We start from the raw sequence: 165215 nt of genomic DNA, 5'->3' as shown, positions 1-165215 counted from the left end.
GCAGACGTAGGCTTTTTTTTCCATGATTAATAGAGTTTAAAGATTGTACATGAAATAAAAATAAGCTATTTATCTAAAAATAAGAACGTTAATAGATGAAAAGTCAAAAACTACCGACGTAGGAGGTTTTGTTCAACACTTTTATTGGCGCTACCCAGTTGCGCCTATGTGTCCGAATTTGGTTGCATTGGCGCTACTCGGTTGCGCCTAATGCGCTGGGACTATAGCCCTATCCACAAGTCAAAAAAACTTGCCGGATCGGTTTCTCCCTTCAACAAGGGTAGGCCATACGCTGCAGCTAAAGATAAGCCATTATTATTCCCCAAAAAATACCCTGTTCGGGGTATTTTCTGGGACCGAATGGGCATTTTGGGAAGGTTGGATAAGCCTTTCGAGGGCGGAAAGGTATTTTTGAGACATATAACAATAGGGGGACCGGCGAGTACATCACTCAGGGTGTGTCCACTATCGGTTAACGGCAAAACAAGTATTTGCCATTAGCACCTAGCCAATAGACCGGTGCCGATTCAACAGGTCCATCAGCCGGTCTACCGCTACCTGGGCAAAAGCGGGATCGTTGATTGAACCCGGTACTTGGGTAACAGAAATGCCGGGATCAAGTGCTGCCATCAGTCCCTCCAAGCAGAATTGGTCTGCCTCGCTATCAAAAAACAAGCCGCCGGGGGATCCCACTTGGGAGAAGCCTCCTTTGGGCCAAACGACCGCAACCTGGGCGGCCAACGGATTTATCGTTTCGGCGATGTGCCTTCCCAATCGCTGATTTTCGGCCTTGTTGGTCCGCATGAGCGTCACATCTGGCGCCCAATGGTAAAAAAGACGCCCCTGAAACTGGGAGGGGACCGTTTCTGGCCTGCCAAAATTCACCATATCCAGACAGCCTGGCGCCACCACCATCGGGAGCCCTTGCTGTACGGCGGCTTTCATTCGGTCCGCTCCGGCACTTAGGATGCCACCGCAAAACTCGTCGGCAAGTTCGGTGGTGGTCAGATCCATCACTGCATCAAATACACCCTCCCGTATCAGCGCCTCCATGTTTCGACCTCCCACGCCATTGGCGTGGAACGCCATCACCTCAAAGCCGCGCGCTTCCAATAGCCGTGTGCAGGCGTTTACACAGTCCGTGGTATTTCCAAACATGCTGATCGCCACGAGGGGCTTGGTGTAGGCGACTCGGTCCCACTCCACCTCCACCATCGCCAGCAGTGCAGCGGCTGCTTGGTGGATGATCGGAAGGATGATCCGGTTGATGCCAGCTACATCCACTACCGATGGAATCAACACCACATCTTTCACTCCCACCGAATGGGACACATCTTTGGTAGCCAGGGTAGATATACAGAGTTTTGGTAGGCCCAGAGGCAATACCTGAATGGCTTTTAAAAACAAAAAGGTGCCTCCTCCCCCACCCATGCCGATCACACCCCTGAGTAGGCCTTGTTCCAATAACCCTTTTAGCCAGATTTGACACCCTGCAGCCAACTGCTCCAGCGCAAAACTGCGGTCCTTTCGGGACTTCAGCGCTGATAGGGTATAGCCGGCAAGCCCTGCAATCTCCTCGGATTCCACATCCACGGGAAAGGTACCCGTACTCTCGGAAATGCCCACATTGACCATTTGAATCGACGCAGCACTTGCCGTTAAGGATCGGTACAGCTCTCCATAGATTTCTCCTTTGGTGTCAAAGCACCCAATGACCACCAAAAAACCTTTCTTTGCAAACGTTGCTTCCATAATGGCTCCTTAAAACTATTCCCCTTTTGCAAATTCAAATACGTACAATTCTGCCAATATTCCAAAACCGGTAGGGTATCTGGCAAAAGGCAAGCCAGTAGCGACTACCTCCCCTGATTAGGATGGGAAGACGAAGAAAACCACAACGTATCCAACGGTTGAACAAAACCTCCTACGTCGGTAGTTTTTGACTTTTCATCTATTAACGTTCTTATTTTTAGATAAATAGCTTATTTTTATTTCATGTACAATCTTTAAACTCTATTAATCATGGAAAAAAAAGCCTACGTCTGCAGATGTATCAGGAGATGCAGATCAGAAACTACTCTCCAAGAAGTATCGAAAATTATATTTCCCAGGTAGCGTCAGTTTCCAGCCATTTTGGAAAAAGTCCGGACAAGATCAGCATATCCGAGCTAAAGGAGTATCTATTCCATAAGGTTGAGACGAAAGACCTGTCGGCTTCCAGTGTAAACCAGACCATCAGTGCCTTCAAAATTCTTTTCACGGATGTTCTCGGCAGGGAGTGGGACCCGGTAAAGATCAAACGGCCCAGACGCCCGAAGCCCCTCCCCGTCGTCTTTTCCAAAGAGGAGGTGTCCCATATCCTGGACAGAATCATAAACAGGAAACATTATTGCGTGGTTGCGCTCGCCTATGGCTCCGGACTGAGGCTGGGTGAGTTGGTTGCCCTCAAGTTTGGCGATATCGACGGCGACAGGATGCAGTTGAGAGTCCGTGGGGGCAAGGGAAACAAGGACCGGTATACCCTGCTGTCCGGGGAGCTGCTGGAAAAGCTCCGGGAATATTACAGGTATTACAGGCCCAAAACCTTTCTTTTTGAAGGACGGACAGCCGGTAAGGGCTACAGCAAAAGAACTGTCCAGGAGCTGTTCAAAAAGATTCTTAAGGAAAGCGGGATAAAGAAGGATGCCACTTTCCATACCCTCCGGCATACCTTTGCCACCCACCTTCTGGAACAGGGCACCAACATCAGGGTGATCCAGGAACTGTTGGGGCACAGATCCCTTAGGACGACCTCGGTTTACCTTCATGTGACCAATTTCGATCCCTCGAAAATCAAAAGTCCACTGGATGGCCTGTGATGGAAACGGTCAACAGAAGGAACGGGGGGGCGGAGCTTTCCGATATTCTGGGATCCCAGAAGGAAAGATTTCTGGGCACGGGAAGGCTTTGTCCGGACCAGGTGAAGGCATACAATGACATATTGGAGTGCAGGACCGCAAGTATGGGCAGCCACACGCTCACCTGCGACGGCTGCGGCCACATCAGGGTAAGTTACAACAGCTGCCGTAACCGCCACTGCCCCAAGTGCCAGTATGTAAAACAGCTTGTGTGGGTGGAAAAGCTGAAGTGCAGAATGCTCCCGGTAAGGTATTTTCACGTGGTGTTCACCATACCGGAATTCCTCAAGCCGCTGTTTTACCTCAACCAGCGGGAATGCTACGGGATGCTCTTCGCCGCTTCGGCACTGGCGGTGAAGAAGGCGGCATCGAACCCTGCCTTCCTGGGTGCGGACATCGGCTGCCTCTCGGTACTCCACACATGGGGGCAGGCGCTAAACTACCACCCCCATATCCATATGCTGATACCGGCCGGAGGGCTCGACCCCGACCAAATGGAATGGGTGGCTGCCAACAAGAAGTTTTTTGTACCCGTGAAGGCACTCTCCAAGATATTCAGGGGCGTATTCATGGAAAAGCTTTTCCAAGCTTTGGGGGCAGATCTGCTCAGGATACCTGAAAAACAGAAAGGCATGTACACCGTGCCGGAACTCTTGAAAAAGGAAGCCTATTCGAAGATGTGGCATATCTATATCAAAAAGACGTTCAAGGGGGCCAACCAGGCTGTTGGGTATCTGGGCAGGTACACTCATCGGGTGGCCATCAGCAACAGCCGGATACTGGCCGTCGGGGACGGCACGGTAAAGTTCAGGTGGAAGGATTACCGGGACGGCAAAAGCAAAACCATGGAACTTCCAGGTGCCGAATTTACCCGCAGGTTTATGCAGCATATACTCCCCGGCGGGTTTTACAAGATAAGATACTACGGGATCATGTCTTCGGCGAACAGCAAGACCAAAATGGATGACTGTTTCAGGCTGCTAAACGTGGCAAGGTTCATTTCCTTTTACGAGGGGTTGTCCACCTATGAGATTTTGGAGGAAATACTGGGCAGGGACCTGTTCATGTGTGGAGAATGCGGTACCGGTAGGATGGTTTACGGCCTCGCCGGGGAAAAGGGCAGGGATCCCTGAAGCTGCCCTGTGAAAAAACGTTCTTTGAAAACATGGGAAAAAATGAAAACGGATCAACGTTAATGGGAAAGGACTGCCCTTAGCGAACCGGAAATATCCTAGATCTGGGCGTTTCAGTAGTCTATGCGGATGTTTTGGTCACCCAACCGCAAAAATGACCCAAAAAGGGAAACATAAATGCCCATAGACAGGCCCCCGGTTTCGTCCAACTAAGTTTTAACCGCAATCTAGGAAGCCTTAAATCAGATAGTAATTTTTTTTGGCTAGATTGCGTTTAAAACTCTTTACGTTAAAAAACAAGCACAATCATATGAACTAAAAATAAAAAACAGTATATTGATGGGTAAATTAACCTAAATCAAAACGAATATTTCAGATGTCGGGATCTAGCAAGTTACTCAAGAAGAAAAAGGGGCCACTCAGCGTGGGCTGGGAGTTTACCAGACTGCTTTTTACGTTGATTTTCAACAGCGAAAAGCTCCCTGCACAGATAGACCGACTGGATGACGCACTGACCAACCACTGCACCCGCAAAAACAGGACACGGTGGGTAAACCGGATCAATGCCCTCACCCGTCCGCGTTTTGTCAGACGGCTAATCGAAAAGAAACTCAATAAAAATACGCCACTGCACGAATGCGTCCATCTGACCCTGGATGTGGAGCTTTCGCACGACAAGATTTTTCATAAAGAATCCACTTTTCGCCAAAAATGGGCCAATTGGTATGAAAACCATTGCTCCGAGCCATTGAAGTTTTTTATTCCAGGCAGTGGAACCTTTCCAGAATTTGACCCCAAATGCGACAGCCACCTAGTATATGACTACGATGCGGTATTGGAGGTAATCGGAGAAGTGCTGCAGGCGGAGGAAAGCGGTCGGCAAATCCGTGCCTTGGGCTCGGGCCACGCCCTGACGCCCGTCGCCCAGTCCGACGATTATTTGGTTTGCACCCAATACCTCAATGTCACCAACCGTCCTGCCAAGGAATTTATCAAGGCGGCCTACCGGGATGGTTTTGAGGTAACCGTGAATTTTGGCAACACCACGGCGAAAGAAACCCATTATCTATTCGAAACCAGCGGGGGCACAAAAATACGGCACTTAATCGAGGTACTTGAAGAATACGGCTGGTACCTGATGAACCAAGGGGGATCCAGCATACAATCCATTACAGGAGCACTGTCTACCTCTACCCACGGGTCAGGCATAGGCCTTGGTCCGATTCCCTCCATGGTGCGATCCATCACCTTCGTAGGTACAGGAGGCAAGGCGTACCGCGTTGAAGCCACAGACGGCATCACCGACCCTGTTCTTTACGATGGAAAGATCCCCGGATCAGATAGACACATCGAGCTTATCCAAGACGACGAAACGTTTCATGCTGTGCTGGTAGGTGTGGGATGTATGGGCATCGTGGTTTCCATGATCCTAGAAGTACAGCCTATCTTTCGGCTTTATGAAGAGCGACGATTGAGAAACTGGGAGGATGTAAAAGAAGAAATGATGAATGCGCCCGACTTGTACGCTTACCTCAATGCGCATCGGCACTTTGAGGTGTTGATCAACCCCTACATCGATACGGACGCAGAACTTGATCCAAAAAGAAAGTGCTTGGTGACTACAAGAGATTATGTAAAGGCCAGTGAAAACCACCCCAATGCTAGAAAAGAACGAAACTACCTCTCCAGTTTTATCTCCGGCATCAATATTTCCGGCAAGCTCTCGCCTTGGGTTTTTAACCGAAACCCTGACGCCATCCCAGGTATGATCAATAATTCCCTGCACCGGATCGAAGACTATGCCGAACGGGGAGGTGGTTTCGAGGACATCGCCAGAAAAGTACTGGACCAAGGTCTGGGAGAACTGAAATTCTACGGCTTTGCTACCGAATATGGGGTAGCCCTGAACAGGGTGGCGGATGCCGTGGACCTTATTCTCCAGGTTTGCGAAGAAGCCATTCCCTACCGGCATTACCTGGCCGCTCCTTTTTCCTTGCGTTTTGTTAAGCACTGTCCCGCCCACCTATCCATGATGAATACCGGTGACATCTGCATGATCGAGCTGGTCAGCGTGCGTGGCGTGACGGGTAGTTACACGTTGTTGCGGAAACTGGAAACTGCATTGATTGCCTTTGGAGCCATTCCGCACTGGGGACTTTCGGTACTGCCTTGGGCTCCCGAGATGGTCGAAAAAGCATTTCCAGCATTTCACCTTTGGAAGAACTACCAGCACAAATTTGGTGGCAGAACGTTCCTAAATCCCTTTATGGAAGACATCTTAACGATGCCCCCACAACCTACTTCTCCTTCCTAAACGCGGCCAATTCACGGTAAACAACCCTTCGGGCTAGGTTTATTTCACCTACTGGCTCGTGATCTACCAATCCCATCCAAGGCGAAAACTCCAACGATTCCCCAAACGCGTGCCGTTCAGGCGTATCAAACACTTGCTTTGGCAGTGTCAGCAAGGCAACCGGAATCAAGGTCCCTTTCCATACCTTTGAAGTATCGTTCAGAGGTTGATGACGGGGATTCTGGTGTAGCTGAACATGCAGCGTAAAAGAGTAGTCGGTATCCTTCAAGTCGGTTTTTAGCTGTTCCCTTAAAAAATCGGAAGAGCGGGACGTATTGAGGGAATAGCCCAATTCGGGCTGATTGGACTTCAGTACAAACTTGGCATACTGGCCCGATCCCATACGAAACGCCGCACCTGAAAAATAATCCTCTGCCAAAAGATTGTCGTGTTTGGCTGCATACCGCAACGTCAAAAACAAACTCCGCCAGTGTAGGGGATTCAACGCAAACAGAATTCTGGGTAACAAACCACCTAACACTGCTCCCATGGCTTTCCTGTAAAGCCGAATGGAAGATGCTGAGAGAATTGGGCTGGTGGTCAGCAAGAAATTTTGCGTCGCCATGCGAAGTGGGTCTTCCTCTTCGAGTAATTCCCCAGGTACCTGAAGTACCTTGATAGCCAAACCCCTACCCGATCGACCCCGGTCAGACCCAACCTTTGGTGGGGCGTTCGATAAACGTACCCAAGCCTCGTAGACGCCTACTTCCTTAAATAGCCCTACCCTCAAGGGTTCGGGTAGGTCTGAAAAAACGGAAAGCTTACCCTGAAGGCAACCATGCATCTTGGGATGAAAATTTCTTTTATGGGATACTCCAGCATATTCCTTCGCCAAAAAGGACTTCATTGTCTGAAGGATTTTAGCCAGATCCTGATTTTGCTGGGGCGTTAGTTCAGATTCCATCGTAATTTGCGATAAATTGACAGGCTTTCAATCCGGGAAAGAAGAAATACGCACCTCCCCTAACTTTCACAAAGTTGGGCATATTTTCCAACCTCCTCCTAATTGGGTAGGCAGGTATACTAAACCGATCTGTAATCACTTGATCCTTTTGGTAATGGTTTCCGATAATGGGGTCTGCGTCCTGTTCGGAACCTCCAAACTTGTGGAAGTTTACCCAGTTGTTTTGCACAAACTCAAACTGCCTGCGCAAATCGGTAACCAGACAGATAAAATGTAAACCCCGCTCCTTGCCATCTTCTTGGGCTATCATTAAGTCGCTCACTTCCATGGTTTCTGCTAGGGGTTCTCCATAGGGACGCCCTTTTCGTAGCATCAGGTGTTTGGCCACCATTTCCGCAGAGTCCTTTTGGCTGGTTTCCGTAACCAAATGATCGCGGGGATTGGTTCGTCTAATGTGCGAACCCAACGGACATTTCAGGCCGGATCGGTCTTCCTCCCAATACCCGAAATCATTTTCTTCTGCCAAGGATGGGTCACTGGCAAACGGACAACGAACCAGGGGTGATCCATCCGGCCAGCGCCCGACCATCTTGGAAGCCAATGCAATGGCTTCATCCGTCGTTTGTGCCTGGGATTTCAAATAATCCCAAAAACGTACCACTTCCTGCTGCATTTGGCGGAAGACCAAATAGGTGCCGTTTCGCCCCAAGTCCATGAAGTCCGGATAATCGGGATGCGGTAGCAGCACCTGCGATCCAGGAGAATCCTTTGACACAAGCGGTGAAGGAGCATATTCATCATAGAGGTTCTTATATCCCATAATAAACTCACCCATCGGATAGGTTGGCGCATTGCCCGTATCCTTGCTTTTGACCAACTCGGTGATTAGCGGTCTGGAAATATCGTCCCGAAACCCAAAATGCTCTTTCTGATCGTGTAGCATCCCCGTGGGAAGGGAAATACGCAGTATCACCCCAAACGAAGAAGCTCTAGTCAACTCCGTTGTTACCAACTGTCCCAAGGCCTCGTCATTTGGCGCAAAGAGCATTAATAGCAGATGAATGTCCGAGGGGTCCCCACCCCAAGCCCAATCATTTGGGGCATGCTCGCCGGTATCTCCCAAGATAAACTGTCTGTGAGACTCCGTCATTCCTTCCCTAAATTCCCTGCTGAAACTGCCCAAGGTAAATGCAGGCAGCTGCAAAAAGGCTAGCCCGGAATAGGTAAACGCCACCTGACGGGCTACTTCGGGAGCCTTATCTCCCGCATGCGTCACCAAAGGCATCAGCTCTTTCAGGTACGCTTTCGTCTCCTGCACCCCAGTAAATCGCATCAACACATAGTGTGCATGGGGTAGGTGGCCATGTCCGCGGATGGCCAAGCCTTGCATATCCGTTAGTTCCAATTCCATCTGCTATATCCTAAGTAACCATTCACGAATTTCATCATCCTTCATTTTCTGGAATAATCCCTGACGAAATGCCCGGTTATTTTTCAGGTTTTCTACACTCAGCGCGTCGTTATAGGCATACCAGCACTGGGTAATTTGCTGGTGGGACCTGACGCCCTTCATGTACTCACTGCGGTGATTGTATTGCTTGTGTACCAGCCACCGCGTGGCCGGAAATCCAAATGCGTGGCTAAATATTACGGCCATATTCATCGTCCTGCGCTCGCTGTCTACAAAATCATGCGCATAAGCCTCCGAAATATTGTCAAAGGTGGCAATGAAGACCAGCCGCTTTCCGCGATCTGTCTGCAGCCACCGGGCGGTATGAACAGTGGGTATATAGGAAAAATAACGGATCAAAAATACCAGCCTCAGCGAGACCGCCAAAAAAACCCGCCTAATCCATCCCTTCTTGAGCGGTGCAATTACGGTCATCTCATTGATAACGGGGTTGGTCTCACGGGTTACGATATCTCGAATACGCTCATCGGGTGCAGCCGAACCAGGTATATGGGGATTGCGTTCGTTTAGGCGCAGTAATAACAGCAGTGCCAACATACCCAATACAAATACAGGAAAGAACCAGGCCAATATATCCAGTGCTTTGGAGTCCATAAAAAACCGAAGGATCAACGAAACCAATGAGGACGCCATCAGCAGAGCAAACAAACCCAAGGGTAGCAACATACGCACCTTATCCCAACGCAACCCAGATACGCGCCTGCGAGTCCATTGAAAACCCGGATGTCCCTGCAAAAAGTTTTCAATCAGGTCCTTCATCTCTGCCGGGCTTTTCGAAGTAAGGTCTACCTCTTGAGAGAGGTTGGCTAGGTGCTGAAATACTTCTTCCTTTACCAAGGCCTCCTGCTCTATATCCCCGGTTGCAATAAATTTGAAGCCCGAATAAAAGGTGTTGGGAATCGATTTCTTCCGTAAAAAAGCTACCCAATCCACTTTCCCACCAGCCGAAAACTCATCGCTCAAAGAAAATACCTGATGCAGCATGGCCGGAAAACAAGCCGCCAACTCCCGAAGATGATTTCTTCTATTGCCCACGTAGCTCGTCATCAGTAGGATTCTTGCTGGCAGCTTTTCCACACCCGCGTAAACCTGCTGGGGAAGAACCAGCCAACTTAAAAACAGCACCGAGGGGATTTTTTCTTGGAAATCCGCCCGATTTTCCTTCAATTCCCGGTTAAGCTGATCCAATAGCAGCGCCACAGCATCAACCTGTTCCTCCGCAATTGTGACTGTGACGGTAAGCCCTCTGTGAATCCTAGACATGAAAATGACATCGTGTTTGTCATAAATATAAAAAATAAAATAAAATATTTCAAAATGATTTAAAAACAATCTTTCATTTTGACCACCGACGATTGTAAAAATATACCCATCGATATCACGATTCTCAAAAAATAAGATCCTGCCTGATTAGAGTCCCTACCAGTACCTGCAAAATGAGCGAAGGCTTAAATGCTTTCTACCCTACATGCTGAACGCTGATCGCCCCCTAAACTTAGGAAACCTTTTTGGCCATAGCACCGGCAATGGATAATAAATTGGCAACCTCCTCCTCGGTAAATTCATATGGTTCCTTTTTGGCTATTCCCAAAGTTCCATACAGCGCTCCGTCCACGAGTAGGGGAACCGTAATTGCACCCTCCACTTTGGTATCCTTTGCTCCCGGCCTTACTACACCAGATTCGTCGGTCTGTAGGTTGCAGACCTGCACAGCTTCTTTTCGTTCTGCGGCAATGCCAGCCATGCCTTTTCCCACGGGAACTACAGACATTTTGGGAAGCAAAAACTCCGGAACTCCCACTTGGGCTTTTAGCTTTAAAAGGTCAGTCCCCTCTTCTAGAATATGGATCGTGCCAGTCGTGCAGTCAAAACAAGTCAATGTTTCCTGCAGCCAATTTGCCCACAAAAATTGGTCGCTACCGGAAATAGATTCTTTCAGTTGGGTAACAGGTGCATTTTCACTCATAATAGGTTGTCTTTTGATCATTCCAAAAAAACCTCCGCTCGCCGCGATCAACCTCCTCTCCGAAGGCACCGTTAACTGCGATAGGATAGCAAAATTCTTTATTTCGCCGCCACGCCCTAAAGATAGAAAAATCCACCAATGAATTAAAGCCAAATCGAACCTTCGCGCAAGGTCAATGCTATTTTTAGGGCAAGGTAGAGCTAGTTCATACCGGTAGATGCATTCCAGTAAATCTTTGCGGATTTTCTAGTCGGCTGAAAAGTAGTCAAACTACTATAAACTTAGGTAATATATTTTGATTTTCCATTCTTGGCAAATTTTTTGCTATAAATTTTCTTTAAAGTATTTAATTATTATATTTCCTACACAAGAACCCAATAACCATGAAAAAGCTCGTCGTCTTTCTTTCAGCTTTACCTTGGCTGCTTGCTACACTTGCGTACGCACAATCTGAAAATCAGGCTGAGGACGAAGATTCCCAGCTTCTGCCAAAAATCACTACCGTTGCCGAATTGGAGGGATTATGGGAAGTCCATTCGATTTACGACAAGTTTCAGCCTTTTGAGGTGTTGTTCCCTGGAAAAAAACCCCGGCTTTACTTTGACATGATCAACCAACAAATCCTTGGATACACGGGGTGCAACAACTTTAGTATTTTTACCCACCTGCAGGGAAATGAAATCGACGTGATGGGCTTTTTGGGAATGACGAAGGCTTGGTGCGACGGGGATGGAGAGGACATCTTTCTTACACTCTTAAAATCCGCCCATACCTTTGCTATCAGCGATGAAGGACACCTGACATTTCTGTGTGGCAACTTAGAGATTATGCGGTTAGAAAAAGTGGATGAAACACAGGATGACCACCCTTTTGGGCCGCCGACGATGCTGACATTCAAAAACCCTCACTTATTATTGGCTAACTGATCGGGATTCGATCACTTGCGCTCCGGCCTGTATCATTTCGTCGATAGCCAGTAGGCTATCCTGCTCGGAAAGGTTCACGCCCTTGGTGGCGTCTACTACCACCCACGTATCAAATCCTTCCAATAGCGCGTCGATCACGGTGAATTTTACACAATAATCTGTAGCCAACCCCACCACAAACACTTCGTTAACCCGTTCCTGTTTTAAAAAACCCGCTAATCCAGTATCTCCCATGCGATTGTTATCGTAAAACCCACTATAGGAGTCAACCATCCTATTGGTGCCTTTTTGAAATACCTTCGTCCAGCGAGATTGGTCCAAATCCCTATGAAAACCAGCACCTTCCGAACCCTGCACACAATGCACAGGCCATAACACTTGATCCACTCCGGACAGTTTTATTACCTCTCCAGGATGGGTTCCGGGGTGATTCGCCGCAAAGCTCCCATGGTCCGCCGGATGCCAATCCTGAGTGGCTACTATCAAATCAAATTTTGGCTGGATTGAGTTGATGACAGGGATTACCTTGTCTCCATCGCGTACTGCCAGTGCTCCTCCCGGCAAAAAATCGTACTGTACATCCACTATGATCAATGCTTGCATACCTATTCGGTGATTTCTGATGGCTTTGATTTAAGCACTAGGTTTGTTCTAAGTTCGTACAGGGACTCCTCCAGACCCACCGGATAAATATGGGGATTGGTGAGTCGTTTGTGGGTCTTGTCAAATTGGGACAACCTATCCAGGGTACTTTGCCGGATACGATGAATATCCGGTCTATGATAGACTTTTTTCCCCTGTTTAAATATCGGCACCAACAGGATCTTTTCCTCTGTCTGCGCCGTTTGGATGCGCTTGCGTCGGGTCGGATCTATGGGGTCGATGATGGTCACGGTCTCTTTTGGACCCAATCCTTCAAGGTAAATCATATCCCCTATTGCCTTCCCGTTAACCATGTATCGCTTCACATTGTGGTATCCGGGCACATTAATCTTTACAGACTGCTGAGAGAGTTTGATCTTGGGCTGCCACTCACCCGAAGGGTCTTTCATGGCCGACATTTTATATACTGCTCCTAGGGCCGGTTGATCGTAGGCAGTCACCAATTTGGTCCCTACTCCCCACACATCGATGGATGCCTCCTGGAGTTTTAAAGAGGTGATGATATGCTCGTCAAGGTCGTTGCTGGCCACGATTTTAACCTCTGGAAAGCCGGCGCGTTCCAGCATTTCCTTGGCTCGATTGCTAAAATAGGCCAAGTCTCCGGAATCAATACGTATCCCCTTTAGCGACTTTCCCTTGGCCTTTAGCTGCCTGGCCACCTCTATGGCGTTTCTCACCCCAGTCAGCGTATCGTAAGTATCTACCAATAACACCGTATTGTCCGGAAAGGACTCGGCATAAGCCTCAAAGGCTTTCAATTCGCTATCAAAAGACATGATCCAACTATGGGCATGTGTGCCGGACACCGGAATTCCAAAGAGCTTTCCGGCCATCACATTGGAAGTAGAAGAACAACCTCCGATATAGGCGGCACGACTTGCGGCAAGTGCACCGTCTATGCCCTGTGCCCTGCGCAGCCCAAATTCCAACACCGGGTCTCCCTTTGCTGCCAATACAATTCTCGCCGCCTTGGTTGCGATCAATGTCTGGAAATTGATCATGTTCAATACCGGTGTTTCCAGAAGCTGGCATTGGATCAAAGGTCCCTTAACCCGCAACAGCGGCATGTTTGGAAATACCACTTCTCCTTCTTCCACGGCATCGATGTCGCAGGAAAATTCCATTCTACGAAGGTACTCGATAAAGCCCGACTCAAATGTGCTAGAACCATCGCCGTTTTTCATTTCTTCCAAATACCGTAAATCGTTTTCATGAAACGAAAAATTACGGCAATAGTCTATCACATAATCCAGGCCCGCGGCAACGGTGAAGCCACTTTGAAAAGGATTCTTACGAAAAAAAAGAGAAAAAACCACCTCCTGTTCTGCCTTACCAGATTTCCAATACGCATACGCCATGGTAAATTGGTAAAAATCGGTAAGCAAGGTCAAAGAACCCTGGTAGAGATCTCGGGTAATTTTCATATTCAAATAAGGATGCGTGTCAAATACAAACCCAAATTTAATTCTTTTGACCACAAAAGACGAAAATAACGTCCCTTATTCCGCTAAGCTACTTTCCAGAAAAACGTACGTTCAGTATCACTCCACTCAACACCAACAACATTCCGGTGTAAGTAAGCAAGTTATAGGTCTCGTCAAAGAAAACATAGCCAAAGACCAGGGCATACACAATGCCGACGTAGGTAAGACTAGCTACCCTAGACAGATTGGCATTTTGATAAGCCATGGTCATAAAGTACTGTGCAAATTGAGTAAAGATGCCAATTCCCAACAGCAATACCCAGTCCCAACCCGATGGCTGCACCCAGCCAAAAAACGATATCAAGGCAGCTACGGGAGTGGTTACCAGTGGAAAATAAAATACGATTACCAACGGGTGTTCCGTATTCTTCAGTTTTCGGATCACGTTATAGGCTAAGCCTGAAAACAGGGCAGATGTCACTCCAATAACCAGAAAAACAGGGTCGATACGTGGATCGAACCCTTCTATAATCAACACACCGGTAAAAGCTATGGCGAAGTAAAGAAACTGAATGGGTTTTACCCGCTCTTTAACGATGAAAATTCCCAATACCGAAGTGAATATAGGTGCCATGTACTGAATGGTTACCGCACTTGCCAACGGGATATTTTGAAGCGTATAGAAAAAGGTTATCAACCCCACCGAACCAACCACCCCTCGAATGATCAGGAGCTTCTTATTGTTGCCAAAAAGAGGTATCTGTTTAGCTTTTAGAATCAGGTAGGTAAAAACAAAGCTAAATACGGACCTAAACAGAATGATCTCTATAGCAGGTATATGTGGAAGGAATTTTACCGTCACATTCATGCAGGCAAAAAACATCCCCGCCAAAAGCATGTGTTGTACACTTTTCGAGCTCAAAGATGCAGGAGTTTTGGTGAGTATTGGCTAGCCATGGCACGAGACAATTTTTTGAAGATAATTTGAAAACCTTTGCGATCTGAGGTTGTTTACTAAAATAAAAAACATGGCGTTAAAGATTGGCAGCAAAGCACCGGATTTCGTCCTCCCCTCTACTTCTGGAAAACTTTTCAAACTCTCAGAGGACTGGAAAGGTACAGGTGGTATCATCTATTTCTACCCAAAAGACTTCACCGGCGGCTGTACCGCTCAAGCCTGTGAATTTCGGGATGAATTTGAGTCCTTTCGGGATTTGGACATTTCCATCGTTGGTATCAGCAAAGACACCATAGCTACCCATCATAAATTCAAGAAGGAATATAATCTGCCTTTCGAATTGCTGGGTGACGCACGAGGCAAAGTATGTAGAGATTACGACGCACTCATTCCACTGGTACAGTTACCTAAGCGTATCACCTACCTAATCGATGACAAACACGTAATACGTGCCATCCACCAAGATATGTTTGATGGCAAATCCCATATTCGGGAAATGATCGCCCAACTACAAAAAACATAAAAAAAGAAACCGGACAAATCGCCCGGTTTCTTTTTTTCTAAACAGATCGTGTTTATTTACTGGCAATGTACTGAAGCAAGTCCACCACTTTGTTGGAATATCCCCACTCGTTGTCATACCAAGAGACCAGTTTCACGAAAGTAGGGCTCAATTGGATACCCGCGCCTGCATCGAATATGGAAGTACGCGCGTCTCCAATAAAGTCGTTGGAAACAACTGCATCTTCGGTGTATCCTAAGATACCTTTCAGATCTCCTTCAGAGGCTTCTTTCATTTTAGCACAGATCTCCTCGTAAGTAGCTGGCTTGGCAAGTCTAACAGTTAAGTCCACTACCGATACGTTGGGGGTAGGTACTCGAAAAGACATACCTGTCAATTTACCGTTTAGTTCAGGGATCACCTTACCAACTGCTTTGGCTGCTCCAGTAGATGAGGGGATGATATTCTGACCTGCACCGCGTCCGCCTCTCCAATCTTTGGCTGAAGGGCCATCCACTGTTTTTTGTGTAGCAGTGGTAGCGTGTACAGTGGTCATCAAACCTTCTTCCAATCCCCAATTGTCATTGACTACCTTGGCGATAGGCGCCAGACAGTTGGTGGTACAGGAAGCGTTGGATACAAAGGTCATGTCGGATGTATATTTGTCTTCATTTACACCCATCACAAACATTGGTGTGTCGTCCTTAGATGGTGCAGACATGATAACTTTCTTCGCACCGGCATCGATATGGCCTTGGGCAGACTCTTTGGTTAAAAACAAACCGGTAGACTCCACGACATACTCTGCGCCGATCGCTCCCCAGTTCAGGTTTGCGGGATTTTTTTCCGAAGTCACTCGGATGGCGTTACCGTTTACGATCAGCTGCCCGTCTTTTACCGCTACGTCTCCTTTGAACTGTCCGTGAGTAGAGTCGTATTTAAGCATATAGGCCATGTAGTCTACATCAATGAGGTCATTGATGCCTACAATCTGTACATCTTCTCTTTCTTGAGCTGCGCGAAACACAAGTCGTCCGATTCTTCCGAATCCGTTAATACCTACTTTAATTTTTCCCATAATATTAGTTGTTCTTTACTTTATATATACTTGTTGCGTTAGGTGTTTAAAAGTAATTTCCTGCTAAACAGCGCGACGTCAAAATTCCAACCATAAATAGTGAAAACGAAGTGAAATTTTGCCGTTTCGAAATTTTCAACGGTCAAATTTATCAATTTTAATAATAGTAAGGAAATTTTACCGCATGCTTTTATTCCATATTTTTGGGGCTCAACAATGCGATATGCTGGAAGAACTGGATCAAAGTGTACTGGATTTTAATGGAGACTCACTTTTTCTGATGAATGTCTCACTTGCAGTTATCATGTTTGGTGTCGCGCTTGACATTCGAAAAGAGGATTTCCTTTACCTCCTAAAAGCCCCAAAACCCTTTTTCCTAGGGGTATTGGCGCAGTTTGTGCTACTTCCTTTGCTTACCTTTCTGCTCGTATCGTGGATCCGACCAATTCCCAGCGTGGCCTTAGGGATGTTTCTGGTAGCGGCCTGCCCCGGCGGCAACATATCCAATTTTCTGAGCAACTTCGCCAGAGGAAATACTGCTTTATCGGTAAGTCTCACCGCCTTTGCTACAGCTTTTTCGATCGTGCTTACCCCTTTTAATTTTGCCCTATGGGCGGGGTTCTACACGCCTGCCGCCCCCCTGTTGGAAGCAATCAGTCTAAACTATCAAGACGTTTTCCAAACGGTGGCGTTGATCTTAGGAGCTCCGCTGATACTGGGAATGTACGTGAGGCATCGATTCTCCCTATTTGCGCAAAAAGCCAGCCACGTTTTAAAACCGCTGAGCATCGCTATTTTTGGTGCCATCGTAATAGTGGCTTTTTATAGCAACTACGATTTATTCCTAAAATTTATTTTATTAATATTCGGTTGGGTATTGGCGCACAATGGCGCAGCGTTGCTTTCGGGCTTTTCGCTGGCCAAGATCTTTGGGCTAAGCATCGAAGACACCAAGACACTTACCATCGAAACAGGCATCCAAAACTCAGGCCTTGCGCTGGTATTGATATTTACCTATTTCGACGGGCTGGGCGGGATGGCCATCATTGCCGGGTGGTGGGGTATCTGGCACATCGTTTCCGGTCTTACGGTGGCAACCCTGTGGAAACCGAAAAGGAAATTGTGAGGATGCGCTTCCATCAGCGGCCGTCTAGATTGGATTTCCACCATTTGCCCCGAAAGAGGGACTTAACGTTCACTTCGATTATGAACACATGAAGCGACTGTTCAACGAGCTTTTGAGGATCTGGGTGCGGATCAGCCTTCACGTCTATTTTGGAGAAATCCAGGTGAAAGGACGACAGCATATACCCCGGGACCAACCACTGATCATTGTAGCAAACCATCAAAACGCCTTGTTGGATGCGCTACTGATTGCCACAGAACTGGGACTAAAACCTCATTTTCTCGCCAGAGCAAGCATCTTTAAAAACCCTTGGATTGCCTCCCTTCTTAGTCTGCTACAGTTAATTCCTGTATTCCGCATCCGTGATGGCTTCCAAAACCTTTCCCGCAACGACGAAACCTTCCAACGTTGCCAACATATACTGGCCCGTAGAGAAAGCATTCTCCTATTTCCTGAGGGCAACCATAGCTTACAGAGACACCTCCGCCCACTCAGCAAAGGTTTTACCCGAATCGCATTCGGTACACTCCAAAACCATCCAGACCTACCACTTTATTTATTGCCGGTGGGCATCAATTACGGAGCCCATCAGTACGCTGGATCCAAGGTGAGTCTCCAAGTGGGCAAAGCCATCCCAGTGGCAGAGGCAGATTTTGATGCCCAAGCCCTAAAGGAACAAGTGGCTACCTCATTGAAAGCGTTGACCGTACAGATTCCGGCGACCGCATACGAAATCTCCTTGCAAAAATATCTCAAAGGACAAGTGGATCTTAGTGATCCTGCTGCGTTTCAAGCCGGACTGACATTTCCCGCTCACAGAGTCATCCATGGCCGTCCGATTATTCACCTGCTTTATTTTCCGTTGCTCCTGATCTGGAAGTTCCTAAAACCCAGCATCACAGATCCGGTTTTTTATGGCACCGTGAAATTCCTAATTGGCTTCCTCGGAGCACCCCTCTATTTTATCCTAATTACGGTGATTTTCTGCGTAGTAGGCGTTCCACTTCTAGGATCAACTGTGGTCATCGGCTTGGCTTTCGTCCTGTATGTTTTCCGTCATTCTGTCAAGCAGGCTTGAGTGTGTACCTTTCTTCCAAAGGGACTTATAGAACGGATCCTTCTGCATAAAAATCCCTATAAAAACAGCAAGGGATCTGATTTATTGCAATAGCGGGTGACCTGCCATCTCATAGGATATCATCCAAATTAGCCTGTTTTAGATAAGCTATTGGCGTCAGAATTGGGGAAACACACCTTTACCTACCCGTTTCCCGTAGAATATAGTAACCAATACTTCAGCACCATGCAGCTCCGGTCAGTCAACTTGGCAATATCAGGTTTATCGTTTTTCATAGGTCTACTTTTGGCGGCTTCTGGAATACATGCCGTTCAAGAGGTGGATATAGTCCATAAAATAAGAACCTACCTCAATACCTACAGGGTAAACTACACCCCTGAAAAAATATACGTACACCAAGATAAAAACCTCTACGTGGCGGGCGAACTGATCTGGCTAAAAGCCTACGTTCTGGAGGCCTCATCCCTGCGTGCCACCCAAAAAAGCGCCGTCTTACACTTGGAACTACGAAATAAAGACCAGGAAACCATTTCGAAAGCTACCTTGCCTATAGAAGACGGTGGTGCCATCGGAGATCTCCTCCTGGATGATTCGCTGCCCTCAGGAAAGTACTACCTCACCGCCTACACCCAATGGATGAGGAATTTCGGTTTGGTGGATATGTTCCAACGGGAAATCTATATCCTGGGACAAGACAGCGCAAGTACTTCTCCAAGAATTGAAAGTGGTGTCCCCGACCTCCAATTCTTTCCAGAATCCGGAGACTTGATGGCGGATTTGGAGCAAGAGGTAGCCTTCAAAGCGGTCGGTGCGGATGGCCGGGGCATGCCAATAAGTGGCGTGGTCTATGATCAAAATGGCACACAGGTCGCTGAATTCCGAGACCTGCATGGTGGAATGGGCGGATTCATATTCCGCCCCAAAGCGGGACAGCGCTACTTTGCCAAAATCAACCAACCTGAAGAGATCGCCCACGAATACACGCTTCCACTACCCAAAGATTCCGGGATCTTGATGCGGGTAGACGAAAGCTTCAGCGAAGAAAGTATTCGGGTCACCCTTCAATCCAGCCAAACTCCCAGCCAAAACCTGCATCTACTGGCGATTGCCAGGGACAATCTCGTTCAATCCGAAGCTGTATTCTTGGAAACCGGAAAGTCAGCGGAAATCACGCTGTTGAAATCAGAATTTCCAACTGGCGTAGCAAAACTTACCCTTATAGACCGGGAGGGCGTCCCACTGGCAGAACGTCTGTTATTTGTCGACGATGCTGAAAACCCAGCATTTTCCCTTACTTCTGAAAAAACCACCTACGATTTCAGAGAAGAAGTAAAGCTGAGGATACTTCCCGAAAACCCCGTCTCAGAGAGCAGTTATGACCTGTCACTATCGGTGGTCGCGCAGGATCAAGCGGCTTATCATCCTCACGAGGAAAATATCAAAACCCATCTTTTGCTATCCTCCGACCTCAAGGGACCGGTAGAAAGCCCCAATTACTACTTCGAAACTCAAAGTGCCGAACGATCTCGAGCGCTTCGTTACCTGATGATGACACAGGGATGGAGGAGATTTGAGTGGGAAACCATCCGTACCCAGAAGTTGCCGGAAATCCGCCATAGTAATGAGTTGGATTTGCAGTTGTGGGGCCGGCTGACCAATGAAAAAGGAGATGGAATCGAGCGAGGCGAGGCGTTGCTGTTTTTGAAGGACAGATACCAAGCTTTCATCACCGCCGAAACCAACCCACAGGGATACTTTGCCTTTCAGGGGTTTTATTTTCGGGATAGCATCGACATCGTCATCCAAGGATCTGATCGGCGGGGGCACCGCAGTGGCGTGCAGGTAGAAATTATTGATCACTTGGTAGGTGATATCCGCCCCACCCATGCAGTTCGAATGGATATTGAAATGGATCCAAGCATTCCCAAAAACTACCTATCTGAGATGCAATACCAATTTCGAGCCAGTGAGTCGGCTCTTTCCGGTATGGGCCTGCGGGAAATTTTGCTGGATGAAGTGGTGGTAGAGGGACGGGCCGAGATCACAGAACCCTTTCGTCTGCACCGGCGTGCTGACGCAGTACTCACCCGGGAACAGCTGCCGGTAGCTCCTTCCGGGAATATTTTGGAGAGTCTGCAAGGACGGGTGGCTGGGCTGCAGATTGTTCCGGCGGGTGCCAATCAGTTTCGCGCCGTGATACGCGGACAGGGTTCCCCACTGTTTTTACTTGACGGCGTGATGGTCTCAGAGTCGGTAGTTCAGAGTATTAGCCAATTCGATATCAGCAAGGTTGAAATCTTGAAAGGGCCAGGCACTGCTGGAATTTACGGTGGACAAGCTGGGGGTGGTGTGATTGCCCTGTATACAAGAAGAGGTGGAGAAGATACCGAAATCGACCCTGAGAGTGGAAAACATATCATGACCCATCGAATGGGTGGATTCACCAAAACCCGGCAGTTTTACGTACCCAAATACGAGGGAGCTACAGACGGGTATTATCAATTCCCAGACCTTCGAACCACCATTCATTGGAACCCTCAAATTCTGATGAACTCCGATGCGTCTCGTCAGCTTTCTTTTTTCACTGCAGATACACCGGGCATTTACCGGGTCATTGTGCAGGGAATTTCCGAAAACGGCTCTCCCTTCTATGCAACCCACACCTTTGAGGTAGGGGAATAACGTTCTTATAGAGGCCCGGAACTTCAGATCAGGGCGCTAATTTCAGCATTTCCGCAAATACGGTATTTAATTGACAAACATTTCGTCCACCAACAAGAGGGCCGCTCTACCCTTTCGGGGACTCCAGTCCGGAATACTGCCAACCGGCTTGGCGACTACTTTGAAAAAACGTCCCGTGAATGTAGGAACGGTAATGGACACATCGTCTATATAGGGTTTCCCCAGCGTTGAGGGTTGCTTTGGCTGTATCCTACCCAGCAATTGCAGCTTTCCGGGGTCATCCCCCCCCCAAAGTTCCAACGAAGCGGGTGGAAATATCACAGTCTCTGGCTCTACCAGCACGCGCATAGCAACCTGACTTACTGGAACCGCTTGCTGGTATTCGAGCAGCACCTCCATATCATTGTTTAGGAACCCCGCCCAATTATTTGCCCAAGCGGGACTATTGGCATTGAAGGTACCCATCTCACCGTCAAAGAATGTCAATGCCCCATTGGCAGGATGAACGCGATTGAGGCGTGACAATAAGTGAACCGTATCGGGGTTGAAGCGGCTTTGATACACCTGCAAGGTCGCTAGTTCACTACCAAACCATCCTTCCTTATATGCTTTGGCTTTTACTACTTTAGCTTCCTTCAATAGGACCTTCCCCTCTTGGTAGACTGGCGATGATACGCTGTCCGGTTCCGTTCCGTCCAGAGTGTATCGAATAATCACATCACGAATCGGATGCCCCAGACGCAAAAACATTGAATCGGCAAATATCGGTGATGTGGCCAATACCGGTAAGTTCAGCTGCAGGATATCCATGTCTTTGCTTTCTTTGCCGCTGAGTATCCTAACTCCCGGAAAGTCGCGCTCCAGCTGATCCAGCTCGCTATCCGCAAGACCCGTATCCCAAAGGTACAGGGTCTTTAAACCGTTCTGATTTTGCAATAGCATACGCACACCCACTTCATCCACCCGAGTGCCTGACAACGAAAGGTGCTGAAGTTTTGGCATCTCTGCCAACCGCCCCAAACCGGCGCCTGTGATGTCTGTAAAGTTGAGGTTTAGCCTATCTAAATTTTCAAATTGAGCAATGGTACCCAAGTCAGAATCACTTACGGACATTTCGCTAAGGTTGAGAGATACCAGTTGGGTCTTGACTTCAATAAGCTCTTGCAGCACTTCGTTTGAATATTCTGCTCGGGAATAAACCCTTGCATCCAATGCTGGGGACTCTTTGGCCACTGGCATCACAGAGCGAAACGCATGGTTGAGCTTTTCAACGATTGCTTTTGATGCGGGCGAGAAATTATACCTATCTGTATCCGGACGCTCGGTAAATCGTAGACTTGCAAGCTGAAACAGCTCATTTTTTGGATCCAAAGCGGCCACCTGGGTGTCAAAAGCGGCATCCTGCTCGATCCATAACTCCAACAGGCGGATTTCCTCATCGGAAAGTTGCGTCTTGCCGGATGGCGGCATATGCTCCTCGTCGTCAAGAGGGAGATGTATTCGTTCTAAAAGCAGACTTCCCGCTGCATTTCCGGCCGTTAACAAGGGACCTGATTTACCACCTTTCAAAAGCCCCTCTTTCGAACTCATCACCAATTCTCCTTTGGACTTCCGCGCATTGTGGCAAGAGTTACACTTTCTCTCCAAAATCGGCATGACCATGTGGTCAAAAACTACCGCTTCCTCCAAGGAGACTTTTTCCTGTCTTGCTTCGGCTATCGGTGCAAAGAGAAAATTCTCCCCATGGGTCAATGTAGCTCCCCAATGGGACGCAACAACCAACAACAGTGCAGAAAATGTCACGCTGGCCTTGGCTACCTTAGGAGTAAACCAAGCCTGACGACGAACGCCATACAAAACGGAAAGCAAAATGGCCAACAAGGACCCGCTCCACTTATGCTGTACGACCAAGTCGCCCGTGTAGCCCTCCTCCAAAGACAAAAACAACCCCATCAGTGCTGAAAACAACGCGCTGATGGCCGCTAAAAGGAACAGTACTCTGGAGAATTCCACCAAACCGGGGTTTTGCTTGTAAGTTTCCCGGGAAACGAAAAGCTCCATTGCCAATAGCAAGCACACCAATACAATCGGAAAATGAAGCATCAATGGATGCATTCTTCCCAAGGGGCTAAGCCACAGGGGAACCTCTAAGTAAGACTCAAAGAGCAAGAAGAAAATGAGGAGCACTGTCCCGGCAAAGAGAATGCCCTCTGCTAGGATCAGGAGCTTGTTGGAAAGAGATCGGTTATGGGTCACTTTTGGACTTTGTTAATTATGCAATCAAATCTTTTACAACGTGTCCATGCACGTCTGTCAACCGGAATCTTCTACCCAGGTGTTTGAAAATCAATTTTTCATGATCCAATCCCAGCAAGTGCAGCACGGTGGCCTGAAAATCATGGATGTGTACCGGATCTTTCGCTACGTTGTATCCTAGTTCGTCGGTCTCTCCATAGACCAAGCCCGGCTTCACACCGCCACCCGCCATCCAAATGGTAAAGCACCTTGGATGGTGGTCGCGTCCATAATTGTCTTTGGTCAGCTTACCTTGACTGTAATTGGTCCGGCCAAACTCACCGCCCCAGATCACCAGAGTCTCATCCAAAAGACCTCGCTGCTTTAGATCCGTTACCAAGGCTGCGGAAGCTTGATCCGTATCTTTGGCCTGATGCCGGATTTCATAGGGCAGGTTATCGTGCTGATCCCAACCTTGATGGTAAAGCTGTACAAAACGCACCCCACTTTCAGACAATTTTCTTGCCATCAGGCAATTGGCCGCATAGGTTCCGGGAACCAGACAATCCGGTCCATATAGTTTGATGACGCTATCGGGCTCTTTGGAAAGATCCATGATTTCGGGCACAGCCGTCTGCATGCGATAGGCCATTTCATATTGTTTTACCTTAGCGGTGATTTCCGGGTCTCCAAATTTGTCGTAGGCCAAGTGATTCATTTCCGCCAAATTATCCAGCATGGCCCTGCGCTCTTCCCTACTCATTCCTTTGGGATCCTTGAGATAGAGTACCGGGTCCTCACCACTGCTAAACTGCACCCCCTGATGTACCGAGTCGAGAAACCCATTTGTCCAAAGCTTCGAATAGACCCCCTGCCCGTTTCCTATACCTCTGGAAAGCAAAACGGTAAATGCCGGTAGGTTTTTGTTTTCGCTTCCCAGGCCATAGCTAAGCCAAGCACCCATACTCGGACGGTTCCCCTGCTGGGCACCGGTCTGGAAAAATGTCAGCGCTGGATCGTGGTTGATAGCCTCGGTGTGCATGGAACGCACAAAGCATAGATCATCTACTATCTTGGACGTGTAGGGAAACAAGTCGCTTACCCAGGCACCGGACTCCCCGTATTGCTTGAAATCGGCAAAAGAACCTACCAAGGGAAAGGAAGATTGGTTAGCAGTCATCCCGGTGAGGCGTTGCCCTCCGCGCACAGAGTCAGGTAACTCCTGGCCAAACCAATCGGTAAGCTTGGGTTTGTAATCAAAAGACTCTAACTGGGAAGGGGCCCCATTTTGAAATAGGTAGATCACCCGCTTTGCCTTGGGGGCAAAATCGGGAATCCCCGGCGTCAAACCGGCAGTATCTCCCCCTACCCCTCTGAACAAGTCTGGCATCAGGAGAGATCCTAGAGCTACGCTTCCCACTCCCATGCCCATACGGGACAAAAATCTCCTACGATTGATATTCAGCCGGTGTTCCAACAACGGATTTTCCATATTACGTTTTTGAAATCGTTTCTTCTAAATTATAAATAGACACAATAACCTGCATGAGTGAGGCCCATTCCACTTCATCCAAGCCCTCTGCCATGGGGTATTCTCCCACAGACAGGAGATCTCTGGCCTCCTCGATACTAAGTGCATCCATCCTTCCCGTGAAATACTGCATCAGAAGTTTGGTTTCCTTCTCCGTGGGCTTTCTGCACACAATTTGACGGAAGGCATGCTGTATGGTACTTTCCATATCTCTACTATCCGAGGACTGCAATAGACGCCCAGCCAACACCCTGGAGGCTTCCAAAACCGTGGGGTCATTCAGCATCACCAATGCTTGCAAAGGCGTGTTGGTAGTGGTTCGCTCTACCTCGCACTGATCCCGGTTACTTGCATCAAACATGGTCATGGCCGGAGGAGGGACAGTACGTTTGATGAAATTATACAGTCCTCTACGGTATAACTGCGGACCACGATCCTGCTTATATACCGAAAGGATTCCTCTGCCAGAAGTCGCTCCCTCCCACAGCCCGGGAGGCTGATAAGGCTTCGCACTGGGGCCACCAATTTCTTTGTTGATAAGGCCGGAACTGGCAAGAACAATATCCCGCACAAACTCCGCCTTTACCCTAAACCGGGGCGCACGGGCGAGGTAAATGTTTTCTGGGTCCTTATCCAATTTGTCGGCTGAAAGTACTGCCGATTGCTTATAAGTCGCAGAGGTGACCATCTGACGGACCAGCCTTTTAATATCCCAGCCGTGCTCCATAAAATCCACGGCAAGCCAATCCAAAAGCTCCGGATGGCTGGGAAGCGCACCCTGCATCCCAAAATCTCCCGGGGTGCTGACGATCCCCCGACCAAAAAACTCTTGCCATATTTGGTTCACAAATACCCTGGCTGTCAACGGGTTTTTTGGATCAAACATCCACTGGGCTAATCCCAAGCGATTTGGCTCAAAACCGGCATCAAAGGTCAGGATCGCCTCGGGAGTATTGGGCTTCACAGCCACGGTAGGCTGATCGTATAGCCCTCGGTCCAAAATGTAGGAAGGCCGAATAGAGTCCAATTCACCCATCACGGAGACAATGAGCCCCAGCGTATCCTTTTTATTTACAAAGGTTAGGATTGAGGCTACCTCTTCGTTGGTGATTTCCATAAATGGCACCTTTGCATACGTCTCAGGACCTCCCACCACCGATTCAATACCCCTTTCACGGATATTGTTGAAAAAAGCGTACAGCTGGTAATACTCCTTCTGGGAGATGGGGTCGTATTTATGGTCGTGGCAGCCAGCACATTCCATCGTGATGCCCATCAGGGCTTTGCCAAAGGTGTTCGTACGGTCTGTCACGTACATGACGCGGTATTCTTCGTCCACAATTCCTCCCTCCTCGGTAATCTTATGGTTTCGGTTGAATCCGGTCGCCAATATTTGCTCTTTGGTCGGCTCGGGAAGTAGGTCCCCTGCAAGCTGCCAGGTAATGAACCGGTCATAGGGCATATTGGTATTGAATGCATGGATTACCCAGTCCCTCCAAGGCCACATACTGCGGTAACTGTCATCCTGAAAACCATGGGAATCTGCAAACCGGGCGATATCCATCCAATAGACGGCCATTTTTTCTCCATACGCGGCTCCGGCCATTAATTGGTCCACCCAATGCTCGTAGGCATCCGGTCGCTGATCTTGCAGGAATTCGTCCATCATCTCCAGAGTAGGTGGTAACCCGGTCAAATCTAGACTTAAACGCTTCAAAAGACTTTCTTTGTCCGCCTGTTCGTTGGGTTTGAGACCCACTTCCTGCATCTTCGTGCGGGTAAACCGGTCGATCTCATTTAGCACCCAGTCCTTGTCTTTGGGCTGCGGTAAATCTGGCTTCTGCGGTGGCACAAATGCCCAGTGGGGCTCGTATTTTGCGCCCTGCTTAATCCACTTTTCAATGACCTTGATTTCGGTATCGGTGAGCTTCAGGTTAGAACCCGGAGGGGGCATGCGTTGCTCCGGATCATCAGATATCATGCGAAGATAGGCCACCGACTGCATAGGGCGTCCAGGAACGAGGCCGTGAGCACCGGGAGTTTCCTGCAGTGCTTTGAACGCTTCCTCTGCAATATCCAAGCGCAAACCAGCCTCCCGCTTATTGGCATCGGGGCCATGACAAGCAAAACAATTGTCAGACAAAATGGGGCGAACATGAAAATTGTAGCTGACTTGATCGGGAACGGATTCCACTATTTGCCCATCTTCCTGACTCCTTTGGCAGCTTTGAATCGTCGTAACCGATAGGAACAAGATAACTCCGGCTCGAAGCCGGTTCCATAGGGTATTCATAGATTTTTGACTTATCTGTACCGCGGTTTTCGCTTAGAATTGACCGCATAATACTTACTCTCTTTGCCGAAATTTAAGAAAATATTCGAACGATTGCCATTATCAACGGTATTTAATAGAAATCGGTTTATATAATTTTTTAAACGGAAATTATTCCTGACAAATAAGCTTATTGAAAGAAAAAATTAAAAAATTAAAAGGAGAATACCTCTCTAAATACCCTTTGTTCATCTGTTTAATATGTTGTTCTTTAGTGGTCAGATGCCTGCCTGACGGCTATGGTCCAGCAGGCAGGCTCGATTTCATCTTGTTCCAAATGACTATCACCCACCAAGTGGACGCCAAGGATACACCCGTAAGCAACAATGCGGTGGACGTGTCTCCATAAATCCAGCTTCCTGTGGCAAAAAGACAACTATACACGGCCATGCAGGCCACTACCATTCCTACAATCCCCTTAGGGATATCTGAATGCAAGTCTGCCTCTGCCAGGGGTCTGCCCTGAGAAGCGGCGTACCGGATTACCCGTTGCCAACCTATCCGTCCGGGCCGAACCCTTCGGTAAAAGCGCTCCAAAGTATCCATGGAGGTAGGGCGGGTGAATAACGTAACCAGCACCCAGGTAAGGGTAGTAATGCCTACACCCAACAGCAACTGAATATGTGTTTTGATGGGTTGAATCTGCAAAATCGCTGCCTCTCTAGCCATTCCTGCACCTACCAATGCATCAATCTGTGCTGCCTCGTGGTTTTCCCATGCCATAAAACCCAAAGCCACCAGAAACGATATCACCATGGCGGTCAGTTCGCTGTAGGGATTGACTCTGTACCAAAACCAGCGAAGAATAAACAACAGGCCGGTGCCGGCCCCAATCTGTAGGAGCAGGTTGAAAGCCGAAAGTGCGTTTTGAAGAAATAGTGCCAGTACACTGGCAATCACCATGATGATGACGGTGGAAATACGCCCTACCAGCACCAGCTGCTTTTCTGAAGCCTGCGGTTTGATAAAACGCTGGTAAAAATCATTCACCAAATAGGATGAGCCCAGATTGAGGCAGGAAGACATCGTAGACATGTAGGCCGACAACAGGGAGGCAAAAACCAACCCCACAAGACCTGTAGGAAGCAGGGTCAACATGGCGGGATATGCCAGGTCATGGCCAATAATACCCGGATCCAAACTGGGAAATGCCTGTTGGATAGATTCCAGGTCAGGAAACACTACTAGACTGCAAAGCGCCACGACGATCCAGGGCCATGGCCGAATGGCATAATGGGCTACATTAAACAATAACGTAGCACCCATGGCGTGATTTTCATTCTTTGCGGCAAGCATCCGCTGCACCACATAGCCTCCACCGCCCGGTTCCGCACCCGAGTACCAAACACTCCACCACTGTACCGTCACAGGGATTATGAATACGATCACGGCGACCTCCCACTGATTGAAGTCTGGGAAAAAGGAAAGCTTATCGGCCACCTGGGGATGACTAAGCAAGTTGGCGAGGCCACCTACCTCCGGGTGTTGCACCGCATAAACAGCAGCTAGGATAGATCCGGCCATCGCAGCTAGAAACAATATGAAATCTGTCACAATCACTCCCAAAAATCCACCCATGGAGCTAAAAACCACCGTTACACCACCCGCTATTAGAATCACTTGAACCGGAGAGAGGCCCAACATCACCCCTCCCACCTTGATTGCGGCCAGGGTGACGGCAGCCATGATCGCTACATTAAAAACAACACCCAAGTAAATCGCCCGAAACCCCCGAAGAAAGGAGGCCATTCGGCCGCTGTAACGGATCTCGTAAAACTCTACATCGGTGACTACTTCCGACCTACGCCATAATTTGGAGTAAACAAACACCGTGAGCATCCCGGTCAAAAGAAATGCCCACCAAACCCAGTTTCCGGATACCCCATTTTGCCGAACGATATCCGATACCAATGTAGGCGTGTCTACCGAGAAGGTAGTAGCCACCATAGAAACCCCTAGTAAGTACCAGGGCATATTTCTACCGGAAAGAAAAAACGAAAGGGAATCCTTGCTCGCCTGCTTGGAGGCCCAAAACCCCACACCTAGGGAAATGGCAAAAAACAGGAAGATGATTCCCCAATCCAAGCTAGTAAGTTGCATAGGGTTGGCGATTAACCGCAAAATATACTACCACAATTGGCATTAACCAAATCATTGCATGCCGAAAAGGATTGAAAGTTTTGCAAAAATCTTGTACTTTGTATCCATACTAAACATTGCAGCTATGTCGTTCTTTTCACGCCTTTCCGCCGAAGACCGATTGAGCCAAGGATACATGAGATACCTGGCCATCTTCGCTATTTTGGTGATTCCCACATATACCTTTTTGTTTGGGACCAAAGAATCTCCGTTTTATTTTACCCTAAGTATGATCGGAAATCTGGTAGAATACCGCACCGGGTTTATCATCTGGGGCGTGGTTACTGGCTTGTTGCTGACGTTTTACATCTACCGGCTGTATGTACTGAAAGCATTTAATCACCCCAAAGCCAAAAAATTACTGTTCGGATCCCTGTTGTTTTTGGTGCTTACCGTGTTAATTCCGGCAGTCGAGGAGTTACCTTTTCTCCGCAAACTCCATGCGGTGATGGCTGTTCTTTTCGCATTGAGCCTGACTGCCTCGCTGTACCTCTTTATCCGCTACTTGGCTGCAATTGATCAGCAAATCACCCTACGGTCTACTTGGATGCTGTTTTCGATTGTCGGAATTTCTGTGGGATTGTTTTTTATACTGGGAAGCACCGGGATTTTCGAACTTTTTTTCTTTCTATCGTTATCGATCTTCTTGGTACTCCTGAAAGTTTGGCTTAGGCCCTATCAAAACAAACTCTAACCTTACTGTCTACCATCCTCCGCGAATACAAACTTTGCTTTTCCGGTAATATCGCTACTTAACATCGTGGGTGCCCAAAACTTCTCCACATGTTCCACTACCAGATCAGTACCTTCGAAGTGACTTACCTGCGGATACTGCTCCGGATTGTACATGGAATCTGTCATGTCCCGCATAAGCACTACGTTTTTATTCAGGTTGGCCAACTGCCGAATCGCGAAGGGGCGGCCCAGTATACACATGTTGGTATGCACCCCCATAATGACTATGTTGGTTATCTCTTTTTCTGCTAGCAGGTTAAAAACCTCCTGTCCTTGATCTGTGATGTAATCGTCTCTGTGAATTTCCAGCACATCGATTTGTTTGGTCCAGGCGGTGCGCTCCACACAGGGCTCTCCGTTTGCACAGGGCTTGTCACACCCCCCGTCGCTGTCATCGATTGGCAGGGGATTTTCCGCTTCCGGATCCAAATAACACCAATCATTGATCGGAAAACCCTCAGGAGCGGTGTGGTAGGGTAATTCCTTTGCTTTTCGTCGCTGGGGGTATGATTCGTAATAGGACATGGTACCACTGGGAGCATGGACGATCGTTACACCCTTACTCCTCGCCGCTGTGAGCACCTCATTCATACGGGGAGCCAGTTCTCCTACCCGTTGAGTAGCACTTTCACACCAGTGTTCGTTCCACATATCCACCACGATAATGGCTGTCTTAGCTGGATTCCACCGCTGTGTTTGATTGACCACCTGCCAGTTTCCATCCGCTCCTTTCTCTCTTGACCGTAACTGTACCTCCATGCCCTCCGGAGAGAAAGTCTCGATGACTGTTTCCTCCTCCCACTCCACACTTACCAACCTGTAAATAACAAAGCCCACAAACAGGATAAGCAGCAACCACAAAAATTTTGAAATATGAAACATAACCGATGCGTTTTGGTTGAAATATAGGAATTGACCTATCAAAAAGCAAATGCCTATCCCAACTTACCAATAGCCTTATCGAGTTAATACCCGTAAATTAGGGGCGGTATGGTCTATCCTACCGGATTATCAGTTTTGAAATAAAAACCAACACATCAAAGGCGAATGATTGCGCTTTTGAAACCAAAAGGATTACTGATTTGTAGATTATTTTGGACGGGCAAGAACAATGAATCGGTCGCTTTCTTTCAATTAGACTAAACATCTTTTATATTTGATTTCAATTTAACATACATCAACCATGAAAAAACTGAAAAACATCTTGTTGATGCTTGCTATGGCAGGTTTTATCTTGGGAACAGGGCTATCGGCTTGCGGTGGCAAAAAAACTGACGGATCCAGTGAAACTACCGAACACCCGGCAGACGGAGAGGAACATCCTGCAGAGGAAAGTGAGCACCCTTCCGAACATCCTACAGAAAAGAAAGAACACCCAAGCAATTAAATAAGTAAGGCCGCAGTATGGTTCTGTGGCCTTTTTTTATCTGATTTTTTTGACCAATCACGCGGCATCAGCCTTTATAATGGCTTCAACTGGCCGACTTTCGCATAAACGAGAACTTCGAACTCACCTTCACTTCTTTGCCTTCAATTTCGAGGTAGGGATAGGCAATAAAATTGATCGGTCCTGTAGTCGGTCCGGGGCTCACCTGAAGATCTCGTCCGCGGCTAAGTTCAATTCGATTGGCCGGATGTCTTCCAAAATAATAGGTAGCTAAGGCCGTATACTTGTTGGCTTCGGAAATGTCCACAGGCCACCACCTGCCATCGGCATAAAACTCTGCCCAACAATGGTACCCGTCAATTCCCCCTTCATTCCGATCCGATGGAATGGATGCACCGATAGAAAACTTGGCAGGAATCCCCACGGACCGGGCCAAGGAAATAAAGTAGCTGTGAAATTCCGTACAGTTGCCCGTTTTGGAGTCACAGGCGTAATTGGAGTCCCCTTGCCCGAAATTGCCAAATTTCATGTACCGCATGTTATCGATGATATAATCATACAATGCCCTGGCCTGAATCAACTGACTATCGTTGATTTTGCTGCCCAGCGCCTCTTTGGCGATGTCTTCAAAACGCCCACCCTTGGGCATCAGCAAATTGGAACTTAAATAGACTGCTGGATCGGGTGAAGTAGCTTCGTAGGGCCCCTTCTCTTTACGAATTACCGAATATACAATTTCCAATTCCTTCCCGCTGTCCTCCGGACCCAGCTCCATGAACATCAGCGTGTTGTCATACACCGACTCGTGGAGGTTTTGGGTTTTACCCGGAACCTGGATCGACTCGATGACTATTTCCTGAAAATCATCCGACTCTGCCAGAGGAACCCACATCTTGGCTGGGCCGTCCAATTTGGGAATTGAAGCCGTATAATAAAATTCAAAGGCATCCATTCCCTCTACAATCCCCAAAAGGTTAGTGCCTGCTTCCTCCATGGCCACTCGGTACCAGGTCTTGTCATCTTTGTTTTGTTTCCAGCTGTAAAACGGCTTTCCGTTTAGTTTGTGTACCGAAGTACTGGTCACGGTCATTTCTCCAGGCTTACCTTCCATGAAAAAATCCACATCGTACACATCACCGTGTTCATCTACCAGGTCCACGCAGGCAAAATGGGACTCCGGCCCGAGGTTGGAAAGGTACTCGGTATGCACCCGCACCAGTTTCATTCGAAGGTCGTGGTTCTCATCTTTTACTGGAAAAACCCCCTCGTGTTCTGCTGTTTTCGCGTCGATAAATTGTTTGATACCCTCTTCGATTTCGGAGATGGACACTTTCTTTGCGGACGCATGATTTTCAGCCGGCGCTGATGCTTGCTGCTTTTTTCCAGGACCTTGGCAGGAAATACAGGCGGCCAAAACTCCAAGAAGGGCATACGTAAGGTATTGCATAGGATTGTATTTATCAGTTAGTAGGCATTTTCCCTTCCCAATCTTGGTCGGTCACATCTTGCAAGAGGCATTTCCGCTTTGCGGTTGGCGCACACATCTCACTAGACTATTTCAACCTCTTGGTGAAAGGAAAGGCTAATTTAACAAAATTACACAAACAGCAAACCTCGCTTTCCATATCTCAGGTTGGCAGAAAAATCAGCGCCTTGGTGCTCCGTAGTCCCAGATAAGGCATTCCCACCGTCAAAAATGGTTTAATGAGGGGGATCGGGCACTTGCGAATAGCCACTGGAAGCGGTATATTAGGCGAAAAAATGCCGCGGGTTAGTAATATTAGTATCCTGTTCTTACCGGCCTTTCTGCCCTTAATGACATTTTTTCTCACGTCCGCAGCAATGAGCCAGCAGCTTAGCGGAGCTGTCCTTGCAAAAAGCTATTGCAGCAGTTGCCATTCCTACGCACCTCCAGAATTATTGCCCAAAATGGTATGGAAAAAACAGGTGCTCCCCCAGATGGCGGCCCTGATGGGGTTTCAGGAGGCCCAGGACAGCTTGGGCGTATGGGAGAAAAAAACCAAAGAAGAAGTAGCCGCTCTCAAAAATCTTGGGGTGTATCCGACCTCTAGGATACTGAGTGCCGGTGAATTTCAATCCATTATGGATTTTTACGAAGCGGAGGCTCCAGAAGAGCTACCCAGACAGCAACCAAAGCCGACACCCCAACCCCTTCGGGGATTCACACCAAAGATGTTATTTATTGATGGCATCAAAACCCCCAAAACGAGCCTGATAGCGATCAATGAGGAGAGGCAGGAGTTGGTAATCGGCGAGGCTTCCAACCCCCAATTGTACGTAAAGGACCTCAACGATGAGCTCTTTACACTGCCAGCACCTTCAAGTCCAGCGGTACAGTTCCTAAGATTGGGTCCAAATCATTATCAGTTCCTCACTGTGGGCTCCATCGCGCCTAGTGACCTCTCTGAAGGCGCTCTATACGAGATGGATTTGAATGCGGGGGCCTGGAATCAGGTACTTTCCCAACTAGCCAGGCCTGTTTACGGTACCTGGGAAGACCTAAACCTAGATGGTAAGCCCGATTTTATCGTTTGCAATTTTGGCCACCATGGGGGCAATGTCTTGGTCTTCCGAGATGGAGACTTTCAGTCTATCCCCCTACAGCTAGGTGGGGCAGGCGCACGAAAGGTGGTGGTACACGACCTGAACCAAGATGGCAAACCCGATCTGATAGCCCTCTTTTGCCAAGGTGACGAGCGTATATCGGTGTTTTACAACAAAGGAAACGGGCAATTTGACACCGAGCGAGTCCTGTTGCGCTTTCCGCCCATGATGGGCTCCAGTTATTTTGAGCTGCACGATTTCAACGGAGACGGACAAATGGACTTGTTGGTCAGCAATGGGGACAATTGGGATTATTCTTCGGTGCCTAAACCCTACCACGGTTTTCGCATATACGAAGGCCAGGGAAACGGAACGTTTCGGGAGGGTTGGTTTTATCCACAATACGGCGCAGCCAAGATTATGGCAGTTGATTTTGACCAGGATGGAGATTTGGATTTGGCCTCAATAGCCTTCTACGATGAACTGGAAAATCCGGAACACCAGTTTATACTATTCGAAAACATGGGAGGTATGGCGTTTCAGCCTAGGGTAATCCCAGAGGCTGCTGGCGGAAAATGGCTGACCATGGATGTAGGCGACCTTGACGGAGACGGCGACCCAGATATCGTGTTGGGTGCCTATGTCCACAATACACTCGAGTACAGCAAATTGGTTCTCCAAGGTCTTCGGGAGATCCCCAGCGTACTAATATTGGAAAATGGGAATTAATTGGAAACTACTAACCGGTGAGTATCATTCCCTGAATAAGGCGACGTATTAAACTGACATACACCTCGTAACGTTAAGGTAGAAATAGGGTTTTGGCGAAATAGTAATTGGATCGATGCGGTCGATTTCCATTTATGTAGTGTAATCCTTCTATGAAGGATCTAAGGGAATACACCATACACTTTTGCCCCTCGGACCGGGAGCTCTGCCAAAAATACGCCTCCACTTTGCGGAAATGCCGCCAATTGCTCCTCATCCATATTCTCCCTGGCAGTTGTGATCAGCAGATGCTTTCCCTCAGGCCCGCCAAAGGCACAGGAAGTGACATGTGGGGCATTCACCTCTATTTTGTCCAATAAGGTGCCATCCTCGGGATTCCATCGGTACACCCCCGAACCACCATAATGGCCTACCCAAAGCATCCCTTCCTCATCCAAACACATTCCATCGGGAGTTCCCAGTTCCTCGGGCACTACCACAGCATCTTTTCTAAAAACCAGGTTACCGGTAGTCACGTCAAAATCGAAGGCGCGGACCTTTCTAGTTGGGCTATCAATGTAATACAATGTCTTGGTGTCCAAAGACCAAGCCAAGCCATTGGAAATGGTGACCCCCTCCAGCTTTTTGCTAACCTGCCAACCCTTGTCCACACAAAACAGCGAACCTGCTCCCTCCCGAAAATCCAAGCCCATGGTGCCTACCCAAATTCGTCCAGCCGGATCGCAGGCCCCGTCATTGCAGCGGATACTCGGATCGGACTCCAACGCCAGTAGCCATTCCAGATTTTCCGTCTTCGGATCAAACCGCGCTAGCTTACCATCCAATGCCAAAATTAACGCGTCCCCTTGCTCCAACACGAGTGTTAACCGATGGGGAAACTGCCAAGTTTTCAATTCCTTAGCTTCCAGTTGATAGGAAAACAAGTTACCATGCTCGATGTCCACCCATAAAAAAGCCCCCCAGTCGGACTTCCAATAGGGTCCTTCGGCCAGCATGCATTGAGAATTGTATAGCAAAGATGCTTTCATAGCAACATACATTTAGGCCGGGCGGACATCGGATGAAGGTCCGCCCGGAGATTGGATTGTCTGTTTAAGGCCAGTAAATGGCAAGTTTCTTTTGCAGAAAGGCAACGCTGCGCTCCAGCTGATCCATGCCGTCCACGCCGTCCTCGATGCTGATCCAAGAGTCAAAGCCCACCCGCTTGAGTTCGGTGAAGATGGCATCGTAGTCATTTAGTCCCTTTCCGATTTCCCCGTGACTAAGCCTTTTGGCGTAGCCCACAGCGCCGCCCTCCTCTTTGCGGAGATCCTCTATGGTTCCAGACTTCAGATACCTGTCACTGGCGTGCATGGTTACCACGCGATGAGATACCTTTCGAAGAAGCTCCAACGGATCCTCACCGGCTAAAAACGTATTGCTCGGGTCGTAATTGACACCAAAGTTTGGATGGTCGATCTGGTCTACCAGCATGGTAAATACATCCATTTGCTGTGCAAATTCAGGATATTCCCAGAAATCATCCTTGTAGTGGTTTTCGAGTATGAGGGTGATTCCCCGCTCCTCCGCATACGGAATACAGGCCATAATCGAATCTGCCGCCAGCTTCACGCCCTCCTCAATGCTCAATTCTGGCCTCTTTTGCCCAGAAAGTACCCGGCAATAGCTACCTCCCAACACGTGCGTCATCTCTATCCAATGCTGTTGTTTGGCAATTTCCTTTTTTCGGAACGCCTTATCCGGATGGGTAAAATCGGGTGAGCAGCACATCATGGGTATACTTTTGCCGGTATCCTCCACCATCTTTCGGAACTCAGGCCATCTGGACCTGTCCTCCATTTCCAAAAAACCGGCATACCATTCCAGGCCATCGATTTCCAACTTGCTGGCAAGATCAATCCACTCTGCTATCTTCATGCTTCCGTCCTTGCATAAGGCCTGCATAAAGGCCTTGGGGAAAGCGGCTAATTTTGGCATATTAATCGTTTGTTTAATGCGTGTTTTATTGCTTTTTATTGAATGGTGCTGGTATCCTTGGGAGCGTTTCGCCCTATCATGGGGTACTGCTCCAACTCCATTACCTGACCGCTGACCGGACCGGACTCATCTGATAGCCAAAAGACCGCCGCGGCGGCAATTTCCTTTGGCAAAATAATGCGTCGTGCAGGGGCGTACATGGCGGGAAGATTTTCGTACCAAGTATCGGAGAGTCCATGTTCCTTCTTTCGTTCGATTTCCGTTTCGGTGAGCACCCAGCCCGGATTGATCTGATTGATCTTTACCCCGTGTTCTCTAAAGAGGACATCGCCTAAGTTACGGGTCATGGTCATCAGCCCACCCTTGGAAATACTGTAGGCCAATAAATTTGGCTCCCCGCTCCATGCATTCACGGAACCAATGTTAAGCACACAGCCGGATGACTTCTCCAAATACGGCAGTGCAGCTTTGATCAGCAAAAAAGGTGCGATGGTATTGACCCTTAGTATTTTCTCCATAAAATCCGTATCGGTGCTTTCCAAATTCGACGCAGCAACGATCGCGGCGTTGTTTACCACCGCATCCAACTTGCCAAAGCGCTCTATTGCCAATTCCACCAACCTTGTGGCGGTGGATTCCTGAGCCAAATCCCCTACCAAGCTTACCGAGCGGTCTTTTCCCAGCTCCTCCACCACTTGGTCTGCCCAGTCGGCCTCTAAGCCGTGGACTACCACCTTGGCACCTTCCGCTACGGAACGGACGGCGATGGCCTTACCGATACCCGTCGTACTGCCGGTTACAATGATCACTTTATCTTTTAATCGCATGGCTAAGCGGGCTTTAACACACTCTTGACAACTTCGCCGTGGTGCATCTTTTCAAACGCCTCACGCCAGGAATCTATTTCCCAAACTCCTCCAATGATGGGCTTTACATCCAGGGTTCCAGATGCCATCAGCGCAATCACCTTTTCCCAGATGGGCCAGTTATGGCTGAAGCTGCCCTGAAGCCGTACATTTTTTTGAACAATGGGATCCAAAGAGAAATTGCAGGGCTGTTTGCCCCATCCGACTTTGGTTATTTGTCCATTTGGCCGCACCAAGTTCATCGCAATCTGCAGGGTACTGCTATGTCCGGCAGCATCCACAATCAGATCGGCACCTAAACCATCTCCAGCCTTTGCCCATTCCGTGGCATCTCCCACCAGTCCGGTAACGCCATACTGCTCGGCGATTTTCAGGCGTCCACGGTCTGCTTCCAGCCCGACTATGGCTACCTCGGCACCGTTGATTTTCGCCATAGCGGCACACAGGATCCCGATAGTTCCCGGTCCAATCACCAATACCCGGTCTCCCGGTCTCACATTGGAATTGGAAACCACCGCACTGTAAGCCACACAACTGGGCTCGGTCAGGCAGGCCTGCTCAAATGGTACATGCTCCGGAACATGATGCAGACAACGGGCCGGTACCCGTACGTATTTGGTCATTGCGCCGTTTACGCCGTATCCGAATCCTTTGCGGGTAGGGTCCAAGTTGTATAAACCTATTTTGCTCATCGGATTGCTTGGGTCTATCACCGCAGCAGTTTCACTCACTACCCGGTCGCCGACTTTCCATCCGGTTACTTGGGAACCCAATTCCGCGATACGTCCACCAAACTCGTGACCCAGCACTACCGGATAGTTGACCGGCCAGCTATGGTCTGAAGTCCACTGATGGAGGTCACTTCCGCAAACGCCCACATTCACCACTTCCAATAATACGTCCGTATCCCCAATTTGAGGTAATTCTATTTCTCTGATTTCTACAGAGCCTTTTTCCTCCGCATAATTTACTACAGCCTTGGATTTCATTGCGATTGACATGACTACATTCGATTGAGTGAATTGATTTTGGTTATTTTTTCAAGGGTACATCCCCGTAGGCATGCACTGCCTGACAGATCAAGCGAAGCGATTCCTCCAGGTTACCGTCAGCTGTCTTGAAGGCGTCGGCATCGATAGTAAGAGGAGCACCCAATACCACCAACGGAGCTCCGTACTTCGGACAAGCGATCGCCTGCTCCAAAGAAAGACCACCCACAGCCTGCACGGGTACACTTACGGCATCAACCACTTCCTTGAGTTGATCCATGGGACTGGGCATACGCTTGCCCTGAGCAGCAATACCCCTACGCTCGTCGTATCCGATATGGTGTATCACGATATCGCACCCAAGATCCTCCAACATCTTCGCTCCGGCGACCATGTCTGGGCAACCTAGATTGTCTCCCATTACCTTGGCACCAAAATCTCTTCCAGCTTGAACAACACATTTGATGGTTTCCTCGTGAGCACGTGCCATAACGACTACGTAGTCGGCTCCGGCTTTAGCCATCATCTCTGCCTCCAAGTATCCGCCGTCCATGGTTTTCAAGTCAGCCACAATGGGAACATTCGGGAATGCTTCTCGAAGCTTACGGACTCCATGCAGGCCTTCGGCCAAGATAAGCGGAGTACCTGCTTCCAGCCAATCCACACCGGCTCGCAGGGCCATAGCCGCGGTTTCCAGTGCTTCATCAATATTCGTTAGATCCAGTGAAATCTGTACGATTGGTTTCATAATGGTGTATGGGATTTAAAAGAAAAGGTTAACTATCGGTCTTCATTTTGTTGATCGACTAAAACATGCTTACTAAGTACCTTAAATCAAAGGGAAGGACTATCCATTTACCGAAAATCTGTGATTTGGCTGCGAAAAGTGCAAGCGGCATAGTCCATTAGGCAATTGCTAAGTTCAAAAATATTTGTGGGTAAAACAACTAGCTGTTTGGTTGAATTCCCGCTTTTGGCCTCAAAAACATCCAACTGAAAATCAATTAAAAAACGTTAGGTGGAACGAACCGATCCTAAATCGAAAAGAGTCGTACCATACAAACGGTCATATTACAGTATCAATTAATTAATAATAGGTTAAACGGAAAGTTGAACAAATTTTTTACCTTTAGACAAATTAATTCGTGCCCAGCGAAAAAAAATAAATAAACCCAAAACACATTGAAGAAAAGTGTAGCGTTTGTATCGGAGGCTCCCATTCGATCCGATGCGATGAAAAATCAAGAGCCCATCCCTGATAAAGACCTTTGGCAAATGTTCAAAAAGGGAAACGAATCTGCATTTATTTCTCTATACCAAACCTATTTTGAATCCCTATTTTCCTACGGCAAGAAACTAACCAAAAACGAAGCACTCCTGAAAGATGCCATTCAGGATCTTTTTATCTATTTACGTGCCAATCGGGCAACGGTAGGGGATGTGGAAAATATTAAGTTTTACCTGTTCAAATCCCTAAAAAACCGAATCCTAAAGGAAGAAAAAAAATGGTACAAGTACATCCATCCCATTGAAGCGGACTTTGACCTGGAATTTCACCCTTCGCCCGAGCAGGTGTTGATTTCCCGTCAAATTGACGAGAATCAGGTACTAAAAATCAATCAGGCACTAGGGCAGCTTAGCGCACGAAAGAAAGAGGCTATCTACTATCTGTATTTTGAGGGGATGGATTATACGCAGGTACAACATTTGATGAACATGAGCAATGTAAAATCGGCCAGAAACCTGATCTACAAAGCTTTGAAGCAACTTCGGGCGGCTTTGGAGTAGCGATTGGATCGTTGGTCGGATTTTTTTATCTTTTTTTCCAGTTTGCCGATGTCATTTGGTGGCTTTTTGACTCTTGCCTATGAAAGCAAGAGATATCTATGAGTAAAAAAATTATTTTTCTGTCTAATCCTGAATTTATCCGATGGGTAAAGGCACCCGATGAGGAACTGGAGGCCTTTTGGCAAAACTGGATGAAAGCGCACCCAGAAGACATTGCCGAAATGATGCTAGCCAGAGAACTCTTGCTTGGACTATCCAGCAAATCCTTCCCAGCAGATCCTTCCTTGAAAGAAGACCTGCTCGTGAATATCCTGAAAGGTACAAGAGGTAGTATCTCCCATAAATCAAAAAACCAGAAAACCGTCCTGTGGTTTAGAATGAATCAGTTTCGGCGGGTAGCAGCTATCCTGATCTTTGGCATCATTGCAGCCCGGATATTGGCACAGCTTTTCGTCCAAACGCCCACCGTAGAGCCGGAAGAACCGATCGTATGGATTACCAAAACTACCAACCCCGGAGAGAAGCTCAAGCTCGGACTACCGGATCAATCGGAGGTTTGGCTGAACGCCTCAAGCAGGTTGGAGTATCCGGAGCGCTTTAACGACACCGAACGAACGGTGAGACTTTCCGGCGAAGCTTTTTTCGTCGTAGAGCCAGATCCGAAACGAAGTTTTACGGTCGAAACAGCTACACTGACCACCCGGGTCTTGGGAACCTCTTTCAACGTGAAGGAAGAAACCAACGGTACCATCACCAAAGTAGCTCTACTGACGGGCAGTATTCAGATACAGTCCCGGGAATCTCCCAATGAAAGGATCTTGGTGCCTGGAGAAGAAGGAGTCTATGATGCAAAGAATTCGTCCTTGGAAATCCGCGGATTTGATCAGCGGGCTACGGCAGGATGGATGGACGGATGGCTTGTTTTCAGAAACAGCCCATTCGGCGAAGTGCTTTTGCGCTTGGAGCAATGGTACGGCGTTACGATAGCCGTTGAGGGCACCGAACAACGAAAGTGGAACTATTCGGGAGAATTCCAACATGAAACCCTCCAAAACGTCCTGGAAAGCATGGCATTCTCAGAAAACTTTACTTACCAAATCAAAGATAAACACGTAACCATCAAATTATAACCCTATGAAAAAAGCCCGAGATAACACAAGTTAAAAAAAGCCAACTGAATGAATCAGTTGGCCCATGATTCGTCTTTGCCTGTCAAAACATTGGGGAATGGGATGCAGACAGAGACTTAGTTTATAGAAATAATCCAATAAACATTCCAAAATTATGAAATTAAAATTACAAAAGACAATCTATATGTTGTCCCGTTACTTCCTATTCGGATTTGTAATACAAATGTTGATCTTCAACTTTGTCTTGGCAGTGAACGTTAATGGGCAATATAAATCCATTGACGAGGTGAGGGTACAGATAGACCGAGAGGTTTTGACCCTTCAGCAGTTTTTTTCCATTGTTCAAAAGCAAACACCTTTCCAGTTTTCTTATGACCATAAGGACCTAGACCGCGGTACGCTGGTGTATTTGGAAAAGGCCGACGGCACGGTAGAGGATTACCTCACAGATATTTCAAAGCAAACCGCCATAGCTTTCCGCCAACTAAACCACAGCATCAATGCGAAAAAGGTGGTTAGAGAAGTTGGTCTGGCAAACGAGGCCCCTGTGGATATTACCGTGCGGGGCGTAGTGAAAGACGATAGTGGCGAGGCCCTTCCCGGAGCAACGGTCACCGTGGAAGGTGCTGCACGCGGAACTGTCACTGACATCGATGGACGTTATACATTGGAAGTACCGGAAGGTGCCGTATTAGTGGTCTCCTTTATCGGATACAAAGTGATGCGCGTTCCGGTGGGCAATCGCACCGAAATCAATGTGACGTTGGAGCCGGACGAATCTTCCCTACAGGAGGTCGTAGTAGTCGGCTATGGATTGCAGAAAAAAGCCGATCTCACCGGTTCTATCGGCTCACTGAAAGAGGAGTCCTTTAACAAAGGGGTTATTGTCTCCCCAGAACAGCTATTGCAGGGTAAAATAGCCGGTGTCAACGTAACAGCTTCCAGCGGCGAGCCAGGCGCAGCCTCCCGAATGACCATTCGTGGCCCAGGGTCCGTCCGAACAGGCAGCGGCCCGCTGTTTGTGGTAGATGGGGTGGCCTTGGACAATGCCTCCACCACCATTGGCGGTGCCGATTTAGGTGTGGGTGGTGCGGCACCTGCAAACCCGCTGAACTTCCTTAACCCGTCCGATATTCTATCCATAGACGTTCTGAAGGACGCATCGGCTACAGCCATCTATGGCTCTAGAGGTGCCAACGGCGTGGTACTGATCACCACCAAAAAAGGGGACGCCTCTGATCCTAAGTTAAATTATTCGAGCAGTTTTGCCCTTTCACAAGTAACTAAAACCATAGATGTACTCAGTGCCCAACAGTTTCGGGATTTTACGAACCAATTTGGAGACCCCGCCAATTTGGGGACGGCTGACACATTTTGGCAAGATCAAATTTTCAGGACTGGCTTTGCCCAAGACCATAATATTTCCTATGGGGGCGGCACCAGAAACGGCAATTTCTTTGCTTCCCTCAGTGCCTTAGACCAAGAAGGCGTGGTGATGAATAGCTCGATGAAGCGATACACGGCCCGAATGAACATGACCCAACGCTTTGTCAATGACCGCCTGAGTTTTGGCATCAACCTAACGACTAGCCATACCCGCAACGACTCCCCTCCGATCGGAGACAATGCCGGCGTTGGTGGAGATGCCCTGTCCAATGCACTCACCGCAAACCCTACCTACCCTACCCGAAATGCTGACGGTTCGGCCTATCTATTTCCGGAGGGAATCAACCCGCTGATGATGATGGACCTGTTTACCGACTTCTCAAAAGTAAACCGTGTGCTTGGAAACATCGAAGTAGGATTTGAAATTCTAAAAGGACTGGAATATAGATTAAACGTAGCCGTAGATAATTCGACCGGAACAAGGATTAGTCAGATTGGACGCCATTCGGTGCAGCGTTTGCCACATCCCGGTGGTAGACTACAAGATGCCACCACCGAAAATGGCAATTTTCTTACAGAAAGCTTTCTTAATTATGGGTTTAGTCTAGGTGAAGGAAAACATAACTTTTCGCTTTTAGCCGGCTATTCCTATCAAAAATTCAACAACTCCTTCCGTTTCTGGAGCATCAACAATTTCGCCACCACGGAAATCGAAGCGTACCGAAATCCAGGTATTGGATCCGATCTATCCATCGGCATCAATAGACCTGGAGGAGGAGCCTCCATAAACGAGCTTCAATCGTATTTTAGCCGAGTGAATTATAACTACGTCGAAAAATACTATCTCACAGCTACCATGCGTGCAGATGGCTCCTCCCGATTTGGTGGAAACAACCGATATGGCTATTTCCCTTCCTTTTCCGCGGCATGGCAGTTATCCAGCGAAGGCTTCCTTTCTGGTTCTTCTTCATTGAGCAATCTCCGTATGCGTGCCGGATGGGGCAGAACAGGTAATCAGGACATCCCTTCCTATATCACACAGCAGCAGCTTACAGTCAATACCGGGCCTGGATCAGGCTATGCACTGACACCTGGTGCCAACTCCCCAGTTTCTCCGGGTATCAACTTCGTGAGGCTGCAAAATCCCGATATAAAATGGGAGGTTTCCACTCAGACAAATATTGGCTTTGATTTTGGATTCTTCAATGAAGAACTATATGGTACCGTGGATGTTTTCCGGAAGGTATCCAGTGACATCTTGTGGGAAACCCAAACGGGAGTAGACCCCATTGTGGCAACCTCTTCGTTTTGGAGCAACTATCCGATGGAGATCGAGAACAGCGGTTTGGAACTGGCTTTGGGATTCCGTAAAAACATCAGTACCGATTTTCGACTGGATATCGGTGGAAATATCAGCTTCCTGCGAAATAACGTCACCAACTTACCTGTTACCATTCTTCGAACCGGAGGCATCAGTGGACCGGGGCTTTCCGGAGTACAGGTAAATGGTTTTTTGAACAATTTTCCGGTGGGAACTTTTTGGGTGCACGAGTGGATCGGTCTAAACGAAGCTGGATTGAATCAGTTTAGGGATGTGGATGGAGATGGTCTGATTACCGACGCCGACTTTGTTAACGGCGGATCGGGACTGCCCCGTACCATTTATGGATTCTACACTAGCGCCAATTACAAGCGCTTCGATCTGACCGTAAACTTCAACGGGGTGTCGGGAAATAAAATCTATTGGAACGACGAAAATGCCTATTTTAACCTACCCCGCCTGGTGGCTGGCAATAATGTGGCAACACGCGTTCTGGATTATCCGAACGAGGCCCGAACCAACTCTGCGTCTCCGTCCACTCGATTTATCCACGATGGTAGTTTCCTTAGGCTAAACAATGCCAGTTTGGGGTATAATTTTAACACCAGTAGCATCGACTGGCTTCAAAACCTGCGGCTGAGTGTTACCGGGCAAAACCTCCTCACCTTTACCAATTATCCTGGATTTGACCCCGAGGTAGATACCCCAAGATCACAAGGTGGTTTTGTCTCCACCGGTATCGATGGCACCCGCTATCCTACTGCAAGGGGCTTGGTTTTTGGACTAAACGTTACATTCTAAGCGCAATCAACCATGAAAAATATAGCAATTACCATCATTACACTGTTTCTCTTTGTCGGTTGTACAGACCTCACCGAAGAAATTCTGGACACAGCGGTAGGCCAGGGCGTGTTAGAATCCCCGGAAGCATCCGACCAGATACTGGCACCGGTCTATGCACGGATGAACGATATGTACGGAAGCCACAATTGGCTTTTCAACCTGCAATCCATCGCATCGGACGAATCCATCGTTCCGTTTAGAGGGGGCACCGATTGGTTTGACGGAGGTATCTTTATCGAGATGCATCAGCACAGTTGGACGCCCTTTCATGCTACGGTGCGTAACGTTTGGTCCCACGTGACCCAAGGAATCGCCCGTGCCGCCGGAGCGCAGCAGACTATCGCCGCTATCAATGGTCCGGAAAGATACGTCGCTGAGGCCAGGGCAATGGGTGCATTTTACAACTATCTGCTCTTAGACCACTATGGAATTTCCTTTCGCAAGCTGCCTGAGGAAGTAGGTACCCCGATTCTATCCACCGTATTTCGTGGCGAAGAGGCATTCAATTACATCATCGATGAAATCAACGCGGTAGAACCGCAGCTAGGAACGAAAGCGGAGGTTGGCTCGACCCGCTTTTCGAAAGCTGCGGCTTGGGGTCTAAAGGCACGTATGCTGCTAAACAAAGCCGTCTATGTGAACCGATATGCCCCCAGCTTTAGCTTTGACAATGCCGATATGGCGCAGGTAGTCCAATACACCACCCAGATCATCAATTCGGGCGAATACGCGTTGGAGACAGAGGACTACTTCTCTATTTGGAACATCAACAACCACGACCACAAGGAGCATGTGTTTGCCTTCGATCAGCGGTTGGAAACCAATGGATCCAACCGGCATGCCTGGTTTGGTACTTCCAGAAGCCGCCACGGTTCTCTCACCAACATCCTGGCAGTAGGTAGCGACGGCGTTTCGTTGACCACAGACTTTTACAACAAATGGGAGGGCAATCGGGACGATCCCAGGTATTTCCAGCGCAATCTTCCGGACGGCGGATCGGTACCAGATAGTGAATTCAGATGGAACCGCGGCATTCAGGTAGGTCAACAATACGGAATCGTACTGGACGAAAACAATCGCTTCAAACGCACCGCTAACGGTGAGTTGGTCATCGAAAAGCTGGTAAACCGTACCCGTACTGGGGAAGATGTAGTATACACCGTAGAAGTGGACCTTAACAATAACCGGGGCCATAGCAACGGGCCCAGAGCCTTCAAAATCGCTTTCGACCCCATGGCGCAGACAGGTCAATGCTGTAGCAGGGTCAACATCCCCATTATCCGAATGGGAGATGTCTACTTGATGAGGGCTGAAGCAGAGCTTCGACGGGGCAACCCGGAGGCTGCGCTGTCCGATGTCAACACCCTTCGCGCAGCAAGGGGTGCCCGGCTACTCGGCTCCATAGACTTGGAAAGCCTCTATTTGGAAAGAACCTACGAACTTTACGTGGAGTTTTTGGCCCGCACCGATGCGATTCGATTTGGAAAATGGGAAAGTCAGTGGATCGACAAGTCCAGTTCCAACCCCATTCGACGGGTATACCCCATCCCCCAAAACGTGATGGACGCCGCCAGCGGATCTCCCGGATACTTGGAGCAAAATCAAGGATACTAAAATTAGAAGCCAATACTAAAAAGGGCTGCTTCTGTGATAGAAGCAGCCCTTTTTATTGTTTGATACTTGGCTTTTTGGATCAGATTAGACGACCCAACCGAAAAATTGGATTAAAAAAACTAGTCTGCTACAGGTCGCTCCTGTCCTATCCTTCGTCTCTCAGACAGGCTCGGTTTCGAATGATGAAATCGAGCATGACGCAAGCTACACACCGTTGGATAACTATGGTACATGCGACCTGTGTGCCGATAGGCAGAGATTCCATGGGACCATTGATGAACAATTATAGGAAATTAACTTCAAACCAACTGTTTGATCAGCAATTTCAACTGACTTTTGACTACTCTTTTAAAGTTGCCAAAAAACTCACCAAGTCCCTGATCTCCCTTCGGCTCAGGTATTGTTTCATATCTGGCATACTGGAAGGAGCATCCCTTCGGGCCACCACGTGTTCCTTCAATACAACGGTGTCCGGCTTGTTACCCATCTGAACCGTAATACTCAAATCGTTTTCGGCTGCCTTGATACCGGCAAGCTTCTTATCATCCTTGAGGTCCAACATCACCACCCCAAATCCAGGAGCCAGGCGCTTGCTGGGATCTATGATTGCCTCGAGCAGTTCCTGACGGTTCAGCAGTTTCCCTATCCCATTCAATTTTGGCCCTGCATTGCCCCCGAAATCGTCGTATGCATGGCATTTTATACATTGTCCGGTGGGATGCTGAAAGAAAATTCGCCTCCCCTTGGATTCATCCCCGCCATACATGCTGCCATAATAAGAAGCCAATACCTGATCTTCGGAGTAATTGCTGACAATTTTCCCGTATTTGGCGTTTAACGATTCATCATCCAAGGCCTCAAGGGTCTCGTATAATTCCAGCTCAATCTCTGCGAGCAACACTCCCTTTTCAAGCTTATCCAGCAGCCCGTCCAAAATGGGTCTCACCGCATCTACCTGTACCTTGGCAAGGGACAACAAAGCGGCCTGACGTTCCTCGACCGTTTGCTTTTCCACCACGTCGGCCAAAAGGTTGGCCTTGAGTTGTTCGGAGATCTCCAATTTTTCAATCAAGCCCAATCCAGCTACACGGACATTTTTCACCTTGTCCGAGAGCGCTATTTCAATCGCCTCAGCGACTTGGGAAGCATTCATTTCTGCCAGTGCCAGCAAACCAGCTTCCCTTGCCGAAGGAGAAGGATCCGCCCGCAATATGGCCAGCATTCGGTCTTCCGCAGCTTGTAATTGCAGCTTTGCGGCGGCACGCATGGCCCCAACGCGGATGGATTCCTCCGACCCTGCCATCAGGTCCAATAGCATGCTTTCTGCCGCCAACTTCAACTCGGTAGGATCCCGCTGAACCTCCCCCCTATACCTTCCATCAACCCGATCCAGCACCGAGGGTTTCGCCCATGTACCTAGTGCTTCTATCGCCTCCACACGCATGGCAGCAGGCGCACGGGTGTTTGCGGCATATGCGAGCAAGTTATTCATACTTTGGGTGGTACCCAGCCTGAGATTTGCTCCAATGGCCCGCCTGATAATGGGCTCTCCGGTGAATTTAGGATCTGCAAGCAACTCTGCCAGCGCAGGCAGCGCATCGGGAATGGAAAAATCATCGTTAATGGCCCTTGCAGCTTCTGCCACCACATACTCATCGGCATCAGCCAGGAAGGCTGCCACCCCGGGATCTTCCATACGTCTCAGAGCTACTACCGCCGCAGTGCGTAAAGCCCGGGAAGGGTGGTCCTTTAACGCGGTCAATGCTTTCGCATCTCCTATCCGTGCCAATGCCAAGCTCCCAGCATGTCGCAAGTAAACGTCTTCATCGTTGTTTTCTTCCAGCATGTGTATGATCGGTCCCACAGCTGCTGGGTTTTCTATTCGTCCCAACGCCTCGGCCGCAAAAAACCTCACACGCGCGTGGGGGTCATTCAGCAACGGCAAAAGATCCTTTCCTGCTGATACAAACCTTATATCACCTAACCATCTAGCCGTCTGTGCACGTATTTCAGGATCCTGGTCTTGCAAATAGGGAACAAGCATTTCTGCGGACTTGGAGTTTATGGAAGCAAGCTGCCGTACCCCCCATATCGCATGAACACGGGCATGTTGGTTGGATGCCTGAGCCAGCTGCCGGGCAAAGACTTCCTCGGCCTTGCTGCCTTTCTTTACCAGCGCAAACTGAGCTTTGCGCCGGATACGTTGATCATCGTGCCCCAGCAACTGCTCCAACTCATCCAAACTCTTTTGGTTAAAATCTGTGAGCAGCAGCTCCTTGGTCTGTCTCCTAATATCCCAAGTGGCTCCACTGGGGTCGTCCATCTTCCAAACCCGTCCGTAACCCTTATTGACCCATCCGTCTATCCAGTCTGAAAAATAAAGTGCACCATCTGGTCCGAAATCCATACCCGTAGCCAAAATTCCCCCCATTAGTTGCTCGGTTTCCTGTAGCTCAAACCCCGCCCCTTTTGGAGTGAGTTTAAACGCATGTATACCGGACCGAGCTGGATTACCCGCAAACTCGGCGACAAAAAAGGTGTTTTTCCAAGTTGGACCCAGCGCTGTGCCGGGATTGTACAGCATGCCCGTGGGACCATTTACATAGTTGGCGATGGTTGGAATAAAATAAGCTGCCTGATCGGGAGACCGGGGAGTATGCATGTTTTCGTCCATCCATACCTTATACCCATTGTTATCAGGATCACGGTATTTTCCAAACTGCCAATTGATACGCCATCCGGTATCTGACCCATCCACCAGGTAGACCAATCGCTCCCGTTCACCGCGGTGGTCGCCATCGTTGTCTACGCTAATTAGGTTACCATATTCGTCAAATACGAATTCGTGGGTATTCCGTACTCCCATGGCAAAAACCTCAAATTCACTGCCATCGGTGTTGCAACGCACCACTACCCCTCGGTTGGGGAAATGCCACTTCTTTCCCGTAGCGTCAACACCACTAAAACCGATGTCACCTATGCCCCAGTAGATCTTTCCTTCAGGACCTATCGTCAAACCAGACATATTGTGTCCCCCAAAACCAATATGAACGCCAAAGCCGTGCATCAGAGACACCTTGGTATCCATCAATCCGTCTCCATTTGTGTCGGTAAGCTTCCAGAGGTCCGGCGCCACCCCGACAAAAAGCTCCCCCTCGTGATACAAAACCGCGCCGGCCACATCGGTAATTTCCTCGTGGAAGTCCTCCACGACCAGTTGCGCAAGGTCTGCCAATCCAGATCCATCGGTATCTTCCAGCCGGTAAACGTTTTCCTTCTCGACCGTCAGATCCCTCCAGTCGTGCGACCCATCTTGATTGATGTCTGGAAGCCATTGGTTCCGATCGGAATTTTCAGCCCTCAATTCTTCCCGTATAAAAGCCCGTCGGTCCTCTACAGACTGCATCTTGATAGAAGCAATCTCCCAATCCTGATGACTTCGGATATCAAACTCTGAAATTTTCCTGCGGTTGGTTCGCGAATAGAACAACCTTCCGGCTTCGTCAAAGCGAATGGAAATGGGATCGGCTACCAGGGAATCTACCGCCCATACACTGAGGCGCAAATCCTCGTGCAAAGCAGGCTTGACGATTTCCTCCACCGCGGTAGCTAGACCCCGAGCCGTCTGTTCATCGATCGTCTTGATGCGGAGATCGGTAGGTTCGCTTTTTTTGCATGCTGCCAAGCTAACACTCAGCAAAACCAAGGCGAAGGCAAAGCTGCGGATACTTTGAATGATGGTTAATGTACTTGGGTATATCATAAGATTAAAAAACCCCTAAGGGCTACACGGCTTATGGTTTGGTTCTTTGGTCTTTTTCGTTACTCATTTTCGGTGAGTGTAGCCAGAAAGCTTACCACATCCCGAATTTCTCTTCTAGAAAGCAATCCTTTCATGTCCGGCATACTGGAAGGGGCATCCTTCCGCTCTTTGACTTGGTCTTTTTTGACCTCCTTATCCGGGTTATTACCCATTTTTAAAAAGAGGCTTGTTGCGGTTTCCTTTTCCAGTACCCCTGAAACCGTTTCTCCGTCATTCAGGGTAAGTGTTACTACGCCAAAGCCCGGAGCTAATCGCTTGCTTGGATCAATCAGTGCTTCCAATAGCTGTTCCCGCGATAGCAGCTTGCCTACGCCATTCATACTCGGTCCGGCATTCCCTCCGTAATCGTTATAAGCATGACAGCGTATACACTGTGCCGTTTGATGCTGGAAGAAAATACCCCGTCCACGACGTTCATCACCTCCATACATGCTTCCACGATAAGAAGCTAGGATCTGATCCGGCGTTAGCTTTTCCTGAATAGCCGCATAGCGGCTTTGAAGCTCCTCCGAACCACTGGATTGCAAGGCTTCGCCAAGTTCGAGCTCAATTTCGGGGGAAAGGTTATTTCGCTCCAACTTATCAAGGAGGCCATGGAATACCGGACCTGAAAATTCAACCTGAACTTTGCCCAGCGTAATCAATGCAGCCTGACGTTCTTCTAATGTTTGTTTTTCGATCACATCAGACAACAAGCCCGCCATCAAATCTGCGCTTACATTCAAATTTTCTAATAAGTCCAATCCGGCCACGCGCACATTTTTGGCCCTATCGGTCAATGCGCGCTCGATCGCCCTGTCGTTACCTTCCCAATTCAGTGCTGCCAAGGACCGCAAGGATGCTTCCCTAACCTCCGGCTGCGGATCTTTTTCCAGTAAGGCAAACAATCTATCTGCGGATTCACCAATTTCCAGTTTACCGATGGCTTTTACCGCTGAGATACGGATCGCTTCGTCGCCGCTGACTAACAGGTTCATCAACGGTGCTGAAGAGGCCATGCGTACTTCCTTGGGATCACGTTCTAGTTTTCCTCGGTTTCGTCCGTCTACCCGATCCAATACGGAAGGTTTGGCCCAGGTACTTAGGGCTTCCAGTGCTTCTACCCTCATGGCTGTAGGAGCGGTTGCCCTATTCGCGTAGTCAATTAGGTTTTTCATTGCTTCCGTAGTACCTACCCGTAGGTTGGCGTTAATGGCCCTGCGGATCAAAGGTTCTGAGGTAAAACGTGTCTCCCTGAGGGTATTGCCCAAATCTGGCAAAGCTTCTGGAATAGAAAAATCATCGTTGATGGCCCTGGCAGCCTCAGCCACCACATACTCATCAGAATCCCGCAAAAACACCCTTACGCCGGGATGTTCCATCCTTCGCAGGGCTACTACTGCCGCAGTCCGTACGGCGCTGGAAGGGTGGTCTGAAAGGACTATGATCGGCTCAGCTTTTCCAATACGTGCCAACGCAAGGCTTCCTGCATGCCTGAGGTACACATCTTCCCCATCGTTTTCTTCCAACATCTTCACCAAGGACTGAATAGCAGGCTCGTAGCCAATCCTACCCAAGGCCTCTGCCGCAAAAAAACGGGCTCTTGCGAAGGAATCCGATAAGAGGGGTGCTATTGATTCTCCCGCAGGTTGAAAACGCAAATCTCCCAACCAACGAGCAGCCTGTGCCCTGATTTCGTCGTCGGAATCACCTAAAAGAGGCACCAAAACGGCTGCGTCTGCCTGGCCTGAGCGGGCCATTTGAGCGATACCCCAAATGGCATGCACCCGCGCCATGCGATTGTCTCTTTGTGCCAACTGTTGCTCAAAAACCTGCGACCCCTTCTTACCTTTTTTAGCCAGTGCAAACTGTGCCTTCCGGCGAATACGCTGATCTTCATGTCCCAGTAACGTCGAAAGACGCTCCAAGTCAAATTTCTCAAAATCCTGTCCTATCAACTCGGCCGTCTCTTTTTTGGCTGGCCAATTGGCTCCCTCCTTATCGTCAATCTTCCATACACGCCCCGCATCTTTGGTACCCCATCCGTCAATCCAATCGGCAAAATATAGGGATCCATCCGGACCGAAGTCCATACCCGTAGCCAAGATACCCCCCATGATTTTCTTCGTCTCTGCCAATTCAAAACCGGCCCCCTTAGGCGCCAACTTAAAAGCATGAATGCCCGAGCGAGCAGGGTTACCCACAAATTCCGCCACAAAGAAAGTATTTTTCCAGGCCGGGCTTAGAGCTGTACCCGGATTGTAAAGCATCCCGGTGGGTCCATTGACATAATTAATGATAGGAGGAATGAAGTAGGCAGCCTTGTCGTCAGACTGAGGCGTATGCATGTTTTCATCCATCCAGATTTTATAGGTATTGTTGTCGGGGTCACGGTATTTTCCAAACTGCCAGTTTGTCCTCCAACCGGTATCGGATCCATCTACCAAGTAGACCAGGCGCTCCCGCTCTCCCCGGTGGTCACCGTCATTATCCACACTGATCAAGTTGCCGAACTCATCAAAGACAAACTCGTGGGTATTTCTAACACCCATCGCAAAAATCTCAAAATCAGTACCATCCGGATTGGACCGGGCAATTACTCCTCTATTGGGGTATTTCCACTCTGTGCCGTCCGGACCTATCCCGTTGAATCCAATATCCCCTATACCCCAATAAACACGGCCATCGGGACCCATTTCCAACCCGGACATCCCGTGCCCACTAAATCCTACGTGAATCCCATAACCATGGGAAATCGATTCCTTTTGCTGCATCAAGCCATGCTTGGGGTGTTCTTTGATACGCCACATATCGGGTCCTACACCGACAAACAAATCATCGCCAAACTTCATCACGGCGCCGGCCACGTCGGTCACCTCATCGTTAAAGTCCTCCACGACCAATTGATATTTGTCGGCTACCCCGTCTCCGTCCGTATCTTCCAATCGGTAAATGCGTTCCTTCTCCACCGTCATGTCTCGCCAATCGTGCGAACCGTCTCCATTGACATCCTTGAGCCACTGATTTTTTTCGCTATGCTCCGGTGCCAATACCTTCCGCAAAAAAGCCCTCTTTTCATCGATGGATTGCAGACTAATCGATTCGATTTCCCAATCCTGGTGCCTACGGATATCAAATTCAGAGTTCTTTTGACGAATCGTACGGCTATAATATAACCGTCCCTGCTCGTCAAAATCAATGGATATAGGGTCATAGACCAGGGAATCGGAAGCCCAAAGCTTGAGTACCAGTCGTTCATCCAATTCTGGATTTACCAGAGATTCAACTTCGGCAGCCACCTTTCTGGCGAATTCAGGATCTAATTGCTTGATGCGAAGATCCTCAGGTGGCGATTCGCAGGAGAACAAGGTCACTTCTACAAAAAGGAGTCCCAACGCCAGGTTGGTCAGGGAATAGGTTGCTACGTTTGATTTCAATTTCATATAGACTCTAGAGTTTCACCAGGCTAAAAAAACCTGATAAGGTAATTTCGGGCTGTAATATAAGTAAAAGAAGATGGCTTGAAAATTGTTTTTTGACAAACCCCCTGAATTGGCCATAAGCCTGCCAGTTTGTAGATCAATGGGAATTCCCCGTCAACTTTTGCTTTTCAACCGCTTGACACTATTGGCCATGGAGCGATAATTGTGATACGCCGTTTTCCAAATATGGCCCTTTTGGGAGGTTTTATAGTGGGGCTGCTTATCGATACCTCCAGCAAACCATTCTCCATGTTCGTGGTCTATCAAATAGTTGTCAATGTAGTCCCACTGAAGCTCAAACTTTGAAAAATAGTCCCAGGGATCCTCGGGGTAAATGTCTGCCATGATCAGAAGTGTATTCAGCCCCTCAGCCTGAGTCCACCAATTTTTCGTGTCTTTCACCACACGCGGTTCGGACTCCCCTTTAAAATAATAGCCTCCATCGTAAAATCCGCCCTTCTCATTGTCCCAACCATACTTCAACGCATGATCTACCATCTTCTTACCCACTGACCAGGTCTTTTCATCATGTGCCCGTCCAAGGGCTTCTGAAGCCTCCATCATTAAATAGGCCGTCTCCACGTCGTGTCCATAAGAAACGTGATCGATGGCATGATGTTGTTCGATCATGGAGTCACTGGAATCGCGAAAACTAACGGGTGTAAAATCGGGATACAAAAACAATTGCAAGTATCCCTCCGGCTGCACGATCTTATCCCGGATTATCTCCAACAACTCCTCCAAACGCTGCTTCAGCAGCGGGTCTTGCCATACATGGTACAGTTCGGTAAACGCCTCTAACAGGTGTATAGAACTGTTTTGGTCTTTGTATCCGATGGTGGAAGTCGAGGGCGTTTCACTGTTGCGCTGCAGTGGAGTGCCATCAACGGCCAAATTCTGAAAATACCCTCCATATTGGGGGTCGTAGCTGTGTTCCTCCAGCCACATAAACGCCTTTTTGGCAAGGTCCAACGCCTCTTCATTTTTACTTACCGCGTAGTAAGCTGCCAGTCCGTAAATACCGAAGGCGTTGCCATAGGCCGTTTTTGCATCCGGGCCTGAGGATATCACCTCGCCTTCCTTGGTCAAAAGCGTATGAAACCCACCAAACTCGGTATCCCAAAACTTGTCCCTGATAAACGCAAAGCCATGATCTGCGCCCTCTCGGTAATGGGATACCGAGGGGTAATCCGCTGCTGCCTTTGAGGTGGTCCATAAGTGCCTGGCTTGGGAAACAATCATCTTGTTTTGGCGTTCGGAAGGCGTAAAGTCGTACTCAAAGGCACTGATATACCCTCCATCTTCCAAGTCATAGGCAGCGGGATACCATTTGCTCAAAATATTCGATTGGATGGATTTCTCAAATTGCTCCGCATATTCCTGCCGGATGGACTTGGATTCGGATTGCTGGCAAGAGGCTACTGCAAACGATGCTGCGAGTAACGAAAAGACCACAAAAAGGAGGTTTCTTGACATGGTGAGCTGGGTTTATAATGAGGGATAATTGGTGTCAGGGAGGGTCAGGAATTACGCTTTTTGGATCGCTTCCAAAACCCATAGATCAATATTCCAAAAATGGGCAACAACAACACGGGCCAATAATCCAAAAACGGAAAACCTTCGGTTTCAGCAAGCGCCCCTTGGGCATGAAGCGAGGTTCCAAACAAGGTCATAAATAAGAAAAACAACGGAATGAATCTCATGATACGTCAGGGTTAATATTAGGTGATAAATATACTATTTTTTGATCGACCCCCTCCCTGCTTCTCAAAATGAAATGCAACGGGAGGTCCAAAAAAACTCCCCAGCCCGCGTTGAACAATGCGTATATCCTGAGGCTTGAGATAAGGCCAAACTACGGCGATAATTTGGAATCGCCTACAAAAACAGAAACTTTTGGAAGAGATGCCTGATAAATCCGTGAAAAAGTGCTTTTTTTGCACTGTTAAAAAAGACAAGAATATCTGAATAATTTGGTAACTCTCTAGAGTTCTCTAAAAAAATTGTGAAATCATAAACAAGCCTATAAAATTTTAATTTTCTTCAATTAACATCCAATATGATTTTAGGAGTATTAAAAGAGCCCGGCATGGAAACCAGGGTTTCTCTCCATCCGGAGGCTGTGAAGCAATTGGTTGGATCGGGTAATCAGGTTCTCGTGGAAAAAGAAGCTGGAATGCAAGCATTCTTGGCCAATCAACTCTACGAGGATGCAGGAGCCAAAATCGTCGAACGTGATGCGCTACTGACTTCTGCCGAAATGATCTTTCAGATTCAGCCACTGGGCACCGAAGAGCGGGCCAAACTGGGTAAAGGAAAGATCTTGATAGGAGTCTATCAGCCTTTGGTGGCCAAAGAACTGATGCAGGAAATTGCTCAACAGGGTATCACCTTACTAAGCATGGACGCGATACCGCGAATTACCCGTGCACAAAGCATGGACGTGCTTTCCAGCATGAGCACCGTGTCTGGATACAAGGCCGTGTTATTGGCAGCGAGCCAGTTACCCCGGTTTTTCCCGATGCTGATGACTGCGGCAGGTACAGTAGCTCCCGCTAAAGTATTGGTGATTGGAGCTGGGGTAGCCGGATTGCAAGCGATAGCAACAGCCAAACGCCTTGGTGCGGTGGTGGAGGCTTTCGATACCCGCCCGTCGGTAAAAGAACAGGTAGAAAGTCTTGGAGGAAAATTTGTGGAGGTTCCGGGTGCTGTAGAGGACAAAGCTGCGGGCGGATACGCCGTGGAGCAATCCGAAGAATACAAGCAAAAGCAAAGTGAGATGCTGGAAAAATCCATCGTGAAATCGGATGTGATCATTACCACAGCGCTGATTCCCGGACGGAAAGCTCCCATTTTGGTGACCCGGGAAATGCTCGTAAAAATGAAGCCCGGAGCAGTCATCGTGGATTTGGCTTCTATCAACGGAGGCAACTGCGAGGGCACAGTGGACAACCAAACCGTGACCGTGGAAGGTGTAACCATCATTGGGAATTCCGCTTTACCGGCCACCATGCCGGAGGATGCCACCAAAATGTACAGCAAAAACGTTCATAACCTGCTAAAACTCCTGCTGAAAGAAGATCAACTGAACTTGAATTTTGGAGACGAAATCATCAAGGGAACCTGTATCACCCATGAAGGCGCAATCGTATACGCGCCACTAATCAACTAAACCTATGGAACAAATCATTCAATACCTTTCGGATAACCAACAGGAATTCTATGTTTTTATCTTGGCGGTGTTTGTAGGCATAGAGGTCATATCCAAAGTGCCCACCGTATTACATACTCCACTGATGTCCGGATCCAACGCGCTTTCTGGCGTGGTGATCGTGGGTTCCATTTTGGTACTCGGCAAAACAGATCCAGGGAATTACCTGGCCCTTTCATTGGGCTTCCTTGCTGTTTTACTCGCCACACTGAACGTGGTCGGAGGATTTGCCGTCACCAACCGTATGTTGGAAATGTTTAAGAAAAAACCAGCCAAAAAATAACGGAAATGATATCACAACTAATCGACATCTGTTACCTGGTGGCAGTGGTGCTGTTCATCTTAGGGATAAAACTGATGAGCCATCCGGACTCTGCCAGAAGGGGAAATGCACTGGCCCTGTCTGGCATGATCCTAGCGATCATCGCTTCTTTCCTCACTCCCGGACTTAACAATATTGCATTGATTCTCGTAGCAATGGCACTGGGTACCGGAGGGGGTATGTACTTTGCGAAATCGGTGCAAATGACGGCCATGCCTCAATTGGTTTCCTTTTTCAATGGAATGGGTGGCGCTGCCGCTGCACTAATCGGCTTGGTAGAGTATGGAGACCTGCCGGTGGATGAAATCGGCAAAGGAACCGTATTGATGGCCTCGTTGGTGATTGGATCCGTATCCTTTTCGGGTTCTTTGGTTGCCATGGGAAAACTTCAGGGCGTGATCAAAGACATCAACATTAACAAGATCCTCGCTTTTCTGATACTGGCTGCGGCTGTTGCCTTGTCCATCTATGTCATTGCTTCGGGTGAACCCCAACCCGTATTGGTATATGTAATTGTATTGATATCACTGATCTATGGCTTGGCTTTCGTTTACCCGATCGGCGGAGCGGATATGCCCGTGGTTATCTCCCTGCTAAACTCCCTGACAGGGGTAACAGCAGCAACCACCGGCTTGCTTTATAACAACATGGTTATGCTTATGGGGGGTATATTGGTAGGCTCAGCAGGGCTATTGCTCACCTTGCTGATGGCCAAAGCGATGAACCGCTCGGTTGCCAACATCCTGTTTACTTCTTTTGGAGGCACCTCTACGGCAAGCGGAGCAGATGCCGGAGATCAAGTAGTGCGGGAAATCAACCTGACCGACTCCTCCATCCTGCTTTCCTACGCAAAGCGCGTGGTGGTAGTACCGGGATATGGCCTCGCCGTAGCGCAAGCCCAACATGCCGTTCATGATTTGGAGAAATCTCTGGAAGAAAAGGGCGTGGAAGTATTGTATGGAATACACCCTGTGGCGGGAAGAATGCCCGGCCACATGAACGTGTTGCTGGCAGAGTCCGATGTGTCCTACGATAAGCTTATCGACATGGACGATATCAACGAGAAATTTCCCAGCACCGATGTGGTCATGGTGATCGGTGCCAATGATGTGGTAAATCCGGCTGCCAACGACGATCCCAACAGCCCTATTTATGGAATGCCCATCCTAGAGGTGAACCGGGCAACCAATGTGATCGTCATCAAACGGGGCATGAGCTCCGGTTATGCCGGTATTGAAAACGCACTCTTCTTTGATCCAAAAACACGGATGCTGTTTGGAGACGCGAAAAAAGTGCTCACAGGATTGGTTTCTGAAGTAAAAAGTATGTAGTAATTCTTTCAACCCCCTAGTATACAAAAGCCGCTACCCTGAAATGGGAAGCGGCTTTTATGGTTAAAATAAAGCTATCTGGCCAAGAATAAACCTTGCTATAGGTCCGTCAATACGATCTCTGCATGCAGATTTTCTGATAACAATTTGCCCGTCTTTATCGCTTGTTCTTTATTAGAAAATACAAATGAAAATATGGGGGTTGCGCTTTCCGAATACAAAAACGCTCTAAACTCATGCACTGTTCCTGACCATGTCGGACTGATCCCATTTGGGGTATTCGTGACCTTTTTTTTTACATGAGTAACAACGATTCGTTTGATATTTGGCAAAGGTTTCCACTCACCGAATGGATAACCCAAAAATGAAAAATAGTCCTTTGCCTTCCTTTCGTTGAATTCAATTACGGTACCAGTATAAGTAGACAATATTGCTGCCCCAAAAACAATGGCTGCTATCCCAACATAGACTGGTTTTTCCAATGAACGATCTGGTTGAAAAATGGCAGAACCTATTATTGCCAAAACTCCTGCTGCAATAAATAAAACTCCCAATAGATGAGGACCTGAAACAAGCTGTCTGTTTTTAAAGTCATATTGTTTCATAAAGTAGCCCGTATTACTTACAGGTGAAATATCTGGTCCATTAGCACCCATTTTTCGCCGGGCTTTGCCCATGGAAGGGATTGCTGTAACGTACCCATTAATGACTCCCATTCCTGTACCTTCGGATTCTCATTATCCATTTGTGCCTTTCGCTCAAACGAGAAATCCTCTCCCACTTCCATAATCATAAAAAGACGGTTTCCGGTTTGGTAGATGTCCATGACCTGAATATCCGCATCGGTGATGCTCCGAATGATCTCAGGGGCTACCGAACGGTGATGTGCAATGTATCGTTCAATGATTTCCGGATCATCTTTGAGATCCAACGCAAAACAATAGCGTTTCCTATCCATGAGTTGACTGCTTAATTGAGTTTGTAAAACTTTTCCGCGTTCTCTGCCCAAATCTTTTGCTGCACCTCTTCCGGGTAACCTTCCAAAAATTTGCGTAAAATACCAATTACTTCCGAGTAGGATGCCGCCAAAAGGCATACAGGCCAATCAGAACCATACATCAACCGATCCTCTCCAAATATCTTCATCATCACATCCAAGTACGGATGGAAATCTCCTTCCTTCCATTGCGTCCAATCGTGTTCTGTCACCATACCGGAGAGCTTTCCATACACGTTGGGAAAACTCCCTAATTGCTCCATTTGATCTCTCCATGGCTCCAATTCCCCTTTAGCAATGGGAGGTTTGGCCAGGTGGTCGATGACCATGGAAGCCTCTGGAAAATTGCGTACCGTCTCGATCGCTCCGTCCAACTGCTTGGGAAACACCAAAATATCGTAACTGTACCCTTTTTTAAACAACGTTTCCAGTCCTTTTTGAAACTTTGGCCGAAGGATGTAGGCAGGATCTGCTTCGTCATGAAGAATATGCCGAAATCCCTTTAACTTACGAAAGGGTAAGTAAGCATTGAGTCTCTCTTCCAGGTTAGGGGCCTCCAGATCAATCCAGCCTACCACCCCCTGAATAAACGGGTGACTATCGGCTAGGCGTAGCAGGAAATTGGTTTCCTCTTCAGTCTGTGCTGCCTGCACAGCGACACAACCGGAAACCCCATTTTTCTGAAACACTTTCTCCAGATCCTCCGGCAAAAAGTCTTTTTTCAACACATTCAGTGCATCGGTGATCCAGGGAAGCTCCTCGGGGTTATACTTCCAAAAATGCTGGTGTGAATCCACTATTTTCATCTGTTTATTTTTTGTTTTTCAAAGGTCAGATGGAATCTCGCATGGGAAATAATCATTCCAGTGTGTGACGGCTACGTCATGCTCGATTTCATACGCTATCGGGGCTTAGTTTTCGGGCAAGGGAACCCGGTAAATCATTGCATTTGTATTCATGCCTGCACCAACGGAAGCAAACATCAGGTAGTCACCCGGCGATATCCGGTGATCGGCTAATTCCTCTTTGACCACCAGATCGTAAAGCACAGGAACGGTGGCTACCGAGTTATTTCCCAAAAACGAAATGGACATGGGCATGACACCTTCCGGCGGCTTCTCTTCCCCATACAAATGAAACAGGCGCTCCAGAATATTCTGGTCCATTTTTTCGTTGGCTTGGTGTATAAAGACTTTTTTGATTTGGCCGAGCGACAGATCGGCACGGTCCAGACATTCCTTTAATGCCTGAGGTACGGTTTTTATGGCGTATTCGTAGAGTTTTCTTCCCTGCATCTTGAGAAACAAGGTATCGTCTTTATAGTCTGGATTGTAAGAAACCTGCATTTCCAGGAGGTGAGCGTGATGCAGGGTATCCGACCGGGTAAGGTGCTTAAGAATGCCACAGGGCTGATCACAAGACCTCGCCTCCAACACGACTGCACCGGCACCGTCTGAAAAAATCATGCTGTCGATATCATGGGGATCCGAGATTCGCGAAAGGGTCTCGGCACCAATCACTAAAACTGCCTTTGCATCGCCCGACCTGATAAAATAGTCTGCCTGAATCATACCCTGTACCCATCCCGGACATCCAAAAGGTAGATCGTATGCAACGGTATAGGGATTGACTATCCCTAATTTATGCTTAATCCTTGCCGCTAGCGTGGGACAGGTATCCACACGAATATTATCTTTTTGTAAATCTCCAAAATTATGAGCCACGATGATGTAATCCAGCTTTTCCCGATCAATCCCAGAATCCAGCAAGGCTTCCTCTGCCGCCAAATGTCCCATATCTGAGGTAACCTGATCATCGCCAATGTAGCATCTTTTCTCAATGCCCGTAATTTTTTGCAATGTCTTGACTACCTCCGACGTTGGTTTTTGAATGGGGTCACCTAACTCGTTGAAAAACTGGTGATTCAAAAAATCTTGGTTGTAAACCACCTTTTCCGGAATGTACCTACCTGAACCGGTAATCACCCCACTAACCCTCTTCTCTTGCATGTGTTGGAAAAATTTCGATAGATGTATTTTTCGTTCCTTTGCCTAAAATTAACTAAAAAAGCTATTGAATGGAAGGTGATCCTAAAAAAAACAAAAAAACAGGGATGGAAAAATCCACCCCTGTAAAGAACACTTCTACAGATTGGGTTGCGGTGTAGTACGCAGATAAGGCTTAATGACCTTGTGACCCTTGGGGAATTTAGCTGGAATGTCCTCATCCTTGATCGCCGGGGCAATGACCACATCTTCTCCATGCTTCCAATTGGCCGGAGTAGCTACCGAATAATTCGCGGTTAGCTGCAGGGAATCGATCACCCGTAGCAACTCATCGAAATTTCTACCCGTACTGGCAGGATAGGTAATGATCAGCTTTATCTTTTTATCGTTTCCAATAACAAACACCGATCTGACAGTGAAATTTTCACTCGCATTTGGGTGGATCATGTCATACAGCGCAGATACCTTGCGGTCCTCATCGGCAATGATGGGAAAGTTCACCTCTGTATGCTGGGTCTCATTGATGTCAGAGACCCAACCCTTATGGCTCTCCAGTCCATCCACGCTCAAGGCTAGCACCTTTACGTTTCGCTGTTCAAACTGCTCCTTCAGTTTAGCAACCGTGCCCAGTTCGGTTGTACACACCGGTGTGTAATCTGCTGGATGTGAAAACAAAATGCCCCAACCGTCACCCAGGTATTCGTGAAAGTTGATCGGTCCGTCCGTAGTTTCCGCCGTAAAATCTGGCGCGATGTCTCCTAATCTTAAAGTCATACTCACATTTGTTTATGTTAATTCTATAGGTTTAGTAGGGAAACACATATAGGGTAACTTTAGTTTACCGTTTGAAGTGTTTTTGCAAAAAAGATGCGTCCGCTAAAAAACAGCCTACCATGGCCCAAATTTCCAACTATTTCAAAATTTTTAGCTAACTTTCAAGGTATTGGACGCCAGTTCCAAATATTTTTTTGCTCTATTTTGCTTTATGGCCGAAACCCTCTATATTTGCATGACATTTCGGGGAGGTATGCTTTTTCCTTCATTTGGTCCGTTCGTCTAGGGGTTAGGACGTATCCCTTTCACGGATAAAACACGGGTTCGATTCCCGTACGGACTACAACAAATGATGTTTATCGTCTTTGATCTTGTATCAATGGATTGATAAATTTTGTTTGTGGTTGTTAGTGGTTAAAGTGAATAAAAAAGCCCGGTCTCTTGATCGGGCTTTTTTTTGTGCTTGGCGCATTAGGTACCTCCTTAAGAGGCCCCATCGTAGAAAATTCTCCAGACTTTGCCAGTGACAGAATCTGAAACCAGAATAGTGCCATCGGGAGCTTCGGCAATGCCCGTTGGCCTATGCAACGCATCTGAAGGACTATCAATGGTAGACACTCCTGCGAAACCTTCCGCCATCGCCTCGTAGGTTCCGCTTGGCGCTCCGTTATTAAACGGTACAAAAGCTACGAAATAACCCTTTTGTTCAAGCGGGGCCCTGTTCCACGACCCGTGAAACGCCACGAGCGCACTGCCCTTGTATTTGGAGGGAAAATGATCCCCTTGATAAAATTTGATATCGTTGGGTGCCCAGTGGGCTGGAAAGGTCATCACCGGCTGCTCGGTTCCTTCGCATCTCCCAACAGTCGTGCCGTCTCCGCCAAATTCGGGAGACATCACTCTTTTGCCCTGTTGGGGATCGAAATAGCAATAGGGCCATCCGAAATCAGCTCCATCTCTCAATCTGAACATTTCTTCAGCCGGAATCTCGGCGTTGTCGCCTTCGTCGAAGGATTCCGGGAACAGGCTATTGAGCAAATCTCTCCCATGCTGCACTACGTACACGTGCTTATCAGAGGAATTGTACCCCAATGCAACTGCATTTCGGATTCCTGTGGAATACCGATAACCATGTTCCAATTGATTCTGACCAATTTTATCGGCCTCAAAACGCCAAACACCCCCGGTACGTTCCAGCAAGGGACAAGGATCTCCCATAGGAGGAGAGCCTTTTACGCGGTCTTCCTGCTGACAGGCGTTTGACGGGGCGCCCACGTTTACATACAAGTATCCCTGATCGTCAAAGGCCATCGATTTGGCCGCATGGGCCGTCTGCTGCGGTAGACCATATACAATGGTGTCCGGAGCAGTGGCATTGTCCGGGACTAAATTTCCGGAAGAAAACGAAAAACGGAACACCGTACTGTCGTTGGAGGCATACAGGTATCCATTATGGAATGCCATGCCAGTACCTCCAAAGTCGCCGAAATAGGCGATTTGATCTGCCCTTCCATCACCGTTTTCGTCACGAAGTGCCACAATACCTCCCTTTTCATGAGGCTCTCTCAAGTTCATGTAGATGTCCCCATTGGCATTGACGGCAACGTGCCTACCCCTTCCCAAATTTTCGGCCACCACGTAGGCCTTCATGCCTGGGGCAAGGTTTAAACCGCCGTTGTCATCATCTGCTGAAAAATAGGGATCTGCTTTTTCGGTTTCACCGGAATTTCCACAGGCAAGGACTACCGCCGCTAGGCTAGTTAGTATCAAATACCGGAACATCTTGCTGTACTTTGTATGCATCAGAATGAAAGTTTGGTTTGCTAAGTCGAAATTTAACCGTAATTCACCAAACATCAAATGGTTTTTGGCGCAAATCACGCAACTTTTGATAGTGCCTTCCAATCATTCACCTACAAAATCATGCTATACACCTGCATTTTACCAATAAAAACCACCGAAACTCGCTCAATTATTTTGTAAGATTCCATTATTTTTGGCCCCAGCAAATAACCCGAAAATAGCCCATGAACCGCACTAGAACAATTCGTCATCTCTGGATTTTTTCTTTGGTTGCCCTTGGCATAGGCTGGCTAGGTGTAGGGCTCGATAGCCAATTGCCTGATCAGCAGAAGGAGGAAACCCTTGGAATGGCCGTTTGGCTGATTACTCCCCTACTGCTTGTAATTTTCCTTCGGACATTTTTTGGCGATGGCTGGAAAGATGCAGGCCTCCATCCGCGTCTAAGCAGTCAGTGGAAGTGGTATGTGATTGCTTTCTTAATTTTTCCGGTCGTGACACTTTTCACCATGGGAGTGGGTGCCCTATCCGGATGGGTTGACTTCACGCCATTTGACGCGGGGGCATACTTCAGTACCTTCGTGATTCTTCTGGGCATCAATTTACTGAAAAACGTGTTTGAGGAGTCGGTTTGGAGGGGATACCTGACGGTCAAATTGATTGGTTTGAACATGGGAGACTTGGGTATTTACCTGATTGCAGGCTTGCTATGGGGTCTGTGGCATTTGCCCTACTACTTGGAGTTCCTGCCGGAGGAAGCCATGTATACAGTTCTTCCCGTAAGTGAAGGATTGTTTGCCGCCATCGCCGTGGTCAATATGCTGGTTTGGACGGTGATGTTTACCGAAATTTTTCGGCTTACCGGTTCGGTATGGTCGGTGGTCTTACTGCACGCAGTGGAGGATGCGGTGATTAATCATTTGGTGATTGATGGATTTGTGGTGTTACAACCCGGCACAGAAATCATACTGTCTCCTATCTGCGGGATACTGCCTACGTTATTGTATCTGTTGATTGGACTTTGGCTACGCACGATGCGAATGCGGCAGGAATCAAGAAAGGCAAACCCATTGAATTAACCATTGAATTAGGATATTCTGATGGTTTTTCCATTCGTTAACCTGGAAAGGTGGCCTGCCTTTTTTTTGGCACCTCTTCAATCAACTAATATACCTGGATAAATAAGCTGTATTCGGGATTTGTAAAATATACAAGATACCTAAAACAAAAGAAATAACATACTTCACTATAAACTATTTTTAGACTAAAGGATTGTTTTTATCGAAAATACAATTTATTTTTCTGTGTAAATTTCGATTTATGAAATATTTACTATTCTTCTATTTTTGTTTATTGATCGGGCCAGCCATTGCGCAATCCCATGATATCTATAAACCAAAAAACATCCTCAAGTTAGAGGGTCCTATGGGAATCTTAAATGGAACCCTCCTAGCAGTCAATGATTCCTCAATTACCGTTTTAAATCACCGATTACCGAATGCTGAACCGTTAGTCATCCCTTATAAAGAAATCAATACCATTAAAATCCGGAAAAAAAATAATGTGGCGAAAGGATTATGGATCGGCATGGCTGTTGGTGGTGCCAGCGGGTATATCATCACAAGGGCCACATACGACCCAGAGAATCTACTAGTACATATTATGGCACCGAAATCTGCGGTTTCTACAGGCTGGACGATTGTAGGCATCGTTGGCGGGGGACTGTTGGGTACGCTAATAGGATCCATCAAAGTCCAGATCCCCATTGACCGTCACTACCCTTCCTTCGCAGCTGCCACTGAAAAGCTACAATCCTACACCCAATCCAAATAAGCACTAAAACCCGCTGGAAAAAGCTTAGTTTTCCCGCCTTTCAATTTCAACCCAAAGCGGGAAAATACTTCTACCTCCTTCTGCAAAATGAGGAATCAGATCGCCTTTTGAAGCAGCTAGTCGAACATTCTCCCAGACAATTTCATCCTTGCCTGCCGCATCATGCTGTTTTTGAAGTACCGTGCCGCCCAACTCCATGGTCATCCTTCCGGCGTGTTCCAATGGGCGTAAAAACCTAAATCGAACGGTATATATACCAGGCTCAATGGCCACCTTCCAAAGCCCAAATACCTCATCCTGCGTCCAAATGCCCCGCTGTCCTCCCGCATCGTTTCGGTTCAAAAACACCGGATTTTCAAAAGATGTGCCTATCTGTGCATGATGGTCCATCAAAAAATGGGGAGAACCGGTCAGTTCCTCCAGCAGACCATCCAGTTCCTTCTTCAACTCCTCTGCCAATTCCAAGTTATTTCCGCCGATGTTCACTTGCTCAAACGGGTCATTTGTAACGTCAAATAAGTCGAACTCCCGCGAAGAGGCATCAAATCCGGTATTTCCGACCAATTTATACCTCCCTTTTTGCAGGGCTATGTTGCTATAGGGTTCCGGATACTTTCTGGTCCAGTAGAAAAAAAGCGGTCGGGTATCAAAAAAATCTCCAGACGCACCCGAAATCAGAGGTAAAAAGCTCCGACCATCGATTACCCGATCGGTAGGTACCCTCGCTCCGCACAGTTCCGCCAGAGTCGGCAGCACATCGATATGGGCGAGTGTCTGATTGATTTCCATGTCCCTGATCGGGGCATCCGGCATTTTCATAAAAAAGGGCACCCGCACCCCTCCTCGAAACACGGTGCCTTTGAGGTCACGCATGCCGCCATTGTAGCGTCGCTGCTGAGGCCCGTTGTCCGTCATAAAGATCACCACGGTATTGTCCGATATACCTAGGTCATCCAATGACTGCAGCAGCCTTCCCACATTATCGTCGATATTGGAAACCATGGCATAGACCTTTCGGGCATCCTCCTTGTCTTTTTCCGACATGGTTAGAACGGGTGCGCCATCCATTTCCCATCCCTTGGAAGGGTCCAAGTCTTTGTACCGCTCATAGTATGCATCCGGAACCTGCAAGGGGGTGTGGGGTGCGTTAAATGACAGGTAGCAGAAAAAGGGCTGCTCGTTCTGGTTTTCAATAAATTGAATGGCCTCGTCGGTAAAAATATCCGAGCAATAGCCTTCATAGGGTTTGCGTTCGTTGTTGTTCCACAGTACTGGATCAAAATAACTGCGGTCCCCTTGGAAAAAGGTGGTAAAATCTCCCGGCTGTCCCATGCCGCCAGCCAAATGGATGACCGATTCGTCAAATCCCTGGTCGCTGGGCCGGAACGGGTAATTGTCTCCCAAATGCCACTTGCCAAATATCCCTGTACGGTACCCGGCCTCCCTTAGCATTTCGGCAATCGTCACCTCTTCCGTGGCCATGGTGGCCCCTCCATTATAGGTATCTCTCACTCCCGTGCGCAGCGAGTAGCGTCCCGTCATCAGGCTTGATCGGGTAGGCGCGCATACGGGCGACACATAAAATTGGTTGAGCCGCACGCTTTCTCTGGCCAAGGCATCCAGTACGGGAGTCTGCACATGGGGATTTCCCGTAAAACCCAGATCGCCATATCCTTGATCATCGGTGATGATTAGGATGACGTTAGGCGACTTGGAGACTTGGGCGAGCGTCCCAAAACATACAAAGAGAAGGCAGATTGAACAGGAAAAAAGGACTTTAATGAGATGCTGCATGTTATTTGGGATGAAGTTTGGATTTCAAGATAATGAAAAATGGTAAATCCCGTTGAGGTTCATATGGAATTATCTGACTTTCGGTCCATAAAATGAATTGGAATCAGTAGGCGAAGAACCAAGAATCTTGAAAAATCAAACACTAGCAGACATTTCCGATCAAAGCGAATGACAAGTTCAATTCCGTCCGAGAATGAAGGAAACAACCTGTCCCATAACCGTAGGGTGTACACACAGCTAAGAGTGTTTACTCCAATTGCGACTGTTCAATCAACATAAATATTCCAACTGACAAAAAAATTTGGCAAGAATCAATCGAAAAATTCTTATTGAAAGGTCTCTCTCAGGACTTATGGGTTTGAAAAACCCCAAAGGTCAAAAGACGTTGCCTACTCCTCTTCAAACCGCAGGGGCACTTCCTTTAATACGTTACTGCTTTGCATATCGACAAACTGAAATCTTTTGGAAATAGTAGCTGCTGATGGACTATTAGTTTAGGTGTCCAATGCATCCGGGATTAACGTTATGTTATATGCCTTTGCCCGAGATCTATGAATTTTGGCACCAATGACCACTACTTACCTGTAGTTGAAACTCAGCAGCAGGCTTACCTATTCGCTTCACCAATTAAAAAACTACCTCCACCTTCCGAATCGTCCCTGATTCGGACCGGATTTCCAGTTGCCCCTTAGCCGCATGAAAGAAGTACCCCTCTTGTTCTAACAGGGCTACCCCATCTGCCATCACTTCCCGAGGCGCCACCGATGACTTGATGCGCAGTACATGGGGAACCGTCTTTCCCTCCAATAAAACCGTGAGACGATTGCCCGACCGCTCCATACGTACATCGGTAGCGGCATCGTTTTCGCGAAACACGGTAAAGTTGGATTTCTCATTCCCCGGATACAGCAACAGCGTTAGCAGACCCTCGTCCCGCTCATCCCCAAAACCAGTATAGCTTCGGCTGATTTGCATAGGAATGATCGCTCCCGCCTTTACAAAAACCGGGTACTCATCCATGGGAAAGTCTTTGGAAATCCGCTGTGGACCTTGAAATACCTCCCGATCGTCCAACCAATAATACCAGGTACCTTCTGGCAGTGTCACTTCAAGATCCGTCCGGTCCTCGTAGATTGGGGCTACCAACAGATCGTCTCCAAATAGGTAGTGGTATTTTCCGGGCATGCGACGCTGCAAGCGGGTGCCTCCCTGATGACCGGTCACCACATAATGGTACATATAAGGAACCAATTCAGTATGCAGCCAGGAAAACTTGCGGATCACCTCCAGTTCTTCCTGCGTACGCTTCCACAGCGCACGCTCCCCATGCCCGCCGTTCATAAACAACCCGCAAAAGGTAGAAAACTGCGTCCACCGCATGTACAATCTGGGCGGGATCACGCTGCCCGAAAAACCGGCAATATCACTGCCGATCACGTTGTAGCCCAGATCGGCACTTTTCAGAATACTTTCGATGGCAGACTCAAACCCCTGTATTCCCTTCAAGGCGATATCGACCTTGCCCTGATCGGGATCCTCTAACATCTCCTTGGATTTCCACTGATGCACTTGATCGCCTACCCAGTTGACAGGCGAAGCGTCAATGGGCGCAAAACCCTCGGGATGGTACCAGCGATCAACGGCCCTGGCCAGGGTGACAAACTCGGGGTTTTGGCTAAGTCCGTGTGCGTATTCGTCCCGGTAATAATGATCCATATAGGTACGGGCACTCATCAGCCCAGCCTCCGTGCGTTTGTAGAAGATCGGAATACCAAAAAAATCCGTCGAAAACAGGGTCGCCGTACCATCCAGCTTCCACCCATCAATCCCCAGATCGAAAACCCGTTGCTGTAGACCCCGCCACCATGTCATGGCATCCGGGTTGGTGTAGTCAATGAAGCCACCCCTGCCCTTCCACCACTTGTTTTCCTTGCCTCCTGCCAAGTAACCCCGATCTCTGATCTCCAGATACCATTGCTCCGAGTCGGGTTCACGCAGCCCCTTATTGTAGCTATTTACCATGGTGGTCATCCAAAGAACAATCCGGTAGCCGTCATCTTTCAGCTTCCCAAACCACCGGTCCGGATCTGGGTACAACAGCGTGTCGACTTCAAAATCATTGTACCGAAAACTCCATGGGCTATCCAGAATGACCGTTCGGACAGGAATATCGTGTTCCCGGTAACCCTCCAATAATTCATCCACATAGGCCGCCGTATTGACATCATCCTCCCAGAGCCAACATTCCAAGGCCCAAGCGGGGGTTAGCGGCGGATTTCCATGCCGCTGCGCATTAAAGGGAATTCCCCAAAAAGGGTACAGAAACAGGCCGTAGGCCAGCAGGAATAAAACCCCGACGATCCAAGCCACCACTTTCAAAAACTTCACCCACATAACTCTGATGATTCTCCAGAATACTACGCAGGATTAGGCAAAAAATACCCCCTACCCTTCGGGAAAAAGAGCAAGAATTGCGATTTCTTTCAGCATAATTGGAAAACGCTTAGAAGTTATTCGAGGATTTTCACGGAATCCTTAGGTGGAAAACAGGGGTAATTACTATATTGGAAGACCTAAAAATATGTCGGGAAATAACCATTTTTACCATATGCTTACCACAGAACAGAAAGATCAAATCACCCGCCAAGGCATGAACCTACAGCTGGTAGAAGAACAAATCCAAAATTTCAAAAATGGCTTTCCGCCGTTGGAAATCCAAGCAGCCGCCTCCATCGGTGACGGCATACAGCTTTTGGACGAAGCTTCCCTGAAAACTTGCCTGGAAACCTACGAATCAAAATCTCCTCAAAAAAAAATCGTCAAATTTGTACCGGCAAGTGGGGCTGCCAGCCGCATGTTTAAGGACCTTTTTTCGTACTTGGAAAAAGGAGGAAGCGACCTATCCAATGACGCGTTTACTGCTACATTTATTCAGAAACTGGCCGATTTTGCTTTTTACGAAGACCTGGATAGCAGTCTTCAAACCACGGGTGACAGCATCGCTGCAGCCCTTGAACAAAAAAATTACCCCTTGATCGTTGCGCACCTACTGAATCCTGAAGGATTGGATTATGGATCACTGCCTAAGGGTTTGTTGAAATTCCACCGGTATCCGGAGGGTAGCCGCACACCGGTAGAAGAACATTTTGTGGAAGGGGCATCCTATGCACTGGGCGAAGGAAATACGGTACGACTACATTTCACGGTATCTCCAGAGCATCAGGAAAAATTTGAATCGCACGTAGCCAAAATCCGGCCCCAAATGGAAGCGAAATTCGGAACCACATTTGAAATCAGCTTTTCCCAACAAAAAAAATCCACCGACACCATCGCGGTAGACATGGAAAATGCACCCTTTGTGGAAGAGGATGGAGAGATTCTGTTCCGCCCTGCCGGCCACGGTGCCCTACTTGAAAACCTGAACGATATAGATGCAGACCTGATCTTTATCAAAAACATCGACAACGTGGTGCCCGACCGCATTAAAGAACCCACCAATACATACAAAAAGGCCATAGGGGGGGTCCTGCTAGACGCCCAGGAGGCTGTGTTTGCGGCATTGGTTGCCCTGGACGCCGGGATTTCTGAAAGCTCTGTTCAGCAGGCAGCTACTGTCTACACCGAAAAACTTGGATCCAAGCTTCCCCCAAACTTTGCCTCGTTGAATTTGACGGAAAAAGCAACCTTCCTGCGAACGAAGCTAAATCGACCTATTCGGGTATGTGGCATGGTGGAAAACACCGGAGAACCCGGTGGCGGGCCTTTCTGGGTGAAGGAATCAGACGGATCCCTATCCCTGCAGATCGGGGAGACTGCCCAATTAGACCTGACCAATCCAGCCCAAAAAGCATTGTTCCAACAGTCCTCTCACTTTAATCCTACCGACCTAGTTTGCGGTGTGAAAGATTACAAAGGCAACAAATTTAACCTGCTCGCTTTTCGGGATCCAAAAACGGGTTTTATCACCGAAAAATCAAAAAGTGGCCGGGAACTGAAAGCCCAGGAGCTGCCCGGGCTGTGGAACGGTTCGATGGCAGACTGGAACTCCCTCTTTGTGGAGGTGCCACTGATCACCTTCAACCCCGTAAAAACCATCAATGACCTGCTCAGGGATGTCCACCAATAAACTATCCAACTCTATGAAACGCAAAACCCGTTGGGAATTAATCAGGTACTTATCCGCCATTGTCCTGCTCTTGGTCATACAGGGCATCTCCCATGCACAAATCGGTGTGGGTGCCAAGGCACCAAAAGGGGCTAAACAGCTATTCGACGGATCCAAAAAATCCCTACACGGGAATTGGCAATACTGGGAGGGCCCCCGTTTGGCCGCAGAGCCACCTATTAAGTGGGCAATGGTAAATGATCCCGTGGACAAAGGGAAGGCGGTGAGCTCCAACGATCCGGCTGCTGCCGGTGGAAAGTACGGGGCAGCAGATATCGTGACGAAAGAGGAATTCAGGGATTTTCGCCTGCATGTGGAGTTTCTGATCGCAAACCCGGGAGGAAATAGTGGTGTATACCTACAGAATCGCTACGAAATTCAAATCTTGGACGGAGATAGCACCGACCACGGCATGGCAGCCATCATCAACGAACATGCTGCACCCTACCGTGCCTATAACGGCCTCGGAAAATGGAATGCCTACGATATTCAGTTTAAAGCAGCACGCTTTGACAACAGCGGCAAACTGACAGAAAAAGCCCGAACGACCATTTACTTCAACGGAATCAAAATCCACGAAGACCAATCCATACAACAGGTATGGGGTGGCCCAAACTCGGGAATAGACGGAGGAAACGATGGGGGTAAAGGAATCACCGACCGCCCCGGTGGCATCAAGCTGCAAGCGGAGGGACACGAGGTGCTCTATCGGAATATTTGGATTCAGCCACTCGACCTTTCCGGTTCGGGCGCAGACTTCTAAGCAGTAAGCGGGGGTTGGGTGAATAGGATCATCTACACCGCTCAGGCCGACCCTCAAACAGTGCAAGTCCGCCGTTGTCTTCCCTGAGCACACTCAGCGGTAGACAACGGCTTTTTGGTTATGGAAGGGTTTGGAACAGCATTTGAGTTTATCTGGGCGATTTCAAACCAACAAACCAGACTACCCATGATAGACACCAAATTCAAACACACCCTAATCGGAGCGGTCGCCACTTTTTGGGGATTCCTGCACCTTGCTTCAGAAGGGCTCGCACAAGTACAAATCGTGAATGAAACCATTGAAACCCGCTTGGAAACCGAAGAAGCCAGCATTACGCTGACTAAGGTGGTCCAGGGCCTGAACCACCCTTGGGCCGTTGGGTTTCTGCCGGATGGCAGCATGTTAGTGACCGAAAGATCCGGCAAACTATACCTAGTCAGCGGGGAAAAAATCACCCAATTAAAGGGTCTTCCCAAGATCGACACGGATGAAGATCAGCTTTCGGCGCCTGACGGCGGAAACCAAGGCGGTCTATTGGATATCGCCGTTCATCCAGATTATGAAACAAACGGTTGGATCTACTTTACCTACTCCAGCCCCGGAGACGACGACTCGGTCACAGGTGACCATAGTCATGGAACCGGAACCGCATTGGCCAGAGCCAGAATAGACAGTGAAAAAGGAAAACTAACCGACTTAGAAACCCTCTACGCACAAGTGCCACGGACCAATCCCGGCAGGCATTACGGATCCCGAATTGTTCTTCCCGGCGATGGCACCATTTTGTTCACCATTGGCGACCGGGGCCTTCGTTGGAACTCCCAGGATCTTACCGACCCGGCAGGATCGGTAATCCGATTGAAGGAAGACGGCGGGGCAGCCGATGATAATCCATTTATTGGTGTAGCTCCTGGCAATCTGCGACCCGAAATTTACAGCTACGGACACCGCAACAACCAAGGTATGGCAATTGACCCGGAAACGGGAAGCATATGGGCTACGGAACACGGACCAAACGGTGGGGATCTGCTGCATTTGATCGAAAAAGGCACCAACTACGGCTGGCCCCAGGTTGCCTTCGGGACAGAATACGATACCGATGAAAAAATTGGACTCGGTCAGGAGGCTCCCGGAGTAGCTAAGCCGAAGTGGGTATGGGAAGAAAGCATGGCACCTTCCGGACTGACATTCTATACAGGCGAGTCCATCACCGCATGGGAAGGACAGCTCTTTGCCGGGTCCCTGCTGAAAGAGACCCTGTACCGGTTGGAAATAAGAGATGAGCAGGTGGTGCATCAGGAGGCATTGCTGACCGAAAAAATAGGTAGGATACGGGATGTGCGCCAAAGCCCGGATGGATCCCTGTACCTGGTAACCGACGAAGGAGATGGTGCGCTGTACCGGATACAGGCCGCAGATTGAGCGAAGGATCATCCGAGGCTCTCTAAAAACCACCCCACCGGATGATCCTGAAACCCCTATTTTACCAATGGATAGATTTGGGAATGCTTAGGGCCCCTACTAGCACCGACAGTCAAAGTAGCAGGTTTTCTATTGCATAATTGACGAATTAGCAGTATGTTTAAGATCTTACAAGGCCCTAAATTGCTGCTATACAGTCCATGAACAACCCCAGCCCAATTAACCTCAAACCTTGGCCAGCATGTTTGCTGGCTTTGGCTTTTGCCTGCCAATCTCCCTCAGAAGCGGACTACGACACCGCCTATGTAGAAGAAGAACCGGATCCCATATACGCCGAGCACGTGCGGACCACCGGATTCCAAACACCCGAGCAGGAAATGGCAGATTTTATCCTCCCCCCAGGATTTGAAGTAACACTCTTCGCCTCCGAGCCGGAAATCAGCAAACCCATCAACATGGCCTTTGATGACCGTGGACGCCTTTGGGTAACCCAGTCGAGTGAATACCCCATCAAGGCAGGGCCCGGAGAGGGTACCGACCGTATCAGTATCTTGGAGGACAGTAACGGGGACGGTACAGCCGACAAGATCACCCATTTTGCCGAGGATTTAAATATCCCCATAGGCATAATCCCCGTACAGGGCGGGGCCATTGCCTATAGTATACCGAACGTATACCGCTTTTTCGATGCGAATGGGGACGGAAGATCCGAAAGGCGGGAAGTGTTGATCGCGGATTTTGAACATCGGGATACACATGGAATGGTGAATAACCTATTTAGAGGATTGGATGGCTGGATACATGCCTCGCACGGATTTTCGAACATATCTACCGTATCCGGGACTGATGGAGATTCCATCACCATGACCTCAGGAAATACGTTTCGGTTCCGTATGGACGGTAGCCGAGTGGAAAAAACGACCGATGGAAGAATCAATCCATTTGGTTCTGATTTGGACGAGTGGGGATACCATTATTCCGCTGACTGCCATACCCTGCCCATCTACCAACTCATTTGGGGCGGAAACTATACCCAATGGGGTAAAAAAGATCCCAATATGGGTTTCGCCCCCACCATGATGGACTATGGGCTTAACTCCACCGCACTTTCTGGGTTGGTGTATTACACCGACAACCAATTTCCGGAGGAGTACCAAAACAGCTTTTACTCAGGCGACGTAGTCACTTGCCGCATCAGCCGCAGTGTGATGGAGTTTAAGGGATCTACACCTTGGGCTACCCGAAAGCGGGATTTTCTAGTAAGCAAAGACCCGTGGTTTAGACCAGTGGATATCAAGATCGGACCGGACGGAGCCATGTATGTGGCGGATTTTTACAATCCCATCATTGGGCATTACGAAGTTCCCTTGGACCATCCCGACCGGGATCGGAATAGTGGAAGGATCTGGAAGATCACCTACAAGGGCAACAAACGTACTGCAAAGGACTGGTCCAAAGCAGCTCTTGCCGAAATTTTGGAGGAAATGGGAAATCCAATCCTGCATACGCGACTAGCCGCCACCGATGCGTTGGTAGATTATCACGGTACAAAGGCCGTTAGCGACCTCAACGACCGATTGACAAACGAGAAAACCTCTCCCTCGCATCGGGTGCAGGTATTATGGGCACTCTTTCGATTAGGTTCCCTCCAAGAGGGCACATTAAAAGCCGCTCTATATCACGAGGAACCGTTGGTGCGGGTACATGCTTACCGTATTTTCGCCAACTTGGAACAGTGGGATGAAGAACAGCGGGGTTGGGCACTGGATGGACTTAGCGATAAAGATCCCCATGTACGCAGGGCTGCGGGAGAAGCCGTAAACCGGCATCCACATGCTGCATTTTACAAAGCACTGGTGCAGGCGCATCAATTGGCCGATCCCGAGGATACCCATCTGATCTACACCCTCAAAATGGCACTTTTTACCCACATGCACGACCCCGCGATGATCCGAATGGCGGCAGATGAAGCCTGGCCTGAAGAACAGGCAGCACTGCTTGCATTGGTCATATCCGATACCAGTAGCCCGGAGGCAGGAAGTTATCTGTTTGACTACCTGAAGTATCGTAAGGTTCCAGAGCACAGTTGGCTGGGCTATGTGCGCAGCGTATCCAGGTCAATACCGGAAAACCAACTGCGGGATGCGGTAGCTTTCTCCATCGAAAAATCCCGGGAAACCACTATCACCCCACACAAATGGGCCCTTGCCCTTCAGGACGGTATCCAACAGCGGGGTATGGACGCACCAAACTACCTGATTTCATGGATCAAAGAGCTCAGCAGTCAAACCCTTGCCAGGTTGGACCAAGAGACGGAAAATTGGTCGGCTGAAAAGGAGGAAAAATACCAATTTGCTGTAAGCGCATCGGGCCGGTACCGATTTGCCGCCCACACCGAATCGCTAAAAACCTTGGTACGGGCAGAAGAAGTACCCGAAAGCCTGAGAGGCGAAGCCGCACTTGCCTTGGTAAGGATTTTACCTAGTGCGCACATGAGTTTTTTATCGGAGCTCATGAAGGATTCAGATCAAAAGACTTCTTTCCGTCTGCGACTAGCTAATACCTTGGGACAGTCTGCCTCTCCAGAGGCCAGAACCCTGCTCGCTGCCGGACTGAAGGATTCTCCCATCGAACTGCAAACTGCCATAGCTGCCCAACTGGCACGGTCAGGTCCCGGCAAATCCCTGTTGATTATGCATATACGCGAAGGGCACGCCCCTGCCAGAATCCTAAAAGCCAGAAACGTGGAGGAAGCATTCAGAAACCAAGCCAACACCTCCCAACAGGAAGCCTTTGAGTTCCTCACAGCAAACATCAGACCCATCAGTGAGGAAAGAGAGCAGCTTATCGGTAAACGCATCGAAGGATTTGAAGGCGGAGAACAAGCGCTCGTTTCGGGCAAACAACTTTTTGACGAAAATTGTGGCCTTTGCCATCAGGTCAATAAGCAGGGCGGCATGATCGGCCCTCAATTGGATGGTGTCGGCAACTGGGGTATCCATGCACTGGCCACAAAAATACTGGACCCCAACCGGAACATTTCCGAAAACTTCCGAACCTACAACTTTCGACTGACCAATGGAGAGGTCAAATCCGGGCTATTCCGCAGAGAAGAGGGTCAGGTGATTGTATTGGCAGACCAAAATGGGCAGGAATTCAGCATTTCCAAGAACGATGTCCGCGAGCAAACCGCTTCCAACATCACACTGATGCCAGACACCTTTAGTGAATCTCTCGACCAAGAAAAGTTCAACAGCCTGATGGCTTATCTGTTAAGTGTGAAATAAAGCTCCTATCCCATGCACCTTCCTCGTCCAAAAATAAACCGCAAAAATCGCTATCCTTTCCTTGTCTTGCTTATATTTGTTGGCACATTGGGTGCCTGTGCAGACAAAGGTCCGCAAGCAGTGCCTGGTGATCAGGTTTCCTTCAAAAAACATACCCTACTGACCGAGTTTATCGCCGAGGGGGTAGCCGTAGGAGATGTAAACAACGATGGGCTGATAGATGTAATGGCAGGACCCTATTGGTTTGAGGCGCCGGATTGGAAAAAGCATGAATTGGCTCCTGTCAAAACGTTTTATTACGACAAAGGATACAGCGATGCGTTCATTAGTTATGGGATGGATGTCAACCACGACGGTTGGGTGGATTTTGTGCGAATCGGTTTTCCCGGAAAAGAGGTTCAGTGGTTTGAAAATCCACAAAACCAGTCCGGGCATTGGAAAGTGCATCTAATCACCGAAAGCCTAGGCAATGAATCTGCCGGATTCTACGATATAGACGGAGACGGTCGGGTAGACCTGGTCGGTAGTATCCCGGAAACTGGCGAGATGGTATGGTTTAAATCCCCTACCGATCCAAACGACCTCAGGTGGAAAAAATGTGTCATCAGTGAACCCAATAGCCCCGGTACCGCCCAATATGCCCATGGGCTGGGAGTGGGCGATATGAACCTCAACGGAAGGCCGGATATCATCATCAAAGAGGGATGGTGGGAAGCTCCCGAAGACCCTACCAACGGACCATGGGTGTTTCACCCGGCAGCGTTGGGAGAAGCTTGTGCACAGATGTACGCCTTTGATGTGAACGGAAACGGAATGCAGGATGTTATTTCGACTTCTGCGCACCAATTGGGCATGTGGTGGCACGAACAGATTCGAGATGATCAAGGAAACGTACAATGGGTTACACACGATATAGACGATGCCTTCACACAAACGCATGGTCTGGAGCTCGTTGATATCAACAACGATGGGCACTTAGACTTGGTCACCGGAAAACGATACTTTGCCCACATGGGTGCTGACCCAGGAGAATTTGACACCCCCTACGTATATTGGTACGAATTTCAGCCAGGTGAAACTCCCAGCTGGGTAGGACACGAGGTAGACGATGATTCGGGAGTTGGCGTGCATGTGGTCACGCAGGACATCACCGACGACAGTCTAATCGATATCATAGTTGCAAACAAAAAGGGCGTTTTTGTATTTGAGCAACAACGTCAAACAAATAAATAATCAATTTAAATCTCTTATGAAAAAGTTAATGAAGCCATTTTTTTACCTGACAATCTCTGCTGTTATGGGATTGACAATTTCCTGCAAAGAAACGGGCAAAACATCCGATGGGCAGGAATTTACTTACCTTAAAAAAGGAACGCAAAAACCAGCAGAGGGTGAATTCATTCTCTACAATTTGGAAGTACTTTCCGGCAAGGACAGTGTATTTATATCTACCGCAGACCAAGGAATGCCCGGCTACCTGAGGTATTCGGACTCCATCCCGGTCAATAATTTTATGGATGAAATATTTCTCGGTCTGAAGAAAGGAGACAGCATTCTGGTGGAGGCAAAGGCGGCTAAAGTCTTCGAAGATAATGTTCCTCCATTTTTGACTTCTGACGAAACCATCAAAATTCGCATAGGTGCATTTGACGTGATGGACGAGGAAAACATCATGGCCTACTTCAACGAAATGCAACAAAAGGCCATGGACGCCGAAAATGCCAATGCGGCTGATCGCCTGGTGCTGGAAGCTGAAACCATCGCCCAATACGTAGCTGAGAATAACCTCGATGCGACCAAAACCGAATCAGGCCTATACTACGTGATCGAAAAAAGAGGAACGGGACCCGAGATCGAAGAGGGAAATCAAGCTTCTGTTCATTATGCCGGTTACTTACTCGATGGAAGTCTATTTGATACCAGCATGAAGGAAGTAGCCATGGCAAATAATATCTATAGCGAGCAGCGGGATCAGGCAGGAGGATATAGCCCATTTGACTTGCAAGTTGGGGTAGGACAGGTTATTCCTGGTTGGGACGAAGGCCTCAGCCTGCTCCGAAAAGGCGACAAAGCCAAGTTCATCATTCCTTCTCCCCTAGCCTATGGTTCACGGGGTGCTGGAGCCGACATACCTGGAAATTCCATCTTGGTTTTCGACGTGGAAATCATGGACGTAGCCAAATAAGGCATCCTATCACTTAAAGTTCAAGTCCCCGGCACACGTCGGGGACTTTTTTTTGCTCTTTTCTTACTGCGCTTCGATCCCTAGGTATTGCTGTAGCGCATACATGAGATCTACACCAAACGCACGGGCACCGTCGGCCGTTACGATCTGTCCATGATTTACGGCATACGGAAACTCGAGGGTGGTGGCCATCATCAGCCCTTGCCCCTGAAACCCAGCAGCCCATTGCCCAAACGAAGCACCTTGATCATAATTCGATCCGGTATTCCATGCCACACCAAAAGGCAGAAAACCCTCTTCACGGGTAAACCTCATTGGCCCTCTGTGGGTTTTGGCAAGAATATCCACCAACCGCTCTTGCTCTTTGGAGATTGCGGGATTTGCATTGCCGACAAAATAAATCCATTCGTTGTTTTCTCCTTTAATCCAGGGATTATGGAGATCAATACCCACCCAGGGCCGATCCTCTACCCAATCAGGTACTTGCTCTCGAAGGGAACGTGTACTTGCGTAGATACTCTCTCCCGAATAATCCCGGTTATGATCGCGGGGAATCCGGTTTTTGCCCTGTTCACCATCTTCCACCCCATCCTTGTCCAAAAAAGGAATAAACCAAAAGGAGGCCTTTTCTCTCAATGTGCGCATCGCCGGGTTATCAGCTAGCAGTGCGGAGAGCATTCCCTCCATCACATAATTCCCCATCATTTCGCAGGCGTGGGCACGAGCCATCACCAATACCTTGAATTCCGCCTGTTCTCGGGCAGCACCCAACACCAGTTTCTCTACCGGACGCCCTCTTTCGGACATACACAGGCGATCGATCTGAAGCTGGGAACTCGCTGTTAAATTTATCAAAAAACGCTCCAAATGGGCCTGAGTATAGGGCATTCCCATGCTAAAACGCACCGCTTGATCCGCCCTCTCAAAGCTAAATGAAAACAGCCGGTCGCCAAGGTGGTCGCTTTTATCCAGCCACTCCCAGGTGGCTCCCCCATCCAACGAGTAGGCCGCTCCCCTATTCGTTAATAGATTGGGTTTCGTCGCTTTGAAATACCACTTCTGTGGAGCGGAAGGAACAGCACGGAAGTTCCAATAAAACCACTCACCGGCAGTTCCGCTGAGGTCCGGGGAGAAATAAACGGTATCTGCTACTAACTTTTCTACCAGTACATTGCCTCCGGCAAAATGGCTGTCCACGTGCAGTGTACCTGGTGATTGGCCTAAAGCAACCTCTCCATGCTCCTGCGCACTTAGGGACGCAGCTGAAATCAACAATATGTACATCAGGAATACCCGCATGACTTCGATCCTATTCGGTTGAGTTTAAGATTCCAGCCTTCCAGTAAAGGCTAAAAAAAAACGTATTATGGATTCAAACTTCCGGCCTCAAACCCCAAACTGGCGTAAGTGATGATCCAAGTGCTTGTAAATCACCATTCCCCACTCCTTGGTGCTCAACGGACCAAAAAAGGGGTGAGGGCTGTACATGGGCTTTCGAAGATGTGGAAACTTCCGCAGGTAGGCGATGTACTGATTCCGCTCTTCGGCGAAGCGAGCCTGATCCACTTTGCCTTTCATATCATAGCGCTTGGGACCCTTCACATTTTTGGGGAAACGGGGCATAAGGTAAAGATTAAACCATTTGACGATGCGCTGCCACAGCGTGGCGGGGCGGACAGTGCCCTCCCAGGAAAGGACCTGCTGATTGGTCACATTGCAATGATGCAGCATCTCGGTAACGGTCATCGTACCCCACAGAGCCACACAGGCATCGTCAAGCTGCTCCGCACGAGCGATAAGGGTGTCTGCAAACTCCTTTGCCAATACTGTCTTCCGCATAATGGTTAGCTTAACACCGATTTTACCACGTTGCCGTGCACATCGGTAAGGCGAAAATCCCTTCCCCCAAAATGGTAGGTTAGGTGAAAATGGTCCACACCCAGCAGATGTAGGATTGTAGCGTGCAGGTCATGGATGCTCACGGGGTTCTCAACCACCCGATACCCGTAGTCGTCCGTTTGCCCGTATATGGTGCCCCCTCTAATCCCCGCGCCGGCCATCCACATACTAAAGGCGGAAGGGTTATGATCCCGTCCATCACTCCCCTGTGCAAAGGGCGTGCGACCAAACTCGCCGGACCAAACTACCAAAGTCTCTTCCAACAGCCCCCTGGATTTCAGGTCCTTGAGCAAGCCGGCAATGGGCTGATCTACTGCATGGGCGTTCCGCTCGTGCCCATCCTTTAGATTGGAATGCTGATCCCAGCGATCTACCCCCCGGCCCACCATGGGGCAGGTGAGCTCCACAAATCTCACACCCCGCTCTACCAGTCTTCGGGCCATCAGGCACTGTGCGCCATAGTTTCGGGTGTTTGGGTCATCTGAAAACAGCCCATACAATCGCTTGGTGGCATCCGTTTCTGCCTGAAACTCCGTTAATTCAGGTACAGACGACTGCATCCGGTAAGCAAGTTCGTAATTGGAGATAGCCGCCTCCACCGCGTCGGCCGTACCCACTGCACCCAAGCGGGACTGATCCAATTCACGGATAAAATCCAGCTTCTCCCGCTGCGGTCTTCCTTCTGCATCGTAGGGATTGATATTGGCTACCGGCTCATCCCCTGCTTTCATGATGGAAGCCTGGTAATCGGCCGGCAAAAAACCGTTTTTGAAGTTATCCACCCCTCCAGGCGGTATCAAGCCCCCGTCCAAAACCACGTATCCTGGAAGGTTACTGTTTTCGCTGCCCAGTCCGTAGTTAATCCAAGCACCCATACTGGGCCTTCCCTGAAGACCACTGCCGGTATGAAGAAAATAATTGGCGTTGGTATGCTCCGGAAAATTGGAGACCATGGACCGGATGAGGGCCAGGTCATCCACGCAGGTAGCGATGTGCGGAAACAGTTCGCTCACCGGCATACCACACTCGCCGTACTGCTTAAACTTCCATGGGCTCATCAATATCTTGCCATTGTCATTAAACTGTGTGGCATCCACCTTGAATTTGGGATCTTGGCCGTTTTCCCGCTCCAAGCGAGGCTTTGGGTCAAAGGAATCTACCTGAGACACTCCTCCATCCATGTACAAAAAAATGACATTTTTGGCTTTGGGTACAAAATGGGGTGTTTTAGCCAGCTGCTCCAAAACCTCCTTGGGCGAAGCCGGCCGGCTGCTTGGCTTACAGCCTGCCGCCATTCCCCCCATCATGCCCATGAAGGCCAGGGAACCAAACCCACATCTGCAAACTTCCAACATTTCCCTCCGGCTAAGGGGCCGGTTTAATCGGTGGTGAAGCGGCTTCCTTTCCATATTTTCACATCAAATAAATAAATTCTTTCAGATTTAGGAGGGAATGGCAAAAGGAAACCCAAACCTCCGGATGGGTCAAGATGTCTTCCTCCTGTACCAAGCCTTCGCGCTGCCCCCAGGCATAGAGCAATGACTTCGCCGTTTCTATTTCATTTGGCTGGGGCAAACGGGAAAATGCTTCCCTATATAGCCGCTCCACGCGTTCGGCAATAGACCGGTCGGAGCCAGCCAAGGTCTTGGAAGCCCAAACCTCTGCCTGACGCACCACAAAGGGATCATTCATCAACAGGAGGGACTGCGCAGGTACATTGGTCACATCCCGCTTTCCAAAGGAGGTAAAGGGTGTAGGGAAATCAAAGGTCTGCAACAGGTGACTCACAAAGTTTCTCCGCACCTCCACATACACGCTTCTACGTCCGTCTCCATCCAATGGCCCTGAATTGCCAGGCCTCCCCCTACCCTGCATAAAACTGGTTAGATGGACGGGGACCGGCTTTCCAAAAGGCTCCAATCGGAGGTTTCCTGCCACACGCAACATGCCATCCCGAATGGCCTCTGCCTCCAGTCGTCTGACCGGATAGCTCGACAGGTACAGGTTTTCTGGATCCTGTGTCTTAGACGACTCCACCGGTTGATAGGACCGCTGAAAGGTCTCCGTCATTACCATCGCCCGAATCAGTTCCTTGACAGACCAGCCCTGTTCCACAAAGGAAAGAGCCAGATAGTCCAGCAACTCCGGATGGCTGGGTAATTTTCCCTGCAAACCAAAATTATCTACCGTCTCCACGATGCCCCTGCCAAATAGGTGGTGCCAAATACGGTTAACCATAACACGGGCTGTCAACGGATTTTCCCGTGAAAGCAAGGCCTCCACCATCTCTACACGTCCACTCCCTACTTCCATAAATGCCGGCTTGCTCGAAGTGATGTCAGGGAGGAAGCGGCGGGGAACCTTTTCCGGAGAAAGCTCAGTATGGCTGCCCCGGATAAACACCGGACTTTCTGTTTTAAAGCCTTCGGTGACACCGCTAAAATAGACGGTGTCTTTGACCGACCCGGTCAAATCCAACCATTGCCGATTCAGATTATCCAGGCCTTCAAGCGACTTGGCTCCCTTTGCCTGACTTACCCACCGATTGAGCGCCTGCACTTCCTCCGCTCCGGATTTAAACTCGACCCAATCTTTTATCATGGAACCCACCGAACCGGATGGCCTGGAAGGCGTAAGCGAAGGTTCTTGCCAGCTATTGTCAAAGGAAATCGCATACTGCACCTCTACATAATCCTGTTCTCCCTGAATGTAATTGTGAGACTGAAACCGGCCTGGCAATATTTCCAAATAGGCCTTGTGTCCTTTCCATTGCCCCACGTCAAAAACCAACTCCTTCCACTCCTCCGAACCGACGGATTGGCTCATGCCTCCATAGATCGGATATTGAATCAGTTGAAAATTATCCATCACCACACGGATGGTCCCCAAGCTTCCCCTAGCTTTTACCCCTAGAAACTGGGAATCTATGGTAAAATCGGGCGAGCGCAGCACGCCAAATTTACCCGTCCCGAAATAGCGACTGGATGCCATACCTTCCTCCAGCCTTTCCAGAGACTTTCCGTCGGCGGTCAATACCGGATTACCTAGGGTGGTTTTTGGACCGAAGGCCATTCCGTCGCTCTTCCAGCCACCGAAATCCTGTCCCCGAAAATCACCCAATACCTTTACATCGGCAGCGGGTGTGGTGTTCCAGTCGTCGAAGGAGGTGAGCTGAAAAGGCGAGGACTCTCCTTGAATAGGCTGCCAAGAAGAGGCAAATTGCTTTCGAATGTGGGCTTGGAGCTTTTGGGCCTCTTGGAGCGTTACTTTTCGGGTTTCCAACTGATGGGCAGGCTGGGGAGAGAAGCGGGTCCCCTCCATGATTCCATACAACGCGTAGTAATCTGCCGTGGGAATGGGGTCAAACTTATGGTCGTGGCATTTGGCGCAAGCAACTGTCAAAGCCTGAAACGCCTTGGTTGTCACGTCGATCATGTTATCGATGCGGTCGGATTCATCTTTTCGGGTGTCCACGGGGCTGTGGGTCCCCTCTCCCAAGGTAAAAAACAAGGTACCCAATACCGACTCGTTGGTGCGGGTCTCTGGATGAACCCTAGGCGACTCCAGGAGATCTCCGGCCAATTGTTCCTTAACAAATGCATCGTAAGGAACGTCGGCATTGAAGGCGCGAATTAGGTAATCCCGATACCGCCAAGCCCCTTGGATGGCATAGTCAAATTCGTGTCCACGGGTTTCCGCATACCGCACCACGTCCATCCAATGCCTGGCCCAACGCTCTCCGTAAGCCGGGGAAGCAAGGTAGCCATCTACCAGCTTGGCATACGCTTGTGGAGAATCGTCTGACAAAAAGGCCGCTAACTCTTCCATCGTCGGGGGCAATCCAGTGAGTACGTAGGATAGCCTGCGAATCAAAGCCTGTTTATCGGCCGTCGCCGACGCTGTCAAACCCTTCTCCCGTTGCTTTTCACGCACAAGGGTATCAATGGCATCGGCAATCGCCATACCTTCAAAGCGTTGAAAATTGGTGGGGTCCGGGGCCACAAAGGCCCAATGGGGCTTGTATTCAGCGCCCTGTTTGATCCACTTTTCAATCAGCGCGACCTCTTCAGGTGTCACCTCCTGATTGGTGGCGGGCGGTGGCATGCGCAACTCGGAATCATGATGGGTGATCCGCTCCAAGAGGTAGGATTTTCCGGGTTTGCCCGGTACAATCGCCCGCTTTCCATTTTCCAGTTTCCCAGTAGCTCCCTCAAATATATCCAGCCGGAGATCCGCCTCGCGGCTGCTGGGATCCGGTCCGTGGCAGAGGTAGCATTTCTGCACCAAAATGGGCTTAATGTGAAAATTAAAGTCCACCACTTCCGGCAAATCAGAGGAAGATATGGGGGTGCTTTCACCACAGCCTACCCCTAAGGCCAGTAAAAAACAACCAATTGCAAGTCGCTGGAAGATAAGGTATACGGATTTAGGGAAAAACATGCCGATTAAATTGGAGCTTTTTGTTAATTCTCTAAGTTATGGCTTAATCCATCAAAAGTCCATGCCTTTTATCCAAAAAGCGAAAAAAAGGCTATTTTTAGGGCAAACAAACGAAAATATGAACATCGGTATTATTGGAATCGGACGAATCGGAAAAATCCACCTGCAAAACTGTTTGACACATTTTCGCGAAATCAATGTCCTAGGCGCCATGAATCCCTCCCAATCCGGGAGAAACTATGCTTCGCAACTAGGCGTTCCTATGGTGACTAATGATGCTAGCGAGCTAATAGCGCATACCGACATTGATGCCATTTTAGTCTGCTCTGCAACAGACAGTCATGCTACCTATGTGGAGCAGGCGGCAAAGGCCGGTAAGGCTATTTTTTGTGAAAAGCCGCTGGACCTTTCCCTAGATAGGGTACGGCAAACACTGGCCCTGGTGGAGGAATGCGGCGTTCCACTGATGCTAGCTTTCAACCAACGGTTTGATCCAAGTTTTGCAGAGGCAAAGCAGCTGATTGATTCGGGAGAACTGGGCAGCATACGCTCCTTGCGCCTGATCAGCCGGGATCCAGGTCCTCCTCCCCTGAGCTATATAAAGCGGTCCGGCGGCATGCTCATGGACATGACCATTCATGATTTTGACATGGCAAGGTACCAAGTCGGGGCCGAAGTGGTTGAGGTATATGCGCGGGGCGCAAATTTGGTCAGCGATGAAATCAAAGAAGCGGGAGACATCGATTTTGCCTCCATAATGCTGACCTTTTCCAATGGGGCCATTGCTACCATCGAAAACTGCCGGGAAACCTCCTATGGCTACGATCAACGCATGGAAGTATTCGGATCCAACGGGATGATCCGAATTGAGAATCCTGTCAAAACCAGCACCCTCTTGTCCGGTCCACTGGGAACGTTGGAGGGCAAAAACCTCGACTTCTTTATGGATCGCTACGCGGAATCCTATCGATTGGAATTGGCTGCTTTCTTTGAGGCACTGACCGCAGGCAAGCCCATGGCTGCCACCGGATATGACGGATTAAAGGCGATGGAAATAGCTGAAGCGGCTATGCGTTCCATCGCCCAAAACCGGCCGGTGAGGTTGGCGTGAAAGCCACTAAAATCTAACCGGTAAATTACTTTTTGATGACTCGTAAATTCCTAAGATTAGCTCCAGGGAACGCCGGGCATCCTTACCAGTGACCATTGGCTCACGGTTGTCGATTACGGCAAGCACCATGTCCTCTACCTGTCCCTGATGTAGGCGAAAATCAATGGCCATGGGGTCGGAAGCGCCACTTCCACCCACGTCTGAATCCGGCAAGCCTGCATCGCTACCAGGTACGTTCCATACCACGATCTTTCCAGCTTCCAGGATAATATTTCCCTTTTCTCCATACACTTCCAACCGCTCGGGATTCCCTGGATAGAGCGCTGTGCCACCGGTAATGGTTCCTATGGCTCCATTCTTAAAACTCACTAGCGCCGCTCCCAAATCTTCTCCCTCTATCGCGTGTACGACCGTTTTAACCTGCCCGAATACAGATTGGGCTTCGCCCATTACATCTAACAGTAGATCGATGGTATGAACTCCCTGATTGATCAGTGCTGCCCCTCCATCTCCTTTTAGGGTTCCTTTCCAGTCGCTGCCACTGTAGTAGGAAGGATCCCTGTACCAATTAATGGCTGCCGTACCCATCAGGAGTCTGCCCAACATTCCATTCTGCACGGCCTGCTTCAGCTTCAGATAACCGGGCTTCAGTCTGTTTTGGAAGATTACGCCCAGCTTCACTCCTGCTCGTTCACAGGCTGCTATGAGTTGATCGGCTCTATCCAAGCTCACCTCGATGGGCTTTTCAAGCAGCACATGCTTACCCGCAGCAGCTGCCGCAATGGCTGGCTCAAGGTGGTTCCCACTGTGCGTACAGATGGCTACAATGTCTATGTCTTTACGTTTTAGAAACTCCTCGATTTGATAATCAGACGGCACCCCAAACTTGTCGGCTGCCTGACGGGCCCTTTCGGCCGTTGAACTGCATACAGCTACCAGTCTTGCGTTTTCGCAAGCGTTGATCGCCGCCGCATGCATGCCGGCAATGGCTCCTGTTCCGATGATTCCAAATCCAAGTTCTTTCTTACTCATAATTATCGAGGGTAGGTTATTATTGATGAAAATTGATTCTTGTCGTTATAGGAATGCACGCTCCCTTAGACCTTTCTCATGGAAGCGGTCATTTCCTCCATCACCCAGTTGGTACGGGCAGCACTGTATCCTGTACTCGGGCAGGTTCCATTTCCCAGCAGCTCCTGTACGATGGAGGTGATCAGGAAATATTGGATATTTTCGGGCATCTCAAACGTAAACCGCTCGCTTGCCCCTGCATCTGTTTTAAGATCCACGTAGGTGTCCCAAAAAGAGGGGTAACTAATCTGTCCTTTGGATCCGACCAAGGTAGTCATATCCGTCTTAGCAGACTCGGAAGAAGCAAAACACCAGACCCCGGAGCCCATCACGCCATTTTCAAATTCGAAGCTGGCCGAAACGATATCTTCCACCCCATACCAGCCGGCTTGATTTCTGGCCAACGCCCGGACAGATTTTACCGGACCCAACAGGTAATCGAGAAAGTCAAGCTGATGGGACCCTAGGTCATAGAAATACCCTCCTCCAGATATATCGGGATTGATTCGCCAGTTTTCATCCGAACCTGTCTTTACATCCGGGTGGGCGGGTTGATTCATCAGTACCTGCACATAGCGCAGGTCACCGATCGCACCGGAGTCGAGCAGGGATTTGATTTTCAGGAAATTGGGCAGGGTTCTCCGGTAGTAGGCAACGAAAAGAGGCACTCCTGCCGCTTCGCAAACACGTATCATCTCCAGACATTCGGAATGGGTACGTGCCATGGGTTTTTCCACATACACCGGCTTTCCAGCCGCAGCAGCTTTTCGGGTGAGCTCCAGGTGTGCGTTGGGCGGGGTAGCGATGTAGATGGCATTGACCTCGGGATCGGCAATGAGCGCATCTGCGTCATCATACCACTTACTTACACCATGCCGCTGAGCATAGTCGCGGACTTTATCAGCGTCCCGTCGCATCACGGCAACCAACCGGGAATTGGCCACTTTTTGCATAGCTGGAGCACTTTTGCGTTCACAAACTGCCCCTACCCCTAGCACGCCCCAGCGTACTTCCTTGTCCGTAAATTCTATCATAGCCTTAAACTTACAAAAATGTTTGCCTATGCCGCAAATGTGGGTTGGGAATTGTTGCTTTACAGAGACGGAAGATTTAAGACATAAGATGTGAGATTCGCTGAATTTACGATCCTGCATCCTTTCCAAAACCACGAAACCGGAGCAATCCTAACCTCATAAACGTGACCCAATATATCGCCGAAGGCATATATCCACGTATATCGCGCAGCATATATCATTTTAGGCATAATCGGGAGAAATAAGAAGCTAGATTCATGTCAGTTAGCGTTATCGTCGCGACACCCTTTCACTTAGAGACGAGTTGAAGTTTGTAAAAGGTAAGGTAATCCTGCTCCTGTCCCACAAAGTCGTCATCCCTGAGGGCGTAAAATGGGTTTTCCATAGATTCGATATTCAAGATGAGTTTGATTTTTGAAGGGATGAGCACCTCGTTGGACCAGCCAGTTCCCGGCCGATAAATTTTGAGGTAATTCTTACGGAATTCAGGATAACGGGAAAAATTTTCCCTTTCCTTTAAATCATTATTCACAAACGTCTCACTATCAATACCCCCAAAATAAGTAACCATGACATGGTTCGGATCTGAAAACACGCCGTAAATCTGAGCTTCGTGCATTTTAATCATTTCTTGGTAGGTCACTGGTGTGCGCTGCCCGGGCAATACTTTGAAGTCAGTAGGTTCCATATCCATACTCCTTACCCAACGGACACTATCGCCCATCGCATAGACATGCAGTATGGGCTCATTGGAAAACGTCACGTACAAACTGTCGTTTTGCAGCGTGAAATTCACGGTAGGACGACCAAAAAACTCGTCTGTGCTGAACTTCGATGTAGGAGGTGTCCGGACAACGGGTTGTGATGTTCCTGTATGGGGATCATACAACTCCAAAAGAGGATAGTCTCTATAAAAATGGTCCATATATGGGCTAACCCCATCGCGTCCAGGATACCATAGCAGTATTCTCTCCTTCCAAACCGCAATGTCCTTACGGTTGTAGGCACCACCTCTGCTTTCCCCTGTGAACGGCATTTTCAAACGCTCCTTTAGATTAAGGTCGCCATCGAAATGATATATATCGTTAAATGAAGTAGTGCCAAAATACTCCCCATCATGTTGCACCAACGATTCTAACCACCTAATAGATCCAGGTCCTTCTTGAGGAAATTCCTTTTTCACCAAAATAGTACCGAGGGAATCGAATTTGATCAGGTGACTGCCGGAAATATTCTTAATCAACCCGATTCCTTCGGAAAAATAACCACCTCTTATATCTCCCAGGTAATCTACCTGAATCGAATCAACTATCACGAGTTCCCACTCATTGGAATCGGAAAGCGGCGTCACGGATTTGTCCTGCTCAGAACAAGCATACAAAGCAATCAAAACACTGACTAGAAGAACACTTCGAAAATTGGTCATCTGGATACCATTTTAACTTTGTAAATTCTCAAAAAATCCTCCTCGTTTTCCTCATCGGGCAATCTTTCCATCCATACATATCCTCCCCCTGATGCGAAGCCACGTTTATTCGTCCCGTCAGGAAATTTAAGTATACCCTTATGGGTCAAGGTCTCTTGATCCAAAACCAAAACTCCCTGATTGACTTCCTTTTCCGCTTCACTATACTGCCGTTCGGCCTCTTCTTCGTCCCCGGATAGCCACAAGCCTTCGAGTACGTTCATGGTCTCTTCCGGAATACCGCCATAGTAATGTACCAATACGTTTCCATCCACCAGGTGTATGTTCCGTGTGGCTGGAGTATTTCCTTTGATCGTTATCGTACCTTGAGAAAATTCTTCCCGGGAGGTTGCAGGAAGTTTGGTAAAACCAGGGATATGCAACTGCACGATGGTGTCAAGTGCGGCCCCTGACGAAAGCAGCGTATACACATGCAACCGATTTTCTCCACCCAACGCAACATACAGTTTATTTCCGGAGACCTCGTAGGCGGGGGCATAGTCACTTTCATAGTAGCCATTCCCGTCCAAAAACTGACTTCCCCCTTCAAAGGGAACGATCTCCATAAAACGCTCATTAACTACATCGATCAATTCCAACGCCCGGAACCGATCGTAAAACGCCTGTTCTCCAGGAAAGGTGTTTCTCGTTCGCACCGATTTACCTATAAGAAAAGGCTGTCCATCCAGCGTCACCGTCTTCATCCCCTTGCCCGGAAAACTCATAAAACCGGCACTACCCAGCGACTCCGGATGGCTTAGCTTTTTGATCAGGTGACCTTGTAGATCGTAAATAAAGACACCTCGCATACCAGTCAGCGCAACCTGGCGGTCATTCAAAAAAACCGGAAACTCCAACAGAAAGCCAAAGGCATCCGGCGTATCTGCCCTTTTCGAAAACCGGCTAACGACCGTGCCCGTTTGGTCCGTAAAAACAAACTCTTTGCCCGGAAAATCATAAAATACCCACCTGTCCATGGCCGCATTCACGCCAATCATGGTCGGATCACCGAGGATGTCTAACTCCAACGAATCTACAACCTCAAACGAAAAGGTGTCCATAAACCCAAGCCCCTCCTCCTTTGGAGTGGCGCACCCGAATAATGCCCCTAGAATAAAAGAGAATATGAATCGTCGGTTCATGGGATTTAAAGTGGCTTTTCAGATCAAACGAATGGACTTAAGAGATGGAATTTAAGACCGCTTTTTAGAAAAATCGGCTTTTGAGAGAGGTTAGATCAAACATACAAACTATAAGATTCGCTAAACTTCTAGTCACACATCGCCAGTAAACTCCCAAAAACGCAGAAATTCTATGTATTTCGCCTTTCAAGAACGTTACGTACGCCGCAGATTACCCGATCGCGCTCCTCCTTGGATAGATTCGACCCACTGGGCAGACATAAACCATCTAGGAAAAGATCCTGAGCTACGCTCCCTCCTATGTAAGGCATGTCCGAAAACACCGGCTGCATATGCATGGGCTTCCAAAGCGGCCTTGATTCGATATTTTCTTTTTGAAGTCCAACTCGAACATCCTCCCGGCTGATACCCCCGGTTTGTCTTGGACGAAATAAAAGCGTACTTAGCCATCGATTGGAAAAGGCTTTTTTTGGCTCATCGATAAACTCTAAACCTGGATACCCTTCCAACGCCTCCCTATAACATGCATAATTATGCCTGCGCTGGTCTACCCGTTCAGCGAGCACTTCCATTTGCCCACGGCCAATACCAGCCGAAATATTACTCATTCGATAATTATAGCCAAGCTCACGGTGTTCATAGTGGGCGTAATCTTCCCGAGCTTGAGTAGCCAAAAAACGGGCTCTCTTAACAAACTGTTCCTTCTTGCTCACCAACGCTCCTCCCCCGCTACTGGTAATTATCTTGTTGCCGTTAAAGGAGAAAATTCCAATATCCCCAAATGTGCCGCAAAATTTATCTTCATAGGTGGAGCCCAGGGCCTCCGCGGCGTCTTCAATAATGGGTATCCCAAAACGATCAGCCACTTCACGGATTTCGTTCATCTTTGCTGGCATCCCATAGAGATCCACCGTAACTATGGCCTTAGGCATCTTCGGCCCTGAACCTACCCGGCCAGCAAGGCATCTTTTGATTGAATCCTCCAACGCTTGTGGACACATATTCCAGGTTTCGGTCTCTGAATCCACAAAAACCGGAACAGCACCCTGATAACGAATTGGATTTGCAGAAGCTGAAAATGTAAAGGACTGGCAGATTACCAAATCATCAACACCAACGCCCAACAACACCAATGCTAAATGTAGCGCGGCAGTACCTGAATTAAGGACTGCGGCATGTCCACAACCCGTATGCTTCACTATCCTATCCTCAAACGCATCGACATTTGGCCCAAGAGGAGCAACCCAATTGGTATTAAATGCTTGCTGAACAAACGTAATCTCCTTGCCACCCATGTGGGGAGAGGACAGTCTAATCTCCGGCATTACGTATTGGGGTGAAATGATACAGAGATTGTCGTCCGTCTTTTGCATAGGATAAACAATAAATTGGTTACATAGTGATCTCCAAGGTAAGTGAAATAATAACCTCTACCGGAAAAACAAGTTCAAAATGAACTCTCCAATTCTATAAGTACTAAGTAAGTAATTTTTTTTTAGTATTATGGTTCAGACAAGGATTTTTTATAAAAAGGCACATATATGAGAGCTATTTCCTTGCTTTTTTACTGGATTTGTTTCTTGCAATGATGCTGCCTACACCTTTACTGACCTTGGTACGCCTAACTGCAAGACAAAAATATCAACCAGGTCTCAAGTCTCTTCCAAAAGACCTTTCATATAAAGTTAATTCATAAAAGGTTCATCTACTTCTTTTTGGACAATTTAAAGTAAACGATCACAGTTGAGGTGACAAAATATCGGATTAGGATAAAGAAAAAATCACATCTTTACTTTGTCTACTGAATTGGCAGAAAACTATTATCGTCCTACTTACCATGTGCCGACCAAATAGGCGATCCTTCTGCTTACCTCCTCGTTGGTAGCTATCGGCTTTACCGTCGCGGCATCGAGCGTTTTACCAAAGGGTGTGTGATCGCGGAAATACACCAGCGTGTTCAATGCAAGCAGGACTTCTACCGGGTCCGTTGTCCCGTTTATCAATTCGATCAGATCTGCAACGGGATCTACTTCAGCGGCTATTCCCATAAACTCAATGGCTCTTAACACCACCATTTTATCCTCGTCTTGCCTTAGTTTTCCGATAGAAGAAGCTAATGGCACCGCCTCAACACCAAACCCAGATGCAACCGTAATGGCCCAGTATTTTTCCAGCTGAGTGCCTGCATCCAAAAAATGCTGCAAAGGACCCTGAGCCTCTTCAAACGAGTACGTACCCAAATCATTGATTTCCAATAACTTTCTTAACTGACTATGATAATTCCTGCCGTAGGCCACGGGATCCTCTATAGCATTTGCTACCAGTTGGCTTTCGGGTAAAAAGCCTAAGTCGCTTTTTTCCAACAATACCTCGTTTAACCGCTGTCGCAGTTGCTGCAATTTTGGCTTAAAGGAAGCCTCATTGGCTAGGTTTCGAATTTCAAAGGGATCTTCCTCCACATCAAACAACATCTCCACCGGCTTTGGCGAGAAGAACCGCGCCTGAAGTGAATCCAGCCTGCCATCTTTGTGCATTTCTCTCCACTCAGAAAAAGCCAGCATCTTATAGCGGTAGTTGTTTTGTAGGGCATCGGGATAAAACGGGTGGTAACTTCTGATATACTTGTACTTCCCCTTGCGAAGTGACCTCACCATGTCATATTTCTCATCAAACCGGTCCGCATGACCGATGGTTTCGTCCCTTGCCTCCACCTCCCTGCTTCGAACTTCCGCTCCCAAAAAAGCGCTGCCATCCATTTGCGACGGAATGTCAATCCCCGCCAAGGAAAGGGCCGTTGGTGCAAAATCAATGAAGCTCACAAACCCATGCTGCTCTTCTCCCGGGTTTGTATCTACCAAGTGTCTGTAATTCTTTGGTATCCTAACCACCAAAGGCACATGAAGCCCTGTCTCGTATAGGTAGCCCTTGCTGCCAGGTAGTACCCCTCCGTGATCTCCAAAATAAAACACAAATGTATTTTCCAACTCTCCGTCAGCATCGAGCTTGCGCAGGGTCTCTCCCACCCAGCGGTCTATTTCCCTAATTTTATCCCTATGGTAAGCGGTGGTAAACCGGAAAATCGGCGTATCCGGGTAATGCGGCGCCAATAGAACCGAGGCAGGTGAATCTGCTGGTTGGTAGGTACCCATCAGCTCCCGGCTAAAATGGAGCCTGCTCTCGTGCGACTCCATAAACGTTTCCTGATGAAAAAAGGGCTGATCAGGTGAGGTCCTATCCCGCCAGCTAGCCTGATTGGAGGAGGCATCCCATACACCGGGTCCTTCCAGCGCATTGTAATCCTTTTTCGCATTGTTGGTTGTATAGTATCCTGCCTTTCGAAGGTAAGCTGGAAACATCTCCAGACCGTCAGGCATGGGTACCAATTCAATCTTCCGGTGCAGGTGCATGCCAGTTCTAGTAGCCAAGGTACCGGTAATCAACGTACTTCTGGCCACCGAGCAAACCGGCGCATTGGAAAAGGCGTGCGTGAAGGTAATTCCCTGCTCCGCCATTCCTCGAATCGCCGGTATTTCTACTCCCAAGGGATCAAACAGGTCCATAAAATGTTTGGAATTATCTTCTGAGATCAGAAAGACAATATTGGGAACGGACGGGCTCTGTGACCTTGTAGCTAGCTGAACCGGTTGATTTACTTCTTGGATACGAGGATCCTTGGCGTGCTCAAAGACCACAACAAAGACCAATAAAAAGGTCAGAAATAGGTTTGGTTGGATTGGATTCATTGGAAGAGAGCGGGTTTCACAATACGTTTGATGGCGCCGAAGCACAGGTATGATCGACAAACTACCTGTTTTGCGTGAAATTACCGAATCATGTACGAAAAAAATGGTGGAAATTCTCTGGACTGCTCAACAACCTACCTCTAAACTACGTCATGGAGAAAACCAAAAAAATCGAACTTATGAAATCGAGCATGATGTGGACATTAATTGTTGGGGCATTTTTTGCGTGCGTACAGGAGGAAGATCTTTCCGGACCCCTACCCATTGGATCATGGGTTCAGGTAGAACGTTTGGATCAGGGACTTACCATACAACAGGTTTCGGATATTCCTTCCAACACCTATGGCTACCGGTTCTTGCCTAACGGCAAGATGATCAACCGTACCCTTAGTGGATGGTGTGCCACACCACCGATCGTAACCCAAGATTACGAAGGAACCTGGCGTCTAGACGGAGATATTTTAACCTGGGAGTCTCCCTTTTGGGGCGGCACCGAAATCCAAGAGTGGAAGATTTCCCCAACCTCTCAGAATCAACTTCAAGTAGAAGTCCTACGCAGGGACTATGTATACACCCTGTAATCACGCGCAGCGAAAGACGTTCGGAGATAAACACAATCCAACCACCTGTGAACATCAAGGAGCAAAGAGCAAATCTCCTGCTCTTTTTTCTGAATGTCGAAAGGTTTAATCCTTACCAGCAATCCGATCAACCAACAAGGCGATGGCCCCATCCCCTGTGACGTTACACGCTGTGCCAAAGCTATCCATCGCAATGTAAAGCGCGATCATTAGTCCGACCATCTCCTCATTGAATCCAAGCATTGCCTGAAGCATACCGATTGCTGCCATGATGGCACCACCTGGCACGCCCGGGGCGGCCACCATGGCAATGCCAAGCATCGGAATAAATCCTCCAAAGATACCCAATCCGATAGGCATACCCTCCAAAATCATCAAGGCAAGTGCACACGCCGTAATCTTCATGATACTGCCCGAAAGGTGTATGGTCGCACACAGCGGAATAACAAATCCGGCAACCTTTTCGGAAACACCCAGCTTCTCCGCTTGTGCCAGCGTGACTGGAATGGTTGCTGCTGAGGATTGGGTACCCAACGCCGTAAAGTACGCGGGCATCATCGTCCCCAACAATCGAAGTGGATTCTTTCTTACGACAGTGCCTGCTATTAGATACTGAAGGAGCAAAAGGAGCACATGCATCGCAAAGATCACCCCCACAATACTCAAAAAAACAGTCAGGATACCGAATACCTTCCCCGTAAATGCCATCTCGGCGAATATCCCGAGAATAAACAGTGGTAATAAAGGGACGATCACTCGCTCAATCAACCGCATGATAATCGTCTGAAAATCCACCACTACCGGCTTCAGCTTGGACCCCTGCTGAAAAGACAAACCCAAACCGATAATAAATGCCAGTACCAAGGCAGACATGACATCAATAACAGGAGGTATCTTAATTGAAAAATAAGAGGCCAAGTCCGCCGTGGGTTCCGTGATCACTTCCGGTGTATTCAGATGTGATTCCAGCAAGGGCGGAAATACAGCAGACGCTATCCCATAGGTGGAAAATCCAGAAAAAAGGGTGAAACCATACGCAATCCCCGTGGTAAAAAGGAGCATCTTACCCGCACCCCTACCGAGGTCGGCAATGGCAGGCATGATCAAACCTAAAATAATCAATGGGATAGCAAACCCTAAAAATTGCCCAAAGAGGGCGTTGAAGGTTGCAAATACCCGGTTAATGGACTCGGGCAGGTAGGTTCCAAACACAATTCCCAAAATAATGGCTACCAACACTTTAAATAGCAGACTGGAAAACAAACGAGTCATTAATGTTTCAAATTTCGAATCAAAAAGCAGGAAACCGAATCCTGCAACCTGACCGCTAAGTTACACGGAATGCCCCACCACATGGCCTGAAGGACAAAATAATTTAACGATACGGCTGAAACTTTCGCGTAAATTAAAGTCAAAACTCCGTCAGTTTTATGGCTATTCCGGCCGCTTACAGCGCTAACAACCTTCTAAAAATAAAATATTTCAAATTTTTTTCAGCTTAATTTCAAGTTGAAAAAATCCGTCATCATAGTAACTGTATCAAAAATGTCATTTAAACCTATCAACGAAAAAGAGATTTAATTATCAATTATCAAATTAGATCTATAAAATTTTTGAAATTCAACAATCGTAAAGCCTAAATTTTACCAAAATTCAAACAATCACAACCTCCTCGGCAAACCGACTCACCGCCGATGATTTTGTGAATTGCGTTTTTTTATTGGTAATTTTTCGGCTGATTTAAAACTTTTCAATTTTATAGAATTTTATTCGGAATTCATTATGTGTGGAATTGTCGCATACACTGGGCCACGGGAAGCTTACCCCGTCATTTTAAAAGGGCTAAAACGATTGGAATACCGTGGCTATGACAGCGCTGGAGTTGCACTGTCTGAAGAGGCCGGCATAGCGGTACATAAAAAAAAGGGAAAAGTCAGCCAATTGGAAGAATCCCTGATCGGAAAACCCCTAAATGCTCAATCGGGAATCGGCCACACACGTTGGGCTACGCACGGGGAACCTTCTGATCGAAACGCACACCCCCATCGCTCATCAAATGGTAAGTTGGCCTTGGTTCACAACGGCATCATCGAAAACTTCGCATCGCTGAAACGAGAGTTGGTAAACAAAGGCTATTCCTTTGAAAGCGACACCGACACGGAGGTCCTATTGAAGTTTATTGAAGATATTTACAACCATCAGAGTGAATCCCTGGAAGAGGCCGTTCGCATTGCACTACGGCGTGTAGTGGGTGCCTATGTGATTATCTTGCTCAATGAAGAGGACCCTGGAACGCTGATTGCCGCCAGAAAAGGAAGTCCTTTGGTCATCGGAATCGGAAAAGGGGAACATTTCTTGGCCTCCGATGCTTCTCCAATTATCGAATACACCAAAGAAGTAGTCTATATAAACGACTACGAAATGGCGATTGTAAAACCCGACGAGCTGATCTTGAAAAACTTGGGTAATGACAAGGTGACCCCTTTTATTACTCAGTTGGATATGGAATTGGCGGCTATTGAAAAAGGTGGGTTTGAACATTTCATGCTCAAGGAGATTTTTGAACAGCCTACCACGGTCTTTGATTGCCTTCGGGGCAGACTGGACGCCAAGGAAGGAACGATTACCATGGGTGGTGTAGATCCTCACCTGGATAAACTAACCAACGCAAGCCGAATCATCATGCTTGCATGCGGGACCTCTTGGCATGCAGGATTAGTAGCAGAATATGTTTTTGAAGAGCTCTGTAGGATTCCCGTTGAGGTGGAATATGCTTCTGAGTTTCGGTACCGCAACCCGGTGGTCCGGGAGGGTGATATTATACTTGCCATTTCTCAAAGCGGAGAAACAGCCGATACGCTCGTAGCGATGGACATGGCAAAAAAACACGGAGCCTTCCTCTTTGGTGTAGTCAACGTGGTTGGGTCCAGCATTTCCCGTATGTCCAACGCCGGAGCCTACACCCATGCAGGTCCGGAGATCGGTGTGGCTTCCACCAAGGCGTTCACCGCGCAGTTGGCCGTTCTCATGATGATAGCCATCAAGGTTGCCTACGCCAAAGGTACCATCGATCAAAAACGCTACCTCCACCTCATCGGGGAGTTAGATGCAGTTCCCGGTAAGATCGAGACGATCTTGGAATCCAAAGAAAGAATACAAAAGACCGCCGAACGGTACAAAGATGCAAGAGATTTTCTCTATTTAGGCCGGGGCTACAACTTTCCCATAGCGCTGGAAGGAGCCCTAAAACTGAAAGAAATCTCCTATATTCATGCGGAGGGCTACCCCGCTGCGGAGATGAAACACGGACCCATCGCGCTGGTTGAGGAAACCCTCCCCGTCGTTTTTGTGGCCACCAAAGATGCCTACCACGAAAAAATCTTAAGCAACGCACAGGAGATCAAAGCCCGTAAAGGCAAGGTGATTGCAGTAATCTCAGAAGGTGATGATGCCTTTGCCTTCCTTGCAGATGAAACCCTTCCGGTGCCCGCAGCTGACGAACTCATCGCTCCGCTGTTGACTGTCATTCCGCTGCAACTATTGGCTTACTATATCGGAAATGCAAAGGGTTTGGATGTGGACAAACCGCGTAACTTGGCAAAGTCAGTAACAGTCGAATAGCTCTCCCTTGCGCTTTTCATCCACCTATTTCAAAACCGATATCTCATGAACTTGATCAAAAGATCTCCCATACAAAGCTTAGGCTATCAATTTATTCCGGAGGCGTTCATACCCGAGGGAAAGGACGAGTACTACCTGCGAAACATTCAAAATAGAAGCGGCATTGCTTACCGACAGTTGAATGCCATGGAAATAGAAATCCTGGTACGCAACAGAAATCAATCGGATGACTGGAACAAGCTACTGGTTTCAGATGAGTTTAATCCAGAACTCGTCAAAAACTGCAAGTTTTTCGGATTGGTTCGTATCGGGAAATTGGAACCCTGCTACCTCGAATACCATAACCTGCGTATGCCGGTAGGTATTTATAACAGCACCATCATCAGTTGTGACTTGGGTGATAACGTGGTCATCGACAATGTACACTACCTCTCCCATTACATCTTGGGCAACGAAGTTATTTTGGTAAATGTAAACGAGATGTCCACCACCAACTATGCAAAATTTGGAAACGGGATCGTCAAGGAGGGAGAAGATCCCGCTATCCGTATCTGGCTAGAGCTTTGCAATGAAAATGGGGGCCGAAAAGTGATCCCATTCAGCGGCATGCTGCCGGGGGATGCGTGGATCTGGTCCAGGTTCCGGACAGACCGCGTTCTGCAAGACAAATTGGTCCAAATCACTCAAAACAGCTTTGACACGCGCAGGGGTTATTATGGAAAGGTGGGCGATCGCTGCATCATCAAAAACTGCCTAATCATCAAGGATGTCTGGATTGGCTCAGACGCCTATATCAAAGGGGCCAACAAACTGAAAAATCTAACGATACACTCCCATGCGGAAGCCTCTTCCCAAATTGGTGAAGGCTGTGAATTGGTAAACGGAATCATCAGCGAGGGATGTAGGGTTTTCTATGGGGTAAAGGCCGTGCGTTTTGCGATGGCTTCACACAGTCAGCTGAAATACGGTGCCCGCCTTATCAACTCCTATTTGGGCAACAATTCTACCATTTCCTGTTGCGAAGTGCTTAACTCCCTCATTTTTCCGAGCCACGAACAGCACCACAACAATTCCTTTTTATGCGCATCTCTTTTACAAGGTCAATCAAACATGGCCGCGGGAGCCACGGTGGGTTCTAACCACAACTCCCGGGGAGCGGATGGGGAGTTGGTTGCCGGGCGTGGCTTCTGGCCGGGTCTCTGCGTCAGTGTGAAGCACAACTCCCGATTTGCGACCTTCAACATCCTCGCCAAAGGGGACTACCCCGCAGAATTGGATATACCCCTCCCCTTTTCGCTAATCAGTCATCAGGTTCACCTAAACCGGGTTCAGGTAATGCCAGCCTATTGGTTTAAATACAATCTCTACGCTCTGGCTAGAAATGCGTGGAAATACCGTGAACGGGATAAGCGAATTGAAAAAACCCAATGGTTGGAATTCGAGTACCTCGCGCCGGACAGTGTGCAAGAAATGGTCGATGCGATTCCAACGCTTGAGATGGCAGTTGGCAAAGCCTTTTTAATTGCAGATTTGGATGCTCGAAGCTATGTGTTCCAACATGCGGGGGATCTGGGAAGGCAACTACTAAAAGCGAAGGATCCCCGTATCCAGGAGTTAGTTGTCACCGTAGATGGCTGGGAAAACAGCAAACGGCAGATAGAGCTGACGAAAGTTCCGGATGCATGGCACATTTTTCACCGGATGATTGCTTTCCACGCGGTGCAGTGCGCTATTGGATGCCCGGAGATCAACGAATTCCAATACTGGGAGAATGTCAAACAACTACTGCCAAACACTTTTGGGAAATGGCAGTGGAAGAATGTAGGGGGTCAATTGATGCCAGCGGCAATCCTATCCGAACTAATCGATGAGGTCAAGTCTCCACAAGTATCTACCTGGCCGGAGGTTCATGCGCTATACACAGCAGCTTCGTTGTCCTATCCCACCTGGAAATGTGCCCACGGTCTTCAGTCCCTGTTCGAAGCGCGCCAGGTGATTAGAGAGGATTTTGGCCAAAGGGAGTGGGAACAGGTATTGAGGGAGTCCGTGGATACCCGACGGTGGCTATCTGAGCAGACCTATCTTTCCCGACAAAAGGACTACCAAAACCGGTTCAGAAACATGGTGTACGATAGCATGGAGGAGCGGGACTTGATTTTAGGGTCCTTGGAGGACAATGGCTTTATTCAGCAGGAACAGCGCGAATGTAAGGCGTTTGTGGATAAAGTGGAAACGGCCCTTAAAAAAACAGTGCATTCCTAAAAATATTAAACCGGATCTAATAGTCGCCAATTCAGCTAAGTGGTCTGGTTTTTTTGCAGGATCACCACGCAAACTGGAACAAAATTAATTAAAAATCAGCTACCTAATTTGGCCATAGTTACTTGGTCAGATGCTGTTTAATCTCCCGAATACGTTCCTTGATACTTATCTGACCATACTCGATGGGGTCGACGACGGCTTTCAAAAAGTCTGCCACGGCGCCTTCGTGAGGAGTGGACCTACCGTCCACCATGGTTACATAACGCATGGTGGTCCACATTAGCGTCTTAAGCTCTTCTTTACTGTCATCGGTCATGTAATATTCCACCACAACGGTCTGATGGTCGTACCATACCACCCTGCTCATGATCCGTACCCATTCGCCTACTTTTGCCGGGCGTATATAGGAGATATTGTGGTTGTAGATAACCCACGCTGCCTTGTATTTCCGAATAAAATCGATCATCTCCACACCGTATAACTTGGGAACCTGGTCTTCCCTGGCATTGAAGAAATAATCGAAGTACTTGGCGTTATTGAGGTGCTGAAGCGGGTCGCAATCTTGAAACCGAATGACCACCCTGCTCTCTGTTTCCTTTGGATAATGTCTTTCCGGATCGAATTCAAACATGCCTTGGATTTTTTTGAGGATTAACAATAGCTGCAAAGATATATGATTTATATCATGGTTACTTTCTGGATTATTGTTTAAATTGACGTTTTACGCACATTAACCCTCAAAGGTCATGAAAATTCTGGTTCCAACAGATCTATCGGAAAACGCCAAAAACGCGCTGGATTTTGCGAAAAAATATGCGCTGCTCCATGATGCATCCATTACGTTGTTGTATGCTTATTACGCTGTATACGACTTTGCCGCACAAGCGGAAGAGATCGTCGCAGCTATCGAGGAAGATGCCAACAAGGCCCTTCGGGAAGAAATAAACGCCAATGCAGATCCGCTGTACATCGACTACAAAATTGTACAGGGAACCATTTCCACCAGCATCAACGCAACAGTTCTTTCCGGTGATTACGACCTGATCATCATGGGAACCCAAGGGGCCAGCGGAATCAAAAAAGCACTTATCGGGTCCAATACGGCTACGGTGATAAAGGAAAGCCAAGTACCCGTGATAGCAGTCCCAGCAGGCGCCCGATTTGAATCGGTAAAGTCTATCACCGTATCGGTAGAACTCTCCAATGAGGACGAGAAATTACTCAAAAAAGTAACCGACCTGACCGAAAACTGGGACCTACCTTACACCATTTTACATGTGTCTCAAAATGAAGACTTTAACAAAGAGCTTTCCTTCAAAGGCTTGCAGGTTCATCTGAGAGACACCTACCCGGACGACGAATTTGATTTTGTAAAGATTGCTTCTCCTGACTATGATACGGGTGCACAGAACTATCTAAAAGATCAAAACGACACCCTAATGGTCATGCTTTCAAAAAATAAGACCTTTTTTGAATTTCTATTTAATAAAAGTCAGAGTGTCGCATTCGCATACCACACCCATGTACCGCTCTTAGTAGTAAAATAATCGCCACAAACAGGAATGAAGCCAATTACATACATATGAAATCGAGCATGGCGTAGCCGTCACACGCATGGTTGCCGGTAGGCAGGGATTCCATATGACCACTGAAAACCCATTTGACACATATGAAAGCGATTTGCATTAGCCAGCCAGGTGGTCCCGACGTCTTACATCTGAAGGAAAGGGAAATCCCCCAACCCGGGCCCCAGGATGTGTTGATTCAGGTGGCAGCGGCGGGCGTAAACAGGCCCGATGTGTCTCAGCGTAAAGGCAACTATCCGGCACCACCGGATGCCCCTGCTGACATTCCCGGGCTGGAAGTGTCCGGCACCATCGTGGCAGTGGGAAATAACGTAAAACTCTGGGAGGTCGGTGACCAGGTTTGCGCGCTGCTTGCGGGCGGTGGATACGCCGAGTTTGTAATAGCACCCGAGGAACAATGTTTGATTATCCCCGAAGGAGTTAGCTTACAAGAGGCGGCTTCCCTCCCGGAAACATTCTTCACCGTTTGGAACAATGTATTTGACATTGGAAAGTTTTCAAAAGGTGAGCGAGTTCTAGTACACGGGGGCAGCAGTGGTATTGGAACCTCTGCCATACAGATGGTTAAGGCGTTGGGTGGTACCGTATTCGTGACTGCTGGAAGTGAGGAAAAATGTTCATTTTGCCGGAAACTGGGCGCTGATTTAGCGATAAATTACCGCAAGGATGACTTTGAAAAAGTACTTACTCAATATACCGACGGCAAGGGAGTAGACATCGTACTGGACATGGTCGGTGCTGCCTATACCGAGTCAAATATCAACCTACTCGCGCATGGAGGGCGGTTGATAATCATCAATGCCATGAAGGGGCGCATGGGATCCGTAGACCTCATTCAGGTGATGAAAAAACGGCTGACGCTGACGGGGTCCACGCTGCGACCCCAGACCCCTGCCTACAAAGGACAAATAGCCAGAGCATTGATGTCAAAGGTATGGCCCTTTTTCCCGGATGAGATAAAGCCCTGTATCTACCAGACCTTTCCGCTAGCAGAGGCGGCGGCGGCGCATGAACTGATGGAACGTTCGGATCACATGGGCAAGATCCTCTTAGAAATCCAATCTACAATCTAATAACCCACAAATTATGAGAAATCTATGTTGCTTACTTGCCTTGTTTTGGACCGCTTCCTGCGCTCCTTCCATAGAAAAAGTCGAATTGGCAGCCAATTCATATGTGTTCGAGCAGGCAAATGTCATTGATATCCAAGATGGGAGTGTGTCTGTGAAGCATGTGGTAATAGAGGAAGACCAAATAACCCAGATATTGGATGGAAATACCGAATTTGATTGGACAGAGGCAACGGTCATTCCTGCCAAGGGAAAATTTCTACTGCCCGGTCTAGCAGAAATGCACGCACACATTCCGTCGTTGGAGTGGGATGATCCATTGATTGATGAGACGCTCTTTCTCTACCTCTCCAACGGTGTAACTACAATACGGGGCATGCTTGGCAACCCCGTACACTTGGAGCTACGGGAAAAGGCCAAAAATAGGGAAATTACCAGCCCGAGGATCTATACATCCAGTCCATCCCTAAACGGCACCACCGTGAGGACTCCGGAAGAGGCACGATCCAAAGTAAGTAGCTATGCCGATGAAGGGTACGACTTTCTGAAGCTTCACCCAGGTATACGGCTGCATGTTTTTGATGAAATCGTACGAACAGCCAACGAAAAAGGCATCCCCTATGCTGGACACGTATCCAACTTGGTTCGGGTGAGGCATGCGTTGAAAAACAGGTACCAGACCATTGACCACGTGGATGGTTTCCTGGAGGGGCTGGTGCCGGAAGAGGCGGGAGTAAACCCGATTGAGAACGGCTTTTTTGGGTACAATTTCACCGATTTGGCGGATACAGACAAGATCGGAGAACTGGTAGCGCTGAGCAAGGAAAACAAGGTATGGGTAGTACCTACGCAAGCCCTTTTCGACCGCTGGTTCTCCCCGACTCCCGCTGAGCAACTTGCGGAAGAACCTGAAATGAAATACATGAGCCCGGATACCCGTGCAGCCTGGACCAAGAGCAAAAAAGATCTGACTGAATCCGGAGAGTACGAGGCGGACAAATGGAATCGATTCAACGAAATCCGCTACAAACTCATAAAATCTCTCCACGAAAATGGACAGGGCCTACTGCTGGGTTCCGATGCACCACAAGTATTTAACGTACCAGGATTTTCCATTCATCACGAGTTGCAGGGCATGCTGGATGCGGGCCTAAGTGCCCTAGAAGCCTTGCAAATTGGAACCATAAACCCGGCTCTGTTCTTTGAAGGAAACTTTGGCGAAATAAAAGAAGGGATGGAGGCAGACCTTATTCTGACTGAGAAAAATCCTTTGGACAATCTCAAGCATCTCCAAAACCCCGAGGGCGTGATGGCCAGAGGCATTTGGTTGGACAAATCCACTATAAACAACAAGCTAGATCAGATTGCTGAAAAATACCGCTAGCACAGGAAACCCGGGCTAACTCCCGGACCCAACTGGCTACAAAATTTCTAGCATAGAGACCTTCTGCGCATTCCGCCCTACTTGACTATCTAAAAAAAGTCCGGTACCTAAGAGGAGACCGGACTTTTTTCTAAAATGAAATCAGCGTAGAGGCCTGAATTAGCTCCCCACCTGGCCAAATCGATTCTACTGTCAAATATATTGATTGAGGATATTTTCGTATACCTCTTGCTTTCCACTGATTTGCTTAGGCTCTCCAACTTCCAGTGCAATGCTGCGGAGATCTTCCAAGGAAAGTTTACCCTCTTCGAAGTCCTTGCCTTTGCCGGCATCGAAAGATGCATAGCGGGATTTCCTCATCTCTAGGTAAGGAGATTTTTCCATGATATCGTTCGCAATGATCAAACTGCGTGCGAAGGCATCCATACTGCCGACGTGTGCATGGAACAGATCTTCCAAGTCGGTGGAATTCCTTCGAATCTTGGCGTCAAAATTCACTCCACCGGTAGTGAATCCCTCACCCTGAAGGAGGACCAACATAGATTCCGTAAGCTCTTGGAGGTTGATCGCAAATTGATCCGTATCCCAACCATTCTGATAGTCTCCACGGTTGGCATCTATACTACCTAAGAGGCCTGCATCCTGTGCCACCTGAAGCTCGTGCTGAAAGGTGTGTCCGGCAAGTGTCGCGTGATTTACCTCCAGGTTTAACTTAAAATCTTTGTCCAATCCAAAGTGGCGAAGGAATCCGATCACCGTTGCCGCATCGTAATCGTACTGGTGCTTAGTAGGCTCCATGGGCTTGGGCTCGATCAAAAAGGTCCCTTTGAATCCCTGCTTTCGGGCATAGTCCCGAGCCATTGTCAAAAACTGCGCTAGATGCTCGGTTTCGCGTTTCATATCGGTGTTCAGCAAAGACATATAACCTTCCCGACCACCCCAGAAGACGTAATTTTCACCACCTAGTTTGATGGTGGCATCGATGGAGTTTTTCACCTGCGTAGCAGCTCTTGTCACCACCTCAAAATCCGGATTGGTGGCCGCACCGTTCATATACCGAGGGTTACTAAAAACGTTCGCCGTCCCCCACAGTAACTTAATGCCGGTTTCTTTTTGCTTTTCCAATGCATAGTCGGTGATCATCTGCATGCGGCGCTCGTATTCCGCTATGGTCTCTCCCTCATCGATCAGGTCAACGTCATGGAAGCAATAAAACGGTGCACCGATCTTACCGATGAATTCAAATGCAGCATCCATTTTGTCTTTGGCACGTTGTACGGCATCCTCGGCTTTATCCCATTCCCTGACGATGGTTCCTGGACCGAAGGGATCGTTTCCTGTACCACAGAAGGAATGCCAGTAGGCAATGGCAAACCGGAAATGTTCCTTCATGGTTTTCCCTCCTATCACTCGGTTTTCATCGTAATATTTAAAAGATAGAAGGTTTTTGGAATCCTTTCCCTCATACTTGATTTTCTCGATGTTTGGAAAATAGGTTTTTGACATGTTACAAATTGTTTTGTTCGTTTATCGTTTAGGTTTAAATAAGTTTACAGTTTTTGAAGACGCTGTTCCCATACCCGATAGGCCTCCCCATAGGCATCTATCAAATCTGCCTGAGGCTCGAGATCGGACACCTTTTCCAGACCAACAAAGGCCTCCTTCGCGCTGGCGTAATACCCTGCGCCAATCCCCGCACCTCTAGCGGCACCCTGGGCCCCATCTGTGTTGTACAGTTCCAGCACTACCTGATTCATGTTGACAAATGCCTCTCGGAAAACAGGACTTAGAAACATGTTGGCCTTTCCGGCTTTTACTGTCTTCAAGTTTAGGCCCATTTCCTTCATGATATGGAAGCCGAAGGTCAATGCACTGACGATTCCCTCTTGCCCAGCCCGTAAAACGTGGCGCTTATCGTGCTTCAGCAGATTTAGCCCCTGCAAGTGTGCATCTATCTGTCTGTTTTGCATGATCCGCTCCGCTCCGTTTCCAAAAGGAATAAAGCTAAGGCCCTCGGAACCAATAGGCACGTCTGCGGCTAGGTCGTTCATTTGATTGTAGCTGATTGTATTACCTCCGATAAGGCGTTTGATCCAACTATTCAAGATTCCCGTGCCGTTCACGCAGAGTAATACGCCGTAGCGGGGATCTTCTTGTTGATGGTTTACGTGTACAAAGGTGTTTACCCTACTGGCCGGATCGTAAACCGGACGGGTACTCACTCCATAGACGGTGCCCGAGGTACCGGCGGTAGTGGCCAATTCACCCTCCTCTAGTACGTTTAAGGAAAAAGCATTGTTGGGCTGGTCACCGGCACGATACGTCACCGGAATCCCTGACTCCAATCCAAGCAACTCCGATGCCGAAGAACTCAGGTTCCCTTGGTGACTAAATGACGGAACCGCCTCTGGGAGTACCGATGAGGGAAGTCCATAATGATCCATCAGGGTCTGAGACACCCCATTTTGTGGAAAATCCCAAAAGATCCCTTCCGAAAGTCCTGTTTCCGAGGTGAGTATCTCTCCGGTCAGCTTCATCGCGATGTAATCACCGGGAAGCATGATCTTATCTACCCGGTCAAAATTCGAAGGCTCGTTCTCCTTCACCCAGCGTAACTTAGAGGCAGTAAAATTCCCTGGCGAATTTAGCAAATGCTCCAAACAATAGGATTCACCCATCTCCTGAAAAGCCTTGTTACCAATCCCTACGGCGCGACTATCGCACCAAATGATGGAAGGACGGATTACTTGCCGTTGCTTGTCTAGCATCACCAAGCCATGCATTTGGTAGGAAATACCAATTCCAAGGACCTCTCCCGCTTTGATTGCTGCCTCCTGACGAATGAGGTGGGTAGTCTCCTGTATGTATGTCCACCACGTAGCCGGATCCTGTTCTGCCCAGCCTACCTGAGGGGACTCAATAACCATTTCTTCCCCCGGGCGCGTAGCAGAAGCCACCACCCTACCCGTCCGGGCATCCAATAAGGTTGTCTTTACCGACGAGCTGCCAATATCGTATCCAATCAATAATTCTCTCATAATAAAAGATTCATTTTACTTACCAAAAAACGGTATAAAGGGCTGCAAGGATTCCCGCAATCAATATAGCCCCTATCTTAAACTTGGTACTGGTCTTAAACAGATCTGGTGTAATCTCAATGCCATTGGGATGGTCTTTGCCTTTTCCTTCGTACAAACTCACTCCAATAATCACGGCTGAAATAATCAAGAATACCACCCCCATGCGGTCAATAAACGGCAATCCAGGTGCCATAAACTTAAACAGCGTAGAAAGTGGAATGGTCAGCGCAGCAGCAGTAAGTGCAGCATTGGAGGTGGTTTTTTTCCAGAAAAACCCAAATATAAATATCGCAAAAACGCCCGGAGACACAAAACCGGTGTATTCCTGAATGTATTGAAACGCCTGATCCAACTGCCTTAGGGCGGGCGCCACCAAGGCCGCAAGGAAAAAGGCTGCAATGGCTGTAATTCTTCCCACACGCACCTGCTTCTTTTCACTTGCTTTGGTATCGAAGAAGTTCTTGTAGATATCTAAAGTGAAGATAGTCGAGGTACTATTAGCCATGGAAGCCAGAGAAGAAACGATCGCTGCTGTCAATGCCGCAAACGCCAAGCCCTTCAGCCCCGTCGGCAACAGTTGCAGCAAGGTGGGATAGGCTCGGTCCGATTTGATGATTCCCGCCTCGGGATCCGTCATTGACTGAATAAAGGAGGTATCTAGACCCTCCCGCACGATCACATAAGCCGCAATTCCGGGGATAACGACGATCAAAGGCATCAACAGTTTCAGAAAACCAGCAAAAACCATCCCTTTTTGCGCTTCATTCAAGGATTTGGCTGCCAAGGCTCGCTGCGTGATGTATTGGTTGAATCCCCAATAGTTTAGATTTACTACCCACATGCCGCCAATCAATACACTTAACCCCGGTAAATCCAGATAAGCATCCCTCTCACCCCCGGCCCCATCAGGAATCATCATCTCTCCCTCGAAAATAATCATCTTAAAATGCTTGGGAGCTTCCTTCACCAAGGATGTAAACCCACCCCAAACATCTCCATCGCCAACAATACTAAGTGCCAAATAGGTTGTGGCCAGACCACCCGCCACTAGGAAAAACACCTGAATGACATCTGTCCATGCTACCGCTTTCAATCCCCCGTAAATGGAATAGAGCATGGCAAAAACGGCTAAACCGGCAATGCCATAACCCAGAGGAACACCCAGGATGGTATTCAAACTCAAAGCTCCCAGGTACAACACCGAAGTGAGATTTACAAAGACATACACCAGCAACCAAAAAATAGCCATAGTGGTACGCACACGGCTGTCATAGCGTTTGAGTAGAAACTGAGGCATGGTGCTAATTCCTTCCTTCAGATAAATGGGAAGAAAGAAAATCGCCACAATGATCAAGGTAGCCGCAGCCATCCATTCATAGGTGGAAATCGCCAAGCCCAAGGCATAGCCCGAGCCAGACATGCCAATAAATTGCTCTGCGGAAATGTTTGAAGCGATCAGGGAAGCTCCCACCGCCCACCAGGGAAGTGCCTTGGATGCGAGGAAATAATCATTGGAATTTTTGACGTGTCCTTTTTTCTCACGGGATACAAAATAGCCCATCAAAATAATCAGAAGACAATATCCAATGAAGATGGTTAGGTCTAATGAGGTAAAGTTCATGAATGGTTTAAAATGTTTATGGGTTTACACTATTGACAAAACAAACGTTTGCAGCGTGAAAATACGGCCTGCAATATAATGAAATAAGCGTTTACTGAAATAGGAATTCCGAAAAGTAATGACGCGCAATGGGAAATAGTTGTCTTCTAATACGTGATATTTTCGCCGCTGTGACACCAACTTGTGGGCATCCCTATAGCGCCAAACATCGCAATGACACGTACTTTCGGCACCCTATCAGAACAACACAGCCTTTCATATAAAGAAATGATGAACCTATGCACCTTACATTGATTTGTAACCCACATTTAGTATATTTCATATTGAAACGTATCACTACATGGGATTCACGAAGGTAGAGAACGCAATAGAGGCATCACTGGGAAAGACCTGGAGACAGTTTGTCACCGAAAATGCACTTAAAGAGGCTGTAGTACAGATTCATGGAGACATGGGCAACGATTTTTTGTGGACCGCTTCATCTGGTTCCGGAAAACCTACCCAGCCCTATTTTTTGGGAGAGTTATCGGAAATGCACTTTGCCGCCATCCTATTAAAACTAAAAGCTCGGGGCAAAGTAGCTTTCAATGACCCGTTGCGTAACTATTTGCCGGAGTCCTTGCAGGTGGCTATCAATCCCTGGCCGAAGGACCGGATTTTTCAGCAGATTACGGTTGGGCATCTCCTTAACCACACCTCAGGACTTCCGGATCTATTGGATGCCAGGCCGGACAAAAAAGCCTCATTACGCGAGCTGATGATGGCGGGCATGGACGCAATTATTCCCCTAGAGGCATACCTGAAAGGAGTCGGCAGCATGAAACCTCTGTTTTCTCCGCTGAAGACCAAAAAATCCACCTACTCGTTCACCAATACACTGCTCAGCCAGCTACTTATTGAGAAGATAACGGGGAGATCGCTAGAAGCCGTTCTGCTGGAGTTGCAGCACCGTCCATTGGGTTTCATGCAAACCTATCTGTACACCGACCACCACGACCGGACACCCAGTAATTTTTACCATAATCAAAAGAAACTATCCCTCCCGCAGATAATGAGCTGTTTGGGATATGCGGGCAGCATGGTTAGCTGCGCAAGCGACCACATGACCTTCATCCGTGCCTACTTTCACGGACATTTGTTTCCACCCGAATATACCGAACTTACCAGACAGTGGATCCCCGTATCCGGGGCAATCAGCAGAGGTATAGGCTTGGAGCAATATAGCCAAAAGCGTTTCTTTAATCTCTTTAGCCAAGAAGCACCGCTACTGGGGATGTCTTCCAGCACGGGTGCTTTTGCATTGTATCACTGCGAAAAGAAACTGTTTTTCACCGGCACGACCAATTTGTTTCAACAGCCTGAAATAGCCAGAACACTGGTTTGGAAGTTAGCGAAGTCTCTCCCCTAGTCGATCGCCAGTCAGGAAACCTCCACATCAAAGGCCGCCTGCCTGACTTCTCCCTCTATCTTAACCTGAACCCAAATCCGATAGGAACCAGGCTCCGGAAATGCGTAGGGAAAACTAACAAGTTGATGATCTTCGTGATCGGGACTTTCTGGCGACCAGTGAACCATATTCCCCATTAACAGACTATCCCGTTCTAATTCAGGAAGCCCTTCCAGCCATGCCACCACCTGATCTACACTATCCATAAACGTCATCCCTGAGGGTATTCCACGGAAGCCCTGTTTCCGGGATTTAAACCGCTCCACCATCATCTCCTGTGCTCCCATGGAGTAATTGCCCGTGGGGTGCAAATGAATGTACACTGATCCATCGTGCTTCATTACCACAGCATGTCCCATCATACCCAAATAGGGCTCTAGCACCGCTGCATTCCCATCCGGGTCAAACAAGGCAAAGGTAAGGGTATGCAATCTGCCCGATTCATACTTCTCTACATAGGACTCCCAAATCGCCTCGAATCCATCCCCCAACCCCACGCGAATACCCGGAGTTCCACAAAGCATGAAATCACTGTCCAATGTTCCTGAAGCCGAAAAAATGGTATTGGTTATCAAAAAAGAATCGTCACGGCCGAGACCGTTGCGCTGGGATGCAAATCTCACACGCTGCTCCTCCGGCACATACAAATCCGCCACGATGGTTTCTGCAAACCCGGTGAAACGGGTAATATCTGCAAATACATGGTATTCACCAGGCGGCAGGTCAGGAAGTGGCGTTCGAAAATGCAAGGAATCCAACCGCTCTGGATGCAGGTGGGCAAATACGTCCAGCCCCCCTTTTTTGATCAAAAACAAATGCATGAGCTTACCATGATCGGGAATCAGATAGCTCATTTTGCGGGAGACCCCCCCATTCTGTAATTCCTTCAGATCAACCGTCAGATCTAAAAACATTCCCTCACCCTCAGACACCAGCTGCGCTTCCCCCTGAATTGGCTTGTAAATATTCCGCTGATATTTGTCAGCTTCACTTTCCCACCACACTTTACCTCCCCAAAGAATCAGTAACATAGTGAAGGTTCCTACCAAAAGGCCCACCCACCTCCTCTTGGATGAAACGGGATTAACGTCTCCTGCAGGAAGCAGGCTCTCTCCAACTGCTGCCATAACAATGGTCACCATCAATACTACCAAAAACAGTCCCAAGACAGATAAAACGATCCCCAGACCTAAGGGCATATCCTTCTGTGCGGTCGGCATGGCTAAGATCGGAATGGTCGCCTCGTAGTGCTGGCCCCCATCCTCCATGGTCAACTGCACACTGGAAGCACCAGAACCCATAAACCAGAGATCGAGTTGGTACTTGCCTGGTTCTCCTTTAACTGCTTGTAAGGGGTCTGAGGTGGGCGTTCCATCCAATCCTACCGACCAATAAACCGGCTTAGCCTCCAGCGAGACACCGGCGGGATTCTCGGGCAAAATCACCGTAACTACCGCAATACCCGGTATGACATCGGGAGGCTCCACATGCGCCAACATCCGGTGGTTTCCCAAAAACCCTTCATAGACAACCCCCGGGCTGCCCACGTGTCCACTGTTCGCTACCAACACGAATACCCAAATTAATCTCCAATACCAAGCCTGTTTCATGCGCTGCTACCGTTTTACTTGCTCCATCCAACTACCCCAAGCCAGCGCAACCCGCGCACTAACCAAACCCAATAATCCGGCTATACCCAGACCTTTTACCAAATCCATTCCCGAAGACACATAGTTTGGGTGAAAAACATATCGGTAAGCCCAATCCGGGGAACTGCTATAGGGCCATGAAGACCTACCAAAAAACCATCCTCTCGCTACTTCGGTGTTCAAAAAATCAGCAAAATACCATTGCACTGGCACAAAAACCGCTAAAAACACCAAACCTAACACGGCCGCCAATACCCATCGGTTGAGGGTACGCCACCTGCGAATGGCTAAGTCAATCCCAATGGCTGGAAAAATCAGCAGTAACGGAAAATGATACGGCTGAAAATGGGTGATGTGGTTGTAAATCGGACTTAATTTAGGTTCTGCCGGAAACAACGGTAATATCCAGACCATTGCGGCCATCAGAAAGGTGTAGGCCAATGCCATCACAGTACCCCCCCAACGGAAAGGTGACGCATAAGCCACCGGTATGATCAACAGGGGAAAGATCACCGCGGCAACCTGATAGGCAGTAGCGCCATGGAGCCGATTGACAAAGAAAAATTCAGAAATGATCGTATAAACCATCACCAATACAAATCCAGCGGACAAAGCAAAAAGCCATTTGAGGTGGGTCTGTGTTTTCCTTGAAACCTCTCCCCGAAGATTATTCTGAACGGAAAGGACACTGACCATCGCACCAAACTGTATCATCATCATCCCCAAACCTAAGACCAAATGGGGAGGAGACAGAATTTTTACATCCAATCCATAGGTGTTGTGCCACCAATCATCAAATGGTGCGGAGGTAAGCATCGCAAATGCGCCCCATATGCAAAAAAGAGCTCCGAGTGAACCCCTAAAGATGCCCCAAAATGGAATACTCCCCCGCTGCTCCTCTTTTGACGAAAAAAAACTGGTTTTCAGAACCTTGACACCGGAAAAAACGCCGGCAATAACTGCGCCGAGATACATGGACAAATGGGGAGGTGAAAACAAACCATCTCTACCCACACTCATGTGCCAAGAAATATCCCACAGCAAACCTACCGCAATACATAGACTGGCAAATACCGATGCATAAACATAGGTAGGGATTGGGGTTATCTGAACCACTGATTCGGTCTTGACCGCGGAAGCGGACATCGTAATCGTCTGAGGCATAATTACAGTTCAATTCAATATTTGTAGAAAATCAATCGTATCAAAGAGGCCATGAAGCTCCGAAGTTAATACGAGTCAGCAGAAAGATAAGGCTACCCCTCCAAATAAAAAAACAGCGGATTAGGCTTTGATACCATAATCCGCTGTTTTTACCAATTAACTACAAGAAACCACTAAAGCACCTATTACTTGAGCCAATCCGGCTTGGTAGTATCTACTTCGGCCTGCAACTGATTGAGCAAGTTATAGAGACCAAAGTACGTCCGATTGACATACAGTCCATGCTTGGATCCTCGAGCCTGCTTGGATTTCCGGAACATGTTATCGTTTGAAATCCGGTCACCCAGTTTGAAAATCTCCTGAAAATAGCCGTTGTCGGCAAAGTCAAATCGGTCCACGTGAAAGGGTTTGCCCAGCAAATGAATCATCTCCCTGAAAATGGCCTTGAAATACGCCTGCTCCTCCAGCGTATCCTTTCCGGAGATAAACTCCAAGTCCAAAAACACCTGATCTAACTCTTGCTGATTAAGTAACAGGTCTTTCTTGATTAAGGAGAAGTAGCCTCGATAAAAATCCGGTGGAATCACTTTGACGCATCCAAAGTCAATAATCGCCAAACGCCCATCTGGCTGAATGATAAAGTTACCTGGGTGAGGATCTGCGTGCACCTGCTGCATCTCGTGCACCTGATGGTGGTAAAAATCCCACATGGCTTGCCCCACCTGATTTTTCTGTTGCTGCGTTGGATTGGTTTGAAGCCACTCCTTGATATGAAGCCCCTCCATCCAATCCATCGCAATGATGCGGACACTGCTAAGTTCCTGGTAATATTTTGGGAATGCTAAATGAGGTATGTGTCCACAAGCAGCAGCGATTTCCGTTCCCCGACGCATCTCCAACTCGTAATCGGTCTCTTCGAGCAGCTTTTCCTCCACTTCCTCCATGTAATGGTCCAATTCCCTCTCATTCATATTCAAGAGCCTCAACGCAAAGGGACGTACCAATTTCAGATCAGAGCGCACGCTGGACGCCACGCCAGGGTACTGAATTTTTACTGCGAACTCCTGTTCTCCTTTTTTTGCCTTATGCACCTGACCAATGGACGCTGCATTTACCGCAGAACTGGTAAAACTGTCAAACAGTTGATCCGGCGCTTGGTCGAAATATTGCTTAAAGGTTTTTACCACCAAGGGGTACGACAAAGGCGGTGCGCTATACTGCGCCATGGTAAACTTGTCTTGGTAGGCCGTAGGAAGCATATTTTTATCCATGGCCATCATCTGAGCGACTTTCAGAGCGGAACCCTTTAGTTCACTCAACGAATCGTAGATATCCTCGGCATTGTTTTGATGCAATCGGTCCTTGGTCAGGGATGGATTAACCACCTTCTGGGCGTAATGCTTCATGTAATTCCCGCCTACTTTCGCGCCGGTTTTGATAAACTTAGCTGCGCGTTGTACTTTAGAAACCGGAATACTGCTCTGCTCTTTCAGGGTATTGGTCATGGTTATTTGGATTGGTATAAAAATTTGGCAAAATCCAAGAAGCTGTCCACAGCGCTTTTGCCCATTAGGTCAAAAGCTAGGTTTACGGATTTCTCCACAGCTGCATCGGTTTTTTCAAAAGCAGGAGAAGTATCCTTCAGCCAGTATTGGAACACAAACATCACCTGTAGCCACAATGCCTCGTCGTATCGGTCCGTGATAAATGGTCTGTCAGCAATTTCTTCTGTTTCCTTTCCCTCCATCACCACATCCTTCGCAAAGGACTTGAACTTCTCCTTAAATACCTTCATCTCAGGTACAAATGCATTTCGCTGCTTCATTCCCCCCTTGTACACGCTCAACAAGTAGCTTCTACGCTTCTTCAACTCTTCAATCCACGTAAAAAAGAAACCGAGCAGTTTTTCCCTGGCCGAATAGCTAGGGTACACTTCTTGGCCTTGTAATTCCTGCAGGGTTTGGTCAAACAATATTTCCCATACAGCCTCTTTGATTGCCTCGAAAGAGGTGAAATACTGATAAAAATCTGCTTCCTTCATCTTCAACGCCTTGGCAAACTTAAAGATCGAAGCAGGCTCTTTTCCATTTTCCAACACGTAATTGATATATTCATCCAGGATTTGCTGTTTTTTATCCGTTTGATTTTTTTTCGTCTCGGTCATTCCTTTTTGTAGTTTTGTAACTGCTATGCTAACAAAATAACGTAGCAGTAGGTTTTTAAATTACGTAGAATAATTTTCCGATGCTGTACACATCACTTATTTCTCCGAATGTTGAACTGTTTTTCGAATCAGAAAACCATTTGGCACCCTTTCTACGTTAATTACACAGATCATCGCAATACCCGTATGTTTGCCCGTAAATACTCCTTCCTATTTCTTCTCCTTGGACTAGTGGCTCTCGTTTCCTGTACGGAAGACGAGGAAGTTCCTGAGGTTCGAATCAAGCGGGTAAAAGAAGCAATCTATGCCAGCATGAATGAATGGTATTTTTGGAACGATTTCATCCCTACCGGTGTAAACGTACAACAATACAGCTCGTACGAGGGGCTGTTGCGGGGGCTCGTGTACAGCCAGTTGGATAGGTGGTCGTATATCACGACCCCGAGCGAGTTCAATAGGGCATTTACGGGTCAACAGGCCGGGCACGGATTCGGGATAGGGATTGGCACAGATGATAATTTGTATGTTTCCTTCGTCTACGAGGCATCTCCAGCCGGAAAGGATGGCTGGCAACGAGGATGGGAAGTGATCGCCGTTAATGGTCGACCCATATCCACTTACCGATCGGGGAATGGCTACAACCTACAACTTGGCCCAAATACATCTGACATTCAAAACACGTTTACGCTAAGGCTTCCAGATGGAAGCGAAACAACACGTACCATCGGAAAATCTGATTACCAGACCAACTCGGTGCTCCACAGGGAGGTATTTAAGGTCGACGACAAACGGGTGGGATACTGGGTATACAATAGTTTCCGGGCCAGTCCGGGCGTTACCCCCACCAAAAGTACCGAGGTGGAACAAGCACTAAACTACTTTGAAGAGGGTCAAATCAAAGAGTTGATCATCGATCTTCGGTACAACGGGGGTGGCTCGGTGAATGTGGCTGAACAGATCATGAATGCTCTTATTCCGAGTGTCCATGATGGCAAGCTTATGTACACCAATGCCCTGAATAGCGATAAATCCAACTTTAACGAAACCTATGAGTTTAAAAAGACTGGCAACCTAGAGCTAGATAGGCTGATTTTTATCACTTCTCGTGGCTCTGCCTCCGCAAGTGAGTTAATTATTAATTGCTTAGAGCCTTACATGGAAACGGTAATTATCGGTGAAAACACCTACGGCAAGCCAGTGGGGTCCTTTCCACTTTCCCGATATAACAACACCCTGGCTGCCAACGACGTTGAATTGGTGCCGGTAACCTTTGCAATAGCCAACGCTAACGGAAAGGCGGAGTATTACGATGGTTTCCCGGTTGATTTTTTAGCAGGTGACGATATCTCTAAAAATTGGGGAGATCAAAATGATCCACGACTTCGGGCAGCCGTAAATTACATTCAATTTGGTACTGTGGGCCCGCAAGCACGACAGACCTACAAAGACCACGGATGGGCCATGATTGACAACTTCTCTGGGCTGCTAAAGGAATTCCCGGCCTATTAAAACACCCAAAACGCCTCTTACTTGGATTTTCGATCCTTTAGAAAAACCAGGTAATCTCCATGCATAATTTGAGGTAAATCTGCCGTATCTCCGTGATATTCGTACATCCACACATATGGATACGGTTCATTTTCTATAAAAACTGTTCCTTTAACCCGCCGGTAGGGAAACTCGGGACTATATATCTCCGAAACTCCCTCGTAATAATCAAACTCAGGAAACATTTGATCTGGATAATCCAATTGGTAAACTTCTCCAATGACCCGGTTTTCGGTAGTGGGATCGAGCCTAATACCCGGGTATTCGCCTAAATCGTATAGGTATCCATGTACGTATCCTACCCCCAAAAATTTGGCCTCTGTCTCCAGAACCACCCCCAATGGGTGCCCGTAGCCGCTTCGAAGCGTTCCATATACGAACAGACAATCCATCTGACCGTGATTTTAGTTTACCCTTTGTGTCTACTCATCAAGACCTCCATCACCTCGTCGAGTTCATAGCCTTTGGCCTCCAATAATACCAAGTAGTGAAACAGCAAATCCGCGGCTTCGCCTAAGAACAACTCCTTATTATCGTCCTTGGATTCAATCACAATCTCCACCGCTTCCTCTCCCACTTTCTGGGCTACCTTATTGATGCCTTTCGCAAACAAAGAGGCTGTATAAGAACTGTCCGAAGGGTTATTCTTTCGATCTTTGATTGTCTTCCTTAGTGTGTCGATAAAAAAAGTCTTAGAGCTGTTTTCCTCGGCAAAACAGGTGTCTGCACCGGTGTGACATACAGGACCCACCGGATCCACATACACAAGCAGCGTATCCCGGTCACAATCTACCAGCACCTTCTTGACGTTCAAAAAGTTTCCAGAAGTCTCCCCTTTGGTCCAAAGCCTTCCTTTGCTTCGGCTAAAAAAAGTAACCCGGCCTGTTGACTTGGTTTTTTCCAAAGCCTCCTCATTCATATAACCCAGCATCAGTACCTGCTTGCTTTCAGCGTCCTGGACGATAGCTGGAATAAGACCTTCCGTTTTTTCAAAATCTAACCTAATATTCTCCATCTTCATTCATTGATATTTTTTGCAAATGACCGGTAAGTTAGCATACTCCTTGTGGGCACCTGCTAAACATTGTCCTAGCAGATCTACATCCGCACTACAATTCCTCTATCGTGCAGGTATTTCTTTAAGTCGGGAATGGCTATTTCCTTGAAATGGAAAATACTAGCCGCCAGGGCTGCGTCCGCTTTGCCAGCCGTAAAGACCTCTTCAAAGTGAATCATCTGCCCTGCACCTCCAGAAGCAATGACGGGTATACTCAGGCTAGAGGAAATCTCCGCCGTAATGCGGTTTGCAAAACCGGTCTTCACCCCATCGTGGTCCATGGAGGTTAGTAGTATTTCCCCAGCACCCCTTTCACATACTTCCCTGGCCCAAGACTGCGTCACGATAGCGGTGGGTGTTCTGCCCCCATGGGTATGCACCAGATCCACCCCGTCTATATTTTTGGTATCTATGGCCACCACGATGCACTGACTGCCAAATTCTCTGGCCATCTCATCCACTACACTGGGATTTTTTACCGCTGATGAGTTGATGCTGATCTTATCCGCACCGGCATTTAGAAGCGCTTTGACATCCTCCACGGTAGATATACCTCCACCCACTGTAAAGGGAATGTTGATGTTTTTCGCTACCCGAGTGACGAGTTCCACCAAGGTTTTCCGCTTCTCCACGGTAGCCGTGATGTCCAAAAACACCAGTTCATCGGCACCCTCGTCCGCATACAGTTTGCCGAGTTCTACTGGATCACCGGCATCCCGAAGGTCCAGAAAGTTGACTCCCTTCACGGTTCGTCCGTCTTTGATATCGAGGCAGGGGATGATTCGTTTCGTTAGCATGGCGTCAGGTTTATTTCCTTGGCTTAGTTGACAAATGAGGCCAATTGCTCCAAGGTGACCTTTCCCTCGTAGTAGGCTTTACCCACAATGGCACCATACACTCCCAGCTTTTCCAGTGCTTCCAGATCGGCCATCTGTGAAACACCACCGGAGGCTATCAATTTGATCCCTGGAATTTCTTCCAGAATATCTCTGTAAAGCTCCAACGAAGGGCCCTGCAAAAGTCCATCCTTAGCCACATCGGTACATATCACATATTTCACACCCTTTGAATGGTAAGCTTTGATAAAGGTGATGACCTCCTGATCGGTGGTTTCCTGCCAACCAGAGATAGCTATTTTTCGATTTTTGGCATCTGCCCCCAAGATAATTTTGTCTCCGGAATAGTTTTCCAGCCATCGGTCAAAGAGCGTTGGATTTTTCACCGCTATGCTGCCTCCTGTGACCTGATGGGCCCCAAGTTCGAATGCTAGGGATATATCCTCATCAGACTGAACCCCACCGCCAAAATCCACCATCAGGTCGGTTTCTGCCACCACCCGTTGCAAGACTGCCGCATTGATAATTTTTTTGGCTTTGGCCCCATCCAAGTCCACCAAATGAAGCCTGCGAATGCCAGCACCTTCAAAGCGCTTGGCTACTTCCACTGGATCGTCGGCATAGGATTTTTGCTGGGAATAGTCCCCTTGGGTCAGGCGTACACATTTGCCGCCAATGGTATCTATTGCGGGAATGATTTCCATTACAGATTAAGAAAGTTGGTCAATATTTTTTCTCCGGTGCCACTGCTTTTTTCCGGGTGAGCCTGCATCGCATAGTAATTGTCTTTATGAAGCAACGCACTGAATTCCAGCATATACTGACTGGTAGCGATGGTGTATTCCTCGTGCAATTCGGCATAGAAACTATGGACATAATAGGCAAAAGCCTGTTCGTCCAGTCCTTCCAAGAGCGGGCTTCTGCGATTCTCCAAACTGTTCCATCCGATATGAGGGACCTTTTCCCAGTTGGGAAAACGCTTGACCTGCACCGGAAAAACCCCCAGACAGGGTGTGTCGTTTTCCTCCGAATAATCACATAACAGCTGTAGGCCCAGACAGATACCAAAAAATGGTTGCTTGAGTTCCTTTATCAGTAGGTCTAATTTCCGGGCTTTTAGATAGGCCATGGCAGTACTGGCCTCCCCCTGCCCTGGAAAAATCACCTTATCGGCCTGTTGGATGGTCTCCCAATCGTCCGTTAATACGGCTTCAGCACCAAGCCGCTCCATGGCGTACAGGACAGACTGTACGTTTCCTGCATTGTATTTTATGATGGCTACATTCATAGTTAGATCGGCAGCAATGCACCTAATCGGGCACTACCTCGCATTACAGCGCGCTAATTTAGCGCTTTTCGGCTGCACACCGACAAAAATACAACTTAATTTCCCCCGGTTTCTACAGTTCGTCATTGGTCGGTTTGGCGAGAATCTCCTCCAATTGCGCGCGGATTTCGGGTATCGAGGCGTATAACTGTTCGAAACTATCGATGATAAAGTACCGATCCTGAAATTTATTTTTCCAAAATGGAGTATTGAGAATGGTAGAAACGTCAAAGTCAATGTGCCTGGGTTCATCGGACAGGGAAAACTTGGTTTCACCTATAGAACTGAGAATACCGGCGCCGTACACCTTTAGATCACCACGTTTGCGAATCAGTCCAAACTCGATCGTATACCAGTAAATGCGCGATAACATCTCAATAGCTAGGGGATTGTCTACGTAATCCAACGCTATTGCTGCCAGTTCCTCGAGAAAATTCACATAGGATTGATTAGTCAGCAGCGGTAAATGGGCAAAGGCGTCGTGAAACATATCCGGCTCCTGCAGGTAATCCAACTCATTTGGTTTTCGAAGCCATGTGGAGGAAGGAAATCGTTTATGCCGCAGCAATCCGAAAAAGAGATCCTCATCTACTAGGCCGGGTACTACCTGCACCGCCCAGCCCGTAGTTTCCTCGAGTCGTCGGTTGACATCCTCAAAGTTGGCTATCCGCTCGGAAGAAAAACCGATGGATTCCAACCCCTCCAAAAACTCCTCACAGGCGTGACATAGGAGAAATTGATGCTGACGCTCAAATAATAGCTTCCATACCTTTCGGTCATCCGCAGTGTAGGCGTCATAAGGCTGGATCATTTGAGGCAATCTTGGGTCTGTTAATAGCTTGGTCAAGTTCATAAGTCGCTTTTTATCTCCAAATTAAGCTCGGAGTACTCAGGTATTGCCAATATCTAACGGAAAGAGGTCATAGGTGGTTTTAGCCAATAAATGGGCTTAAAATTTGTTTTATTCCAGATAAGTTTAAATATTTGTAGGGTTAAAAAATGAAGGGCACAAGATCTATATCGAGCGATTGCAATTTGGCAATGAATTTGTCGCACACCCTTGTATTATTTTGTCCATTGAAAACTTTTAGGTCTGTGTTTAGGGCATAGTCCCTGCATGGTAATTCGACGTCCTACGTGGATGTCTTTCTTCGATTCTCCTCACTTTCAATCATTTAATTCTGGGATATCCTTTGAATAACGTCGTTCATAGGGTGGTAGGAGGGTTTCCCACAGCGTTTACTAGACCAATGACAAACCAAAAATTCATCATTAAACCCGCCGGACAGCAGCATCACCATTATGCGGAGATAATCACCGAGGAGATGGCTAGGTCAGCGCAGGCCAGGGGTACAGGAATTGCCCGTAGGTCTCCGGAATACATCAAAACCAAAATGTCCGAAGGGAAAGCCGTTATCGCACTTGCCAAAGACGGGACTTGGGCAGGGTTTTGCTACATAGAGGCATGGAGTCACGGAAAATTCGTGGCCAACTCAGGTTTGATTGTTTCGCCGGAATTTAGAAAGTGCGGATTGGCACGGGAAATAAAACGGGAAGTCTTCAAGCTGAGCAGAACCAAATACCCGGATGCAAAGATTTTCGGCTTAACCACCGGCGCAGCAGTTATGAAGATAAATTCCGAACTGGGCTATATCCCGGTGTCCTACTCAGACCTCACCACCGACGAGGATTTCTGGAAGGGATGCCAAAGCTGCGTCAATTACGAAATTTTGATGAGTAAGAATCGTCAAAACTGTCTTTGCACAGGCATGCTTTACGAGCCAAAACCAGAAAAAAAATCCGAAATCAAGAAACTACGGGATGATTTTCAGAAAAACGTAAAACTATTTATCCGATTGATGAAGATAAAAAAGCACGTATTTCTAAAATTCAGCCGCAGGAAATCATCGGAACATCAAGTAAAAACCGAAGGGATTAACGCATAACCAACTTGTTTTACTTCCTCCAAGAGGAAACTAATAAACCGAATTAACAACATGAAGAAAGTCGTTTTAGCATACAGCGGGGGATTGGATACCACCTTTTGCGCGCTTCACCTCACCAAGGACAAAGGCTTTGAAGTACACGCTGTATTAGTAAACACCGGAGGTTTTAGCGAAGAGGAGCTAAATACAATAGAAGAGCGGGCAAAACTGCTCGGTGTCGCCTCCTTCACGGTATTGGATGTTACCAAAACCTACTATGAAGAAGTGATCAAATATTTGGTTTTTGGCAACGTACTCAAGAACCAAACCTATCCTCTTTCTGTAAGTGCAGAACGGATTTTACAGGCCAAATCCTTGGCAGAATATGCCAAGTCTATTGGGGCAACTGCTGTGGCACACGGAAGTACTGGCGCTGGAAACGATCAGGTACGATTTGATATGATATTTCAGACCATCCTCCCGGAAGCGGAAATCATCACCCCTATCCGGGATCTCAAGCTGAGCCGTGAAGAGGAGATCGATTACCTCAAAAAACATGGTGTAAGCATGAATTTTGAAAAAGCAGCTTACTCCATCAACAAAGGAATATGGGGGACCTCTGTCGGAGGTAAGGAAACGCTGACCTCTCACCAAAACCTACCGGAATCTGCATGGCCAACCCAAGTGGGAAAGGATGAATCCAAAACCATCACGCTGCACTTTGAAAAAGGAGAGTTGACCGGCGTAGACGGCACACATTACGACAACCCGGTGGATGCGATCTTGCACGTTCAGGATCTTGCGGCACCCTATGGAATAGGACGGGATATCCATGTCGGAGACACCATTATCGGTATCAAAGGTAGAGTGGGTTTTGAGGCAGCAGCACCGCTGATTATCATTAAATCCCACCAATTGCTAGAGAAGCACACCCTGACCAAATGGCAGATGTTCTGGAAGAACCAGTTGGCTGAGTTTTATGGAAATCACCTGCACGAGGGCCATTACCTGGACCCAATCATGCGCAATCTGGAGGCCTTTTTAACCGACACACAAACTTACGTGACCGGCAAAGTCTCCGTAGCGCTTCACCCCTACCGTTTCCAGTTGATCGGCATCGAATCGGCCCACGACCTCATGTCCTCGAAATTTGGAAGTTACGGAGAGATGAACAAGGGATATACAGCGGAAGACGTAAAAGGATTTACCCGAATACTGGGAAATCAAACCGCCATTTTCCATAAAGTGAACGAAAACCCCGCCAATCATGAAAATTAAAACTGCGGTCATCGGTGCCGCAGGCTATACGGGAGGAGAGCTCCTCCGTTTGCTGCTGCACCATCCCCAGGTTGAGATCCACTATATACACAGTAACAGTCAGAAAGGCAAAAGCCTGGAAGAAGTTCACCCTGACCTGATCGGAGACTCCGATCTTACCTTTACAGATCAGATAAGCACGATCGGGCTGGACGCAGTTTTTCTTTGTCTTCCCCACGGTGAGACCAAACCCTTTTTGGATTCCCATTCCTTTCCGGAAGAAACGGTAATCATAGACCTTAGTACCGATTTTCGAAACGAATCCAATGGCTTTGTGTACGGGTTGCCCGAGGTAAATCGGCCAAAGATACAGGGTGCAAAGAAAATCGCAAACCCTGGATGCTTTGCCACCGGGATTCAACTGGCATTGGCCCCTGCAATCGCCGCTGGCTTGACCAAAAACCATCCCCTTCACATCACCGGGATCACTGGGAGTACAGGAGCTGGTAAGAAACTCAGCGAAACAACCCACTTCAGCCAACGGACGAGCAACGTTTCGGTCTATAAATTGTTTACCCATCAACATCTAAAGGAAATTAAACAAACCTTTGGACAATTAAATCAAACAGCTACCAACGAGCTGTTGTTTGTCCCATACAGGGGAAATTTCAGCCGGGGCATTTGGGTTACAGCGTACTTCGCTTACGAAGGAAGCTTGGATGAGGCCTACAACACGTATGAAAGCTTCTACCAAGATGCGCCGTTTACGCACGTATCCAGACGGGACATTGACATGAAACAAGCCGTAAACACCAACAAATGTTTGATTCACCTAAAGCAGGAGGCCGGACAACTGATCATTTATTCTTCCATTGACAACCTACTCAAAGGTGCCTCTGGACAGGCTGTTCAAAACCTCAACCTCGCATTTGGACTGGACGAAAAGGCAGGGCTTACACTTAAAAGTATTGCGTTCTAAGAGATATAAAATCGAGCATGACGTAGTCGTCATACACTGGGATGCCCCGATGGCTATCGGGGTAGGCAGGGATTCCATTTGACCGCTGAAAAACAATTATAGACACATGAAATCGAGCATGACCTAGCCGTCACACACTGGAATGCCCCGATGGCTATCGGGGCAAACATGCGAGATTCCATCTGACCTTTGAAAAACAAAAAATAAACAGATGAAACTATTTGACGTTTACCCTTTAATTGACGTTACTCCGACCAGAGCATTAGGAGCGACCATATGGGATGAAGCAGGAAATCAATATTTGGATCTGTACGGTGGTCATGCGGTGATTTCCATTGGTCATACGCATCCCCACTACGTGAAGCGCATCACCGAGCAGTTAAATGACATCGCCTTTTACTCCAATTCGGTAAAAATCCCCATTCAGAAAGAATATGCCGAAAAACTCGGCAGGCTTTCAGGCTATGCAGAGTACGAACTGTTTCTTTGCAACTCCGGTGCGGAAGCAAACGAGAATGCGTTGAAGTTGGCTTCTTTTGAAACGGGAAAGGATACATTTATCGCGTTCAAAGGCGCCTTTCATGGCCGTACTTCCGGTGTGGTTGCCATTACAGACAATCCCAAAATCGTCGCGCCCTTTAACAGTCACCACAAGGTACACTTTTTAAGCTTTGGCGATCTGGAAGGGGTAGAAATGGCATTACAGCGGGGCCAAATCGCCGGAATCATCATCGAAGGCATACAGGGCGTGAATGGCATTCGGGTACCAGAGGGCACATTTGTCTCGGAATTGAGCAATCTGGCCAAGCGCTACCAGGCCAAGCTGATCCTCGATGAAGTGCAATCGGGATTCGGGAGAACCGGAAAATTCTTTGCACACCAATGGGTGGAGGGCCTACAACCCGACCTAATCACGGTGGCGAAGGGAATGGGAAACGGATTTCCCATTGGCGGGGTATTGATACACCCCGAAATCAAGGCCTCCTATGGCCTGTTAGGAACCACCTTCGGAGGGAACCACCTGTCCTGTGCCGCTGGTCTGTCCGTTTTGGAAGTTATCGAATCAGAAAACCTAATGGAAAATGCCTCGCTTCAGGGAGATTGGTTGATGAGTCAACTGAAATCACAGGAAGGAATCACAGATGTCCGTGGCAAAGGCCTGATGATCGGACTGGATCTGGATCGCGAAGCCGGTCCGGTGAGAAGCGACTTGGTACATAAATTCCGGATATTCACCGGCAGCTCCGCAGGAAAAAACACGATAAGACTGCTTCCACCTTTATCTATTGAGCGAGAAGCGTTACATTTATTCCTAGAAAGTTTACAAACCGTTTTAACCTTAACCGAAGCCTGACCAAGAAACCAGAGCAAATGAAGCATTTTACACAATTTGAAGATCAAACCACCGCCAAAGCACTTATTGAGCAAGCGCTGAAATTCAAAGAAAACCCGAGAATCAATCAAGCCATGGGACAGGGTAAGCGTTTGGGTTTGATTTTTTTAAACCCCAGTTTACGAACCCGCGTCAGCACCCAAATCGCAGCCTCCAACCTAGGCATTGAAAGCATTGTCCTGAACATGGATAAAGAAAGTTGGGCACTTGAGATGCAGGACGGCGCTTTGATGAATAAAAACACTGTAGAGCATATCAAGGATGCCGCCGCTGTTTTGGGTAGTTACTTTGACATGCTGGCCATTCGCGCATTCCCCTCTCTCACCAACAAAGGGGAAGATTCGGATGATTTTACACTTAAACAGTTTATCAAATACGCAAAGCTCCCCGTGGTGAGCCTAGAAAGTGCCATAAGACATCCTCTTCAGAGCCTGGCGGATATGGTAACCATACAGGAGCACCTGCCGAAAAAGCCGAAACCCAAGGTAGTTCTTACTTGGGCACCCCACATCAAAGCCATCCCCCATGCCGTAGCCAATTCCTTTGCCGAATGGTCGCTCGGATGCGGGCACGATCTTACCATTGCGCATCCCGAGGGCTATGAGCTGGATGAGCGGTTTACCAGGGGAGCTCACATCACCCACGACCAGGACGAAGCGCTGGCAGATGCGGACTTTGTGTATGTAAAGAACTGGAGTGCCTTTCACGAATACGGCAAAATCATCCATGTGGACCAGCCTTGGCTCCTCACTGAAGAAAAACTTAAAAATAGTCCACACGCCAAGGTAATGCACTGCCTGCCAGTAAGGAGGAACTTGGAGCTATCGGACGAAATTCTCGATAGTCCACGAAGTCTTGTGCAGGAACAAGCAACTAACCGGATTTATGCGGCACAGGCCGTGTTGAACCGCATCATATCCTAACCCAAACAAGCGCCATGGAAATCAGTGTTATCAAAATCGGGGGCAACGTCATTGACCACCCCGAAAAAGCCATCGAATTCCTAAAGGCCTTTGCCGGCTTTCCCGGATATAAAATACTGGTACACGGCGGCGGTGTATTGGCTTCCCGAATCGGCAAGTCACTTGGTATCACACCCCAAATGGTAGAAGGCCGCCGCATCACCGACGAAAAAACCCTGGAGGTGGTCACGATGGTATATGCTGGCCTGATCAACAAACAACTAGTGGCCCAACTGCAAGCCTACGGGCAAAACGCAATCGGTATGACCGGTGCAGATGGCAATGTGATACGGTCTGTCAAGCGGCCTGTCGGTAAAGTCGACTATGGATTTGTGGGTGATGTGGTGGAAGTGAACACCCACTTGCTCACTGCACTCACGGAACAAAAGGTTGCACCGGTCATTTGCGCCATTACCCACGACAAGAAAGGCCAACTGTTAAACACCAATGCAGACACCATTGCTTCCAGCATTGCTACCTCGCTGGCCAAAAACCACACGGTAAACCTGTATTTTTGTTTTGACCGTGCCGGAGTGTTGATGGACGAAAAGAAAGAAGACAGCTTGATTCCGCTCATCAACGAAGACATTTACGAAGAACTGCAGCGGGAAAACGTCATCCACAGCGGCATGATCCCAAAATTGGAAAATGCCTTTGCTGCCCTGCATCAGGGGGTTGCCAATGTGTGGATGGGCCTGCCGGAAAACCTACAGCTTGCTGCCAAAGGTAAAAATGCCGGTACAATTATCCGAAGCCAAAAATACGATCTGTATTAAACCCACTGAAAACGAACCTTTAGAGACCTTGGACACCCTCAAAACCGAAGCCATTTCCCTACTCAAGCAGCTGATAGAAACGCCCTCATTTAGCCGCGAAGAGGCAAATACCGCTGATCTGATATCAAACTATCTGGACAGCAAGCAAATTACTTGGCATCGGTTGGAAAACAACGTTTGGGCCAAAAATAAGCAGTTTGATCCCACTCTTCCCTGCTTGCTGCTTAATTCACATCACGATACCGTAAGACCCAATCAGGGATATACCCGTGATCCCTTTAAAGCAGAGGTATCGGAGGGCAAGCTGTATGGCCTGGGCAGCAACGATGCTGGCGGCTGTCTGGTCAGTCTCATGGCGGCATTTGTTCATTTTTACGAACGATCCCTCCCTTATAACTTGATCTTTGCAGCCACTGCTGAAGAGGAAATCAGTGGGAAAAACGGCATGGAACGACTAATTCCGGCACTTCCAACACTTGAACTGGCGATTGTGGGAGAGCCCACCCTGTTGCAGATGGCGGTTGCAGAAAAAGGATTGGTGGTGATTGATGCTACCGTGACAGGAAAAGCAGGACATGCCGCGCGAGAGGAAGGCATCAATGCGCTCTACCTCGCTTTGGACGATCTGTTGAAGATTCGTGATTACCGTTTCGAACGGGTATCTCCTTATCTTGGAAATACCAAAGTCACCGCTACCGTCATACAGGCTGGCTCACAGCACAATGTGGTGCCTGACACCTGTACCTATACCCTCGATGTTCGGGTAACGGATGCATATACCTTGCAGGAAGTATTGACTGAGCTGAAAGCTGCACTGGGCGCAAAACTGGAGCCAAGATCACTGAGACTAAACTCCTCGCATATTGACCCAGCTCATCGAATTATCCAAGTGGCCGATGAAATGGGGATTTCCAAATACGGAAGCCCTACCCTTTCTGATCAAGCGCTGATTCCCTACCCTTCTGTAAAAATCGGACCTGGGGACTCTGCCCGATCCCATACACCGGATGAATTCATCTATTTGGATGAAATAGAAAAAGGAATCGATTTGTATGTTGAGCTACTGAACGTTTATATGCGTACCGTATAAACCAACACCCTAAAGAGCAAGTAACCAATCGCTTATCTACGAACCCATTCACCTGAAACCGAGCCTGCCTACCGGCACTCTGGCCAATAAAAAAACAATAGACGGATGAAACTCTGGCAAAAAAACACCTCTAGTAAAAAAGAAGTAGAACGGTTTACCATAGGACGTGACCCTGAATTTGATATTCTGTTGGCTCCATTTGACGTTTTGGGATCACTGGCACATGCCGAGATGTTGGAAAGCATCGGATTGCTAACGGCGGAGGAACTGAAAACACTGCAAAAAGGTCTACAAGAAATCTGGCAGGAAATTGAAGCTGGAACCTTCCGTATCGACGAAGGGGTGGAAGACGTACACAGTCAGGTGGAATTCCTCCTGACCCATCGGTATGGGGACGTAGGAAAAAAACTGCACAGCGGAAGATCTAGAAACGATCAGGTCTTGGTAGATCTCAAACTGTACTACCGTCACCGAATCCGCGAAATCTTGGAGCGCACCGAAGGTTTATTCAATTGTCTGATGACATTGGCTGACAAACATCGCGATGACTTGATGCCTGGCTATACCCATACTCAACTGGCCATGCCTTCGTCATTTGGTCTGTGGTTTAGTGGGTTGGCTGAGTCACTGGTGGAAGATATACAACTCTGGAATGCGGCTTTTTCGTTGGTAAACCAAAATCCTTTAGGTTCTGCCGCAGGGTACGGATCTTCATTTCCCTTAAATCGAACCCTTACCACTCAGTTGCTTGGATTCGCTGACCTGCACTACAACGTAATCAATGCCCAAAATAGCCGGGGCAAGACAGAGAAATTTATTGCTTTTGCGGTAGCTGCTATAGCCGGAACCCTCAACAAACTCTCGTCGGATATCATCCAGTTCATGAATCCCCATTTTGGCTTCGTCGGATTTCCGGACGAACTCACCACAGGATCCAGTATCATGCCTCATAAAAAAAACCCGGATGTATTTGAGCTACTACGGGCAAAAACCAATCAATTGCAGTCGAGCCCACAAGCCGTGATGATGCAGCTTACCAATATGACCACCGGGTACCACCGGGATCTTCAACTGCTGAAAGAAACCGTATTTCCGGATCTAGAAACCCTAGTAGATTGTCTGGATATGGCCGTTTTTATGCTGGAGCATATCCGTGTGAAAAAGGACCTTCTCAAGGATCCCTTTTACGCTTACCTGTTTAGTGTGGAGGAGGTAAACAAGCTGGTTCTGGAGGGGATGCCCTTTCGGGACGCCTACAGAAAAGTAGGGCTGGACATTGAAGCCGGCAAATTTGATCCGGCCACGGAAGTAAACCACACGCATGAGGGAAGCATTGGCAACCTTTGCTTGGATCAGATTCGCGCCAAGATGCAGGGCGCGCTCCGTTCGTTCAATTTTGAAGAAATAGACCGATCTCAGAGCGCACTGCTGAAGTAGTCGACCTCCGTTACACGAACAGCATCCGTAGGGCGCAGCCGCTCCCTACGGCCATTTTTTTACTTGCCCTCTGATACTTGGTTGCGTAAAATATCGGCAAATGGGTTATATTTACCAAACAGAAGTTGATTCCCTCACCCAAAACACATACAACTTGAAGGCACAACCAAAAGCTACGCTTTTCCTTTTCGGGATGGCGCTTATACTCTTTTCCCAGGTTGGACTAGGGCAACAGGCAACGGTATCCGAAGGCAAAGAGACATTCAAAACCTACCCTTTTGGAGATCCAACTCCCATTCCAGCTTTTGCCTACAAGTCCGATATCTACCCCTACCATCGGTTTGAAGGATACAGCGTGGACCCTGTGGAAAAGGAGTGGCAAGTAATCCGGATGGAAAACGATTACCTCAGCATAAGCATTCTGCCTGAAATTGGCGGACGGGTTTGGGGTGCAAGGGAAAAGTCTACCGGCTTTGATTTTATCTATGAAAACGGGGTGGTTAAATTCCGTAACATCGCCATGCGGGGACCATGGACTTCGGGAGGAATTGAATTCAACTTCGGAATTATCGGACACGCGCCTAGCACGGCTTCACCTGTAGATTATACCTGTTTTGAAAATGCCGACGGCAGCGTGACTTGTGTGGTGGGAACCATGGACCTACCCTCACGCACCCAATGGAGGGTAAAAATAAACCTACCAAAAGATAAAGCATATTTCGAAACCGAGGGCCTATGGTACAACCCGGAACCCTTACGTCAACCCTATTACAATTGGATGACCGCTGCCGCCCACGTGGGTGACGACCAAGAGTTTTTCTATCCAGGCCATATTGCGTTACAGCACAGTGGCAGTCTGATGGACTGGCCCATGCAGGAAGGTAGGAATACCGCTCTATACAAAGAAAATAATTTTGGTTCCAGCAAATCACACCATATGGCGGGTTCCTTCCAGAACTACTTCGGCGGTTACTTTCACCAAAAGGGAGTAGGCTTTGGTCATTTTTCCAGCTACGAAGAAATGCCCGGCAAAAAACTTTGGCTTTGGGCCCTGTCACGTTCCGGAGGAATTTGGGAAGACCTTCTAACTGATGAAGACGGTCAATACATGGAATTTCAGGCGGGTCGTATGCTAAACCAGTTTTCTCCCTCCCGAAATACCCCTACACCACTAAGCAAGGCGGGTTTTACCCCCTATAGCCTAGACCGATGGACCGATTACTGGTTTCCTGTGAAGGCAATCGGCGGTATCAGTGACGTATCGGCATACGGTGTTTTTTTCGTACAACAAGAGAACGGCCAAATCAACGTCCACTTCAATCCTTTTCAGGCTTTGGAAGGCGAAATGCAATTCTGGATAGACGGGCAGCACAAAGGATCTCTTCCCTTAAATGCGCGCCCTATGGACGTAATCAAGCATACATTAACCTCCAAAGGGGACATGGAAAAGTTGGAAATCAGACTTGAAAATAAAATCCTATATCAATGGTACGCATCGGATCCAAACCGCCTCAGCCGTCCCTTCGGTGCGGAACTTGCACCTACGTTGTCCGAGGCAGACGATCTCTATTACCAAGGCAGGCAGGAATACAACAGCCGCAACTACCGGGATGCCCGAAAGCACTACGAAGCCTGTCTTTCTCTAGATCCCGGTCACCAACGTGCCCGAATCGACTTGGCAGAGTTGGAATTCCGGTACGCCAACCACTCCAAGGCGCTTTCGCATATTCTCCTGGCACTTTCGACAGACTTCTATGATCCTCAAGCAAACTTTGTGGCGGGAAGTATTTACCGGGAAAAAGGGCAGTCGGTGGACGCTTTAGAGGCCTATGGATGGGCCGCCCGTTCCATGGAGTTTCGCTCCGGTGCCTATACGGCTATGGCGGAAATATATGTGGCCCAGGGAGACCTTGAAAAGGTACAAACCTACGCCAGCAGGGCCTTGGACTACGACAGACACCAAGTGATGGCCTACCAACTACTTGCCGTTGTATCCCGTTTGCAGGACAAACCGGAACAAGCTTCCCATTGGCTAGAAAAATTACTGGAGATAGACCCGCTTAACCACGTTGGCAGATTTGAACAGTATCTGCTGAAAACACCCAAAATGAACCTGAGCACTTTTGACACGGGCATACGGAACGAGTTTCCCTTCCAGACCTACTTGGAAATCGCCTCGGTCTACCTCAAATACGGGCAAATCAACGATGCAATCGCCGTGCTGAAAGCCTCCCCCACCCATTCCCTGGTACACCTTTGGCTGGCCTATTTGGATCAAGGTAACAATAGCCACCTGAATGCTTTTCTAACCAAACCCATTGACTTTGTCTTCCCCTTCCGAAAGGAAACCTTTAAAATGCTTCAATGGGCAACCGATCAAAAACCACACTGGAAAACTACCTACTACCTGGCCCTGAATGGCATGGCACTGGGTCGCGACTCAGCGGCAGTGCAACTGCTTACCCAGCTAGGCAGCGATCCAGATGAGGCAACTTTTTACCTAAACCGGGCTGCTCTTCTAAAAGAGGAAGCTGGGTATAATCCAATAGAAGATTTGCAAACGGCACTGAAAATGGATCCGGAACAATGGCGCAGCCATTTTCATTTAGCAAAGGTCCACGAATCCAATGGAGACCATACCCAACAACGCGAACTATTGGAGCGTGCCGTGGCTGCGTTTCCCGGTAATTACATGCTGGAACTGGACCTGATACGGGCATGGACCAACCTGGGCGAGTTTGATAAAGCCATGAAGGGGCTGGAAACCATTCACGTGCTTCCCTATGAGGGCGCAGGTGAAGGACGGGTGATATTTGAAAACGTCTACCTAAACGCTGCGCTTCTAGACCTGGAAAACAAACGATTACGAGACGCAACCGCCAAAGTAACTAAATCCTTGGATTGGCCGGAAAACCTGGGAGTAGGCAAGCCGTTTCAAACCGACGAAACCCTACAAAACTACCTTTTTGCCCTGATTGCCAAAGCGGGTGGTAAGCAGAAAGCCTACCGCGAGCGATTGGAACAGGTCATTGAGGAAGCACATACCGATCAACCTAGACGCTTGCTTCGGCCTCAAACCGCCCTAGTGATACGAGCTCTGGAACGCCTAAACCGCCAACAAGAAGCGGACCACATCTGGGAAGAAGTAAGGAACTCCTCCAATCAAAAAGCTGTGGAAACCCTCGGAATACTTTCGGGAAGAATTGAAGGACAAACTGTAAATGAAAATCGAGAAACACAGTTGGTGAAAAAGCTATTGGAAGTGGACCGCTGACCTGCAGTAATTTGAATGAAGATCAGATCGAATCCCATATCAGGTACACCATCCCAAATGCCAGAAGGTACCCTGCCAGAAAAGAAATAAAATATGGCCAGGTGAGGTCGTAATCTTGATAAACATACCTTTTGACTTGTCTAGGGAGGGGTGGTACCCGCTTAAACGCCTTTAATGGAAATAGAGACAGGAATGCCAAGCTGTACGAAAAGGTAAAAATAAGCAGGGATACAAGGATTTCCATAGGTAAGTGCTTCTGGAACAAAGATAGGAAGTGTGTCTAGAAACACAAACCCAAGTTTTCTCAAATTTTGAATAAATTGATCAATATCAATGTTTTAGATTAAACACATTGAAAAAATCAAACCGCCGGTGTCGTTTTTTAAACCTATATTTCATTTTTGCATAGGTATATGAAGGAATAATCCTGAATGATTGGATCGTCACAGCCAACATCATACCGATCGATATCAGAAAAATCAGATCGAATCCATAGCCAGCATCCACAATCACTCCATACACTGCCGGCCCCACCGCGGAACTTAGCACCATCACCGAGGTAAAAATACTCCTAACCTTACCGATCTGAGCCGCACCAAACAGCTCTACCTGAAGGGCGGACATGATGGCATTCCCCGTGCCTGCGGATACACCCATGAGAACCATGTAAGGGAAAATCACCCAAGGGTTATCAATCAACCAAATGAAGAAAACCGCAACTAAAAAGGGTATCAAGTAAAAAGGAAAAAAACGCCTCGCGGTATACTTGTCGATAAGCGGCCCAGCAAATAGGATAGCTATCGAACCGGCGATCGCATAAAACGTCAATCCCAACGCCATCCATTGGATGGTCCATCCCTTGTGATCGGCAATGGAAAACTGGTAAAAAAACAGCCCGGTAATGATAAATGCCAGCGCAAATAAATTGGGGGCAAGCAGAAGGAATGCCTTGGTTTTCATAATATCCCAGGTGGATACCTTGTCTGTTGCCTTGAGTATTTGCCCCTCAGGCGGCCCAGCCACAACGAGCTTGCGATCATCTAGTAAAAAGTACAACAACAAGGGAATGATAATGATCACCAAAGCCGCATTAACCAACAAAGAGCCCCGCCAGCCGAAAAACCCAATAATCCAAACCACGGTGATAGGAAGTAAGGCCTGTCCCAAAGGGTGACCCAAAGAAGCCAAACTAATGGCCTTTCCCCTTCCCTTGTCAAAATACTTGGACATGCTAGTCATGGATATATGACTAAAAAGCCCCTGACCGGCGATGCGAAGCCCAAAAAAAACAAACGGTAATAAGTACCCATGCTGTACAAAGCTCATGGCAACCATGGAAACCACAAACACGGCAGTGGATACCAGTGTGTAGTTTGTCAATTTCACTTGATCAATGAGCTTGCCGACACGGGGAAGCAGCAATGCACTGGCAATGGTGGCGACCATGTAATAAATACTGATACGTGCATTTTGCATGGAAAATTCTTCCATCAAAAACGGGATGTAAATGGCCAACAAATAAGTCTGTCCGTATCCGGATAAATAGGTCATCACAATCCCGAAGGAAAGAAGCCTAAAATTGGACCGTACGAACTCAAAGTATCCCATATGCAAATTAAATTATAGACCAAGGCTCCTCTCGATCTAGGCCCAAAAAAAATCCTTATCGCCAAACCCAAAAACAAATGTAAAAAAATCCCCTTTGAGGCTTAATAATTTATTCGTTTTTCGACCATTAAAAGACTCAAAAGCAACAAAATTTCGGGAATTTTTAGTTACTTAGCTAAAACATCTATCGACATACTATGGCTACTGGATTACAGCATCTACATTCATTTCTCGCATACCTGGCACTCCTCGGACTGATTATCAGCTTCGTTTACGGCATGATTGGTGCCTTTAGTGGAAGAGCGTTTACCGACAAAGACCGGAAGTTTGCCCTCTTCGGTTTGATTCCTATTCATGTTCAGTTTTTGGTGGGAATCATACTTTATTTCGTAAGTCCATTAGGACTTGCCAATTTGAGCGCAGCAGCGATGTCTGATGCAGCGAGTAGGTTGTATGCGGTGGAGCACCCCCTAATCAATATTATTGCAGTGGCCGTCATCACCGTTGGATACAGTAGAGCCAAAAAACTCACCGACAGCCGCAACCGGTTTAGAAGCATCTACATGTTCTACGGAGTGGGGCTTGTTTTAATACTAAGTCGCATTCCATGGGGTGCTTGGTTTAACTAGACCATTTCCCAATAAAGCTATTTGAGACAGGCCTGCGGGAATTAATTCCTTGCGGGCCTCTTTGGATTTGTTAAGATACGTTTGCTCAAATTTCCTCCCCAAAACATTTTTTCTTCCTACCCATGGATAAACACCTACTCATTGATTTGGTCACAAAAAAAATGCCCTTCGGGAAGTACAAAAACAGGCTGATCTGCGACCTACCGGAGCATTATTTGGTTTGGTTTCGAAGTCAGGGGTTCCCGGAGGGAAAACTTGGGCTATGGTTGGAAACCATGTATGAAATTCAGCTGAATGGGTTGACCCATCTAATCGATGAAATCAAGCGAATCCACCGTGCAAGCTAAAAAGAACGCGTAAGTAAATCGCCGAGAACCATCCGCACGCGTTGCAATTGCCGAAAAGATGCAATACCTTTGCATTTGACACTATATTGCAAAAAGTGACAATTTCGGTGAAGCTACGCATCATACTCCTATTTATTTTCTTCATAACGCTTAAGCAACTCGTTCAGGCTCAGCAAATCCACAGCGTAAGCGGAAAGGTATTCGGGGAATCCGGGGAACCTTTACTCGCCCATATACACATCCACGAACTAGGAAAGGGTACCTTCGCAGATTTGGACGGTTATTTTTCTATCCAAAACCTCAGATCCGGCACCTACCACTTTCATTTCACCCACCTGGGGTATAAGGCCCAAACGCTGACGGTCCGTCTAAACGACGGGGATGTCTCCTTGCACATTGTCATGCCAGAGTCTTCGCTGACTTTACAGGCACTGACCGTAGAAGCGAACCCATTCAAAAATGGTCCCATTGAGCAATCCCAAACTATTGATGTGATAGACCGGGACTTTATAGAAAGGAACAATACCGGTACCTTCGCCAATGCCCTCGAAAAATTACCAGGTATCAGCACCATCAACACCGGTGTGGGAATCAGTAAGCCCGTTATTCGGGGCATGAGCTTCAACCGCATAATGATTAACGACCGTGGTATCAAACAAGAAGGACAGCAGTGGGGTGCAGATCATGGCTTGGAGATCGATCCCTTTGACGTGGACAGGGTGGAGATCATCAAAGGGCCAGCCTCATTGGTTTATGGGTCAGATGGCATGGCGGGAGTCATCAACATCGCGCCGGGAGCTACACCCGATCCTGGCACGCTACAGGGGCACCTGATCAGCACCTACCGCTCCAATAATCACATGATTGGTAACACGGCTATGATGGAGGGGAACGAAAAGGACGTTGTATTTAAAGCAAGGTTCACCGCCCAAGATTATCAAAACTACCGGGTTCCAGCCAGCCAGTTCACTTACGCGGGTTTCGTGCTTCCTATCCACGAAGAGCGCTTGAAAAATACCGCGGGGCGGGAGCGCCATTTCTCTGTCTCTGCGGGGATTCGCAGGGATTGGGGAAAATCCACCCTAACCATTAGCCGCTTCAATCAGCAGGCCGGCATATTTACCGGTGCAGTAGGTATTCCCACGGCATACAGCCTACGGCATGATGGCGATCACGGGATTGTGGACTACCCGAAGCAGAACAACACCCACTTAAAGATCATCAGCAATACCACCATTCAACATAAAAAGAACTGGCTGGAGATTGACTTGGGCTACCAAGCAAACCACCGAAAAGAAGAATCCCTTCCGCATGCACATGGGGTGGGTCCTACACCCGACGGAAACCTAGCGCTTGGACTGTTTTTGGATACATTTACCGGCAATGTGCGTTACAATCGGCAGCTCAATGGTAACCACCAAACCATCGTGGGCTTTCAGGCCCAGCATATGCAAAACCGGCATACAGGCTTTGAGTTTTTGTTGCCGGATTTTACGAGCACGCAGGGAGGCGCCTATTACTTCCACGAGTACCGTTGGAAGAAAGACCTAATTATCAATGCCGGAATCCGCGCAGATGCCGCCACCCATCAGATACAGGAGCACCTTCAGCCCATCTACGAACGTCTACGGCCTACGGGAGAATACGAACAGCGAAACCCAGACATCGACCGCACCTTCTTCAACCTAAGCGGGTCTTCTGGCCTTTCGTGGAAATTCTGGGAGCATCACAATTTGAAGCTAAATGTAGGTAGCAGCTTTCGAATGCCGACACCGATTGAACTATCTACCAACGGCATTCACCATGGTAACTTCCGGCACGAAGTTGGAAACGCCGGCTTACATCCGGAAAGGAACTACCAAGCCGATTTGAATTACAGCTATTCAAAAAAGAATTTTCTGTTGGGAATAAGTCCCTTTTGGGGTTATTACGACGGCTATATCTACTTGTCTCCAACGGGCCGGTTTTCCACCATCCCAGGCGCAAGCACCGTGTGGGAGTACCGGCAAAACAACGCGGTATTTACGGGTGGAGAGGTGAAAACGGAATGGGTGATAGGAAGTGGCCTATCCCTCACCCTTGCAGCAGAGTACGTATATAATTTCAATTTGGACACCCGCTTACCTCTGCCTCTGACTCCCCCATTCAGTGTGTTGACAGGCTTACACTATGCCCTACCAGTCTCCACAAAAGCTTTTAGCAATCTGTATACCTATGCGGAATACCGTCATGCAGCCGATCAATCCCGTACCGATCGCAACGAACGCTTTACAGAGGGCTATGATCTTCTGGAGGCAGGATTAGGTTGGGAATTGCGCCTTCGTAATCAACCCTTAAAGTTTCAGATTAGTGGTCAAAATCTGACCAACACCTTCTATTTTAATCACTTGAGCCGATATAGACTACTAAATCTGCCCGAGCAGGGAAGAAACATATCCCTAAGCCTTAAAATACCAATTCAACTAAAATAATAAAATAAGCAGAGATCCTGTTAATTTTCTTGCGGGATTCATGTGCAAGTATTATACTTGCAACATATTTGCATTTGCAACCTTGTTTAATCTAACCATAATTATCATGAAAAAAGGATTCAGCTTCTTGGTTTTGGGAGTTTCTCTTTGCCTGATCGCATGTGAAACCGATGACGACCAAATGAGAGACCTCACCGCTCCAGTTATCGGCGCTGCCGATGGACGGGACGAAATCAGACCAGTACATGGTGAAACCCGGGCGGCAACCACTGACCACATGCACGTTCGCTTTTCTGTGGAGGATCCTTCCGGTATTGCCCAGATTCGGGTAGATGTGCACAACTCCTTCGACGGACATAGCCACGGCAGGATCATGACAGGATTTGAGCCCTTAGACGTAGACGATATTTACTCGCCGGATGCTAGTAATCCTACATTTCGCTTCCCACAAGGCGCCACAAGGGTCAGCGTGGACGGTACAGGAACGGATATCTATTGGGGAGGCAATAATTCCCGGGTAAATGGAAATGTATTGGCGGGTCCCTATGATTTCAGCATTCAGGCCATTGATATACATGGCAATCAAACCAGCTTTGGCGATGGGTCCAACTATTTGGCTACTTTCTATATTCGCACTCCCTACGCCCCGGAGGTAAATGTCACAAATCTGCACGATGGTGAACTGGAGGGAGAACATGGAGAACCTCTAGAAGTGGAGGGTGTCATTCGAAAAACCTCCCACGAACTTAGCTCCGATCTAAAGTTTGTTTGGGTTAGGCTGGCAGAAGAGGACGATGACCACGACCATGACGGCCACGCCCATGCACGGGTAATGACAGGTGAGTTTTACGAGCGCATGTGGGGAACATCTACTTGGAGACAGGGCTTTTCTGGACCTGAGTTACCACATAGCAGTGAAATTGACTTAGCTGAATTACTCAGTGGAGATGATGCCATCATGGTCCCCGACGGGGAGGATCATTTGGATCTAATTATCTGGGTAGAAGATGTGTCCGGGAATATATCAAGATACGTATTTGAAGTGCACGCTCACTAAAAAATGTCAATTGCTATCAATGCCTCCGGACGAACGTTTGGAGGCATTTTTTTCTATTGCTTGTTCAAAAAAAACCGAGTGTGGGGAAACAGGGGTAATTTTTCGTTTGATACTCCACTGACTCTCGAATTGAACACACTATAGTCTCTAACTATAAACTCCACAGCGTCCATATAATCTACCTTAGGCAAGGCATTTGGTTGCGCAGAAAGGTCTGCCATTTCTTGGTTGATTAAAAAAAAACAACCAAAAAGCAGCCCATATTTCCGTATCGTGTCCATAGCTATATTGTTTAATACAAATACAACTATGGTTAAACAAAAAAGTTTTGATCTTGTGAGGAAGATTTGACCAAATACCGTTTAATGTGGAAAGTAAGGTGTACAGATAGCTACACTCTCTCTGTGGAAGAGTTCAGCGGAATTGGGATTTTTGCCTATATTTCCGGTGGCCAAGATCACCGAGTAGTCAGGACCATCTTCCGCCAAGTGTATCTTGATATGTCCATCAAAACTTTTAAAATCCTCAAATCGAAGGGTGTTGCCGTCAGACAGAGTACCCAGCACGGTCCTACTTTGAAGAGAACGGATGTCTACCGGATTCAATGTTACCGCAATGGCCGCATCTGCCTCCTCGTAGCTACCAAAATGCAGGTGACTGGGGAAATAGTAGGCCTCCCTGCTGTCCGCACCCCGTAGGGTCAGTAAAATTTCCAATGCGCCGCTTTTCATTTCCTTAACCACGGCAGTGCCTTCGTAAGGAAAGTCGCTGGATTGAAAAAGCTGATAGGTAATACTGTTGGCGGTATAGATTTCTTCCTCCTGTTGACAAGACGCAAAGAATAAGGCTATCACCACCCATAAAGAAATTTGTCGCATGGCTTTTGTTATTTATTTTGCTAAACGAATTTAACGCTTTGTTGTTACCCCATTAACACGTTGAGCGCGGCAATTAATTCCTAACCTGACGAATATCATTGAATGATCCCATAAGTCACAGAGCGGTATGAAGCAGTTTTCCGAGTTATTTTCCAAGTTAGACCAATCCAACAAGACCAAAGATAAGCTGGAATATTTAAAAAATTACTTTTTGGAAGCGCCGGATGACGATAAAATCTGGACACTAGCGTTGTTTTCTCACAGACGCCCCAAGCGGACGGTTATTACTTCCCAACTCAGGCAGTGGTGCCAGGAGGTTGCGCAGATACCTGAATGGCTATTTGATGAATGTTACCATACTGTGGGAGATTTGGCAGAGACCATTGCCTTACTATTGCCTCCTGCCAGTCAACCATCCAAAAAGTCCCTGACCGAATGGATTCAACTGCTAATTTCCCTAGGTGAAATGCCCGAAGAAGACCGAAAGCCACTGATCATTCAGGCCTGGTCCTCACTTTCCAAAGAGGAACGTTTTGTGTTCACCAAGCTAATTACTGGCGGTTTCCGGGTGGGAGTCAGTCAGAACTTAGTCACCCAAGCGATAGCTGATGCTTTTCAGATGGAAAAGTCCGAGGTTAGTCACCGCATTATGGGAAGCTGGGACCCCGTAAAAGTGTCCTTTTCAGAACTAATTCTATCCAGAAACGTAGCAGATGACCTGTCTCGGCCCTACCCGTTTTGCCTTGCCCATGCCATCGATTTCGACGTGAAGGATTTAGGCGAAGAATCTGACTGGCTGGCTGAATGGAAATGGGATGGCATCCGGGGCCAGTTGATTCGGAGAAATAAACAAACCTACCTTTGGTCCAGAGGGGAAGAACTGATCACGGATACCTTTCCGGAACTTGCTCTAATGGCGGAGGCCTTGCCGAATGGCACCGTACTGGACGGGGAACTGCTTCCCTATGGCCCATCAGGCCCTCTGCCCTTTGCGGTTTTGCAAACCAGAATAGGAAGAAAAACTGTCTCCAAAAAGGTCAAGGAAAGTGCTCCTATTGTATTCGTGGCATACGATCTCCTGGAATGGCAGGGACACGACCAGCGAAGCGATCCGTTGGCAGAACGAAGGCGGACGCTGGAAGCATTGGTGCAATGTACCGATCACCCATCCCTCCGACTCTCGGAGGAAATACCAGCGGGTAACTGGAAGAACCTGGCTCGGCTGAGAGAGCTATCCCGGGACAAAAAAGCCGAAGGGCTGATGCTTAAGCGTAAAAGTGCCGCCTACGAAACCGGAAGAAAACGGGGAAATTGGTGGAAGTGGAAAGTTGATCCGTTAACCGTTGACGGGGTATTGCTGTATGCGCAAAAAGGACATGGACGACGGGCAGACCTGTACTCGGATTACACCTTGGCCGTCTGGGATGGTGAACTGCTGGTACCTTTTGCTAAAGCCTATTCTGGACTGACGGATGTAGAAATGGCCCAAGTGGATCGATTTGTCAAACAACATACCAAGGAGCGGTTTGGTCCGGTGCGGACTGTCAGACCGGAACTGGTTTTTGAGATTGCCTTTGAGGGCATACAGGAGAGCCCTCGCCACAAATCCGGCATAGCGCTCCGCTTTCCGCGCATTCTTCGTTGGCGTCGCGATAAAAAACCCCAAGACGCAAACACGCTTGCCGACCTGCAGCTCCTTTTAAATCAATATGGAAAATAAATCCCTAAGCCCCGCGATCCGCTGGTTTGAAGCCAAGGGGTGGAAACCTTTTCCATTCCAATTGGAAACGTGGAAGGACTACTTGAAAGGCAAGAGCGGCTTGCTAAATGCACCAACGGGCAGCGGAAAAACCTTTGCCCTGTGGATGCCTGCCTTATTGCAGTATCTCCAAAATCATCCGGAGGAGTGGTCCAAACCCCGCAAAAACGGCATTCAGATCATCTGGATCACACCCTTGAGGGCTTTGGCACAGGACCTGCAGCGCGCCATGCAGGAAGCCTGCCTAGAGATGGGTATTCCATGGCGGGTAGAAGTCCGAAATGGAGACACGGATCAAAAAGTCCGAAAAAACCAGTTAAGAAACCCACCCGAGTGTCTGGTTACTACACCCGAGACATTGCACATTTTACTCTCTCAAAAAGAACACAGCCGGTTGTTTGAAGATCTAAAGGCCATCGTGATAGACGAATGGCATGAGCTCTTGGGCAATAAACGCGGCGTACAGGTTCAACTTGCTCTGGCGTATATCAGGCAGCTTTGCAGCCCGACCTTGCAAGTATGGGGAATTTCCGCAACCATTGGAAACATGGAAGCATCCTGCCGCGTGCTCTTGGGCGATCAACTGCCGGTTCATGTAATCCGTGCAAAGGTGGAAAAACATATCCAACTGCACACCATCTACCCAGATGAACTCGAAAAATACCCCTGGTCGGGACACCTCGGTATACGGTTGATCGAGAAAATAATCCCCATCATCGAAAAGCATCGCTCGCTGCTCCTCTTTACTAACACCCGGGCGCAGGCAGAGCTCTGGTACCAGCAGCTGATGGTTGTCAGACCGGATTGGGCGGGTTGGGTAGCCATACATCACGGATCTTTAGATCAGTCTGTACGAAGCTGGGTAGAGGAATCCCTGCATGGGGGAAAACTCAAGCTGGTAGTCTGTACTTCTTCTCTGGATTTAGGGGTTGACTTTCGACCAGTAGACGCAGTAATCCAAGTTGGTAGCCCAAAAGGAGTCGCCCGTTTTATGCAACGAGCCGGAAGGTCTGGACATCAACCTGGTCAATCGAGCATCATCTATTTTTTACCCACCAATGCGCTGGAACTTATCGAAGCCTCCGCCCTGCGGTTGGCCATGGATACTGGCGATATGGAACATATCCACTGCCCTACCCATACCATAGATGTGCTTATCCAGTTTCTGGTGACCCTCTCAGTGGGGGACGGTTTTTATCCGGAAAAACTGTTTCCCGTACTTAGGGCAGCTTACTCGTTTCAAAAGCTGACACAGGAAGAGTTTCATTGGGTATTGACTTTTATCACTAAAGGAGGCGAATCGCTGGGTGAGTACGAAGAATTCGCCAAGGTGACTGTTGAAACAGACAATAAACATGTGATAAAAGATAAGAAAACCGCCATGAGGCACCGGCTGTCCATGGGAACCATCGTGAGTGACCCCATGTATAAAATCAAATTTAAAAACGGAACCTACCTGGGCATGGTGGAAGAATACTTCATCTCAAAACTGAAACAGGGAGACCGCTTTTTCTTTTCGGGCAGAAACCTAGAGTTTTTGCGCCTTAGGGACCTAAGTGCAATCGTGCAACTATCCAAGCGGAAAAGCAACCTAGTCCCCTCTTACATGGGAGGCAGAATCTCGCTGACATCCAAACTTTCTGCCAAGATGCGGGAAATCCTGGAGGCTGCAGCCCATAAGGACTACCGGTCTGAGGAAGTAGCTTATTTGACACCTTTACTGGAACTTCAGCAGCGCCTATCGCTGATTCCTGACGCTCAGACGTTGCTGATCGAGCAATATCATACCAACGAGGGACACCACGTGTTTTTCTTCCCCTTTGAAGGGAGAATGGTCCATGAAGTGTTGGCTGCATTGGTGGCTTACCGGATTTCTGTCAGCTATCCTTTGAGTTTTAGCTTAGCCATGAACGACTATGGATTCGAACTGCTTTCAGATAGTCCCATACCTATAGCGGATGTACTGGAAGAAAACCTGTTTACGGAAGAAAATCTAGAGGATGACCTCCTAGCCAGCATCAACGAAAGTGAGATGGCCAAGCGCAAATTTCGGGACATAGCCACCATCGCAGGATTGGTTTTTCAGGGGTTTCCCGGTAAACCCGTTGCCTTTAAACACCTACAAGCTAACTCCGGCATATTATACGGTGTCTTTGACGAATACGAGCCCGGAAACCTACTGCTAAAGCAAGCGCATCGTGAAGTATTGGACATGCAAATGGAAAAGGATAATATCTTACATGCTATACAGGAAATTAACCGGCAAAAGATCGTATTAAAGAGTCCTGTAAAGTGGACTCCCTTTTCCTTTCCCATCATGGTGGACCGACTACGAGCATCGCTCAGTTCCGAAACCATCGAAGATCGTGTACGGAAAATGCAGGCCAGTCTGGAAGATGGACCATACCCGTAAAAGCCTTGGGATTGCCCGGGAAAAATAGTTACCTTCCACTCTTTAAATTTATTGAAGGCCAACAAAAACGTTGCTACATGCTAGTAAAATCAATCCTACCAGAAGCAGCCAAGCGCCAGCACTTGCTTCGGAGGCAGTACGACCCGCTTAGCAACAGTAAGGTCTAATCCTTTAGAATTAATTATAGACACATGAAATCGAGCATGACGCAAGCGACACACAGTGGGACGATATAATTGCGAGATTCCATCTGACCTTTGAAAAACAAAAAATAAACAGATGAAAAAATACCTATTCGTTTTTACTTGGATTATCAGCCAAGCGTGCTTGGCCCAAACACCCCCCAATGGTCCAGAAGTAACCGACCTAACTTGGGACAAATTTACCGTTGAAACCGTTGTGGATAACCTTTCCGTCCCTTGGGGACTGGCTTTCTTGCCGGATGGAAGCATGCTGGTTACCGAGCGCAGCGGCGAAATGATTCATGTAAAAGACGGTAAAAGAACCGAGCTCAAAGGAGTCCCCGCAGTAAAAGCCGCCGGTCAAGGTGGTTTATTGGATGTCATTGCGCATCCAGAGTATGCACAGAACGGGTGGATCTATTTCTCCTACTCTTCGGAAGAGGGATCTGGCGACGGAGCCCATACTGCAATTGGCAGAGCTAAGATAAGCGGCGACCGATTGACCGACGTGCAGGTGCTGTATAAAGGAAGTCCAAACAGTAGTGCGGGGCACCATTATGGATCCCGAATCGTTTTTGACGGAAAAGGTCATATCTACTTTTCCATTGGGGACCGAGGAGACCACCCCAATAATCCCCAGGATATCAAGCGGGATGGCGGCAAAATCTACCGTCTACATGAAGACGGACGAGTTCCTGCCGACAATCCTTTCGTGGGTACCTCCGGTGCGAAAACGGCCGTATACTCCTACGGACACCGAAACCCGCAGGGGATGATCATTCATCCTGAGACAGGCGACGTGTGGGTACATGAGCACGGTCCGCGCGGCGGCGACGAAATCAACGTGATCAAGAAAGGAGCCAATTACGGATGGCCTGTAATTTCCTACGGCATCAACTACAATGGTACCATATTGACGGAAAAAACCCATGAGCAAGGAATGGAGCAGCCCCTCTATTACTGGGTTCCGTCCATTGCACCAAGCGGGTTTGCCGTGGTTACCAGCGACCGTTACCCCCAATGGAAAGGAGACTTGCTGGTAGGTTCACTTAGCTTTGCCTACCTCGAAAAGCTTACCCTAAATGGCGGCCAGGTAGTGAAGCGGGAACGCGTCATTGACGGCATGGGCCGCGTGCGAAATGTGGTAATGGGGCCCGATGGCTACATTTACGCCGGTATCGAAGGCAAGGGCATCGTGAAGATTGTACCTAACGAATAAGCCGATTTCACACATCAAAAAATTACCCGTGAAGCGAATTGCACTGCTTTTGCTTTTTTTCATGACTTTATGGGCGGGATCCCCTATTGAAGCCCAACAGGAGCCTCCCATAATTCCGCTTCCCGCAGATTTCTCACTAAACGATGGCAACTTCCTGCTTGACCGGGAGGTAGCCATTCGTTTTCCGAACGAGCTGGCATCAGAGGCTGCCTACTTCCGTCAGGAACTGTTTAGGAGAACGGGCATACCCGTGATTACCCGGTTTGGAACCGCTTCACGAATCGAATTGGAGCTGGATTCAGAGTTGAGGGATGCGTACCGATTATCGATCACTCCGGGGCTGATTCGGCTTATTGGGGCGGGTACCGATCAGGTACACCATGGCTTGGTTTCTCTTATTCAGTTGGCCGAAAGTTACATGGGAGATAAGCAGGTGGCGGTCATCCCTTCCTGGCAGATCGAAGACCGTGCCGGCTACGGTTGGCGGGGATTGATGCTGGACGAATCCCGGTTTTTCTTCGGCGTGAAAAAAGTAAAGCAGATCTTGGACTACATGTCCTATTACAAGCTAAACCGCCTTCATTGGCACCTGACCGATAGTCCAGGATGGCGAATTGAGATAAAAAAATACCCCAAATTGGCGCTGGTTGGGGGTATTGGAGATCACCACGACCCAAATAAGCCCAGCGCATTTTACACCCAGGAAGATATAAAAGATATCGTTCGCTACGCCGCAGAACGAAAAATCACCGTGATTCCGGAAATTGACATGCCCGGGCACGCTACCGCGGCCAATCGGGCGTATCCCGAATTTAGCGGAGGTGGGTCAGCACGCTATCCAGAGTTCACCTTCCATCCCGGAAAAGAGGGTACATATGCCTATTTAACGGAGGTGTTGCAGGAAGTAAATACGCTGTTTCCCTCTGGTATGATTCACTTGGGCGGAGACGAGGTTTCTTTCGGAAATGAAAAGTGGGCGACTGACCCCTATGTAACGCGTCTAATGCAACGGGAGGGGCTAGCAGACCTTAAAGCTGTAGAGGATTATTTTATACAGCGAATGGCAGATTCTGTCCTGAACATGGGAAGTAAGGTGCTGGCCTGGGACGAAATGGCAGATGCCACCTTATCCAAAACACAGAGTATCATCTTCTGGTGGCGGCACGATAAACCCGAACAATTGGAGCTGGCGCTAAAAAACGGCTATGCTACCGTGATCTGTCCCCGTATCCCCTATTATTTAGATTTTGTACAGGAAGAATTCCATCAGTTTGGTAGAAAATGGGCCGGTGCTTTTGCGCCACTGAGGGCGGCTTACGAATTCTCCGTGGATGATTTATCCATATCAGCAGGTCTCCCCAAAGACCTCATACTTGGTCTACAGGCAAACTTATGGACAGAAACTGTACATACTAGTCAGCGGATCGACTTCTTACTATTTCCACGAATCGCTGCACTGGCGGAGGCCGCTTGGACACCGGAATTGTTAAAAAAATACGATAATTTCATGCTTCGCTTGGATAGTCATTTACCTCGTTATGAGCAGGATGGCATTTATTTTTACCATCCAAGACAACCGGAATACCATCCCGAGCCGGTGTATAGGCCGTGAAATTTCCCTACTTGATTACCTGAAAGGCCGATGCTTGCCGATTAAAAGGCAGTGCGTCGGCACCTCGTAAATTAAAACGTTCATTAATCTGTCGGATAAGGTGATCCACCCCATATTCAGAACCCGGTATAAAGCCTGGCACCGTAATCACCTGCGCCAATACCCCGCCGAAACCGCGGTGCATGACCCCACGGGGTAAATAAACCAAATCACCCACTTCCAAGGAGTATTCTTTGAATAGGTCCTTGGTCTGTTCCATGGTGATTTTATCGGGTTGGGAAAGCAGGTGTACCTTTTCAGACGTGATAAGTTTGGCCCCGGGGAGTACCATTTGCACGAGGTAAAACTCATCAAAACCTATATCCACAGGGTGGTAATGGCTGAAAGAATCCATGATTCGGACCCGATGGGCATTGATGGCATGGTACACATACTCGCCCACTTCTTTTTTCCAGGTAAGTAGAATTCGCCGATACGCATTGGTTTCCGTGGCGCATCCGCCAGGTTCATCGGTGATATTTGGATCCCAGTCAGGGCGGACAAAGGAAGGAATGTACTCCGCTGGCTTTTCCGGAATGGTAAATACCAGCATGCTCAAGAGGCTATCCGATCGCATGATTTCCCCATTTTGCAACAGGACAATATCCCCCACCGACACCTTGCTCGATCGTTCAGAGCCTCCCGGTCCGGCGATTACTGCCGTGCCTCCACCCTCCTGCACAAAGACTACTTGCGTAAGCGTATTTGACACCAACACATCCGACTGATCTACGTAATGCAGATCGTATCCGGGGTTTCGCTCGCGAAAGGTCCGTTGAATCGCTTCTAAGCCGGTGTATCCATCCCTGCTTAGATGAGCAATCTTAATTTGCTCCTCCTGTGCAAAGGAAGATAGTGCCGAGTGGCCAATCAGGAATACTAGAAGAACAATCTGCTTGAATATCATACACAATGCTGGGTAAAACAAACCGCAATAGACACCATAGGCAAGAAACATGGATCAAATGCAGGGACTCAAAAGGCTCCATTGAGTTTTTGAATAAAAAAAGAATTGCTTAAATTTCCAAGAAATAGGTTCTGCAACATCCTATTTACCTGAAATACGGAGCTTTTTGATCGTTAACAGCTTAAAAAAATGACCGCAAACCAATGGCTTACTTACAATCCCTGCCCCGACCGGAAGCAGTGTTGAAAGAAAATTATGTGCGATTTGTCGAAAGTCCCGGTATCCAACGGTTTTTGGAACGTGGTGGTTCGATTTGCATCGCCTGCAATGGACGGCCTCTAGAAGACCTCCTCGTGCTGGCGGAACTGGGGCATCAGCGCTTCGGCGAAAAATACGTGCAGGAAGGAGCAAAAAAACTTCAAAACCTCTACCAACACTATCCCGAGATACGAAGGCAATACTTTGGAAAACTTCAGACCAACAAGATAAAGCAGGTCGTCACCCATTTCGACCATGTAGAGTCCGTGGCTTCTAAGCGGGAGATAGACCATTTGGTTAAATACAGAAATACAAACAACGAATTTGATACAAAGTCCTTTTTTCTACAGGTAAATATCGGTGCAGAACCTCAGAAAAACGGCGTTTCGCCTGATCGGGCCAGGGAGGTTTTGAACTATGCGACGTCAAAGGGATTGCAGATCGATGGTCTGATGGGCATTCCTCCCAAGCTTCAAGAGCCCAAAAGCTACTTTAAAGCACTGAGGAAACTGGCAGATCAACTGGCTTTGCCGGGATGTCAGATGGGTTTCTCCAAGGACTACAAAGAAGCTATTGCGCAGGGTTCAACGCATCTTCGGATCGGATCGTTGGTGTTTGATGGATGCAAGTAATGGCTAGCTCAAAAAACCATCTCTATAACCTAATAAGGAAGACTTACGCAATGGTCATTCCGGTAATGCCTAGCATACTATTGAAAAAAACGGTATTGATTACCACAAAGAAATGGAGCCAGTTTGTGAGTATGTTTATGCTGGAGGTGTTGTTTCTATCCGGCAAAGAGGTATTTGCAGAGCGACTTTTGGAGCAGTGGATAGACAGGTTTCTGTCAGTGAGAACAAAACCGTTTAAATCTTTCCCGGTAGATGTTCCAAAACAAGCGCGAACCAAGGCAAAGACGATCTCTTTTGACGAAGTGTTTCATCGGTTTTTTGAAGCTATCGGACCGTTGCAAATACGACCCTTTCTGGCATTTGGCACGCTTCTAGGTTACGTACGGGAAAACGGATTTATCCAATGGGACCGGGACATCGATATAGGGCTTTTTAAAGAGGAGGTAGAAATCGACCAACTTAAGCAAACCTTGCAACGAGCAGGGTTTCGAATCGTCGAGGATTTTAGCGATAGCCCTCCCTACAAATTAAAATGTGCATACGGCGACTCCCCGCTAATCGAAATGGTCTTTCTTGAGATGGAAAATGGCTACCGCATAACCTACGGGAGACTGATGGGGCACTCGCTAAAACGCCACCGAAAGCCATTTTCGCTAAAGTCCGTACAGTTTAAGCAAGTCACCGTCTATGTTCCGGACCCACCGGAAGCCTTTTTGACGGAAAATTATGGAGACTGGCAGAATCCCCAGCCTATCTACAGCCATATTTTCCATTCTAAATTGACCGATTATCATACATCCATTATCCGATTTTACGCCAAGCGTTCTTTTTGCGCCCAGCTACTAGAAGGAAATGCCCTCAAAATTGCGCACTTCTTGGACCTGTTTGTACACAAGTACCCACAGGACCCTTTCTGGACCAGCCTTCGCAAACGACTAACCCCTCTCCTGCCATGATCACTGTCTATGCCAAAATGGTCGCTGACCTATTTCACCCCGGCCATGTGGCCTTTCTGAAAAAAGCCCGCGACCTCGGAGACCGACTCGTGGTGCACGTGGTATCCGACGAGCGGGTACAAAAAGCTAAACGCAAGCCCATCATGACCCAGCAGGAACGGATGACCGTGTTAGCTGCATGCCGGTATGTAGATGAGGTACGCATAGATGGACCTAGGGAGGTGAGTGATGCCTTCTTGGATGAACAAGGTTTTGATCTTTTCGCCTATGGGTACTCGGACGAGCGTGAACGGAACACCAAAGCCTTCGAATACCGAAACATCTCCTCCGAACGCATCCGTATTATACCCTACAGCTCAGAGGTCTCCACCACCCAGCTTATTCAGCGGGTAAAGACGCTGCTTTCCTCGGAATAATGTGGGCCAACGGACGCTCTCCTACAGATTCACTTGCCGCCTTCCAAAAATTACCAACGCGAAAATATAGGCCAACAAAAAAACAATGACGACGAGACTGAGATATTCATCATACCTAAACCGAAATACCTCAAGCCAAATCAGCAGTTGGAGAATCAAAAACGACATCCCCACTATCCTAAGCGGCTTGGCAATTTTCACCTTTCTTTCAAAATCTGATATATCCAGGGGCTTTTAAGGTAGATGCTCGGTGGTGTTTGATCGCAAAAACCTAACCAAGGCATACCAAAATCCGGCACCCATAAACAATACGGCCAGGATGGGAACTAGCTTGTATTCCCCCGGGCTTACATACACGTAGATCAAAATCCCCACTACCCAGAGTGGGATGAGAAATGATAAATAATTTAGCCTCATAATCGTTTCTAAAAAAACTCTCAACTTACTACGATCAGGCCCCTAGATAACCCGCACTATTTACTAGCCCAACCTCATATGGTAGACCGCCACAAACACCAGTGCCAGGTTAATCAATAGCCGAACCTCAGCCCAAACCTTGGCCCTTGTTTGAGAAACCTCATACTTGGATCCCAGATCGTACATCAACTTGCCAATCAACACGATATTCAAAGCAAGTAGTACCAACACGCCATACCACAGTGCGGATGGCCATTCGAAAATCCGTATCAGTCCGGAAAATACGTACGCCGACAGCGTAAGCACACTGGTATTGCTTTGCAGTTCGTATGGGTGGAAAAAGGAGGTTCGAGACGTATTCATGACAAGTTGTGCTTTCTTTCAACCTAACTATCAAGGCTGAATGGCCGAAAATCCCTGCACTTTCGAAACTTTTCCTGCCTACCAACCTTCGCTATGGAGCAAGTTAAGCAAGAGTCACTGAAATTTCATTTCAGTTTAGCCTGCTTCTTTCAGGCCTTGATTCATATTGAATGAACAATTAGGGGCGACGGTAGGCCATCTTACGGCTGGTGTTTGGCGTTCTCTAACGATTCAATGAACAAATAAACGTTCGAAGATGGGTTAGAAAAACCAGGCAACTCTTTTGCCCTTGAACAGGCCGTATGGCATTCCTCTTCAAGTTTTTTACGCATCGAAACACCTAATACCCCCTTTTTGTAAGAATGGTGGAGAAAATTGCTCAATTCACGCACGCATTCCGCAGAAGATATAGATGTCTTTTGATTTTTATAATGCAGCAGAAACCACAGCTCTATGGTTGGATTAGAAAGCAGGAGGGTCACACCCGATAATGATTGAATTTTATCCAAAATATGCTCCACATCCACATCATAAAGCAAAAAATCCATATCCTTGGGGTGACTGGGCTTTCCTCTTTTTTGTCGCTGTATCAATTGTTGACTTATCCCTGTACCTGCAACGCAGGTCACAATTTCGATTGGTACCCGATACTTCGATCGGAGGTGGGCCACGTAAGCTTGCTCGGTCTTTCCTTCACAAAACACCCAGATTTGCGGCTTTATCCTCTTTCCTTTAGGTTTATGCCGTTTGCTCATTCAGTAGATCTTTGATATTTTCCGGATTATCCTCTATGTACGGAATCGCATCAAAACGACCCTGCAAATAAGCCTTTTCCAAATCCATGGTCTCCCTAAAATCGCTGTAGTCATACAAAGAGTAGAGGTCCGTGGAACTATCCTCCCGTTTGTTAACAAAATAAATCTGGTCCTTTCTCAAACTTTTTAGATCCAGGAACTTGGTATTATGTGTGGTGCACAATAGTTGGGCTTGCTCACCCGCGCTAAAAAAATTAAATATATACGCTATGATTTTGGGGTGCAGACTTTCTTCAATTTCATCAATCAATAATATTTTATTATTCTTGACGATATCAAGAATTGTCAACATGATAAAGAATAATTTAATGGTTCCCTGGGACTCTTCAGTAAGAAAATCGAAACCTCTGTTTGGGTCTCTTCTATGGTAGGTAGTGATCTGCAAGCTTTCCTGTACCACTTCCTCAACTGTTAAGGTCAGGGTATCCAAATTGGCATTAATATTTTTACCAGGCTGCTTTAGCAATTTGATTTTAACGTCTACAATATCACTATCTGCAATCTTAAGTGCCTGAATAAGCTGGATCTTGTTTTCTTTACTTAATTTCTCGATTGCAGAAATTCCAAAACCTAGGTACTGAAGAATAAAGGTATTGTGAAAATAATTGAAAATCTCTTTAGGTATTTTCCTGTCCATTTGACTGGCCCGGCTAATGTAAAGCGTTTTGTTAGAGGTGTTCTCAGCCACATCCATCGGCCTTTTTATCACGTCACCAAACGTATAAATCTCACTTTTGGCCTTGCCCCTGTATTCATCACGGGTAAAAATCTCCTTGATTCGACCCTTCGGATAAAAATGCAGTGTTTCGGTGACAACCTGATTGTTTGTCAGGCTAAAGGTATACAGATATTCAATTCTGTTGGAAATAAATCGAATAGAATAACTACTCGGTTGGCTGTCTAGTCCATCAAACTTAAAAGGACGAAAACCAAAAACCGAGTTTTCATTGTGCATGTGTGAACTTAACACCATCGAATGACAAAAACGAATCGTCTTAATAATATTGCTCTTGCCGGAGGCGTTCGCGCCGTACATTACTAGCGTCTTCAGGACCTGTGTCTTTTCGTGCCAAAAGGTATTATGTTCTAAGGAACGTGCAGCGGCCGATTTGATGTTGGCAGCACGAAAATCAATACACACCTCATCTTTGATGGAAAAGAAATTACTGATCTTGATTTCAAGTACCATTTTAAAGTTCCAATTTGTAGGTTTTTTACGAATATAGCCATTAAAAATAAAATAGCAACAATTCCACCAAATCCCGAAGTTAAGCACTAAGGTAAAGTGCTAGCTCATTTCAAAGCCAACACCTTTTCCACTCCACTTTACCCATTACAAACCGTTTAAAATCGGCCATTTTTCCGTAATTTTCTGCGCTAGAACCAAATCAAACAATAATGACGAGACTTTATATCGTATTTTTCGCATTGGCCTGGATTTCCTGCTCGGGGCCACAAACCCAACAAGTGGAAATCAACGTGGCCGACGGCTGGCGCACGCTCTTTAATGGCAAAGACATGGAAAAGTGGCGGATCAAAATCGCCAAACACGAACTCGACGAGAATTTTGCCAATACCTTTCGTGTGGAAGATGGCCTGATGAAAGTGCGCTACGACGGGTACGAGGACTTTGACCGGCAATACGGCCACATATTCTACGACGAGCCCTTTTCGTACTACCTGTACCGTGTGGAATACCGCTTTGTGGGCGAACAAGCCCCCGGAGGCGAAGGATGGGCCCTGCGAAACTCCGGCGTAATGCTGCATGGGCAGAAGCCCGAAACCATGACCAAAGACCAGGATTTCCCCATCTCCATAGAAGGGCAGCTGCTGGGAGGGGACGGTACCAACAACCGAACCACCTCCAACCTCTGCACCCCCGGCACCAACGTGGTGATTGACGGGGAACTCTTTACCCCTCACTGCCTAAATTCCAGTTCCAAAACCTACCACGGGGAGCAATGGGTTGTTGCGGATTTCCTGGTACTGGGTGACAGCATCATCCACCATATCTTGGAAGGGGATACCGTATTGACCTACCACAAGCCTCAGATAGGCGGCGGCAACGTCAGCAACCACAACCCCGACATTAAAAAAGATGGCCAACTGATCTCGAAGGGGTATATTTCCCTGCAAAGTGAGAGCCATCCCATTGATTTTCGACGGGTGGAGATTTTTGACCTCTCCGGCTACCACGCAGAGGGCCGATTGGAAGAAGCATTACAAGCCCTGCGAAAAGCAGAAGGTTACTAAAAAAATACCCGAGAAGCTGATTCGTTCACTTCTCGGGTAAAACCATTTTATGGAGCGTATTCCAGACTACACCCGCACACCGGTGGTGCCGCCACCTGCCAAGGTGATGTCCACAGGCTTGTTGGATTGCCAGGAACCTGCGGTAAAATCAGGCACATCAATGGAGTTGGATCTGTTCGCGACAGACCACTCGCTTAGCGGGGTTATGGCAGACCACAGCGCCGCATCGTATACGTCCTGATCCAACGGTAAGCCGTTTCGCAGGCAGTCGATCATGCGCCAATCCATCATAAAGTCCATACCTCCATGGCCGCCGATCTGCTTGGCCATCTCCCCAACTTTACGGACGATCTCCGGTGTGTATTTTTCCTGTAGCGCCTTCATATCTTCTTCTTTCAGCCAACCGTGTCCATCGGAAACGCCCTCCTTGGGCCATTTTTGTGCCATGGCTTTGGTACCACTTACCAAGTGGATACGGGAGTAAGGACGCGGAGAGGTCACATCGTGCTGAATCATGATGGACCGACCCTTTTTGGTCTTTACCATGGTGGTGTTCATATTACCACGGTACTTTTCATTGGCAAATGAGTTGTAATAGGAATCCTCCTCTGCCAGTTTCTGGGCATGGGCCTGCATCATAAAGTCCTTACTAGAGAGCGATGTCAGGTAGTCCATCTGATCACCCCGATTGATGTCCATGATCTGGCAGATAGGACCCAACCCGTGTGTTGGATAGCGGTTGCCATCCTTGAAGTTTTCGATCAATCGCCACATTTCCTGATAGCCGGTGCCCTTTTGAAAATTGAGGTCGATCAGATCGTGGATGTATGCACCCTCGCCGTGGATAATTTCGCCAAAATAGCCATCCCTAGCCATGCTCAGGGTCATCAGTTCAAAGAAGTCATAACAGCAGTTTTCGAGCATCATGCAATGCTTCTTGGTGCGCTCGGATGTCTCCACCAGTTGCCAGCACTCTTCCAGCGTAACGGCCGCTGGCACTTCGGTGGCCGCATGCTTACCGGATTCCATCGCATAAACGGCCATAGGGGTATGCCACTGCCAGGGCGTAGCGATGTAGATCAGGTCCAGATCGTCCCGATCCACCATTTTCTTCCATGCGTAAGAACTACCGCTGTAGGTCACAGGCTGGTGTGGGGTGCCCTCAAGACTCTTTACCACCTTATCCACCATTTCGGGACGTAGATCGCAAAGAGCTTTGATTTCTACGCCCTCGATCTTGCTTAAGCGATTGACAGCACCGGGTCCACGCATGCCCAGTCCTATCACGCCTACACGGACCGTACTCAGCTTGGGGGCGGCAAAGCCCGACATGTTAAATCGCTGATTGTGTTTCTTTAGACTCTGAATCTTTACCTGGTCCAACTGCTCCTGAGTGAAGCCAGTGATTCCAGCTCCCACCAGTCCCATTCCTGCCAAGCCGGATATTTTCAGAAAATCTCTTCTTTTGTTGCTCATAATCGATGGTATAATATGTATGCTATTCGGGTTATTTTTGATCATTGGTCCGGAAGGTAAAACAAAACGGTAAATCCCCTTCCATTTATTACATGAACAGTACTTATATCTTGAAGAATATTTTCTTTCTGTATAGAAAATAACATAAGTACCACATGGCACCTAGCGTCAGCAGGGAGTTAATCAACTTCTGAAAATTCTCCGGAATACCCACGGCTTCCAATACGCCAAAGTTAAAGATCCCCACAAAACCAAAGAGCCAAGAACCCAAAATGTTGGCAAAAAGGTAGATGAAAATCGGATTCATACCAACGATGATAAACCCTCGGGTCCAAGATTGCACCTTGCGCATATCCACCAGCCAGTAAAACAACGCCAGGGCAAGCAAAGCCCAGCCTCCAGAGGCCAGCACAAAAGAAGTGGTACTGATTCGCTTGATGATCGGCGTGACCGCGGTCCAATCCAGACCGTAGCCGATGACCAAACCGACCACACCGGCTAGGACAAATACCTTGACCTTATCCAAGTCACTTTTGCTACCCAAAAGCAGGTTTCCGCACATGGCTCCCCAAAGCGTGTGCACGGCAGTAGGTATGCAGTTGATGGCTACCCAGCCGCCGCCGTTGATTTTACCCATCAGCAGCATATCGGTGTAACTCCCGAAATTTTCTCCCTTAACGAAAGGTGCCTCGGGATTGTAAAGACGGTACATCACCTCGGTGAGGATCAGCAGTCCTACTGACACGCTCAATTGAACTTTCCAAGGCTGACGAAGTAGGAAATAGGTAAGGAGGATGGTAAAGGAAAGCTGTGTCAATACATTCCAAAGCTCAAACACCAACTTTTGACTGTATACACAATGCAGTCCAGTACCAAACAAAAACAGCAAAAAGCAGCGCTTCAGGATGTGCCGTGTGACCTTTGAGTTGTCACCTCCTGCACTTAGGCGCTTGTTGAGCGAAAAAGGCATCGCCACCCCCACGATAAACATAAAGAACGGCTGAATCAAATCCCAAAACCGCAAGCCGTTCCAGGGATGATGGGTAAACTGGATCATCAGGCTGTGTCCGAAGGAGTCTTCCGGAAACATGCCGATCAGGTGACGGTACAGGAGCGCACTCTCTGCAATGAGCAAAAACATGGTGATACCTCTATAGGCATCCAATGAAACCAACCGCTGTTGGCCTGTGAGGTTTGGTGTAGACATGTGGAGGGTAAATCGTTAGTCGCTATAAAACTAGGTTTAGATCAAGCAAATTGACTAATCCGAAGAAAGGTCAACCTCCAAATATAGTAGTTCCCGACAAACGCCCAAACAACTTTGCTTGGAATGGCGAAAAACCGACCACTCAGCACAAATTAATCAGCAAATCTAGGTATGCCCATACGAAATTCGGATCAAACTGGTATATTCATAAAAAAATACCTATGCGATACCTATTACTTCTTTTCGCATCGCTTGCGATCGCCTGTAATCCTTTGGCAACTGATCAAGCTACCGAAACCACCGGCACCCAGGAGGCTGACGTGAACCAACTGCTGCTTAAAGATCATAAGCCCGTATCCCTGTACAAAAACCAGCAAACATCCATCAGCAAAGCAAAATTTCCGGTTATAGACATGCATTCCCATACCTATGCCCGCTCCTTGGAGGAGTTGGACGCTTGGGTGGAAACCATGGACCGGGTGGGCATCGACAAAACGGTACTGCTGACTTATGAAACAGGCCCTAGGTTTGATTCCCTGATGCAGGTATATGCGCGACATGAAGGGCGCTTTTTGTTGTTTTGTGGATTTGATTATACGGGCTACGACGAGCCGGGATTTGGTCCAGCAGCCGTAAAAGAACTGGAACGCTGCGTGGCCGCCGGAGCGGTGGGCGTAGGCGAACTGGGCGACAAGGGATCCGGATTGTTTTACTCCAGACCTACCAAAGCCTACGGCATGCACGTCAATGACACCCGCATGAAGCCTTTATTGGAAAAATGCGCGGAGCTCAACATCCCCATCAATATCCACGTCGCCGAACCCCTTTGGATGTACCACCCCATGGATGAAACCAACGACGGTCTGATGAATGCGTTCCGCTGGAGACTGGATGACAAAGAAGGCATTGTAGACCATGCCGGCATGCTGGAAATCCTGGAAGATGCAGTAGCACAAAACCCAAAGACCACCTTTATCGCCTGCCATTACGGTAACTGTTCCTACGACCTGAGCATCGTCGGAAACATGCTCGACAAATACCCGAACCTCTACTTGGACAACAGCGCAAGGTATGCAGAGACAGCCACGATCCCCCGTACTGTAAACAAGTTTTACAGTCGGTATGCGGACCGTATACTATACGGCACTGACATGGGCAGAAACGAGTCCATGTACCTAACCACCTTTCGGATCATGGAAACCGAGGACGAGCACTTTTACGACCGGGGGATCTCGGGATACCACTGGCCTATGAACGGCTATGGACTGGGTGATGAGGTATTGAAGAAAGTGTACTACGATAATGCCAAAAAAATGCTGGGGCTTTGACCCCGGCTATAGTTCTCGGTTAAACGCAGACAAGGATTTTTATGATTGAACCTCTTTCGAAGAGCTAAGTTTCAAGTTTAGCATGGACCTTTTTTCCTAAGAAGCACGAAATGCCAGTTTGTAAACAATATCTGAAGCTCTACCTACTACTTTTTTATTGTTCTTTGTATGGGCCAAGAAATTTGTCTCCATTGAAATGCACTAAATGGTCAGGATTATCTGCTATCCATACTTCTGTCTCCCAAGCTATCTCGGTCATAAATTGCCTGAACTTTGGCCTGTTCAAAAAGGCTGTTACAAAAACAATATCAGCATTGCAGTCCTTAGTAAGTTTTTGAAGTTGAATTAATCTAAGCTCACTTATCGGACCCGAAGAGTGAACGGCTTCTATCAAATAGAGCCAATTCTTTTTCTTTGAATAAGCAATTACATCTGGTAATTCTTCATGTGAAATCTCAAAGAAATTCAGTTCTTGAAGTTTTTCCGTTTCTAGATAAAGATATTTGTCAGAAGTATCTCCAACGTAAAGAACTTCTGCACCGTGTCCATATCTTGGCAAAAAATCTTCTATAACTGCTTTTTGTAAGTCGTTGTGTTCTCCTACCGAAAAAGTCAATACACCACCTGATGGAAGTGTAACATTAACTCTCGCGATTTCTCTTTCCCTTTTCAGTTTTTTGCTTAACGGCTCAATATTCTTCAATTTTTCAAAGACCATTTTCTCCCAATCCTTTGAACCAAAATTCCTTAGAAGTTCAGCATAAGTTGGATTTATCGAGTAGCCACGTGTTGAGTCGTTGGTCGCTGAATTTGGGCTTGATTGCAAGACTATTTCTGCAACTGTGAGTAGTTTTAGGTCTTTTCTACGAATGTCATCATAAGAACCTGAACTTATATTTTCCGCAAAATGATTGTTAACATAAACGATGATGTCTCTTGTTTTAAGGGAGTATCCGCTGTTTAAATCTTTTGTCTTTTTGAAGTCAGCAATTTTCTTAATATCGCCACTTGCTAAAAACGCAATTGCCATTCTTTCTAATCTTCTTGCAGTGGCGTTTAAAGGAATCCCAAAAGTGTCAAGGATGTAAAGCGTGGTATTTATCAGTTCCTGAACCTGTGGTGTTTTTTCACGAAAGGTTTTTGATTTATCGGGACTGATATACTGCTTCATTCTCAAATAATTTAAGTTGCTCGTGTTCTGTGATGATATAATTGTTTTCGGCTTCTCCAATCAAATGATTTTTGATGTTTAAAGCCAAATGATATGCAAAATTTGGGGCAACAGCATTACCAATTTGATTATATTGATGAGTTTCTGTACCTGAAAACTCGAACCAATCAGGAAAACTCTGTAGTCTTGCAGCTTCCCGAACCGTGATTCTTCGCCTGCGACCATCTTTTAATCTCACTCGGTGCATATCTCCAGTTGCACCTGCTAAATTCCTACAAGTCAACGTTCTTGCTGGTCTGTCTAAATATAAATCTCTTGGATTAATACATTTTGATGCTTTTTCATAATTTGCAACATACCTGTCCATTGACTCCGTAAAAAACTTAGAATCTTCATCAAATTGAAAGGCGAGTTCTCCTAACGCTTGACCTGCTGTCACTTTTCGGTTTACCTTTCCCGGAAGATTTATTTTTTGCTTTGAGCCTATAACAATGACCCGTTCTCTATTTTGTGGTACTTCAAAGTTAACAGCATTTAAAAGTGCATAGTTTATATGATATCCTAAACTCTCAAGTTCTTCAATCACTTCTCTTAGATACCATTTGTTTTTGTAAAGCATTCCCCTAACATTTTCAAAAAGCAACACTTCTGGGTCAAGTTGTCTTATTGCTGACAAAAAAATTGGAAATCCGTCTCTTGAATCTTTCAAGCCGAGTTGTTTTCCACCTACACTAAAAGGTTGACAAGGAGGACCGCCTATAACAATGTCAGCTTTAGGGTATTTTGTATCAATTGTCAACTTTTCGTTGAAGCACTCACCAATTAGGTTTTTATTGTACGTATTGGTTGCCTGTTCGTCCATTTCATAGCCTACAGTTTTAAATCCATTTGCCTCAAAACCAAGAGAAAGTCCACCACAACCCGCAAAAAGGTCAACCACTGTTTTATTCAAATTGGTGTCAACCCAAGGTTTTAACTTATTGTTTATTTCTTCCCAATATTCCATGGTTCAAAGGTACGGTTTTTTGCTGTGGTTACGGTTGCATAGCATTGAAGGCAACTTGATTAACGGCGCTCCCGACCGAGCGGTTCATCTAACTTACGCCGTTGCTGCTTTGCCTTCATATTTTTCAATTGAGAAAACGCAATGAACGATAAACTGACACCAAGTAACATCGAGCTAGTTGAAGTGAGCGTCCATTCACCGGTGGCCTCTCCACCAACTAACGAATACAGAAAAATTCCGAAAGCGCCTCTCGCACACGTTAGCAGAACACCTAAAACCAGTCTTTCTTTTCCCATTTTTCTTAAAGTTAAGGAATAACGAAGCATTTCACATGATATACCCCTGAAAAGAGACGTACTAGCTGCATCCACTCAGACAGCAATTCACCAAGCTCATCCAATAGGCCCTGCTGGGACCACGGCTGATTCGGACCCGTTATACCAAATGCCGCACCTGCCCGACTTGATGTGCTCTTGGTTTTTTTAGGTAAACTTGAACCTGTCATTAAAGATAACGCCATCTCACTGAAATAAAATTTCAGTCACCTGCTTTTTTGTCTTTACGCATCGTGTATCTTGTCAATTCCCGTTCAAGCTATCACGGATTGGACAGCACAATCCTTCTATATGACGTCAAGGATGGTAAACCGGTATCTTCCACTTCCAAGATAATGTGTAGCTCCCTGCCTTTAAGATCCGGCATCGAAAACCGTATTTCATCCGCGTGGGGAGCCGGAAGCTGAAGGTCCCCGCCAGCACCACCGGCCTCCCGGTAAACCCACCAATGGTATCTCAACGCATCTCCGTCTGGATCATGACTTCCCTTTGCACTCAAAACCACCTCGGCCCCAACCGGTACTTTGGCCGTTGCCAAGGCTTTGCCCTCGTTTCCATTGAGCACCACCACGGGATTATGGTTGGCACCTGTAAAAACATCGGCTATGTTCCAATCCATGCGGGCGGCAAAGTCGTGCTGATATGCTTTTCGGTAGCGCCAGATAGTGGTCTGATTCGATGCCTCGATGCGTCCGTCGGTCAGGCGCACTTCGTCCTGAGTATGCACCGATGAAGTCCAAATACTACCTGCCTCTCCAAAAGACCTATACCGCTCGTATCTTCCTCCCCATCCCCCGTAGGCGGGGCTTTTATACCAAGCCAGTCCGTTTTGGATCAACCCTAAAAAGGAAGGGGTATCTCCCTCCATGATGTAGTCCGAGGGTAGGTAATTTTCCCCCAGTGGGCCGTGTCCTTCCATCACATGTTCCCGCAACCAAGGATTGTCCACCAACTCAAAATAGTACCCTGGCCCATTTTTATACCAGCGATCACCCGATATCCCTGTCCAGGTGGCCTTGTAATACTCCCGCCAATTGTCCCCCGCGCTGGCATCCACGATATAAAAAATCTCGGGGAATTCCTGTCGGATCCAGGGTCCTGCAAAATCCTGATCGGAAATCGCGTAAACACGTATTTTCTCCACGAAACGCTTCACCTCTTCCTCTGAACGAGTTTGACGCACTTTCCAAAGGGCCTGAGCCAGGCAGTTGGCCCCACCCCAGACCGATACCCAAAGCGGTCTGGGATCTGAGCTATCTACTGCGGCGATCAGCAAGTCGGAGCCGGGGGAGTCTTTGCCTTCTCCTACCCCATCCATGCTGTATAGCGGCAAATGTGACCGTACCACACCGAGCAGTTCGGCTTCATTGGGATATCCTTTCGCATGGATATCCAGGTTTTTCTTGACCTTCCCGTAGTCCCGAATCAATTGTTCGATCTTATCCTGACGGGTTTGATTGCGGAGGTGGGTGCTGGTGGTGGCTACGATGCCCTCTATGTCCATTTCGTTGGCATAAACCAACAGGCGCACCAAAGATTGCTGGTCATCGGGCTCATTGGTGATGTCCGTCAGTACAAACACCCGCTGCTTTATGGGCTCTTCAAATGCTAGCCGAGTCTGGCCATTAACCCCGCCGACCAAAAACAACAGGCAAATCAAGAAAACAAATCGGTGAATCGTCGTCATAGTTAAATCGTTTGGAACTGTATCTGTAGTCTGCCAAGCAGCTATTGCTTGACCTAATCGAGTATATCTTCCAAAAGCTGCGCATAGGCATCGGCATACTGCTGCATGCCCCAATCGGTGGGATGGGTACCGTCCACAGTTGCATCCATGGAGAGACCAATATCTTCCTTTGACAGATAATAGATTTCCTCCACCCCTTCTCCCAGCAGTTGGGTATAAATATCCTGGGACCAACGGTTTACCTGCTTAACCGCCAACTCCCGCTCCCGATCTGTAAAGGAATCGGAATACCCCGCGTGTTCCACCAATACAACTGGCGCATCTGGATGTGCCTCTTTCAGGTTTAACACGGCAGTCTTTAAGCGGGATTTCACATCCTCCTCAGTCCAATTGGTAGGAACCAAATTGGGAAGGCAATCCAAGATATAGACAGCGGCTGGAATCTGCTGTATATAGTCCAAGACCTCAGTCTCCAAG

The 165215-nt window shown here is 47.9% G+C and carries 128 protein-coding genes and 1 tRNA gene (1 of these 129 only partly in view); 58 read left to right on the top strand and 71 right to left on the bottom strand.

Annotated features, from left to right (window positions below):
- Positions 1-504: 504 nt before the first annotated feature.
- Positions 505-1752, bottom strand: coding sequence for a Tm-1-like ATP-binding domain-containing protein (locus JJU34_RS05115; RefSeq protein ID WP_228691246.1), 1248 nt, complete (start codon positions 1750-1752; stop codon positions 505-507).
- A 296-nt stretch (positions 1753-2048) separates the two neighbouring features.
- On the opposite strand from JJU34_RS05115, the gene JJU34_RS05110 reads away from it, so the two are divergent.
- From JJU34_RS05110 to JJU34_RS05100, 3 genes are all read left to right on the top strand, one after another.
- A complete protein-coding gene (locus JJU34_RS05110) occupies positions 2049-2858 on the top strand; it encodes a site-specific integrase (protein WP_228691245.1) in 810 nt (269 codons plus the stop codon).
- Positions 2858-4030: an IS91 family transposase gene (locus JJU34_RS05105; RefSeq protein WP_228691244.1), complete on the top strand. Its 1173-nt coding sequence runs from the start codon at positions 2858-2860 to the stop codon at positions 4028-4030. Before JJU34_RS05110 ends, JJU34_RS05105 begins: the two co-directional genes overlap by 1 nt.
- A 376-nt stretch (positions 4031-4406) precedes the next feature.
- A complete protein-coding gene (locus JJU34_RS05100) occupies positions 4407-6344 on the top strand; it encodes a D-arabinono-1,4-lactone oxidase (protein WP_228691243.1) in 1938 nt (645 codons plus the stop codon).
- Here JJU34_RS05100 and JJU34_RS05095 read toward each other — a convergent pair.
- The 4 genes from JJU34_RS05095 to JJU34_RS05080 form a co-directional block, all read right to left on the bottom strand.
- Positions 6328-7287, bottom strand: coding sequence for a catalase (locus tag JJU34_RS05095; RefSeq protein WP_228691242.1), 960 nt, complete (start codon positions 7285-7287; stop codon positions 6328-6330). The two genes, JJU34_RS05100 and JJU34_RS05095, sit on opposite strands and share 17 nt — an antisense overlap.
- Positions 7277-8698, bottom strand: coding sequence for a peroxidase (locus JJU34_RS05090; RefSeq protein WP_228691241.1), 1422 nt, complete (start codon positions 8696-8698; stop codon positions 7277-7279). Before JJU34_RS05090 ends, JJU34_RS05095 begins: the two co-directional genes overlap by 11 nt.
- Positions 8699-8701: 3 nt before the next feature.
- Positions 8702-10021, bottom strand: coding sequence for a peroxidase (locus JJU34_RS05085; RefSeq protein WP_228691240.1), 1320 nt, complete (start codon positions 10019-10021; stop codon positions 8702-8704).
- Positions 10022-10253: 232 nt separating this feature from the next.
- A complete protein-coding gene (locus tag JJU34_RS05080; protein WP_228691239.1) occupies positions 10254-10724 on the bottom strand; it encodes a GAF domain-containing protein in 471 nt (156 codons plus the stop codon).
- Between the two features lie 383 nt (positions 10725-11107).
- Here JJU34_RS05080 and JJU34_RS05075 point away from each other — a divergent pair, with 383 nt between their 5' ends.
- On the top strand, positions 11108-11650 hold the full coding sequence (locus JJU34_RS05075; protein ID WP_228691238.1) for an META domain-containing protein: 543 nt from the start codon (positions 11108-11110) through the stop codon (positions 11648-11650).
- Here JJU34_RS05075 and pncA read toward each other — a convergent pair.
- The 3 genes from pncA to JJU34_RS05060 all read right to left on the bottom strand — a co-directional run bounded on the left by pncA (position 11636) and on the right by JJU34_RS05060 (position 14635).
- Entirely contained in the window at positions 11636-12253 is a 618-nt protein-coding gene (gene pncA / locus JJU34_RS05070; RefSeq protein ID WP_228691237.1) for a bifunctional nicotinamidase/pyrazinamidase, read from the bottom strand. The two genes, JJU34_RS05075 and pncA, sit on opposite strands and share 15 nt — an antisense overlap.
- A gap of 2 nt (positions 12254-12255) precedes the next feature.
- The gene (locus JJU34_RS05065; RefSeq protein ID WP_228691236.1) at positions 12256-13737 is read right to left on the bottom strand and encodes a nicotinate phosphoribosyltransferase; all 1482 of its coding nucleotides are present in this window, start codon (positions 13735-13737) and stop codon (positions 12256-12258) included.
- 88 nt (positions 13738-13825) lie between these two features.
- Positions 13826-14635 carry a DMT family transporter gene (locus JJU34_RS05060; protein WP_228691254.1) on the bottom strand — a complete coding sequence of 270 codons (810 nt, stop codon included), beginning with the start codon at positions 14633-14635 and terminating at the stop codon, positions 13826-13828.
- A gap of 130 nt (positions 14636-14765) precedes the next feature.
- Here JJU34_RS05060 and JJU34_RS05055 point away from each other — a divergent pair, with 130 nt between their 5' ends.
- Positions 14766-15218: a peroxiredoxin gene (locus tag JJU34_RS05055; RefSeq protein ID WP_228691235.1), complete on the top strand. Its 453-nt coding sequence runs from the start codon at positions 14766-14768 to the stop codon at positions 15216-15218.
- Positions 15219-15270: 52 nt separating this feature from the next.
- Here the strand turns inward: JJU34_RS05055 and gap are convergent, their stop codons facing one another.
- Positions 15271-16275, bottom strand: a complete 1005-nt coding sequence (gene gap, locus JJU34_RS05050; protein ID WP_228691234.1) for a type I glyceraldehyde-3-phosphate dehydrogenase — start codon at positions 16273-16275, stop codon at positions 15271-15273.
- A 223-nt stretch (positions 16276-16498) separates the two neighbouring features.
- Between gap and JJU34_RS05045 the strand changes: the two genes are divergently transcribed.
- From JJU34_RS05045 to JJU34_RS05035, 3 genes are all read left to right on the top strand, one after another.
- Positions 16499-17401 carry a bile acid:sodium symporter family protein gene (locus JJU34_RS05045; protein ID WP_228691233.1) on the top strand — a complete coding sequence of 301 codons (903 nt, stop codon included), beginning with the start codon at positions 16499-16501 and terminating at the stop codon, positions 17399-17401.
- Positions 17402-17489: 88 nt separating this feature from the next.
- Complete coding sequence (locus JJU34_RS05040) at positions 17490-18479, top strand: 1-acyl-sn-glycerol-3-phosphate acyltransferase (protein WP_228691232.1); 990 nt, start codon at positions 17490-17492, stop codon at positions 18477-18479.
- A 225-nt stretch (positions 18480-18704) separates the two neighbouring features.
- Positions 18705-21161, top strand: coding sequence for a TonB-dependent receptor plug domain-containing protein (locus JJU34_RS05035; protein WP_228691231.1), 2457 nt, complete (start codon positions 18705-18707; stop codon positions 21159-21161).
- A gap of 66 nt (positions 21162-21227) precedes the next feature.
- Here JJU34_RS05035 and JJU34_RS05030 read toward each other — a convergent pair whose 3' ends face one another.
- The 4 genes from JJU34_RS05030 to JJU34_RS05015 form a co-directional block, all read right to left on the bottom strand.
- Complete coding sequence (locus tag JJU34_RS05030) at positions 21228-23417, bottom strand: c-type cytochrome domain-containing protein (protein WP_228691230.1); 2190 nt, start codon at positions 23415-23417, stop codon at positions 21228-21230.
- Positions 23418-23433: 16 nt separating this feature from the next.
- Positions 23434-24888 carry a DUF1501 domain-containing protein gene (locus JJU34_RS05025; protein ID WP_228691229.1) on the bottom strand — a complete coding sequence of 485 codons (1455 nt, stop codon included), beginning with the start codon at positions 24886-24888 and terminating at the stop codon, positions 23434-23436.
- 1 nt (position 24889) lies between these two features.
- The gene (locus JJU34_RS05020; RefSeq protein WP_228691228.1) at positions 24890-27220 is read right to left on the bottom strand and encodes a PSD1 and planctomycete cytochrome C domain-containing protein; all 2331 of its coding nucleotides are present in this window, start codon (positions 27218-27220) and stop codon (positions 24890-24892) included.
- Between the two features lie 276 nt (positions 27221-27496).
- A complete protein-coding gene (locus JJU34_RS05015) occupies positions 27497-29359 on the bottom strand; it encodes a sodium:solute symporter family protein (RefSeq protein WP_228691227.1) in 1863 nt (620 codons plus the stop codon).
- Between the two features lie 58 nt (positions 29360-29417).
- Between JJU34_RS05015 and JJU34_RS05010 the strand changes: the two genes are divergently transcribed.
- A complete protein-coding gene (locus JJU34_RS05010; RefSeq protein WP_228691226.1) occupies positions 29418-30092 on the top strand; it encodes a hypothetical protein in 675 nt (224 codons plus the stop codon).
- Positions 30093-30094: 2 nt separating this feature from the next.
- Here JJU34_RS05010 and JJU34_RS05005 read toward each other — a convergent pair whose 3' ends face one another.
- A complete protein-coding gene (locus tag JJU34_RS05005) occupies positions 30095-31015 on the bottom strand; it encodes a cysteine hydrolase family protein (protein ID WP_228691225.1) in 921 nt (306 codons plus the stop codon).
- Between the two features lie 301 nt (positions 31016-31316).
- On the opposite strand from JJU34_RS05005, the gene JJU34_RS05000 reads away from it, so the two are divergent.
- Positions 31317-31520: a hypothetical protein gene (locus tag JJU34_RS05000; RefSeq protein ID WP_228691224.1), complete on the top strand. Its 204-nt coding sequence runs from the start codon at positions 31317-31319 to the stop codon at positions 31518-31520.
- Between the two features lie 85 nt (positions 31521-31605).
- Here the strand turns inward: JJU34_RS05000 and JJU34_RS04995 are convergent, their stop codons facing one another.
- Positions 31606-32967 carry a transglutaminase domain-containing protein gene (locus JJU34_RS04995; RefSeq protein ID WP_228691223.1) on the bottom strand — a complete coding sequence of 454 codons (1362 nt, stop codon included), beginning with the start codon at positions 32965-32967 and terminating at the stop codon, positions 31606-31608.
- 482 nt (positions 32968-33449) lie between these two features.
- Here JJU34_RS04995 and JJU34_RS04990 point away from each other — a divergent pair, with 482 nt between their 5' ends.
- The gene (locus tag JJU34_RS04990) at positions 33450-34814 is read left to right on the top strand and encodes a VCBS repeat-containing protein (protein WP_228691222.1); all 1365 of its coding nucleotides are present in this window, start codon (positions 33450-33452) and stop codon (positions 34812-34814) included.
- 161 nt (positions 34815-34975) lie between these two features.
- Here JJU34_RS04990 and JJU34_RS04985 read toward each other — a convergent pair whose 3' ends face one another.
- The 5 genes from JJU34_RS04985 to JJU34_RS04965 all read right to left on the bottom strand — a co-directional run bounded on the left by JJU34_RS04985 (position 34976) and on the right by JJU34_RS04965 (position 39394).
- Complete coding sequence (locus JJU34_RS04985; protein WP_228691221.1) at positions 34976-35842, bottom strand: SMP-30/gluconolactonase/LRE family protein; 867 nt, start codon at positions 35840-35842, stop codon at positions 34976-34978.
- Between the two features lie 64 nt (positions 35843-35906).
- Positions 35907-36791, bottom strand: coding sequence for a sugar phosphate isomerase/epimerase family protein (locus JJU34_RS04980; protein WP_228691220.1), 885 nt, complete (start codon positions 36789-36791; stop codon positions 35907-35909).
- A gap of 35 nt (positions 36792-36826) precedes the next feature.
- The gene (locus JJU34_RS04975) at positions 36827-37618 is read right to left on the bottom strand and encodes an SDR family oxidoreductase (protein ID WP_228691219.1); all 792 of its coding nucleotides are present in this window, start codon (positions 37616-37618) and stop codon (positions 36827-36829) included.
- A gap of 2 nt (positions 37619-37620) precedes the next feature.
- Positions 37621-38658, bottom strand: a complete 1038-nt coding sequence (locus JJU34_RS04970; protein WP_228691218.1) for a zinc-binding dehydrogenase — start codon at positions 38656-38658, stop codon at positions 37621-37623.
- A gap of 31 nt (positions 38659-38689) precedes the next feature.
- Complete coding sequence (locus JJU34_RS04965; RefSeq protein WP_228691217.1) at positions 38690-39394, bottom strand: orotidine 5'-phosphate decarboxylase / HUMPS family protein; 705 nt, start codon at positions 39392-39394, stop codon at positions 38690-38692.
- Positions 39395-39828: 434 nt separating this feature from the next.
- On the opposite strand from JJU34_RS04965, the gene JJU34_RS04960 reads away from it, so the two are divergent.
- The 4 genes from JJU34_RS04960 (at position 39829) to JJU34_RS04945 (ending at position 46728) form a co-directional block, all read left to right on the top strand.
- The gene (locus JJU34_RS04960) at positions 39829-40434 is read left to right on the top strand and encodes a sigma-70 family RNA polymerase sigma factor (RefSeq protein ID WP_228691216.1); all 606 of its coding nucleotides are present in this window, start codon (positions 39829-39831) and stop codon (positions 40432-40434) included.
- Between the two features lie 98 nt (positions 40435-40532).
- Positions 40533-41564 carry a FecR family protein gene (locus JJU34_RS04955; RefSeq protein ID WP_228691215.1) on the top strand — a complete coding sequence of 344 codons (1032 nt, stop codon included), beginning with the start codon at positions 40533-40535 and terminating at the stop codon, positions 41562-41564.
- A gap of 154 nt (positions 41565-41718) precedes the next feature.
- On the top strand, positions 41719-45072 hold the full coding sequence (locus tag JJU34_RS04950; RefSeq protein WP_228691214.1) for a TonB-dependent receptor: 3354 nt from the start codon (positions 41719-41721) through the stop codon (positions 45070-45072).
- Between the two features lie 12 nt (positions 45073-45084).
- Positions 45085-46728: a RagB/SusD family nutrient uptake outer membrane protein gene (locus tag JJU34_RS04945; RefSeq protein ID WP_228691213.1), complete on the top strand. Its 1644-nt coding sequence runs from the start codon at positions 45085-45087 to the stop codon at positions 46726-46728.
- 340 nt (positions 46729-47068) lie between these two features.
- Here the strand turns inward: JJU34_RS04945 and JJU34_RS04940 are convergent, their stop codons facing one another.
- The 4 genes from JJU34_RS04940 to JJU34_RS04925 all read right to left on the bottom strand — a co-directional run bounded on the left by JJU34_RS04940 (position 47069) and on the right by JJU34_RS04925 (position 55715).
- Positions 47069-50491: a HEAT repeat domain-containing protein gene (locus JJU34_RS04940; protein WP_228691212.1), complete on the bottom strand. Its 3423-nt coding sequence runs from the start codon at positions 50489-50491 to the stop codon at positions 47069-47071.
- 59 nt (positions 50492-50550) lie between these two features.
- Positions 50551-53973 (bottom strand): HEAT repeat domain-containing protein, encoded by a 3423-nt coding sequence (locus JJU34_RS04935; RefSeq protein WP_228691211.1) that lies wholly within the window; start codon positions 53971-53973, stop codon positions 50551-50553.
- A gap of 153 nt (positions 53974-54126) precedes the next feature.
- Positions 54127-55488: an AGE family epimerase/isomerase gene (locus JJU34_RS04930; RefSeq protein WP_228691210.1), complete on the bottom strand. Its 1362-nt coding sequence runs from the start codon at positions 55486-55488 to the stop codon at positions 54127-54129.
- Positions 55489-55532: 44 nt separating this feature from the next.
- A complete protein-coding gene (locus JJU34_RS04925; protein ID WP_228691209.1) occupies positions 55533-55715 on the bottom strand; it encodes a hypothetical protein in 183 nt (60 codons plus the stop codon).
- Positions 55716-56071: 356 nt separating this feature from the next.
- On the opposite strand from JJU34_RS04925, the gene JJU34_RS04920 reads away from it, so the two are divergent.
- From JJU34_RS04920 to JJU34_RS04910, 3 genes are read left to right on the top strand one after another with little or no spacing between them, the layout of a single operon-like run.
- Positions 56072-57184 (top strand): Re/Si-specific NAD(P)(+) transhydrogenase subunit alpha, encoded by a 1113-nt coding sequence (locus JJU34_RS04920; RefSeq protein WP_228691208.1) that lies wholly within the window; start codon positions 56072-56074, stop codon positions 57182-57184.
- 4 nt (positions 57185-57188) lie between these two features.
- Entirely contained in the window at positions 57189-57506 is a 318-nt protein-coding gene (locus JJU34_RS04915; protein ID WP_228691207.1) for an NAD(P) transhydrogenase subunit alpha, read from the top strand.
- Positions 57507-57511: 5 nt separating this feature from the next.
- Positions 57512-58876 (top strand): NAD(P)(+) transhydrogenase (Re/Si-specific) subunit beta, encoded by a 1365-nt coding sequence (locus tag JJU34_RS04910; RefSeq protein WP_228691206.1) that lies wholly within the window; start codon positions 57512-57514, stop codon positions 58874-58876.
- A gap of 98 nt (positions 58877-58974) precedes the next feature.
- On the opposite strand, the gene JJU34_RS04905 is transcribed toward JJU34_RS04910, so the two are convergent.
- The 5 genes from JJU34_RS04905 to JJU34_RS04885 all read right to left on the bottom strand — a co-directional run bounded on the left by JJU34_RS04905 (position 58975) and on the right by JJU34_RS04885 (position 62653).
- Entirely contained in the window at positions 58975-59481 is a 507-nt protein-coding gene (locus JJU34_RS04905) for a hypothetical protein (protein WP_228691205.1), read from the bottom strand.
- A gap of 17 nt (positions 59482-59498) precedes the next feature.
- Complete coding sequence (locus JJU34_RS04900) at positions 59499-59834, bottom strand: L-rhamnose mutarotase (protein WP_228691204.1); 336 nt, start codon at positions 59832-59834, stop codon at positions 59499-59501.
- 11 nt (positions 59835-59845) lie between these two features.
- The gene (locus tag JJU34_RS04895) at positions 59846-60679 is read right to left on the bottom strand and encodes an amidohydrolase family protein (RefSeq protein ID WP_228691203.1); all 834 of its coding nucleotides are present in this window, start codon (positions 60677-60679) and stop codon (positions 59846-59848) included.
- Between the two features lie 105 nt (positions 60680-60784).
- Positions 60785-61882: a ketoacyl-ACP synthase III gene (locus JJU34_RS04890; protein WP_228691202.1), complete on the bottom strand. Its 1098-nt coding sequence runs from the start codon at positions 61880-61882 to the stop codon at positions 60785-60787.
- 135 nt (positions 61883-62017) lie between these two features.
- The gene (locus JJU34_RS04885) at positions 62018-62653 is read right to left on the bottom strand and encodes a peroxiredoxin (RefSeq protein ID WP_228691201.1); all 636 of its coding nucleotides are present in this window, start codon (positions 62651-62653) and stop codon (positions 62018-62020) included.
- Between the two features lie 271 nt (positions 62654-62924).
- Between JJU34_RS04885 and JJU34_RS04880 the strand changes: the two genes are divergently transcribed.
- Positions 62925-62996: transfer RNA gene (locus tag JJU34_RS04880), tRNA-Glu, on the top strand.
- A 140-nt stretch (positions 62997-63136) separates the two neighbouring features.
- Here JJU34_RS04880 and JJU34_RS04875 read toward each other — a convergent pair.
- A complete protein-coding gene (locus JJU34_RS04875; RefSeq protein WP_228691200.1) occupies positions 63137-64456 on the bottom strand; it encodes a PQQ-dependent sugar dehydrogenase in 1320 nt (439 codons plus the stop codon).
- Positions 64457-64680: 224 nt separating this feature from the next.
- Between JJU34_RS04875 and JJU34_RS04870 the strand changes: the two genes are divergently transcribed.
- Both JJU34_RS04870 and JJU34_RS04865 read left to right on the top strand, forming a co-directional pair.
- Positions 64681-65532 carry a CPBP family intramembrane glutamic endopeptidase gene (locus JJU34_RS04870; protein WP_228691199.1) on the top strand — a complete coding sequence of 284 codons (852 nt, stop codon included), beginning with the start codon at positions 64681-64683 and terminating at the stop codon, positions 65530-65532.
- Between the two features lie 241 nt (positions 65533-65773).
- On the top strand, positions 65774-66286 hold the full coding sequence (locus tag JJU34_RS04865; protein WP_228691198.1) for a hypothetical protein: 513 nt from the start codon (positions 65774-65776) through the stop codon (positions 66284-66286).
- A 24-nt stretch (positions 66287-66310) separates the two neighbouring features.
- On the opposite strand, the gene JJU34_RS04860 is transcribed toward JJU34_RS04865, so the two are convergent.
- The gene (locus JJU34_RS04860) at positions 66311-68080 is read right to left on the bottom strand and encodes an arylsulfatase (RefSeq protein WP_228691197.1); all 1770 of its coding nucleotides are present in this window, start codon (positions 68078-68080) and stop codon (positions 66311-66313) included.
- A 627-nt stretch (positions 68081-68707) separates the two neighbouring features.
- Positions 68708-70474 carry a TIM-barrel domain-containing protein gene (locus JJU34_RS04855; protein WP_228691196.1) on the bottom strand — a complete coding sequence of 589 codons (1767 nt, stop codon included), beginning with the start codon at positions 70472-70474 and terminating at the stop codon, positions 68708-68710.
- 214 nt (positions 70475-70688) lie between these two features.
- Here JJU34_RS04855 and JJU34_RS04850 point away from each other — a divergent pair, with 214 nt between their 5' ends.
- The 6 genes from JJU34_RS04850 (at position 70689) to JJU34_RS04825 (ending at position 79902) form a co-directional block, all read left to right on the top strand.
- Positions 70689-72206: a DUF4301 family protein gene (locus tag JJU34_RS04850; protein WP_228691195.1), complete on the top strand. Its 1518-nt coding sequence runs from the start codon at positions 70689-70691 to the stop codon at positions 72204-72206.
- A gap of 13 nt (positions 72207-72219) precedes the next feature.
- On the top strand, positions 72220-73008 hold the full coding sequence (locus JJU34_RS04845) for a DUF1080 domain-containing protein (RefSeq protein ID WP_228691194.1): 789 nt from the start codon (positions 72220-72222) through the stop codon (positions 73006-73008).
- A 186-nt stretch (positions 73009-73194) separates the two neighbouring features.
- The gene (locus JJU34_RS04840) at positions 73195-74430 is read left to right on the top strand and encodes a PQQ-dependent sugar dehydrogenase (protein ID WP_228691193.1); all 1236 of its coding nucleotides are present in this window, start codon (positions 73195-73197) and stop codon (positions 74428-74430) included.
- Positions 74431-74630: 200 nt separating this feature from the next.
- On the top strand, positions 74631-77717 hold the full coding sequence (locus tag JJU34_RS04835) for a PVC-type heme-binding CxxCH protein (RefSeq protein WP_228691192.1): 3087 nt from the start codon (positions 74631-74633) through the stop codon (positions 77715-77717).
- A 66-nt stretch (positions 77718-77783) separates the two neighbouring features.
- A complete protein-coding gene (locus JJU34_RS04830) occupies positions 77784-78950 on the top strand; it encodes a VCBS repeat-containing protein (RefSeq protein WP_228691191.1) in 1167 nt (388 codons plus the stop codon).
- A 16-nt stretch (positions 78951-78966) separates the two neighbouring features.
- Positions 78967-79902, top strand: coding sequence for an FKBP-type peptidyl-prolyl cis-trans isomerase (locus tag JJU34_RS04825; RefSeq protein ID WP_228691190.1), 936 nt, complete (start codon positions 78967-78969; stop codon positions 79900-79902).
- Between the two features lie 63 nt (positions 79903-79965).
- Here JJU34_RS04825 and JJU34_RS04820 read toward each other — a convergent pair whose 3' ends face one another.
- From JJU34_RS04820 to JJU34_RS04805, 4 genes are all read right to left on the bottom strand, one after another.
- Positions 79966-81201 (bottom strand): M14 family zinc carboxypeptidase, encoded by a 1236-nt coding sequence (locus JJU34_RS04820; RefSeq protein ID WP_228691189.1) that lies wholly within the window; start codon positions 81199-81201, stop codon positions 79966-79968.
- 87 nt (positions 81202-81288) lie between these two features.
- Entirely contained in the window at positions 81289-81741 is a 453-nt protein-coding gene (locus tag JJU34_RS04815; protein ID WP_228691188.1) for a DUF1569 domain-containing protein, read from the bottom strand.
- Between the two features lie 5 nt (positions 81742-81746).
- Positions 81747-83210 carry a DUF1501 domain-containing protein gene (locus JJU34_RS04810; RefSeq protein ID WP_228691187.1) on the bottom strand — a complete coding sequence of 488 codons (1464 nt, stop codon included), beginning with the start codon at positions 83208-83210 and terminating at the stop codon, positions 81747-81749.
- A gap of 4 nt (positions 83211-83214) precedes the next feature.
- A complete protein-coding gene (locus JJU34_RS04805; protein ID WP_228691186.1) occupies positions 83215-86241 on the bottom strand; it encodes a PSD1 and planctomycete cytochrome C domain-containing protein in 3027 nt (1008 codons plus the stop codon).
- Between the two features lie 118 nt (positions 86242-86359).
- Between JJU34_RS04805 and iolG the strand changes: the two genes are divergently transcribed.
- Positions 86360-87352 (top strand): inositol 2-dehydrogenase, encoded by a 993-nt coding sequence (iolG, locus tag JJU34_RS04800; RefSeq protein ID WP_228691185.1) that lies wholly within the window; start codon positions 86360-86362, stop codon positions 87350-87352.
- Between the two features lie 6 nt (positions 87353-87358).
- On the opposite strand, the gene JJU34_RS04795 is transcribed toward iolG, so the two are convergent.
- The 6 genes from JJU34_RS04795 to JJU34_RS04770 all read right to left on the bottom strand — a co-directional run bounded on the left by JJU34_RS04795 (position 87359) and on the right by JJU34_RS04770 (position 95807).
- A complete protein-coding gene (locus JJU34_RS04795; protein ID WP_228691184.1) occupies positions 87359-88384 on the bottom strand; it encodes a Gfo/Idh/MocA family oxidoreductase in 1026 nt (341 codons plus the stop codon).
- A 65-nt stretch (positions 88385-88449) separates the two neighbouring features.
- Entirely contained in the window at positions 88450-89457 is a 1008-nt protein-coding gene (locus JJU34_RS04790; RefSeq protein ID WP_228691183.1) for a Gfo/Idh/MocA family oxidoreductase, read from the bottom strand.
- A gap of 289 nt (positions 89458-89746) precedes the next feature.
- On the bottom strand, positions 89747-90883 hold the full coding sequence (locus JJU34_RS04785) for a hypothetical protein (RefSeq protein WP_228691182.1): 1137 nt from the start codon (positions 90881-90883) through the stop codon (positions 89747-89749).
- Positions 90880-92064, bottom strand: a complete 1185-nt coding sequence (locus JJU34_RS04780) for a hypothetical protein (protein WP_228691181.1) — start codon at positions 92062-92064, stop codon at positions 90880-90882. Before JJU34_RS04780 ends, JJU34_RS04785 begins: the two co-directional genes overlap by 4 nt.
- A gap of 170 nt (positions 92065-92234) precedes the next feature.
- Complete coding sequence (locus JJU34_RS04775) at positions 92235-93437, bottom strand: DegT/DnrJ/EryC1/StrS family aminotransferase (RefSeq protein WP_301005322.1); 1203 nt, start codon at positions 93435-93437, stop codon at positions 92235-92237.
- 459 nt (positions 93438-93896) lie between these two features.
- The gene (locus JJU34_RS04770) at positions 93897-95807 is read right to left on the bottom strand and encodes a sulfatase (RefSeq protein ID WP_228691180.1); all 1911 of its coding nucleotides are present in this window, start codon (positions 95805-95807) and stop codon (positions 93897-93899) included.
- A 179-nt stretch (positions 95808-95986) separates the two neighbouring features.
- Here JJU34_RS04770 and JJU34_RS04765 point away from each other — a divergent pair, with 179 nt between their 5' ends.
- Positions 95987-96388: a hypothetical protein gene (locus JJU34_RS04765; RefSeq protein WP_228691179.1), complete on the top strand. Its 402-nt coding sequence runs from the start codon at positions 95987-95989 to the stop codon at positions 96386-96388.
- A 105-nt stretch (positions 96389-96493) separates the two neighbouring features.
- On the opposite strand, the gene JJU34_RS04760 is transcribed toward JJU34_RS04765, so the two are convergent.
- Positions 96494-97660 (bottom strand): dicarboxylate/amino acid:cation symporter, encoded by a 1167-nt coding sequence (locus JJU34_RS04760; protein ID WP_228691178.1) that lies wholly within the window; start codon positions 97658-97660, stop codon positions 96494-96496.
- Positions 97661-98170: 510 nt separating this feature from the next.
- On the opposite strand from JJU34_RS04760, the gene glmS reads away from it, so the two are divergent.
- Both glmS and JJU34_RS04750 read left to right on the top strand, forming a co-directional pair.
- Complete coding sequence (gene glmS / locus JJU34_RS04755) at positions 98171-100009, top strand: glutamine--fructose-6-phosphate transaminase (isomerizing) (protein ID WP_228691177.1); 1839 nt, start codon at positions 98171-98173, stop codon at positions 100007-100009.
- A gap of 45 nt (positions 100010-100054) precedes the next feature.
- Positions 100055-102271 (top strand): DUF4954 family protein, encoded by a 2217-nt coding sequence (locus JJU34_RS04750; RefSeq protein WP_228691176.1) that lies wholly within the window; start codon positions 100055-100057, stop codon positions 102269-102271.
- 118 nt (positions 102272-102389) lie between these two features.
- Here JJU34_RS04750 and JJU34_RS04745 read toward each other — a convergent pair whose 3' ends face one another.
- Positions 102390-102902, bottom strand: a complete 513-nt coding sequence (locus JJU34_RS04745) for an acyl-CoA thioesterase (protein ID WP_228691252.1) — start codon at positions 102900-102902, stop codon at positions 102390-102392.
- 115 nt (positions 102903-103017) lie between these two features.
- On the opposite strand from JJU34_RS04745, the gene JJU34_RS04740 reads away from it, so the two are divergent.
- The 3 genes from JJU34_RS04740 to JJU34_RS04730 all read left to right on the top strand — a co-directional run bounded on the left by JJU34_RS04740 (position 103018) and on the right by JJU34_RS04730 (position 106311).
- Positions 103018-103818: a universal stress protein gene (locus JJU34_RS04740; protein WP_228691175.1), complete on the top strand. Its 801-nt coding sequence runs from the start codon at positions 103018-103020 to the stop codon at positions 103816-103818.
- A 122-nt stretch (positions 103819-103940) separates the two neighbouring features.
- The gene (locus tag JJU34_RS04735; RefSeq protein WP_228691174.1) at positions 103941-104930 is read left to right on the top strand and encodes an NAD(P)H-quinone oxidoreductase; all 990 of its coding nucleotides are present in this window, start codon (positions 103941-103943) and stop codon (positions 104928-104930) included.
- Positions 104931-104943: 13 nt separating this feature from the next.
- A complete protein-coding gene (locus JJU34_RS04730; protein ID WP_228691173.1) occupies positions 104944-106311 on the top strand; it encodes an amidohydrolase family protein in 1368 nt (455 codons plus the stop codon).
- A 192-nt stretch (positions 106312-106503) separates the two neighbouring features.
- On the opposite strand, the gene xylA is transcribed toward JJU34_RS04730, so the two are convergent.
- The 3 genes from xylA to JJU34_RS04715 are packed head-to-tail and all read right to left on the bottom strand — an operon-like array spanning position 106504 to position 111012.
- Complete coding sequence (gene xylA, locus JJU34_RS04725; RefSeq protein WP_228691172.1) at positions 106504-107817, bottom strand: xylose isomerase; 1314 nt, start codon at positions 107815-107817, stop codon at positions 106504-106506.
- Between the two features lie 44 nt (positions 107818-107861).
- Positions 107862-109349 (bottom strand): FGGY family carbohydrate kinase, encoded by a 1488-nt coding sequence (locus JJU34_RS04720; RefSeq protein ID WP_228691171.1) that lies wholly within the window; start codon positions 109347-109349, stop codon positions 107862-107864.
- 19 nt (positions 109350-109368) lie between these two features.
- A complete protein-coding gene (locus tag JJU34_RS04715; protein ID WP_228691170.1) occupies positions 109369-111012 on the bottom strand; it encodes a sodium/sugar symporter in 1644 nt (547 codons plus the stop codon).
- Positions 111013-111352: 340 nt separating this feature from the next.
- Between JJU34_RS04715 and JJU34_RS04710 the strand changes: the two genes are divergently transcribed.
- On the top strand, positions 111353-112420 hold the full coding sequence (locus JJU34_RS04710) for a serine hydrolase domain-containing protein (RefSeq protein WP_228691169.1): 1068 nt from the start codon (positions 111353-111355) through the stop codon (positions 112418-112420).
- Positions 112421-112431: 11 nt separating this feature from the next.
- Here JJU34_RS04710 and JJU34_RS04705 read toward each other — a convergent pair whose 3' ends face one another.
- From JJU34_RS04705 to JJU34_RS04690, 4 genes are all read right to left on the bottom strand, one after another.
- A complete protein-coding gene (locus JJU34_RS04705) occupies positions 112432-114069 on the bottom strand; it encodes a hypothetical protein (protein WP_228691168.1) in 1638 nt (545 codons plus the stop codon).
- Positions 114070-114075: 6 nt separating this feature from the next.
- Positions 114076-115272, bottom strand: a complete 1197-nt coding sequence (locus tag JJU34_RS04700; RefSeq protein WP_228691167.1) for a hypothetical protein — start codon at positions 115270-115272, stop codon at positions 114076-114078.
- 185 nt (positions 115273-115457) lie between these two features.
- Entirely contained in the window at positions 115458-116777 is a 1320-nt protein-coding gene (locus tag JJU34_RS04695; RefSeq protein ID WP_228691166.1) for an AarF/UbiB family protein, read from the bottom strand.
- A gap of 2 nt (positions 116778-116779) precedes the next feature.
- Positions 116780-117436: a TetR family transcriptional regulator C-terminal domain-containing protein gene (locus JJU34_RS04690; RefSeq protein ID WP_228691165.1), complete on the bottom strand. Its 657-nt coding sequence runs from the start codon at positions 117434-117436 to the stop codon at positions 116780-116782.
- Between the two features lie 186 nt (positions 117437-117622).
- Here JJU34_RS04690 and JJU34_RS04685 point away from each other — a divergent pair, with 186 nt between their 5' ends.
- The gene (locus tag JJU34_RS04685; protein ID WP_228691164.1) at positions 117623-118945 is read left to right on the top strand and encodes a S41 family peptidase; all 1323 of its coding nucleotides are present in this window, start codon (positions 117623-117625) and stop codon (positions 118943-118945) included.
- A 17-nt stretch (positions 118946-118962) separates the two neighbouring features.
- Here the strand turns inward: JJU34_RS04685 and JJU34_RS04680 are convergent, their stop codons facing one another.
- From JJU34_RS04680 to JJU34_RS04655, 6 genes are all read right to left on the bottom strand, one after another.
- Positions 118963-119376, bottom strand: a complete 414-nt coding sequence (locus JJU34_RS04680; RefSeq protein ID WP_228691163.1) for a gamma-glutamylcyclotransferase family protein — start codon at positions 119374-119376, stop codon at positions 118963-118965.
- Positions 119377-119393: 17 nt separating this feature from the next.
- Positions 119394-119999 (bottom strand): bifunctional phosphoribosyl-AMP cyclohydrolase/phosphoribosyl-ATP diphosphatase HisIE, encoded by a 606-nt coding sequence (gene hisIE / locus JJU34_RS04675; RefSeq protein WP_228691251.1) that lies wholly within the window; start codon positions 119997-119999, stop codon positions 119394-119396.
- Between the two features lie 83 nt (positions 120000-120082).
- Complete coding sequence (gene hisF / locus JJU34_RS04670; protein ID WP_228691162.1) at positions 120083-120838, bottom strand: imidazole glycerol phosphate synthase subunit HisF; 756 nt, start codon at positions 120836-120838, stop codon at positions 120083-120085.
- A 23-nt stretch (positions 120839-120861) separates the two neighbouring features.
- Positions 120862-121581 (bottom strand): 1-(5-phosphoribosyl)-5-[(5-phosphoribosylamino)methylideneamino]imidazole-4-carboxamide isomerase, encoded by a 720-nt coding sequence (gene hisA / locus JJU34_RS04665; RefSeq protein ID WP_228691161.1) that lies wholly within the window; start codon positions 121579-121581, stop codon positions 120862-120864.
- Positions 121581-122165, bottom strand: a complete 585-nt coding sequence (gene hisH / locus JJU34_RS04660) for an imidazole glycerol phosphate synthase subunit HisH (RefSeq protein ID WP_228691160.1) — start codon at positions 122163-122165, stop codon at positions 121581-121583. Before hisH ends, hisA begins: the two co-directional genes overlap by 1 nt.
- Before the next feature lie 112 nt (positions 122166-122277).
- Entirely contained in the window at positions 122278-123057 is a 780-nt protein-coding gene (locus tag JJU34_RS04655; RefSeq protein WP_228691159.1) for a phenylalanine 4-monooxygenase, read from the bottom strand.
- Between the two features lie 397 nt (positions 123058-123454).
- Here JJU34_RS04655 and JJU34_RS04650 point away from each other — a divergent pair, with 397 nt between their 5' ends.
- The 9 genes from JJU34_RS04650 (at position 123455) to JJU34_RS04610 (ending at position 135297) form a co-directional block, all read left to right on the top strand.
- Positions 123455-124150, top strand: a complete 696-nt coding sequence (locus tag JJU34_RS04650) for a GNAT family N-acetyltransferase (RefSeq protein ID WP_228691158.1) — start codon at positions 123455-123457, stop codon at positions 124148-124150.
- Between the two features lie 51 nt (positions 124151-124201).
- A complete protein-coding gene (locus tag JJU34_RS04645) occupies positions 124202-125407 on the top strand; it encodes an argininosuccinate synthase domain-containing protein (RefSeq protein WP_228691157.1) in 1206 nt (401 codons plus the stop codon).
- Positions 125394-126365 carry an N-acetyl-gamma-glutamyl-phosphate reductase gene (gene argC / locus JJU34_RS04640; RefSeq protein WP_228691250.1) on the top strand — a complete coding sequence of 324 codons (972 nt, stop codon included), beginning with the start codon at positions 125394-125396 and terminating at the stop codon, positions 126363-126365. The genes JJU34_RS04645 and argC overlap by 14 nt, the downstream gene beginning before the upstream one ends.
- A 211-nt stretch (positions 126366-126576) precedes the next feature.
- Positions 126577-127719, top strand: coding sequence for an aminotransferase class III-fold pyridoxal phosphate-dependent enzyme (locus tag JJU34_RS04635; protein ID WP_228691156.1), 1143 nt, complete (start codon positions 126577-126579; stop codon positions 127717-127719).
- Between the two features lie 17 nt (positions 127720-127736).
- The gene (locus JJU34_RS04630) at positions 127737-128681 is read left to right on the top strand and encodes an N-acetylornithine carbamoyltransferase (RefSeq protein ID WP_228691155.1); all 945 of its coding nucleotides are present in this window, start codon (positions 127737-127739) and stop codon (positions 128679-128681) included.
- A gap of 14 nt (positions 128682-128695) precedes the next feature.
- Complete coding sequence (argB, locus tag JJU34_RS04625) at positions 128696-129496, top strand: acetylglutamate kinase (RefSeq protein ID WP_228691154.1); 801 nt, start codon at positions 128696-128698, stop codon at positions 129494-129496.
- 28 nt (positions 129497-129524) lie between these two features.
- Positions 129525-130586, top strand: coding sequence for a M20 family metallo-hydrolase (locus JJU34_RS04620; RefSeq protein WP_228691249.1), 1062 nt, complete (start codon positions 129525-129527; stop codon positions 130584-130586).
- 105 nt (positions 130587-130691) lie between these two features.
- Positions 130692-132023 carry an argininosuccinate lyase gene (gene argH, locus JJU34_RS04615; protein ID WP_228691153.1) on the top strand — a complete coding sequence of 444 codons (1332 nt, stop codon included), beginning with the start codon at positions 130692-130694 and terminating at the stop codon, positions 132021-132023.
- 154 nt (positions 132024-132177) lie between these two features.
- On the top strand, positions 132178-135297 hold the full coding sequence (locus JJU34_RS04610) for a DUF5107 domain-containing protein (RefSeq protein WP_228691152.1): 3120 nt from the start codon (positions 132178-132180) through the stop codon (positions 135295-135297).
- Positions 135298-135319: 22 nt separating this feature from the next.
- On the opposite strand, the gene JJU34_RS04605 is transcribed toward JJU34_RS04610, so the two are convergent.
- Positions 135320-135541, bottom strand: coding sequence for a hypothetical protein (locus tag JJU34_RS04605; protein WP_228691151.1), 222 nt, complete (start codon positions 135539-135541; stop codon positions 135320-135322).
- An 86-nt stretch (positions 135542-135627) separates the two neighbouring features.
- Positions 135628-136905, bottom strand: a complete 1278-nt coding sequence (locus JJU34_RS04600) for an MFS transporter (protein WP_228691150.1) — start codon at positions 136903-136905, stop codon at positions 135628-135630.
- A 197-nt stretch (positions 136906-137102) separates the two neighbouring features.
- Here JJU34_RS04600 and JJU34_RS04595 point away from each other — a divergent pair, with 197 nt between their 5' ends.
- From JJU34_RS04595 to JJU34_RS04580, 4 genes are all read left to right on the top strand, one after another.
- Positions 137103-137534: a hypothetical protein gene (locus JJU34_RS04595; RefSeq protein WP_228691149.1), complete on the top strand. Its 432-nt coding sequence runs from the start codon at positions 137103-137105 to the stop codon at positions 137532-137534.
- Between the two features lie 122 nt (positions 137535-137656).
- Complete coding sequence (locus JJU34_RS04590; RefSeq protein ID WP_228691148.1) at positions 137657-137881, top strand: DUF3820 family protein; 225 nt, start codon at positions 137657-137659, stop codon at positions 137879-137881.
- Positions 137882-137988: 107 nt separating this feature from the next.
- The gene (locus JJU34_RS04585; RefSeq protein ID WP_228691147.1) at positions 137989-140352 is read left to right on the top strand and encodes a TonB-dependent receptor; all 2364 of its coding nucleotides are present in this window, start codon (positions 137989-137991) and stop codon (positions 140350-140352) included.
- Positions 140353-140458: 106 nt separating this feature from the next.
- Positions 140459-141409 carry a DUF4625 domain-containing protein gene (locus JJU34_RS04580; RefSeq protein WP_228691146.1) on the top strand — a complete coding sequence of 317 codons (951 nt, stop codon included), beginning with the start codon at positions 140459-140461 and terminating at the stop codon, positions 141407-141409.
- A 362-nt stretch (positions 141410-141771) separates the two neighbouring features.
- Here JJU34_RS04580 and JJU34_RS04575 read toward each other — a convergent pair whose 3' ends face one another.
- The gene (locus JJU34_RS04575) at positions 141772-142287 is read right to left on the bottom strand and encodes a hypothetical protein (RefSeq protein ID WP_228691145.1); all 516 of its coding nucleotides are present in this window, start codon (positions 142285-142287) and stop codon (positions 141772-141774) included.
- A gap of 127 nt (positions 142288-142414) precedes the next feature.
- Between JJU34_RS04575 and JJU34_RS04570 the strand changes: the two genes are divergently transcribed.
- From JJU34_RS04570 to JJU34_RS04555, 4 genes are all read left to right on the top strand, one after another.
- Positions 142415-144007, top strand: coding sequence for an ATP-dependent DNA ligase (locus JJU34_RS04570; protein ID WP_228691144.1), 1593 nt, complete (start codon positions 142415-142417; stop codon positions 144005-144007).
- Complete coding sequence (locus tag JJU34_RS04565; RefSeq protein ID WP_228691143.1) at positions 143997-146459, top strand: ligase-associated DNA damage response DEXH box helicase; 2463 nt, start codon at positions 143997-143999, stop codon at positions 146457-146459. The genes JJU34_RS04570 and JJU34_RS04565 overlap by 11 nt, the downstream gene beginning before the upstream one ends.
- 279 nt (positions 146460-146738) lie before the next feature.
- On the top strand, positions 146739-147860 hold the full coding sequence (locus tag JJU34_RS04560) for a PQQ-dependent sugar dehydrogenase (protein WP_228691142.1): 1122 nt from the start codon (positions 146739-146741) through the stop codon (positions 147858-147860).
- 28 nt (positions 147861-147888) lie between these two features.
- A complete protein-coding gene (locus JJU34_RS04555; protein WP_228691141.1) occupies positions 147889-149472 on the top strand; it encodes a family 20 glycosylhydrolase in 1584 nt (527 codons plus the stop codon).
- A gap of 7 nt (positions 149473-149479) precedes the next feature.
- Here the strand turns inward: JJU34_RS04555 and JJU34_RS04550 are convergent, their stop codons facing one another.
- Positions 149480-150418, bottom strand: coding sequence for a cupin domain-containing protein (locus JJU34_RS04550; protein WP_228691140.1), 939 nt, complete (start codon positions 150416-150418; stop codon positions 149480-149482).
- Positions 150419-150621: 203 nt separating this feature from the next.
- On the opposite strand from JJU34_RS04550, the gene JJU34_RS04545 reads away from it, so the two are divergent.
- The 3 genes from JJU34_RS04545 (at position 150622) to JJU34_RS04535 (ending at position 152680) form a co-directional block, all read left to right on the top strand.
- Positions 150622-151308 (top strand): alanine racemase, encoded by a 687-nt coding sequence (locus JJU34_RS04545; RefSeq protein ID WP_228691139.1) that lies wholly within the window; start codon positions 150622-150624, stop codon positions 151306-151308.
- A gap of 65 nt (positions 151309-151373) precedes the next feature.
- Complete coding sequence (locus JJU34_RS04540; protein WP_228691138.1) at positions 151374-152264, top strand: LicD family protein; 891 nt, start codon at positions 151374-151376, stop codon at positions 152262-152264.
- A complete protein-coding gene (locus tag JJU34_RS04535; protein ID WP_228691137.1) occupies positions 152261-152680 on the top strand; it encodes an adenylyltransferase/cytidyltransferase family protein in 420 nt (139 codons plus the stop codon). Before JJU34_RS04540 ends, JJU34_RS04535 begins: the two co-directional genes overlap by 4 nt.
- A gap of 480 nt (positions 152681-153160) precedes the next feature.
- Here the strand turns inward: JJU34_RS04535 and JJU34_RS04530 are convergent, their stop codons facing one another.
- The 3 genes from JJU34_RS04530 to JJU34_RS04520 all read right to left on the bottom strand — a co-directional run bounded on the left by JJU34_RS04530 (position 153161) and on the right by JJU34_RS04520 (position 155464).
- A complete protein-coding gene (locus tag JJU34_RS04530) occupies positions 153161-153460 on the bottom strand; it encodes a hypothetical protein (protein ID WP_228691136.1) in 300 nt (99 codons plus the stop codon).
- A 200-nt stretch (positions 153461-153660) separates the two neighbouring features.
- On the bottom strand, positions 153661-154215 hold the full coding sequence (locus JJU34_RS04525; protein WP_228691135.1) for an RloB family protein: 555 nt from the start codon (positions 154213-154215) through the stop codon (positions 153661-153663).
- Positions 154199-155464: an ATP-binding protein gene (locus tag JJU34_RS04520; protein ID WP_228691134.1), complete on the bottom strand. Its 1266-nt coding sequence runs from the start codon at positions 155462-155464 to the stop codon at positions 154199-154201. The genes JJU34_RS04525 and JJU34_RS04520 overlap by 17 nt, the downstream gene beginning before the upstream one ends.
- A gap of 209 nt (positions 155465-155673) precedes the next feature.
- On the opposite strand from JJU34_RS04520, the gene JJU34_RS04515 reads away from it, so the two are divergent.
- Positions 155674-156528 (top strand): DUF1080 domain-containing protein, encoded by an 855-nt coding sequence (locus JJU34_RS04515; protein ID WP_228691133.1) that lies wholly within the window; start codon positions 155674-155676, stop codon positions 156526-156528.
- Positions 156529-156594: 66 nt separating this feature from the next.
- Here JJU34_RS04515 and JJU34_RS04510 read toward each other — a convergent pair whose 3' ends face one another.
- Positions 156595-158004: a Gfo/Idh/MocA family oxidoreductase gene (locus JJU34_RS04510; RefSeq protein WP_228691132.1), complete on the bottom strand. Its 1410-nt coding sequence runs from the start codon at positions 158002-158004 to the stop codon at positions 156595-156597.
- A 103-nt stretch (positions 158005-158107) separates the two neighbouring features.
- The gene (locus JJU34_RS04505; protein ID WP_228691131.1) at positions 158108-159211 is read right to left on the bottom strand and encodes a DUF5009 domain-containing protein; all 1104 of its coding nucleotides are present in this window, start codon (positions 159209-159211) and stop codon (positions 158108-158110) included.
- 221 nt (positions 159212-159432) lie between these two features.
- Between JJU34_RS04505 and JJU34_RS04500 the strand changes: the two genes are divergently transcribed.
- Positions 159433-160539 carry an amidohydrolase family protein gene (locus JJU34_RS04500; RefSeq protein ID WP_228691130.1) on the top strand — a complete coding sequence of 369 codons (1107 nt, stop codon included), beginning with the start codon at positions 159433-159435 and terminating at the stop codon, positions 160537-160539.
- 154 nt (positions 160540-160693) lie between these two features.
- On the opposite strand, the gene JJU34_RS04495 is transcribed toward JJU34_RS04500, so the two are convergent.
- From JJU34_RS04495 to JJU34_RS04475, 5 genes are all read right to left on the bottom strand, one after another.
- Positions 160694-161710, bottom strand: a complete 1017-nt coding sequence (locus JJU34_RS04495; RefSeq protein ID WP_228691129.1) for a BsuBI/PstI family type II restriction endonuclease — start codon at positions 161708-161710, stop codon at positions 160694-160696.
- Complete coding sequence (locus JJU34_RS04490; RefSeq protein ID WP_228691128.1) at positions 161685-162716, bottom strand: DNA cytosine methyltransferase; 1032 nt, start codon at positions 162714-162716, stop codon at positions 161685-161687. Before JJU34_RS04490 ends, JJU34_RS04495 begins: the two co-directional genes overlap by 26 nt.
- Before the next feature lie 59 nt (positions 162717-162775).
- Positions 162776-163012, bottom strand: a complete 237-nt coding sequence (locus JJU34_RS04485) for a hypothetical protein (protein ID WP_228691127.1) — start codon at positions 163010-163012, stop codon at positions 162776-162778.
- 301 nt (positions 163013-163313) lie between these two features.
- Positions 163314-164738, bottom strand: a complete 1425-nt coding sequence (locus tag JJU34_RS04480) for a nucleoside hydrolase-like domain-containing protein (protein WP_228691126.1) — start codon at positions 164736-164738, stop codon at positions 163314-163316.
- 53 nt (positions 164739-164791) lie between these two features.
- Positions 164792-165215, bottom strand: the 3' portion of a protein-coding gene (locus tag JJU34_RS04475) for an SGNH/GDSL hydrolase family protein (RefSeq protein WP_228691125.1). Its footprint extends 674 nt past the window's final position; the window shows 424 of its 1098 coding nt (coding positions 675-1098); its start codon lies beyond the right edge, outside the window; the stop codon is at positions 164792-164794.

It is taken from the genome of Lunatimonas sp., from assembly GCF_020832325.1.
GTDB lineage: Bacteria > Bacteroidota > Bacteroidia > Cytophagales > Cyclobacteriaceae > Lunatimonas.
This window is presented reverse-complemented; position numbering and strand designations above follow the sequence as displayed.

Coding starts and splice junctions, on each gene's coding strand:
- JJU34_RS05115 (WP_228691246.1), bottom strand. CDS start 1,752: ATGGAAGCAACGTTTGCAAAGAAAGGTTTTTTGGTGGTCATTGGGTGC.
- JJU34_RS05110 (WP_228691245.1), top strand. CDS start 2,049: ATGTATCAGGAGATGCAGATCAGAAACTACTCTCCAAGAAGTATCGAA.
- JJU34_RS05105 (WP_228691244.1), top strand. CDS start 2,858: ATGGAAACGGTCAACAGAAGGAACGGGGGGGCGGAGCTTTCCGATATT.
- JJU34_RS05100 (WP_228691243.1), top strand. CDS start 4,407: ATGTCGGGATCTAGCAAGTTACTCAAGAAGAAAAAGGGGCCACTCAGC.
- JJU34_RS05095 (WP_228691242.1), bottom strand. CDS start 7,287: ATGGAATCTGAACTAACGCCCCAGCAAAATCAGGATCTGGCTAAAATC.
- JJU34_RS05090 (WP_228691241.1), bottom strand. CDS start 8,698: ATGGAATTGGAACTAACGGATATGCAAGGCTTGGCCATCCGCGGACAT.
- JJU34_RS05085 (WP_228691240.1), bottom strand. CDS start 10,021: ATGTCTAGGATTCACAGAGGGCTTACCGTCACAGTCACAATTGCGGAG.
- JJU34_RS05080 (WP_228691239.1), bottom strand. CDS start 10,724: ATGAGTGAAAATGCACCTGTTACCCAACTGAAAGAATCTATTTCCGGT.
- JJU34_RS05075 (WP_228691238.1), top strand. CDS start 11,108: ATGAAAAAGCTCGTCGTCTTTCTTTCAGCTTTACCTTGGCTGCTTGCT.
- pncA (WP_228691237.1), bottom strand. CDS start 12,253: ATGCAAGCATTGATCATAGTGGATGTACAGTACGATTTTTTGCCGGGA.
- JJU34_RS05065 (WP_228691236.1), bottom strand. CDS start 13,737: ATGAAAATTACCCGAGATCTCTACCAGGGTTCTTTGACCTTGCTTACC.
- JJU34_RS05060 (WP_228691254.1), bottom strand. CDS start 14,635: ATGCTTTTGGCGGGGATGTTTTTTGCCTGCATGAATGTGACGGTAAAA.
- JJU34_RS05055 (WP_228691235.1), top strand. CDS start 14,766: ATGGCGTTAAAGATTGGCAGCAAAGCACCGGATTTCGTCCTCCCCTCT.
- gap (WP_228691234.1), bottom strand. CDS start 16,275: ATGGGAAAAATTAAAGTAGGTATTAACGGATTCGGAAGAATCGGACGA.
- JJU34_RS05045 (WP_228691233.1), top strand. CDS start 16,499: ATGCTGGAAGAACTGGATCAAAGTGTACTGGATTTTAATGGAGACTCA.
- JJU34_RS05040 (WP_228691232.1), top strand. CDS start 17,490: ATGAAGCGACTGTTCAACGAGCTTTTGAGGATCTGGGTGCGGATCAGC.
- JJU34_RS05035 (WP_228691231.1), top strand. CDS start 18,705: ATGCAGCTCCGGTCAGTCAACTTGGCAATATCAGGTTTATCGTTTTTC.
- JJU34_RS05025 (WP_228691229.1), bottom strand. CDS start 24,888: ATGGAAAATCCGTTGTTGGAACACCGGCTGAATATCAATCGTAGGAGA.
- JJU34_RS05020 (WP_228691228.1), bottom strand. CDS start 27,220: ATGAATACCCTATGGAACCGGCTTCGAGCCGGAGTTATCTTGTTCCTA.
- JJU34_RS05015 (WP_228691227.1), bottom strand. CDS start 29,359: ATGCAACTTACTAGCTTGGATTGGGGAATCATCTTCCTGTTTTTTGCC.
- JJU34_RS05010 (WP_228691226.1), top strand. CDS start 29,418: ATGCCGAAAAGGATTGAAAGTTTTGCAAAAATCTTGTACTTTGTATCC.
- JJU34_RS05005 (WP_228691225.1), bottom strand. CDS start 31,015: ATGTTTCATATTTCAAAATTTTTGTGGTTGCTGCTTATCCTGTTTGTG.
- JJU34_RS05000 (WP_228691224.1), top strand. CDS start 31,317: ATGAAAAAACTGAAAAACATCTTGTTGATGCTTGCTATGGCAGGTTTT.
- JJU34_RS04995 (WP_228691223.1), bottom strand. CDS start 32,967: ATGCAATACCTTACGTATGCCCTTCTTGGAGTTTTGGCCGCCTGTATT.
- JJU34_RS04990 (WP_228691222.1), top strand. CDS start 33,450: ATGGTATGGAAAAAACAGGTGCTCCCCCAGATGGCGGCCCTGATGGGG.
- JJU34_RS04985 (WP_228691221.1), bottom strand. CDS start 35,842: ATGAAAGCATCTTTGCTATACAATTCTCAATGCATGCTGGCCGAAGGA.
- JJU34_RS04980 (WP_228691220.1), bottom strand. CDS start 36,791: ATGCCAAAATTAGCCGCTTTCCCCAAGGCCTTTATGCAGGCCTTATGC.
- JJU34_RS04975 (WP_228691219.1), bottom strand. CDS start 37,618: ATGCGATTAAAAGATAAAGTGATCATTGTAACCGGCAGTACGACGGGT.
- JJU34_RS04970 (WP_228691218.1), bottom strand. CDS start 38,658: ATGTCAATCGCAATGAAATCCAAGGCTGTAGTAAATTATGCGGAGGAA.
- JJU34_RS04965 (WP_228691217.1), bottom strand. CDS start 39,394: ATGAAACCAATCGTACAGATTTCACTGGATCTAACGAATATTGATGAA.
- JJU34_RS04955 (WP_228691215.1), top strand. CDS start 40,533: ATGAGTAAAAAAATTATTTTTCTGTCTAATCCTGAATTTATCCGATGG.
- JJU34_RS04950 (WP_228691214.1), top strand. CDS start 41,719: ATGAAATTAAAATTACAAAAGACAATCTATATGTTGTCCCGTTACTTC.
- JJU34_RS04945 (WP_228691213.1), top strand. CDS start 45,085: ATGAAAAATATAGCAATTACCATCATTACACTGTTTCTCTTTGTCGGT.
- JJU34_RS04940 (WP_228691212.1), bottom strand. CDS start 50,491: ATGATATACCCAAGTACATTAACCATCATTCAAAGTATCCGCAGCTTT.
- JJU34_RS04935 (WP_228691211.1), bottom strand. CDS start 53,973: ATGAAATTGAAATCAAACGTAGCAACCTATTCCCTGACCAACCTGGCG.
- JJU34_RS04930 (WP_228691210.1), bottom strand. CDS start 55,488: ATGTCAAGAAACCTCCTTTTTGTGGTCTTTTCGTTACTCGCAGCATCG.
- JJU34_RS04925 (WP_228691209.1), bottom strand. CDS start 55,715: ATGAGATTCATTCCGTTGTTTTTCTTATTTATGACCTTGTTTGGAACC.
- JJU34_RS04920 (WP_228691208.1), top strand. CDS start 56,072: ATGATTTTAGGAGTATTAAAAGAGCCCGGCATGGAAACCAGGGTTTCT.
- JJU34_RS04915 (WP_228691207.1), top strand. CDS start 57,189: ATGGAACAAATCATTCAATACCTTTCGGATAACCAACAGGAATTCTAT.
- JJU34_RS04910 (WP_228691206.1), top strand. CDS start 57,512: ATGATATCACAACTAATCGACATCTGTTACCTGGTGGCAGTGGTGCTG.
- JJU34_RS04905 (WP_228691205.1), bottom strand. CDS start 59,481: ATGAAACAATATGACTTTAAAAACAGACAGCTTGTTTCAGGTCCTCAT.
- JJU34_RS04900 (WP_228691204.1), bottom strand. CDS start 59,834: ATGGATAGGAAACGCTATTGTTTTGCGTTGGATCTCAAAGATGATCCG.
- JJU34_RS04895 (WP_228691203.1), bottom strand. CDS start 60,679: ATGAAAATAGTGGATTCACACCAGCATTTTTGGAAGTATAACCCCGAG.
- JJU34_RS04890 (WP_228691202.1), bottom strand. CDS start 61,882: ATGCAAGAGAAGAGGGTTAGTGGGGTGATTACCGGTTCAGGTAGGTAC.
- JJU34_RS04885 (WP_228691201.1), bottom strand. CDS start 62,653: ATGACTTTAAGATTAGGAGACATCGCGCCAGATTTTACGGCGGAAACT.
- JJU34_RS04875 (WP_228691200.1), bottom strand. CDS start 64,456: ATGCATACAAAGTACAGCAAGATGTTCCGGTATTTGATACTAACTAGC.
- JJU34_RS04870 (WP_228691199.1), top strand. CDS start 64,681: ATGAACCGCACTAGAACAATTCGTCATCTCTGGATTTTTTCTTTGGTT.
- JJU34_RS04865 (WP_228691198.1), top strand. CDS start 65,774: ATGAAATATTTACTATTCTTCTATTTTTGTTTATTGATCGGGCCAGCC.
- JJU34_RS04860 (WP_228691197.1), bottom strand. CDS start 68,080: ATGCAGCATCTCATTAAAGTCCTTTTTTCCTGTTCAATCTGCCTTCTC.
- JJU34_RS04855 (WP_228691196.1), bottom strand. CDS start 70,474: ATGTGGGTGAAGTTTTTGAAAGTGGTGGCTTGGATCGTCGGGGTTTTA.
- JJU34_RS04850 (WP_228691195.1), top strand. CDS start 70,689: ATGCTTACCACAGAACAGAAAGATCAAATCACCCGCCAAGGCATGAAC.
- JJU34_RS04845 (WP_228691194.1), top strand. CDS start 72,220: ATGAAACGCAAAACCCGTTGGGAATTAATCAGGTACTTATCCGCCATT.
- JJU34_RS04840 (WP_228691193.1), top strand. CDS start 73,195: ATGATAGACACCAAATTCAAACACACCCTAATCGGAGCGGTCGCCACT.
- JJU34_RS04835 (WP_228691192.1), top strand. CDS start 74,631: ATGAACAACCCCAGCCCAATTAACCTCAAACCTTGGCCAGCATGTTTG.
- JJU34_RS04825 (WP_228691190.1), top strand. CDS start 78,967: ATGAAAAAGTTAATGAAGCCATTTTTTTACCTGACAATCTCTGCTGTT.
- JJU34_RS04820 (WP_228691189.1), bottom strand. CDS start 81,201: ATGCGGGTATTCCTGATGTACATATTGTTGATTTCAGCTGCGTCCCTA.
- JJU34_RS04815 (WP_228691188.1), bottom strand. CDS start 81,741: ATGCGGAAGACAGTATTGGCAAAGGAGTTTGCAGACACCCTTATCGCT.
- JJU34_RS04810 (WP_228691187.1), bottom strand. CDS start 83,210: ATGGAAAGGAAGCCGCTTCACCACCGATTAAACCGGCCCCTTAGCCGG.
- JJU34_RS04805 (WP_228691186.1), bottom strand. CDS start 86,241: ATGTTTTTCCCTAAATCCGTATACCTTATCTTCCAGCGACTTGCAATT.
- iolG (WP_228691185.1), top strand. CDS start 86,360: ATGAACATCGGTATTATTGGAATCGGACGAATCGGAAAAATCCACCTG.
- JJU34_RS04795 (WP_228691184.1), bottom strand. CDS start 88,384: ATGAGTAAGAAAGAACTTGGATTTGGAATCATCGGAACAGGAGCCATT.
- JJU34_RS04790 (WP_228691183.1), bottom strand. CDS start 89,457: ATGATAGAATTTACGGACAAGGAAGTACGCTGGGGCGTGCTAGGGGTA.
- JJU34_RS04785 (WP_228691182.1), bottom strand. CDS start 90,883: ATGACCAATTTTCGAAGTGTTCTTCTAGTCAGTGTTTTGATTGCTTTG.
- JJU34_RS04780 (WP_228691181.1), bottom strand. CDS start 92,064: ATGAACCGACGATTCATATTCTCTTTTATTCTAGGGGCATTATTCGGG.
- JJU34_RS04775 (WP_301005322.1), bottom strand. CDS start 93,437: ATGCAAAAGACGGACGACAATCTCTGTATCATTTCACCCCAATACGTA.
- JJU34_RS04770 (WP_228691180.1), bottom strand. CDS start 95,807: ATGAATCCAATCCAACCAAACCTATTTCTGACCTTTTTATTGGTCTTT.
- JJU34_RS04765 (WP_228691179.1), top strand. CDS start 95,987: ATGAAATCGAGCATGATGTGGACATTAATTGTTGGGGCATTTTTTGCG.
- JJU34_RS04760 (WP_228691178.1), bottom strand. CDS start 97,660: ATGACTCGTTTGTTTTCCAGTCTGCTATTTAAAGTGTTGGTAGCCATT.
- glmS (WP_228691177.1), top strand. CDS start 98,171: ATGTGTGGAATTGTCGCATACACTGGGCCACGGGAAGCTTACCCCGTC.
- JJU34_RS04750 (WP_228691176.1), top strand. CDS start 100,055: ATGAACTTGATCAAAAGATCTCCCATACAAAGCTTAGGCTATCAATTT.
- JJU34_RS04745 (WP_228691252.1), bottom strand. CDS start 102,902: ATGTTTGAATTCGATCCGGAAAGACATTATCCAAAGGAAACAGAGAGC.
- JJU34_RS04740 (WP_228691175.1), top strand. CDS start 103,018: ATGAAAATTCTGGTTCCAACAGATCTATCGGAAAACGCCAAAAACGCG.
- JJU34_RS04735 (WP_228691174.1), top strand. CDS start 103,941: ATGAAAGCGATTTGCATTAGCCAGCCAGGTGGTCCCGACGTCTTACAT.
- JJU34_RS04730 (WP_228691173.1), top strand. CDS start 104,944: ATGAGAAATCTATGTTGCTTACTTGCCTTGTTTTGGACCGCTTCCTGC.
- xylA (WP_228691172.1), bottom strand. CDS start 107,817: ATGTCAAAAACCTATTTTCCAAACATCGAGAAAATCAAGTATGAGGGA.
- JJU34_RS04720 (WP_228691171.1), bottom strand. CDS start 109,349: ATGAGAGAATTATTGATTGGATACGATATTGGCAGCTCGTCGGTAAAG.
- JJU34_RS04715 (WP_228691170.1), bottom strand. CDS start 111,012: ATGAACTTTACCTCATTAGACCTAACCATCTTCATTGGATATTGTCTT.
- JJU34_RS04710 (WP_228691169.1), top strand. CDS start 111,353: ATGGGATTCACGAAGGTAGAGAACGCAATAGAGGCATCACTGGGAAAG.
- JJU34_RS04705 (WP_228691168.1), bottom strand. CDS start 114,069: ATGAAACAGGCTTGGTATTGGAGATTAATTTGGGTATTCGTGTTGGTA.
- JJU34_RS04700 (WP_228691167.1), bottom strand. CDS start 115,272: ATGCCTCAGACGATTACGATGTCCGCTTCCGCGGTCAAGACCGAATCA.
- JJU34_RS04695 (WP_228691166.1), bottom strand. CDS start 116,777: ATGACCAATACCCTGAAAGAGCAGAGCAGTATTCCGGTTTCTAAAGTA.
- JJU34_RS04690 (WP_228691165.1), bottom strand. CDS start 117,436: ATGACCGAGACGAAAAAAAATCAAACGGATAAAAAACAGCAAATCCTG.
- JJU34_RS04685 (WP_228691164.1), top strand. CDS start 117,623: ATGTTTGCCCGTAAATACTCCTTCCTATTTCTTCTCCTTGGACTAGTG.
- JJU34_RS04680 (WP_228691163.1), bottom strand. CDS start 119,376: ATGGATTGTCTGTTCGTATATGGAACGCTTCGAAGCGGCTACGGGCAC.
- hisIE (WP_228691251.1), bottom strand. CDS start 119,999: ATGGAGAATATTAGGTTAGATTTTGAAAAAACGGAAGGTCTTATTCCA.
- hisF (WP_228691162.1), bottom strand. CDS start 120,838: ATGCTAACGAAACGAATCATCCCCTGCCTCGATATCAAAGACGGACGA.
- hisA (WP_228691161.1), bottom strand. CDS start 121,581: ATGGAAATCATTCCCGCAATAGATACCATTGGCGGCAAATGTGTACGC.
- hisH (WP_228691160.1), bottom strand. CDS start 122,165: ATGAATGTAGCCATCATAAAATACAATGCAGGAAACGTACAGTCTGTC.
- JJU34_RS04655 (WP_228691159.1), bottom strand. CDS start 123,057: ATGAACTTGACCAAGCTATTAACAGACCCAAGATTGCCTCAAATGATC.
- JJU34_RS04650 (WP_228691158.1), top strand. CDS start 123,455: ATGACAAACCAAAAATTCATCATTAAACCCGCCGGACAGCAGCATCAC.
- JJU34_RS04645 (WP_228691157.1), top strand. CDS start 124,202: ATGAAGAAAGTCGTTTTAGCATACAGCGGGGGATTGGATACCACCTTT.
- JJU34_RS04635 (WP_228691156.1), top strand. CDS start 126,577: ATGAAACTATTTGACGTTTACCCTTTAATTGACGTTACTCCGACCAGA.
- JJU34_RS04630 (WP_228691155.1), top strand. CDS start 127,737: ATGAAGCATTTTACACAATTTGAAGATCAAACCACCGCCAAAGCACTT.
- argB (WP_228691154.1), top strand. CDS start 128,696: ATGGAAATCAGTGTTATCAAAATCGGGGGCAACGTCATTGACCACCCC.
- argH (WP_228691153.1), top strand. CDS start 130,692: ATGAAACTCTGGCAAAAAAACACCTCTAGTAAAAAAGAAGTAGAACGG.
- JJU34_RS04605 (WP_228691151.1), bottom strand. CDS start 135,541: ATGGAAATCCTTGTATCCCTGCTTATTTTTACCTTTTCGTACAGCTTG.
- JJU34_RS04600 (WP_228691150.1), bottom strand. CDS start 136,905: ATGGGATACTTTGAGTTCGTACGGTCCAATTTTAGGCTTCTTTCCTTC.
- JJU34_RS04595 (WP_228691149.1), top strand. CDS start 137,103: ATGGCTACTGGATTACAGCATCTACATTCATTTCTCGCATACCTGGCA.
- JJU34_RS04590 (WP_228691148.1), top strand. CDS start 137,657: ATGGATAAACACCTACTCATTGATTTGGTCACAAAAAAAATGCCCTTC.
- JJU34_RS04580 (WP_228691146.1), top strand. CDS start 140,459: ATGAAAAAAGGATTCAGCTTCTTGGTTTTGGGAGTTTCTCTTTGCCTG.
- JJU34_RS04575 (WP_228691145.1), bottom strand. CDS start 142,287: ATGCGACAAATTTCTTTATGGGTGGTGATAGCCTTATTCTTTGCGTCT.
- JJU34_RS04570 (WP_228691144.1), top strand. CDS start 142,415: ATGAAGCAGTTTTCCGAGTTATTTTCCAAGTTAGACCAATCCAACAAG.
- JJU34_RS04565 (WP_228691143.1), top strand. CDS start 143,997: ATGGAAAATAAATCCCTAAGCCCCGCGATCCGCTGGTTTGAAGCCAAG.
- JJU34_RS04560 (WP_228691142.1), top strand. CDS start 146,739: ATGAAAAAATACCTATTCGTTTTTACTTGGATTATCAGCCAAGCGTGC.
- JJU34_RS04550 (WP_228691140.1), bottom strand. CDS start 150,418: ATGATATTCAAGCAGATTGTTCTTCTAGTATTCCTGATTGGCCACTCG.
- JJU34_RS04545 (WP_228691139.1), top strand. CDS start 150,622: ATGGCTTACTTACAATCCCTGCCCCGACCGGAAGCAGTGTTGAAAGAA.
- JJU34_RS04540 (WP_228691138.1), top strand. CDS start 151,374: ATGCCTAGCATACTATTGAAAAAAACGGTATTGATTACCACAAAGAAA.
- JJU34_RS04535 (WP_228691137.1), top strand. CDS start 152,261: ATGATCACTGTCTATGCCAAAATGGTCGCTGACCTATTTCACCCCGGC.
- JJU34_RS04530 (WP_228691136.1), bottom strand. CDS start 153,460: ATGAATACGTCTCGAACCTCCTTTTTCCACCCATACGAACTGCAAAGC.
- JJU34_RS04525 (WP_228691135.1), bottom strand. CDS start 154,215: ATGAGCAAACGGCATAAACCTAAAGGAAAGAGGATAAAGCCGCAAATC.
- JJU34_RS04520 (WP_228691134.1), bottom strand. CDS start 155,464: ATGGTACTTGAAATCAAGATCAGTAATTTCTTTTCCATCAAAGATGAG.
- JJU34_RS04515 (WP_228691133.1), top strand. CDS start 155,674: ATGACGAGACTTTATATCGTATTTTTCGCATTGGCCTGGATTTCCTGC.
- JJU34_RS04510 (WP_228691132.1), bottom strand. CDS start 158,004: ATGAGCAACAAAAGAAGAGATTTTCTGAAAATATCCGGCTTGGCAGGA.
- JJU34_RS04505 (WP_228691131.1), bottom strand. CDS start 159,211: ATGTCTACACCAAACCTCACAGGCCAACAGCGGTTGGTTTCATTGGAT.
- JJU34_RS04500 (WP_228691130.1), top strand. CDS start 159,433: ATGCGATACCTATTACTTCTTTTCGCATCGCTTGCGATCGCCTGTAAT.
- JJU34_RS04495 (WP_228691129.1), bottom strand. CDS start 161,710: ATGAAGCAGTATATCAGTCCCGATAAATCAAAAACCTTTCGTGAAAAA.
- JJU34_RS04490 (WP_228691128.1), bottom strand. CDS start 162,716: ATGGAATATTGGGAAGAAATAAACAATAAGTTAAAACCTTGGGTTGAC.
- JJU34_RS04485 (WP_228691127.1), bottom strand. CDS start 163,012: ATGGGAAAAGAAAGACTGGTTTTAGGTGTTCTGCTAACGTGTGCGAGA.
- JJU34_RS04480 (WP_228691126.1), bottom strand. CDS start 164,738: ATGACGACGATTCACCGATTTGTTTTCTTGATTTGCCTGTTGTTTTTG.